We start from the raw sequence: 230,686 nt of genomic DNA, 5'->3' as shown, positions 1-230,686 counted from the left end.
TATAAAGCACTGCAGTTGCTTGAGGAGCGCTTCCGTTCTGCGCTCGGCGGCGCACCTCTTCGGCAGCGACCGATGTAATGTCGTCCAGAGCACGAGACGTCCAGACTTCTAGCGTCGTTCTCTGACCATGGGGATAGAGGCCAATCAAGGCCTCAGAGGCTGACCGGAAATTAAAGTTGGGTGATTTCAGCAGGTTGTGATTCTTCGAGGTGTTCGAAGCCATCGGAGAAGCAGATGACCTGGACCGAAATCACCCGCTGTCAGCATGACAGACGAGCGCTGCGCTATGCAAGCGATTGTACGGATGCGGAATGGGCCTTGATCGAGCTGTTGATGCCAGGGCGGAGCAAGGTGGGTCGACCGCGCAAGACCTGCATGCGATCGGTATGGGATGCGATCCAGTACATTGCGACGACGGGATGCCAATGGGCGCTTTTGCCGAAGGATTTTCCTCCCTTTACGACGGTCCAGTACTATTTTTATGGCCTGCGCGACAGCGGGGTGTTGGACTTGATCAATGACGCCTTGGTTGAAATCGCGCGCAGGCTTGCTGGACGGGAGCCGCAACCAACGGCGGCGATCATCGACAGTCAATCGGTCAAGACGACCGAGAGCGGTGGGCCGCGCGGCTTTGATGCGGGCAAGAAGATCAAAGGTCGCAAGCGTCATATCGTCACCGACACACAAGGAAATTTGCTGAGCGCCATCGTGCACCCGGCCAATGTTCAGGATCGGGACGGTGCGCCGACCGTCGTCACTTTGGCGTGTGCGAGCTACCCGACTATTGCGCACTTGTTTGCTGACGGCGGCTACGCCGGCGAAAAGCTTGAGAACGCGCTCCGGAGAATCGACGGGCCCACTATTCAAATTGTCAAACGCCCGGATGAGGCAAAAGGCTTCGTTGTTGTTGCCCGACGCTGGGTCGTCGAACGAACGTTGGCATGGCTTAACCGCTGCCGACGTCTTGCCAAGGATTGGGAGGCCTCCGTCACCTCGGCTGAAGCATGGCTCCTTATTGCGTCAACTCGACAACTGGTCCGCCGCATCGCCAGATCGGCCAACGTCAAGTCATGAATTTTGAGTCAGACTCTCATGTTAAGTCTCTTCGAGTAGTGAGGTGGCTCGCCCTGCACTGCGCGACCGAGGTTCGCCTGGGGCATCGCCGCTCCGATGACCGCCGCCGGCGCGCTGCAATCGCGCGAGTTTGTAATCAGCATTGCACGGTGTTAGATATCAGTGTTTTGGCAAATCGTCCAACCAACGGGCAGCCTCGACGTAAGGCCGCGAAACGATCTGCGCGATCTTCTTGGGAACTTTGCTTTGGTGGTATTGCATGTACACGCGGCCGTCGTCTCCCAAACGCAGTATTTCGATACTTCCTGTGTAATGAGACATGATGTATTTGAACGTCTTCTCGATGCCACTAAGGCGCTGGTTGACACTGCGCGCAATCTCTATTCCCCGTCGGAGCGCAACCTGGAAATGGGATGCGCCCTTCACCGACCTCGCTTGAAAGAGGTAGTAAGGGCGCACTTCGATGTCGTGGCATACCTATCTGGTGTGATGAGGACTACCAGACTGGAGAGTTGAGAGAGGCACTCTCCTAGCCGCCAGATACCGGCGCGCCGAGGATCGCGGCGCGGTGGCGGAGCTAAATCGTTGCCATTAGTTGACCGCGCAGCACGCCGAAGGTATGCGACAAGCGCGCGCAAGCTTTGCTGCGCGTACAAACACGATCGCCGCCAGGTGAGGTGAACCCATCCCCGATTGCGAAGGACACTTTTTGAGACGCGCTCATCGATGATCAGAGCACGGTTCTTGCGGGCCCCACATTCATGAGGTTCTTCAGTGTGCCAGGGCGCTTTTGGGAAGCGCCTCGCGCCGCCGCCAGGCTCGACCGCTCCATCTTTTCACTGCCCAGCACAGATAGCCTCGGAACAGTCGGCTCGCACTGTGCGGCGTTCTCTGACACGAGAATGGCGGAGCTGCTCGCGCCTTCTCGGTAATCTAAGCAACCAGATCGCCCGCGCCGACCGCGCAATTCTGGCAGGATTGCAACAAACCTGAAAGGTTCGCTACTGACCGACACCAGATGGGCCCATTTGGCCTTGAACTGCGAGGGTCTTTACGAAATCCGACCTACCGCCTTTGCTAGGCAGCCTCAGCGGCCCGTGATTTCAGCCTTCTTGTGTGCGGTAAGCCCGCGTCAACCGTAAGCCGGTCGATGGCCCAATGAGGATTGCCGATTTCATTGATGGGATACCGCTCGGTCGCGCGATTGTCCCAGATTGCAACGTCGCTTGATTTCCAGTTCCAGCACAGAGTGTTCTCCGGCGCAGTGAGGTAGGATTGCAGGAGTTCGAACAATCTTTGGCTGGGATAGCGCTGCAGGCCGACAAAGCTCTGCACGGAACGACCAAGCGCGAGCATGCGTTCGCCGGTCTCGGGATGAACGCGAACGATCGGATGTGTCGTTTCGTAGATCGTTCCGGTGAATACGTCGTCCAGCGCCCTGTTGTCGGTTTGCGTGCCGCCTTCCGCCATAGTGTAGTCGAATGCGGCGCAGCGCACAGCCCAGAGGCTATCGGCAAGCATCCGCAGAGCCTCCGGAAGGTCAAGATAAGCCGCCGCAGTGCTCGACCAGGCGATGTCACCGCCAAAAGGCGGGATCGCTGCACCTCGCAGCACTGAGATTTTCGGGTGGCCGGCATTGAAGACATCGTCGTCGTTCATCTGGTCGAGGTGGCGGCAGGCGCGATCAGCGAGCGTTTCCCGGATCGTCGAGCCTCCCCTTGTGTTCACCATTCTAGGATGCGGTATCAGCGAGCCAAGCCGGAAAGCAAAACGCTGTTGCTCGGCATCATCGAGATGCCCCTGATTACGGAAGAAGATGACCTTATGCTCGAGCAGAAGCTGCTTAATGACGGTGACGACCTCGTCTGACAAACCGTCCGATAGCACAATGTTCTTGATCTCGGCGCCAAGCCGGTCCGCATGCCTGACGATGTCTGCTCGCGGAATGACGTTATCAACAATCATTGTGCTACTCATGACGGCGCCTCTCTCTGTGGATGTCGAAAACAAAGCCCCCGATTGGTGATGATGCCGGACGAGCAACGTGACGAGCCATCTTGATGGCTCGCATCCGAATTGCCTGATCCACGCCGCCCAACGAGCCAAGCAGGATTTCGGATATGCACCATCATCTTATGGTCTGACTTCTTGAGCGCGCGGAGGCATCCAGTGCGGATTCGATCGAAGAACATATCAACGCCATCGGATCGATTTTCCGATTGATCATCGACCTGGCTTTAACACCGCAGATCATAAAGCCAATCCATGTCCAGTCCATGAAACGAAACCAGCTTTCTTTACTGATCTTGAGCAACCCTTGCTCACCGCCAAACGTGGCCATGGAAGATCTTTCATGATGGTGTGATAAGCCCACCCAAGCGATCCTCATGCGGCTGCATGACGAATGAACGAACCGCAACTATTTGGCTCTGCACTCGCCAAGGCACTCACGACCTCACATTGCATATATCTATAGGACAGCTTGGGCGAGTATACAAGCCATTGTTCACCGCTTTGAATTGTTCAAAACACGCGCTTTTCACCAGCTTGTCAGGTCAAGCTCTTTGCCCAAGGTGCGCGAAACTCGAACGGTGCAACCGCCATCGCGGTTTAACAACGGGCTCAATCCCACCATTTGCAATCTGCGTTGCTCGACCGAGGCTTGGGCAGACCGGCCGTGACTTACGCCTTAGCTCTATCGTAACCGGAATGAGCATCCACGTCGGCGGTGATCAGCGCGCGCGAGCGTAGCGTGTCGGCATCCAATACTGGCGCATGGCCTCGACGACGGCTGGGATGTCGGCGTGGGCGTTGCGCAGGAACTCCTCGGTCTCGCGGCCTTTCCTTGGCGGTCCAAGCAGTGGACGGCCTTGATCGTCGACGCAATGCAGCAGGATGGGCAGGAGCAAGCCGTGGTTTATGTTGCGGATGTCGAGCAGCGGGGCCCAGGCCGATAGTCTCAGCCGCATGGCGGCATGGAATCCCAGGCACCACGGCCGCGCATCAACGTCGCCATTCGGCTTGCGGGCATGGGTCGGTGCGAACCGATGTGGAGCGGTGGAAAGAACGTTGCTGATGTCGTTGTGGCGCAGCGCGACGGCCGAAATCGCGGCGAACTCCGGCGTGCCGCCGTGGTTGAATGCGTCGGCGCCGATGGCGAGTAGCGGGCAGATCCAGTCCGGCGGGCCCGATCGACACCGGTCCGGCCACGATCGCGGCGACGTAGCCGTCGAGCACGGCAAGACTTGTAGCGACGGGATTCTGCTCGGCGCGAGCCTGCAGCCAATGCTCGAGTTCGTCGAGCGGCATCGCGGCTGCCGCCATCGATGGTGAAGAGGACGAAGACGAACGGCGCCGCCGGCTCATGCAGCGGCCTGTGCGCTGAGCTCGCGGGCCGCCTTCCAGTTCCAGGCGAGAAGTTCGTGCAACTGGTGGCTCCTGGTCTGACCGGAGACGATGCGCTCCAGCACATCGACCAGATAGGTCTGCGGATCGACTTCGTGGAGCTTTGCCGTATTGACCAGGGATGAAAGAATTGCCCAGCTCTCGGCGCCGCCCTCGCTGCCGCTGAACAATGAGTTCCGCCTTCCCATTGCAATCGGGCGCATCGAACGCTCGACGGTGTTGCTGTCGACCTCGACGCGGCCGTCGCGAAGAAACAGCGTCAGTCCGTCCCAATGATTGAGCGTATAGTTGATGGCCTCCGTCAGCTTCGACTGGGAGAACAGCTGGTCGAGCATCGAGGCCAGCCGCGCCTTCAGCTCCTCCATCAACGGAGCGGTCCTGGTGCGGCGGACGGCAAGCCGTTGTTCGGCACTCGAGCCGCGGATCTCGGCCTCGATGGCGTAGACCACCTGCAGGCGCTCGATCACCTCGCGGGCGAACGGCGACTGCATTGTCTTGTACACCTCGACGAATTTGCGTCGGGCATGGGCGAGACAAAAAGCCAGCTGGATCACGCCGCCATGACCGCGGGCAAGCGCCTTGTAGGCGGCATAGCCATCCACCTGCAGGATGCCCGAGAAGCCGGTCAGCTGCCCGGCGATCTCTTTGGTGCCGCGGCCATCGGCAAATACGTAGGCAACCGCCGGCGGGGATGGGCCGCCCCATGGGCGATCATCCATCGCATGCGCCCAGAACTGGCAGATACGGGTGCGATGTCGTCCGGGATCGAGCACCGGCATCGGCGTCTCATCGCAGAACAGCCGCGGCGAAGCCTGGATCGTCCGCAGTTGGAGCTCATAAAGGCTTTTGAGCCACCATGCTGCACGCTTCACCCAGCCGGCGAGCGTCGCGCGGTCGAGATGAATGCCCTGGCCGGCCACGATCTGCACCTGGCGGTACAGCGGCAGATACCAGGCGAACTTCGAGACCACCACGTGCGCCACGAGTGCCGTCGATGCCATGCCACCCTCGATCAGGCGCGGCAGCACCTTGGCCTGGACCACGCCGTCGGTGCAGCCGCGGCAGGCGTATTTGGGGCGGATCGTACGCAGTACCCGCAGGATCGCCGGGATGACGTCCAGCACTTCGCTGATGTCTTCGCCGATCCGGTGCAGAACGCCCTGGCAGCACGGGCACGCCGTCGCGTCCGGCTCGAGCACCTGCTCGCAGCGCGGCAAATGCGTAGGCAGCGCGCCGATGTTGCGCCTTGCCTTCTTGCGCGGCTTGCCAGCCGGCTTCGTCGCAGGCACATGGTCATTGGCCGGCGCAGGCGGTGTGACGCCGGTCGCGAGATCATCCAGTTCGAGCGCGAGCTGTTCGTCCACGATCGCCGCCAACCGCTCCGAGCGCTTGCCGAAGATCATCTCCTTCAGCGTCTGCATCGCCACACGCAGCTTCTCGTTCTCGGCATCAAGCGCGAGCACCATCTCGGTCAGAGCCGCTGCGTCGGTCAGAGCCGCTGCGTCGGTCGGAAGAGCTTCGGAGCGAATCGCCATGATCGAACGATACATCCACGCATCATAGGCTCCAGCAAAATCTTCGCTTCTCAGCCGACAACGGTCGGCCGCTTCACAGGCTCAGGTGAAACACGCGTCCACTGAAGGCCGTCGAGCAGCATCGCGAGTTGTGTGGCACTCAGATACACGACGCCGTCGCGGACCGGCGGCCAGGTGAAGTGTCCCTGGTGCAACCACTTCGTCACCAGCACCATGCCGCTGCCGTCCCACGCCAAAAGCTTCACTCGGTCCGCGCGTTTGCTGCGGAACACGAAGACGTCGCCGCAATATGGGTTTGCGCGCAATGCTTCGCTCACCAGCGCCGACAGCGTGTGCACCGATTTGCGAAAGTCGACCGGCTGTGCTGCCAGCACCACCTTGAGGTCAGACCGTAATGCAATCAACGAACGCTCCAAAGCGCCGATAACACCGTCGAAAGTGTCGCCAACTCAACTCCGGGCTCGACCCGGATACATGCCCCTCTCACCTCGATCTCGATCATCCCGCCAGGCTTGCCTGGGGGCGGCGTCATCTGCGGCGGCACTTCATGCGCAGACGCCAGCCGGTCCGGCTCGTCTGCCGTCGCCGGACCGCTCTCGGAAGTGATCCGGACCGGCACGAAGCCTGGCGCCCGAAAGCTCGCTGCCGTCGCGAACTTGCGCCGCCACACCGTCAGCAGCCCACGGACAACGCCATGGCGCCGGGCGACCTCGGAAATATTGACCCCTTCCTCGAAGCTCTCCGCCACGATCCGAGCCTTCTCCTCCGCCGTCCACTGCCGTCGCCGACGCTGCCCCGTGATCACCTCGATCCGACGATAGGAGCCGCCTTCCTGCCTGGCATCAAGCATGGCTTCATGCATGGCATCTGCCATAGCCCACCTCCAAAAAACAGTTCATGCCAGGATCTATCGCAGTTCAGTCGCGCGATGCCCAGGTGGCGGGCTCATGCCGGTTACGCTCTATCCGAATGGCTTCGCCGCGGATTACCGCTGGGGCTAGAACGATAAGGCTACGCAGGAACACCGTGTGCCCCAACGAGCGTCAAACCGGACTCGCCGCGGTATTCGCTTCGGGATCACGGTTAAGCTGGGACGGAACTGGTCCTTCACCTGACGAGACTCAGCGTCGTCCAATTCTCGCCGTGTGGAGCGAATGTGCGGCCGAGCTCTCCGACTTTATCGAGTGGGACCAAAACAATGCAGCGCTGGGTCAGTCAGGATTGAAAACCGCGAATTGGCTGCGCTCTTTTTGTCCTCTCCGCCCCATTGGCAGGTTCGAATGCTCAAGAAAGCCAGATAGGATCACAAGCTAGGACCCGTTATTCTTAATCGACGTGTCGCCTTCTCTCGATCTAAAACTGCAGCGCGCGTGAGCATGTCACACATGTGAAATGGATGCATGTTTTCCGAGAAGATGAGGAAAGAATGCACCCGCGGCGCAACAACGCGGCCCAGACGGCTGAGCTATGGCGCAAGATGCGTCACGCACAACAGAGTCCCCTAACAGACGAGGGTTCGTCACAAGGCAGAACGACAAGCTTACATGTGCGGACGAAGGCGCTTGTAAGCACCGCGCAGTGCTTGTCCCGCCCCTCCTCGTCGCACAGGCCCTGATCTCGTAACCGCGCCAGGCGATGAGCCCTTCTCATGGGGAGCATAATGAAACCACCTCGCTAAGCAGAATAGCAGGCGTCGAAACACAATTCGTTCGAGAGCGTTCGTAAAGTCCCTCATAAAATTGAGTGGCGCCCATTCGTGGATGGCTGCGACGACGGTGGAGCATTTTTCGCCAGGTTATAGCGCGACAATCAGGATGAGAGCGCGCATTGCCTCGCCTTAATTGTTACCGGATGCTGAGCCGTTGCCTCACGTAAATTGCTCCCCTGGATCGGGAACGAGCGGGGGCGCAGATGGGGTGTTGCTGAGCATGGCAACGCGGAAGGAACTGGCGGCGGCGGCAGGCGTGCGCTATCGACGTTCGGATCGCGCCAAGAAAGTGCGGATATTGGACGAGTTCGTCGACATCACCGGATTCCATCGCCAGCATGCGATGCGTCTACTTCGAGGCCAGGAAGACGTATGCCCAGGCCGACGGGCGCGACGTCGGATCTATAATGAGGCAGAACACAACGCGCTCTTGCTCCTTTGGGAAGCGTCAGACCGGATCTGCGGGAAGCGGTTGAAGGCGTTAATGCCTGCGCTGATTGAGGCGATGGAACGGCACGGCCACCTCGACCTTGCCCCTGAGATCCGCGACAAACTTTTGGCGATGAGCGCTGCGACGATCGATCGCGCATTGGTGCGGGTCCGAGAACAATTAGGTCGCAAGTGCCGACGGCACACAGCGCATTCCCTGCGTCGCAGTGTTCCAATACGGACGTCGGCAGATTGGAATGATCCTGCGCCGGGGTTCGTCGAGGCTGACCTTGTAGCGCATAGCGGTCCATCTGCGCGCGGCAGCTTCATCCAGACCCTGGTGCTCACGGACATTGCTACCGGCTGGACAGAGTGCGCTCCTCTGATCGTGCGCGAACAGATGCTGTTGAGCACGGTGCTGACGGAATTGCGCAAACATTTGCCTTTTGCGCTGCTCGGCCTCGATACCGACAATGATACCGTGTTCATGAACGAGACGCTGAAAGCCTACTGCGAGGCGGGCAACATTGTCTTCACGCGTTGCCGTCCCTACCGGAAGAATGACCAGGCGTTCGTCGAGCAGAAGAACGGCGCGTCGTGCGCAGGATGGTTGGCTATCGTCGGTTCGAAGGCCTGGAAGCGGCCGAGCTGCTGGCCGAACTCTATCGATCAGCGCGGCTGTTCGTAAACTTCTTCCAACCCTCCTTCAAACTGATAGCCAAGCAACGCGACGGTGCTCGTGTGCGCAAGACATACAGCGCGCCGGCAACACCTCACCAGCGCCTGACCGCGGACTCCGCACGCCTGATGCGGTCCGCCAGCATCTCAAAGAAATCTATGCCGCTCTCGATCCGGTCGCGTTGTTGCGCGACATCCGCGACGCGCAGGAGCGCCTCGCGGCTCTCGCGGATATCCAACCAATCACCCATCCTGCGGCGGCATCGCAATCGATCGATCGCTTCCTGGCAAGCCTGCGCACGGCCTGGAAGGATGGACCCATGCGACCGACGGATCGGCCAATCGTGAAGGCGAAAAGAGGCCGACGTCGTCCCGACCCGCTCCTCCGGGCAACGCCAGATTTGCGAAAATGGTTTGAAGCCGAGCCCTGGCGAACTGGCAGCGAACTCCTCTCGCGCTTGCAGGTGGAATATCCTGGAGTCTATCCGAACAAGCTTCTTCGAACCCTTCAACGTCGGCTGAAATCCTGGCGCAGCGAGCAAGCGAATGCGCTGCTGTTCGCTCCTAGCGAAAAACTGCTGCCAGGGTATGAGGTCACAACACCCCAATGACGTGCGAGGTGCCAGCGGAGGAGGCCGGGCGCTCCGAAACCCCGGCCATCTCCGCACCCGGCCTCCTCCTCAACCCAAGCCAGGAGCAAAATAAATGAGGCGACCGATCGCACCCGGGAGCATCAATATGTGAGGCAATACGGAGTCTCACCCTGATCGCCGCCGCGCACCAGGTGTCCGGAAATCCGCGTAATTTGGTTTCGAGCCACCACAGCGCTGGCGCAGTGAGTGCCAAGATCCCGATTTCGGTCGATGTGACAGTTTGCGACCGCATTGATATCGATCCGATCGTCAGGGCAGATCTTGTCGCTTTTGAGCCTCCTGGCGTGCATCCGTGCTATCTCAATCGGGCCAAAATAGTCATGCTCGCACTGGAGCTGGTCGTCTATCTGCTTGCAAGCCGCCCACGCTCTTCGCGGGCTTGACTGGTCAATTGCCGATGTACGCCGTGCCGTTTCAGGAGGCCGGCATGTTGTAGCGTTATGACTCCCCTTACGGGGATGCCACGCCATTTCGCCGCAAGCTCAGCTGTTTCGGATTCGCGTCCATAACGGCGCGCTCGCTGAATGCTTCCAGTTTCCAGGCACGTTGCCGATGGATCCGGATCGACGTGCTTAATCCTGTTTGGCGGAGCCGGCAGGTTCGGCGGCGCCGCCACTTTCGGCCGAATACCGGGGAGACCCTTGCTGAACCCACATTGTCGGGACGCTGATCAACGCGTTCTGTCCGACTTGCCGGAGAACTTCGACGGACTTCTCGCCTCGAGTGGCGGCTTCCAGAATTTTGGAAGCGACGTGCGTTCGAGTGCCGGTCTCGTGAGGAGACAGCCCTTTGCAAACCTCATCCAGAACTCGACGGAGACGGGCAGTTGTTTCGGAGTCGAGCATACACGGCCTTCACTGGAGCGGCGCAATGACTACGCTGCAAGCGCGACTTTCACGACACGAACATTATCAGCCGGCGATGTGAACCGCGAAAGAGGTGGCTTTCCAACTCACTTAAGGTTGCGCGATCATACAGCAGACAACGCCGCGTGTCATCACCCGCTGATGTCTCTAGCAGGGCTGCCGGCATTTCGGAGAAGTTGTTCGACAGGCTAACAGGGTCTCCTCCTGGTACCAAGCAGGTCTTCGCGATTTAAGATGTCCGCTCGCAGCACGTTATCGTCCAGCTATACTACGTCGTGAGCCCCTAAAGCTTTCTCCATGCGCAAATGCTCGGCGTGCGCGATCAGTTCACGTTACATGTCAGCGCATTCTGCGCTAAGCTGAAGCACTTGCCGCGTTAGCCGCACGGAAGAAGCATCAAGGCTCTACGCCCGGCGGCCACAGGCCAGCCTTCCTTGATTGAACGGTCAAGCCAAGCCCCTTGCGGACTTTCCTGGCGATCCAATCGGAGCCGGCGCCGTTATCTGATCTGCAGAATGAAGTTCAGCAGTTCCCTTGCGGGACACTGAGTGAGATCCTCAATACATGCATGAGTCCACGTCGAGAGTATTCCTCCCAAACTTCGGCCTGCCCTGTATCCTGATTACACGCCTTAGTGTCCAGACCAAAGATTCCCTACAGCGTCTTCAAATACTCAAGCAGTGCCCGCCGTTCGGCGTCGGTCAATTCCGGACCGATGATCCCGGGCGGCAGCTTCGTTATATCGGCTTTCTTGCCCTCAAAAGAATGCCCGCGATTGCTGTTCCCAAGCAGCGACACGTTGAAGTCTGTCAGGCCGGCGGCGCAGGCGTCATTCGCTCGCAGTTTCGTAACAAGCCCGACGTTAACAGGATCGAACTTGCGGCCACCGACGCAGAATGAGCTCGGCCGCTGGCCTTGAGGCAATAACATGTCCTTCAGCGTCGGCACCGATCCGTTGTGCAGATACGGGGCCGTTGCCCAAACACCGTCGAGCGGACGTGCCCGGTATTGCGGTTCAAGAGCAAGGAGATCTTCCTCCTTGCCGTTACGGCTCGCCCGCGCTCCGACATATACCCGTTGGTTTTGACAGTTCTTCCGCGGCCCCCACATCTGCTGCTTGGCTTTTTCGGAAGAGTCGTTCGCCAGGTTCCATTGATCGATCGTCTTGCCAACCACGTCCATCAGTGCGAGCACAAATAGCGGATCTGCCGACCGGTCGGCTGGAAGACCGCAGCCCCAGGCCTTGTTCAGATCGTCGACTGGATTGAGAGCGAGCGACTGGGGTAAGTGAACCCGCCGCGTCGTTAGGACATTGGATTGCTGACGATCGGTGCCGATTGCGTTCACTGGCAGCTGAACGACATTGAAATAGTGGCGTCCACCGATCTCGACCCAGTTCTTCTCGCCCTTGGCAGAGCGATCCGGATTCTCCGCCTTCCAAAACGAATCTTCCGGCCACTTTGCGTCGAATGCGCCATCATTGACCGGTCCTCGGTGGCATTCAAAGCAATGCGAGCGATAGAGATCGCGACCTTTTTCCACGAGGGTTTCGTCAATGGTCCAGGCCGGATCGCCTCGGAATCTTTCCTGCGCGTCCTTCCATCGCGGCGCGACAAGCCCGCTGAATTTTCTGCCGCTTGCCTCGCCTGACGAAAAGGGATCGGTTCCACGCAAGAGCTCCTCGAAGCGCGCGATGTCCGACAGATGGATGGACGATTCAAAAAGCGGCCGCCCGGGCGCGGACGCCCTCATATTGATTTTCGCGCTGACGCCGAGCGCCTCGCCGGAATTGCGAACAAGCTCGTTGAGAACAGAGGCGTCATACTGCGCCCAAAGGAAGTACGGCGTGTCCCAGATGGGCGGAAAGCTCACCGGGGCGTCATTGCGCGCGAAGTTGCCCTTGAGGAGAGGATCGGGGAGTTCTCCGGTCACGGGATCGAGGAAATTGGTATAGAAAACCTGGTTGCCGATCCGGTTCAACGCGTCCAGGCGGCCAAAACCCTCGTCGAGATTGCTGACGCCTTGCCCCGTCAAAAGGTTGTCGCTTGCGGTTTTTTGCTTCTTGATCTTCTGAAGTGCGAGTTCCAGGTCGCTTCGAAGCTTCTTGTGGTCGATGCTTCGACCTTCGATCTTTTCAAGGCGGCTGGCGAAGCGTTCGAAGCGCCACGGCAAGATCAACGTGTAGCCGATCGACAGCCCGATGACCCGTTCGACCTCGCCGAGATTGACCATCGCCGGTCCACCATCGTAGCGGATACTGACATTCTTGTACTCGACATGACCGGTATGACAGGCGGCGCAGGTCAGCCCGATCTGATCTTCATAGATGGCTCCCGTCGTCGGATCGATGCCCCCCCTCAGGATTGCAAAGCCGACAGGCAAACCCTCTGGATTGTCAGGCGTGCTCGGCGTCCAAGTTGAGCTCCCGTCCTTTGACGCATCATCGTGATAGCCGTAGGCGGGCGCCTTCCGGGCAAAGTCCTTTGAGCTCGGACTTGAGATGAAACCAAGACGTCGCAGATAGTCGTCGTCCGTTAGAGTCTGACTCAAAATTCATGACTTGACGTTGGCCGATCTGGCGATGCGGCGGACCAGTTGTCGAGTTGACGCAATAAGGAGCCATGCTTCAGCCGAGGTGACGGAGGCCTCCCAATCCTTGGCAAGACGTCGGCAGCGGTTAAGCCATGCCAACGTTCGTTCGACGACCCAGCGTCGGGCAACAACAACGAAGCCTTTTGCCTCATCCGGGCGTTTGACAATTTGAATAGTGGGCCCGTCGATTCTCCGGAGCGCGTTCTCAAGCTTTTCGCCGGCGTAGCCGCCGTCAGCAAACAAGTGCGCAATAGTCGGGTAGCTCGCACACGCCAAAGTGACGACGGTCGGCGCACCGTCCCGATCCTGAACATTGGCCGGGTGCACGATGGCGCTCAGCAAATTTCCTTGTGTGTCGGTGACGATATGACGCTTGCGACCTTTGATCTTCTTGCCCGCATCAAAGCCGCGCGGCCCACCGCTCTCGGTCGTCTTGACCGATTGACTGTCGATGATCGCCGCCGTTGGTTGCGGCTCCCGTCCAGCAAGCCTGCGCGCGATTTCAACCAAGGCGTCATTGATCAAGTCCAACACCCCGCTGTCGCGCAGGCCATAAAAATAGTACTGGACCGTCGTAAAGGGAGGAAAATCCTTCGGCAAAAGCGCCCATTGGCATCCCGTCGTCGCAATGTACTGGATCGCATCCCATACCGATCGCATGCAGGTCTTGCGCGGTCGACCCACCTTGCTCCGCCCTGGCATCAACAGCTCGATCAAGGCCCATTCCGCATCCGTACAATCGCTTGCATAGCGCAGCGCTCGTCTGTCATGCTGACAGCGGGTGATTTCGGTCCAGGTCATCTGCTTCTCCGATGGCTTCGAACACCTCGAAGAATCACAACCTGCTGAAATCACCCAACTTTAATTTCCGGTCAGCCTCTGAGGCTCGTGTAATGGATCGACAACTCGGGACGTTCCAGGGCCAGGAACCATCGATACGGGATCGGAATGGTCGCCGTGCCCTGCGATGTATGGTGAAACCAGTAGCGCTGCCGTGAAGTCCAATTCTGCGGCAGCCAATACGCGCTTTCGATCTTTGACGGCGCGGGCAGTGTAGCAGGCAGCAGCTGAGCAACCAGATTTGCGTCGTTCTTGATCTTGAGAGCCGCATCGCGGAGCTTCTCCGGCACGAAATACGCCATGCCTACTGACGCCACCGCGACCAACACGATCACAACTAGTAGAGCGATGACATGAGGCCACCGCCTCACCAGCCCAGCGACCCAAGAGCGGAAAGAACGCGCCCCCATAGTACCCCTCCATATCTCTATCTCAAGTCGCGCCTTCTGCCGCGCGAGCGCACCGGCCGAAATGGCGCTGACTACTTGTTCAGCAACTGGCTATTGATGAAGGCGACCACGTCAGCCGTCTCTGCTGCGGCACGCCGGGTTATGGTCGCGGCCGCCGCGCCACCATGCAAAAACGACGGAAACCACCCGAAATTGCGAACATTCCAGTTTTCCTTCGGCAGCACCGCTGGGTTCACGCCTGGCACAGCAAAATTCTGTACTTTCCTGGCGAGTGGCTGCGCCGTCTCAGTGTGACAGCTTACGCAGTCGGTATTGAAGAAATGGCTCTTCTTCGGATCCGCAATGATATTGACGATCTCGAGTACGCGGTTATTGGCGACGTTGGCATCGATAAAATCGGCCGTCGAAACGCCCTTACGATTGGCGGGCGGCAGGGGCGGTGTCTGCAGCGCTGCGTGGCGACATGTCATTGGATTTTGGTTGTTCGTGACAGGCCGCGGGACGACGTGTGTGCCACTGAGGATGCTGAACATCTGTGCGGCATGCAGGCCATCGAGCGTCGGACCAGGCACCGCTATCAACCCGGCCTGTGGAACCCTAAGCATCGAGACAAACACCCAGGGTTCGGGCGGTGAAATACCCATGATAGCCATGGTGTTGAGGCGCTGCGGCGAGAGATGCTGTTCCAGCAGGGCTTTCACCGCATCACGAAACGGCTTCGCGGACGCCCCGACAAGGCCTGGATGCACGTTCATGCTACCTGCAGTCGAGACTTTGACATTGCCGAACTTTCCTGCAGCAAGTTGGTCACGCAAAGACGCAACGTCGCGAACGATTGCCTTGAAGGCCTCGTCATCGGGCTTGAATCGCGGGAATGGCGCACAGCCATCGAGGGGCGGATCGGGATCGAGGTTGAAGCTGAAGATGAGGTGGCCTGCCGTGTCATGGACCTTAAATCCGTCGGGTCCATTGGTCACGGGCTGAATGATCAGGCGGATTTGCGGCTGCCGGCCAAACTGGGCGATGACGTCTGCAGATAATCCCGGTGCTCCCGGATCGATTCGGATGCCGGCGACAAACCAGGCATCAATCTTTTTCACGACATTGGGCAGGGCAATGCGGCGCGTGCCGGCGTCCGGCGCGCCTGGGCGTTCGGGATTTTCGGCGTTTGCGACAAAGCGCGCGAAATCCTCATCCGAAAAAAGCCGCTGCGGAGCCGTCGCTGGACCGACAAGATCGGACACCGCGATCAGATTGACGAGGTCAGCCGGCGATCTGGGTGCAGGAAACAGGATAGATACGTCGTTGGCTGAAAGCGGCTTCGATGCCGTCTGAGCCTGGCCTGCTGCGGCTCCCGAAGCAACGGCAAACATCAGCCCGGCGACAGACAGCCCTTCAAACAGTCGACGAAGCTTCGACCGGCATCTTTCACCTTTTGCCATCTTCGGCAATTCTCCTCTAAAACTCAACGTTTCCAATGTCAGATGAAGAAAGCGCAGCTTTCTAGCTTCGCTCCGTCGCATAGGGCCCCCTAGCAGTGGATCAGCCTTCTCAATCGCTACCGTAAAGTTTGCCTTGCAAGGTCTTGAGCTGAGTCGGATGTAACGCCTCTTCAATGCAGCCAAGGAACATCTCGCTTCGAGCTTTGACACGCTCACCGTCAGCCGGGCCATGATCCATGTCCGTTTGCAGCGAGCGCACGGCGATCCAGTCCTTCGAAGGATCCTTAAGCAACTCGAACAATGTTCGGTCTTGGTAGGGATGGAGACGGAAATGAGCGAAGGCAACTTTGGCTGAGATCTTGGCATCTCGCAGTGCGTCGGGAAGTGTGAGGAGATCAAGTCCCGCCAAGTCTCCAACCTGGAGCATGTGGTTCTGGGCTTCCTGATATTGCTCGCGTCCGACCAGTTGGTACATTCCTCGCGGACGAAACAGCCAACCGTCATCCGTTCCGGGCTGGTTTGCGAACGGGTTACCCTCGTAGCCGAGAACAAAGTTCGCGAGTTCCTTGGGATGGTTAAGCAATGCGTCCATGGCGACCGGCGGCTTGCTCGCGGCCGCCAGGTCAGCGTTGTTCTTGGCTATTCGCTCGCGCCATTTGCGTGGGAGTTGCAAGACCGCGCTATAAGAGAAGTTTTCGCTGCTGCGTGTAAAATCGGCACTGTCGTAGGAGATTGACCCGAGGATGTAGGCCAGGATGCGCGGGTCGGTCTCCTCTACGCGGTCCCATTCCTGCAACAAGGCTTTCACCTGCTCGGCCTGAAAATACGCCATATAGCTCTTTCGATATGGCGGCATGGATGGCGGAGCCGGCAAATCGTTCTTGAGTGACACCGCCAGCTGGTGCTCGTACGCAGCAACTTTGTCCTGGTATCTTTGATAGCCATGCTCCTGCAACCACTTGCTCTCATAACAAGCAAGCAGCGGCTGCGGTTTGATCTTTGGCGTCGGTCGATATTCCTTGTCCAGTTCGTCGGCGTAGGCCGCCTGGGCAAGTTTTGCATCTTTGAGCGTTTCAAATGCGGACGCGACAGACCCGTTCAAGAGATGAAACAATTTCACTTGCAAGCAATCAGCGTTGCTTTGCCTCTCGCGGGATTGATCGAAATCATCCTTGGGCACGCAATCCCAGAAGCGGCCGCTGCTCAGCGAGATGATGTCTGCGGTCTTCTGAGATAGCGTCCAGCCAAGCGGCAGGCTGTAGAACAAGCCTGTTATGTCCGTGCGGCCAAACGTTGGAAAGCGTTGCACGCTGGACGTTACATCGTTCTCCGGCCGGCGATCGATATTGGTCGCGTGATTAAGCGCCACATAGGTTCGAGAGGTGCGCGTGCTCAAAAGCGCGCGCACTGGCTCCATGAGTTCACCGAACATGAAGGAACCGTGATCTCCGAATTGACCGCTCACCAGCGACAACAGATAAATCCGGAACTTTGGCGCGTCAGAGGTCCCCTTGATGCTGTTGAGCCGCTCAATCAAATCAAGCGCGGTCTCGATTCCGGAATTCTCGACATATCCGCCGTCCACCAAGCGTACCTGTGGATTGGCGGTAATGCAGTCATTTCGCAAGGGAACCGTTGCTGCCGGTGTCACCCACGGAAATCGCGCGCTCGTAAACGCCGCTGTGCTCAGCCGAATCGGCAGGGAGTGGCTTGCGACGGTTTGACCGATCCCACTCCCGGCGCGATCAAGCGTTGCGAGAATACAGAGGTCTCTGTCTTTGGAGTGTAGCGGATCGATATCGAAGGGCGAGATCACGACCCGCTTTCCGCTACCGGCATCTGTCGTATTCAACAATAGCGCCGGCATATTGTTGCCTGGCGTCCAATGCGACTGAAACTCGGCCTTTAGCAGATTGGATTGATCGTTGATGCCCCTGTGGGTCTTGAGCATTCTGTCTGTCGCATTCTCCAGCGTGTATTCCAGAAACCGTGCGCGATCGAAACTTGGAATCGCAACCGGCGAAAACAACTGGGTGAAATCGGTAAATAGAAAGCCCGCAACCAATGGCGAGAGAAAGTCCGTATCCAGGACGCTTGCAACGCGTTGTTCCACCGGTCCAGATGCATCGATATCCTCGGCGCGGCCAACGCCTGCGAGAAAGTCCGCGATTTTCGGGCAGGTCTTTGCGTCGGAAGCGATCGCATCAAGTGGCGCATTGTCAGCATGAAGCGCAGCCGCGAAGATTGCCGAACCGACGCTTCCGCCGGAGACGCCGCTTATCGCAAACAGATGCTGCCGAAATGCCGGACAGAGATCCTGCATTCTGGCGAGAAAACGCGCTGCGTTGTTGGCTGCGTAGATACCGCCACCCTGGGCAGCCACAATGAGTACGAGATTCTCCGAGCCGGTTGGCCTCGGCCACCCGCGATTTTTGCAGAAGCCACTGGCGAAATGCTTCGACTGCAGAAATGCGCGCCTTCTCTTCGGCCTTGCCAGCGGCTTGGGCTACGGTGCGCAGCCCATGGTCGTCACTTCCAAACAAGGAGGCAACCAGGAACAAGCCGCCAAAGACAACCGGTATGAATGGGAAATTGAATCTGATCGTCAGTAGCGCAAAGTGCGTGGTGAGAGCCACCACGCACATCGTAAAAAGAGCGATCACGCCGAATGATCCGACGAATTGCGCAAGGCGATCGGGAAGCAATACGAACCCCGCCGTCAGCATGGCGATGGCGCCGATCGTGAGCGCGAGAAATCTGTAGCGGATGAAATAGGCGTTGTTGGCCCGGCTGGCGAGCTCAGTCGAGCGATCTCTTGATCCCATCCGCCAGGCGAACATGACAAAGCAGGCGAGCAGGACCAACATGGCGAAGGCGAGGATGAGCAGCATGTTCCGCTCGAAGGCGAGCGCCTGGTCCTGAATGCGGAAGATACTCCCGACCTCCTCGACCTCACCGATCTTTTCAGCCGGGCGCGAGGCGAGTTGACCTGCGGCCGCAGCGACGATCGGCAACGCTCCAAGCACAACAGGCGCAAGTTTTATATAGAGAGCCAGCCGGCCCGTAGCGCGCGGGATCAGAGGAAGGGTCGCGGTGGTAAGCTGAAACGCGGACGCCCAAACCGTTATCGCGATCACGCCAAGGGCGATAAACTCCCCGACCGTAACCCACCCAATGTCGTCAGCGGCGATCCGGTAGAGCTCCTGAATCTGATCCGGCAGGTAAAGCAAAACTGAAATGGCCACCGACAGAACAACAATCCACCGAAGATTGCGCAACAATGTAAAAAGCTGCTCGCGCACAGTCATCGCGCCACCTCCGAACACTGCCTAACGGGATAGCCCGAGCGAGCAAAATCGACCTAAATTCCGAAAACACTCGTACCGGTTCTCATCGAAAACATGACGCCGGAGATTAGGGGCGCCTGCAATAATGACGACTGACAAATTATCGTAACGCGCGTCGAGAATTGATAACTTAACCTGCAGTAGTGGAGCGATTTATCGATTCAATCTGCTGGACGGTCAAGAGATTTTCGACACAAATGACTAAATCAATGGTGTCGATGTTTCGCACCTGGGATTCACCAACTTGCGCGCTTTTTCTTCACTCACTCGTTCAGAACGCAAGAAATCGGCAGCGTCGCCACTCTCCTCCATATTCGATTCTAACCGTGGATCATCATCAATCGATGTATGCCTCAAGGCTTACGGGCACCGGGCACCTACTGGTTCGCTTAAACAACGCGTCAAGACTAGAACTCCGTTCCGCTCCATCGCAACGGCAAAGGCTCAGTCTCGTGGTGCACCCGCAAACGTGACTCGGGCCGGAAGCCGGACTCGGGAGTTTATCTTTGGTGCCTCGGGCGCCTGGCCGGCGATAGCTTGGTCCCGGACGTGCGGCCAAAGACCCGAAGGCCAGCCGGACGGAGCTGTTCGACGACTAAGGCGCGGCGCCCGGCGGCCGCATCACTTCGTGCGGTTCTTCTCGGCCGCGATGCGCACCATGGGCCAGTCTTCTCCGAAGGTGACGAACGAAAGCGACTGCTCTTTCGTCAATTCCTCGACGGGAAGGATTAGATTCTCGCGGCTGTTTCGTCCGACTATGAATCCGGACAAAGCTCCAGATTTCGATATGACCGGAGCGCCGACGCTTTGCTTGTTCGCGAATGGACGACCACGCGACGTGGCTAGGCCGCAATACGGCAGGCAAAGGTCCGCTTCCTTGCCGTCCTTGATCCGCACCTTGAACAATTCGCCGGTCAAGCGACCAAGCTTGTTGTTCTTGGCCCTGGACTGCTGATTGCGACGCGAGCCTGAGGACGCTGGAGAAACCTCTTCCGCGTTGACGCGTCGAACCCGGAAGTTCGGTCGATCCCAGAGGTTGCTTCGGAAGTCCCGTACGGTAACCATCTTTTCGGACGACTGGACCGGATCGTTGAAAAGCGGGGATGCCTCGAGCTGGACCGCTTGGAAGCCGACGTGGGGCGACTTGGCGCCCAGGACGTCGGCAACCGGAACGAAGTGGCCGACCCGGACATTCGACCGCCCGGGACCGCGAACCAGTTCGCAAAGGCCAGAATCCACCTTGCCCACCCGGGAATGCGGCGTCATCAGCGCAAAGACGGCAGGCCCCTTTCGGACCAGGGCCGACAGCATCATCTTCGCGCCCTTCTTGCCGTCGATCTTGACCCTGACCAGGGTGCCTATCCGCAAGGCATTGGAGCTGACACTCGACGGTTCGCGGAGACCTTTCAGCTCAGTCTTCATAGTCGATGTCTCTCGTCGTGTCGGGCTCGCCCAGCTCCACCAGAACAGGTCCGACCATCAACGGGAATAGATCGAACCTTTCGGCTCGTCTGGTATCAGCCGTAGGTAAATTTACTTTGATCGGCTCGCCCTCGATGTTGGTTCGCAGCATGCGGATATTCGAGAAGTCCAGATCGTAGGCCCTGGATATCAGATCGAGTGAACGCTCGAGGGAATCCGCCAGCACTTTCATGCTGATGGCGGCATTCCCTACTCCCTTACGGGTCCACGCATATTTCGAGGAGTCGTATCCGGGCAGTATGGCCGCATCGAGATGCTCGAAGGAAAGTTCCCCAAGACGAACCAGGTCCGGCTCATCAAGGATCTCTTTCGCGGCCGGTGGGGCGCCATGACGCACCATAACTTTCGCGAACCGCGTCGTCGGAGGCTCGATACATTCGGGCGTGCCGTTCTCCGGGACCATCGTCGCCTGATTGTCCACGGTCTTAAGGCTACCTTTCACATGCGTCACGCACCGCGCCGGACCATTGCTGAAATGGGAAAGGAGGAGCTTGTTGATGGGCGCGGCCGAAAAGGAATAGGCACTCTTGCTCTCGTGCAGCAGCGTGACGGACGGCACCGGATCTCTTTTGATGAAAGGCTCGATCTCCTCCGTATCTTCGTCTTCAAGATGTACGGTGGAATAGAATGGGCAAGGATCCTCGCTGTCTTTGTTCCCGGCCGTGACCCGTGCGCGCCGTTCTTCCTCGATCGCCCTTACATCCGTCTTCATCGGCTTCTTCGACAATCGCGCCGCCAAAATGTGCGCCGCTTTCGTCACGTCCTTCCCGAGGATCGGAGAAAGCGCGTCGATCAGACCGCCGTCGCCCGATCCGCTGACCATGACCTCGTCGCCGGATTCGATGATCGATGACGGAGACCAGTAGGCAGGGGTCTGCAGATTGCCGAACTGCCTTTCGGCCCCAAAGCCCGTGGCGATCACGCAGACATCGGCCTTCAGCTCGGTTTTCTGGGCGTCGGCAAGCTTGATCGTAAGTGGCGTCGCGGCGCGCTCGATCTCATCCACTTCGGCGTGGATGAACGCGACGTGCTTTGCGAAGCTCTCTTCCCATTCCTTCATCATCGCGTCGACGACTTCGGTGACCGGCGCTTGAGCCCAATTCAGGAAAGGCAGTTCGGTCGCGGGTGTCGGCTCCTGGAACGGCCAGAAGATGATGTTCGGATGGAGCTCCCGATGGATCGCATTACGGTAAGAGGTGAAATCCACCTTTTCCTTGTCCACGATAGTGACGCCGGCCCCCAGGCTGCGAAAGGCAGCAGCGATGGTCCTCCCGGCCACACCAGCCCCGACTATGCACACGCTTCGATGCCCCGGCGCGAGATGCCGATCGGAAATCTCCGCTGCCAGAGCAAGCGCTCGTAGCTGTTGGGAATAGAAGTTCTGCTGCGGAAGAAATGGATTGAATACGAAAAGGTTGTCTGTGAGCTTGCACGCCTCATAAACGTGCGCGCTGCGTTCTGCATCGATCGGCATGCGTCTTTTACGTTCGTATTAGCTCCGCCATCGCTCAGGACGCGACGGCTCGTGAAAAGGAGTTTTCAAAAGTCAGGAAGTATGTGCCACGACATGCGAGTATGCCGCGTCCGCAAAAACAATGATGGCCTTCTTCGTCCCCCCGAAGACACGCGACCCATCCCCGTTCAATCGGCCCAAGACAAAATAGTAACAACTGATAGTTGCGTAAAGCGATTTGTTGGACTACGGCTAAAAACAAGGTTGGTACGATACGCACAATCGATGGCTCGTATACGTGGAATTAATGCGTCCCGCGCCTCACCGCCAATTCCTGTGCTTACAGAGTTCGCCGAGCTTGCCGCCGTCGGGGGCCGGCACCTCCTTCGGCTCCGACATGATCGCGCCCCTCGGGTGCCCGAACCGGAGAATTTAAGACGGCAGGGATCGTCAGCGGCTCGAGCCATTCCTTGTGCTAGCTGATCTTGGATGGCATTTCTGACCACGGCAAATAACCCAAGTCGAGACGTTGCGCGCCACCAGTCAATACCCACACCAGATTACCCCTCGTCGCCAGGTGGCTCAAATCGTTCCAAACCGCCCAGCGCTTCCGAATAGCGGATTCAGGCCTGAAAGCGGGACATCGCAAGCCCGTATCACCGGGCACGTCGACGTACACCGCCGGCCCGGATCTAGCGCTCAAGACACCGGTCAGAACTTCCGCTGATCATCCAATCTCAGTACGCAATGAACAAAGGCCGCGTCGCCCTCGAGCGATCGAGCAACCCCTTCAGGCAAGCGAGGCCGCGTAGTTACGGCTCATAAAGAGATTTCCGGATGTCACGCAGCTCGTCCGCGTCATCCTCAGCAATTGTCGCGAAGAACTTTCCGAGCAAATCTGCGACCACGTCCGATATCTGCACGGCCGGCTCCTCCACCGATTTCGCAAAGCGATGGATCCGCAAAGGAAGCGCCTCATGCTCCATTCGGTGGCCTGCACGTAACGTTTAACGATAGCTTCACGGCATGGCGATCAAGAGGAACTCACCGGCTTCGGACAAGGCCTCCCCGTATATGCCTTTATCGCATAGTCCGACGTTGGGCGGCGGCACAGATCGTCCCCATCCCTATGGAAGGCGACGCGACGGTTTTCGGCATCGCCCCGCGCGCGCGGCAAAGGATGTGCTTGCCGGAAGACGAATACATGAGCGGCCGTCGACACGCGGTGATACTCGTCGATGTCAACCTATCGTTCGCGATACGTAACGCCTTCGACCGGCTGCAGAGGTCCGCAACAGACCACAGGGGCTTAGCTGCGCTACGCTCAGCCAGTCGGTCAGCGCTTTGACGTGCACGGCGAAATCTCTGGCCTCGCTCGGTCCGCCTTTGTAGTTGATTCCGGCGACCGCGCCGTCCTCATCGAGCAGCGGACCGCCGGACATGCCCTGCGAGAGCTTTTGCGCGACCTCGATCATCGGAACGGCGCTCTTGATGGGCAACGACGTTATCAATCCGGATCGGACGTTGATCTTGTCGCCGGGGCCAAAGCCGGGAAATCCGAGCGCCGTCGTGTTGTCGCCAGCTTTGAATGTGCGCTTCGATATATCGAACTCGTAGTACTCGGTGGCAGGTATTTCGTGCGCGAGAACGGCAAGATCGCGATGCGCGTCATTTTTGGCAACCGTCACCTTGAATTTATTCGAAGGCTTGCTGGGGTGATAGACCGCGATCTCGGTCGCGCCGTCCACGCAGTGCCATGCCGTAACGAGACCCACCGACTTCAGGAAGAAGGCCGTGCCCTGCACGCTGCCTTCCGTTGCGTCACCGCCCCAATGCTCGACCACCCACACCGCACGCTCCCTGATCTCGACAATCGTGGGCAGAATTTCGAGTTTCTCGGATGGGAAGAGCTTGTTGTAGCGCGAGGCCAGACTGCGGAAAATCGGATCCGAAGGTCCCTTGATGTGCCCTACCCAGGATATCCGGCCGCGAAGATGCGACGCGAAGGCCGCTTCGCGACCATACTTGTCCTTGAGGGTCTTCTGAGCGACCGCAGCGCCCTGCTTTTCGACCACGAATAATGCTGCCCGGATGTTTCGAACGAATATTCGGTCGACATTGACGATTTCATTGATCTTCAAGCCGGTCACCGTTCGCCGCGAATGCTTGTCGGCGTAGTGGACCTTCTGTGGATTGATCGCGAAACCGTTGGACCGGAATGCTCCGCGAAGCCCATCCTTGAGCAGATCGGGCGAGAAATTTCCGGCCGGCGGCGGAGGGCCTTCGAACAACAAGGTCAACGGCTGGTAGCTGGAAAACGTGACGTCGTCGGCGTACCGGGTGTAGATGCAGCGGCTCTCCTTGGCGATCCTCTGCAATTGCTTGTCCATCCGGAAACAGATCATGTTGGAGATTATGGGACTGCTAGGTGCGCCTTGCGGCAGAACACCCTCGTTGCAGCAGATCCGCGCCAATATCTCAGCGACTCGACCGTCGATGCCGAGCGCGCTCATCAATCCGGAAACACGTCCTTCCGTAATGGCCGAAAAGAAGCCTTCGATATCCAAGTTCAATATGAACTTGCTCCGGAGATGCGCCGTAGCGCTCGTCTTGACCGAACGATTGTCCACAAAGCCGTGAACGGGATTCCTCGGTCTGTACAACGGCGCGAGCGAGGACGCGATCTTGGTCTGTAGCATCTTCAGCCGATGGTCCGGCGCGCTTATGAGGCGCTTCTTTCCTTTGCCTTTCGAAATCTCGAATACATCCGGCTGCGAAACCACCAGATCTTCTTGAGTTCGGCTGCCGATACGGCAAGGAACTTCAATAGTTCGGCTTCGCTGGTAAGCTCGTTCGGAACTGAACCTGGATCGGAGTGACGAAGAACGACGCGGGGCCAGGCACGAGGTCTCCCTTCCAATCACGCCAGGTATTCAGGCAGTAACGTGGCGCGCACGATCCTTGATCAGACTTTCGCTCTTACGCCGCAGTTACGACAGCGCGTATGCGAGGGGAGACCTCGTAATTCATCAATAGCAGAGCGTTCCGGGAACGCCACGCGTCAGTCCCGGAAATTCACATAGATATTTGCAGCGTTCCATTGGCATGGCCCGGACGCCGATTCCATTGCCGCGGACGAGGTTTCGATGCTCGCCGAACGAGACGTGGTGCCGGCGCGTGATTGTCGTCACGGTCTCTTCGGACATCGCGGGGTGGTCTTGCGGATTTCAGCGACCGCCGGCGTGAGGATAAACGCGCGCTCCATGACATTCCCAGATATCGAGGAGTTCAGACATCCGGCTTGCGCCCTGCAAGAGGTCATCCTGGGGTTTAAGGCGTGGATTTCCGGGCTGCACCTAATTTATCGTAGGTGTCGAATGTCTTCCGCCCGATGCCGTAGGCGACGTGATTTCCCTCGTTTAGACTTTCGACGATGTCTTTTGTCCGGCGCATTAGGGTCTGCTTTGTCTTGCCTACGTCCTTTTCGAACTGGGCGGAAAGAAACTCTTGAGCGTCTAGCCTGGCTCCTTGCTCGATCGATTTCAGGACGTACTGTTTGACGGCTTCGTAGATTTCGGCACGTCGCTTGAATTCCAACTCCGCTTCTTCACGGTCTCTTCCGACATAAGCATCGTAACGGCTCGCGGATGCGGCATAGCCCTCCGCATACGCTTCAGCGATCAGGTCGTGGCGGCCCAGTTCATAAAATGCGAGCAGGCCTTTAGTGTATTTGGTTTTGTCGACATTCATAAATGACAAGGGCGCCAAGCCTGCTTTGAGCAGCGGTACGTTGCAGATGACACGTCCGGTGCGCTTGTTCACATCCTCGAAGTACTGGAGGTAGCTAATCATCACCATCAGAAAGAGGCTTCGCTCAAAGGGATCGTCAATGAGAGCCTGCTTCTGCACGATGAGGGTGAGTTGATCCTCGAGGATTTGCGGAATCGCCAAGGGCATGTAAGCGGAGTTGCCCAGTCCAACGATTCGCCTTCTCACCGTTCCGCGCGCCGCCGGATCGATAAGGCCACGAGAAAGCAAAGAATGGACGTTTCTTATTTCACGAACATCCAATTCAATGTCACCGATGTTGTCGACGAGATAGGTAATCGCCTCCTTGTGATTAAGGATCATCTGAGTTTCATCGGCGGCCTTTCCTTCAGCGGCTTGGCCGTACTCGATGAGCACCTGCGTATCCAAGTATGAGTAGGTGTTTCCTTCCAGGCTGGACGAAGCGTAGGACAGATCGACAAGGAGTTTTTGCACGATAGCGCGCGAATAGGTACTCGCATCAGCTCTCACTCCCCCGCCAGCGGCCAAGAGTTGCTGCGAGACTTCAGGGTCCAACCAGCGCGTTTGATTTGGGACATAGTTCTCAAGGATGGACCGGTCGTAGCTGACGGCCTTTCGGCGCTCCGGCGGAATGCTGAAATATTGATTGTAGTTGTCCGCCTTGTATCGGGTATTTCGCCCCTTCCCCTCGACCAGCACATATCGATCTGCCTGAAGGGCAGATAGGCGCCTGGAGAGGGTTGGCTGGCTTATCGATATTCCGTTCCGCTCCAGGGCAGCGAGAATTCCGGAGGCAGTGTTTGCTCCGGTTTCGATGGCATCAAGGATGGCCTTATCTGTCTCGTTTAGGGTCATGGCCTGAATACAATGCTGAATTGATTGGAGTTGGGCCTAAGGGCAATTTCGAAGGGCGGACGAGCGCTAAAGCAGCGCTTGAATAGATATGCGAATAGAAACGCTTAAGATCAATCCAATCAAGCCCCTGAAACTTCTCTTATTTTCTATTTTACGAGCTGAGAGGTCAAAGTCTCTCGAAGGCAATCCTGCATGGAAAGTGAATTGATTAACGATGGGACTTCAACCCTTACGAATGGAACACTGAATAGAGAGGGCTTTTCGTCGCGTGGACAGGCAGCCCTTCTGCAGTTAAGGCACCCTTGGTTGTGACAGAAGCCACAATCAACCTACTCTGCGGTCTGACCGCCGTTCTATCGGCCAGCCGCCCACCAAGGCGAAAGCGGAAGGGGCCTTGGCGACGCCGCCGGCAGTGCGGTCGAAGCTACGCCGCCAGGGGAGCGAACGTCTCGCGCGAGTTTATCGTCTCGCACCCTCGCACTCCTGTCGAGTTGAGATGAACGTTGCTACGACGACGCCCCTGATTGTCACGATGCAAACTCCGACCTCCGTCCTGTAGCCATGGTGTTGCGCCAGTCTTACGAGTTCGCCCAACTGCCTGGCTTTGGATTCCACATCCGAAATGTTCGATCCGACATTTAGCAGCGACCTCGCGGCTAAATCGTCGGTCCTCGCTTGCACCGAAAGAATATCGATGATCTTCGAGGTTTCGAACCTCGACCTTTCGATGAGATCGGAGCCAATCCTGCTCCTTCCGCCGGCATCGGAAAGGCTGGACGCCTTCGACTTGGCCTCCGCGATCATGCCATCCTCCAGCGGGGAAATCACCGGATCGCTCCTTCCTCCGCGTAGACTTTGGAAACGGTCAAACAGCATCGATCCGTATCCTTGGATCCGACTCAGGGAACTTTTCAAAGACGCACCCAATTTCGTATCGAGCAAAGCCGACGATCTTCTTACGAGCTCGGACCTGGCGTCCGACGACGACACCACCCCCTTGAGGAAGTCGTCGACGAATTCGACCGCGGCCGCTCTTATGCCGTCAGTCAGGAAATCGTCGCTCATCGCCTTCAATATTTCGTCGATCACCTTGCCGGAGACAGTTTCTTTCACTAGCTCCGATATTGCTGGTTCGATGACCTCGGGGACCTTCGCGGCGTCGAGTGCAGTCGAGAGCAACTCTCGGATCGCACGCTGCCGCGATGAGCCGTCGCGTGGTCGTTTGAGGTCGTCCTCTGGAGGGGCCATTCCGCGTTGCCGCCCCCGAGGTGCCTCAAGAGCGGATCCGAGCTCGGCCAACTTGGACGAACTTGCCGCCGGCGGCACGTTCAGCATGTCGCCCGACTGAACGTGCCCCTCGAACTTGGCTGCGTTCACGGCCGTTCTTACCGCTATGCGCTCGTTCAGCCGCTCATCGGAATTCAGGACCCTGGCCTTGAGTTCGGCGTCCCAGATACCCGAACCGGCAGGCGGGGCCGGCGGGCGTGGTCCCGCGGGAGCGCCTGCGGGTCGCGGCCCACCCCAATCCCCGGGCGGCGGCGAAGTCCGGAAAAGATGGTCGTCCTGCTGGGTCGCCCTATCCAGCATGACCTTCGCGAACTGTATGGACACGCGGACAACGGCTCGTTTGTATGAATTGTCGATAGCATCGTGAGCTGACCGAAGTTCGACCCGCAGGGCGTTCAAGCCGCTAGGCGCAGAACCGTAGAAGGAGAACAGCAGGACCGCGACGAAGAAGGCGCCGACGACGTCTATGCCCTTCGATGCCATCTTCGAAAGTCGAGCCACCCTTGAGGAGAGAAGCGGGAAGAAGAGCAGGTTGAAACCAAGAACGAGTATGATCGCAAGGCGCGCCTTCAGAGCGAAGGATTCAACGCGTTCAATGATGTGTCCAGCCTCGAGGCTATTGTACCAAGCAAGAACGGTGCTCAGCCGCGGTGAGAACTCCGTCAGGAAAAGGTAGAATCCGATCTGCAGCAACAGGAAACATGTCGAAACGGCGCCGGTGACCACGCAGTAAGTGGTGAGTTTCGAACCGACCTCGGCGAGAATCGCGTTGCCGCTGTGCCTTCGGCAGACCGAGCGGATCGCAAACACGGAGATAGCCGAGACGATCAATACCCCCAACGGCAACAATCCGACGAAGGAAAAACCCGCAACAAACGCAAGCCAAGCGGGGATCAATATCACTGGAAGAACAAACAGCTGCGAGAATTCCCGCAGACGAGTTGAAACGCTCAAATCCGTCTCCTCCGCTCGGCAGGCCGCTCTATTGACTTTGAACTTCTGCCGGCGCGTCAATGAGACCCCTTCCTATCCAGGCGAATTCCTTCAAGCTCAGCCGCAGCATTGCTCAGACTCTGTGCGGACCTGGTCTCGAAAGGCTAAGCAAGGACAGTCTCCTTTGGTCGGAAAAATTCGGCGCAGGACATTGTCACACGCGACGTTATTGACAACACTTGGAGCCGCCAGCAATCCTTCAAAATATACCTTTAAGTTGTAGCACACCGCGGCGAATTGTTGGAGCGGCATCGCAGGTCCGATATTACTCAGCTCGAAATTATTTCCGTACGGACCGGACGCTGGCTAGATGTGTCACTCACCTACAACCTCGACGAAGCAGCGCGTGCGACAGACGACGAGCTACAAAACCAGGCAGCGGCGAGGATAGACTAACACCACTTGGATCAGATGCCGTTGCTGTCCAACTTCATACGCTCTGCGCAAAGTCGACGAATACATGTCCTGCGTGGACGAGCCATCCAATACGTCGGGCAGCGCCTTGGCGGTCGTCTCGACGACATGAAACAGCAGCCGCGGCTGACTTGAGGACGTGTGCTTGAGGTCCTCCTTGATGGCAGCAAGCATGCCCGCCGCCGTCGTTACGCCCTGACTGTCCTTGCTGTCCGCGTTGAAGTCGCAGTGGCTCAAACTATAGGAGCATCGAAAGGCGTCGATGCTCGCCTGCCGTCCACGAAGTGTTGCGGACGAGTTCACCTATCGGAAATGGAATAATGTAAAGGGAAGCGACATCCGAACCGCGCAAAAGCGAGATGAATTGCTTTCCAGACTGCAAGACTTTGGGCATTCGAACCCGAACGTCTGCCGCCGTAACGCTCATAGCTTGTCGGAAGCACACGATCTCGAACTGATCACAGCAATCAACGAGGCTTTGAAAGAGGCGATCAAGGCCGTCCCAGAAACATTTTCTGCTGTCACCTGGAGCGCCGAGCGATTTGCAGCTCGCGCTCTTGCGTGAAGCCGTATCAATCAGGTTCGATCGAAAGCCGACCTACATTTCTTTCGTTCTTAATCTGTGAGACAATGTCGGAGGTTTGGTTCGAGCCGCCTCGAATACGTTCCGTTCGATGGAAGAATGCCAAAGTAGTCACATGCCAAAGTAGCCACACCTCTTGCGTGCCGGAGCGCGCTTCTTTTTGCTGTTCATGAACGCCTGAAGATCCCTTAAGCGTATTTCAAGGTCAGGTCGAAACGAACTTGGACGCGCTGGACCGTCGGGCGCATCTCCTCAGCCGTACCGCAGCGCGTCCCTCATCTCTTCTGAGGGTAACGATGTGCTGCCTGCCGTCGCGAATTCTTTCCGCCGCGGAGCCATAGCCGGTTCGGTCATTTGCGCGCGCTAGGTGACTTCAAGATGATCGACAGGTGCGATCAGTTCGCGATCGAGCCGATGCCTGCGAAACCTGCATCTTGGGCCGAAAATCTGTGTCCTCAGCTCCCACCGATCGGTCGTTCGCCGTCGCCAGCGATGCTGCCTCACAGCAGTCAGCGCGCATCGAATGGAGCCAGATCTCCTTGAATGATCTTCGAGGTCGGCAGCAACGACATTTAAATCGCGTTTTGCCGAGTATAGATGTTTAAATCACTTGGCCAAATCGCCGGCATCTGACGAATGCTCCGCTTCGATGCTCCCCATTTACGAGCCGCGGGATCTCGGCCGCTCTGCCTATTTCCTCTTACCGGCTTATCCCAATTCCCTATGGACTCTTGGGAATTACTCTCGAAATCGGCGAGTGAGATGCCGTATAATCGCGCGATACGCGTAAAGGGGGCTTTTCCGGTGCACGACAATTCGATGGAAAGAGCCAGATGGCTCCGCGATTTGCGGCGCTTTCTGCCTCTGCGCAGCCAATTCGTGCTCTCGGGCAATACCCGCGACCTTCAGATGCACGAAATCGTTCCGGGCGAGGTGACCGCAACGCCCTTATCCAGGGTCTTGCCGGACGTCTTGAAGGCAGCTGGTTACGCCCAGATCGCATGGTTCGATGTTCTGAACGGGTTTAGGGATATCGAGCCGGGGGACGGAAGCTGCCTCACGCGATTGGGTCTGATGCCGACGGGTGGCGCTGCGGCAGGCGGGATCGACCTTCTGTCGACGACGCTTGAGCGGCACGTCACCGCTGAAGGACAACCCTCGGCCCTGATCGTCGACTTTGCCTCCAGACTGGTCGCCCGAAACGACGCCTTATCACCTGCCGAGCACCAGCTTTTCTCCCGGGCGCTGATCCTCTCTCATGCGGCGCGCGCGCGTCCGGCGGGCGACAAGCGCCTGCCCTTCTTCAATACGGTGGTCTGGATCGTCGACAAGGAGGGCGATCTGCCCGACTGGTTCCTGATCGGAAACCCAAAGATCAGACACATCCCTATCGGACGACCGGATCATCTTGCGAGAAAAAGCATGATCCGCTCTCTTGTCCGCGGTCTTCCGGGTGCGCAGGACGCGGAACAATCGGAATTAGAGAAGTGCACTCAAGCATTCGTGGACGAGACGGAAGGCCTTCTGTTACTGGACGTGAGCGCGGTCGCGCAGCTCGCCCGCAGCGAAGGCGTCCAGTTCGATCGGATCGGCGATGCCGTCCGGCGCTTCAAAGTGGGCGTGACCGAGGATCCATGGCGCAAGATCAGCCGCGATAAGATCAGCTCGGGCGAAGAATTCGTCAGGCGACGCGTCAAGGGACAGTCTCACGCAGTCACGCATATGCTTGATATCGTCAAGCGCGCGGTGACCGGGATCGGCCAATCGCCGCGGGGCGGCCGACCAAGAGGCGTAGTCTTCCTTGCTGGGCCCACCGGCGTCGGCAAGACGGAACTGGCGAAAACGATCACGAGCCTGCTGTTCGGCGATGAATCTGCATATATCCGGTTCGATATGTCGGAGTTTAGCGCCGAGCACTCCGATCAGCGGCTGATCGGCGCACCGCCCGGCTATATCGGATATGACGTCGGAGGCGAGCTCACGAACGCGATCCGTGAAAAGCCCTTCAGCGTCGTCCTGTTCGACGAGATCGAGAAGGCTCATCCGAGGATTCTCGACAAATTCCTCCAGGTCCTCGATGACGGCGTCCTCACCTCCGGACGAGGCGATCGCGTCTATTTTTCAGAAGCATTCATTGTCTTCACGTCTAATTTAGGCATCTACGTACCGGGACCGACCGGCGAGAGAATTGCCAACGTCACGCCCGACGAGACGTTCGAAGCGGTGCGCAGCAAGGTCCGAGGCGAGATCGAAAGGCACTTCAAACAGGTCCTCAACCGGCCCGAGATATTGAACCGCATCGGAGAGAACGTCATCGTTTTCGACTTCATCCGTCCCGAGGTCGCAAACGAGATATTCGATCAGATGGTCGACAATTTGCTCAAGGACGTCAATTCGCTGGGCTATGACGTGACTTTGAGTGGCGCTGCCCGTGAGCCTCTTCGCGGCTTGTGCCTGGCTGATCTTTCGAACGGCGGCCGAGGCATCCGCAACCAGGTGGAATCTCACCTCATCAACCCGCTCTCGCGGGCTCTATTCGATAACGGAGCAGGAGCCGGACGCAGATACAGGATCGAAAGCGTCCGCCCTGGTCCATCGACGACGATCGAGCTCGTAAGCGAGCCGTCCCCATGAAAAGGATGGTCAATCTGTCGCGCATCCATTTCCCGGTCACGACCTTGGGGCCCGGCCAACGGATCGGGATCTGGTTTCAAGGCTGTTCGATCCGCTGCCCAGGGTGCATCTCCATGGACACTTGGGTGCACGGACGCGGAACGACGGCCGTAGACGAGGTCGTCGAGGCGGTTTCCCCATGGCTTTCGATGGCCGACGGCATCACGATTTCGGGCGGAGAGCCTTTCGACCAGCGCGAGGCCTTGTTCGATCTTTTGGCAGGCCTGCGAAGTCGAACGGACGCGGATATCCTGGTCTTTACCGGGTATTCTTGGCCCACGATCTGCGATGCGCTCGCGGCTTCACCATCGCTCATCGACGCGATCGTTTCCGGACCGTTCAATATCGAAGAGGCGCAGACCATGGCGCTTCGTGGCAGCGACAATCAGGAGCTCCATCTATTGACGCCCTTGGGCCGCGCTCGGTTCGAGAGCTTCGACCGCCCCATCGGCGAAAAAGATCGCGCGCTCGACGTGATGTTCGACGATAACGGAGACGTCTGGCTTGCGGGCATTCCCGCGCGCGGCGACTTCCGGCGCCTGCAACATATTCTCGAAGGCAGCGGATCGACGCTTGGAATTTCGGAAGATACCCGTTTCCCCTCTCTTTAGAATTTAATGATGATCAGACTTTGTCCGAACTGCACCACCGAACGTCCCGTCACCGAGATCTTCTGCGAAGGCACGTTGAATGGCCAAACCTGCGGCTGGGACCTCTCGACGGTCGATATCACGCCGCGTAGTGCGACGAGACCGAAGCCGAATCCACCTGTAAATCCCTCTGCGAGCATTCCGATCTGCCGAAACGGTCATCAGGGCTCTCCCGGCGACCTGATCTGCAGCGTCTGCGGCGAGCCGATCATCGAAAGGCAAGAAGCGCCCTCACCGGCGGAACCCATGCCAGGGCCGGAACTCGCGCCCGAGGGCGAAACGATCGTGGACGGCTGGCGCCTGCAGGATCGGATCGCCTCATCCAGCGCAGTCCGCGAACGCTTCGTCGCCACGCGCGACTCGGACGGTCAACGGGGAATACTCACGCTTTACGCTATAGGCGCGGAGCCGGATCAAGCGATCTATGATTTGCTCTTAAAGCTCCCTCGAGATCACGTCCCGGAATTCTTCGCCACCGGTCGCTGGCAAGAGCGCGCCTATGAGGTCGCGGAGGAATTTAAGGGCGGCACGCTGACGGATCTCGCCGTCGATCCCGCGGATCCGGCTGCCGTAGCGAAGCTGGTCGGCGAGCTAGCGCAGGCCGTTCACGCCCTCACTGAAGCTGGATTGCGACACAGGGATCTCCGCCCTTCCGTCATCTTCGTGCGCTCAAGGGACCCGCTTGACCTCGTCATCAGTGGCTTCGGATCGGCACGGCTCTCCGAATTCGATCTCGATATCGTGTCTCCGCTCGAAACCACCCGCTATATGGCGCCCGAGGCGATAGCCGGCGGCGTCGCGCCGGCTTCCGACTGGTGGAGCATGGGGATGATCTTGCTGGAAAAGATCACCCAAGGCGCGTGTTTCGAAGGTATCAACGAGCAGGCCTTTCTGATCCACGTTTTGACCAACGGCGTACACCTGCCCGAACGTCTGGATGAGCGGATCAACACCTTGCTTCGCGGCTTGTTGGCCCGTGACAGGCGCCAGCGCTGGCAGTGGAAGGAAATTCAGGCGTGGCTGCGCGGAGAGACCATCTCAGCTCCAGCGGCCGACCGAGCGGGCGACACAGAAGGCCACGCCTCGATTTCGCTGGGTGGCAAGCAATATCGATCTGCAAACACGTTCGCATTGGCAGCGGCTGAAGCTGCGAACTGGGACCAAGCCAAGGCCCTCGTCCTCAGAGGCGGGGTTGCAAGTTGGGCTGCCGAAGCCGGCTTCGAAGCGGCGATAGCGGCGGACCTTCGGCAAATCCTGCGCACCGAAGATCTTCAGGAGGATTTGAAGCTTTCCATCTCTCTTAAGACGCTCAACCCGTCGATGCCTCTGATCGTCAGAGGTAATATCGTCACGCCGGGTTGGCTGCTCGATCACCCGGGCGACGGCTACAGTCTGATCACCGGCCCGGCACCCGATCTGCTCCGGAAAATTGATCCGGACGATTGGCTCTGGCGCCTGAAGGTCCGCTCCGACATGGTTCGAAAGCGGTTGGACCAGCTGGAAATCGCGGTCGACGAAGATGCTCTGCGCGTCCACCTTCTGTCGACCTCTATGGCCCGCCTGGCCGCGCTGTGGGAAGAACGGCGAAAGCTTTTCCCCGACACCGATCACGCCGGCGTGGCCGCGCTCACTGAGCGCCGCATTTCGGCGGAAGAAGATCTCCTCATCCTGCTCAGCGCGACCTCGAACCAGTTCCGCTCGGTTGCCGAGGTCATCGAAGAAGCCGAAAAGGAAGCGTCGGCGGCCGGTCTTAGCGACTTTTCCGCCGAGGAAACGACGACCCTCCTTGGCCGGCCACGTCGCGAGATCTATCAGGCGATCGACGAGCGCATACAGAACTTTGCCAGATGCGGCATCAAGGAAGTCGACGAGTGGGCGGACCAGTTCCGCCTGGACAGACGGATGCCTCTTGGGCGCGCGCTCGCCCTTCTCTGTGTGCCCTCCGAGACGTGGAAGCCGCTTCCAAAGCAAGGCTACGTCTCGACGATCTTGGACTTTTTCGCCAAGCGGATTTCGGGCGGAGTATTGCGCGGGCCGCTGACGCGGATGCTGATTGGCAAATCGGCCAGGATCGATCTCACCGAACTCGATACGTCCAGGGTGCCGGCGGGCGAGATTCTCGATCAGCTGCTTGGCCGCACGAACCGGACCGTGAACCTCGATCCAGCGGCTTTTGCCGATGATGACGGCCTTGAGCGACGATTGCGCTCGTTGCACTCCCACGCGCTGCTCTACAAGCGCGATACCGGCATCGATGGCCTGTATCTGGGATTTCCATTCCTGATCATGCGCGATCATCGGCCGAACGCGAGACCGCGGATTGCGCCGGTGCTGCTGTGGCCGGTGCGCGTCAGTCCCGAGGTCGGAAATCGCGGTCATGTCACGTTGGGATACGGACGTGAGAGAAACCCAGACACGGAGATCGAGCACGTTCTCGTCAATCCGGCTCTCGAAGGAATGGTTGGCATCCCGGAGGCGAGACGTTGGCAAGAAGCGGCCAACGAGCTTCTTACCCATGCAAGCTTGTCCGTCCAGGCGGTGATGGACGCCTTCAGCCGATTGGCCCAGCCAGTCGGCAACGAATTGACGGCGCTTCCGGGCAAGGACGTCGAGGTCACAGCGCAGGAACGCCAATTGGTACCTGCAGCCGTGCTCTTCCATCTGGCCTTCATGGGTCAGGCCGTCATGAAGGATCTCGAGACCCTCCGGGGCCTACCTCCGACGGCGACAGCGCTCGAGGCCGCGCTCCGTCTGAACGAACAGCAGGCGGAGCCTTCTGCATCGCCGCAAGTGAAGGAGGTCGAGCGATACTTCACGGCCGACAGCGATCCTTCGCAGGAGGCGGCCGTCTTGGAAGCGCGTCAGGCCCCGGGACTGGTCATCGAAGGACCTCCCGGAACTGGCAAGAGCCAAACCATCGTCAATATGGTCGCAGACGCTATAGGCACGGGAAAATCACTCCTTGTAATCTGTCAGAAGCAAGCCGCTCTCGAAGTCGTGCGCAAGCGTTTGGACAAGGAGCGCCTGAGCGATCGCTTCGTCATGATCACCGACGCCAATCGCGACCGCGAGGCGATCGTGGGTGCAGTCCGTTCGCAGGTCCAGGCGTTGCACAATCTGCCCCCCGGAGGGTCTCCGGCCTGGAAGCGAGAGCGAGAGCGCCTCGCGGCGCGCATCGAGACGCTCGAGATGGAGCTGGACCGTCGGCAAATCGCGCTCCATTCCATCGATGATCGGACCGGATTGTCCTATCGAGCGCTGCTCGGCGAACTGCTCGCGATCGAAGAAGGCAGAGCCAAGCCGATCGAGGCTCCTGAACTCCGGCCTTTGCTGTCGGATCTACATCCCGCAGACGTGGCAACGATCGAGGAGAATTGCGGTCCGCTCGCGAAGTTCTGGCTGTCATCGAAATTCGAAGACAATCCCCTGTCCGCCCTCAAGCCGTTCAATCCCGACCGAGGAACCGCGGCTGCACTCGCCTCGCTTCTGCAAGCATTTTTGCAAGCGGACGCCCGGCGCGAACAGGCCGATGCTGAGACGTCGAACTGCCTGACAATATCGGATGCGGCGGAATTTAGGTCCTGGCTTGTCGAAGCGGGCGAGCTCCGTTCGATCAGCGATTCGGTGTGCGCAAATCTCGCTCGATTGCGGCCGCTGTTTCGCAAGGTCGAGGATGGGGCATCGGAAGCTACGCGTATTCTCGAGGGCCTATCGGCGATTAAGGAAATCTTCTCATCGCTCAATGGCCCAGCCTACAAGCCGAACTTTTGCTCCAAGCTGATCGCCTTGAATGAGGATGAGCTGCGCTCCGCTGGAGAGCTCGCGGGCCAGGTTCGCCTACCGGCAAGTGCCCTACAATGGATCAACCCGCTACATTGGCTGCGAACGCGTCGTGTACGCCAGTTTCTTGCGTCGTTGCAACTCCCGCAGGATAACGACGCTATCAGCTCACTGTATTATGCGGTCGAGCTCGAATTGGCCATGCGCCAGCCGAGGCACGAACTCGATCACTATTTCACGACCCTGTTCGGGCGAGCCCCCAATCTGGATCTGTCGCCCGGTAAGCTTGCCGATTTCGCCGAGCGCCTTGGCTCGTTCCTCAATGGTCTGGGGGGCCACAATTCGCTCATCGATCGGTGCCCGAGCCGGCTCGAGCTCGATAAGGCGCTCTCGGCCGGAAACACCGAAGAGCTCGGATCGTTCTTTGAGCGGGCTGGTCTCGCGCTCAAAAGGCATGACATGAGAGAGGAGAGCCGCGCCGCATTGGACCGGCTCAGGACCTATTTCGACGAACTGTGGCTCGGATTGAGACGCTCGGCGATCGAGAATGGTCGCTCCAATACGAATGCCGTTGACCAGATCGTGCAGGCTCTGCCGATGCTAAGCAGTTACCAGGAATATCGACTTCGATCTTCGCGGCTTAGTGACAAGGAGCGGGCCATCTTCGCAACACTCAGGTCCACGGAGTCCGAGCTGTCGAAACTGGCTTCCGAAGATCTCGACGGCTGCGTTCGCGCCACCATACGCCGCGAGGCGCATTTGGCATGGAAGGCGGGCATGGAGGGTACGAGTCCTGACGTGTTGTTCGATGGCGATGAGGTCGAAGCCAAGGTCAAATCGCTTGCGGAAGCCGACACGCAGATCCGGCAATACAATAGGGATCTTCTCGTCCAGGGTATCGACGCTAGCAAAGTGCGTCCGACGGCCGAGTGGGATGCGATTACCAAGCTGCGCGGCCCGAGAGCACTCAGATTGCGCGAATTCATCGATCGCGCCGCTCCGCTCGGTCTGTTCGCGCTCCGCCCCGTCTGGCTCATGACACCCGATGTCGCCAGCCGCGTGCTGCAACCTCGCGCCGGACTGTTCGATACTGTCATCTTTGACGAGGCTTCGCAGATGCCCGTTGAATATGCCTTGCCCTCTCTATTCCGAAGCAGGCTCGTTGTCGTCAGCGGCGACGAAAAGCAGATGCCGCCGACCTCATTCTTTGCGAGCAAGGTCGAGAACGATGAAGCGGCGATATTCGACGGTGAAGAACCAGAAGAAGGAGCGAGCGAGGAGGAGCGCGAGGCCTTCGCAGAGACATGGAACCGCCGAGAGATCAAGGATTGTCCCGACCTCCTCCAACTCGCCCGCTCCGCACTCCGCACCCGTACTTTGCAGGTGCACTATCGTTCGAAGTATCGGGAACTGATTTCATTCTCGAACGCCTCGTTCTACAGCAACGGTCTTAGCGTCCCCGTTCGCCATCCCGAAGAAACAATCCGCAGACTCAAACCAATCGAAGTGGTGCGCTCGGACGGCACTTACAAGGCCCAGACGAACCAAAAGGAAGCCAGCGATGTCGTGGCATACCTATCCGAGCTTTGGGAGGATTCATCGCCGCCGTCGGTCGGTGTCGTCACGTTCAACCGCAAGCAGGCCGACGCCATAGAGGATGCTCTGGAAGACCGCGCCGAAAACGATGCAGCATTCCGTGAGGCACTGATGCGCGAGCGCGAACGTATGGAGCATGGCGAGGATATGGGCTTTTTCGTCAAAAACGTCGAGAACGTACAAGGCGATGAGCGTGACATCATCGTTTTCTCTACGACCTTTGGCCGCAATGAGCACGGTGTCTTCCGCAAGAGCTTCGGCGCGCTCGGACACGCTGGCGGCGAGCGCCGCCTGAACGTCGCGGTGACGCGCGCAAGAGAAAAGGTGGTCATCGCCACATCCATGCCGACGGCTGAGATATCGGACCTGCTGACGAGACGGAGCGGTCCCAGGGTGCCGCGCGACTATCTGCAAGGCTACCTTGAATATGCCAGGACGGTATCCGACGGCCTTGCAGACTCCGGCAGGACTCTGTTGGAGCGGATGGTCACCCAACAGCGTCCCCACAACGAAGCCGGACATCATGAGGACGACGGCTTCACCAGATCCGTCGAAGCCTTCCTGGAGGCGAATGGCTACAAGGCCAGCCGGGCTCGCGATGGCGGCGCATTCAGCCTTGATTTCGCCGTAACCGATCCCCGGACCGGCCTCTACGCGATCGGCGTCGAATGCGACGCGCCCCGACATCGATTGCTTCAAAGAGCGCGTGCTCGCGAGATCTGGCGTCCGAAGGTATTAGGGAGGGCCGTCCCATACGTTCACAGAGTTTCGTCATACGCTTGGACTCATGCCGGAGACGCCGAACGCCTGCGGCTCAAGAACGCTGTAGAATACGCGCTCCGTGGGGGAGGATTACAATGAGCGGGCCCAAAGCATTCAGGATCGTCACCCGGGCCGAGATCATCGCCATCTGTCGTCGCAACCTGGCGCGGCTCGACGCAGCGGTCGAAAGCTGGACCTCCGCCGGTAGACGCAACGGGACGATTGAGCAGAACGATATCGAAAAGGTCATAGCCCGGCGAGACGAGCTTCGCCGCCTGCTCGAGGCCGATCGTTTCGTCGAACTACAGAAGCAGGTCGCAGCTGAGATCGGCTTCCTTCAGGTGGACTCCGAGCGCCGCGTCGAAAGAGCTGCTGAAATAGCGGCGCGCTCGAAGCGTGATTTGAGACGCTCGAGAGCGGCAGCCGAGGCGCTGCTGCAGAGGCTGCAGGCTCTGAAAGTCGAGATTCCCGCCGACATTCGAAGCGAGCTCAGTGGCTCGAGTGCATCTTCCGAGCGCCTGGAAGCGGCTATGGCAAGAGCGTTGTTGCTGCTGCCTTCTCAGGCGGCGCCGGATACCGCGACAGACCGCCAACGCGAGCTTGCCAGTCAGCTTGGCGCCGGCGAACGTCGTGATACGTTGCAAGAATGGATTTCTCGACAACCTGAGGAGATGGAGGATCCCGCTTTGGCGCGCGTCGGTGCGGTCCTGGGCGAGTTGCGCGGCCTTGGCATCGATTCTTCCCTGTTCGCAGACCGTGTCGCGCTCCTGGAAGCAGAGCCGCCGGCGAGAAGATCGCTTGTCGCGGATAGCCTTTTGCTGGACCTGGCAGCGGCCGTGAAGGATGGCCGCGCCCGTACGAAACTAGCAGACGAGCTTCGTGCGCGACGCGCCGAACTTTCTGTGATGAAGTCACCGCAGGCGGCCTTGCTGCTGAGCGAAATCGACCAGACCCTCACCTCGCCAGCTAGCAGCAACGGGCAAGAACTCGTCAAGCGTGCAGACCTTCTCATCGAGGAAGAATTCAAGGCGATGGCCGCCGAGGAACGCAGGCGTGCGGTGCTCGAAGGTCTTGCCAGCCTGGGATACGAGGTATCGGAGGGAATGGCGACCGCCTGGGTCCAAAACGGCCACATCGTCCTGCGTAAGGCGGCCAATGCTGGCTACGGGGTAGAGCTGTTGGGCGGATCGAGATCTGATCTCCTCCAGGTCCGAGCCGTCGGTATCGGCAGTTCGGCCGAAGCTCGCGATGCGAATCGTGACCGCGACATGGAAACGATCTGGTGCGGCGAGTTCGATCGCCTGAAGGCGTTGGTCGCTAAAGCAGGCGGGAACCTTGCGATGGAATTCGCGAGGCCGGCCGGTCAATTTCCTCTGAAGATCGTGTCAGATCCGGATGCAAGCCACGAGGCGACGGCTATCGAAAGATCCTATCTGTCACTACCAGTGAACCGGCCGAACTAGAGCATTTTCCGACCGGAATGAATCGGGTGGGGATTCCCAAAACGGCGCGAGTCAGATTCAAGCTGCATGCTGGCGAGGGAGGTCAGCATGTATGGCCAGGGCGCTTTCGGTTGATCTTCGCCAAAGGGTGGTAGCCGCGATAGACGGTGGCATGTCCTGTCGACAGGCTGCTGAGCGCTTTGGTGTCAGCGCGGCAAGCGCGATCCGCTGGCGCGGTCGCCTCAAGGAAGTTGGCGACATCGTTCCTAAACGCCAGGGCGGTGACCGCAAATCGCAGCGCATCGAAGCGCATTCGCAATTGATTTTGGAGGCGGTGACAGCGAAGCCGGATATCACGCTCGCCGAGTTACGAGAACTGTTGAAGCGTCGTGGAATATCGACTGGCATCGCGTCGCTCTGGCGTTTTTTCCAGCGCAGAAAGATCACACTTAAAAAAAGACAGCGCACGCCGCCGAGCAACGGCGCGGCGATATAAATGCCGCGCGTGAGGAGTGGTTCGAAGGGCAAATCGATCTTGACCCTGAGCGTCTCGTCTTCATCGACGAAACCAGCGCCAACACCAAAATGGCGCGGCTTTACGGGCGCTCGCCACGCGGCGAGCGATGTCGTGCAGCTATCCCACACGGACATTGGAAGACGACGACATTCACCGCTGGATTGCGCTCCGACGGTCTGATCGCGCCGCTTGTTCTGGACGGTCCAATGGATGGCGACGCTTTCCTGGCCTACGTCGAGCAATTGCTCGCCCCATCGCTGCGGCCGGGCGACACCGTTATCATGGACAACTTGCCCGCTCACAAGGTCCATGGCGTTCGGGAGGCCATCCAGGCGGTCGGAGCAAGCCTGCTCTATCTTCCGCCCTACAGTCCAGACTTCAACCCCATCGAAATGGCCTTCTCTAAATTGAAGGCGCTGTTGCGGGCCGCGGCAGCGCGCACCATGCCCGATCTCTGGCAAGCAATCGCCGACGCTCTCAAACGCTTCTCACCCGAGGAATGTCAAAATTATCTCGTCGCGGCTGGTTACGACGCAACGTGATCGGAAAATGCTCTAGCAATTTGTAAAAAAGCAGCTGCATTCTGACGGAGATCCGAATGTCCGCGAAGATCACACTGCCCGACGTATATGCTTTGCGCCGTTGAGACCTGTCGCGGAACTCCTTCAGCCACGTCTTGTTAGGCTCTCTAGGCAACCATATGCGCGCATTGGCTCACGCGGCGGTCTCACCGCTTTGTTCTGCCATTGCAGAAGGGTTCCTCGTTCGTCGAAGATGCTGAAGATATTCCAGATGGCCGGGCAATCTGCTGACGAGCTCGCGCGTGCGATGTTCTACTTCTTGAAATACCGCGAGGGCAGCACTTGCGTCAGCGTGCCGCAGAGTAGGTAGGCTGCAGAGGGGCCAATAGTTCAACCCAAGCAGCATTACGGAGTAAGAGTAGAATTCGAAGCCGTGGTAGCACGGGTTGATGCTCCTTTCGTTCGGAAGCCGCTTCTTCCAAAGCTGAAGACGTTGGTCCATGGATGGAGGCACAGGGATTTCCTTCGTTGCCCGCCAAAACGGCGTGTCGGCCCTATCGGAGGCGCGATAGTGAAGGACAAGAAAGTCGCGCACCGCGTCGATGCAATCGGCCATGACTCTATTGTAGTCGGCTACAACTTCCGGCTCCGTCGCGACACCTGCATAATGGCGCAGGAGTTCCTCAATGCCGAGCTGAATGAAGAAGATCCCGGTCGACTCTAGTGGCTCGACGAAACCGGAGGACAAACCAATAGCGACGCAGTTCTTGACCCAAGAATTACGGCAACGGCCGATTCGCATCTTGATGTGATTCGCGACGCAATCTCTTGCGCGTGGACCTATGTGTGCGCGAAGCGCAGATTCGGCTTGTTCGGAAGAGATGAACTGACTGCAATAGACGTAGCCGGTCCCTACACGGGTATAGAGCGGAATGTTCCAGACCCAACCAGACGGTAGCGTAGTGGCAGAGGTAAAGGGCTCGATGTCGGATCTGTCGGCAGGATAAGGAACCTGCAACGCGACCGCGCGATCGTTCAGCAAGACGTCCTGGAAGGAAACGAACGGTTCCTGGAGCGCTTGATTAATGAGCAAACCGCGAAAACCGGTACAATCTACGTAAAGCGATCCTTTCACCGCGCCGTTTCTGCGCGTCCTAAGACAATCGATCGACCCATCTATCGACAGAAGCACGTCGTCGACGTCGTCTTCGATACAGCGAACGCCAATCTCCGTCGCGTACTTCTTGAGAAAGCTCGCGAGAAGATTGGCTTCAAAGTGATATCCATAAGGGTACTGCGCCCGGTGGTTGGACAGGAAAGCATTTGGCCGGGTCTTGTTCGCGGGATCGAACGTGGCTTTTACGTTGTGATCGAAGACTGTGCCGTCCAGATATTTTGGAGACCTGTTGTTCTCACACAGGGAGGGGGTGCTAAAGCAGACGGAATCGAATGCCGCATCGTTAGGCTTTAGGTGCAACCACCATTCACCGAGATTGTTTCCGTCTATGACGTCATAGCGTTGAAACGGATGATAAAAAGAGCCGCCACCGGCAGTCCAATTATTGAATTTGATCGCGAGCTTATAAGTAGCGTTACATTGGGGCATCCATTCCGCTTCATCAATGCCAAGATAATCAAAGAACAATTTGAGTGTGCTGAAGCTGGCTTCGCCTACCCCAATAGTTCCAACATTGGCAGACTCTATGAGTACGATATCGACGCCCCTCAAGGCCTTCTTGAGATAGGAAGCAGTCATCCATCCTGCTGACCCGCCACCCAAGATTACGATGGATTCACCCGTCATCATGGCTTGCATTCTCGTCCAGTTGTATATTGATGGTGTCCGCCGAACGGAGAGCTCAAGGTCTGTCCCGACCGGACTCGTCGCAAAGGCGCTTTGTGCCAGCAGAAGGTGTATGTGCCGCAAGGGCTGCCGATGGCCGAAGGCTAGCCGATCCCCTCAAAGAGATTGTGAGCCTCGGCCAGGCGCCCGACCTGCCGTTGGCGCGTGAGCCGGTGACCCTCTGCGTTCGATGGAATGGAGCGACGATCATATCCCGGCGCTCATACCGGGGTCTCTGCCACACGAGACGGCGTAGAAGCCGCCGCTAGAGTAGATCGGAACAGCATCGGGAGAACCTTGACGTTCGGCGGACGCCGGAGCGGCCAGGTGGATAAGGGTACGTAGCAGGGTTTTCTCCATTCGCGGCCGAGTTTCGAACTTAATTCTTGACGACGATTGCCATTGGTCCCTCTTCTCCATCAACTACTGAATTAGGTAGTTGACTGACGTCGCAAGCGTTACTGACCTGCAAGCGTTACCTGGATCGCCGATCGGACGACGGGCGGTGCGTCAGATAGTCGAGGTTGCGGAGCGCTTTTCTCCATGACCTGCATCCATCACGTCACAGAGCTCTGCTAAACTGAACGGAGTTGATGCAACCTCAGGCGTCAACAAAGTGGAGACCCACCTATGCGCCGCATGGTTTTGATCGGCTTTCTGCTATTGGCTCTCGGCATCGCGGCATCCCCAGCCCACGCGTGGTGGGACGAGGGGCACATGCAGATCGCTTATCTGGCGTACAAGCGCCTCTCCGATCCTGTCCGCGACAAGGCCGACGCCTTGCTGAAGCTCAACAAGGATTACGAGAAATGGACCTCCGGCGTCGCCGACGACAAGACGGCGAAGATGTACGCTTTCGTCCACGCCGCGACTTGGGCCGACGACATCAAGACCAAGGAGTACGGCTATATTCGCGACGCCGTCACCAGCCCAACGGCCGGCCAGAACATCGGCTATTCAGATCACAACCAACATGCCTACTGGCACTTCAAGGACATCGACTTCACACCCGACGGCACGCCCCTGCCCGCCGCGGCCCCGGTCGACTTCGTCACGCAGCTCAAGCTGATGATCGCTGCGCTGCCGGCATCCTCGGGCGCCTCCGACGATGTGCGCTCGTATGATCTCGTCTGGATCCTCCATCTCGTCGGCGACGCCCATCAGCCGCTGCACGCTGCCGCCCGCTACGCGCAGCAGATCCCCAACGGGGACAGCGGCGGCAATGCGGAATCCGTCATCCCGGCGAGCGGATCCAGCATGGCCCTGCACGCCTACTGGGACGCGATCTTCGGCGGTTACTCCTCGCCCTACGGCGCCATCTTCGACGTCGACGACAAGGACGGGCTGTCGAGCGTCGGCATCAACTCGTCCGAGGCCCAGATCGAAGACCCCGCCGTCTGGGCTCAGGAAAGCGCCGAGCTGGCCAAGCAATACGCCTACGCTCCGCCGATAAGCACTGGAAAGAATCCCGTGCTTCTGACGCGCGACTACGAGACGAGCGCCAAAAACGTCGCGCGCGCCCGGGCGGCGCTTGCCGCCGCCCGACTGGCCAATCTGATCGAGACGGCGTTTAAGTAGATTTCTTGCTCCCCAGCAGGCTATAATTTGAAGGACCAGGCGAGGCGCACAAAAACTGCGTCGCAATTGCAAAAACGTGCGAAGCCAACTGCGTCACATGTTTAGTTTCACCGCGGCGTTGAAGCGTTGAGCTGTAATTACGCACTTTGACTGGCGTTACAGTTTTTGTCCGTTTCGTACAGAACTGCGCACGCGGATGCGTGCCCATCTGGCGACACAAATCAACGATTTGAGAAAGAAGAATGGCGAACTACAAATACGGAAGCTATCTAGAGCAATCTAACAGCGAGGCTTTTGACCAAGATCACGGCCCCGGAGTCGCAGCTCCCTACGCCGGAATCTATCGATGTATGGGCTGTCATCGAGAGATCGGCATTGCAGCAGGACACGTCTTGCCCCCACAAGGACATCATGCGCACTCAGCGGCGCAAGGATCGATCCGATGGCGATTGCTTGTTTACGCAGACCATCAACCGAAATGATCGTTCAAGATGGAGTCCGACGAGAGCCGGACTTCTATCCTGTACGCTCCAGATGCAGCGGCGCGGCCGGAAAAGCTTCTTTTGGCCTCATCAAATCAGTTTGCGCACACAGCGGCTGAGTGACCGCAAATGGGGAAGGTTTAGGCGTTAAGGCCAGTCGGTTCGTTGGTGGTTTGCGACGACGACAGCACCGAAGATGGCGATTTCTTGGTCCTGAACTCAAATCGGCTCGCCTACATTATTCACGCAAAGGCAGCCAGAAAGGTTCATTCTGCCAGCATACCGTGATCGAGGCCATCGGCAGGCAGACTCTTGTATCGCTCGCGTTCTGCGCAACGGTGGCACTTGCATCATAAACGTTCGTATTCGAGCGATAGGGATCCTTCGTCCGATGAGCCAACATGGTGCAGCCGACCCGGCTTCGCGGCCTCGCGTTTGGCGCAGCTGCCGGTAGCTGCGCCGACCTCGGCCTTGCGTCCCCTTGTCACCTCGACTTGAAAGAGCGTCGCGTGCAGACGCCAGAGCGACGACTTCCTCTTAGCGTCGTGGCATGAAATCATCGCGGCGGAAGGAAGCCGCGAACGCAGCTTGCAGCGTCTCTGCCGACAGAGGAGAAATCCAGGGCAGTCTCCCTAACCAACGCACCCGGCCAACCTCGCAAATTGCTCGCAGAGCATCCGGATTCTTTTCCCCAACAAAGGCAATTCCGAGCACATCGATCTGACGTCTTCGGAGAGCCTCTATGGATAGGAGTGCGGAATTGGTCGTCCCGAGCGCCGTGCTAGCGCACAGCACAACAGGGAGCCGCCAACGCTCGAAGATGTCAATGTAAAGGGTGCCGCAGTTCAGCGGCTCCATCAGTCCGCCGGTCCCCTCGATCACCAGCGGCTGCTCACCGGAGGCCGGCACGTCGAGCGAATCCGTGTCGATGCGAACCTCGTCGACCTCTGAGAAACGGTCGGACGAAACGGCCGCCTGCAGGCGATAACGCTCTGGCAAGATTCGTTCGGCTGAAAGACCACCGAGCCGAGCGACGCGCTCAGTATCGGTCTCTCCTTCTAGGCGAGCCTCAATCGGTTTCCAAAACTTCGCACCGAGGAGATTAACGAGCCCTGCGCAGAAAACCGTCTTTCCAACCCCGGCGCCCGTACCCGCCACCACAATCCGCTGCGGGCTCATCGAGCCTGACCTCTTATCCCTTTGCCCAGAATATCCAGTATGGTCCTCACGTCTCCTCCCCATGACATTCAGCGTCGGTGAAACTCAAAAATATGGCCAGTCGAGAAGGCCGCCTGTCGTTTGTGACGTTCCGAGAGCCCGCAATCGCGGTACGGTGATCCGATCCCAATGAAGCACAGGTGGGTCAGTCGCCTTACACCTCGCCTCCGCCAATTCGCACACCGGCCAGGTGTTAGGGCCATCGCGCTGGGCCAAAAGGGGCCTCCCCGTATGACAGAGGTTGAGCTTCGAAATTTGTCGCGCGTAGCACCGCCTCTTCCCAGAGTTGAGCTTTCTGTGTTGTGTCAGGTTAAGATTGCTATCGGCCCGCAAATATTGTCCGGATCGCACCAAGACATCCACGTCAGGCAGGATGTGTCCTCACAGACGCAGAACAGTACGATTCGGACAGACGTCCCGCACGAAAATGGCTGAGTTCGCCTGCTTTAATAGCGAAGACGTGCTGCATGGCCCTGACATTTACAAGTTCGCACGGGCTCAACGAAGGGATTTGTTGCTCGTTCTCAGCTTCTGCGCAACGACTGTCCCATGAAGAGGCCGAGCCGGCTCGCTGGTTCCCCGAATCAACTGCCGCGGTGATCCCCGGAACTACTCGCCTGCGCCCAAAAGAAGACGGGGCGCGACGCCAAGGCAAACTTTCTGTCGCCTTCACAGCATTGCGTGGGGCTTGATCTCGATATAGGAACGCCCCGAGGCTACTGCGTCACGCTTATCGATCATCATGATTCGTCACATCGTCTTCTTCACAGCCAAGGATGAGGCCGGTATCGACCAGATCGTCGAAGGTCTGTCGATACTCACCTCAATACCTTATGCGCGCCGGCTCGAGATTGCGCTCAACCGCAAGAGCGATCAACTCGGCAACGATATCGACGTCGTTGTGTATGGTGAGTTCGACAGCGAGAGCGATCTGGCTGCATACAAATCGCACGATTTGTATCGGGAAGCGATCCGGCGCGTACGACCGCTTCGGGAGCTGCGGCTTGCCGCTGACTACGAGCCATCAACAGATGTGCATTTCGCCGGGACGTCAGGGGTAGGCCAGATAGCACGGCCCAGGCGACCACCTGGCCGCGGATAACCCGATGAGTAGTCTAAGCGCGCCGCCGACGGGACAAAACTGCTCATTTTCAGGACGGCATCACCTTTAGTGCGGGCTTCACAACGTGCTGCCCTTCGGTAACAGATAACCTCATGCACGTCCTGGAGATGCCGTGGATTGATCCAGTCAAGGCGTTGCGATGCTTTGCGCAGCGGCCGCACCTTACCTTTCTCGATAGTGCGGCAGAGCATGAGGTGCTTGGGCGCTACTCCTATCTGGCCTGCGAGCCGTTCAGCACATATTTTGTGTCGGATGGACAGGCTAGTTGGAACGGAAAGATCGTTGCAGGTGATCCATGGGTCGTCCTCCGCAACCTTCTAGCCAGATATCGAGAGGCGCATCGCCCCGATCTCCCGCCGTTCCAGGGCGGCGCTGCCGGCTTCCTTGGTTACGATCTGAACCGAACGCTGGAGCGACTGCCGCGGCCGTTGATTGTCGGTCTGCAATTGCCTCAAGCGGTACTAAATTTCTATGACGTGGTGATCAGCTTCGATCACCGGGACCGCAAGTGCTGGATCGTCTCAACCGGATGGCCGGAGCAGGACTCCGCTCGGCGAATTGAGCGTGCGCGCTGTCGCGCCGACGAGTTTGCGGCGCTGCTAGCCAGGCCAAGGTTGCCGCCGCTCACCATTCCCAGCACTGCGGGCGCATGGCATTCGAACTTTGGCCGAGAAGGCTTCATCGCGGCGGTCCAGCGCGTCGTCGAGTTGATTCTGGCCGGGGATATATTCCAAGCGAACATCGCACAACGCTTTAGTGCCAAGACATCGCCCCTGTTCGATCCCCTCACCTTCTATTGCCAGCTGCGGTTATCGAACCCAGCACCATTCGCTGCCCTCTTGCGCTACGACAAGATGACGATTGCATCGAGCTCTCCTGAGCGGTTTCTGAAGCTCGACGGACGACAGGTCGAAACTCGCCCCATCAAGGGAACAATCGCGCGCTCCGTGGATCCAGAGGAAGATCGGCGCCGCGCCGAAATCCTCCTTGCATCCGAAAAGGACCGCGCCGAGAATATCATGATCGTCGACCTGCTGCGCAACGATCTGTCTCGCGTTTGTACGGACAATTCGGTCGAGGTTACGGCATTATGCAACCTCGAATCCTACGCTTCAGTGCACCACCTCGTCTCGGTTGTCAGGGGCGCACTTGCTGCAAATCAAGACGCCGTCGGTCTGCTTCGCGCCTGCTTTCCAGGCGGCTCCGTGACCGGAGCTCCGAAGGTGCGAGCAATGGAAATCATTGCGGACATTGAGCAAGTGGCGCGAGAGGTCTATTGCGGGGCGATTGGCTTCATCGGATTCAATGGACAGATGGATACCAACATTGCGATCCGCACCGTGATGATTGACGACGACCAGGCTGTGTTCCATGCAGGGGGCGGAATAACGGCGATGTCGGATCCGGAAGCCGAATATGAAGAGACGCTTGCCAAGGCCCAGCGACTGTTCGATGCCTTTAATGCCGATCCGTCCGGTGTATTTTGATCTTCGTCATCGACAATTACGACTCCTTCGTTTTCAATATTGCGCGCTACTTCCGCAAGCTTGGTGCAGAAACCAAAGTTGTCCGGAATGACGCGATCCGCTGCACCGATCTTGTTGCGTTCAAGCCACGGGCGATCGTCATCTCTCCCGGCCCCTGCACACCAATGGAGGCCGGGATATCCACAGCCGTTGTCCGCGAACTTTCGGGTCACATCCCAATTCTCGGCATCTGTCTCGGGCACCAGTGTATTGGGAGCGTTTTCGGCGGCCGGGTTGTGCGCGCCCGTTGTCCGATGCACGGCCGGGCTTCCGACATAGCTCACGATGGCCGAGGATTATTCAAAGAGCTCCCGTCTCCACTTTCTGTTGGACGCTACCATTCTCTGGCGATTGAACTCGGTGAGTCGGACGCCTCGCCTCTCGTGGTGACAGCCCGTTCAAATGAAGGTGAAATCATGGCTCTGTCCCATCGCCATCACCCAACCCATGGCCTGCAGTTCCACCCGGAGTCAGTACTTACCGATCAAGGCGACGCGCTACTTATGAATTTCTTGCGCTTAGCAGAGAGCTTCCGAGCGTGAAGCCGGAGAGTTTATCGCGCAAGTGGCGCCTACTCCGCAAGAACGAATGGCAGGCTGCGCGCCTTTCGAATCTAGCCCTGTAAAACGACGAAACAGCTTCGACCTGTTGAAGGTGTAACCGAAAAGAAGAGCTCAGTTGGTACGCCGCGTACGCAACTTTTTCTTTTGCTACAGGCTGAATTGAATTACTTGAAGCCAGCACGCGTAGACCTCTTCGCATCACCTTCATTCGGTGAATCAGGATCATCCTTTAGCCAAATTGCAAATTTGTTTTGCGAGATCCGCCGGGAGATTGGCGGTGCCTAAGCGGTATACTCTCCTACCGCTGCCCTAACGGGCGTTTCCTCCCTTGACTTGGCCGCCGGTCCTATGGATCGGCGGCTCACTTCGGTATCGGGAGGTCAACGCTTTCAGGGAATCATAGATCAATCTGGAGCTCGACGACGACGGCGCTGGGGGGCCATTGTGTATCGGGATTGAAACTATTTATGCAGCATAGAGGTGTGCAATTCAGCATTCGAGAAGTATTGCCGGGCGAGTGGCGCTATAGTTTCCAACTCGATGGCAAGACGATCGGTGGCCGAACCCGAACGAGGTTGGAGCTTCTTGCGGTTCGTCGGGTCAAGGATCGCATCAATCGTGAATTGAATCGCAGCACGGCGAGTTGACATAGGGGTGCTCTCCTGTCCAATGCCATTGACGAGATGCGAAGCTGAGGGGGCGGATCCACTCTTCCGCAGTCCAGGCAAAACCACTATTTGGTGCGTTAAACGCACCTATATTGAACCAATTGCTTGGGTTCCCGGCAACGGGCGGTCGGTGACGGCTGAGCTAACTAGATGGAACAAAAAGTGGCGGGCCGAAGCTGCGAGTAACGCGCATGCCGGCAACAAATCTGCTCGAAGCATCCGAAGGCGATGCCCGTGATATTGACGACTGAGGAGGAAGGTGAGGTCTGGACGCGCGCGTCTTGGGACGAAGCGAAGGCGCTGCAGCGCCGATTTCCTGAATTGCTTCGTACGAGGGGCAAGAACTCGATCTTCTCGTCTTCGCCAGGGGCTGCGCGTTCGATCTTATCGACTTTTCCCTGGCTGAAGTTGTCGTCCCGGCCCTGAATGAGCTCGGAACCGAAACGTAGGGTCGCATCTTCTCGTACATTTACGTCTCGACGATCGCGCGTTTGTCCACGTCTCGAAGCACCGGGATGCTCAGACTGCGGGATGATGCTTTCGGCCCAGCAATATCGGATGCCTTCTTCCAACTGTCGTCTATGGTGAGACCAGCAGGCAGCTCGTGCTCTTTGAACTTCCCGCTTGAGCCGACGGGACGCTTCAGAACGACGCCCGGTGCCGCCGTGGTCGCTGCGATGACGTCTCGATCCTCGCTTTCCTTCGCCGCGCCCTGATGGAAAGATTGCTGTCCACGCCCCAGGCTTTCAGAGCCAGCCTTCATCGACGGAGCCGCGATCGCCAAGTCGAAGAAGCCGAGCGAGGTTGGGTAAATCTTCAGCTTCCTAGCCATGCCTAAAGCGCGGCGGGACACTTGACAGGAGACGGACGCAGAAAGCCTTTCCAGTTGGCACGGGGCGCCATGAACTCGATACTCCGTTTCGGGGCGGGTCTAAAATTCAAGACGGCTATCTAAACCCGGTTCCGACAGAACAGGTCTCAAAAACAGCGATGTCGTCGGCTTTTGCCGCACCGCACAAGAAATTGCGGTGCTAGACTTGTTCAACCCTCCGTCTCTCCCGGTTGACCTACACAGCCGTTCACTTATTGTTCCTCGCTGATTAAATCACCACTAAGTCCCCCCTCTGTTTGCAGCGGCATTCCATGAGAGTTGATGCACGTGAGCTATTCAAACATGTCACCGCCGAAAAGTCCGAACTCTATCGGAAGATCATGGATGCGTTCGCCGCGGCCAAGCGACAGTTCCGTCTCCATCTCAGACCCGACGAAGTTCTTGGTGAAGCGCAGTGGAATGCCGCACCTCCCAGGATCGAAGATCTTCAGGGCGCATTGGCGCAACTAACCGAATGGGGCAATCTCGAGTCGCAGCCTGACACGGCCCGTGTCGCTAGCATCAGCGATTTCTATCGTGCGCGTTTCCTCTATCGTCTTTCTGAAGGCGGGGAGGCGGTCGAGTCAGCCCTTGCTGTATTCAGCCAAGCACTAAGGCGGCGAGCCGAGCTGCAGAGCGTTGCGCTCGAAGACATCGCAAAGCAGCTGCAGGTTCTACGAAACCTCGCGCAAGAATCGGTGTTCGACGCCGCGAAAATTCATGAGACGCTGCGTGATTTGGTTCGAGTCTTCGAAAGTCTCGCCGAAAACGCCCAAGCGTTCATGGTTAGCATCGGACGCAGCATCGAGCTTCAACATTCGGATATAAACGCAATTATCGCCTACAAGAAGAGATTGATTGACTATCTTGATCGATTCATCGGTGACCTTGTCAGCCGCTCGGGTGGTATTGCGCAGCATCTTGTCGCGCTTGACCCAGTCATTAGCCCCCTTCTGCAGCAGGCGTCACAACGCGAATCGCGAGACGCGGCTCCTGTACAAGAAAACGAACAGGAAAAGCCTTCAACGCAGTCGCTTGATGCTTGGACAGAGCGATGGAAGGGACTGCGAGGATGGTTTGTCAGCGCGGGAAATGATCCGCCGCAAGGCGAAGTGTTAAGATCGAGGGCTCGATCTGCTATCCCGCATCTGCTCGCGGTCATCGCTGCATTGAACGAACGCCGCAGCGGTCGCAGCGATCGATCCGCGGACTTTCGTGTCCTTGCCCATTGGTTTGCGGATTGCGCCAGCGAGGACGAGGCACATCGGCTTGCCCGCGCTGCGTTCGCACTCAATCCGGCCCGGCACTTCCTGATCGGCGCGGAAACAAGCGATCTGCCGGCTACGACGCCTTGGAATGATGCTCCGCCCGTGCGCATACACCCGCGCTTGCGCGAATATGGCGAGATGGCTCCGCGTGGCCCGCTCCCGCGCGTGCAGGATCGTCAAGCCGAGCGAGAACGACTCCAGGCGCAATTGACGGAAGAAGATCGTGAAATCCAGGAGGCGCGCTCGCGGCTCGCGAGCGGCGAGCCCACGCGTCTGTCCGAGCTCGGCGAGCTCGATCGTCACGGGTTCCACCTGTTTCTCACCCTGCTAGGTGAAACGCTTCCAGCGCAGACACACCCCGACGAGGTTGTCGAACGACAAACTGGCGACGGCCTGTTGCGGGTCCGCCTGGAGCCGCTCGACGCAGACTCGACTGCAGAGATCGCAACCGAAACAGGGCTGTTCACCGGTCGCGACCACCTTCTCACCGTGACGTCGATGGAAGCGCGACATGAGTAGCGTGACGGAACAGCAGGACGGTCAAATCCGGCGTGGCGACGCCGGACGCCCGGATGGCAAGGCGACCCGCGTCCAGAGCCAGCACATTGGACTGCATCAAGCACGCTACGTGCGAGAGGAGATTTCAACCGCGCTTCGCGCTCTCTTAATGACACCGCTGATGACGTCAGCGCATCCTGATTTCGCGGCTGTACGTCGACATTCCGAAACCCTCAGAGAATGGTTCGCGCGCGAAACGGGATGGATACTGAATGTCGAGCGCGACTGCGCTCGTCTCTTCAAGCGTCCTGCTGATCTTCTCGATTCCACGCGTGGCTTCCCGGATTACGATAGACGCCGCTATATCCTGTTCTGCTTGGCGTGCGCCGTCCTTGAGCGCGCTGATCCGCAGATCACGCTACGCGTTCTTGGCGATCGGCTGCTTGCATTCGCCGCGGAGCCTTCACTGAATGCCCTTGCCTTCAGTTTCACGCTGCAGACGCACCACGAACGACGCGAACTTGTGGCCGTCTGTCGCCATCTTTTAGACATTGGTGTTCTCGTTCGCGTCGCGGGTGAGGAAGAGGGCTTCGTGCATCACGTTTCCGAGACTTCCGAACATCTGCATGATGCGCTCTATGACATCCAGCGTCGCGTCCTCGCCGGGATTCTTGCCGCAGTACGCGGTCCTTCAACATGGGCCGCAGAAGAAGCGCCGCAGGATGTAGAACAGCGGTTGCAAGCCCTTACCGCTGAACATGTGCCGGACAGCGACGACGGCCGCAGGACCGCTACACGGCGTGACCTGTCGCGACGCCTCCTCGACGATCCGGTCGTGTACACCGACTCGCTCGATCCAGTGACGCGCGCGTACTTCTTGAATCAGCGTGGCCCGATGGGAGCTCGCCTTGCGGAAGCTGCTGGTCTCGTTCCCGAACAGCGCGCGGAGGGATTGGCGCTTGCTGACGAAACCGGAACGCTCACCGATCTTTCCATGCCGGCGGAAGGCACCGAGGCGCACGTCACGCTCCTGGTAGCCGAACATCTTGCGGGTACGCTCCGCGATGGAGGCGAGCGTGAACATCAGATCTCAACTGAAGTCGACATCACGGATTTCATAGAGAAGGCGCGAGAACGCTATGGTCGTTATTGGCGAAAATCCGCACGGGAGCCAGGCACGCAACGTGAACTGGCGCGTATCGCATTGGAGCGGTTGCGCAAGCTTCGTCTGATCTCAGTGTCGGCGAACGGTGTCCGTCCGTTGCCTGCAATAAGTCGCTTCGCCGTCGGACAGGCGGAGATTCGGGAAGCCGGCACGGCGCGCAAATCAGCCGGTCAGCAAGATCACGATGCGCAATAACGGAGCCCAGCCGGACCTGCCCGCTCCCGCCCGCGAGCGGTGGCAGCCGCTTCGCCTCGGATTGGTCGATCTCTTTCACTACGACAGCGAGGAGTTCTGGTTTCGCGATGGACACCTGCTGCTTCGTGGGAACAACGGGACCGGAAAGTCCAAGGTGCTCTCCTTGTCGCTTCCATTTCTGTTTGATGCCCAGCTGAAATCGTCCAGAGTTGAACCGGACGGCGACGCGACGAAGAAGATGGCCTGGAATCTGCTGCTCGGCAAGCACGAGCGCCGGATGGGTTACACCTGGATTGAATTCGGGCGCTTGTCAGAGGACGGACAGCCACGGTACCTCACTCTGGGCGGTGGTTTGTTGGCGGTCGCGGCACGGCCGAACGTCGATAGCTGGTTCTTCATTCTTGACGGTCAGCGCATTGGTGAGGACGTTTGGCTCACGAGCCCGCAGCGCGTTGTGCTGACCAAGGAGAAGCTTCGAGAGACGCTGGCCGATCATGGGCAAGTCTACGACACAGCGGCCAGCTATCGCCGTGCGGTAGACGAACATCTCTTCCAATTGGGTCATGCGCGCTATTCGGCGTTGATGGACACGCTGATCCAGCTTCGGCAACCGCAGCTATCGAAGAAGCCGGATGAAGGCAGTTTGTCGGCCGCGTTGACGGAAGCACTCCCTCCCCTGTCCACCGATCTTTTGACCGACGTGGCCGATGCGTTCAATCAACTTGAGGAAGACCGTCGCCAGCTGCAGGACTACCAGGCGCTCGCTCGTCACGTCGGTCAATTCACGGATCGGTATCGGACTTACGCCAGGACGCAAACACGACGACAGGCGCGAGGCTTGCGGAGCGCGCAAACAGGCTTCGACAATGCCAGTCGTGCAGCTAATGAGGCTCGCTCTGAGCTCGCAGCTCTAGAAGCGGCGGAGGAAGAGGCTAATGGCGCCCATAGCGCTGCAGAAGAGACCGTGGCCACAAACCGAACGCGCTGGGAAGTGCTGCTATCTGACCCGGCGAACAAGGACGCAAATCGACTGGATTCTGCCGCAAGAGAGGCGAGCGATCGCAAACGTGAGGCCGAACAGGCTGACGCAAGGTCAACGGCATCGAAGAGCCGCTTTGTCAGCGAACAAAGCGCTACATTTGAAAGGGGCGAACGCCTCGCCAGCATAGGCGGCCAGGTACTTGAGGTTAGAAAAGCCGCCTTGCCGCTCGCTCAGCTCAGTGGCACCGACCAACAGTGGAACCAGGGACTTCTGACCGGGTCGGATATCGCCGAGCTCGCTGAATTGAACGAGCTGGCTTGCGAAGCTGCAAAAAGCGATCTGCAGCAAATCATTGAGCGACGTCGTGGACAGGTTGCGCATGTGAGGAGTCTACGGGGAGCCGTCGACGAGGCCGAGCGGGATCATGACGCGAAGGATCGGTCACATCAGGAGCGGCAGGAGGAAGCGAAGGCAGCCCAGGCCCGACGTGATGCAGCGGATCAGGCCGTGGAAAGTGAGGGACGTGCACATCTTGATGCCTGGGCGACGCACTTTGGTACGCTGCAGCAATTGACGTTGCGAGACGCACAAGGATCGCTGAATTTGCTCGCGACGTGGGTTGTTACCCTGGAGGGGGAGAACCCGGCGCGCGGTTCGTTGCAAGAAGCTCAGCAGGTCGCCAGCGAGCGCCTCGCCACGCGCCGTTCGGCGCTCATCGCTGAACGACGGGCAATCGAGAACGAAGAGGCGGATCTAACGGCCGAGCGTGAGCGCCTTGAAAAAGGCGTGGACGCTGTACCGTCCATTCCGCCATTTCGCGCGGCGGGGGTTCGAGTTGACCGCAGTGGCGCGCCTCTGTGGCAGCTGGTTGATTTCCACGAGCGTCTTGATGCCTCGGAGCGCGCCGGCCTCGAAGCCGCACTTGAGGCATCGGGACTTCTCGATGCATGGGTCGAGCCTGACGGAACTGTGCACATTCCGAGTGGGCCGCGACGGCTCCATGATACGGAACTGGTAGGACGGCCGCGTCAGGTGGAAACGTTGGCGCACTGGCTGCAGCCTGCGGGAGATCAAGTCTCGGCGGACATTGTCACGAGCCTGCTACTTGGCATGAGCTGCACGGAGCAAGATAGCGGCGAGGCGGAGACCTGGCTATCGCCGACCGGATGCTTCCGAATTGGCGCGCTCTCCGGCGCCTGGTCAAAACCCGTTGCAATCTATATAGGTTATGCCGCCCGCGCCGCGGCTCGCGCGCGCCGGCTTGAGGCTATCTCGGTCAGGCTTGAGGAGCTCGCTCAAGCACGAGCTGCTCTGGAAGATCGCTTTTCGGAGCAAGCGCGCGACCAAGAGCGTGCCGCGGAGGAGTGGCGTGGTGCCCCTGGGGACGATTCATTGCGAGCCTGCCACGCCGAAGTAACATCGGCTGCCCGTGAATTTACCTCGGCTTCCGGTCGGCTCGAGCAAGCCGCGCAAAGACTGGCGGAATCTGTCGAGCGCCGAAAGAGTGCGCGCTCGATCCTGCATAAAGACGCTCAGGACCTGCATCTTCCCGACGACTACGCTCAATTGAACGCCGTCGACACCACGCTTGCGCAGCTGACGGAAAAGGTATTTGCGCTCGCTCATGCGGCTCGTGAGTTGCGCCAGGCTCAATCGGAATTGCTGAAACAACAGAACCGTGAACGAGATGCCAAACAAGAAGCGGACGCAAATATTGCGCACGCAATCGAGCAGGGGCGCAATGCCAGCGAGGCGAGGATACGGCTGGAGACGCTGCAAGAAACCGTAGGCGCGAAGGTTGCCGAATTACAAGCCAAGCTTGAGACCGCCCGAACCGCGCTCGAGCTCAGCGAAGCTGATTTGAAGAGAAAGGGAGCAATTGCCCGAAGCGCGAGTGAGGAACGGGCGCGGGCGGAGCAAAAAGTGACCTCAGCCGACGAGCTATTGCAGGAGCGGATTGCAGGGCGTCAACAAGCCGTTGCTCGATTGCAGGGATTTGCTGCAACCGACCTTCTGCCGATCGCCCTTCCTGAAATTGACCTACCTGACTCTCGAGCAGCGTGGACGATTGAGCCGGCGCTGACGCTCGCGCGCCGAGCCGAACAGGCCCTATCAGACGTTCCGCATGATGATGAGGCGTGGAAGCGGATCCAAAGTCATCTCTCTGTGGATTACACCGAACTCAGCCGCGCCCTTAGCGCGCTCGGTCACCAGGCGCAAATGGACCAAACGGCCGACTATGGACTGGTGGTCACTGTCGTCTATCAAAATCGGCCGGAAAGGCCGGATCGGCTTACGGAACGGCTCAAGTATGAAATTGCTCAGCGTCGAGAGCTGCTGACGGCACGCGAGCGAGAGATACTGGAAAATCACCTCCAGGCCGAGATTGCCGCGGCGATCCAGCGATTGATGCAGGATGCAGCTCGGAAAGTCGATGCCATCAACGAGGAGCTGTACAAGCGACCAACGTCGACCGGAGTCCGCTTCAGGCTGCAATGGCTTCCGCTGGCCGAGGGGGCCGAGGGGGCGCCCGTTGGATTGGATGCTGCCCGAAAGCGGCTGTTGAACACAAGCACGGATCTTTGGAGTCCCGAGGACCGCAGCGTGGTCGGAGCCATGTTGCAGGATCGAATCGATATCGAGCGGGCGAACGCGGATTCGACGACGGGCGGTAGCCTTCTCGATCAATTGAGCCGAGCTCTCGACTATCGTCATTGGCACCGGTTCACGGTCCAACGTTGGCAGGACAAGCAGTGGCGCAAGCTGTCCGGGCCTGCATCGAGCGGCGAACGCGCGCTTGGCCTGACGGTCCCGTTGTTCGCGGCGGTCGCCAGCTTTTATAGCCAGAGCGGCTCGCCCCACTCTCCGCGCCTCGTGTTGCTCGACGAGGTTTTTGCCGGCATTGACGATTCTGCGCGGGCCCACTGCATGGCATTGATTCGTGAGTTCGACCTCGACTTCGTCGTAACAAGCGAACGCGAGTGGGGGTGCTATGCTGAACTACCCGGCGTCTCGATCTGCCACCTTCAGAGAATTGAGAATATCGATGCAGTACACGTCTCCCGTTGGACCTGGGATGGCCGCGCCAAGCAGCGTGAAAATGATCCAAATCGAAGGTTTGCAGGCGCATGATTGACGGGGACGGCCGTCTCCAGCGTCTGCTCGGCGGCGATGCGCTGGCTCCACTTAGAAAGCGTCTTCGACAGCGCTTCGAGCGAGGCCCCGTGGATGGAAAGATACAGGGGCTTCGGCTTTCGAATCTCAGCAGCGCCGAGCATGCGGCACTTGCCGGGCTGATGGGTCGACCGGCTCGTTTCTCAAGTTCCATGCAGGTCGATGTGCAAATGATCGACGCCGCCCTGAGCCGAGCAGGTGTCGCACCATCACTACGCGACGCGCTGGAATCAATAGACGGTCCGATCATTCACGCAGAGACGGCTCGGGCCGAGTTGAGAGCAGGATGGTCGAAGGCGCTGTCTGGCGCAACCCATCAGGATCTTTCGAGCTTTCTCCAAACGCCCTTCGGGATGGGCCTGGTGAAGCGGCTCTCGAATGGTGACACAGACGTCGCCACCCGACTTTGCTCGCAGGCAGATATTGTGCTCAAGCTTCTACCAGCCAAGGGTATGACCCGGGCACAGCTGGCGGCGAAAAGCCTTGGCGACGCGCACGCGCTCGACACGGGACAAGCCGTAGCGACGTTGGTACTCGCGATTTGGCGCAAGGTGAATCTCGACCGGGACATTTGCGACGACGCGCCAGCGCTTGAGAGCGCCAGGGTTCGCGACAATGGCGAGGAGCGGATTCGTGACATTTGGGCCAAGGCAGGAATTCTGGTCAATGAACTCGCGCGGCCTGCCCTGTTTTTGAACCTCCAGATCAGCAGCGGCCGCTTGTTGCCGCTGCCGTCAGGCGAGCCAACTTACGCCTCACTGCGCTTTTTGTTGCGGTCCGATCCCCTCTGGATGGTCAAAGGACAAGACATCTACGTTTGTGAAAACCCGAATGTTCTCGCGATCGCAGCCGACGAACTTGGCGTGAACTGTGCGCCCATGGTGTGCACTGAGGGAATGCCTGCCGCCGCCCAACGCGCCATATTGCAGCAACTCGCAATCGCGGGCGCCCGCCTGCACTATCATGGAGATTTTGATTGGCCAGGCTTGCGCATCGCCAATCACGTCATCCGTGAGTTTGGGGCCGTACCCTGGCGGTTCGACGCCAAGGAATATGTGGCGGCAGTGGCACGAGCGCCGCGTCCCGGCTTTGCATTAGCCGGCCTCGAGGTCCACGCCTTATGGGACGATGCTTTGACAGCATCGATGCGAACCCACGGTCTTGCGATCGCCGAAGAGAGCCTGACCGACGACTTGTTACAGGATCTGGCTCGATGATCGTCCGATCTACCCTCGTCATACACGGGCCATTGGCGACACGAATGCAGCGTCTTGCGGCGGCGCGCCAGGGAAACATCGGACGTGAAACCCTTACCCTTCCACTTGTCGCCGCACGTCTCGCCGGCGGTTTTATAGCCCCGGTAACGACTGGAGTTCTCTATCCTGCGATTCAGGCGGCATTGGCCGGCGGAAGTTCCCAGGACCTCGGTAACGTCCCAAGCCTGCCGGGGATGCCCGCGCCGTTCATCAGGCGCTCGATGCGGTGTGGCGTACTTTTCATCCCTTCCCCATGACGTCGGTCGCTTTGCTGATCTGTTGCTGCTCGAGACCCGCTTAAGGGAACTTCTTCCTTCCTCCAGGAGACTGCCGCGTGATCTGCGTGACGCCGCGATGTCGCGCGTGTTCCGGTCGAACCTGCTTGGGCCTGTCACATGGAAGGGATTGTCGAGACCGACGCGGTCTGGCGCCTTTTGCTCAACGAAATCGCCAGGTTGACCGATCTTGCGTGGGATACCCCTGTCCAGAGTGAGAATGCATGGTTCAAAGGCACGGTTTGCCGTAGACCTCAATTGCTCCGGCCGACGTTTCGGCTGGCCACCTGCTCCAGCTTGATTTCTGGCGCCGATTTCTGAATGCGCATTGCTTCGCGAAGAGACTGGATCTCGATGGGACACGGCTCGCCCTCCTGCACAGCACCGCCCAAGACAAATACCTTCAGCTCCGCAACATTCAGGCGACCATCATCGACGATATGCAATCTGCGGATATATTCGGTTTTCATCGTGATAGAATGTATAAGCGCTGTCGGCTTTGGTTAGCCCATGTAGCCGTATTCCTGCATCTCTCAGCTCATCGATATCCATCTGAATGGTCCTTAGCATAACGACCTCATCGGGTTTTCGTCCATGAGGCTGGAAGAGCGCAGGGCAGCTGCAGCAGCGCTGATCAACATGATGGAGATCGTCGATGCCAGCCACTTGGCTGGGCTACGCCGGCTGTGCCGATAGTGGCGACGGCAATTGCACGCCCCCCTGATGGCTCCTTTCGTAGGCGGATGTTGACAAGCGACTATAGGTATATTACTATAATTGTGTGAATGATCTACTGCGCACGATCAAACCCACCGTATTCGTGGGTTCGAGCAAGAAAGACCTGCGGGCATTTCCCGCGGCCGTCCGAAGCGAGATCGGCCAGTCCCTTTTCGAAGCGCAGCTTGGCGAATACCCGCGCAACGCGAAGCCTCTAAAGGGCTTTGGCGGGGTTTTGGAGATTCGCGACAATTTCGACGGTGATACCTACCGCACCGTCTACACAACGCGTTTAGAGGGCGTCCTGTACGTCCTGCACGCATTCCAGAAAAAGTCCACCAGCGGCATTGCCACACCGCAAAGACACATTGACCTGGTCCGGCAGCGCCTACGCGACGCCGAGGCCATTCACAGGGCAACAAAGGGAGACCGATGATGAGCACGAAGAAGAAGCTGCCCGCCCATAGCCGGGGCTCCGGCAACATTTTCGCCGATCTCGGCCTGCCGAACGCCGAGGAGCACCAGCTCAAGGCTGCTCTCGTTGTCCAGCTGAAGCGGTTGATGGCGGAGCGGGAGATTACCCAGACCGAAGCCGCCAAACTCGTCGAGATGAAGCAGCCGGACCTGTCCAAACTGCTTCGGGGGCATTTCAAGCTGGTTTCGGTGGAAAAGCTGCTGCGGATGCTGACAGCGTTCGATCAGGATGTCGAAATAACGGTAAAGCCACATCGGAAGCGTGGCGAGGTCGGCCGGATCACATTCATTCCGGCCTAGTACAACTGCTGAACGGGAGGGGTCATGACATTCAAAGCGACCGCGGCTGGGGCCGCGCATGAACCTACCCTTCGCTGTCCCAATTGCAACCACGAGATTCGGCTCACCGAATCGCTCGCCGCTCCCCTCCTCGCGGATACCCGGCAGCGTTTCCAGGAACAACTCGCCAGCAAGGACGCCGAGGTCGCACGAAAGACCGAAGCACTCCAACAGGAGCGCGAGAAGCTTCAAAAGGATCGTGAACAGGTCGAGGACCAGGTCGCCAGCCGACTGGCGGCGGAGCGAAGCCAACTCGTCGCCGCAGAAGCGAAAAAGGCGCGCGAGGCAGCCGCGGCCGAAGTCCAGGCCCGGACGAACGAGGCGGCCGAGCTTCGCCAAATGCTCGACGCGAACAACGCCAAATTGGCGGAGGCGCAGCAGGCGCAGGCCGAACTCATCCGCAAGCAACGCGCACTCGATGAAGAGAAGCGCGAGCTTGACCTGACCATTGAGAAACGCGTTCAGGCGCAGATTGACCCGATCCAGATCAAGGCCAGGCAGGAGGCCGACGAGGCGGCACGGCTGCGCGTCGCCGAAAAGGACCAGACCATTGAATCAATGACGCGCACCATCGAGGAGCTGAAACGCAAGGCTGAACAAGGATCGCAGCAGTCCCAGGGCGAGGTGCTGGAGCTTGAGCTGGAGGAATTACTTCGCGGCCGGTTTCCGACCGACACGATTGAGCCGGTCGGAAAAGGCGAGCTTGGCGCCGACGTGATCCAGCAGGTCAACGGGTCGATTGGCCAGCCTGCTGGCATTATTCTCTGGGAGACGAAGCGTACCAAGGCGTGGAGCGACGGCTGGCTTGCGAAGTTGCGGGACGACCAGCGCCGCTCCGGCGCCGACGTCGCCTTGATCATCTCCCATGTCTTGCCTAAACATATCGAGCAGTTCGACCTGGTCGACGGCATCTGGGTGGCTCATCCGCGTTGCGCATTGCCCGTAGCGGTTGCGCTCCGCCAAGCGCTGATCGACGTGAGCACCTCGCGCCTCGTCCAACAAGGTCAACAGACCAAAATGGAGCAGGTCTACCACTACCTGACGGGAACGAAATTTCGGCAGCGTGTCGACGCCGTAGTCGAGAAGTTCAACGACATGCGCGAAGATCTCGACAAGGAACGCAAATTTATGGGACGCCAGTGGGCCAAGCGGGAGACCCAGATACTGGCCGTCATCGATTCCACGGTGGGAATGATCGGCGACCTTCAGGCCATCGCTGGAAAAGCCATGCCGGAGATTCCGAGTTTGGAGGTGCCATTGCTGGAAAATGACAGCGAACTGGAGCGAAAGCTAGGATAGCACTGCAGCAGCTGGTGCTCCGGAGCCACACTGCTAATCGCAGATGCGATTATGTCAGTTTTCGGAGTCGATCGGCTAGTTGAGCGTACCGGACACCGTTTCCGTCGGAGAAATGCCCGCACCACGCGGCAAGGAACAGCTTCTCTAAATCAAATCTCTTTTCGCGCCGTAGAATGATGGCAATGCGCCAGGGATAGTACGGCGCCGGGACTTCGCCCATCTTCAGGTACTTGGAAAATGCGTCGGCAACGATGGCCGTCTGCTCTCCGAGATTGTTATCAATTGCCTTCAGGTGGTGTCCGAATTCGCCTTCGCTTAGCGAAAGAAAAGCGGGTCCGGACGAGGCTTGATTGCAGCTTTCGCCGCTCGCAAGCATTCGCTCGATAACGGCACGCTGATTGGCGGACATCTACCTCGACCTTATCGGGAGGCAGCTAAGGGAAGCGAAGCCGGCAGCGGCGGCCGCGCGGGATGGATTTGCCGATCCGGCACCCGAAGGGCCGAAGGGAAACCGTTTCCGCCGGTTCTGTGGGTTCCCAGCCTTCGGGCGCGTCCCGCCAGCGGGGACCGGGCTCTCGCGAGCCGTCGTCTCGAACCTTTGGGCTACGGGGGGAGGTCTGAGTGCATATGGAATCGAGCAGAGCAATTGGTTACTACTAGTTTTCACTCGAAATTGCTATTTCAGCGAATGCTGAAGACGATCTTTTCAGTGAAATTGCTTGACTATTTTCACTGGTATGGCTATTTTCAGCAAATGCTGAAACTATACCCCACAGTGAAATTCGAGAAGGAAGCCGCCCACCGGCTGCAAGCCGTTTTGGCCGAAGTCCCGTTCCTCTCCGTGGTGGCCGTCAAGCAGAACGTCATTGACCTTGATCATCGCCGGGAGCTCGACCTGCTCGTTGAAGTCAAGTCGAATGGACGCCCCCAGAAGATCGTTTGCGAGTTCAAGAGCAATGGCCAGCCGCGCATCGTGCGGGCCGCGATTGACCAGCTCCGGCACTACGTAAAGAGCCTCGACAAGGGCGCGTACGGCGTCGTCATCGCGCCCTACCTGTCGCCCGCCGCGCAGGGCCTCTGCCGTGAAGAGAATATTGGCTTCCTAGACTTTGAAGGCAATTGCCGTCTGGTCTTCGGGGGCGTGTTCATCGAACGCGCGGTTCCTCTCAAGCCCGCGACCGAGCGCCGCGAAATCAAATCGATCTTTGCACCAAAGTCCGCCCAGATTCTCCGTCTGCTGCTACGCGATCCCAAACGTGCCTGGAAGGTCGCCGAGCTTGCCGAACAAGCTAATGTGAGCCTCGGCCATGTCAGCAATGTCCGCCATGCCTTGATTGACCGCGAATGGGCAAGCACCGACCGCGAAGGGCTTAGCCTTATTCGTCCCGACGCGCTGCTCGATAGCTGGCGGGCGGTCTATGAAAAGCCACCAGGCCAGCAGCTTCTCTTTTACACCACCTCACACGGCAGCGCCTTGCAACAGCGCCTGCCGAACGTCCTCGAAGAGGCCAGCCGCAAGGGTGAGGCCATGCTGGCCTCCTTCTCGGCGGCGCAGTGGCTCGCGCCATACGCCCGTATAAGTACCAACTATTTTTACGCCGATGAGAAGGGCCTCTCGGTACTCAAAGAGCGCCTTGATTTGTCCTCCCCGGCACGCGGTGAGAATGTTAGCGTCCTGCAAGTCGAGGACGAGGGACTCTTTCGGGATTCCATCGAGCCCGCGCCGTATGTCCGGTGCACGAGCCCCGTCCAGACCTACCTTGACCTCTACGTAGCCGGAGAGCGCGGAAGGGAAGCCGCCGAGCATCTCCGCGAGGAAAAGCTCCAATGGCAAAAGAAGTGAAGCCCGAGCCGCAGTCCGCTGCCGACTACGACGAGCGCACCACGGCGGCCGTGAAATCCGTGCTGGTCGAAATGGGCCAGATCCTCGGCAGCTTCAAGGGCAAGTTCGCGGTCATCGGCGGCGCTGTGCCCTGGCTCCTGCTTGAGAACGAGGACATGGCCCATGTCGGCACGCTCGATATCGACATCGCGCTCGATGCCGCAGCCCTCAAGGACGACGCCGAATACAAGGCGCTCATCGAAAACCTAATGGAGAACGGCTACGACCAGCGCACCGAGCTCAAGAAGTTTCAGCTCGTGCGACAGGTCGTCCCCAACGACGGCAGCCCGCCCATCGACGTGATCGTCGATTTCCTGATGCCGCGCCATGTCGAGCTCACCAAGAACAAGCCGGCCCTCATTGAGAATTTGGCCGTTCAGCGCGCAGACGGCGCCGATCTTGCGCTCCAGTTTTATCAGATGGTGGCGATCGACGGCTCGATGCCCTCGGGCGGCAAGAACCGCGTCGAGATCGCGATCGCCTCGATCTCGGCTCTTCTGGCCATGAAGGGCTATGCCATCCAAAACCGGCATAAGCAGAAGGACGCCTACGATATCTATTACTGCATCCGCAATTACCCCGGCGGGCTGCAGGCGCTCGCCGCGGATTGCAAGCCGCTGCTCGAGTTGGCGGAAGGCAAACAAGGCTACGCCCACATCGCCGGAAAGTTTGTCAAGGAAGATGCCTACGGCCCAACGTCGGTGCGGAAGTTCGTCGAGGAAACGAATCTCCTCGGAGACCGTCCCCCGATCAATGGCAACAGGACGCTTTCGGACAGGTGCAGGCCTGGCTGAAGGCCTTGGGGCTGGTCTAGCGGGAACAAGCCCATGGGAAAAACAAAGGGCCCTTGGCGGCCGATGGAACAGCGGCGACACGCTCGATCAGGGTGGCCAGACCCAGGTTATTCTCGTCGAAGATCTTATGGGACAATACCAAGGGCCCTGTGCCCTCAAGCGCGTGTTCAACGCCGAGCGCCATGAGCGCTTCCGCGACAAGGTCGACGCGATCAAGATACTCTCGCACCCTAACATCGTGCCGCTGCTCGATCACTCCGCGCTCGATGCCGTTCCCGGTGACGACGCGCAGCAAAACCTTGTCATGCCGCGCGCCAAGGGCGGCAAGGTTACCAAAGCCGTGGACCGCTACCGGGGCAGGCTCGACGACGTGCTGACGGTCGCCATCCAGATCGCCCGTGGCCTTCAGGCCGCTCCCGCGGCCTGCATCATCCACCGCGACGTCAGGCCGGAGAACATCCTCTTTCCAGGCGAGGGGCACGCGATTTGGGTCGCAGATTCCCTTTGCGCTGTGCAGCGTACTGAGGTCGACGCGACCAGTCCCCCTCGACAAGGCCGGCCAATGGGAAAGCGGGATGTCTAGGGCGTTAGCCGGATCAGTATAGGTCCACACTCCGTCGGAGGTCAGGTTGCCTTTTTTTGTCACAAAGGCTGCGGCGACGTTCCGCTGAGATTGGCGTATTGGCCCCGTGCCCGTCTTTGATATGAGACATTCTCTCAGGGGAGATCGCATGAAGCCCCAATGGATCGACGCCATTTACGGGATCATTCCCAGCATACGCATAGAGATTGATACGGCCCCTTCGTTCCGATCGGGTCGGTTTGCAGGAAGCACCCGTGATGCTCCAGCGGCAAGCAGTTTTGGCCTTGTCGCGCGTCGCGTCTCGTATGATTTTTGTTTGAGAATGCAGGGAAATGGCTGTTTTACGGTCAAAAAGGCGCATTCCGAATGCACCGGCGGAGCAAATGGTCAGCGGTTCAACGGCAGCACGATTTCGAACAAAGCGCGCTCGGGGTGATGCTCCGTGGGCATCACCCAATGCCGCAAATGAGATCGCGAGACTTCGATCGCGCCGGTGGGCCTCGAGCATTTGGGAGGCCAATATCCGGCGCTTCGCCGCGCCTACGGCACGGGTGAAGATGCGGAGCGCGTCGCGGAAAAGCTGATCGAGGGAGCAGAAGACTTCGAGGAAGTGTCTGGTCCGAACTACTGGCTCACCAAGCTCTATCGAGCCTTAGCTGGCAACGAAGACTTCTGTGACGGCGGCTTCGAAGCGGTTCGGGTTCAAGCAGCCGATGCGTAACGGGGAGCGATAGCCATGCTTTATGCCTGGGTCGGCGACCAGAAACGCGCACCCATCACGAAGGGAGAGCGCACGACGTGCCGCGACCGCGGCGGTCTGCTCACCGCCGTCATGCCGGTCGAGAACACCCCCACTGGCGGCACAAGGCGGGCGACTGTGACCCCTGGAGTGAGCCGGAAGGACTTTGGCATCTCGGCTGGAAAGAACTTTTCGATATATCGTGTCGCGAGATCGCTTTGCGCGATGCGATGACCGGAGAGCTTCATCGCGCCGACGTACTAGTCGGTAGCGGCACCACTATGGCCGCTATTCTGGAACTGCAGCACACCTCGATCAGCGAGGACGAACGCAACGCACGCGAGGCCTTTTATCGACGAGGGCATCGGATGTTCTGGCTGGTCTACGTCCACAACGAAAGCTCGTTCCTGGGACCTATCGGACACGCCAGCGCGCCGCCCCACTGGAGCTTCGGCCAGCTTGCAAGCCAGGTTAGCACGCCGGCCGCTTACCTGCGGCAGCTTCCTGCGCAGCACGCGCAGGCATCAACCTGCAATATGGCCTGACGACCAATCGCCGAGCAGATCAAAAACGCTCTCGAGCGCCCCGTAAGAATAAGATACTCTGAACGACAGCGCTGCCAAGTGAGCTCGTTCGATCGAAACAATACGCTTTCGAGAGGAAGTATGAAAGACGGCGGCGGCGGGGCAGTTTCTTCAGCAAACGAGCCGTAGCAGCCGCTGCATCCGGCTCAGTCTTACCCGCATGGGGTTCGACCAAATGTCAGGCCCCCGTATTCCGCGCGGGTGGACATCATGCGACAACGTTGAGAGAGCTATGGCTTGCTGAATTGCGATAGACTGCACGGACCGCTGGAATGCCCCCTGTCTGCTTCGGAAGGTGCGCATTTGGTCTCCGAAAGCGACCTTGAGCTCGCTCTTGATTTCGTCCGGGCTCGGGCCGCCGGACCGGTCGAGGGCATTTTTGGTCCAGGGTCGATGACCTGGCGGATCGACCGAGAAGCCATCACCTTTTTGGGCGCCGGTCGTGCCTTGCTGCTTCAGCTGGCGCATCCCTGGGTCGCCGCCGCCGTGGCCGAGCACTCGCGAACCTTCGCGGATCCGATCGGTCGCTTCCATCGAACCTTTGACGTAGTGTTTACGATGGTATTCGGCTCGCTCGATGCGGCCCTTACCGCAGCCCGGCACCTGCACCACCGCCATACCATGATCGTCGGCCGCCTGCCCGAAGCAATCGGTCCGTTCGAGAGCGGCTCGCCCTACCGCGCCAACGAGGCCGCAGCGTTGCGCTGGGTTCACGCGACCCTCGTCGACACCGCTCTGGCCGTCCATGACCTGATCCTGCCTCCGTTCACGGTCGAAGAGCGCGAGCGCTATTGGGCCGAGAGCCGGCTGTTTGGGGCATTGTTCGGGCTGACGTCGAGCGACTTGCCGGCGGATTGGGACGCGTTCGCCGCCTACACCGCGGCGATAATGCAATCGGATACATTGTCCGTCAGCACCGCCGCGCGCGAGGTGGCCCGACAGATCTTCGCCGGCGGGCGACCATGGTTGCGGCCGCCGCGCTGGTATCAAACCCTGAGTGCCGAGCTGCTACCGGACCGGTTGCGCACCGGCTTTGGATTTGCCTGTGACGAGCGCGACAGGAAGGCCGCAGAGCGTGCCGTTGCACGAATACGTCGCATCTATCCCAAAATACCGACCCAGCTTCGCTACGTCGGCCCCTACCAGGAAGCTCGAGCACGACTGCAGGGAACGCCGCAGCTGGGCTGGACAACCCGGTGTCTGAACAGGGCATGGATAGGACGCCCTAGGTTGGAAGAGCGCTGGAACAGGTGACGCAGTCCGGGACAACCGCGGACGTAGCGGCGATCCCTTTATACCGCGCTCGCGGTCCTGCACGACCGGACCAGGAACTCGAGTTCGGCGGAACGCGGCTGGACGGGCCGACGCTGCCCCACCTGCCTATGTTGTCACCTTCCGCAACAGAACCGGCCATGCCGGTCGACGTCGCCGTTTCAGGGTCAACTTTTACGTCGACGGGACGGAGGAACAGGCTGCATTGTTTTATGAGTTCTTGGTCGAAAGACACGTCCCTGCCGACCACTTGCTCCGGTCGATCGACAAGTTTGTGAACTCCCGCCGCCTCTTAGGCCTCCCCTACGACCGAGGAGCGTCGCTTCAAAGAATGCGTCGTTTGCACCAATGAATCGGCCTCCCGGCTGTCGCCTCGGGTCACGAGCGGCGGTAGAGGACCGCACACGGAGAAGTCCGGTCCTCTCGCGACAACCGAAACGCGAAAGACTTACGCATCAGATTCTATCTTCACCAAAACTTCCCCGGCGATGATTTCGGGGTCTCCAAGATTAAGGTCATGCAGGCTTGCTTGAACGAAATCCAGCACTTTATCGTTCGCAGCATTGGCGCTTTCGCGGTCCTCGAATATCATCACAGCGACACCGACGCCATCGCCCCCATCCAATACGTAATAAGATCTGAATCCGTGCGATTCCCTTAGGATCTGACCGATCCCGCTTTTGGCGCGGCGAGCAGCATCCGCAACCGAACGAACCTTGGTGTACGTTCGAATGAAGATGTACATCAGCCACCCATGCGTCTCAGTCCCAACCGGCGCATCAAAGCATATTGGGCCTATGCTGGGCTAGGACCTACTTCCGCGTTGGTGCGTCGATTTAGTATGCCCGCAGCCACGTCCGATCCTGCCCAAAACAGCCCCGGCAAAGTGAGGGGCACGGTTCAGACACCAAGGGCGAACAGGCGACATGGTCCAAGCTCTTGCGCCGGAGTGTCACAGACTTATGTGAGAAGCGGTGAGCACTCGCTTATTGCGACTGCCAATCCAACAATAATCACAAAAGCCAAGGAGGATCGCATGAAATTCCGTCCGCTTCACGACCGCGTCGTGGTCAAGCGTATCGACGCCGAAGAGAAGACTGCTGGCGGCATCATCATTCCGGACAGTGCCAAGGAAAAGCCCTCGCAGGGCGAAGTCATCGCCGTTGGCCCGGGCGGCCGCGATGAAGCCGGCAAGCTGATCCCCATCGACGTCAAGGTCGGCGAGCGGGTCCTGTTCGGCAAGTGGTCGGGCACCGAGGTCAAGATCGACGGCCAGGAGCTTCTGATCATGAAGGAGAGCGACATCATGGGCGTTCTCACCGGCGTCGCCGGCTCCAAGAAGGCGGCCTAACGCTGACCGCCGCAAACGCTCATCCCTGCCTCGCAGGTGAGAGACGAATCTCAATTCAAGGAGGAAAATATGTCAGCTAAAGAGGTCAAACTGGGCGTCGATGCCCGCGATCGCATGCTGCGTGGCGTGGACATCCTTGCCAATGCGGTGAAGGTCACCCTCGGTCCGAAGGGCCGCAACGTGGTGCTCGAGAAGTCGTTCGGCGCGCCCCGCATCACCAAGGACGGCGTTGCGGTCGCCAAGGAGATCGAGCTCGAGGACAAGTTCGAGAACATGGGCGCCCAGATGGTGCGGGAGGTGGCGTCGAAGGCGGCGGATGCTGCCGGCGACGGCACCACCACGGCGACCGTGCTGGCTGCGGCGATCGTCCGTGAAGGCGCTAAATCGGTTGCCGCCGGCATGAACCCGATGGACCTGAAGCGCGGTATCGATCTCGCAGTCGAGGCCGTCGTCTCGGATCTAGAAAAAAACTCCAAGAAGGTGACCTCGAACGAGGAAATCGCCCAGGTCGGGACCATTTCCGCCAACGGCGATGCCGAGATCGGCAAGTTCCTCGCTGACGCCATGAAGAAGGTCGGCAACGAGGGGGTGATCACGGTCGAGGAAGCCAAGTCGCTCGAGACCGAGCTCGACGTCGTCGAGGGCATGCAGTTCGACCGCGGCTACATCTCGCCCTACTTCGTCACCAACGCCGACAAGATGCGCGCTGAGATGGACGACGCCTACATCTTGGTATACGAGAAGAAGCTCTCCTCGCTGAACGAGCTGCTGCCGCTGCTCGAGGCCGTGGTGCAGACTGGCAAGCCTCTCGTCATCGTCGCTGAAGACGTCGAAGGCGAGGCTTTGGCCACGCTGGTCGTGAACCGTCTCCGCGGTGGTCTGAAGGTCGCAGCCGTCAAGGCTCCGGGCTTCGGCGATCGCCGCAAGGCCATGCTGCAGGACATCGCGATCCTGACCGGCGGCCAGGCGATCTCGGAAGACCTCGGCATCAAGCTCGAGAACGTCACGCTGCAGATGCTCGGTCGCGCCAAGAAGGTGATGATCGACAAGGAGAACACCACGATCGTCAACGGAAGTGGCAAGAAGGCCGACATCGACGCCCGCATTGCCCAGATCAAGGCGCAGATCGAGGAGACCACCTCGGACTATGACCGTGAGAAGCTGCAGGAGCGTCTCGCCAAGCTCGCAGGCGGTGTCGCGGTGATCCGCGTCGGCGGCGCGACCGAGGTCGAGGTGAAGGAGCGCAAGGATCGCGTTGATGACGCGATGCACGCGACCCGCGCGGCCGTCGAGGAAGGCATCCTGCCGGGCGGTGGGGTCGCCCTGCTCCGGGCCTCCGAGCACCTCAAGGGCATCCGCACCAAGAACGACGACCAGAAGACCGGCGTCGAGATCGTGCGCAAGGCGCTGTCGGCTCCGGCCCGCCAAATCGCGATCAACGCGGGCGAGGATGGTTCCGTCATCGTCGGCAAGATCTTGGAGAAGGATCAGTACGCGTTCGGCTTCGACAGTCAGACCGGCGAGTACGTCAATCTCGTCAGCAAGGGCATCATCGATCCGACCAAGGTCGTACGCACCGCGATCCAGAACGCCGCCTCGGTTGCCGCGCTCCTGATCACCACGGAAGCGATGGTTGCCGAACTGCCGAAGAAGAACGCCGGCGGCCCCGCGATGCCTCCGGGCGGCGGTATGGGCGGCATGGACTTCTAAAGTCCGCGCTCAAGCGATCCAAGAAATGCAAAACCCCGGCAGCGATGCCAGGGTTTTTGTTTGCGCGCAAACTGCCTGGTAGCGCAGCCAATGCCGATGATACTTCGCACAACCTCACGCCGATACAGGAGCCTTCCGCTGCTCACAGCACGCACGTTATGCACAACACTCTCCATAAATATACGTTGGCTTGATTTGACAATTTCAAGAAATTCTCCGCGAGAGTCGCAAACCGAACCGACAGTGGCGCCTTCGTCCCGCAGAATAGTGTCGGGGCGGGATCGAAGCTCACCCAAAACTCAGAATCTAACACGGAGCGTCAGCGCTGTCGTGACGCATGCAAGCGTTGCGAGCGATGCTTTCGCGCGAGAAGGGGACTGCGCCTTGAGTGAAAGTGAAATGAAAGTCACGGTGAACGGCACGAACATCTTCGGAATGCCGTTGTTGGGTTTCTCGAAGATCGCATTGCCCGGAGTGGTCGGCGATCTAGCTGTGGAGAGCTTTGCTCGAGCGCGCACAGCCTCTGAACAGATGACCGAGGCGTTGAGCGAAACGTACTCGCGCAACGCGGGCGTCGCGACCGATTACGGGCTCAAGGTGCTCGAAATCTCTCACGCCAATACCGCCTTCGCGTTCGATTTGTTCGCCCATCTGCTTGGCAGCGGATCGGCGTCCGAGGTCTTGACCTTGTCCACCGAGCGAGCCCGCAAGGCCTTCGACCAGAACAAGGAATTGTGGGAGCTCGGCCAGAGGGTTACGACAGACATGCGCGGGCAAGTCAAGAAGCACGTCGACAGGGCTCTCCATCACGCCGCCTGAGGAAGGACGGCAGGCCGGCCGGCACAGGAGGCTTACGGCTCTACACCAGCTCTAAACCTTGATATAGTTGAACATGAGGTCGGTTGATCGCTACAACTGTTTTCGCGTCTTCCTTGACCCCACTTGGCTGACGCACCTTCCAAGTTGACGGCCCTGGCCCGCCCCGCCGGGGCCGTTTTCTTTGAGTCCGTCCAGGCGCGACAGCGGCAAAAAAGCCGTGCGACGCGCCCGCGATGTTCAGCTCCATTCCGCGTATCGCCAGCGCGACATCGAATTGGGTGGCGTGGTGATCGCGAAGAATTTCGCCAGCGCGAACCGGACGACGTGGCCGAAGTGGTGCGTGGCGACGGTCCTGCGGGCGCTGCGCACCGCTGTGAGGCTCGCGGCGAACAACGCGCGCAACTTCCCGCCAATCTGCCCCTTCAGCATCGGCGTCGAGTAGGCGAGCGGCCTGCTGTGTAGAGAGCACGACAGGGCCGCCGCCAAGGCAGCAGCGCCGAGGGCAATGGCACTGCGAAGTCCACTTAGCCTGCAAGAAATAAATATACGCGGAATCGACAGCTCAAAGGTCGATCTTGATAGCGCAGGCGTATCGTTGGAGCTTCTCAGAGAAGACTCGGTCCCGTTGAGCCAGATGGATCTACGTACGATCTGTACCGCATTTGCTTGAGATGATACTGCAGGATCTGATAGCCATCATACAAGTCGTGTTCGCGCGAGGTATTTCGTGCATATCTAGCATCTTCCGACGTCTCGCGGCCGATCTTTTCAAGCGGATGATGCGAAGATGAAAGAAGTACCCGCACCTCACATTCAGTATGACGAGCAAGCCACCGGGCAAGAAGAGCAATTCGAGAAGGCCTTTGATATTCTATTTGTAAGAGGTCTTGAAGAGGCGACGTCATCCAACATCAACCGATTCGACTCCCATAGGGAGCATTGGTCCACCCGCGGCTCGATGAGGCACTCAAACGTCGGCTGCGGGAAATTTACCGCACGCCTGATCCGGTGGCATTGCTGGCACAGACGCGGGATGCTCAAAATGAGCTGCGCAAGCGCGTTGATCAACGGGCTGGAAAGCTAACGATGGCTGTCGCGCCGGTGCAAAGCGACTTGGCGGGCTTTGCCCGCGAGCTCGGCGATGTTGGAAACAGGGTGAGCAGCGGGGTATTCATCGGCGCCGCTACGTGCGGCGCAAACCTGTGCCACGTCGGCCATCGATGCTCGACCCCTACATTCCCATCCCCGCGGGTCACTTCAAATTCCTCCGGGTGAGGTCAGTCAAATTCCTCCACCCGCGAGGCAGGACATGGTGATTGTTAGTTTGACATTGTCTCCCGGGCAAGGGCTTCAGCGGCCTCTTTGAGCCGATAGCTGCGTCCGTCGAACTCAAGCAGATGGCAATGATGCATCAGGCGATCGAGGATCGTCGTGCTCATGGTGTTGTCCCCCAGGTATGTCCCCCAGTCTTGCACGACGCGATTGGAGGTGACGATGACGCTGCGGCGCAGTTTGTAGCGCTGATGGATCAGGGTCTGCAGCAATGCGCCGGCGTCGTCAGGGATGGCGCGTGCGAGGAACAGATCGTCCAGCACGAGGAGATCGCAGTCGATGATGGTTCGCAGCCGGACCTCGCGTTGTGCCGGGGAGTTCATGGCGTAGCGGTGGAAGAAGTCGTCGGTCTCAAGATACTGGATCTTGTGGCTTTGCAGGATTGCCTGATAGGCAATCGCCTTGGCGATGTAGGACTTCCCGGTGCCAGGTTTGCCGACAAGCAGCGCGTTCTCGCCAGCGGCAATGAACGCCAGGGTGTGGAGCTGGAAGCAGGTTTGGCGCGGCAATTTGGGATTGAAGGACCAGTCGAACTCGGCGAGCGTCAGCTTTTCGTCGAGCCCGGATTGCTGGTAGCGGCGCTCGATGAGGCGGGACTGACGACGGTCGAGTTCGTCCTGCAGGATCAGGGAGAAGGTCTCGAGGAATGGCTGGTTGGCGCCCTGCGCCTGCAGCACGCGCGTCTGCAGCGTGTCGCGGACGCCCGACAGGCGCAGCTGTCGCAGGCAACGCTCAATTTCCGGCATGGTCATCATGTGGCTGGGTCTCCAGTTTGAGGTGAGAAGATGCAGCGGGAGCGCTCGTGGCGCCGGAGCTGGCCGGGGTTGCGCAGGCGACACGAGCGTGGCTGTCGTGAGCCTCGGCCTGCCGGCCATTGTCGCCGGCATCGTGCCGCACGGCACGGCTGAAGAGATCGCCGTATTCGGCCGGGGCACGGATCAGCGGATGATCCTGGGTGAGCGGCGATGCCGGTTGTGGCGTCGCTCCAACCTGCTCGATCGCCTGTTCGAACAACCGCTCGACGGTCGCACGCACGTGCTTGTAGCGGTAGATGCGGTTGTCGATGGCGTGCGCGCAGGCTTGCTCGACCAGCCGCGCCGGATACTTCCGGCTCAGCCCGACAATGCCCCACATCGCGCGCTGTCCGGGACGTCCCTCGGTGTCGAACACCTGCTGGCACAACGCCTTGGTCTGCGGCCCGATGCGCTCGGCGCTCGCCAGCAACACGGCGGTTTGCCGCGACGGATTGAACGGCCGTTCGTTGGTTGGCAGGACGACAGAACCGGGGTGCGTCATCCTGGAATGAACACGCAGCAGCGCACGGGTGTGGCGATCACGGATCTCGATCATGGAGGCGTAGATCCGCACAACGACCTGGCTGCCGATGGGCGCGGGTCGCGCGGCGTAATAGCTGTTGTCGACGCGTACGGTGGTGTCGTCGCAGACGGTCCGAACGACCTCGGTGAAGATGCGGAGGGGCGCGACAGGCAGCGGCCGCAGGTGCGGCTTCTCCTCCTGGAACATGGCCTCGACCTGACGGCGCGTGCTGCCGTGGATGCGCCTGGAAGCCCAGTTCTCCTCCCAATGCCGCAAGAACTCGTTCTGCGCTTCCAGTGTCTCGAAGCGCCGTCCAGCCAGCGCGGTGCCCTGGGTATGTTGAATCGCATTCTCGACGCATCCTTTCCGATTGGGGTCGGCCACCCGCGCGGGATCGGCGACCACGGCGTAATGAGCCAGCATCGCGCTGTAAATCGGGTTGAGCTCGGGCTCGTACAGATCGGGCTTGAGGACACCTTCCTTCAGATTGTCGAGCACGACATATCTGACAACGCCGCCAAAATACCGGAACGCTTCTTCGTGAAGCTGCGCCCAGACTTGCTGGCTGGATTGCCAGACCACTCGCCGGAAGCTGCGCCGCGAGTAGCGCAGCGTCATCACGAACAGGCGGGGGCGGCGGTACCGGCCGCTCCTGGGATCGATCGTCAGAGCGCCCTCGCCATAGTCGACTTGAGCCTCCTCGCCGGGGAGGAACTCAAGTCGATCAAACTGCTCGGGATCGCTGTGGCGCAACGTGCGGACAAACCGCTTGACGCTCTGGTAGCTGGACGGAAAGCCAAATTGATCGACCAGGTCCTGGTAAATCGCCTGCGCATTCCGCTTCAGGCGGACCTGTCCTTCGATCCACGTCCGATGCGGTTCGCAGGCCGAGCGGGCCAGGCTGCTGCTGACCGTCGCTTCCGATGCCCCAAAAGCCGGTGGTCGGGGTGGAGGAATTTGGCCGTCCTCGCTCACCGGGCCGGTGGTCACTTCCCCGGGGGAATTTGCCTCCGCACCAGCCCGCAGCGCCCGGTAACGCCGGATCGTCTTGCGATCGACCCCCGTCAACCTGTGGATCTCGCGCTGGCTGGCGTTGCGATCGAGTAGCGTAAATACCGTGCTTTGCAGGTGTGGCTTCAAGACGTTCAACTCCCCGGTCCCTTGCTGGCTAGACTAAAGGGACCGAAAATAAACGTCCTGCCTGACCGCTACCGCTGTTCAGCGGCGCTGACGGCGATCATCAGGTGGGGGAGTTTCAAGTGACCATACCCGGGGGATTTTGACCGACCCACGGGGCCATCATTGAGGAATGGCTCACCGCGGCTCCGCACTTGTCCGCGGTCGATCTTCTCACCCGCCTGCAAGCGCATGCGCCCGGTCGGTTCGGCCGCCATCAGCGGCGTACGGTGCAGCGATTGGTGAAGAACTGGCGATCAAATTCCGCTCGACAGCTCATCAGCAGCACAGAGATCAAACTATCGGTCCAAGCTTCGTCTCTTACTATCTAATGCCGACAGGTTCTTTCGCCGAATCACCGCAAGCCGCTCGCTCCGGGCGATCTGGAGGGCGCGCTTCGCGAGCGGCTTGCTCCGACTCGCGTCACGCGATCCAGAAGACACCAGGGTGCGCTTCGGTAACATTCTCATCTAAGGCAATATGAGGGAGCAGTTTCGGATGGCGTTTGACACTCCGGCTTTGCTTTTGGAAGGCACTCTGGGCTACGCAAGATCGGTGATTACGAGGAGGCGCAACCTCCGCGAAATGAAATCTAAAACGCGAACGGCACCTCTTCTAGGATGCCGAGGCTAGTTACGCGGCGATCAGGGATTGAAGTGTGCAACAAATCGATTCTTACAATCGATCGAGTGCAACATACTGATATCGGCGCCGTGCATGCCAGTGGCGGAAGGCTACGCCTCCCTTGTGGGGAGCTGCAGGCGCTTGCAGTGCTGTGACCCAACTGTCGAAGAGCGTCGGTACGGTAAATCCATACGCCACGTTCTGGAAACCGGGGGCGGGACGACCGCCTCCGGTGACCCGGTGCCGGTGGCAAGAGTTCCCCGGCCTACTCACCGTGGCACTGCGCAGTTTACGACGAAAATCAGTCTTGTCCTATCGGCCTAAATCCATCTGCCCGTCAGCTTCTGGAAAGCTGAGCGCCACACCATGAAAGCGCGGATGCCTAGACGGCGATGCCGTCCAGTGAACGCAGTGGACGTGCACCTTTCGGGGTACTCGATGCTCGACCGGAAGCGTGCTTGGCACCATTTGGCCGTAACTCGGAGGCCGGCGCTCAACGCGAGCCTTTGAAATAGTTTTCCGCAGGTCGCAACGCGAACGACCTTCGTCGAACGAGGGCTCGCGCGGCTCAGTCATTTGAGAGGATAGACAGCATGGATTTCAACCCAACAGACCCAGCGAACACGAGCCCACGGCCCGACGCACCACGGTCCTCCGATTCAGCGGGCTTTGAGCATGAGCCGAGCGCATTGCAGGCGCTGGCCGAAGCCCCCGATTACGACCAGGATCGGATTTGGCAGGAGATCGCACCCGCGCCATCGCGGGCAGAGCCATCCCGAGCTGCGGAAGCTTCCGATTTCGGCAGCGATTCGATTTGGCAACACCTTGAACCCGAACTGATGCGTGGTGGGCCATCGCGACCCAGCCCGTCGCAAGCCGGGACCGTTGTCGTGCGCGGGCGCTGGGCGGCCAGAACTCGAAAACTTCGTCCTGCAAAACGGACGTCGCGCCAAGGAGTACGCGCGACTATGACGCGTGACTTTGCGCCGCGACTCTCTGACTTCTGAACGCAGCCAACCATCCGGTCAAATGCGGCCGGTTTCCGCTCGATCAAGAAAGCCGACAATGTTTGAAACATTAAGCCGTAAACCCAACGATCCCCTGCTTGCGCTGATTGGGCTCTTTGACGCAGATCCCCGACCAGACAAGATCGACCTTGGGGTCGGCGTCTATCGCGACGAGGCCGGTCATTCGCCGATCTTTCGTGCCGTAAAGGCTGCGGAGCACCTGATTTGCGAGACCCAGAACACTAAGGCGTACGTGGCGCCGGAGGGTGATCAAACATTCCTTGATTTGCTGTGGTCGTTGGTTGGCGGGCATACGGCAACCATCCACGCCTCTGGTGTGCAGACACCCGGTGGCTCGGGTGCTTTGCGGCTCGCTGCCGATCTGATTCGCGGGACCGGACAGGGTAAGATCTGGCTAGGTCAACCGAGTTGGCCAAATCATGCAGGAATTTTCTCGGGTGCCGGTCTCTCGGTCGAGACTTATCCATTCTTTGATGTTGCCTCGCAGACCATTCTAGTTGACAGCATGATGAATGCACTACACCAGGCCGAGCCCGGCGACGCAGTTTTGCTCCATGCTTGTTGTCACAACCCGAGCGGCGCTGTGCTGACGGCGGACGACTGGCGTCGGATCACCGCGATGATCGCTGCGCGCGGACTTACGCCGTTGATTGATCTTGCCTATCAGGGTTTCGGTGCCGGGCTCGACGGAGACGTCGCCGCGCTTCGTTCGACAATTTCTGCCGTTCCAGAGGCGCTTGTCGCGGTGTCCTGCTCGAAATCATTTGGACTATATCGCGAGCGTACGGGTGCGGTGTTTGCGGTCGCGTCTTTGCAATCAGCTTCAGAGACTGCTCGGTCCAATCTTGTTGCTATCGCCCGCGCCAGCTACTCAATGCCGCCCGATCACGGCGCCGCAATCGTGAAGACCATCCTCAGCTCCCCCGAACTATGCCGGGACTGGCGTGAAGAGTTGGAATCGATGCGTCATCGCCTCCTCGCGTTGCGAAAATCTTTCGTCGACGCATTGGGAGGAAGATGGTCGAATGCCGTCGCCATCGGCTCGCAAGAGGGCATGTTTTCCATTCTGCCCCTCTCACAGACCGAGGTGCTGAAACTAAGGGAAAAGCACGGCATCTACATGCCGACATCTGGCCGCATCAACGTCGCCGGCTTGAAGCGCACCGATGTGGCGCGTGTCGCAAGCGCGATCAAGGCGGCTGTGAGTTCCGCACGGGGAGATGGACCTTGATAGAGGCCTCAGACCGCCGTCAAAGGTTCGATTCCCTACTGGCCCGCCTGCCAGATCATCCCTCCAGGCATATCCACGAACTCCTGCCTTGGAACTGGCGCCCTCCGCGCATCGCTCACGCCGCCTAATCGCAATCGGCGATCCGCCCAAAGCGACCTGACCAGGGCCGTCGCCGGATGCGTACGTCTGACTTCAATCCGATCGAGAATGCCTTCGCCAAGCTCAAAGCGCTCTTGCGTCAGGGCGCAAAACGAACCGTCGAAGGCCTCTGGACCGCGAAGGTGGCATCATTGATCGCTTCACAGCAACCGAATGCCGCAACTACTTCATCGCCGCAGGATACGCTGCAACATGATCGGCGAATGCTCTAGCTTGCGCCGCGGTCTCCTCCACCTTGGCGAGCTTTAGCTCGAGCTGCTCCAGCAATGCGCGTCGCTCGGAGGACTGTCCGAACTGCTCGTGGCGGAGCTTCTTGATCGTGAGTTTGAGCTTCTCGATCAGCAAGGCCCCCTGGGCTTCGGCTTCCGCGGCCAAACAGGCGGCTCGCTTGGGCGAGCCCCCCGGTGTAGTGTCCGGGAGAGCCACTCCAGCCAGCTCCATTAGCCCAAGCCGGGATGAGCCAGTCGAATCTGGAGGGACCGCCGATTGGCGACGAGGTTGTCAAGGTGCAGCGGCTCGTGCGCTGGCCGCTCTCCTTGGGCCAATCGTCGAACCAGCGCCCGCGTGCCGTCCACCACAAAGACGCCGCAATCATAGCTGTTCCGCTGCTGGGCCATGCTGGGTGACTCCAGGCGGGCACGCAGCCGTCGTGCGAGCTGCGCTGCCGCCTCGTGGTTGTGTCCCCGGACGGAGTCGTAGTGATAGGCAACCGGCTCTCCTTGCGTGTGGCAATCAAGGAGCAGCAGCGACCAATGCGTGCCGGGGCGATTAGGATCCATAGCGTCGTTCACTGGCAGGAACAGGAAGTCGGGACCATTACCATTTGGATCGTAGCCGATGCGCTTCAACGCGCGGAGCATGTCGGGCTCGGCGCCGAAGCGCAGTCGATAGTGAGCTATCAGGGGGTCCACGAACTGCGTCAGGGCGGCGAGTTCCGGACGGCTCCGCCGCAACTCCTCCGCTAGGAGCTCGTAATCCCTGTTGATATGCTTGTCGCCCAGCCATTCCTTGGCACCGAGCTCTAGTCTACTGCGGCCGTAGGAGGAGGCTGTCGGATCCATAGCCCCGATTTGAGCATCGGCGGATGTGCGCGGGAAAGGCGCAGAACGAGCATCATCACGCAGCTCCGGCAGCGTGGGCGGATTTAGATCAATCACCTGCGGTCTGGGCGCATCCCAACCAACAAATGATACAGAACCAGCGTAGGTGTCTGAGCGAACCCTGGCAGGATCAGCTGGCGCAAAGTGAGCATCGTCGCGCAACTCGGACGGCGTTGGCGCATTCAGATCAACAAATGGCTCAAGACCAGCGTAGGTGTCTGAGCGAACCTTGGCAGGATCAGCTGGCGCAAAGTGAGCATCGTCCCGCAACTCGGACGGCGTTGGCGCATTCAGATCAACAAATGGCTCAAGACCAGCGTAGGTGTCTGAGCGAACCCTGGCAGGATCAGCTGGCGCAAAGTGAGCATCGTCCCGCAACTCGGACGGCGTTGGCGCATTCAGATCAACAAATGGCTCAAGACCAGCGTAGGTGTCTGAGCAAACCCTGGAAGGATCGGCTGGCGCAAACTGAGCATCGTCCCGCAAGTCGGAGGGCGTTGGCGCATTCAGATCAACAAATGGCTCAAGACCAGCGTAGGTGTCTGAGCGAACCCTGGAAGGATCGGCTGGCGCAAACTGAGCATCCTCGCGCAACTCGGACGGCGGTGGCGCATTCAGATCAACAAATGGCTCAAGCCTGCCCTTAGCATTTGACGCGGGCCTGGATGGTGATCCTGGTTCTTGCAGCTGTTCACTCAACCAAACCCAAGCTCCAGCGCTTAGGCTGGCCGGCGCTGAGGGAAGATCCCGCGAAGAGCCGGAAAACCGATCGCCCTGCGCGGCCGGCGAGCTCGGCTGCTCAGGGCCTGGCAGCCCCAGCTCTCGGTTCGCCTCGACGAGTTTCAAGTAGCTGCGAAGATGCGACAGATCGGGACCGTGTACTCTGCCTCCAGTCCATTGGAATGCTACTACGTCATTGTCGAGGGATACCTGCTGCCTGCTGGAGCCGTTTAGCCGCCCGATGATGCTCCCTTTGCCATTTCCTCTCAGCCACGCACTCAGCGCACGAAGACGCCTCGCCCGCTGTTGCGCGGACTGCCTCAGCTTCGCAGTCGGAGTTTTAAGATCTTTCAGAGCTTGGCTCAGCGCGCCCTCGATGAGGGGCGCATCTTCTGGATGAGGAACTAGGCGACGGGGGGCACCGAGGACGCGGGGTTCGGGTGCTTCGACTTCTTCCCCCCCACGCAGCAGCCGCCGGAGAACGTCCACAGCCGACCTAATGCGGTTCTGGGGGTCACGGCCCAAGCTCCTGTACTTCGCTATTTCCTCATCGAGCGATGAACCGTCTCGCAGCCGAGAAGCTACAGGGCCCCGATGACTTGCGTTAACCCAGCGGACAAAAGTCCCAAGTCCGGAAACATTGTTGTTGATGGCCCCTGGGGTAAGCTTGCGCCTCTCGGCGTGCACGCGAAACCTCGTCAAGAGTTCCGCGTCTTCGGCCGGAAGCTGCTCGCCGATCAGCTCGTCCGGCGACGACGCCGGAGCTTGTCTCTGCGCTGGTGACGTCGCCAGTTGATGGGATGGGATCTGCATCAGCGGCCGCTCAACCGCGTCGCCCTGCGGAGGCGGCGAGGGGCTGGGTCCGTCCATCGTCTCTAAAGGCAGATCCTGCTGGTTCGCAGGCAGAATCTTCGGCCAGCTGACAGCTCCGTTCGACCCGCTGTGCTGCGCAGCCGCGGAGAGGGTCGGCTTCATCTCGGCGCGAACCGCGTCTTCGAGATCAGGCAGGGGGCGAATATGACGCAGGAGTTCGATCGCTGTAGCACCCGCCGGCGACTTCAGGAGATGAGCCAGTGCGGCTCCGGCTTTACTGCGGCTATGGGGGTCCACCTCCTTATACCGATTGACATCTTTATCCAGCGAGCCGTGGCCAAGCCGAGCAGCAATGCCGGGCTTATCGTTTTCACGGAGGTAATCACTGAAATCGATAAGAAGAGTTGCATAGCTCCTGGCGGTGTTGGCGGTGCTCGGGGGTGCTTCTTCCTTGTACCTTTTGATGAGATCCGCATCCTGGGGATAGGGATTCTGCTCTACCCGGCTTGCAAACGGCGTGATGCCGCCCGGCGATTGGGAGGCTCGAAGATAATCCAGTGGGGCAGCGATGGCCTGCTCCTCCTTCTCGGCGAACTCCTGGGCATCCTTGTCCAGCGACTTGTCGTAAAGCCGGGAAGCAATGCCCGGCTTGTCGTTCTTCACGAGCCAATGCCCCAAGCTGAAAAGACCACGTAGATTGCGACCGACCGTGCTCTCGGAGGCCCCAGCTTTGATGAGTGCCGGCCTCAGCCCCTCAATAAGAGAGGCATCTTCGCAATAAACAGGATCTAGGCTGCTACCTGCGAAAACCAATTTTGCATGGCCGGGCGGTAGCGCCGAGGCATTCAGCATCGTTCCACCGCCTTGACTGTGCGGAGGCGGCGTAGATGGGTGCCCGCTCGACCGCATGATGGGAATCTGCTCGCCTGGCATGAGGATGTTGCGGTAACGCTCATCCGTTAGCTCGTCGTCCTGATGGCGCCAGTTCACGGGATGAGGGGACTCTGTAGGATTCAATGCCGGGCCATGCCGCGGTGGCTGAAGACACGACGATGCACCGGCCTCGTCGACCGTCCCATAGAATAAATCTCGATCATCCCCCTCAGCGAGTGCCGCTGGCCAACTGAAGGCGGGCTGCGACGCGCCCTGCTTAGCCGCGGCCTCAATGCCCCCTGCCCGGGCAATGATTGACGCGACTCCGCCCGGCGACTGAGAGGCGCGGAGACGATCTAGTGCGGTAAGAACGAGGTGCCTGCGACCTTGATCGAAGATCGCAGCGTCGCTGCTGAGCGATTCGTCGTTAAGCCGAGCAGCCACTCCCGGCTCGTTTTTTGCAAAGAGCCACTGGCTGAATCTGCGAAGAGGACGAACATAATTCGTCTTAACGGTGATCTCCTCGTACCCAGCCTTAACGAGTGCTTCTTGAAGTCCGGAAATCAAGGGCGCGTCTTCGGGATGAAAAGGCGGACCGTTGAGTTTTCTCGCTCCATTACGCAGATGATCAAGTGCCGCGCCGATACTTTTGTTACCCCCGGCGTCCTTGTAGCGCTTGATCTCTTCATTGAGCGGTTCGTCCTCGTTCCATTTCTCGTCCTGAAGCCGAGCAGCAATGCCAGGCTTGTTGTTTGCACGAAGGTAGTGGCTGAAATCCGTGAGAATGGATGCATAGGTTTTGGCGGTACTTGAAGTTCCGGCCGCCACCGCTTGCTGTCTGTATTCTTTGATGAGAAGTCCATCCCTGGGATAAGGAGTGAGGTCAGGGCGGCCTGCGATCGGTACGACTCCCCCCGTCAATTGAGAGGTCCGCAGACGAGCTAGTGCCCAACGGACGTTCGCCGTCCCACCTTTGGTTATGAACTCCTCGACATCCTTGTCCATCGACTCGTCATGAAGCCGATCAGCAATGCCCGGCTTGTCCTTTGCAAAGAGCCAGCGGCTCAAGCTGAGCAGATAACCGACGTAGCTCGTGGCGGTGCTCTCGGCAGCTCCCAGGAGCGCCTGCTTAAGGCCGGAAACAAGGCGCGCATCCTTAGCATAAAGCGGCTCCTTGCTGCGACCTACCAAGACCCAATTTGACTGAGCGGTCTGGAGCGCTGCGGCGCCCAGCACCGCCTCATCCGTTCCGGCATTCGCCTCAGATCGCGATGCCTCCGCTTGATGGGCGCGGACCTGCATGAGCACGGGAGCAGACGGGACAGCGATCTCGCTCAGCTGCTGCTCAAAGGCCGCCGCATCTGTGGACGGAGCCGGTGAGCTCTCTTGCGGGCCCGCAGTGCCCGATTGTTGACGCACCCAGTTGGTGGATTCGAACTTCATTCGTTCTCACTTTCGGACTATAGGCCAATTTGAAGCCTGAGGTCGGTTGTGATTTGCCACGGAATCGACTCGGCAGCATCGAACCCAGCAGAAAACTATCGTGAACGCCCAAAATGCCGCGTCGAAGCACTCCGACCGGGCGCTCCAGTATTCTTGCAGCGATCGCCAGCTATGATCGCCTCTGGAAACCCTGCTCTATGTGCGATATCTGTCGAGAACCTGACGCGGAGCCGCCGACTTCCTGCAGCGGACACGCAGACTGCCCCCATGGCCGGAAATCGATAAGGAACCTCCCGAAGAACGGTTCTGTGGGCGTTCTTGAGCCTTCTTGTATGATCGTGCCCCGCAGCGTGGTGTAGCTGAGTGCGGGTGCCGGCATGGGCCTGGATCGGTCAGTGGCGATAGCCGGAAGGCTCACGGCGGGATCATCGCCCAACGGGGCGATGGTTCCCAGTGTCATGTAGCGTCGACGCTCGACGCCCCGCCCGTCATTCTGCTCGAACAGGATTGCGCCGACCAGACGGGTGATGGCGTCCTCATTGGGAAAGATGCCGACCACTTCGGTCCGCCGCTTGATCTCGCCGTTGACGAAGCCGGCGCACGCTAGCCTCCCCCCGCAGCGTCGCTGCGGTAGCGGCTGGTCGAGGTCTGGTAGTACTGCGCGCGGATGGCCGCCATGGCCTCGATCAACGCTCCCCAGGGCGCGGGAAAGCGTTCTTTCGCCATCACCCGGTCCAGCATGCGCGTAAGGCCGGCCAGCTCGTCGTTGAGGAACTCCACCACAGGCATAGCCGGATAGCGCTGCAGCAGGAGAATCGCCGCGTTGCAGGCCTCGCCGGCCGACCTGTCCTTGTCGCGTCCATGCAGGTCGTTCTGCAGGCGCCCTATCGCGGAGATGAGCCGCAGGACCTGGCGAAACGCCGGACGCGCGCGCAAGGTCGCCATGTCCAGCCCCCACAGCAACGACAGGCAACAGAGCACGTTCGCGTAGGCGATCGAATCGATGCCGTTGTGCAAGTACTCGGTGTAAGACCAGCGTTCCGCCCCCGCCGCTTGCGCGTGCCCGGCGCGCAGCGCTGCGCAGTAGCACCGGGTATCGTCGAGAAGCTGAGCATAGTCGCGACGATCGTAGGCGAGCGCGGCCAGCGAAGCGCGCAGCACAGCGCAGCCCTCGAATCCGGGAAGCGCGCACGGCACGCCCTGCCCCAGCGCCTGCTCTACCGCGGCGAGCTGCTCCGGCGCGATCAAGCCAAGATCGTTGCAATCGTCGAGCCAGAACAGCAGCGCCAGTTCGCGATAGAATGCCACGATCAGCGTTTCGTCCTGCGGATCGCGGCCGGTGCGGGCGCTGATGTCGCGCAGGCTCAGGCGGATGCTCTGCAGGATGTACTGGCCACCCCTCACCGCTTCCACGGCATGCTCCTCGCCGAACCCGGTCAAGGAATGCCCCCACTCCAGCACCTGCTGCAGCGCGCGTTCGGTCTGGATCATGGCGTCGCTCCTGCTTCCTCGGCCGGGTTGCGCCGTCCCCAACGAAGCGCCAGCCACAACCCGGCGAGTTCGGCGACGCGCACAACCCGAGTTGGACAATACAGTTCCTTGCCGATCCACAGCGGCGTCTGCGGCAACGCGTGCGCCGCATGGCGGGCGAGCATCCACTCCAGCGCACGCGCTACTGCTTGCGCGATGCGCCGGCGCCCTGTCGGCTCTTCGCTCCCGTTCATCACGTGCAACGCGAACAGCGCATAGGCGGTTTCCTCGAACGTTGACGCGCGACCCGCGCCCCAGCCGCCGTCCTCGCGCTGCGCCAGCAGCAGCGCCGCCAGCGCGCGCTCATCGCGCCACTGCGCCTTGCCTTGCGCCAGCGCAGCGACCGCATGCGCGGTGGGATACAGCCACGAAACGTGCCATTTTTCGTTGTCCCACAGACCGTTCGGGTTGCGATTGGCCTCGACGTAGGCGCTGATGCCCGCGGCGGGCTTTTCCAACAGTCGCAGCGCATGCAGGGCATGGATGTTGGTCGACACCGAGGCATTGCGCTCGCCGGGGAAGGTGACGAACAGTTCGCCGATTTCGAATTGGCGCAACGCATCGACCGCCGGGTCGCGGCCTGCAAGGCGCAGGACGCACAACGCAACGGCGGTGTCGTCCGCATCGGCCGCAAAGTGCAAGGCCGGGCCCAGACCGCGCACGCCCAGGCGGGCGTCGAGCTGCGCGACGATCACGCGCACCGCCTCGGCGAGCGCGGGATGCGCGAACAGCCCGGCCAGATGCAGGGTGTACAGCGACCAGCATGGCTCGAACACATTGATCGGCCAGACATTGGGAATGACACCTTCGATGCCGCTGCGCGTCGCCCGCGATGCCATCTGCAAATACTCATCGGCGCGCCCGAGCTGCGGCGTGCTCGCCTGTGTCACGGCGTACGCACGCCACGCGGCGGTGGCCGCCGGACTGATGCCGATGCTGCCGTCGTCATCCGGGAATGCGGTGGTCGGCGACGTCCCCCAGGCTTCCCAGGAGTGCAGCAATGGATGGCCGCTCGGCAACGTTGCCACAGTCCCCAGCTTGACCATGCACGCTTGCCGCAACGGCAACAGCGCCGGGTGGCGCGGAAACGCCACGTCGCCCAGCAAGGATGCGGCCTCGCCGCAAAGCTGCGGCAGGATCAGCTCCGCGCCGATGGGCGCATCTTCCGGCACCGCATGCGCGTAGGGATCGGGCTGGCGCTGGAGGAACTGGGTTGCAGCCTGGACTGCGTCTGGAACGCCGGGAAGAGAATCGGCGCGCGGCAATGCCAGCAACGCCGCCCACGTGGGCGCATGGCGGAACCGCGAGAAGTCCGCGCTTCCCCAACCGCCGTCGGCCTGTTGCTGCGCGAGGAGCCACGCGTATGCGTCCTGCCGACCGGTGACGTTGCCGTGGAACCACAGCGCTCGCGCCGTATCGTAGACGGACGGACCGACGCGGCCACCATCGCTCATCTCGCTCAGCAGGCGGCGCAATTCGGAAAGAATCTGTTCGGACAGCGCATTCACGCGGGATGTTCCTTCTGCAAACGATTGACGGGAACCAGAATCGGGCAGACGCCGCGCACGTCGCCGCAGGCCCGTCGCGGTCCGGCGCCTCAGCAGCGCCGGACGGCCGCATAGGCTTGCGCGCCGCGCGCCACGTGCGCCGCGGCAATGCTGGCCAACCGCTGCGATCAGCGGCGCGAACTCGGGGACACAGTGCAGCATGCACCGCTGCCGCCGGCCGATCGCAACGCCACGGGGGCGCCTCCATGCGGACGGGCGCGCTCATGCGGATGGCGCGTGCTTGAACAGATACGCGTTGGTCCGCTGTAGGATTTGCGCCAACCGCTCCGTACGCGGCCCCAGCGGCGCGATAGCCTCCCCGCTATCGCGCAACAGATCCAGCGCGAACTGGCGTGCTGCCTGCAGCCCCATGAACGACGCGCAGGTCGGCTTCTGCGCCGCCTCGTCCTTGCCGGGGGTCTTGCCCAGCGCCGCGGTATCCGCTGTCACGTCGAGAATGTCGTCGATCACCTGCAGCGCCAGGCCGAAACAAGCGCTGTAATGATCGAGCGCACAGTACAGCGCAGCGTGCGCGGCATCATCCGCGACTGCGCATAGCGCGCCCATGCGAACGGACGCGCGCACTAGCGCTCCGCTCTTCATCCGGTGCATCGCCACGATCCTGTCCAGCTCGACGTGCTTTCCAACCAGCGACAGATCCATGGCCTGCCCGCCTGCGGCACCCTCGGCGGACACCGCCTGCGCCAATTCGCGCACGAGCGCGATACGGTTGTCGCCCGGCGCATCCAGGCTCGCCAGGGTCAGGAAGGCGTGCGCCTGCAGCGCATCGCCGACCAGGATCGCAGTCGCTTCGCCGAACTTGACGTGCACGGTCGGACGGCCGCGGCGAAGCACGTCGTCGTCCATCGCGGGCAGATCGTCGTGAACCAGGGTACAGGCGTGCATCATCTCGATGGCGGCGGCGACGTTTTCGAGCATGTGCGCCGGTGTGTCGGCCAATGCGCCGGCAGCCAGACAGAGCAAGGCGCGGGTACGTTTCCCGCCATGCAAGGTGGCGTAGCGCATCGCCGCCATCAGCTCGGTCTCACCGTCATGTTCGGCGCAGAGAAGACGCGCCAGCTCCAGTTCGACCCGCTTTGCGCCGTCCTGCATCCAGATCTCGGGGAGCAGCAAGCCGGATGCGCCGCGCGCCTGCGTGCCCGATCCGCCGGGCGCGGAATCATCAGTTCTGTCGTCCTGTGGCATGGAACCGGTCTGCATGTTGTTTTTGTCCTTGACAGAAGACCGCCACGGCGAGCCCCGCCGCCAGGGTGTTGTCGGCGTCGCACCGAGTGCAGCAATGCTGCGCGTCGCCGGCGCCGTTGGCTCGCCACAGGGGCATGCGATGCCAGCTCATGAGAATCCGATGCGGATCGTCATGGACGGATGTGCGGTCGGGTAATAGCGCCGGCCTTTTTCGACGCCGCTTAGCAACCGCGGCCGCACCCCGGCCTCGTGCATGGTCAGCGCCAAGGCGATACAGAACTGCACCAGTTCCAGCCATGCCAGGTGGTAGCCCATGCAGACGTGTGGGCCGGTACCGAACTGCAGCATGTCCACCGGCCGGATCGGCTCGGTGCGTTGCAGCCACCGCGCCAGCCGAAACTGATCAGGCGCCTCGTGCAGCAGCGCCGAGGTGGAGAAATGCAGCAGTGGGATGCACAGATCGGTGCCCGCGGGAATGCGCCGTTGGCCGAGTCTCAATTCACGCAGTGCGCGACGCACTAGGAGCGGCGTCGCCGGATACACGCGCAGCGTCTCGCGGAACATCGCCTCGGCGACCGGACACTGCGCCAGGTCCGCGTGCCGAGTCGGCACCGTGCCCACGCGTTGCGCCTCCTCGACCAGGGCGTCCCACAGCCCAGGCTGCCGCGCCAGCTCGATCACCATCCAGGCCATCGTCGAGGCGGTGGTGTCGTGACCACCAAGCAGCAGCAAGCGGATATTGGCGACCAGGACGTCATCGGAAAGCGCATCGTCGCTGCGATCGAAGGCGCTCACCATGTCGTTGATCAACCCGGTGCGCGAGGCATGTTCGCGCGCGGCGCGGACGAACTCGCGCAACCGCGCATCGATCCAGTCACGGGCGGCGCGGCCGCGCCGCAAGGGCAGTCCGGGCAGGTCGACCGGGGGCGCGACGATCAACTGCAGCAGTTGCTGGTACTTGCGGCGCCATCCCGGCAGGTCCTGCGCGGGGATTCCCATGAGACTGAAGATCAGCTTAAGCATCAGATCGCCGGTTTCGCGCAAGATGGTTACGTCGCCGCGGTCGCGCCACCTCTGCACGCGCGCCCGGATGACGGGCGCGAACAGCTCGCCGATGCCGGCCTGGGTCAGCCCCTTGGGCAGAAGCGCCGCCTGGATCGCATCGCGCGCCTGCCGGTGCGCGATGCCGTCCTGGGTAACCAACGTTCCGCCAAACAATTCGGGCGCGATGTCTTCGATCAGCGCCGAGGATACGTCCTTGTGCCGGAGCAGTGCGAGAGCATCCGGATCCAGACTGGTCATCAGGTGTCCGGCAGGGCCGAAATCCAGCCAGAAGTGGCTGCCCAGCCTCCGTTCCGCGCGCCGCAGCAGGCGCGGCAGGTCGCAGACGACGGCGGGAAGATGACCGACCAAGGGGAAAGCGCCGGGCACGACCGGGATGTCGTGCCGTAGCCGATGCCGACGGTTCAGCGGGTTGAGCATCATGTCCATCAGCAGCGCGGCGACGTGTCCGCTTCGGCGGTCTCGCCGGAAGGCCGCGCGGCGCGGCTGTTGCCACCGTCGGCGTACGTCGGCACATGCGCCAGCATGCCGCCGTCGATGCACACGACCTGGCCGGTGATGAACGCAGCATCGTCGGAGAGCAGGAACGCCACCAGCGCAGCCACATCGTCGGGGCGGCCGACGCGCGGCAGGAGCTGGTGCCGCCGCAGATGCCGTTGCGTGCACTCGTCCAACTTGGCGAGGAGACGATCGGTCATGATGAGACCCGGTGCAACCGCGTTGCAGCGGATCTGCGCATGACCGTACTGGGTGGCGAGCGAGGCGGACAGCATGTTCATCGCCGCCTTCGACGCGGCGTAGGACGTCTGCGCGGTGTCACCGCTGAGCCCCTGGCACGACGACGTGTTGACGATCGCGCCACCACCGCGGCCGATCATCCGTGGGATGGCCTGCCGGCAGCAGAGCAACGTGCCGCGCAGATTGGTCGCCATTGTCTGATCCCAGACCGCCAGGTCCAGGTCGAGGATCCCGCGGTCGCGCGGAGTCAGATGCACCAGCAGGTCGACCCCACCGAAGTGGCGCTCCGCCGTTTCGAACAGCGCTGCCACCGCGTGCGCATCGGCGATGTCTGTGGCCGAGGCCAGCGCGCGGTCCGCTTCGGATGCAATTTGCGCAGTGCAGGCGATGGCCGCCGAGCCATCAATGTCGGCGACCACCACTCTGCCTCCCTCGCGCGCGATAGCGACGGCGCATGCCTTGCCGATGCCTGCGCCGGTCACCACGGCCACCTTGTCTGCAAACCGTCCCATCGTGTCCTCCTGGATGGCATTGGTCTCTCGCGGCATGGCGCTCGGCCCTCCGCTGGAGAAGGCGCAGGGTCGGCACCGGCGCGCTCGCCATCGCCAGCGTCGCTTTCGATGACCCGAATGGCGGCGACCGGGCACTGGCTCGCCGCGAGCCTCACGGCGGCGTGCAGCGCCTGCGGGACCGTCGCCACGCACACTTCGGCCACGCCGTCTGGTTCGCGCTGGCGAAAGGTGCCCGGCAGCGTCAGCACGCACTGCCCGCTGGTTCCGCACAGGTCCTGGTCGACCACGACGCGCATCTCAGCTCCCCCGCGCATGCAGCCGCACCGGCAGCGCGCGGAACGTCCGAAGGAACGCGGAGGGCTCCCGGGTCGGCTGCTCGGCCAAGGCCAGCGTGGGGAAGCGCGCCTGGATTCGCGGCAGGCTCTCGGCTAACTGCACCCGGACCAGTTGCGCACCGAGGCAGAAGTGAATGCCGTGGCCGAAGCTCAGCATGATCTTCCCGTCGGTCGACATGCCAGGACTGGTACCGTAGAACCGCGCGGGATCGAAGCGGTCGGGATCGGCGAAGGCGTCGGGGTCGCGATTGCCGGCCGCGATCAGCATGCGCACGTCCGCGCTCTTCGGGATCACCATGCCGCCCAGTTCGATGTCGCGCTGGGCGATACGCGGAATGGAGCTGAACATGACGGGCGCGTCGCAGCGCAGGACTTCTTCGACGAATGCCTTCACCCCCACGGCGTCTTTGTGTAGCCAGTGCCGCTGTTCGGGATACGCGAGCATCGCCAGGACCGCATGGTCGATGGTCGCAGCAGTGGTGGCGAAGCTGCCCAGCAGCATGCCCCACAGCATGCTGATCAACTCCGCATCCGACAGCATGTCGGCATCATCGTCATGTGCGCCGACCAGCATCGACACGATGTCGTGGCGCGGGTCGGTGCGCTTACGCTGTATGAGGCAGCCGAAGTAGGTCTGCACCCTGGCGCTGGCCGCGTCCGCCGCGGTGAGCTGGGGATCGCTGGCATGCGGGCGCAGGCCTTCCAGAATGGCGCCGATGCCGGCGGCGAGCCCGAACATGTCGTCATGGGGCATGCCAAACAGTTCGGCGAAGACCAGCATGGGCAACGCCAGTGCGAATTCCCGATGCAGGTCCACCGCCTCCCCGCGCTCCAGCGCGGGCGCCATGCCGTCCAGGCGCGCGGCGACGATGCGCGCGATGCCTGGCCGCAGGTTGTCGATCTGGCCCATGGTGAAATCGCGCGAGATCAGCCGGCGCAGACGCGTATGCGTCGGTGGGTCCTTCATCGCCAGCGAGGACGCCAGCAGATTGAGCGACAGGCTGGTCGCCGCACGCGGGAAATAGCGCGCCAGTTCGTCCGGCGCCGGAGCCCGAAACGCATCGCCCGTGGCCTTGAGCGCCCAATAGATGTCGGCGTGGCGGCTCAACAGAAAGAGGCCCGACGCCGCGCGATGCACCGGATCGTGCTCGCGCAACCGGCGCATGAACGGATACGGGTCGTGCATGCACGCTGGCGACGCTAGTTCAGCGAATGCGTCCCCGCATGTTGCCGTGGTTTCTTGCACGTCCATCCTGGTTACCTGTTGGCTGGCTGATCGGCGCGCGCCATGCGCGCCGGCAAATTGCGGAGAAGATCGCGATTCCCGGGGGCGTCCACCACATCACCAGAGCACCGGCAACTCCTCGAATCCGCCAGGATGATCTCCTTGCGCAACTTCAGTTCTTCAGGCGCCACGGTCAGACGGAGCGCGGAAAAGCGCTGGAATATCGAACCGAACACCGCCTTGAGCTCCAGCTTGACCAGCGCCAGCGCCGTGTCCGTCCCGAAGACCATCGCACTGCGATTGGTGATGATGCGTGAACAGAGCAAATCGCGTGCCGAAGTGAATTCGCAGGCCCAGCAGGCACTCCGTAGCGGCGCGTAGTGTCAGGTTTCTGGCGTTGAGTCTCAATACCGACAATCGGCGCAGCAAGTGCCGACAAAGGCCCGCTCTCGCACTGAATGTGCGGGGCAGCCCTTGCGCGACATTTCAAGCATCCGGATTGGCTGCAGCAGGTGTGGTTCGCCGGAAACCACTCCGATGTCAGCGGTAGCTATCCGGAAAACGAAGCCCGCCTCTTTGACATCTCGTTGGGTTGGATGGCGCATGCGGCCGAGAACTTTACCGACGGCAAGACGCCCGACGGCTTCGGCATCGAGGTCGACGATAGATTCCTGACGCTGGATCCGGATCCGCTTGGTCCGTAGCACGACGAGTGCGAACCCGGTCGCTTGCGGGGGCAAGTCAAGTGGACGGAAGGGTTCCGTCAAGTGCAGAGCTAGGCTGTCCTTCGTCCGGCGGCACTTGAGCGCTTCGCCGCGAAGTGGGGCGTGCAGCAAACACTAGGAATAGGGTGCCTATACGCCAAACACCCTCATGGTCTAGCGCGCGCTGGCGCTACGCGCATTGTGTTCCTTGTAATGCCGATCATCTTTGGCGCGCTTGCAAGTTGGGAAATCTTAAAAGGCGACAACAAGTACGAATACCTCACGGCCACCACGGCGCTGGTCGCCGGCATCGTGCCGGCGGTTTACGCGGCGTTGAAGCTGGATGAGCATCTGCCGACGGCCGTGCGGCTAGCTGGTGAATACAAGAACCTGGAGACCTTTTCGGGGACCTCGCCGCAATAGGCCCTCACAAGCCATCCGACGTGTTCGAGGCCGAATACAAGGAAACCCGGACTCGATTAGAATGCCAAGAACGAGGCGTTTACTCCACCCGAGTGGTACTTCAAGCGCGCGTCTTTCACCATCTGGTGGCGCCAATTCGCCGACGAAGCCAGGATGCGCACTCATAACACAGCCCCCTGCGCTCCAGCATGGCTCGAGTGGGTCGCGGCGCGTTCATGACCAGGATCCGAGAGGAGAGAGCGAACGGATTCGGCTCGATCACCTCGATTGAGTCGATTTGCAACGCGCCGATGGCGACGCATGCTGCTTCCACGCAGGATGCGTTCGGCTACGGCTCCTCAGGCAAATCAATCCAAATATCCGCGGGACCTTCCAGGAGCGTATCCTGATCGGGAACGTAGATGCTATCAAAGACCCTGAGGCCATGAGCCATTGCCGCACCAATGATTATGAAAGGGAGCTTGACCTGCTCCAGATCTTCGAAGCTATCAGCGTCTACGATCCGAACGAAATCGAGTTTAAACTGTCGGAATGTGATCAGAGATTCGGCTGATGCTATCAGATCCTTGATGCAGGACGTCCCTTTAGCGATCTCTTTCCTCAAATGGTTCAGTGCCATGAAGAGGCACGAAAGCTCATCGAGCTCAGAGCGGCTAAAGCGTCGTAGCCGCGACGAAATCGGCACTCCGTTCCTATATCTCACCGTCGGCACAAATCGTATTTCGCAGTCAAGAAGCAGGTCTGCGACGGCGCGCTTTACCAAGATCGCCTGACCGATATCTTTCAAGCCAAAATAGCTGCGAGTGGGGCGTGCATAGCAGATCCAGCGGATGGAACCGGTAACAGCTTCCTTCAAGTGTTCCTCGGGCCCGTCCAGACGCAGATCATAGTCGTCTTGCGTTAGAAACGTTCGATAGCCCGCCGGAAACATCTCGGCATCGCTGGACGAAAGCACGGCGGTTGCTCCCGCGCGTAGCGCAAGCCCAATGTCGTCGTCCAGATTGAACTCGTAGCTAACACCGGGCTCAAATTGGCTCTTGTTCGGGTAGACCGTGACGATTGCAACGTCATTCTCAATTACCGCCCTTCTGATGAGTTCTGCATGGCCGCGGTGCAGAGCGCCCAAAGTGTGCACCGTGCCAATCGTCTGGCCTGTTCTCGCGACCTCCCGGAGGAAGGCCCTGCCTGCTGAAAGGGAATCTAGATGCATGTGTCTTGATCCAGTTCTTCTGAACACAAGGACGGCCTTGTCCCATCGCTCAGACTACGGAAGACTTGGCCTGAGCGCCGCATCGACCGCGCACGGTCAGCTAACATCGACGAGAGTTTCATGTCTCACCTCACAAAGGGGCTCGGTCCCAATCGACCTAGTCTGCCTGACATTGTATTTCCCAGGTCTTCATTTCGCGCCCTCTGAAACAATCAGGTCGATCCAGCTCGACCACGTCTCATCAACGACGACAACTCAGCCAGATAGGTTTCCGGCTCGCGCGGCGGACCATCCTTCAGAGCGGCCTGTAGTCCCGGACATCTATCTGCAAAGAACGGCGGCTCGAATGTGGTTATCGTTGCGCCCGAAAAATCGACCTTTACGAAGCTTGCCTGAAAGGGGGATATTCCACTCAAGTTCGCGTCGCGCAAGGAAGATTGATTCATGCGAATGTATGCCAAGCGCGCAGCCTCGAGGTTACTGCCGGTCATTCCCGCCGCGAGATATGCCTGCACTAGATTGGATCCTTCGAGATTTGCGCGATCCAATGCCATTGATTGCGGGGGTCACCGGTAAGTATCGACCTGTAGAGGTAAGCCTGAGATAGGTCTGCATTCTCAAGATCGCAGTCGCGCATAAACGCACAGCGGCCACGAAAGCCCACAAACTTGGCGGCTCGCATGGTGCTTTCTATTATCGAAATGCTTTCGCCTGATGCCCGGGACAGGTCCGCTCCATCGAGCTGGCAGGAACGAATAGATGCACCGTTCAACACGGCACCGACGAGGTTCGCGTCGGACAAGTTTACGGACAGGAGCCGTGCATCGGTCAATTCTGCCTGTTCAAGCTCCATCCTGGAAAGATTTGACAGATGCAGATCAGCAAATGGGGCGCTCAGTGCTCTCGCCGTAATCCGGCCGCTCACCTTTGAGAGTCTCAGATACGGAAGATGAGCGCCTTCCAGGACAAGGCCGTCGACCGACGTGGGACGCACGATCGATAAGCAGTCACCCTTTGACTGAAAAAACGAGCAAGCCGCAAGATACGTCTTCGTGATCGTGACCTGGCTCAATTTGGCAAAGCGAAAAGAAGCGGAAGAAAGGAAGCACTCATTAATAGTCGAGCCTTGCAGTTCCGCCCCATCGAATACAGCGTAACTCGCGTCGCATTGATAGGCGAGAAGTCCACTGAGCATCGCGTTATCAAAACGCGTTCTTTTCATGCTGCAACCGTGAAACAGACTGCCGGTCGCATCAACTACATTGCGCAGACTGGCATCATCGAAGTTGCAGACTTGTGCTGCAATCGCGTGCATATACGCACAATCGAGCTTGGCGCCACGGAAGCTTGCTCTCTCTAGCCCGGGACAGATAAGGTTCGCCCCTGAAAGGTCTGCCCGATCTAACGTTGCTCCGTAGAGTTGCGCGCGATTGAGGGTGCAGCGCCGCAACGGGAAATCGGATAGGTCGAGACCACTGAAGTTCTCGGAGGATAGCTGCAGGCCAATCCCCGTTCTTCTGATAGCCTCCTCAGTTCGCCTCGCAACGGCCGCCACTGCGCGCGGCCGATCAGAAGCTCGGCTCCAGTATCGAACAAATTCTCCATCGGATGAAACGTTTTTTATCGGCCCGGCCCAGTTCTCTGATTCTTCATTTGCGCTGCACTCGATGTTAGCGTCGATCGTTTGCGACATGTCGACGATTCCATATTGCCCGGATTGCGAGTCGGCTTCTCGTTGTGAAGCTCTTGTCACTCGGCAAGTGCGGGTAAGCTTAAGCGATTGTCACACCGGGGTCTGCCAAACCGCGAATCGATGGGTCGATGACGCAGCAATTGTGCGGCGGGCCTTCGCAGCCGCGGTGGTGCGCGCGTCGACAGAATGTGCCATGGCCCCTCCACCACTGCTTGTTGCGATGATTCACCGGGCCCGCCAACGTCAACGACGCAAGCTCAACGACTATGCAAATATGCCCAAAGACGCGATTTGGCTTGATACGGCTCTCTCCCGGCAAATGCATCCGTCAACCGAATGCGCGAAGTTCTCGTTCTTGCTTCTTTCTCAAAATGAAGCCACGGCTTGGGGCCGAAAGTGATCGCTTATGTAGCGCCGTACTCGGAATTACCTGAGCAATGACCGTGCCAGCCGATCAGCTGTAATAAGGGGCTGAATAAATGCGATGAAATCGAGATCATCGAATCGACGCCAAGTGTTTTGAACCCGACAAAAGCCGTCTCTTGTCGGGGATCGCACCAGGTTCGCAAGGATATCGAAAAAACCAAGTTCCGAGCTCGCTCGCGAGACGCGCGATGGCCGAGAAGGGGCACATAGTCAAGGGATTCGGCACGTTCCAACCGTCGATTCGCGAACAGGGAGTGTACGAGCGCGACTGGCCAGCTCCGTGCGCCGGCCGACCCACCGCGTACCACACACTGTGCCGGCGGAGCGATGAACGAGCGCGCAATCGTGACCAAACTGGCGCGCAAAATGGTAATACTTCGGCGATCGAAGATCGGCTATTTATGATCCAGAAGGTCGAATTCGGCAGCATTCACGCGATGCCTCTTTCGAGAATCGTTGACGAACGACTTATCTCAGGACCGCGCACAAGACGGGGCATGGCGGCGATAAGGCTCCTAGTATATTCAGATAGTGGATTGAGAAATATCTCTTCAGTATCGCCACAGTCGACAATTCTCCCATGGCGCATCACGATGACGCGATCGCTGATATGACGAACAACGCCGAGATCATGGGAGATGAAGAGATGACTCATGCCGAGGTGAGCCTTCAGATCGCCGAGCAAGTCCAGGACTTGGGCCTGGATCGAGACGTCTAGCGCCGAAACCGGCTCATCGCAGACGATCACGGCAGGATTTGGTGCAATCGCGCGGGCGATCGCGACGCGCTGGCGCTGACCGCCCGAGAGCTCGATCGGTCGCCGGTCGAGCAGGCTCTGGGATAATCCGACTAGATCGAGCAGCTCGATGACGCGCTCCTGACGCTTGGTCGACGTCTCGACGTTGCTCGAAAGGCTATCGGATAAGATGCCGCCGACCGTCCAACGTGGATCAAACGAGCCAAGCGGATCCTGGTAAATGATCGATATCGACCGTCGGCGAGCCCGCCGTTCACGTTCGGCAAGCTTGGTCCAAGCCTTTCCTTCAAACTGAACGGCGCCCTCGTCGGGTTCCTCGAGGGCCAGGACCATGCGCGCCATCGTGGACTTTCCCGACCCGGACTCACCCACGATGCCCAATGTCTCGCCGGATCGCAATTCGAAGGAGACACCGTCGACGGCCGCCCGTAAAGCGCCATCCGGGCCGCTGAACCGCTTCACGAGGCTTGTGGCTTCGAGCACGATGGGACGAGATCTCGGCAGCAATTGCACGGGTGGGTGCGTTCGTCCGCCAATGGTCGATGGTGAGAGGCGTGAGCCGCGCGGCCGGCCTGATGGCACGGCATCCAGCAGCTGACGAGTATAGGAATGTCGTGGATCTGCAAATATCTGAGCGGCGGTACCGCGTTCGACGACCTCGCCTTGACGCATAACGAGGACCTCATCCGCCACGCGGGAGACCACCGCCAGATCATGACTGATCAGGATCAGAGCTTTACCCCGGGTTTTGGTTTCCTCGAGCAGTGCCAGCACCTGAGCTTGCGCTGTCACGTCTAGAGCGGTGGTCGGCTCATCGGCGATGAGGACGCGTGGCTCGAGCGCAAGTGCTCCAGCGATGAGAGCCCGTTGGCGCTGACCGCCGGACAATTGATGCGGCAGTTGCTGAGCCTTGATCTCGGGCTCAGGGATGCCGACGAGCTTGAGGAGAGCAATCACGCGCTGTGCGAGTTCCTGGCGTGATGATACGGCACCATGCAGGCGTAAGCCCTCGCCAATCTCTTTGCCGATCCGGCGAAGCGGGTCCAACGAAACGAGTGCATCCTGTAGTACGAAGCCAATCCCGCTGCCGCGAATGCGCCGCCAGCCACGATCGTTAAGGCCGATCAGGTCCGTCCCATCGAAGCTCAGTTGGCGTGCATGGACCCTGGCGTGGCGACCGGCTAGGCCTATGAGAGCCCGCGCGGTCACGCTCTTTCCTGAGCCGGACTCACCGACGATCGCAAGGCACCGCCCCGGTTGTAAGGAGAAAGATACATTGCGCACGACCACTTTCGTGGCGATGTCGCGCCCGAAGGAGACACGAAGCGAATCGACCGTGAGGAGGTCTGCCTGCTGCGAGACCGGCCTGGGAGGAGCCTGCAACATTCAAGCCTTTCCTTCCAGACGGTCCTGCAGGTGGCCTCCGACAATGGTGAGGCTAAGGGCAAAGATCGTCACGGCCAGTCCGGGTATGACCTCAAGCCACCAGGAATAGATCACATAGTTGCGCCCGGCATTGAGCAGCGCGCCCCATTCAGGGGCCGGGGGAGCAACGCCAAGACCTAGAAAGGCTAGCCCCGACGCCCAGATAATCGCCTGACCGACGCCGATTGTCATCATAGCTGTCAGGGGGTTCATCGTGTTCGGAAGAATATGCCTCCAGGCGATACGGGGAAACGGATGTCCGAGCGCCTTGGCTGCCTCCACGTACCCGGTACCCTTGATAGAAAGCATCTGGCCCCTGATCATGCGCGCATAGCCTGGCGCCGTGGCGATTCCGACGGCTATGACCTCAGTCAGCACCGACGGCCCAAAGACGGTGACGAACACCAGGGCGAGCAAGAGCGTGGGAATTGCGAAGAGCACGTCGAAAATCCGGGTGAGAATGCTGTCGACCACGCCAGCGAAAAGTGCGGCTGCGACGCCGAGAATGAGTGCAACGGATATGCTCAGCGCGGTCGCACCAAGTCCGATGGCAAGCGATTGGCCAGCCCCCTCCAGCACACGGGAGTAGAGATCCCGGCCCAATTGATCTGTACCCAACCAATGGACGGTCGAAGGCGACTGCAATGACGAGCTCAAATCGATAGCGAGTGGGTCGTGCGTCTGCAGCACCTTTGGCGCGATGGCCGCGAGGACAAAGAAGCCAATGATGGCAAGCGAGGCAGCAACCCGGAAGGGAACATTGCAGATGAATTCCAAGACTTCTCTGAGCGGCTGAGACACCGTGACTTCCGCGAACCTGCTCATGTCAGCTTCATCCTCGGATCGAGCATCCGGTAAGCTAGATCGACAATCACACTAAGAAGAACGAATAGGCCCGCCGAGATCAAAACAGCTCCCGAGACAATCGGAACGTCCCGCGAGGACGTCGCTGCGACGAGAACTCCACCCAGGCCTTGGCGGGCGAAAACGATCTCTATCAAGATCGCCCCCGACAGAAGCTTGCCAAGAGCCCAACCTGACAACGTAATGCCGGGCAATGCGGCATGACGCAGGACATGGTGAAGTCTGACGCCGAAATCACTCATACCTCGAGCTCGCGCGGACGTAACGAAGGGCTGCTCGAGCACGCGCGTGAACTCGTTCAGAACGACTTGTCCGAAAAAGCCCGACAGTTCGAGAGCCAGCGCAAGGGTTGGGAGAACGAGTCCCATGGCAGTACTTTCCCCAACAACGGGAAAGATCCGCAAGTTCACCGCAAAGACGACGAGCAGAATTGTAGCTAGCCAGTAAGGCGGTACGGTTGCCAGGAAGATTTGCGCGCCGCTGAGCAGCTTCGACCATATGTTGTCTCTGCCGGCGATCAACAGGGTGGCCAAGATGGCAATAGCCCATGCCGTCAGCAGCGCGGCGATCGCCAGAACAATAGTCGGACCAATCTGCTCTGCGATGATTCCTACGACGGGTCGATGCTGCTGGTATGATTCACCAAGATCTCCGTGCAGGATTAGCCATATGTATTTCGCATACTGAACCACGAGCGGTTGATCAAATCCATATTGCGCATTGACAGCTGCGAGCTCTGCCGGAGGCGCCGGCCCAACGTTACCACTCCGTACATTGATGATGATCTGCGCGCGATCGCCTGGCAGCAAACACTGCATGAGGAACGCAAACGTTGCTGCAGCCCACACGACAACCACGCCGGAGAGTATGCGGCGCGCGAACCAAACAAGCGGATTTTTGGCTACGAGCTTCACGGCCTCATTTCCTTTCATCAAAATGAGCGTCATAGAAGACGGGCTCGCCCACCGACCCGTGGTCCAGCCATACGTCTTTCAGATTGGGGCTGGTGGCCAAAGTCACGTCCAGCACCGTGAAGCCAATCACAGGAGCCTCATCCACGATCTTCCGTTCCGCCTGCTGATAAAGACCGGCACGTTCAGCGCTGCTAAAATCCTGCTCCGCCCTTTGGATCACCTCCCAAAGCGCCGAATCCTGGAAGCGCGACGGATTGAATCGATTGGGTTCACCATTCTGGTCCGGCTTCCATGAAATCCGGAAGATCTCGGCGCCGGGTGCAACCCAATAGAGCAGCACGATTTCATAATCGTCGGGGCCGAGATTTCGTCCGGCAAAGAAATCAGCGGGATTAGTGGGTTGAAGACGTACGTCAAAACCGGCCACCCTTGCCTGCTGCTGGATTACTTGCAAGGCTTGCTCGCCATCGGGCTTCAGAAAAGCGTTCGAATAGGAAATGCGCACCGTCAGTGAATTGCCGTTCTTGACACGGATGCCGTTACGGTTGCGCTCAGTCCAACCCGCCCGATCAAGCAGCTGATTGGCTTGCCGAATATCGTACGTATACGCCCGCCCGAGCTCGTGCAGGTATTCCGGCGAGCTTTGACTTAGCGCACCGTTGCCTTCAAATGGCAAAGAGCCAAGAAAGGATGTGTCAACCGCGGCCTTTCGATCAGTAGAATAAGCGAAAGCCTTGCGGACGAGCACGTCGTCAAAAGGAGGCCTGGCCGCATACAACGCAAGGCGTAGAGGAGTGCCGCCGGTAATATGCCGCAATATTCCAAAGCGGGAATTAGCGTCTTTCCATGCAATGGCCGGGATATCGTATATGGCATCGGTCTCGCCTGTGATCAGCGAGCCGTATCGGACAGTCTGATCTGGCAGAAACTTCCAGCTTATTCCGTCAACGTAAGCCGGGCCCTGGTGTTTCGCGGTGGCCGGCGCCGAATTGTAGTCAGGATTGCGGCGGAAGGTGACTTCCCGCCCATGGCGCCACTTGTCGACGATGAAAGGACCCGAGCCGACCGGATTCTCGCAATTCACCGCAAGTGCACGTTTGAGCGCGGATGGCGACAGAATGCCTTGTGAGGATTGGGCGAACACATTGAGCAAGGGCTGGAACGGCGTCTTCAAGGTTACCTGCAGCCTCTGAGGAGCGATTGCCTTTGCCGATTCGAAGCTGTCGCTAAGATAGGGAGCAGCAGTGGGATTGCGAAGATCGGGGTCATTGCTGAGCCACCCGTTGATATTGTCAGCGATGGCCTGCGCATCGAGAGCAGTCCCGTCCGTGAACTTCACATTCGGCTTTATCTCGAATGTGTACACCTTTTTGTCGTCGGAGATGGTCCAGGACTCGGCCAACCATGGCGCAATCTTGCCGTCGTCGCTGCGAGCAACCAGATTGTCGCTGTATTGGCGTTGCAGGTACCATTGCTGCACCCACCCGCCGAACAGGCAGGCAGGCTCTTGAAAATGCCCATAACGGATAACGCCTCCCCGCTTCACGGCTACCCCTTCTTGAGCACGAACGCTGGGTGCCCATTGAGACAGGCCTGAGAGCATGGCAAGGGTAACCGCCATCTTTCTTGCTAGATGGCTCGACTGGCCAGTGAAGCGCCTCGTGGGTCGCGCAGTCGGTAAAAGCATATCCAGGCTCCGGAGCATTGGTGTTGAGGAAATGTCACAGCGGTGAGCCAGCTGTGGCTCTTGCCGGCTCGAAAGGAATCGAAATCCCGAAATGCTCCCGCAGTGTCTGCCCCCGATATTCTCTGCGAAACAGTCCGCGCTTCTGCAGGATGGGCACCACATTGTCGACAAAGGCCGGAGTGCCATCCGTCAGCACGTCCGGAATGATATTGAAACCATCGACCGCACCGGCGCGGAACCATGCCTCAATCGAATCCGCGATCTGCTCGGGTGCGCCCACGATCAGGCGATGCCCAAACGCTTGAACGGCACTGATGATCTCGCGAACCGTCCGGCCTTGACGTGCGAGGACTTCAATCGTGCGATGGTGGCCGACAGAAAACGGAACCTTATCTGCATCGGGCAAAATCTCCTGCGGGATGGTCCTTTCGAGGCTAAGCTTCTCGACTGCCACGCCCATGCTTCGTGCAAGAGCGGCCACGGCGCGCTCTAGATCGAGCAACTCGTCCAGCTGCTCTTTGCGACGAGCCGCCTCTTCCTCGGTTCCGCCGATGCAGGTGACCAGGCCTGGCAGGATGAGCGGAGCCGCGGAGCGTCCGAATTGCCGAGAGAGCGCGCGCAGGCGCGCGGCCTCCTGCAGCGCCGTTGCCAAGTCCCCGGCTGCCGCAAACACGACATCTGCACTGCGGGCACCAAGCCGTAATCCGGGCTCCGAACCGCCTGCCTGAACGATGACGGGATGACCTTGCGACGAAGCGGGATGCGTAAGTGGACCTCGGATACCGAAGCTATTCGTAGCCGGGTCGAGTAGCCGGAATTGCCTTTGATCTGCGTAAACTCCCGCAGCCTGATCGGCGATGATCATCTCGTCGCCCCAGCTCAGCCAGAGAGCACGGACGGTTTCAACGAAGTCCTCGGCGCGTCTGTACCGATCCGCTCGTGCGATCTCATGACCGCCAAAGTTCGCAGCCGTCGCCGAGTTCGAGGTCGTGACGGCGTTCCAGGCGACGCGGCCGCCGCTGATGACATCGAGAGATTGAAAACGCCGGGCGAGATTGTATGGCTCATTGTAGGTTGTCGACGCGGTCGCGATCAGCCCAATCCGCTCCGTTTCGCGGGCAATCACAGAGAGAACCAACGTAGGCTCGAGCCCGTTCAGCGGCGGCTCGTGCGTAATGTCGGAACTTATCGCGGGCGTGTCGGCGAGGAATACGGCATCCAGCAGACCGTGCTCCGCAAGCTTCGCGGCCCGGACGTAGTGCTCGATATCGAAAAAGGCGCCTGGATCTGTGCCCGGCCAGCGCCACGCGGCAGAGTGCCCACCAGCGCCATGAAGATTCAAACCCAGGTGAAGCATGGAGTTGACCGAAGACATCACACCTCCGAATGCGACGGCCTCTGAGCCGCTCGCAGGGTTTTGTAAACAAGCCGATCTCCGCCTGCGATTTCGGCGGCCACCCAGCCCTTTCGCGCAGGGCCGCCCTGAATGCCCCCGAGCAACCTATTTGAGAGCGCTGATAATAGGGCGCCGATTGATGCCAGGCGGGTATCACCAAAGAGGCCTTGGCTAGGCCCTGCGATGTTCTCCGAGCCGGCGCGCCCCAGAAGACCTACGACCACGATAGTTGCCAAATGACGCCCAACTATGTGCAGCTCGTTTGCATTCCCGATTTGATTCCACACGAGTGCACTCACACCGGCTCTCCACTATTCATCAAAAGGCTCGCTTCGTTCTCAGGACGGTGCTGTCGACGCGCCCATTCGCGATCGTAACGCTTGGACCGACCGAGCGAGCTCAAGCTATTCGATCTCTAGAGGTCGAGAGCAGCCAAACGCAATAGTTGAGTATTTCAATCTTACATCCTCGGTTGGCATCCTCTTCTATTCGATGTCGATCTTCCCATCGCTAAACCAGACTGCTCTCTGGTCATGTTCACCGAAACGTCAATGCATGATTACCGCGACTTCAAGCGGCAACCGCCCGGCTCGCAGCTAATAAATCGATGCGTTCGACGACACATAAGACATTTGGCGCGACAGTTTTGATCAACCGCTTCTGCCGCGTTTGAAAGTTAAGGCCAGCCAATGAGGTGAAGCCGAGCCCATCATTCAATAATGCGATGAAATATTCCAAATTCTCGATTCCTCGGTGACACAATCCTGGCAGCTGAGATTGCTACTTGGTCACGCGCGCCCCGAAGGCCGCATTCCTTGGCGGGCTGGATCAGCTGCCTCAGGAATCAGCCTCAATCTGCACTCGGCCGACGCGGTGCTGAACCGGCGCAAACGCCGGTGGTGAGGTCGAAAGAAATTATGCAACACAGAGGCGTTGCAATTCAGCACGAAGCGTCGGCAGGCGAATGGCGCTACAGTTTGAGATGGGCGGCAAGACGTCCAGCGGCAAAGCCCGAACGAGATTGCAGCTTCGTGCAGTCCGTCGGGTCAACGATAGCATTAATCGCGAGCTGCATCGCCGTGCAGAAAGTCAGAGTTGATATTGCCGTGGATGCTTCTGTCGGCTGCGCGGCTCAATCTCTGCCGTCTTGGGATCAGGGATGCCAGTTAACCCGCATATCGAACTTGATGCGCACGCGCCGCACTGGGCGCAATTCGCGATTGGACATCGCCATCAGACAACGAGCGGTATTTCTCCCATTTTCGCCTCGGCTCCCGGCCGGGCGTCCACCCGTTCGCATCGCAGCATCCCCGCCGGCATGGTGGGACGAAGGGCACATGCAAATCGTTTACTTGGCGGACAAGCGGCCCTGACCGCGACGAAGCCGACGCCTTGCTGACGCTCAACAGGATAATGGAGGTGGACCTTCGGAGTCGCCGACGACAAAGACGGCGAGCAGGCGCTGGACGTCGTCGCGAACCTAATGGCGGCTGTAGAGACGTTCTGAAGCTGGCCGGCCGTGGCCAGTTTACCCAGTTCATCCTGATGGACGGCTCGAAGATGGATGCACGCCTCCGCGACCGAGTGGGTCTGCCACGAATTCCCGGCCGCGGGGATCCCCAATCCCGGTAGCTTCGTTGGCTTCGGCCTTCGATCAGGTATTTGCGAAGAAGGGCCGCGGCGGCTGCTTGATTGTCCTTGAACGACAGGGACTCACGAAATGCGTAGGGCCAAAACAATCTCACAAATCGCCGCGGTCACTGCCCGCCAAGGTATCGTTGCCTGGATCACCATAATGCTTTAATCCTTGGTGATGGCAGACGCATCGGAAAAATTTTGCCGAGCCAGTACACTGATGACCAGGTTCAGGCCCAGCGGGTCGGATATTATCTACTTCGTGTGAACGTAGAGAACGCGTTGCTTATCGGTGATCCTGTCGATTTCCTGGAGCCAGCGGTCGAAGTTATTCAACTCTACCTTGTGGGCCCACATACGCGTTGCGGCTTTCTCAGCACGCTTACAACGTAAGATTATCTGCCATAATACAGGAACAAATCTTCCACCCTCGAAGACTCGAACAATCCGTCCGCGAAGCGATTGCTCGCGACACGATTAGGTCTGTGCCTGATCAGCTGATTCTGATGGCGTCATTGGCGTGGGAGGGCGAGAAGACTGCGCTGCAGCGAGATCCCAGAGCATATAGGTCGCAGCCTCGCCGTAGCACGCTAACTTTGCGCGCAATTCCGCATTCGTCGTGACTGACCGAAAGCCGAACTGTTCCCATAGCGGCCGCGTGGCATAGACCGAGACCAACGCTAGAACTGCACCCGACGAGCGTGCGAGTTGTTCGAGCGTCCGGATATAGGCCGCCGCTACACCACCGCGGGCGAAGGGCAACACGGCCACGTCGTGCACGTAGAGGCAGTCCGCATCGTCGGGCAAGCTTGCTAGGAAGCAATCGAGCGGCGGAATCTGATACTGCTTCCAGGGGTGGGCAAGGCCGTAGCCGACTATCCCTTCATCCCCGACGAGCACGCGGCAGCCGTCGGGACAAAGCCGCATCTTCTCCGCAAACACGTCAGGCCGCTCAAAAAGATCGGGATGGATGCGCTCTGCGATCGCGATGATCGCAGCAATGTCGGTCGTGCTGGCCGGACGCCAACGAGGCTTGCTCACGTCTATCCTCATCCCCTCTCATTCGTCCAATCGATTCGGTCGCTACCATGGGCGCAGCGAAGAATATCGCTGCCATCGTCGCAGGACAACACGCCGCTCGGCTCCCGAATCGTGATCCGGTTCAGATACCGTTTCCCGCTCGCGTTACGGCGGGAGTCGTTGACTCGTCCGGAAAGACTACAAGTATGAAGCGCGGTACGGAGGTAAGTGGCGGCAATTGATCAAGTACGAAACGCTTGATGATACTTGAGGAAAAGGATCTCTCGGCTTTGCTCCTCCCGGCCAGAAGAAAGACAATGGATTTCTCTCCTTCGGCAAGTCGTGGCGGCAAGATCTTCCAGCGTCCACAAGCCCTGATCCATCAGCACTACGGACTGCGCCGCAGCGCCATCGTTGTCGCGCGCCATGGAAAACTGCCCCCTCAGCGTCACGAGGAATTGCCCCCTCCTCGGATAGCTGAGGAGAGAGTGAATGAAGCAGGAACGAATCACTGAAGGCTCGCCGTGGAGTGATCCACGGGGGCAAGTGATGAAGACGCCGGATGACGTGGCGGAGATGTTGCGCCTGAGAGCGTGCGGGGGGGTCTGAAGCGGATTGCGCGGCAGCTGGGCTGCAGCCATCACACGGTGAAGGACTACGTGGCGGGGGGCGGGGTGAAGCCGTTCAAGCCGCCTGAGCGGCCGAAGCGTCTCGACGGTCTTGAGGGTTGGCTGCGCGAGAGGCTCATTCGTTCATCGCGGCAATGCCGACGTGGTGCGCCAGGACCTCTTGGTCGAGAAAGGCGCGGCAGTTAGCCGGCGAACGCTGCAACGCGCCGTGCAACCCTATCGCCAGGTGCTGAAGGCGGAGGTGCTGGCGACGACGCGGTTTGAGACCCCGCCGGGCCGACAGCTGCAGATCGACTTCGGGGAGCGCCTGGCCGATATCGGAGGGGCGAAAGTCAAGGCATTCGTGTTCGTGGCAACGCTCGGCCACTCGCGACGGCTTCATGTGCGTGCGTTCCGGGCCGTGAGGCAGGAGCATTGGTTTGCCGGTCTCGAGAGCACATTCACGACCTTCGGCGGTGTGCGCGCGATGCCTCAGCAGGACCGATGCAGGTCGTCTACGGCGACCACGGGCGAGAACTCGTCACTACGAAGCATCGATCGCTGAAAAGATCGACACCGACATAACTGCCTTTCTCGATTGGTACAACACCGAAGGGAAAATCGATCCGCTCATCAAGGCCGCAATCGCGCGTCTGTGGTTCGTGACGATCCATCCCTGTGAAGACGGCAATAACGTATCGCGCGCGCCATTGCCGACATGTCGCTTGCGGCTCCGGAAGGAATTCCGCAGCGCTTCTACAGCATGTCCGTTCAGATATGACGTGAGGGAAAGACCGACTACAACGTGCTGGAGACCACCGACCTCGGACGTCACGCCGTGGCTTGAGGGTTCCTGGGCCACCCTGAACGCGCCTTCAGGGGGCAGAAACCATTCTCGCGGCCGTGCTTGAAAAGCGGACGTCTGGAAGTGGCAGTCGCGAGACGTAGACCGTATCGTGACCGGCTAGGCGGAGCGCATGAATTTGGCTAGCCTTACAACCAATGAGGGAGTGAGACGTTGCCGCAAGGACAGTAGGCCGGCACATTGAGCCGCCATCAACGGTGCTTCGACTGCGCCGCGTCGAAGCGTGGCGGAGAGTGCGGCTAGAGCGACTGCTCAGCAAGAGTGATCCGGACAGGACCAAGCGCATTCGCGCCGCGCGTCTGTATCTGGAAGCTGGCGCTCGCCGGATGGCCGCTGAGCGCGGGATCATTGATCGCTGATGTGGGAGTTCGACAGCATCCTGCGGGGCAAGCGATCAGCGGGACAACATAAAGACGCCGGGCGTCGTCGCGAAGTTGGCTTCGGGTGCAATCTATATGCATCACGGTACGCTGTCTCCGTGCGGAGCGCTTCGCGAAACTGGTTCGCAGGCAGATAGCTTGTCTTCCCCGATAGCTTCGTGGACATCTTGATCCAAGAGAATTCTGCCCCGTTATCACCGGCCCACTGTGCTGCTCTACTGATGGGCCAGCAACGTCGCGGCCGCGCCGCCGCCTGTCGCAGTGAGACCCGGGCCGCAACCCGATCGACAAGCCATCCCCGCATAAGCCAACCCACTGCAAGCGCCAGCAGATGCGTTCGCCACTGCGATCAAGGAATGCAGGGCAAAACGACTATCAGGCGAGTTGAAGGGCTTCGCCTAACCCAGTGTCCGAACACTCGCATCATCGCGGCTTTCAGAAAGGCGATCTACAATACCTTCATTTGATAGTGCTCCTGACGACAAATCGCATGCAGATTGCGAAGCCTTGACCAACAGCAGTTGTCAGAAGCCAGACGCCAGCGTAGCCAATTAACAGGCGTTCGCTAACATGGTCACGGCGCAGAAAGCCCGAGACGCGATAAGGTCGAATAAAAAACAAAGCCGCCCGCGCGGCGGCACTTCTGTGTGAAAGAAGGCGCAACTTGTTCCGCCCCCGCCGATGTTGCCACAAGCGCGACATTGCACGCGAAGGTGCAACGACCGTCCGCCCCCGCTGCCGCATTGGGCGTCTTTCTCTATCTTTCGCTGACGATTGCCGCGATCAGTTCAATGCCTGAATGGGGCTGCAAGAGGCGGGCATTTTTATTGCACACGTTGTCATGAGGCTCATCGTGCATGCTTCATGTCAATGTGAAAAACCGGCGCGCAGACCGGCCGCATCAAGATGGACGTGCGGCGAGTGGACCGATCTGGATAGCGAAAAAGCTATAAGTCCCGAGTCGTAGAATTCGAGTATATTGCCGATCGTTGCGCCCAACACGGCGCTGCCGGTCAGGTCTGAAGCTGACTGATCTCGATGAGCGTGTGACCGAACGGTACCTTAAGTACCGAGCGCGGAAGCTGTGCATCCAGGCGGGCGACCGGGCGGCGCTGAAGCGGTTGCTATCGGTGTTGCGCGAGGCGGGCATGATTGCACCTGCGCCACTGCCGCCGACCACCCCGGAGCACCAGATATTCGAGGGGTTTAGTGATTATCTGCGACAGGAACGCGGGCTGGCGCCGAGGTCCATCATCTGCCACCTGCCATCCATTCGCCGCTTCCTGCGTGAGGTATGCCCTGCTGGTGCCCGCGATCTCGGCAACATCAGCCGGGAGGGCGTCACCCGCTACATCGAGCGCCACGCCCGGGATGGGAGCGCGGAATCCGGGAAGCGGATGTGCTGGTCGCTGCGCGCATTTCTCCGATACTTCCATCATAAGGGGGTGACTCGGCTTGCACTGGCGGATTGCGTACCGTCGGTCAGGCAATGGAAGCTCGCAAGCCTGCCGACCTATCTGTCCGCCGCGCAGGTCCAGAAGGTCCTCGATGGTTGCGATCGGGCCACCACGATGGGACGGCGGGATTATGCCATCCTGATGCTGCTGGCGAAGCTCGGTTTACGGGCTGGCGAGGTCGCGACCCTCACCCTGGATGATATCGACTGGCGATCCGGCGAGATGCTGATTCGCGCCAAGGGTCGGCAGCGAGCGCGAATGCCGATGCCTCCAGACGTCGGTGCGGCCATCGTTGCCTACCTGCGGGATCGCCGTTCGACGTCGTCGTGTCGCCGGCTGTTTCTGCGCACGCCGGCGCCTCACGTCGGCTTTGCATCCGGTTGCGCGATTACGGTGATCGCCAAGACCGCCCTGGAGCGCGCCGGCGTCCGTGGCTACGCCCACCACGGCGCCCACATCTTCCGACACAGCCTTGCTACCGAGCTTCTCCGATCCGGCGCCACCTTGTCAGAGATCGGCCAGTTGCTGCGACACGAGAGCCATGACACCACGCGCATCTATGCGAAGGTGGATATCCAGAGACTCCGCACATTGAGCCTGCCGTGGCCGGGAGGCGCGCAATGACCACTCTGCGATCCGCACTCGAGCAATATGTGAGCATGCGCCAAGGGCTTGGATACAAGTATCAGCAGCAGGCCCGGCGGCTCGCCAATTTCGTCTCCTTCATGGAGGAGCGCAAGGCCGTGACCATCACCACGAAGCTCGCCGTCGCCTGGGCGACTCTGCCACCCGATCGTCACGCATCCTGGGTCTTGCGATTGATCGATGTACGCGGTTTCGCGCGCCATGTCGCGAACATCGATCCCGGGACGGAGGTGCCACGCGCCGGGATCTTGCCACCCCTGAAGCGTGCCAAGCCCTACGTCTACAGCGATGCGGAGATCGAGGCGTTATTGAAGGCGGCACGTGCCCTGCCTCCCGCAAACGGACTGCGGCGCTGGACTTATCATTACCTGTTCGGGCTGATCGCAGTGACGGGCATACGTCTGTCCGAGGCGATCGGGCTTGAGCGTGCCGATGTCGATCTCAAGGAAGGCTTGCTCACAGTTCGAGAGAGCAAGTTCGGCAAATCACGCCTCGTGCCCTTGCATCCGACGACCCGTGCAGCTCTCCGCAGCTACGCCAAACGGCGAGATGCTCACCTCGGGTCGTGCTGCGGTACGCACTTCTTCTTGGCCGAGCGCGGTGGCCGATTGCGGCACCAGTATGTTCACCGTGTTTTCTTGTGCTTGTCCCGCGAGATCGGCCTACGGCGCCCGGGCGACCATAGCGGGCCACGCATACACGATTTCCGGCATCGCTTCGCCGTCCGCACACTTCTCGGCTGGTATCGCGACGGGACCGATGTCGAGCAGCAGCTTCCGGCGCTTTCCACCTATCTCGGCCACACCTGCGTGCGCGACACCTATTGGTATCTTTCGGCCTGTCCGGAGCTGATGGAAGGGGCCGCCCGCCGTCTCGACCGGCGCTGGGAGGTCAAGCCATGAAGCCAAGCAGCAACCTCGCCGCGCTCATCGAGCGTTACTTCACCGTGCGGCTCATGCACGAGCGCAATGTCAGCGCCAACACGATCGCATCCTATCGAGACACGTTCCGGCTGCTGTTCACGTTCGCACAGGCGCAGCTCCGCAAGCCGCCGTCGGCCTTGGCCCTCGACGATCTAAACATGCCCTTTATCAGCGCGTTTCTCGCTGATCTCGAGACGAAGCGGGACGCCAGCGTCAGGACGCGCAACCTGCGTCTGACAGCGATTCGCTCCTTTTTCCGGTTCGTGTCTTTCGAGGAGCCGGCTCACAGCGCCCTGATCCAGCGCATCTTGGCGATTCCAAGCAAGCGTCACGACAAGCGCCAGGTGCATTTCCTGGCACGGTCCGAGATCAAGGCGATTCTTGCCGCTCCTAATCGCACGACTTGGCTCGGACGTCGCGATTATACCTTGCTGCTGCTTGCGGCCCAGACCGGCTTGCGCCCGTCCGAGCTGATCAGCCTCGACAGGGGTGCCGTCCACCTCGGCACCGGCGCGCATGTGCGATGCGTCGGAAAGGGTCGAAAGGAGCGATGCACGCCACTAACCGCGCACGCGCGCGGCGCCCTCCAGGCATGGCTCAAGGAACCGGCGCGCCACGGCGCAAACGCGCTGTTCCCCAACATGCACGGTGGTCGGCTCAGCGCCGACAGCGTCCAATCGCTCCTGGCCAAGCATGTGCGTGTCGCCAGCGAGAGCTGTCCGTCACTGGCGTCCAAGCGGGTATCGCCGCACGTGCTCAGGCACAGCGCTGCGATGGAGCTGCTGGAAGCGGGCGTCGATTGCTCGGTAATTGCGCTGTGGCTCGGTCATGAGTCGATCGAAACGACGCAGACCTACCTGCATGCCCATCTCGCACTCAAAGAAGCGGCCCTCGCTAAGCTCAAGCCGTACGCACACCGCAAGCGAACCCGCTTCCAGCCGAGCGACCGCCTGCTCGCCTTCCTTGAGGCGCTGTAAGATGCCAGACTATGCCGAATGGAAGCAGGACGACGATCGCTCGACCAGCGGCAAATCCGCGCGAACGACGGGCTCTTCCCAAAACCATTCGGCATAGTTCGGCGGTCGGCATAAACGGCAAAACTCCATGAACTCGATCCTCAGATCTATCTGACGGACGTGCTGGAGCGGATTGTCTCCGGGCGAACCAAGAGCCACCAGCTCCACGAGCTGCTCGTCTGGAACTGGAAGGCGGCCCGTGAGCGCATCGCACAGGCTGCAGCATGAGCCCACGTCGCCCTAAAGCTTCATCGTCGATGGCGGCCGCCGCCATGCCGCTTGCGGAGCTCGAGCAATGGCTCCAGGCTCGCGTCGATCAGCATCCTGCCGCCACCGGTCTCCCCATGCTCGACGGCTACGTCGCCGCGATCGTGGCCGGACCGGTGTCGATGAGCCCGCTCGATTGGATATGCCCACTGCTTGCCATCGATGCCGATGCCTTCAACCACGGCGGCACCCCGGAGTTCGCTGCGATCTCCGCCGTCGCGCTGCGTCATAACGAGATCAGCCAGATCCTTTCCACCACGCCTAACCAGTTCGCCCCGATGCACCGGCGTCAACCCAACGGCGTCGTCGATCCGCGACCATGGTGCCAGGGATTCTACGCCGCGATGCGGCTCAGGCTGTCGGCGTGGGCGCCATTGCTGGACGCCAGCAACGTCAATCACCGCCTGCTGCTGCCTATTCTGCTTCACTGTCGCGACGATCAGGCCGGTCCGCTGCTCGGACCGCCACGGACCGGCCGCGAGACCCGAGACTCTCTGCGCAACGCCCACCTCGATATTCCCGCAGCCGTCGAGGCCATGCGCCAATACTGGATGCCGATCCGCTACGCACGCTAATCACCGCCGACGTGGGAGCTCATACCGGTTACGAATGGCAGGCTGCGCGCCTTTCGAATCTAGCCCTGTAAAACGACGAAACAGCTTCGACTTGTTGAAGATGTAACCGAAGAGCGGAAAGAGCTCAGTTGGTACGCCACGTACGCAACTTTTTCTTTTGCTACAGGCTGAATTGAATTACTTGAAGCCAGCACGCGTAGACCTCTTCGCATCACCTGCATTCGGTGAATCAGGATCATCTTTTAGCCAAATTGCAAATTTGTTTTGCGAGATCCGCCAGGAGATTGGCGGTGCCTAAGCGGTATACTCTCCTACCGCTGCCCTAACGGGCGTTTCCTCCCTTGACTTGGCCGCCGGTCCTATGGATCGGCGGCTCACTTCGGTATCGGGTCAACGCTTTCAGCATTGACGGAATCATAGATCAATCTGGAGCTCGACGACGACGGCGCTGGGGGGCCATGGTGTATCGGGATTGAAACTATTTATGCAGCATAGAGGTGTGCAATTCAGCATTCGAGAAGTATTGCCGGGCGAGTGGCGCTACAGTTTCCAACTCGATGGCAAGACGATCAGTGGCCGAACCCGAACGAGGTTGGAGCTTCTTGCGGTTCGTCGGGTCAAGGATCGCATCAATCGTGAATTGAATCGCGGCACGGAACATGTGAGTTGATATAGAGCTGCGCTCCTGTTCCAAATGCTATTGGGGCGAAGCCGTGGGCGCGGATTCCGCCATTCCGCCACCTGCTAATCTATCAGTGCACATCCACCGATGATAACGAATTTTCATTTTAGACACGGACCGCTAGCTAACTAAGGGGGCATTGCGTGCCAACATACCTGGCATCTTACGATATAAAAGAAACTAGCCCAGATCCACATTCCACGTTTCTCAAGCAAGCCGCGGCCCACAATTGGAAACTTTGGATACTCGCCACCAACAACATCTGGTATCGCCTACCGAACACCACTCTTGAAGGCACCTTCGCGAATATCGAGGCGGCGAAAGCAGCATTGGAAGCAACTCGCGCCGCCACCGAAAGGGAGATGGGACGGACCGTAACGATGAACAAATGGATCATTGTCGACTACGGAGCATCGAGCTTTAATTCGGATCAAAGACAGAATGTGTGACTCAGCTATTGGAGCAACCGTTCCGCCTCAGGGCCATAGGGACTATCGCATAGCGCTAGCTAAGATCGGCTTGCAACCTCGAGAGACAGCTCATAAAGTAACGTGTATTGAATGGAGCCATTACCATGTCCGACGAAAAAGACGGTTCGCAGCCCGTCAACCAAAATTATACTCCCGAAGTCATCAAAAACTACAGACCCGCGACGCTGCCAAACCAGCAGCATCCGGGTCATGGGGTAGACGGAAATTATATTCCGACGACCGATACGATTCCTAGTTCACCACCGCCGAAGCCAAAGAAGTAATTCGATTTAAATCCGGCGACGGAGATCTACTCTCGCGATTTGATCGGCGGGAATATACGTAGTCGTCCGTGAAGATCGGCTAAGCGATTGAGGCAGAATCGCATTTGCTGGTGTGGACTGTTTTTGGATTGCAAGGTTTTGATGTTTCGAGCCTCGGAACCTTGCAATTTCATTTTCAGGATTCAGTCGAATCGCCAGTCATGATTCCGTGGTCGCGTCGGAGGTGACGATGCGACCGAAGAAGCAAAGGACGACGGGATCTGGCGATCTGTTCCGGGCCAGGCTGGACCAGATCATCAACATGAAGCACGAGCTGGTTCAGCTCGCCGGCAAGGTCGATTGGGACTGGATCGACGGCGAGATCGCGCCGCTCTACAGCGAGAACGGTCGGCCGGGGATCGCGACCCGCTTCGTGATCGGGCTGCTGCTGCTCAAGCAGATTTACGGCCTGTCCGATGAGGGGGTGTGCGAGCGCTGGGTCCACGACCCGTATTTCCAGTACTTCACCGGCGAAGAGTTCTTTCAGCACGCGTTTCCGCACGAGCGCTCGGACCTGAGCCACTGGCGCAAGCGGCTCGGCGACAAGCTGGAGCTGTTGCTGGCCGAGAGCCTGCGGGTGGCGCACGAGGCCGGCGCGTTACGCAGCCAGGACCTCAAGCGGGTCACGGTCGATACCACCGTGCAGCCGAAGGCCATCGCCTTCCCGACCGATGCCAAGCTGCTGCACGCGGCGATCAGGGGGCTCAACCGCCTGGCGAGGAAGCACGGGGTCAGGCTGCGGCAGTCCTATCTTCGCATTGCCAAGACCGCGGCCATGATGGCGGGACGCTACGCCCATGCCAAGCAATTCAAGCGGCATCAGCGGCAGTTGCGTATCCTGCGCAGCCGGCTGGGCCGGATCATCCGCGATATCCGCCGCAAGATCGAAGGTCAGGCCGTGCTCGAGAACGCGTTCGCCCTCCCGCTCGGCCGGGCCTCGCAGATCCGCTCGCAGCAGCAGCGCCAGCGCGGCTGGAAGCTCTATTCCTTCCACGCCCCGGAGGTGGAGTGCATCGGCAAGGGCAAAGCAGCCGCGCCTTACGAGTTCGGTGTCAAAGCCTCCATCGTCACCAACAACCGCCGTGCTCCCGGTGGCCTGTTCGTGCTGCACGCCAGGGCGCTGCCCGATAACCCCTACGACGGTCATACCTTGCGCGACGTCATCGACCGCACCGAGACACTCACCGGCTGCGCGATCGAGCGGGCCTATGCCGACAAGGGATATCGCGGCCACGACGCACAGAACCCGCGCCGTGTCTTCATCTCCGGCCAGAAGCGCGGGGTCTTCGGTATCATCAGGCGCGAGCTGCGCCGCCGCTCCGCCATCGAACCCATCATCGGACACCTGAAGACCGATGGTCACCTCGGCCGCTGCTACCTCAAAGGCCGCGCCGGAGACGCCGCCAACGTCATCCTCTCAGCCGTCGGCCACAACTTCCGCCGCATCCTCGCCTGGCTGAGGGGTCTTTGGCGCCTCTTCCTGGCCACCCTCATCGCAGCCATCAGCGACCGTTCACCGCTGCAATCGGCTTCTTAACGGACGACTACGTAATCTCGTGCCCCCAACTTGCGTCAATGGGATCTGCTACTGGAACGAACCCTACGCCGCGTTTGCTTTGTTTGTCGGTAAGTTTGTCGGTGACATACATTAAGATATCGCCTTTTGCGCCCAATACGCAGGGACCATTCGGGCTCGCCTGAAATCTCGAAAGGTTGTCGCACATCAGCCAAGTCCCATCCTTCAACTGAACGACTAGTTGAGTCGCCACACATCGTTCTCCATGAAGTGCCATCCAAGCGCTTGGTAGATCGTCCGAATGACTGATGCGCGTTGCTCGCAGCATGCGTTCAAAGCGAGGCCGCCCGAGCACTCTCCACGAGGCGCCAGCAGCCAGCGCAAAAAGGAACGTGATGCCTGATGAGACTACCAGGGAAAGATTGAGAACCCACCGGCCAGAATAGAATGCAAAAGCGGAGACGAAAGCAAAAACTAAGATCGAAAAGGTGACGTCGGCCGGCTTGTGGTGATCTCTAATTCCAACGTTCGCAATATAGTATGCGACGTAACCACAAGCGACCAAGAGCAACGTCGACCACGACTGATTCAGCGCTAGTTCGACGGCTTCTTTCGTCATTCGCAAAACGTAGCGCGATTAAGGCCGAGACGCAATCAGAGAGCTGACGTCAGAATGAAAGCGCCATCTTATGCGCCCTGCGCTCAGCTATTTTGCGTTTCAATCGACTCTATCTAGGCGCAGGATTCAGCCGACGCCAAGCGGTCCAGTCGTTCGGAACAGGATGCAGCGGTCCGCCGATTTCGTCCCCTGGCCAGCGATCGATGATGCGCTGAGTGACGCCGTCGCGCGAAACGGTGGTGAGTTCGGCAAAACCACCGACGCCACCAAGGCCGGCCAGGATAGCGTTTGGCGAATTGACTCGTTCATGGCAGTCCACTTGATAACCTAGACCCATCTCTACAGCTTCTCTCCGCGTGCCACTGCCGCGATCATCGATCGTATGTGCTTTGCTCCCTCTCACCGAATGGCCGGCGCCCGATCGAAAATGAGTTCGTGGTGATCCACGAAGACCGGAGGGCCGCCGGATCAGGTTGGCGACTGAGCGCAGTCCGGCGTTCTGGACCTATGCCGTCAGTGGCGCTACCCGTCCCACCATATAGCGGCGGGGTGCAACTGATCTGGAGGCCGCTAGGAACTGCTTCCGTCGGGCATCGAAGCGGTTCTATGGTGATCTGAGCCTCAAGAGCATCGAGCTCTGGCATCATGCCGACCACGCAGCCTAGGGCGCGTGGATCCACCCAGGAAGACCGATGATCGTCTATTTTTCATGCCAGGGCTGCGGCACCAGTTATTCTGCGGTTCAGGAGCCGGCATCCGCTCCTTTGAAGAGCTCGGGCCTTTTTGTCTGCATGCGTTGCGGGAAGCCCGTCCATCATTGGTCAGGAGCCTATAGTTACACTGACTGGAAACGCATGGAATTCGGAGATAGCAAAGATGGCTCGGACCTCCTCTGAGTGAGACGCCGGCTGTGCGCAATTGTTAGTGGATCTGCTGGATCGAAACACCCAATCAACGATTGGTTGGTCTATCACAGGCAGGCACCTCAACGGGAACAGCAAAGCCAGCCTTTACCCGATCCATAACGACCAGCGTCTTGAAGCATTTGATGTCCGGATTCTTGTAGAAGAAGCTTCTGGTGAATTGCTCGTAGTCCTCCATGGTACGCGCGGTCACGTATAGAATAAAGTCAGCATCACCGGTAACGTAGAAGCCATTGACGACTTCAGCTGACGATTTGATGGCCTTCTTAAACCTATCAATGATATCACAACGCTCCCGCTCCATAGTCACAAGTACAAGCATCTGGATGGGTCTTCCAACGGCCTTCGGCGAAACGATCGAGATATCTGCCTCGATGATGCCTTCCGAGCGCAGCCTCTTCAACCGGCGTTGGCACGCGGTTGCAGAAAGCCCCGCTATTTCGCCGATCACCTCGGAGGTCAGACGATTGTTCTTTTGCACCATTTCGAGGATGCGAGCGTCTATCCGATCGTATGGCATTGCATAATAGCTCCAACCCTGAGGCGAATTCACCACTAGATCCAGGCGCGGGCGAAGAGAATTGTCCAACGGCATGAAGGCATGGAAGATTCGATAGGTGTCGGCTCCGGTCTTCTTTACTCGCTTAACTCTCCGGGCATCGAGGCGCCAATCACGGGAAAGCGGCACCGGCCGCTTAAGCATGCTCGATGCCGTGGGCGCGCCGACCGCCTTCGTATCATTGACGGTCTTGGACGTCGACAAACCTCAAGGCGGTTGTCCGCGTTCACGGCTGCGTCGTATCCTCCCGATGCGCTTTCCGAAAGAACTGAAGTGCGTTGCCGCGCATGATCCGGTCAATCAGGTCACGGGTGTCCTCAAGCTCGATCCAGCCTTCGGCGACCAATTGCGAGACAGCTCGTGCGATTCCACGGCGCGCTACGCACGCATGGCCATAAATGGGCTCGACAGCAACATAGTCACCGCCGAAGGTGAAGATCTTGTTGGACGGAACCGCCATCAAGAACTCCTTCAAAAAGCGAACGCCCGCCACCGGATTAATGATCCATGCCCAGCACATGTCGATCGCAGCGTTAGGATAATGTTTGGCCAGCGCGATAAACTCGTGCTCGTATGGGTAGCCGATGTGCATGAGTACGAATCGGGTTTCGGGAAAATCCTGCAGCAGACGGCAAACGTCTGCGGCATTGCTGCGAGTGCGGGCGAGTTGCATCACGCCGTAGCCAGCCAACACGCCTGTGTGCAGTTTGACCGGCAAGCCGTACTCGCCAGCTTTGCCGACGCAATAGCGAAATAGATAGTCTTGCAGCGCCTTGAGGTCCCCAGGACCAAGGGCGTGCAATGCGCCTACTCTGTCGGCATGGTGGGGGAATAGTCTTGCGGCATGCGCCTTGGTGACCGGCTCGAAATCGAGGGCGCGCGAGTAGGCAATTTGCGATTTCACAGCCACGGCTTTGCGGCCGTATGTTGCGAAATAGAAGTCGACAACCTCGAGCCATTCATCGAGCGTCGTCGGGCGTCTACCCGTTTCGGCTTCCACCCACGCAAAGTCAGCAGCACTACACCGGCACAATTGAAGGATGCTTATGTCGTGGTCGAGCAAATCCGGCTGCTCGGTCTCCATAAAGATGCGCTGTAGCGAATTGACGTGGCAGCCTTTGATGTTTGCCAGGTCCAGAATGCGTGCGTAAAAACCCGGCTGAACGGTTTCACGGTATTTCTCGGCGATGCGGGGCAGGCTTTCGGCGGTCAGGTCCTCTTCACCGTAAACGCCACGAAACGTATGGCGCAGCGCCTGGGCGTAGCCGGTATGGCGGATGCGTTCCCAATAGGGGGCGATCAGCCGATATTTTTCCTGGCTCGTAAGGTCCGGCCCGAGAAACGCTCGTAGGTCGGAAGCTGGCAGGCCTGCAACCACCAGATCCTCGGCAGCATAGGATCTGAATAGATAGGCCCAGTCGTTGCATGGTAATGTTCGTGGATGGATCGCTCCGGAAAGGCGCTGACTTTCCTCGATCAGATGTTCATGGGTGTCCACAAATGGCGTCTCCTCGACCCATTGCGCGATTTGTCGATCTGCGTCTGTCATCGACTCCCAGCCAACCGCTCCGCTTCTCATTTCGCGCTCCTTTTTGGTGACGACAGTTGCTTGCGTCTGCATTCACGATCGCACCGAGCATTGGACCATTCTGTCGGTCCGGTGTTGACGTCGTACCGCCGTGACGGCTTCGCGTCGTCGCGGGCAAGCTCAGTAATTGACGACATCACTAGGGTGGGCAACGCGCTCTTTAAGCGCATCGGTCATTGGGAAATTCAGATTGATGTTTTTCGGCGGGATCGCAGCTACGAACCATTTGTCGTAGATTTTGATGAACTCGCCGGAGGCCATGAGTTTGGAGAGAACGTCGTCAACTATCCTTTTGAAGTCGGGATCGTCCTTCGAGAACATCAGACCATAGTAATAAACGGTACCGTAGTTAGCTTTTAGAAAGATGAGGTCAGCTGGTTTCGAATAATCCGCCTTCATGCCGGCCAAGAGAATGTCAGCTTCCACCCACGCCGCCACACGGCCGGTCGTAAGCAGCAGTAATGATTCCGCATGATCTTTGGCTTGCGCGATAGTAAGATTGAGGTCGTCTCCCTGCGAAATGCCTTTGGCAATGCCGAGAGCATCGGAACCCTGAGTTACGACAACGGTCTTTCCCTTCAGGTCTTTCGGTGTCTTGAGCCCGCTTGACGCCTTTGCGAGCCAAGCCGTTTGACTGGCGAAGGTTGCAACGCTGAATGACACCTGTTCCAGACGCTGCTTACTGCTGGCAGTGCCACCGCACTCGATGTCGATCGTGCCATTCTGGATAAGTGGGATCCGGTTTGACGAGTTGACGGGCGTGAGCTTCGTCTGAATGTCCGGAGTGCCAAGATCAACTTTCAGACGGTCGACGACGTGCGCGCAAAGGTCGAGCGAAAAACCAACAGGCTTCTGATCGGCGCCGAGATAGGAAAAAGGTATCGAAGCCTCGCGGTAACCAATGCTGATCACCCTTTTCGATTTGATGTTGTCAAGCGTTGGCCCCGCCTGGGCCGTGGAGATCGCTATTCCGGTGATCACAGTCGCTGAAAGCAGTGCAAACATTTTAGCCATGGAATTCCTCTGATTCATATGAGCCGCGCTTTTGCGTCTTTGGCCTTGGGCAACGCGTGCGTTGCCACGCGACCCACGCGCGATCAGGCCTCGCTAGGATTGCCCCTTCCAACAGCCGGCAGACGCCTAGTGCCCGAACCTGGAAGCAAAACATCCGCTCATTTCCGCACCGCACATAAACCGGGCAGCACTCAGCCGTGGCTAAATGATAGGCCTCACGATCCGTTTGGCACCATATAAATTTCAGTTTGCGAGTTTTTTAATTCCGAAATATGATAATTTAATTACGGGCGACGTCACAAATTCGACAGGTCCGCCCTAACCACCACTCGTGAGATGCTTCCGCCCGTCGGCGATCATGCTCAATCGGGAAACACGAAATCCATGCAATGTGCATTTTCTAAACTTTGGGAATCCGTGCTTTTCATCGTTCACAGTCGGCCCCTTCGCGCGGGCGGCACTCACTTCGAGCGTCTTTCCCGCAGCACAAAGGGTGCACGTTTAGAGCACCGCGGCGCCGACCAAGGCTGGGATGGTCGAGACCGAGCCAAATGGGACGCAAGTCCTGGTCGAACCGGGGGTGAAGCTGGCGATGCCTTCGTTGGTGTCGTCGGCGCTTCGGGACCCGACTGATCACACGACGTCTCACCTCGAGGTGTGCTGGCGATACAGCCGCTTTCGCAAGTCAATTCCTTACGCAAGCTCCAAGTCTACACGGCTCAAGAAAAGAGCGGCCACCGCCGGCGCGGTGGCCAAGTCAGGGAGAAGTGGAAGCTGACACGCTGATCACCGAGCTTGACGGGCAGCCCACGACACGTGTCAGGCGGCAGGCTGTATCGAAAATCCCCTCGTACGTCTCCGAGGTCCTTGAATTGCCCGCCACCAATTTTCATCTTGGCTACGTTTCGGCGGAAAACGCCGCCGGTACGCGCGGCGTTAAGCATTCCTTCCGGCTCCCGATCAGAATGATCTGGCGAGGACATCCGAGTTCGATCGATTCCATGGATCGAACCGACTGCGGCTCGGCTCTTTTGACCGACTTCGGAAGACGACGATCTGCATTCGTTAACTCGTACTTCCTTTTGATCCATGCTCGGGATCTATGATGCCAATCGCGCTCGCGTCGGCCTGGTAAGTCGACGCGGATCGGTCGTTTGGGCAATCAAATCCGGGGAAAGACCCGGCTCCTCGTCAAGTACTTCGCGGATTGTCTTGCCCGAGATCAGCACCTTCTTCGCCAGCTCGGCCGCACGCTCATAACCGATCGCTGGGCTGAGGGCTGTCGCAACCGCAGCGCTGGCCTCGAGGTGTCTAAGACATACTTGCTCGTTTGGCGTGATCCCGGTGACGCACTTCGTGCGTAGCACCTCGATCGCATTGATCAGCAGCTCGAGAGAATGGAGAACATTGTACGCAATCACAGGCTCCATGACGTTCAATTGGAGCTGCCCGGCTTCCGCAGCAAGTGTGATAGTTAGATCGTAGCCGATGATTTGGAATGCGACCTGATTGACGACTTCCGGCACCACCGGATTGACCTTGCCAGGCATGATGGACGAGCCGGGCTGAAGCGGCGGCAGATTAATTTCGTTTAGCCCTCCGCGTGGTCCACTAGAAAGTAGCCTTAGGTCGTTGCAGATCTTCGACAGCTTAGTCGCCGTTCGTTTGAGCATACCGGAAAACAAAACGAAGGCTCCGGTATCCCAACAAGCTTCGATCAGGTTGCCGGCCGCAACGAGCGGGAGACCCGATATCTCGCAAAGTTCCGAAATGGCAAGTGCCTGATAGTCGGGATTGCTATTGATGCCGGTACCGATCGCTGTGCCTCCAAGATTGATCTCCTGGAAGAATGAGGCGATCTCTCCGAGTCGAGAGACATCCTCGCGAAGGGTCGTCGCGAAGGCTTGGAATTCCTGCCCCAAAGTCATTGGGACGGCATCCTGCAATTGCGTTCGGCCGAGCTTTATCACTTCGCTGAAGCAAGTTGCCTTCTCCTCAAAGGCAATCGCGAGGCGCTCAAGTGCAGCCTGGAGCTGCCCGTGGGACAGCAATATCGCAAGCCGGATTGCGGTCGGATAGATGTCATTCGTGGACTGCGACAGGTTGACGTCATTGTTGGGGTGGACGACGTCGTATCGTCCCCGCGGAAGTCCCATGATTTCCAGGGCACGGTTTGCTATCACCTCGTTCATGTTCATGTTGGTCGACGTTCCCGCTCCTCCCTGGAAGACGTCGAGCGGAAATTCTCTCCACAGCACTCCCCGTGCTATTTCGCCGCAAACCTCGCAGATTACATCGGCCTTATTCTGCTCAAGATCTCCGAGGCTCGCATTTGCCCTGGCTGCGGCCATCTTCACGAATGCCAAGGCCTTTAGGAATATGGGAAAGTGGTTGATCGGAATGCCAGAGATCGGGAAATTTTCGATCGCGCGCGCGGTCTGCGGCCCATAGTAAGCTTTGAGGGGGATCGTCACCGGCCCAAGGGAATCGCTTTCAATGCGCTCTGTTGGCGATGCGCTAGTCATATCAAACTCTCATTTCTGTCATGGCTTTTCGGGGAAGACCGTGCGGGCCGCGACCTCAGTGGATGATCTGATTGAGGAAGGCCTTCGCGCGTTCCGTGTTCGGCGCGCGAAAGAAGGTGCTCGGATCGCCCTCTTCCACAATTGAACCGCGATCCATGAAGACCACACGATCCGCAACTTCGCGCGCAAAACCCATTTCGTGCGTGACGCAGACCATTGTCATCCCGTCCTGCGCGAGCTCAACCATGGTTTCGAGCACCTCTTTGACCATTTCCGGATCGAGGGCAGAAGTCGGCTCGTCGAAGAGCATGATCTTGGGCTGCATGCACAAGGCACGGGCTATAGCGACACGTTGCTGCTGGCCGCCCGACAATTGCGCGGGATATTTCTTGGCCTGATCGTGGATCCGGACTTTTCCCAGCAGCATCATCGCCCGGTCATTCGCCTCAGCCTGAGTAAGGCCCCTGACCTTCATCGGAGCGAGCATGCAATTTTCGATCACCGAGAGATGCGGAAACAGGTTGAAGCTCTGAAAGACCATGCCGACTTCACAGCGAACGTTGTTGATATCGCGAATTCGGTCCGTCAGCTCTATCCCATCGACCACTATACGGCCGGCGTCGGGCTTTTCGATATGATTGATGCAACGGATGAGAGTTGACTTCCCCGAACCCGATGGCCCGCAGAGTACGATCTTTTCTCCTTTGGCGACGTTGAGGTTGATGTCGCTCAGGGCATTGAAGCTGCCGAACCGCTTGACGAGGTGCTCGACGACAACCATCGACGCCTGGTCGCCCAGGCTAACTGTGCGCTCTTGTTGCATACTGATCTCCAGGTTGTAGTCCCTAGGAACAACGGGTCATCAGATAATCGATTGACTATCGGTGGGCGCCCGCAATTGCGGAGTTCTTGCGGAGCCAGGCGACAAATTGGGACGCGGCGGAGCTTATGATGAGATAAACAACGGCCACTGCGAGGTACATCTCGACGAGGCGGCCATTGAGCTGTGCCAGCTTCGAAGCCGCACCAAGAAGATCAGTGAGCGATAGTACGTAAACGAGGGACGTATCCTGAAACAGAATAATAGTCTGGCTCAGTATGATCGGGCTGGCGACCCGAAACACCTGCGGAAGGACGACATGACGATACGTATCGAATGTCGACAGGGCGAGAGCCTGGCAAGCCTCGAATTGTCCTTTGTTCACAGCACGCAACCCGACGCGGATGATTTCCGAATAGTAGGCGGCTTCGAACAAGCCAAACGTGATGAACGCCGTATAGGTGGCACCGACTGGAATCGGACGGCCACCGCCTGAGAGGTACCCCAGAACGATGGGTACCAGGAAGAAGAACCAAAACAGGACAAGAATGAGCGGAATCGATCGCATCAGGGCGACATAGCTACGCACGAGCTGGCTCAGAATGCGGAGCTCAAAGTGCTGCACGAGGGCGAAGAGCGTTCCAAGAAACATCCCGACCAGGAAGGCGGCCGCCGTCAAGGAAAGCGAGAACAACAATCCTGACCATAGATAGGGCCACGCCTGCACGACAATCGAAAAATCGAGGCTGTTCATTTCACGACCTCCATATTGCCAGGCAGGGGGCTCTCCAGCTTCATGTCGTCAAAATCTGATCCGACGGCTTCCCTGCCCGGTGCGGTACCGGGAATGCGCACGGCTTTGTCGATGAGCATCATCGTCTGGTAGGCGATCAGAGCCAAAGCAAGATAGATGAGAGTGGCGGCGCCGAATGCCGTGAAGGTTTGGAACGTAGCATCGCTGATTTGGCGCGCCTGAGCGGTCAGCTCCATCAAGCCGATGGTTAGAGCAACGGACGTATTTTTGTAGACGCCCATCACCTCACTTGTCAGACTTGGCACAATGAGCCGAAGTGCCTGCGGCAAGATGATATGACGATACATCAGATATCCGCTTAGGCCGAGTGCGGCAGCCGCTTCGTGTTGCCCGTTTGGCAAGGCTTCGATGCCAGCGCGAACCTGTTCTGCGATGCGCGCGGCGGTGTAGAGGCCGAGGCACCACAGGGCCGGAAAGAAAGATCCCCAAGGCGGCGGTATCTGCTTTATCCAGTCTCCCATGGTAGTTGGAAGAAGCTCGGGCAGGACGAAGTACCAGAGAAACATCTGTACGAGAACGGGGATGTTTCGAAAGACCTCCACGTACAATCGTGCTAAAGCCCGGAAGAAGGGGTTATGTACAGTTCGCCCTATGCCGACGGCGATTCCGATTGCGAACGCAATCCACCAGCCGAAGAAGGCAAGCGCCAACGTCCAACCAAGACCGGAAAGAAGCCAGTCGATGTAACGCTGGCCATCCATGGTCCTTTCAAGAAGAACTCCGAACATCGCGAGCCTCACGATTGCAGGTGCGCATAACGACCATGCTCCGCATGGCTGGTCGTCGTGCGCGTTGCGCCGGTGCCAGTCGACCGCGTCACTTGATTACGCGGCCTTCTCCTTCAGCACGCCAGTAAGCGGAAAGGCGTAATACTCACCCTTGGACGGGATAAGACCGCCGTCCGCTTCGCGTGCGTTTTCTCCAACTATGCCAAATCCTAAGCGGCCCTGAATGACTTTTTTAGCTGGCGTCCGCGGATGAGATGCACCAGACGATCCACATCGGCGGCGGTGTTGAACATGCCGAACGATACGCGAATGCCGTCGCGCTCGGGGGAAACACGCACGCCGTTCTCTTCGAAGTAGCTGAGCCATTCTGCCGCGGGAAGACCAACGACGTAGATATGAGGCGAGCGATGTTCCCGCTGACGCGGACCCACGAGACTAACGTCGAGTTCGTCCAGTTGAGCGATGAGATGATCACCCAGATCGAAGCAATGGTTCTGAATGTTCTCAACGCCGATCTGCTCGATCAAGTCAAGCGAAGCCCCGAGCGCGTGAACTGCGGGAAGATTGAAGTTTCCCAGCTCGAAGCGTCGCGCGCTGGGAGATGGCGTCAGGCAGTCGGGACGAGCGATAAGGTCGTGAGGAATCTCCGCCAAACTGGCAGCGGCAAGATAGGCAGGCTCCAGTTCCTTCAACGCCTTATTCCAATAAAGCAACCCGAGACCTTGGGGGACGAGCAATCCCTTGTGACTCCCGGAGCCGACGAAGGTTGCCTGGGTGGCCTTCGCATCGATTGGAACGATTCCGATTGCTTGCATGACGTCGACGACGAAGTAGAGCTTCTTGTCCGCGCAAAGCGCGCCGATGCTCTTGATATCGAAGCGATGCCCGGCGTGGAAGGTGACGTGCGACAGCGAGATCGCACGGGTCTTTTCGTCGATGCGCGGAAGGAACGTGTCGGCGTTTACGACGTCCGTCATCGGAAGGAAGTCGATCTCGACCCCTTTCTTCTTCAAGTTGAGAAAGGCATAGGTGTTGTTTGGATGATCCCCATGGATCATCAAAACGCTATCGCCGGCTCGCAGAGGCAACGCGTTCGCCGCGATGTTCATGCTTTCCGAGGTATTCTTCGTAAAGGCAATTTCGTCGGCCGACACCCCAAGGAAACGGGCTACTTTGGCACGCGTTTGCTCAACCCGATCGAGCCACACACCTTTCGGTCCGGCGGTCTCCAAGCCTTCACGAAGAAAGGTTTCGATGGCGGCCATTACGGGACGCGCGAGCGGCGCCTGAAAACCGGAGTCGAGGTAGACCATCCTTTCGGCTGCAGGAAACTCCTTGCGCACAGCTTCCACGTCGTAATGACGAGACATTCCCAATCTCCCTTTCAAAATAGCCGCCCGCACCGCCGATTCCCGGGCTTGGTCGTCATCCAAACCGGGCTCGTGCAATGCACAAAAACCGATCAACGACCGACAACGCCAACGTTATGAGCAAACCCGCGTAGGGTCCAAGCCGTTTTTTCATATTTCAGTAGCAATAATTCCGAAATCTGATAATTATCTTAGATGGAGGTCACAATGGCGGAACAGAAAAACACTGCAGGACCCCTCGACCGGGCGCTCGCCATAGTTGGCCATGTCGCTAATCAGACAAAGGCCGTCTCGGTCGCAGAGATCGCGAACGCCCTTTCGTTACCCGTTCCAACCGCGCATCGGCTTGTCGGAAATCTGGAAGAACGCGGCCTGCTTCAGAAAGCGCTTGGATCGAAGCGCTACGTGGTAGGCAATCAGTTGGTTATGCTGTCCGCCAAGGTCATCGGCGCGGCTTTTCGCACGGCGCGGCGGCACGCGGTGCTGCGCGCGGTTGCCGGCGAGATCGGCGAACAGTGCGAGATCGGTGTCGTGCGCGACAATCTCGTCACTTACGTCGACAGCGTACGCGTGTCCCAACCACAGGGGCTTCAATTCAATCCCGGCGAGGCAGCTCCGCTTCACTGCACCTCGACCGGAAAGATCTACATGAGCCGATTACCCGAAAGAGCGCGTGAAAAGCTATGCCGCTCACTCGCTTTGACGCAATACACTGATAAGACCATCGTGGATTGCGAGACCCTCCTGAAGCTTCTCGAGGAGACGCGCCATCGAGGGTGGGCAAAGACCAATGAGGAATACGTGAAGGGCGTCGTCGGCTGTGCGGTTCCTATCGTTTCTCCGGACCGAGAGCTGATCGCCTGTCTCGGCGTGTCCGTGCCCGCGGCCCGAGTCAGCTTTGCAGAGCTTGAGCGCTTCATTCCTCCACTTCAAAGAGCCGCCGAGCTCCTGTCGCAAACCATCCTTCAGACGGATAGCGAGGACGAAACCCTTGAGGATACTTGAGGAGACGGATCCCTCGGCTCCGCTCCTTCTGGCCGGGAGAAAGAGAATGGATTTCTCCTTCGGCAAGTCGTGGCGGCAAGATCTTCGAGCGTCCACAAGCCTGATCCATCGCCGTTACGGACTGTGCCGCAGCGCCATCGTCAACTAGCATGCCTAGTGGTTGATCGAGATGGAGGGCATCTGGCAAGGTAGATGCCAGGCCAGAGCTCAAACGGGATAATAGTTGCAGTGCGCCGACCTTCATGCACGATCACGGCACCACTCCCCCTGAAACGACAGATCCGCTTGGCGCATCTTTGCCAATCCGACTCAGGCCCGATCCTTGGCACGCACCGCTCGCATGTTGCTGCTCGCTATCATGCACAGTCGTGCCGGACGGCACACTTAGCTGATATAATCCAGCATCCGCTTCTCGCGCGGACCGGTTCAAGGCGCGGGCCGCCATTTGACGCATACAAATTGACCATCGGTGACTGCACGAAGTGTCTTCGGACAATCTCGTCCTGCCCCCCTCTCTATGAGCGACCGCGACCTACAGATTCCTGCCTGGGTCAGAGAGCCCTGCCATAAGACCCATCAGGTGTTCACCTTCCAGATCCCTAAGGAGAGCGCGGATGAACCGCGATGCCGAACTAAGCGGCATGGCCCATGTTGCTTTCGCCAGCCTGATCTTCGTTACTATGTCTTCGGCTATCAAGGTTGTAACGCAGACGATTTCCCCCTTGCAGGTGACTGTTCTGCGTAGCGTCCTGTCGATCCCAATCATCTTCCTTATTCTCCCTAAACACGTCCGCTTCGACTCCCGCCTCCTTTTTTCGAAAGAACATTTTTTCAGATCTGTATTTGGCTATACGGGATTTCTGGCATTCGTCGCTTGTGCATCGAAGCTTCCCCTAACGGTAGCTGCCTCAATACTCTACACGTCACCCATCTGGTCCTTGCTCTTGTCGGCGCTGGTACTGAAGGAGCGGCAGAACATCGCGACGGCCTTTGGACTGATTCTCGGGCTCTTCGGCATGCTTGCCATAGTTCAACCGACCATCAGCAGCGCAGACACATGGATTGTCATTGGCTTGATTGGCGCAGCCCTCGACAGTCTCGCTGTCATGATGATACGGCGCATAGCCAGCGTCGATGCTCCCGAACAGATGGCCCTATACTTTATGCTTTGGAGCTCTGTGATCGGCCTGCCTTTTGCAATCCCTGTGTGGGTTTGGCCGGCACCCGCTGATTGGCCGTTACTGTTGCTTATTGCGGGGTTGGCCGCACTGTTACAGATCGCGCTGGGGCGCGGTTATGCTCTCGTCCGCCTCGCGCGCGCCGCTCCACTCGACTTCGTCCGTCTGCCAGCAAGTTTACTGGTCGATCTGGTCTGCTTTGGCATCACTCCAACTCCTATGATGTGGCTTGGTACCGGACTTATCCTGGTCGGGTCTTCGGCCTGTCTGGCAGAAAGAGTGATACGGAAATGACACTGACCTCTGATCAGGTTGAAAGTCGCTGTCGCGGAAGACACCGACAAGATAGACACTTCAACGTGAATTGAGTCTATCTACGCCAACCACTTCTCATTGAACAAAGGCAGCCCCTTTGTGTTTTCCTTAACGAAAGCGCTCAAGTTAGCAATACCGTTATGCTTATTGGTCGAAGTAATCACATTTCCAATCAACCGCCCGAGCCGAACGAACTGCGCTTCATCAAAGCCTCTCGTCGTGAGAGCGGCGCTACCGATTCTCAGTCCACTTGCTTCTGATGGCGGACGGTTGTCGAAGGGAATCGGATTCCTATTGGCGATGACCTGGGCTGCCGATAACGCCGCTTCAAGTTGACGACCGCTCATATCCCAACTCATCAGACTGAGAAGCAATAAGTGCGACGAAGTACCTCCGGAAACGAGTGTAGCGCCCGTCTCAAGCAAGCCAGCCTCCAACGCCTTGGCGTTTCTCAACACCTTTCCGGCATACCTCTGAAAAGAGGACGTTTGCACCTCAGCTAACAATGCGGCTCTTGCCGCAATCAGGTCCATTTTAGGCGCCCCTTGCAGTCCGGGAAATATGGCACGGTCGATCGCCTTGCCTAAACGCTTTTTGCACAAAATAAGTCCGCCGCCCCGCGGGCCTCGGAGTGTCTTATGTGTCGAAGTTGTTACAATGTCGGCGTGAGGGAAGGGAGACGGAACGGCGCGGCCAGCAACGAGACCCGCGGTATGCGCTAGATCCACCCAAAGAAGCGCGTCAATCTCACGTGCGATCTCATGCATCTTCCCATAATCAAACAAGCGTGGATATGAAGAACCGCCACAGATGATTGCTACGGGTCGATTCTCGAGCGCGATCGAACGCACCGCATCATAGTTCAGTTGCTCGTCGCTCTTTGACACTCCATAGAAGCACCACCGAAAGTTTTGACCGCTCGCATGGAATGAAGCACCGTGACTCAAATGGCCGCCATCTTGAAGCCGCATCGCCATCAGCCTGTCTTGAGGCTGAAAAAGGCCGTTCATTACTGCGAAATTTGCGATGGTAGCGCTCATCGCTTGCACATTCGCGTGTTCGCATGCGAACGCGGATTTTGCTCTCTCGATTGCCAGCCGCTCTAGTTTGTCAGCATACTCGCAGCCTGACACACAACGGCTTCCCGGATACCCCTCCGCATTCTTGTCGGCAAATATGCTGCCTTCGAACTCCCTGACTCTGGGAGAGGAATAGTTTTCAGAAGCGACTAAGCTCAGCTGGCTTAATTGGCGTTGCTCCTCCAAGTACAGCAGCTCTCCCACTTCTTCGTCAAAGCTTTCGCATCGATTATCCATGACCGCCCCTGCCCACAGTGATGCTGCCGTCGTCGTCAGTTTTTCGCATGCGACAGTTGAGCGAGTTCACGCTCGATACCTTGAAGCTCTTCCAGATCTCTTCCGAAAATTACAAAGTCGTAGGGTCCGGCATCTTGATGGCCCTCCACCATCACAATTGCGCCCCGTCTATCGGCAGGCCTATAGTGAAGCTGCTTTCGCCGCAGCAGATCAATGAGGTCGGGAAATCGAAGCGCAATGGAGACGCAATTTCGGGAAAGAGCAACACGCGCTCCATTTTTGATAGCGCATTCCAATCCTAGCGCGCTTGATACGGCCCTGATTGAAGAGAAGCCTCCGTGGCGCCCGTTTACCTCACATGCAAAGAACCCAACCTCTTTGGCTCTAACGATGTCGACACTAAGTGGTCCGAAATACCCGATTTGTTGGGCGTAGTTGCCAAGACTTTTGCACCACGAGAGAACATCGTTGGGCAAATGATCGAGCAGAGCGCTACTCCAATATGCCCCGCCGTATCCTGGATTGAAGAGGATCGAAGCTACACCTACAAGCTCAACCCTGTCTCTCCTGACATCAAAATGGACGCCCATCGAAGACTCATTTTCACTATATACCTCGACAATCACGGGCTCTTCTACTGTCGGAGACAGCCCAAGTTCATGAACGGCCTCGCGCAAGGTAGCCGCATCAATTTTTGGTGTCGCCACGGCCCGCGTCGCGCCTTGCGACGATCCCGCCGCGCTTTTCGAAATGACGATATTGCCGTCACCACCTGCATGACGCGCCATCTTCAGAATGGCACTCTCAGACTCTGACAGGACTGCACATACGGCTTCGACCAATTGTTGCATGCTTGCACAATTGCTGCCATTAGCGATCGGCACGCCAAGATCGGAGGCAAACTGGCGGAATTTCTCCTTGTCGTTAAGAAGTCGCGTTGCGACCGGGCTTGCTCCAACGTTCTCATCTGAAAACCTTACAGGAAGATTCCCCAAAGCTCTCGCGATGGAAATTGATACCTCGTCAGCGATATACGGCTCCAGACATGAAAATTGAGCACCCATAGTCATCAGACGTAGCGATCTAGAAAAGGCGCTACCGGGCGCGATGTCCTGTTCCGAGATTGGCAGGGGACGCTTGGTGGATGTCGATGAGGTCGACAGCAATTTGATGTTACCTCCACCTTTTAGGGAATTGACGTAGTTCAAGAACTCCTTCGTGACCGGAGTTGGGGTAATAAGCATATCGTCGTCCCTAGCAAGCCAGAGCAGCCTCTTGGCCGAGGCTGCATTTGCTCTCAGGAATTCATCTGATAGCGTATGAGCCGAGGGCGTCATTGCAGCGGAGCCAGTGTTCGCGAGTATGACCCGGCTCATCATTCTCCCCCGTCGCGCGCCTGGTTTACGAGCTCGTTTTCCTTTTCCCACCAGGCAATACAGGAGTCAGCAAGAATGCTGATTGGATCAACGATGTCATCGTCGTCTACCAGACCGTCGGAAATGGCCGACAATTCACTGCAACCAAGAATAATTGCGTCAGGCGCGAAGGGTCTGATCTGATCAACAAGCTGCTTCAGCTTTGGTCGTGCTTCCACGGCATTTCCAGACTTGACATCCGCGATGATCTGAACGGCTTCTCGTTGAAACTCTGCACGACAACATGCGAATTTCTCGCCGAAACACTTCTCATTCGTTTGCGGGTATAGAGAGTGCTGCATAGTCGCATTCGTTCCCAGCAGGATCAAACGAAGTTCGCGAGCTGCGGCATCCCTCCTGCCGCAAATCACCTTGGCTGTGATCTCGGTTACGTCAATCAAAGCCACCGACAGCGCCTGCTTGATCTCACCAACCCAGAAGTGCGCGGTGTTGCAGGGGATGGCTATCGCTCCACATCCCGCTTGCTCTAACCAATGAGCCCGCTCCAATATCTGCTGCAATGGCGCGTCACTCCCCTCTGAGATTGCTTGTGATCGATCAGTGATATCGGGAAGCGATAAAGCAACATACGGAATGTGATCCTGATCTTTCTCCGCTCGGCGTTTTCGCGCGAGAGATTCCAAGAATTTGGCAGTTGCGAAGCTTCCCATTCCGCCCACTACCCCAAGGGGCCTCCGTTGCCCAAGCGGTCCTGCAAACGGCATATCGAGCCTCGATACAAAGTTCATAGTATGACGACCCTGCCTTTCGCGCTTCTTTGACTGCAACAGCACTTCCGTTCCGCAACCACTCATTCAAGAGGACATGCTCGCGTGGTAGCCAAAACAATTCGCGCTCCTCTGTTGTGACAACGTATGGCGCCGGTTGCAACATTAGGTAATGAGCCGTGCGAACAGCAAAGGGTATGCCAACTCGACAGGAAAAGTGGTCTTCAGAGACCTGATGAAGATTGCGATATTTATAGTTGTCGACACATTGCCTGTGTCACGAATGAGACACGCCGGCGGACGTTATGTGTGTGTGCAGAGCGACAAAGGGGATCGGCGCCATTGAGACGAATTCGGACATTGCCCTGACAGCCATAGAAAATGTAAAGATCGTCCACCGAGGAGCTAATAGAGCGCACATTGCTTATTTGCTGGAGAAATTACTGTCGGAGGCGAGCCAGACCATTCAAACAACGGCTTCCGAAGAAAGGACAAAGAGGCATGTCTTCGAAAATATCCTGTGAAGATAGCCATCACATGCCCAAGCAAACCATTGAAAGGGCCCTGCAGCATGCGGACACGAACCTGAATGCTAGCCTTGACCGGCTCTTCCAACTGCTGCGAATTCCGTCCATCTCGTGCGAACCGCATTATGCACGGCAATGCCGCGAGGCCGCTTCCTGGCTCGCCCATGAGCTATCTGACATTGGCTTCGATGCATCCGTCAGAGCTACGATTGGAAACCCTGTAGTGGTCGGACACAGCAAGCAAGCCACCGGTCCACACGTTCTATTCTATGGCCATTACGATGTCCAACCCGTAGAGCCTCTGCAGGAATGGGAGTCTCAACCCTTCGAGCCGACGCTTAGGGTCCAGCCTAACGGGGAGACCCACATTGTTGCCCGAGGCGCATCTGACGACAAAGGCCAGCTCTTGACTTTCATTGAGGCGTGCCGTGCCTGGAACGCGACAACAGGAAGTCTGCCAGTTGGCGTATCTATGTTGTTCGAGGGAGAGGAAGAAAGCGGCAGTCCAAGCATGGAGGCATTCTTGGACGAATTCGAACATGAATTGCTTGCTGATGTCATGTTGCTTTGCGACACCTCATTGTGGAACGACGCGGTACCCGCGATCACCGTTATGTTTCGCGGCCTATTAGAAGAGGAGGTCCGAGTAACGTGCGCCGACCGGGACCTGCATTCGGGTGCTTATGGGAATGCTGTACGCAATCCAATCCAGGTTCTCGCTGAACTCATCGCCAGCCTGAGAGGCAGGAACGGAGAAGTCGCGATTGAGGGCTTCTACGACAACATATCGGAGTTGGACAGCACTGTCAGAGACGAGTTGCTGAAGCTGAATTTCGACACCGAGCAATTCCTTGGAGCTGTTGGCCTCTCTCAGTCGGCTGGGGACGTTTCTTACTCGGTAATGGAGCAACTCTGGACTCGCCCTTCGTGCGAAATCAATGGAATAGCAGGCGGGCATTGCGGAGTTGGCCTGAAAACGATCATTCCGTCCAGTGCCGTCGCCAAGGTCTCTTTCAGGTTGGTAGATGGTCAAGATCCCGAAAGGATACGATCGACGTTTCGCAATCACATTCGCGCTCGAACACCGCGCGACTGCAAAGTGCAGTTTGCCGGGCTCACAGGCCACCCCGCATCTTTTATCCAGCCAAGGAGCCCGTATCTGGACTGCGCGCGCGCCGCTCTGAAACAGGAGTGGGGTTGCGATTCGGTGCTGATAGGAAGCGGAGGGTCGATCCCCATCGTGAACACTGTTAAGCGCCGGCTAGGGCTGCAGTCCCTACCCATCGGTTTCGCGCGAGCTGATAATCGTCACCACAGCCCAAACGAAAAGTACGATCTCTACACTTTTCAAAAGGGAATTCGTTCGTGGATTCGAATCCTTGCGGAGCTTTCACGATGCACAAACGATCGGATCGTGTCCCAACCGGAACAATTAGGCGGCGGACAATATATGAACCGTCAATGAAGCCGCGCCTGCAACAATCCGCTGACGCCTCGACGCCATTTTCGCGCGCTTGCTTTCAATACCATTTCACGCCGCTCAATGTGACACGGGAACGCGCCGACCGCCGAGTACCAATGATCCGGTGCGCACATGGCGCGCATACAGTTGCACCAGATCGAACACACGCCGAGTATGCAGCTTAAACTGCTGGCGGAACGACATTCCGGATCTAAAACGTCAAGCACTGCCGCTGGTTGGCCCGCTTTCTGCATCGTGATACGGCGGACACTAGATGTCCGACGTTAGACATGGAGAAGCTATGCGCATCTGCGGCATCAAATTGAGGCATGATGGAGCGATCGCGCTCATCGAGAACGGAAGACTGGCTTTTTGTGTTGAGCAAGAGAAGCGGGACAACAATCTCCGCTATCAAGCCATCGAAAACCTTGACGATGTCGTCGCCGCCTTGGCCGAGCACGGACTGGATTCGTGCGATGTTGATCAGTTTGTGATCGACGGCGGGGGGGACGGTCAATCCCAAGTGCTCAGTGGTACTGACTCTGTCACTCTCAAATGGGGACCGTACGTAGAGCCCCATGCGGAAGGGCTTCTCACTTCGTACAACGGCTCTGGCTTGATTCTAGAAGGCAGAGCATTTCCCTATAAAAGTTATTCACACGTCTCGGGCCATGTGGCTTCCGCGTACTGCACAAGCCCGTTTGCTCAGTCCGGACAATCGGCTTTCTGTCTTGTGTGGGACGGCTCCATCCTTCCACGTCTCTACCACGTTGAACGTCAGGGCGCCCGATTCGTTGAATGTCTGTTTCCAATTGTTGGTCATGCCTATGCTGTGGCCGGCGATCACTTTGGGCCTTACAAAGATCTGGACCGCAAACCCTGGGATTTAGGTGTCGCTGGCAAGCTAATGGCCTATATCGCGCTGGGTTGTGTCGATGATGCGATCGTGAGTGTCTTTCGGGAGCTCTACGAGGAATGCTTTGCCGGCGACACGCAGCGTGCTCGTGGCTACCGTACGGAGATCGAGAGCGGGGATTGGTTTCCTGCCATGCACGCTTTCTTTGCAGCCAGCGCCTCGCGATTGGATCACAAGCGAGATGAAGATATACTCGCATCATTTCACTCTTTTCTCGAGCATCTCCTGGTTGAGCGATTGGCAGCTGCTGTACAACGTCATTCACGGCTCCCAGGGCGACACAATCTGTGCATAGCGGGCGGCTGTGGTCTTAACATAAAGTGGAATAGCGCAATGCGGTCCGCCGGACTGTTCGATGCTGTTTGGGTGCCCCCCTTTCCGAATGACAGCGGCGCGGCTATAGGTGCGGCTTGTGCCGCATTAGCAGAGCGGAAGGGCTTCGTGCCACTCGAATGGTCGGTCTACGGTGGTCCGCGACTTCTGCGGAACGAGGCGCCAGCAGGATGGGAAGCCGCACCGTGCAATATGCGCGAGCTTGCTAAGATCCTTGCGAGTAACAAGCCCGTCGTCTTTCTCGCCGGCAGCGCTGAGCTCGGACCGCGAGCATTAGGCGGACGAAGCATCCTAGCGGCTGCCACATCAGCGGGGATGAAGGATCATCTCAATCAGATCAAACGTCGTGAATGCTTTCGGCCAGTGGCGCCCATATGCATTGAAGATCGTGCGCCAGAAATCTTCTTCCCCGGAACCCCGGATCCTTACATGCTGTTCGATCATCAGACGCGAGCGGAATGGCTCGATAGAGTACCAGCTGTTGTACATCTTGATGGATCTGCGCGATTGCAGACTGTTTCCAGAACCTCTGAACACAAGATCGCCGAACTCCTCGTGGTCTACGAAGAACTTACCGGCATCCCGCTGCTTTGCAATACGAGTGCCAATCTCAATGGACGTGGGTTCTTTCCGGATGCTGCAGGAGCTTGTGAATGGGGACGAGTTGACCACGTATGGTGCGATGGCATGCTGTGGACAAAAGCCGCATAGGCATGGTTGTGATGATGAGCAACGTGATCTTTGCAACGGGGCCTTGCTCCCTCGCGTCTTGCAGCATGCGATCTTAGAATCTTGGGTAGCAGGAGTGCCTACGATGAGGGCTACCGATCTCGCGAAGCTGCGGCAAGCTTCGCACGGTAGTCGAAAGGTAGGCGTCGAAGCGTTCCGGCAACGGATTTTGAAATTTGAGAAGATCTGCCATTCCACTCATGGCGATGTCGGGCGCCTTGCTGCTCTTCCAGGGTTGTCGCCAGATCCGAAAGCTTTCGCCGCCGCTCGAACTGCAGCTCCTTCACGTGCAAGTCGGCCTTTCTCTGTATCATGGTCGCTTGCCTACGGATCATATCGGGCAGGCCGGCGCCTTCGGTCGCTCAGCGGCGCCGATATCGCCGTGATCGTCTCGCAGGCGCGCCCGCGAAACGTCGAGCATTTCGACATGGTCGACGGGATCTGGGTCACCCACCCGCGGTGCGCCATCCCTTCGTCCGAAGCCCGCCTGGTCGGACATGATCAGCGATGAAGTGCTGAGAAACGTTATGGATGAACTCTATCTGCCGCTGAATGCCGGGATGAGGTCTTAGCGTCCGTCGGCGCACGTACGCTATTGGACAGGGCCGGCCATCTGCTGCTGGAGCAGGATCCTAAAGGCGGCTTCGAGGGCAAGCTATCCGGCTTGGTCGATCGCGGATTCATCAGCCCTCGCGAAAAGACAACTCTCGAGGCCGTTGCAGACGCAGGCAACGCGTCTGCTCACCGAGGATACACACCCACTGCCGAGCGACTCGGACACATCGTCGACATCATAGAAAACTTTCTGCAGCGTGCGTTTGTCCTTTCTCGCGCGGCCGATGAAGTCCCGAATTCGACACCGCGGCGCCCCAAGGCAAAATAGTCGGGAAGGCATCCGTGACAAAGCTCCCGCCACATTGAAATCGCTCGACGAGTGAGCATATGGGGAACAACCTTTAGTGCTGCCGCCGGGCGCAATTGCACGGAGCGGCAAACCCTCATTGCATAAACGTCCAGGAGACGACTTGAGCGACGAGAGCCCTACGATCGACGATAGCCCCGAGAACACCGCGCCACCGCCCCCTCCGTGGGCCAGGGCGACCTTGAATGACGTCACGCAGGTCGACTTCGAAGAGCTGGTTCGGTCATTGGACAGCGCCGATGCGGCCGAGCTGGGAGACCTATACCGACGCGCTCTCCCCGACACGCAGCCCGAACCCGAGACCCCAACGTTCCGTGTTTACTCCATGCTCGCTGGGGCCATGGGAATGCATTTCAAGGCCAACGAGCCAAACGACCCTTTCGCTGCAATGATCGTCTGGGCAGACGGTCGGCGCTCGGCGACACCGGCCGATTTTCGTGGCGCGATTGATTCCCTGGCCGCGATGGCCGAGCGGGCACAGCACCCTGTGTTGCGAGCCCGGCTCGCGGACCTGTGCTGGCTGCTCGATCTTAAACGACGACGGATCGGAGTATGTGCCGCGACCGCCTACGTCGAAGTTGTCTCCAAGGTCGATGCCGGCATCCTCAAGTTGCGTTTCGACGAGAACGAGACCGGCGCCCTACGGCACGAGGCGCGCGATCTGCTCAAGCGGGCCCTTTTCATCGGTCGCGCCACCAAAATGGACAAGAATGGCCCTTCGGACGCGCAGAAGCTCGTCGTGGCGTTGCGGAAGCGAGCGATCGCGAAGCGACTGACTAGTCCCGCCCTGATGTTCGGGCGTCTCGACCTTCACTTCGGGATCTCGGATGCAGCCGAAGTCGGCAAGGAGGTCGAAAACTTGATCGCCGGCCTCCCCGCCGGCGCTGACGACCACATCTTAGTGGAGCTTTGGCGCCTTTCCGCCCGAGCTTACCATAAGGCCAAACACGACGACGACGCGAACCGTTGCCGGTCAACGGCAGGCGAGCTGCTGGTCGCGATGGCCAAGCGCCAGCCTTCGGCCATGTTGGCTGCTCATACGCTTACGGAAGCCATCCAAGAGCTGCACGGCTTGCCAGGCAGCAAGGATCGCCGGAAGGAGTTGCGGCATCTCCTGGTGGATATTCAGGCGGGCATCGCCGACGAAATGTCGCCTTTTGCAATTCCGATGGACCTCGAAGATATCGCCAAAGAGGTCGAGAAGAGGATGCAAAAGCCTACTTTGCTCGACAAACTCTTCACGTTCGCGGGCCTCAGTCATTCTCCGGATCCGGATCAACTTATAGCCGAGGCGGAGAAGGCCATCCGAGAGCATCCGTTCTCGTCCCTATTTGGCGGCAGTCACCACGACCGCGATGGCAAGGTCATCTATCGCAGCGAAGGGGGCAACTTTGGCGAAACGCAGGATGACTCGACGCTGCGTCAACAAATCGCGCGCGATGAGGGGCTACGCCGCCATATTACGGCTTCTGCCGAGATCGAAGTAGCTAGGCAATCCATCGTTTCGAACCACTACTTGTCCGAGGAGATCTTCGCAGCGCTATTGGAATTCAGCCCCTTCGTACCGCGGGGGCTCGTCATGACCTACAGCCACGGTTTTACATGCTTCTTCCGCGGCGACTTCATTAGCGCTCTCTACATCCTGACGCCTTTGCTGGAAGCTTCGCTTCGGCACGTACTCAGAGCGCACAGCCACGACGTCACAAAATTGGACGATGCCACGAAGATTCAGGAGGACCGAACGATATCCGCACTGTTCGAGCAGATGCGACCGGAGCTGGATTCGATCTTCGGCAGCCCCATCACGACCGACATCGAGAACGTCTTCCTCAAGAAGCCGGGGCCCTATATCCGTCACTCGATAGCCCATGGACTGCTACACGACGGAGAGCCATACTCGGACGACTCGCTGTATGCGTGCTGGCTGATCTTCCAACTTTGTATGATCCCGCTGTACGAACATCGGCGACACATCCGCTTGCCATTCGACAGCCCTTCCGAAGCGATTGATGAGAAGGGATAGTGCCGTGGCGCGAAGGCTCCCGGCAACTAGGACCCGCTTTGCCCGAACGTGAAGATCGGATCCGGAATGTCTCCGCCAAAGAGCTTGGATTGCCGCTCGGACTGCCACTTCTTGATGCGTGAATTGACGCTATCATCGATGGTGGTCATGAAGCGCGCGAAGACTTCACCCGGCGATCCGCACTCCGCGTGCCACAAATCGAAGCGACCGTCGACGATCTTCGCGAATAGGACGGCGCAGCTCCAGAATTCCTCAGGGCTCGTGGCAGACTTCATCATCCCGTACCAATGCCGTGCCCATGCGTTCCTATGATAGGCATAAGTTGCCGCCCCGTAGGCTTGCCCGACAAATCCTTCGCAAGCCTCGAACCGCTGCAGCGTACGGGTGGCATGTTCATTCAGGTCTGAAAATCCACAGACAAGAAGAGCCCGCGCCGTCTTTGCCGGCTCCTGGATCGCCAACCTTTCGTCGACGTATTGCTGAATGAACGCTTGCGCTCCGGCCTCATGCGCGGCGAGAACCTCCGAAGCTATCAAGGAGTCGTTCGCGGCCGCGTCGAGTCGGGCGAAGCACAATTTACGCACCTCCGTGATCGAAGCACGGGACCAGGCCGCAACGGCCTCCGCGGGAATGCTCGATACGCCGATGACACGGTTTACGAAAGGTCGAAGCGAGGCCGTTCGAGCGAACAGCTCTGCAGCACCCGCGGGATCGCTTGGCGCGATTGCCCTCGCGAGCCCCGTTGCGAATGCATGCATGGCGCGGAACACTCCCTCGCCGGCGACCAGCAACGCTTGCTTCCAACTCTCCGCGAGAGAAGGCATCCGGGCTACAATCGCATCGAATCCTCCCCAGGAGAAATCGTCCAGGATGATCCGGGCGTCGGCGAGAGTAACGTGATCGACGAAGCGGTCGAAGGCCTTCCAAGAGCGCTTCTGCCGTTGCTGAAACGCGTCATCATCTTCTCCCAGTCTCTCGAATGCCTGCTGCATGTCGCGGGCCGGCTGATCCACCAAGGACAGAAGCGGCGGCTCCTGCCCCTCGATCGCGGTGACTGGCTGCTGCACCAGGGGAAATTCAGGGATGTCGTTCACACCGATCGCACGGTGGAATGCGACATCGACCCTATCGGCGACCGATTTGGCGCCCTCATCGCTCAACTGCGCCGCGAAGCCATAGAAGTTCGGCCCCATGCGACCAACGGCCTCGGCGGCGCCGATCAAGCCCAACTCGGCGGCTACCAGCAGGCACCGCGAGCCATACCAGATCTCACGATGGCCGTTCTTCGCGTCGCAATTCGCGGCGTCCCAGCCCGTCGCCAGAAACTGCTTCAACAGAACTGGGTCTCGAGACCGCGCGGCGAGCGCCAATGCTCTCATTCTCATTCCACCATCGGGGGACGAGAGCAAGGGAATGAGTCGGGATTTCGCCGCATTCGACAGGGAGCTTTTGCTGAACTGAGCGAAGTTTACGACCATCGCCAATCTGTTGTTGTCGCGGGATGTGAGTGCGCGATCCAGAGCAGCGTCAATCTCCGTCTCGCTGGCGGGTGACGTAGCCTCCAGCAGATCTAGCAATGCCTCGTTGCCTCCTCCGGCCTCCAGCGCCCGGAGCTGCTCATCGCCGCTCCGGTGCGGAAAGGCTGCGCGAAGGGCATACTGCTGCACGAGCCATTCGTCTCGAACCCCGCCCTTGTCCGTCAAGAATTCGGACGCCGGCGGCGAAGAGCCGATCGAAACCAGTCGGGTTACGATTTCCGGCTCCAGGATCGCACTGTCCTTCAATAGCGCCATCATGGCCTGCCTCAACGACAGCACGTTCGCCCGATCGAGCGCCTGCCGGGCGAACTTATGGCGAAGTTCGACGGCCGTGGCTGGCTCGAAGCGGGCAAGAGCGGGCATGGACCTGGTGACCTGGTGATCCTGAGGGGTCATGCCAAGGCCTGTGCTCAGCTCCGCAACGTTGGCGTTCCTGCTGGCCGTAACGATTGCACCGATATTCTCCGGCGCTTGTGTTGCGGTCGGATCGCAAGGATCGACCGCACTGTAGAGCGGGTCATTCAAGGAAAAGCGCGGTCGGTCGGGGGTGATAGTCCCGAAAATGGCATGCGCTTGCGCCGCATCGTCCGGATCTCCGGTCGCACTCAACATGGTGGCCGCCGCGCGCTTGCCCGTATTCGACGCCTCCGTCGCCAGAAACGGCTCGCAAGCGGTTCGGACGGCATCCCGCATCGGCAACCAATCAACGGCATTGAAACGCATGAGATGTCGGAAATGCTTATCCGGTCGGTCGAAGTCCGGATTCAAGGCGCTGGCGACGGCCCATCCCATAAGCGCGGGGATGGCGGGCGCTAGTGGCTTTCCCGCCATGAGCTCGAGGGCATACGAATGGAGCTGCGGCAGACCTTTTCGGGAGTCTTCCTTCAGTTGCTTGCCGATAAATTCGCGTTCAGCCTCCGACAAGGCCGAGCGGCGAGTCTCGAGCTCCTGCTTCAGCCGTTCCGATTCCGCGGCGTCCTTTGCCGGATCGCCACTCGAATGACGGAACGTGCCTACCTCGGGCGCTAGTACCCGGAATCAGAGCTGAGTGATACGGCGGCCTTTGAAACGGCGTTGACGGACCTTTTTCTTGGTCCAGACGAAGGGCTCGGCTTTGTCGTTGTACGCGTTGACGTAGGCATCGATGTGGTCCTGAAGCTGCTTGAGGCTTGTGAAGGAGGTGCCGCTGAGCGACTGCCCCTGCAAGATCGAAAACCATACCTCGACCTGATTGAGCCAGGACGCACTTGTCGGCGTGAAATGAAATTGCACGTTGGGGTGGGCCTTGAGCCAGTCCTCGTTCTTCTTGTGGGTGTTAAGGTTGTCGAGGATGACGTGAAGCTGGCGGCTCGGAAAGGCCGCGGTGAGGCTGTTCATGAAATCGAGAAACTCGACGCGGCGACGGCGTTTTGAATGCGTTGCGATGATCTTTCCGGTGGCGACTTCGAGCGCCGCAAACAATGTTGTGGTGCCATGCCGCTTGTAATCGTGGCTCTGGCCGGTCAAGGCGCGGCCATTGGGCAACTTCAGATAACCCTGCGCTCGCTCCAAAGCCTGGATCGAAGGCTTCTCGTCCACGCATAGCACAATGGCCTTCGCCGGCGGGGCGACGTAGAGGCCGACAACATCGGCGGCCTTGGCCGTAAAGTTCGGGTCGTTGCTCTCGCACCAGGACTTGCGAGCCGCGAGGTCAATCTTGTGGCTGCGCAGGAACCGCCAGACATATTGGACGTCAACATCGCCCAGCGCTCCGGCCAGCAGAGGACCGGTCCAGCGCGCAAACCCGTGCGGCGGCGGCTTATCCAACAGCTTCAGAATCCGCTTGTCGGTCGTCTTCGTATAGATCGGCTGCTTGCCCGGTCGCGGCTTGTCTTGCAGCCCTTCAAGGCCATGGTCGGCATAGCGATGCCGCCAAAGGCTGACAATCCGCGGCTGGACCCCAACTTCCTTGGCGATCGACCGGGTGCTGCGCCCGTCCGCCGCCAACAAGACTATCCGCGCCCGCTTCAAATCGCGCTGCAATGTCATCGGTGAGCGACAACACGCCTCTAGCACCTTGCGATCTTGCCTCGAAAGGCGGACTTCTCTTGCTTCGGGTATCATCCCGACCTTGAATCACGACTCACGTTCCAAGAAAAGTGGGTACTAGAGAATGGCGGGCTAGCCACTCCAGCGCCTGGCGGGCTATCTCCGCGGCATGCTTTGGATCTGCCGATGCCGAAAGCAGCGCTACTATGAGCCATCTGGAGTTTGGCAGCATAACCAGAGAAAACGCGGCGTCGTGCGTCGCCCTCAAGAATGGCTCTGGAGATCGCTTCGCCATCGCCTCGAACGCCGGATAAAGATCATCGGATACATTCTGCAAGCCGACGAAATATTTTGCCAACGCCGCCTGCACCTCGATGGGGCAACCTTCCTGAAGAAAGGAAATCTGCAACGCTGCGAAGACCACATCGGAGGTCTCCGAAAGGGCACTGATGGGCTCCATCACCTCGGCTAGTTTGGCCTCGGGGTCTCGATTGGCCCGCAGCTCCTTGCGAAGAACGCTCGTCAAAGCCAGGCCGAGCGCCAAGGGAAGTCCTTCCTTCCGCACGGCGTACAGATCGCTTTCGCCTTCCACCGGCTCGAAGAAGCGGCTCCTCGAAACCGCGTTGAGTTCCTTTCCCAGGTCGAAGATCGTGAGATCGTCATGATTCTGGCTTTTCAGCCGCTCAAGCATCTCTTCGGCATGCGACTTGAGCGTCTTCGCGAAATCAAGCGCTGAGCCGGCGCTTGTAGGGTCAGCATCGTGCCGACGGAGGTGCTCGAACAGCAGTCGGCCGACGGTCAATTCGTCGACACGTTCGATTTCCCTGGCGTCGAGAAGCTCGACAGCGATCCCTAGAATCCTAGGATTCCGCAAAAACCCGAAAACCTCGGCCGCCAAGACATCCGACCTGATTCCCCTGGCCTCAAGAATCCCCTTGAGCTCGGCCTCCGACCAATCAGCGACTATCACGCGCTCCAATGGCGTCGTCACTGTCCAGCGTATCTGGGAATGATGCCAATTGTTCGTCGTGACGATCAACCGGCCGCCGATCTCCTCCAGAAAGCCAGCCATCGCATCGATCCAACGGGCCCAAGGAAAGCTAATCGCCTGGTTAAGCCCATCGACCCAGACCACGAGCCGCACGTGCTTCGGCGCGGGGTTCGCCCGCCATCCGTCAAAGCGCCGTTTCCAACGCTTGCGTATAGCGTCCGTCACGATCCCGCCGGTCTGCGACACAAGTTTCGATACCAGGAACTCCTCGAGGTTATTTATGGCCTCCGGCATCGACAGGTCGCTCGCCATGAAGGCCGCGAGCAACGGCGTGGGTTGGCTGGCGCTCCATCCCTTCGCAACGAGCCAGGATTTGCCGGTCCCCTCGTCTCCCAGAACGAGGACAACCCGGTTATCGGGAGGACCGGAAATCGCGGTCTGAATCCGCTGCACGAGCGCCGGTCGCTCGGCCCAAGCAAGCCCGGACTTGTCCATCGGCGCGAGCGGCTGCCCAAACAGCCTTCGCGCCTCCCGACGGTCCGAGAACGCCTTGACGAGAGCCGCCTGATTGGCGGCCTTCGCCAAGCCGAGCCCGACCGCTCCATCGCGAACCATCGACCTCAGATTGGTCGACATGTCGGCGAACTGGCTGTCAGCAGCGACGGCATCGAGATCGTCTCGAATGCCGGTCACAGTGGAGGGATCTTGCGAATGATCCAGCACGAACCGCTCGACCCGCGGCGCGGCCATGGCAAGCAGCACCGCAAGCGGCGGCAGTGTGCCCGGAGGCCAATCGAGAATCAGGCAGCCTATCCCGATCGCGGCGAGCGAACCCCGATACTTGTCCGCGTGCTGGGAGTTCACCGGGCTGGTCGCGCACAGAATCCAGGTATCGACCTGCCCCTTGTCGTCGTTCGCAAGGTCGACGATCTTGCCGGACACGGCGGCTTGGGGAACCGCATCTTCGTACAGCTTCGCCTCGAAGTAAGTCGCCCCCTCGTCGAAGGCCGAGTCGCCGTCACGGCCCCGTTGTGATCCGCTGGACGCAACGCGAAACGGCTGTCCGCACACTTCGGACAGAACTGTCGCGAGCAATCCTTCGAAGCCATCCGTGCCGCTGTCCTTAAGCGTCTGGAGCGCCGTCTTCAGTGCAGCAAGATGGGACTCTGTCCTAGCATCCATTTAGGTTAGATAGGCAGGATGACGGGTATCCGCCAGGGAAACGGGCCAGATGTTCGCCGGTGGACCGGCCTTTTGACGCCTAGCCAAAGCGACACCGCCTAGAATAGCGTGTGGTATGACCAAGTCCAACAAACCCTCTGCCGAGGCGTTGCGCTCATCATTGGCGGCGGCCCGGGCGTCAGCTCAAGCTGCGCTCGCCTGTTCTCAAACAGCGGCATGCGCGTCGCCATCGCAGCCCGCAATCCCGATAAAGCCGCTCTTGAGGCTCTCGAGAAGGAGCACGGTGTGCGCCGGTATGGTTGCGACGCCACGGACCCTGTCTCGATCGAACGTCTTTTCGAAAAGGTCGCCGGCGACATCGGAGCGCCGAGACTTGTCGTGCATAACATCGACGGCCGCGTACCCGGTATTTTCCGCAAAACCATCGTCGAGGCCGACCCGGCTATGGTATTCGAAACCGTCCGCATTGCTTCCGCCTTCCTCCGGAATGAACGGTTGTTCACCGCCGATCATCATTTCAAGTCGATCAGGTACCTTCGGGGTGCCCCACCCTTCGCGCTGTCGAAGAGAACCAGAAGATCGAGCGTGGTCGGAGCTTGCGCCAAGATTTGCAACGCTTCCGCCTTTCCGCCGTCGGGTACATCGACGAGTTCGGCGATCGGCGTCGCCGTCTTGCTCGCTGGCTCCACGGCGTACAAGGCGAAGGAAAAGTCGTCCGATTGCGCTGGACCACCGAGGGCGAGAAGCCGGCCGTCCGCCATGACGGCGAGATCTCGGATCCCTCGGCCCCCCAGATCGAGATCGATTTCGCGGATATCGGCCTGCGCAACGGGGCGAGAGGCATCGAATAGCCAATCGCGGTCGACGGCGACCAGATAGGCCTTCTTTCCGATAACCGGTGCCCGCAAGCCCACATAGAGCTTGCCGCCGGCGACGGCCAGTCCTTCGATGTTGAGGCCGTTCTTGGTCATTAGATCCAGCGCATAGTGGTCCTTGAGAGTCGGCGACGCGAGAAGCGCCTCCGAAAGGCGGTAACTCGTGGATTTTGGTCCAATCGTATCGACGTTGTTGGGCGCGCCAGAGGCGGTTCTGACGACGTCAATCGGGACACGCGCCAAAATGAAAGACGAGGTTCGGAATTTGTTACTATTGCGCGAGCAACCGTGGGAGCCGACGACATAGAAGAACTTGTCGTCGAGAGCGACAGCCTCTCCGTCCAGATCCTTGAAGTCGTCCTTCCCCGCCGAGCACTTCACGACTTTCGGGTCGATGCCTGGCTCGGTCCCAGCAATATCAACCGGCGCGTGAGCCTTGCCTATCAGCCTGATCTTGGCTTGGCCCGTGAGCGTCGATGCTTCGACCGTCGCCACTTGCGCCAGGCGCCCTTGATCGTCGATGACTACGCAAGTCCGTTTTCCGCCTTGCGGCTCCAGGCAACTGATACCGCTTATGTCGTTGCTTGGTTTTCCTTTGTCGTCGGTCAGCGGAACAGCGACCTGGAGGGCGGACGATCTGACCGAAGTCGCTCGTAGGGAGAATGGCACCACCGTCGCTATGACGGCCAAGGCGGCTAAGGCATTCCTTCGAATGATCTTCGACATAACAGTCTCAAACAATCGGACGCAAAGATGAAAGCCGAAGTATGTACGCAATCTTGGCGTGAGTAAACTAGATACTTCACCTCGTCGAGCTTGCGGGATACCATTGCGACCTCGATGCTGGCACTACCACCACGGACCGGAGGACAAGAGTGCGGCTGTTATTACCCATAAATCGCTCTGGTTGGAGCGGCGCCATCGCTTCAAGCCGCCGCGGCTGACAGCCGCAACGATGTCGCGAATGCGATCGTGATGGTGGCCGTGCGCGGAAAGGCGGCCAACGGGACCGCCGTCGAGCGCAACGGGACTGGGTTCGTCGTCGGTACAACCAGAAGCGTAATAACCGCAAATCACGTCGTCGCGGCTCCGCCCGAAGGATGGGCGAAACCGACTTTGGCTTAGCCGACTTCACCGTCGTCATAAGGTTCAGAGACCAACAAACCGGGCTATTGACCGAAGTCAGGCGAGCGAACGTTCAAAAGAGCGTCCCTGACGTGGATACCGCCCTGCTCGAATTTGAGGGTTTGGCGCGGCGAGGACTGAGTACCTGTCCGGATGCCGACGTCGACCAAGTTGGCACGCAATTGAATGTGGCAGGTATCTCCAATACTGAGGGCGGATACGTCCCGCGCCTCGAATTGAACGTGGGCGTCCTGAATGAAGGACAACCGCAGGATCGGAAGCTCCGGCGATTATCTGCTCAGACTAGGCCTGGCTTTAGCGGCGGCCCTGTATTTCTCGTCGAGAAACAGGATGAGTGGCATCTGGTCGGCGTGCTAAAGGGAGGCCAATCCTTCGGCGTTAGCCCAGAGAGCTACTTCACGTCGGTACGGGAGCTGAGAAGCTTCGTTCTCGGGGCTTGCGCGGTCGCTTGCCGCGATCCGAGCCATGGTGTTGAGCGCTACGATCGCGACATCCTCGGCCCACGCAATGAATCCGACTGGCTCAGAGGCGGATCAACCAGCGAAGGCTACTGCGGGGCTCTCAGGTCATCCGAGATGAATTCTCATCCTGGCGAGGACGTGTCGATCGAGGACCACGGCAAGCTAGACGAGCGATTTTTCACCGGGATGAGAGGCGGCGCCGCCATCGTTCGCGAAGCGCAGTACAAATTCTATTGCCAGTTACGATACCGTTCCGGACCGACGTTCAAACTCGCACTGACGGACAAATGTCCACTTCCACCCAATCCTGAAAAACTGCCCAATTGATCGCTATGTTGAGAGTCGTCACGATCTTGATTGCCTGCCTTTGGTTAGGTGACTGTCACGCGGCAGGCAACCGAAACACTCAGCCGCACGCGCCTCCGCCCCGTCCCCTGATCGTCATCCCCGGGATCGCGGGGTCGGAATTGTGGATCGATGGCAAGCTCGTCTGGGGGACGCTCGACGGACTCCGGCACCTGGAAAATCTCCGCATCGTGGACGGCCCCCGAAAGATATCGGCGGCCGACACATGCGACCCCGGCAATTCGGATGCCACCTACAGAGCAACTTGCGGCACACTAAATCAATTCATCGCTTTGGGGCCCTTGAAGGTCGACGTATACGAGCCGCTCTGGCAATACCTACGATCTCTCGGTTATTCGCGCTCGGGTGAGCATAGAAACCTCTTTCTGTTCCCCTACGACTGGCGCCGCAGCAATTTCGACACCGCAGCCGACCTCGATGCCTTCATCAAGAGCAGACCTGAGCTGGCGGGCAAAGAAATCGACATCCTCGCGCACAGTATGGGCGGATTGGTATCCCTAATCTACACCACCCAATACGATGCACCGTCGGGGCCGGACGGCAAATGCGACTTCCCGAGGAATTGTCGCGTGAAGACCGTCATCACCATGGGAACGCCTTTTTGGGGATCGGTCACCGCCGTCGCAACTCCTTTTTTAGGATGGGGCCGCGCCTCGCGCTGGCTAATAGGCGGCACCGACACCATCATACGGACGCTGATGTCCTGGCCCTCGCTCTACGAGTTGCTGCCTACCTACGAAAACTGCTGCGTGTCCACGGACGGCCCAAAACCCCGTTCGCTAGATTTACTCGATCCCGCCGATTTCTCCGCCCTGCCGCTCGATCTCGCAAGGCACGATATCTCAATCGAGCATGCCACCGACGCCTTGAAAGCCGCTGCCAAACTCAGGAAGATCGTCGAGGGTGGTTTCCCGAAACATATCCGCAACGCTACCACGTGTACCGGCTTGCCCGCTGAAGGCCTTTTCATCGTTGCCGGAGATCGAAACGGCACCCGCCAAAGCGTCACCATCGGAACAGGAAAGATGCTCTACGTCGAACGGCGTGGCGACGGAACTGTCACCCTGCGGAGCGCTACTTTTGGCAACCCGGGTGGTGGCTTTCTCTCCTTCATGCCTCACATGAGCATCTTCAACGACGAGAACGCTCAAGCAAAGCTTGAAACCATTCTGTTCCGGTGCGAGATGGGCTTCAACGACTTCAACGGCAATGTTCCGACAGTCGAAGTCGGCCGCCAGTTAGGAATTTCCGCGAGATTCCCGATCGAATTCGTGTCCGTCGAACTCGTCGAAGACAATAGCGTGCCGGATGGCTTCGCCGCTACGGGTATACTTTCGCTCGCGGCTCCCGACGATGCGGTCGCCCCGGTGGCCTTGCTTTCGGTCAAACTCAATGGAGCGGAAATCAAACGAACGGAAATCAGGTCCACCGCGCGACGTTTGGACGGATCCATGACAAGATTCGAATATGCCGTCGGTTCAATCAAAATAGAAGGAGAAGGCCGAGTCGACGTCGAGCTGACGTTTGGAAATTCCGGACCGACTGCGACGGACCACATTACCTTGCTGGCCAAACCCTAGATTTTACCGGTCGCCCCCCGTCTCAGCCGGTCCGATAGCCTAGCGTGGCGCCCAACCAGGTAAGTACGTGAAATGGCGTAAGGAACTGAAGGATCACGAGAGCGAGCGTGATTATAAGCACATATGCCGCCGCCGCTCGCAAGACACGCTGCCCCAACGGCAGGTACGGCGGCCTATCGTTCGGAGGCCAGGCAAATTGCTCTTCCCAAGCCTGTTGAGGAATATGTCGCGGCCGGATCTTCTCAAGGGGCAACCACGCGCGGTACGCTGCGACGCCACGTGACCTGGCTATCAGATTCCTCGACCACAAAAAGTTCATCCGGCCCGCGTAATCGATTAGAGATCGCATCACCGCGCCGCAAATTAACAGCATCAGCCAAAAAGCCAGGTACACATAGGCGATCATAAAGCCGAATGTCAGCCATGACTTCGTGAATGATTTGACGGTGAAAACAGCCGAAACCGACCGAACTGTCTCATCTACAAGCCTGTCTAGGCCACCGAAAATCTGGCCAAAGAGAGAGCTATCATCGGCGGCCTGCAGCACAAAGATTACAAAGATCACCACGGCGAATTGAACGAGAGGAAACCGCGTGACCGCTCGAATGGGAGCGAGAAGCGTCTTTATCATCTCCGGGGTCCCTCTCGATGGCGCGCGGATATCCGTACATTCCGTACGACGTTACATGTATCCGCCGACCGGCATGTAGCGCGATCGCTGAATCGCTCGAAAGATTCAGGGCATTGCGAATAACATTGTCGAGTTGCCGATAAGAAACTCTCGTCGCGTGGGAATCGAGATGAGAAATGGTAAGATCGGTGCCCTCGAGCGCGGCCGATGCGTCAACGTCCAGTTTCACCAGTTCGGCTACTATCGCGCCAATTGAGTGCGACGAGTGGATTTGGTCCTCAAAGCCAGGAAATGATCGCGAGACGATCTCACCGTCCGGACGATTACCCGCTCTGACCATAGTATGGCCTCGCATCGAAACAGACTCTTCTATTGATTTCCTTGCCCCTTAATTCGGGACGCGGCTAGAGATTGCCCACGACAAACACAGAGTATTTCGTAGCATTTTCGGTCAGCCGCCTCCCATACGATAATCCGGATTTTAGAACGCAGAAAGGTCGCCGATCGGCCTTCTACGGTCATCGTTCCGCGGCTGCTCCAATACTCGGAATGATTGGACCCGACGGTCCGAGCCGATGGTCCGCCTTGTTCTGTCTCTCCGCGCGCCCGACCTTACCGCACGCCTCACCTGAAGCAGCGCGCTCGCGTAGGAGGAACCGAGGCCGTGCGCGGGGAACAGGCGTGCCGTCTCGCGCAAGAGCGATTTGCCGCGGGCGTCCCCGTCATGGCACGACAACATTGGGATCGGCAGCCATCACGGTGTCGACGAATTTGGCGGGGTCGACCTGCTTGCTCTTCGCCCAAGCGACGAGGTTCAGCGGACGATAGGTCTCGTCAGCGCGCCAGCGGGCGAATACCGATCCGTCGATCGTCTCATTGATGCGCGATGTCATCGCCGCCGTCCCCTTCTCCGGGGTGGCTCCAGCGGAGCGATAGAACCGCTTCGAGAAGAAGTGATAGATCCCCTTTCCGAACTCTGCGTATGAGTCGTTGTTGGCGGCGCGATCTGTGCCGTGTCGAGGTCGACCGCGTCCTGTAGACCAGTCCCAGCGCTCCGGCCTTATCCATCAACCAAACCAAGGGCCGCTGCGACAACGGATCGCTCGCGTATCCACCGCCAACGTTCGCGTGGCAACCCACGAACCAGCACTGCTCGACGTTCCCGACCGGCCGATCGGGAGCGCCCACCTCTCCTGTCTTCACGGTCCGCGTCCAGAACGTCGCCTCGAAGTCCTCGCGGTGTTCGTCGAGTGCCAACGCGTGAAACGCATATTCGTTGTCGAGGCGCAGGTGCGTGTCGAGGAAACGGTACTTGTGGACTTTGGCTTCGGCGCTACCGTGCGGGATGCCCATCGAGCCGACGGTGTCCCAAACGCCAACAAACTTGATCTTGGTCGGCCTCGAGTACTTCGTCAGCCATCTCTCCTCGAGGGAGGCGTCCTGCGGTAGCGGCTTTCCGAGCAACGACCCGATGGTCGGCGCCACATACAGCCGATACCGCGCGTAAAGCTGTTCTATCGAAAGCGGCGCACCTAGTTTCAGGATCCCGCATTTGCTGATCAGGCCGGAAAGGCTTCTAGCCGTATACGCTCCGCGGCTGAAACCGAAGATGAATATCTCGTCGCCGTCGTCGAAGTTCTGGATCAGCCAAGTGTAGGCTTCGATGATCTCGTTGTCGATGCCATAGCCTGCGACGCCGTCGCGAAAGACCTCGCCGCGAATCGTGCCGACGCCTTGGCTGTAATAAACCCGCTGGTCCGCCGTCTCGGATGTGAGGGAGCGCAAGCGCCACACGTTGGTGTTGTTGTTGAGCGTGTTGAACGTTCCGTCAAGAAAGATGGCAAGTCTTTTCAACGCAGCCTCCATTTCGTTGGCCTCGCAGCGAAGTTTGAGGCCAGCAACCGACGGATGACGTCGGGTTGAACCTGTGCCGCCAAGACGGTGACCCGGACGCGGTCGAACGCTCGCCTGCGCCCCGACACTGCCGCGTAGCCATCAGACGTTTCGCCCAAGCCGTATGATGTGCTCGCGCAGTTCGTTGCAGGCGGAGGCCATGCTTGGGGCCGGGTCCTTCGGGTCGTAACGATAGCTAATCGTCGTGACGCCGGCGAGATCGCTCGGCAACTTGACGCGTGTCGCCCGTGGCTCCATCAGGATAGCGCGGCTTCGACCCAGGCGTCCCATAAAGAACCCGAGCTCGAAGACGACGTTGTCGCGCGGCGTCGGCCAGTCCACATCTCGCACTTCGGTCCGATCGTCGGGATGGGCGATGGCCACGGCGAAGTCGGAGCGGTCGAGTTCGTTTTCCAAGGATTCGAGCGTGTAGTTCGTGACCCGGAAGACGCCGTCGGCCCAGACGACGGTAGCGAACGGATCATGTGCGAAGGCGTTTTGAATCGCTCGGGCGACCGGCAGGGCCTCGGCCGACGAGATGACGAAGACGCGGATCTTCTCATTGGGCTCTCTGATGAATACGTTCCGCTGCTCGAGACGCCTCGCCACCTCTTGGGCGACGCGACGCCAGATTTCCGGGAAGTGCGTGGCGATCTCCGAGAACTTCGGCTCCTCGATCTTCAACACCACCGCGTCCTCGTCGCAGACGACAGTGGCCGAGCGCTTCTGGATCGGCGACACGGTCGCCATCTCGCCTATCGAATCGCCGCTGAAGCGGCGAGCGACCTGCTTGCCGTTAACGACTACGCGGAACGCGCCGGCGACCACCAGGTAGATGTCGTTGTCTGTACCGTTCTGCTCCACCAGCGTTTGGTCCTTGACGACGGCTTCGAGGACCCCGCTGTCGGCCAGCGCTTCCGCGGCACCGGCGATCCCGACCGCGATCTTCTGCTTTCGCAGTTCCTCGATCAGAAGGACATGCCCCCGTTCGCCGTGAAATCTGTTGATCATCACGCGGCTTCCTTCCGCAGCGGACAGTCGTCCATGGTTCCGCAGCATTCGATACCCAGCGCGGTGTAGGCTGCATAAAAATCCTCCTCCGCCCGTTTCCAGCCGTGCAATGCGACAGTGAGATCCGTGAGCGAGGCCTCATGGTCGTCGCAAGAGCACGCCGGAAGGCCAAGCCGTGCTGCATCATCGCATTTGCAGCGGGCCCGCTTGGTCATCAGGCGGGAATCCCGTTCCGAGACCGTGACCAGACGAACGCCGTCGCGCAGAAGACGTATCCGTGGCTGGCCCGCGACCGACTTGCGCTGCGTGCTGAGACGCAGCTCGTCCAGATGCTTTCTGAATCGGGGGCCGAGCTCGGAGGCGGCACGCTCCGCCACGGCTTGGTGCCGCGCGGCACTCATTCCGTGCGCTCTGGCTTCGGATTTGGCCGGCCATTGCCGCCGCGCCGCAGCGACCCGCTGCCTGCGCAAGAACACGAGGAGCTTGCCGAACCAGACCGAAGCCGAATCCGCATCCGTGACGGAGAGAGGTTCGGCTTCCTCCCAGTACAGGCAGAAGGTGCCGTCGCAACTAATGTGGCGTTCGGGACAACACGCAGGCAACAGCGTCGGCGTGACTTCGCGCACCACGGCGGCATAACCGACTCCCTCGATCCTCAGCCTGTAGGTCGGCCCGGGCGCCCCGGAGACGGTCGGCGGGGCGACGTCCAGGATGGCATGGTTGCGCTCAAGCACGATCGGCTGCGCATGATGCGCAGCCGACACACCGCTGATGATTTCAAATGGGCTCGGTGGCATTCACGGCATTTCGCTGAAGGGGCGGAACGGCTGTTCGACCGCCTTGGCCATTGCGGGAGCCGCCACCGCGTACGCAGCGATCGCGGCGTCCTTTGCGACCTTGTCGCCCTCCGCTTCGAGCGAGTCCACGGCCGTGTCGTAGTCGAGGCTGGAGAGCTTGCGCGTCTTGCCGAAGAGCTTCCTGACCGCGTCGCTGCCGGCGTCGTATGCCGACTGACCGATCGCGGTCTCGATGCCGTTGCAACGACACTGCTCCTGCTCCGAGGCGAGAACGCCGCGGCTCACCGAGCAACGGACGCGATCGCCCTGCATGCCGAGACGCGTCACGGTCATCGGGCCAAATTCGTAGCCGATCGCCAAGCCGAGCCCGGCGACGCCGACCTTGTTCGCCTTCAGACGCTCGAGGGCGAGGTCGAAGCTGCTCCTCAACGCACCCGCGCACAGCGTCGCGGCCGAAATGGTATCCTCCTCGTAAGTGGTATGAGCCGTTCCCTCCATCAGAAGGGCGTGGATGCAGTCACCAATGAAGCGAATCCTACGGCCACCGAAGTCGGAGGCGACGACCCGGTCGAGTTCCGACCGGATGACGTGGAAGCAGCGCACGACGTCGGCAGCCTTCTTGTCGATGTTGTCGGCGACGTATTTGGTGAACCCGTCGAGATCGGCGTAGACCGACACGGCCTCCATCCGGCGGGAGTTGCCGGGCGTGAGGACCGAGATGTCTAAGCTGCGCAGCGGCGGCGTCGGACGCGAGAAGTCGAACGAGCCGATCGGGTTGTCGTTGTTGTCCTGACGCCATTCCTTGACTATTGCGTCCTTGCCGACCTCGAGCTTGGCGACATCCTGACAAAAGGCGATCTGGTCCGCCGTGAGCGGCGTCGTTCCCTCCTTGCCGTCCTCAGCCTGTTCGAGACCTGCCGCCTGGCGGGCCCCATTCGTGAGGTAGATGCCCTCAGCCCGCCAGTTGGATGCCAGCTTGGCGGCGAGGTTCGCCGCCGACCCCAGGAACAGCGGCTCGCGGTTGCCGTTGCGCCCGTTGTTGACGGCCAGCGTCAAACCACTGTCGATGCCGATTCTGACCTTCGCATTGGGAATGTCCTCGTCGTCGTCTCCGGTCTCGGCGAGCACGTCGATGATGAGCTTGCCGATCGCGACCGCACGACAAACCCGCTTCTTCGCCTCGTCGGTCCCATATGGCTTTGCGACCAGGGAATGAAGACGCTGGTTGTGAAAGTCCACCCGACGTGCGTCGCAGCGCGACAGGATCCTATGGACCGCGCGCTGGTGGAGGTTGAGGAAGCGCAACGTTCGCTTATGGCAGCGCTCGCCCTCCTTCTCGGTCGTGGCGAGGATGTCGCCCATGTTGAGAATGTCGGCGTAGAGATGGACGCTGTCGACCCGATAGGCCTTGTTGGTCGGGATCGACTCCAGCGACATTTCTCGCTTGTAATCGACGATCTCGACCGTCTTGACCTCTTCGAAGCGCTTGTCGATCGCCTCCTTCGCGCGGTCATATTTCCAGGAATTGCTCACGAGAAAACTCCAGTTTGTCGTAAGCACTGGGTCCCTGACCACAGTGCCGGGTTAGGTCATCCGACCCGCGGCTCCAGCCGACTCCATCACGAAAACGTTCGGTATATCGAACACACCTATTGTTCGCTTGTCAAGCACGTTCCCGTACGGTATATCGAACACAAACTAACTCATTGCATAGGCTGGAGAATTGCCGCGAATGCCCGCTTCGCTCCGCGAGAAGCTGAAAGAACTCCGTAAGAAGAAGGGCTACTCGCTGGACGAGTTGGCCAAGCTCAGCGGCGCCAGCAAAAGCTACTTGTGGGAGCTCGAGAACCGCAGCGAGCGCAAGCCATCGGCCGAAAAACTTATCGACATTGCAAGGGTGCTCGACACGACCACCGACTACCTGGTCGATGACAAGGCGGGCTTCGACGATCAGCAGGTCAAAGAAGCCTTCTTCCGCAAATTCAACAATCTCGATGACGACACCAAGGGGCGGGTGATGGACATGATCGACACTTGGAGCCGGAAGAAATGAAGATGCCGACGACGTGGGAAGGTTGGGCCTCCCGGGTTTCGCTTTATGTCCGCGAAGGTAAGAAGCTGCTGGGCGAGCCCCGTTTTCCTATCAGGATCTCCGAAATCGCCCAGGACTATTCTCGGAATGTTTTTCCAGGCGATCCCATCGTGCACGTCGAGGGCAAGAACTTCGCTGGGAAGTTCGAGGGTGCTCTCGTTCCCAACGACGACAAAGAGTGGGCGATCTTCTACGACACCGGCCACACATCGAAAGGACGCATCAACTTCACGATGGCCCACGAGCTGGGGCATTATCTCGCGCACCGTCATCTCTCCGGCGAGCCTTTTTACTGTTCGCGGCGCGACATGTGGTCGTGGAATTCCGAGTATGGCCGCATAGAGGCGGAGGCCAATAGCTTTGCTGCCTTCGTACTGATGCCTCCCGACGACTTCCGAGAGCAGACGCGCGACTTCATCAAGCCGACGTTGGCCCAGTTCGAAACGTTGCGAGACCGCTATGAAGTTTCACTCACGGCAGTCGTCCTCAACTGGCTAAAGGCGACGAAGCGTCGGGCCATGCTGGTGGTCAGCAAAGATGGTTTCGTCGACTGGTCTCGGGGCAGTGACGCGCTATTCAGGTCGGGGGTGTTTTTCAAAGCCAAACAGATAACAACACCGGTCCCCGAGCACTCGCTCGCAGCTCTCGGTATCGCCGCAGGCGTGACTGAAATTCAGCATCCGGCGGGCGTGTGGAATGCGCGCGAGCCCGTGCTAGAGTCCGTCGTATTCTCCGAATACCACGACATGACTTTGTCGCTGCTCATCTTCCCTTCTCACGGTCCTGCGCTAGGGCTGTCCAGTCCGGAAGACGATCAGCTAATGGATACTTTCGACGCATTCCGCAGGTAACCGAGAGCAGCGCCTTCGGCTCGGCCCGTCGCGACCTTCAAACCTTCGCTTCAAGGCGTGCGAAAAGCCCCCCGTTGCCGACAATAGTAGTTCGCTCTTGCATGGGCCTTCGCCAACAACCTACGAAGCTCCCCTCGGCCTCACGCGAGCGCAGACCGAGCGCAAGGCCATGACCAAGCCACTCGCTTATCTCCGCGGTCGCAATCGACGAAGAGAGCTCCCCAATTGGTTTTGTGACCCAGCGCGCAAGGGAAGCTTGCGCTCTCACGAAGATCGCCCAACCTATTGATTTCCCTGAAAGATTGGTGGGCGCACCAGGGCTCGAACCTGGGACCCGCTGATTAAGAGACGCCTGTGTTTGGATGATCGCATCAATGCGCCCGATCGCCTTTATTTGGTCCGCGATGCCTTTCGTCTCGGCGCCGCTCTCCAGGTCTCGACCCCAACACGTTCGGAGCACGACGCGAGCTCTCCGGGCTGCGGCGCGGTCTTCCGATCGCGCGTGCAGCTCCAATCGATGTCCCTGATCGAGTAGCGACTGCGCCACCGCCCGGCCGAGACCATCCATGCTTCCAGTAATGAATACGATCGCCATGCGCTGCACCTCCGGATGTTTTGGAGCGCACTCTACAGCACCGACGCATCACTTCCGATACCGCTCGTCGCTGATCTTTTCCAACCCGTCAACGTTCGTTCTGGCGGTGGATGGCGAGGCTATTTCGGCCACGTACCAAAAATTGTCCCGTATCCAGAACCCAATCATGCCCATGGCCAAAATTCTTCGGTTGGAAATCAGACGTCCCGTGTTGAGGGGGCAGAGAGGTTACAAATCGCAAGGATTTGCCAACCATAGATGCTTTCCGAGCCGGCCGCTAACCAATCGAAAATCGATCCGCCTCATGTTCGCGTCGCGAAGCTGAATGGGAAAAATCAAACATGACAGGATCGGCAATTCTGGAAAACGTGCGTCGCTACCGCGCAATAGCTTCGCTGTGCCGTCAAGCTGCAGCATTCCGCCCAGTCCAACGAATCTCGTTGCTGACACAGGCCGACGAATGGGAGCAAAGAGCGGTTGGTGAGCTCGAAGAATACTTTGACGCTCAAGACTCTCCGGTACCCGCTCAGCTCTCAAGCAGCGTCAATTGACCGAGAGCTTAGTGCGAAAGCGAATACGTTTGGCGCGTCAGCGGACAATGTCGCCTAGGTGCTTGACTATTGTCCCACGAGTTAGTCGCGCGGGTCGTCATCGCGCGCAGCGAGATCAGCCCCGACCACCCGGCTTTGTGGGTGGTTGCAAGGCGCTTCCTGGCCTCAATCCCTCAATGAGCGCCAAATTCTTGCTCGCGATAATCGAACTCTTTGCTGCGACATCGCGGTTGACATCACGAATATGATCAGTGTCGGTTAGTACCGGCGCTGGCAAGTCCGCCCGCCCCAATGCAAATCATCGGGGCGTAAAGGCTAACCATATTTCCACCGAGCTGTCGTGGAGATCAGTCGACCATTGGACGTCTTAATGACAGAGCCGCCGATGATGTATTCGGAATTGCTTGGAGCCTCACCTCGGCACGGCCACGTACTTGTCCGGCGTCAAACACAAGCAGACATCAAGCGGCGGTTTGATGTCGAACATCTCCGCTCCGTTACTGAAGTCGAAGATTCTCCGGACGCGGTAGGCCCGCTGGGTTATGCGCAGCCGTCTCAACCTGGTTACGGGACAGCCAGACGCGCGTGCGAGCGTGCCTGTTGGTGGTCTTGATTTCGAACAGCCGCTCCTCGCCGTTGTCTGGCGCAAAGGATCTGATGTCGTAACCCCGATGGTCCTCGCCGCGATCCGCGGGCCAATCCATCTTCTTGGCCAGGTCGCGCCGGCCGGCTTGACACAGCCGGTCGTACTCGAACTTGAACACCATCTCCTCGCCAGCGCGCCTCAGGGAGCGGTTGTGTTCGTCTCTGGCTGCCGGATCGTACTTGCCAACTAGGCGCTGCAGCGCCGGCCGGTCATCCTGCGCGTCCGAATTCGGAAAACGCCGGTGGCGGGACCAGAACCGGCCTCCAGCCGACGTGAAAGGCGGCTTCACCGACACAGTCGATCACTTCGGATGCTGCCCTAACTGGGCCTCAACGGCCTCCACCAGGGAATCCTGGTAGTTGGCCGGAGCAGCCCCGGGGATCCGGGCGATCCCGGGCTCCTCCAGGACGGCCGACACGTTGCCGAGCTTCCATTTCGATCGCCTTTTCGGATCGCCCCACCTCCGGCGATAGCCGCCGGTACAGATCGGCCATGTTGATTTTCGGCTATCCGGATTACGGTGTGGGGATGTTGGAAAAAATCGGATTATCCGCAGAGGGAGGAATGGAGGCGCCGCGCCAGCCGCGCTCATCCTTAGGTTTCCCGGGGCCCGGCGCGTGAGCACCGCGATCACCCTTGAAAAATGCCATCAAGAGCTCTACTTTGATATCATCGCAATCAATCTCCGGAGGACGCTATCATGGCCGCTGTCACCATCCGCAACCTCTCTGAGGAGGCGCATCGCGCCCTGAAAGTCCGTGCGGCGCAGCACAATCGCAGCGCGGAAGCGGAAATGCGCGCCATTCTGGAGGCCGCCGTGCGTCCCCAGGGCCGGCTGCGGCTAGGCACCGCCCTTTCGGAGATGAGCCGCAAGATTGGCCTCACCAATGCCGATGTCGAGGCACTTGAACATGGGCGCGACGTGCGTCCCGCTGAGCCGATGCACCTCGAGTGATACTGCTTGATACCAATGTGGTCTCCGAGGCGATGAAGCCCGAACCGCATCCATCGGTCCGCCACTGGCTCGACGCCCAAGCGGCCGAGACGGTGTTTCTTTCCAGCGTTACCGTCGCCGAACTTTTGTTCGGTATCGGCGCGCTGCCGCGCGGCAGGCGCAAGGACAGGCTGGCAGTTGCGCTCGACGGCGTGCTGGACCTTTTCACGGCCCGCATCCTGCCCTTCGATACCGCCGCGGCGCGGCGCTATGCCGAACTCGCCGTTAAGGCGCGCGCGGCCGGAAAAGGCTTCCCCACGCCCGATGGCTACATCGCCGCGATCGCCGCCGCACACGGCTTCGCGGTGGCATCGCGCGACACGAGTGCGTTCAATGCTGCCGGTCTGACGATAATCGATCCCTGGACTGCAACCAGCTAACAGGCATCCGGATGCATCGGCTGCGGATTAAACGAAGAATTGGACGTGCTCCACACCGTAATCCGAATAGCCTGATTTTCTCGCCGGCCCGCTCCCGCTCGAGCATCAGGAAATAATTGGCGACCACGATGGCGACCTGCTCGGCCGTCCAGTCAGTCCCCCTTGGCTCCTGGCACTGCGCCCTCGGCGTCCACGATTGCTTCCCCTGTCCCGGCGGGAAACAAACCAGGCCCCGGCAGATCCGCAAAACGTAAGACGGGCACTCGCCTTCCTGACGTTATCCACCCTGCTATGGACCTACCCTACCGCTAGGCCATCCGTGGGCCGAGGACTGCCGGAAGACCGGTGCCGTCGCGCCGCGCAAGTTCGGCGTCCAGTCACAGATCGACGATCATGAGGAGTTCCTACGGCAGCTCGTCGCGAAGCGGGCCTCCATCAAGCTCGATGAAGTGCACGCTGCTTTGGACCGACGCGGCACCTGTCCGGCCCACCGCGCCTCCCGGTAACTGGCCCTGAAACTAGTACCCGGAATCAGAGCTGAGTGATACGGCGGCCTTTGAAACGGCGTTGACGGACCTTTTTCTTGGTCCAGACGAAGGGCTCGGCTTTGTCGTTGTACGCGTTGACGTAGGCATCGATGTGGTCCTGAAGCTGCTTGAGGCTTGTGAAGGAGGTGCCGCTGAGCGACTGCCCCTGCAAGATCGAAAACCATACCTCGACCTGATTGAGCCAGGACGCACTTGTCGGCGTGAAATGAAATTGCACGTTGGGGTGGGCCTTGAGCCAGTCCTCGTTCTTCTTGTGGGTGTTAAGGTTGTCGAGGATGACGTGAAGCTGGCGGCTCGGAAAGGCCGCGGTGAGGCTGTTCATGAAATCGAGAAACTCGACGCGGCGACGGCGTTTTGAATGCGTTGCGATGATCTTTCCGGTGGCGACTTCGAGCGCCGCAAACAATGTTGTGGTGCCATGCCGCTTGTAATCGTGGCTCTGGCCGGTCAAGGCGCGGCCATTGGGCAACTTCAGATAACCCTGCGCTCGCTCCAAAGCCTGGATCGAAGGCTTCTCGTCCACGCATAGCACAATGGCCTTCGCCGGCGGGGCGACGTAGAGGCCGACAACATCGGCGGCCTTGGCCGTAAAGTTCGGGTCGTTGCTCTCGCACCAGGACTTGCGAGCCGCGAGGTCAATCTTGTGGCTGCGCAGGAACCGCCAGACATATTGGACGTCAACATCGCCCAGCGCTCCGGCCAGCAGAGGACCGGTCCAGCGCGCAAACCCGTGCGGCGGCGGCTTATCCAACAGCTTCAGAATCCGCTTGTCGGTCGTCTTCGTATAGATCGGCTGCTTGCCCGGTCGCGGCTTGTCTTGCAGCCCTTCAAGGCCATGGTCGGCATAGCGATGCCGCCAAAGGCTGACAATCCGCGGCTGGACCCCAACTTCCTTGGCGATCGACCGGGTGCTGCGCCCGTCCGCCGCCAACAAGACTATCCGCGCCCGCTTCAAATCGCGCTGCAATGTCATCGGTGAGCGACAACACGCCTCTAGCACCTTGCGATCTTGCCTCGAAAGGCGGACTTCTCTTGCTTCGGGTATCATCCCGACCTTGAATCACGACTCACGTTCCAAGAAAAGTGGGTACTAGGCACTCCGTCGGCGGGAATGCCGGCTGGAGGCGTCCGAACCCCTCCGGTGCGCCCCGTTCACGTCTGGCGCTCCTGCTCTCCCGCTTTCGCCGACGAGGTCCAGTCGGGCCCACTCCACAGCCCTGAAGATCAAGTTCACCTATGTGTTCAAGCGGAGGACATTCCCGGGGCGACCGGGGCCCCGGCAGGACCACAATTGACAATGGAGACCCCGGAGTGCCTGACTAGCTCCCAAACGCAGAATGTTCTCACCCAAGATCCGGCCGAAAAGGACGAGCTCAACAGCTGCCTGGAGGCCGTCGCCGACCGGTTCGGATTGCGTTGGCTTGAGCAGGGCGACAGAAACCCTGTGCCATCGCTATGGCAGGCCAAGCAAGCACGCTCTTGCGACCAATGAGCTGGTGACCTTAGGCTATGCCCTTTGGAGGTTCGCTAAGGCCGATCTGAACGGGACCCGACATCAAGTCAATCAGTTGAAGATCGGGAGCGATGGCGAATGCGCCGGCAACGACATCGCGCTTACCAGCGCGGCGTTCAAGCAGGCCAACCTCGCCGGCCAGGCTTTTTGGCCACGAGATCTGTATCGAAGCCAACATGGTCCATTGCGCGCAGCGCGCCGGGCCACAATGGATTGAGCATGCGTATCAAAACTTCACGTTGAAGGTGGCATTCAGTCCGTTCTGGGTGAGGCCTGAACCGAACTGGCCTTGATAGGCGATGCCAAGGGTGCTGTTGCTCGAAATCTGGAAGTCCAGACCGGATTGCACGAGTGCCACATCCTTGCCGATGGATACGCCCGAAGCTGCAAAAGCGCTGGAACCTGCAGCAAAGCTGGCTGTCGACAGCGGAACAATGTCACCCAGGGCATGACGCCAGCCAACATCAGCGCGCGCAGTCGCGGCAATGTGGCCAAGTTGAATACGGGTCGTCGCGTAGACGCCGAACGTGGAGAGCGTCGTATCCATCGTGTCAGCGCGAATACCAAGCGCCGCCCCGTTCAATCCCCTTTCGTAAAAAGCATCCGTCGCGACGCGAACGTGGGCGAGATTGGCATAGGGCTCGATCATGGAATACTTGCCGAGATGGACTTTGTAGCCCAATTCGCCAAAAATCTGGAAAGTGCCCGCATCGTGATCCGAGATCAAGTTGTCGTTGAACCCCGGGACTCTAACGTTGCGGCTCATCTCAAGATCGTGCCATGTATAGGCAATGCCTGAGCGGAATGCGACGGCTCCTTCCGGTGCGGTCCACTCGGTGCCGGCATAGGTCCCGAACGTGTAATTGTCACTGCGGCCTGACGACGAAGCAGCGCCAGCCTTGAAAGTGGAGCGGCTATAGCCAGCAAGAACACCGAAGCGCCAGTCCTCAAATACCGGCCTGTCGATACCGGTCATGAAGCCGCTGATGCTGGATCTGGTGCTTGCGGCATTGCCGTCACCTGATTGGGTCGTCCATCCGCCAAAGGCAGAAGCCCACGCGGCATAACCCTGCAGGTCATAGGATGGCGGATCAGAAGACGCCGCGGCGATGGCACCGATGGCAGGGACGGAATCGTCACCTGGCCTTTTCTGCTCAGGACCATAACCTACTGCATTCATCGCTGATGATGGCGCCCCGCCAAACGCCTGTTCCAGGCGGTCGTAAACCGCCGATCGCGCATAGAAGCTGTCATTGATACGTCTGCCCTGTTCGGAGGCATAGACGGAGGGCGAGAGCTGTCGCAGCGCAGATGTCACCGCTGTGCCGTCAGGCGAGGAGAAGTCGAGTGCCGCGACGAGCGGGTGCAGCCCCGACGCAGCATTGCCGGCGACTTGATCGAGCGCCGCGCCCACCTCGCGGCTGTTGGCATCGGCTCCATATCGCGAGTAAGCATCGGATGGACGGGAGAGCGTCAACGCATAGGTGTTGCCACCCTCGGCTGTAGCACTCGCCAGCAAGGTCGGTGATTGCAGGGATGTCGTCACGTTCGCAAACGAGCCCCAGAGATTTGTTGCATTCAGCCACTGATTGGAGGAGAACTTGAAGCCGCTGCCATACCAGCCACGCTGCGGGATGATCGTGAGCGTGCCGTCGAGAGTCGCATTGCCGTTCACCACCAGACGACTGAACGCACCGCTATCATTCACCGCGACCTGCAAGCGACCGGTCGAGGTCTGCAGATAGTCGCCATTCACCGTTATGCTGCTGTCAAGGCGACCGATAAGAGGCGCGACAGCACCGCTATTGGTGAAGCGGCCGTCAGTACTGAGCAGATAACTGCCATTGCCGGACAAGGTTGCGCCTTGCGCGACAGTTGCGTCATACAGTTCATGATTTCCGGTAAACAGCGTGACGCCGCCCGACAACTGCAGCGACAGGTTGCGTCCAATGATATTCCCTTCATAACGGGTCGCAAAGCTTTGGTCGGGCTCCTGCGTTGAGTGACCGTTCGCATCAGGCGTCATACCGAATGTCAATTTGGTCAGCCGCAGAGCACCTTTCTCGTCAAGCTGGGCGTAATCGGACAGGATGTCCCCTGACAGCATTGCGCCACGCATTACATTGATCTCGCCGACATAACCGTTGTTCGACATGTACATCGCTGCATGACTGCCAGCCAGGCGCCCGGTCAGATCGAATTTGCTGACGAGGGGGCCCTCGATTTCGTTCAGCATCGGCGCCGCGTTATTGCCGATCGTGCGAATATACGAGCCACGATATTCAAGGTCGTTGCCCATCGCATTGTTGCCAAAGTCGAAACTTGCTGCGATGCCATGCTCGCCGAGAGCCTGCACGTCCCCGCGCTGAGTAAACGTGTGATCCTTGCCATAGGCGAACATGACGCCGCGCCCATAGGCGCCATCGGCGTACACGCGGGTTCCGGGCGGGATTATGATCTGGTTGTTTTCGCCGTCGACGCGGATGCCGGCGCCCCCTGCTCCCTTCGAAAGCAGGTCGGCACGTTGGACCACAATATTGCCGCTGCCATAGACGTGCAGCCCAAGTCCGAGCGTAGCCGTATTGTACGTATTCGGCAGATAGGCGGTGCCGTCAGCATTACGAGCGAAGAAGGGATTGTCGTTTACCAGAGTCTGGCCATTGGCGTAGATGGAGTAACCGAAGTGGTTGCGCCGATCGATGCTGTAGCCCATATCCTGAAACGCGGCGATCTCCGCCTCCATCAGGGCGGTGTAGTTCCGGTATCCCTGGTGGCTCATCAGGCTGTTCTTAAGCTCGCTATGCGAGGCGAAGGGCGCATCCCGTCGACCATGCTCGTCCATTACGCGCACCGGAATACCAGGCATGGCACCGGCCAGCACTTCACTCACATGCTTTCCAGCGAAATAGCCCCGATCGCGGCGCAGATCGAAAACGTCGTCAGCTGGTAGGTTCGTGCAGACGGAGCAATAGATCGTCTGCCCAGGCTTGGCTTGTTTGCCATTGTCGTCGCGCAAATGCTCGGTCCACGCATTTATCTTTTCCGGGAAATACGTTGATATCGGCCCAGGGAAATACGGAGATGGTTCATAGTTGATAGTGCTGAGCATACCGTGTGCATGGCCGAGCTCATGAAGCACTACGGGCGTAAGACCAATCTTTGCAGTCGTCGGCAATTGCGAAGGGATGTATGCTTCGGACGAAAACCCCATCAGGCCAATTGTAACCATGCCATGCGCACCGTAGTGCAGCTCGCCTGGATCCTGGCCCATGAGCGACGCCTGCACCTTGGTGCCGCCACCGGGGGACATACCACTATAGGCAGATGCGTTTTTCTCGCTATTTCCCCCGAAGTTGACAATGGCCGGCGCGTGACCCGGCATAAGCTTGATGATTTCTGCCCAATACCGAATCGCCGCCAATGAATGATCTATTTCCGATTTCGGCAAATTCCTCGTTGAAACCCCGTCACCTTCCCAATAAGGACCATCGCCGGGTCCGAATATCTGCGCTCGCATGAAGGTCACGCCGTTCGTATCCGTGACATCGAAAGTTTCAAGGGCCCTACTGGGCGAACCCAGCGACGCACTAGCCGCAAGTACGATGGCCGTAACTGTCTTCGTCTTCGTCTTCGTCTTCGTCTTCATACTACACTACACATTCTCTTCGATGCATTGATTACAGGTGTGTTTTGCCATCTAACTCGAGCGCGGGTGCACGCAGATGGGCGAGCGAAGCGCGGCCGTCATTGGTCAGACATCGGCGTGCGTAGTTCGCGCGCGATACCTGACGGCAGCACTTCAATACGAAAGGAAAGCCATTTCCCTGGATCGGCTTTGATGAAACCAAGTCCGCTCAAGGAGGTGTGTCCCCATTGCTGGTGACTTTGATTTCAAATTCCTGGAGCTCAGACTCTGGCACATCACGCTTGCCATTTGCGACCCGCCGAGCGCTGCTCGTCAGACCGAATATGACCGCCCGCCTGCGGTGCCGCGCCTATGTCGATCGATTTCATGGTGCCGTTAGCAATGCGAACTCCTATTGCCTTTTGATCGCACGAAGGTCCTGCATTCTGCAGCAGACCCAATCCGACGAGGCGGCGGCTGCGCGCAACCAACAAGCAGCGGAGCAAAAGTTGGGCCAAATCGCCTGATGCGTCCGCCGTGCGCAACCAGTTGAACGCAGCAACATGCACGACGGTTCTTCGCGTGAAAAACAGGCACTGCAATGTTCGGCGACGGCCATTGTTGTCGCAAACTCGCCACTGCACTGGAGCGCCCCCCGGCAGTTGGAATGTTCGTTCATTCATGCTTGCTGCGATTGCCGCGATCAGTTCAAGTTTTGAATGGGGTTGCGAGGGGCGGGCATTTTTATTGCACTCACCGTCGTGAGCTTCGGTCCGGCATGCGTCAGGCACATGCAGAGCACCAAGACGCGGAGCCGACCACCTCAACCAGACGGCGTATAGAGTAGGTGAAGTGCAATGTGGCGCGACCTCACCGATCGAAATGCTCAGGCCAGCCATCGCGCTTCAGACGGACCGAGATTGGCCGGACAAATGACTCGAAAGAAGCCGGAGGCGGTCCTTGTTCCGGCAGACGAACGCTTGACCGGCCGCGCCGTGTTGGGCGCAACCATCGGCAATATTCTCGAATTCTACGACTTTGGGACCTATAGCTTTTTCGCTATCCAGATCGGTCAGACGTTCTTCCCGGCAAGCGACCCGTTCGCCAGCCTCATGCTGTCGCTCGCAACCTTCGGCGCTGGTTTTGTGACCAGACCGATCGGGGCCATCGTGCTCGGCTCGTACTCGGATCGAGCCGGCCGCCGACCCGCCATGACCGCGAGCTTTGCAATGATGAGCGCCGCAGTCCTTTTGTTGGCGGTGACGCCTTCGTACGAGACAATAGGAATTGCCGCGCCGCTACTGGTGATTTTCGCACGTTTGGTGCAGGGCTTCGCACTGGGCGGTGAAGTTGGTCCGACGACTGCCTATTTGATGGAAACGGCCCCGGCCGAACGGCGCGGTCTTGCTGTTTCGTTCCAGCCTGCCAGCCAACAGATTGCCGCGACGGCCGGAGCGCTTGTGGGAGAAATACTCTCCCTGACCATGACAAGCGAGGCGCTCAGTGCTTACGGATGGCGGATCGCGCTTTTGCTCGGCGCCGCTACGCTGCCGTTCGGACTCTGGTTGCGGAGCGCCCTGCCCGAAACGTTGCATCGCCCCGACACGCCGGCTCCCGGCGTTCAGCCTGTAAGCAGGCAGCCTGCCGCTCGCCGCATCATGAGTCTGGGATTTGTCATTTTGGCCAGCTGCACGATCATCACTTACGTCACGGGATATATGACCACCTATGCGCTGAACACCTTGCAGGTTTCCGCGCCTCTCGCCTTTGGCGCCACACTCATCTGCAATACGGTAGGAATTGCCGCCGCACTGCTGGGCGGCTGGCTCGCAGACCGCGCGGGCCGCCGGCACATCATGATTTGGCCGCAGATCGCGGCGTTGCTGATGACCTATCCAGTGTTCTTCTGGATCTCGGAGAGCCGCAGTGCTCTCGCACTTCTCGGAGGCCTCGGCGCGCTCACCATGATCGGAACGATTCCGTATAGCGCCTTCTATGTGAGCATGGCCGAAGGTTTGCCCAAGAACATTCGTGGCGGCGCCTTCGCGACGACCTACGCCTTCGCCATTGCGATCTTCGGAGGTACAGCCCAACCCATCGTCACCTGGCTGATCCACCTGACCGGGAGCGCGCTGGCGCCGGCCTGGTACATGCTTGTCGCGAGCGCGGCCGGGCTCTGTGCCATGCTCTTGATTCCTGAGACTGCGCCGCTCAAGATTCGGAGCGCTGCGCTCAGGTAACGTCCGTCCTAGCACTGGACAATTTGGTCGCGGCTCTCTGCCGCCTGATATCGCGCTCGCGCCGGTCAGCAAGAATGTAGGGCCCCGCGTTCGACGTGGTCGTTCGCGCGGCCATCGACAGCACCGACAGAACGGATGGCTCCGACAGCGCCCGGGATCGCGTCGATGGTCACCGGCTTCATCAGACTGTCGGGCGCTCGCAGCGCTGAACACGACGCGATCGACGAAGCGCCCGGAGCTGAGAAGCGAGGACGCCCGGCTTGTCCGAAGCACCAAGCCTAGGTTCGCGCCGCGGTTCTCAGCGTGCTCAAAGACGGTCCTGGCAAGGTCGATTTCACCAAGGAGCTCCGGTTACATGTCGCGACGCCTGCCCTGTGCCTGGTTCATTGACAGGATCGTGTCATCAGAAGTTCCGGCCCGCAGCTTAGCCACGGCAGCTAGCCAGAAACTCGGTTTCCAGCTCACCTCATACTCGGCTTGCATGGCCTTCCAACAGCTTCCAGCAAAAGGAGCTCGAGGGAATTCGCGAGGGCGGCCGCTTTTCAAGTCCAGACGGGGTAAGGCGTGACGGTAGCAGGGCGATTGACCGGCCACCTAGCCACACTTCAGGCTGCCGACCAACCTATGGTCGATCCTAGTCTCGAGGACATCGTGGGCATCTAAATACCCCTCGGCCCGCTTCTTGGCCTCTTCGTCACTATGGCACTATGGCTGGTGAATTCATGGGTAACCCGCGCGGCTCTTGCCGCATCGACCGCGAACGCCACGTGCAATCTAAGTCCTTTGACCATTCTCGTTCATTGGATCGATCGGCAGGACGTTCCAAGCCGGCGCGGAATTTCAAGGAATGACGGATGCAACGAACGTCTGGAGACTGCTCGCTCAATCCGAATGCGCAGATTCACATAGTACAATTGACTTGCATGCCGATGGCGAGCCTAATTGATGGGTTGCAAGGCTTACAGAGAGAACCAGTGAATTTTGGAACGCCTGCGCAGGCCAGATTTATCGTTCGAATGGGGACCTCTGGCTGGATGGTTTATGATCGAGAACGCAAGGGACCAGCGCTGATAAAGGACAGCCACCTGGCCGAGAAACTGACGAGGGAACAGGCTGAACACATAAAAGAGAGCCTGACGAATACTCAGGGCAACGACCAAACTTAGTCCTTCGTCCATGGTGCTCGGTTGGCGCCCGCAATCCAGTAAGGGTCAAATCCTTGAGCCTCGATTGGGCAAACGCAGTCCCGGTTCTCGTGATCGCTGCCGGCCTCGCGCTGGTGCTTGTCGGCCTCATCGGCATAGTCCGGCGCCGAGGTCCCGAGCGACGCCACGCAGTGCAAGCAAAAGAAGATGTGTCCGGATCCAGCGAGCCGCCAAAATCCCCGAGCGCCAAAAAGCGGCACAAGAAAGCGCGGCCTGCTGAAGACTCTCCCGCGAAGGACCTGGAGGCCCGGCCAGCCAATGAAGAAGAAAACTGACTGGCACAAACATCTAGCTCTGCACCCAGCCCGAAGAGACAGGATCTTCACAGCCGCTATCGCCGCAATGCTTACGACGCTCGCTCGATGCACGGACGAGTTCGTATTCGCACACAGCAGGATTCGCCAGGACGCCTGAAGGCAGGGAGGAGTCGTAAAATCCGCATTGGCCGCATCCTGCGAACCGCGCGACTCAAGCTGACCTGATATCAATGGCGACGCCTAGTAGGTGTCATTTACGACACGGAGCCGCCGTGATGTAAGAAAGTGCTGTGCAAGACGGTTCTCATCTCGCTCTGGAGCGATGCTGGGTGAATGGACGCCAGATCGAGAATTTTCTTCATGGCTCGAATCCTCGCGACGCGGAAGCGTTGAAGCCAGCTTGCACCGCATCCGACAAGCCAATAGGGCCGCCGCCTGAACTGGGCCATTTCGCATTGCTCGCACAGCAGCCGCATTTTCTTCAAGGAAGGCATTTGCCGAGAATATCGATCTGGGTGTCTTCCAAAAACCTGCAGGGACAGAAGTGCGCCTCATGTCCAATCCTGCTTGGAACAAGCTCGCAGGCCGTGTCCGCCCGAGTCCCGGCCCCGGGGGGATCCCGTTAGCCATCCCGTCGCTTGACGGCGCCAAAACAAAACCCCGGGCCCGAACTTTTCCGCGAGCGCGATGGTCAATTTGTCCAATTGGCTCACGACGAACCCAGCGACGACTGGCCAGAGCGATCAGTTGAAAGGCCGATCGAGCTGACGATCGGCGCCATCAAGTAGGATCGGCGTCACTGTCCACGAAAAATAGCCAGCCCGAACCAGAACGGTCCGATGATGAGTGGAACGAGGCCGATATGGGGGAAATCCGCGCCCAGCTCGAAATGATAGCTGCCGAAGGGAAAGCCCGTAGCGATGCCAAGGCTTTCCATCGTGAGCGCAATCGAGCTGCACGATGCAAACAGGATTGAGGCTCGGCGCGGACCATAGGCAAGAGCGGCGGATCAGCGCGCAGGCGATGAAGATCGCCGCGAACGCTTGCGCGAGCGGATTTGCATTCCAGGAAAAACCGATTGCGGCTGCGAGAATGCTGGCGATAGAAGCCCAAAGTGCAATCTCCTGTCCAGAGCCTGTTGTCCGAAATACCGTCTCGTCTCGTTGTGTTTGCCCCATCGTAAGTGACGGCGCACACGACGAATCGTAGCCGGCGTCTCGCGCCTCGAAGCGGGCGCTAGGACTTCTTCTGCACTCGCTGAGAGAATGTGACTGCGCGCGCCGGAACACGAGCTTGCTTGTGATCAAGTTCGTCGCCGGCACTACTTCATCATCGCTTCGACCTCTGTACGAAACGCTTGACGCGAACTGTCCCGCGAATAGAACATGTGGCCGCCGGGAAAAACGACAAGTTTGACGCGCGGAGCCGAGGCAAATGGCGGCAATTGATCGAGCAGGATTTGTGATTCGAAATACGGCGTGACGAGGTCAAACAGGCCGTGCCCGACCAGCAATTTCATGCTCCGATCCGTTGCCAGGATTTGGCGTAGCTCCGAGAGCGACTCGGGTGGGGTGCGGCCGAAGTCCCAAGATTGGACGACGGTGCCGTTCAATAGCTCATAGGAGCCGTCGGGCCGCCAGTTAAGCTTGCGCGTCAGGAGATCGACAGTGGCGCTGGTCAGAGGCGCCAGTAGTGTATCGCTCGAGGGATCCCCGGAAAGGTGAAGATCCGACTCCGGATATGGATCTATGCCATGCACCGAGGCGTCATAATTGCCGATGAGCTTGCCGTTCTTACGATCGAATTCACGGCGGAATTCGGCTAGGTCGAGGCGGCCCGCGAGCCGGCGACTCACCGCTTGGTCGATGCCGGTCAGCGCCGCAGCCTTATCGGCCAGACGCATGGTTGCTTCCTTGTCCGCCTGGCCCTTGATGAGGTCGACCAGATACTCCCCGCGTGCATAAGCTTCCACGTCGGCGAGATCGGCTCGCTTTACCGGACCTTCTGCTTCACGCAGGGTAGCGACATAGCTCGGCAGTCTTGCGACGTACTGCAGCAGGCTCGTGTGGGCAAACTGGCTGGAGTCGAATCTTGGCGAGACCATGATCAGCCCCTTGACACCTATGCCCTGCCGCATCTGCAACTGGTGCACAACCTTTGGCCCGCGAATGCCCCCATAGCTTTCACCTACGATGTATTTCGGCGACAACAGCCGGTCATGCTTTTCGAGCCAACGGCGGACCACCAGCGCGAGCGAGTTGACGTCGCCCTCAACGGAGAAGAACCGCTTGCGCGCGTCATCGCTGGTCCCCACGAAACGGCTGTAGCCGGTGCCGACCGGGTCGAGAAACACCAGATCGGTGAAATCGAGCCACGTTTCCGCGTTTGGCCTCGCCTCCGGAAATGTCGATGGCGTGACCTCGTCAGCATTGATCGGCAGCCGCCACGGTCCCGCATTGCCGAGCTGCAGCCAGGCCGATGATGAGCCCGGTCCGCCGTTGAAAAAGAATGTTACCGGGCGCATGCCGCGATCGGTGCCGTCGAGCTGATAGGAGGTATAGACGATGTCAGCCTGCGGCTCGCCCTTGTCGTCGAACAACCGGATGGAGCCGGCGGTCGCGACGAAGGCAAGCGTCCGTCCAGGGAGCTCAAGCGTGTGTCCGGTGCTGGAGTCCGGCGGCAGGCGATGCGGCTCAGCAGCAGACGGCATACTCGTTTGGCCAGCGCCACTCTTTTGGCCGGACCGCATCGTGACCTGGGCGGGCCGCTGTGGATCGTCGGCTTGCGCGCTCCCAATTACCCCGCAGGCAAACAGGATCAGTGCAAGAGAAGTACGGTACAGTGCGATCAGCTGCATCGGGTTTTCCTGGTCCGGCGCGCACCTTGGTACGCGAGACATGCCGTCAAAACGGCCTTACCAGTAGCTCATGCCGGGCAACTACAAACCCACTAGATCCAGTAGGGACGACCACCGTGCCGCGAACTGGAATGGGATTTCCTCTTCCGGAAGCTGGGCGGCCTAACAGCATCCGCAGTCCATTGAAGTCGATCTCTTTCCACTTGTACTAATCCCTCATTTTCCCCTCTTGAGCGGCTTTTCAAACGTAACCGGCATGAACTCCCACGTCTGCAGTGATCAGCGCGCGCGAGCGTAGCGGGTCGGCATCCAGTACTGGCGCATGGCCTCGACGACGTCCGGAATGTCGGTATGGGCGTTGCGCAGGAATTCCTCGGTCTCGCGGCCTTTCCTTGGTGGTCCAAGCAGTGGACGCCCCTGATCGTCGACGCAATGCAGCAGGATGGGCAGGAGCAAGCCGTGGTTTATGTTGCGGATGTCGAGCAGCGGGGTCCATGCCGATAGTCTCAGCCGCATGGCGGCATGGAATCCCTGGCACCACGGCCGCGCATCAACGTCGCCATTCGGCTTGCGGGCATGGGTGGGCGCGAACCGATGTGGCGCGGTGGAAAGAACGTTACTAATGTCGTTGTGGCGCAGCGCGACGGCCGAAATCGCAGCGAACTCAGGCGTGCCGCCATGGTTGAACGCATCGGCGTCGATGGCGAGTAACGGACAGATCCAGTCGGGCGGACTTATCGACACCGGCCCGGCCACGATCGCGGCGACATAGCCGTCGAGCATAGGAAGACTCGTGGCGATGGGATGCTGCGCGGCGCGAGCCTGCAGCCAAGGCTCAAGTTCGTCGAGCGGCATCGCGGCTGCCGCCATCGATGATGAAGATGATGATGAATGGCGGCGCCGGCTCATGCAGCCTCCCGTGCGCTGAGCTCGCGGGCCTTCCAGTTCCAGGCGAGAAGTTCGCGCAACTGGTGGCTCTTGGTCTGGCCGGAGATGATGCGCTCCAGCACATCGGCCAGATAGACCTGCGGATCGAGTTCATGGAGCTTTGCCGTATTGACCAGCGATGCGAGGATTGCCCAGCTCTCAGCACCGCTCTCGCTGCCGCTGAATAATGAGTTCCGCCTTCCCATCGCAATCGGGCGCATTGAACGCTCGACAGTGTTGCTGTCGACCTCAACGCGGCCGTCGCGGAGAAACAGCGTCAGCCCATCCCAGTGATTGAGCGTATAGTTGATAGCCTCCGCCAGCTTCGACTGGGAGAACAGCTGGTCGAGCATCGAGCTCAGTCGCGCCTTCAGCACCTCCATCAGCGGTGCGGCCCTGGTGCGGCGGGCGGCAAGCCGCTGTTCGGCGCTCGAGCCGCGGATCTCGGCCTCGATGGCGTAGACCGCTTGCAGGCGCTCGATCACTTCGTGAGCGAACGGCGACTGCATCGTCTTGTACACTTCGACGAATTTGCGTCGGGCATGGGCGAGACAAAAAGCGAGCTGGATCGCGCCGCCATGACCGCGGGCAAGCGCTTTGTAGGCGGCATAGCCATCCACCTGCAGAATGCCGGAGAAGCCGGTCAATTGCCCGGCGATCTCCTCGGTGCCGCGGCCATCGGCAAACACATAGGCGACCGCCGGCGGCGATGGGCCGCCCCATGGGCGATCATCCATCGCATGCGCCCAGAACTGGCAGATACGAGTGCGATGTCGTCCGGGATCGAGCACCGGCATCGGCGTCTCGTCGCAGAACAGCCGCGGCGAAGCCTGGATCGTCCGCAGCTGAAGCTCATAAAGGCTCTTGAGCCACCATGCCGCACGCTTCACCCAGCCGGCGAGCGTTGCGCGGTCGAGATGAATGCCCTGGCCAGCCAGGATCTGCACTTGGCGGTACAGCGGCAGATACCAGGCGAACTTCGAGACCACCACGTGAGCCACGAGTGCCGTCGATGCCATTCCGCCTTCAACCAAACGCGGCAGCACCTTCGCCTGGACCACGCCGTCGGTGCAACCGCGGCAGGCGTATTTGGGACGAACCGTGCGTAGTACCCGCAGGATCGCCGGGATCACGTCCAGCACCTCGCTCACATCCTCGCCGATCCTGTGCAGAGCGCCCTGACAGCACGGGCACGCTGTCGTGTCCGGCTCGAGCACCTGCTCGCAGCGCGGCAAATGCTTGGGCAACGCACCGATGTTGCGCCTCGCCTTCTTGCGCGGCTTCCCAGCCGGCTTCGTCGCAGGTAGATCGTCGTTGGCTGACGCAGGTGGTGTGACGCCGGTCGCGAGATCGTCCAGTTCGAGCGCGAGCTGCTCGGCCACGATCGCCACCAGCCGCTCCGAGCGCTTGCCGAAGATCATCTCCTTCAGCGTCTGCATCGCCACACGCAGCTTCTCGTTCTCGGCGTCAAGCGCGAGCACCATCTCGGTCAGAGCCGCTGCGTCGGTCGGAAGAGCTTCGGGGCGAATCGCCATGATCGAACGATATATCCGCGCATCACAGGCTCCAGCAAAATCTTCGCCTCTCAGCCGACAACGGCCGGCTGCTTCACAGGCTTGGGTGAGACACGCGTCCACTCCAGCCCGTCGAGCGAGGGCACATCGAAATATCCCCTCTGGGGAGTCTGACGAATCACCTGCCATCGAAGTTACAGTGTGCGAACCGACGCATCCGCTGTTCGGCCGCACGTTCCGCGTCATTCGCCGCTCGGTTCATCGTGGCGGGGGCTTCCCGCTTTCGTACGAGGTCGAATATCGAGACGGTGCCAGCCTTTTGATTCCGGTCGTGGCGACCGAACCACAGATGTCGATGGAGAATCGAACGAAGCTGAGCGTCGAGGCACTACACGATCTGATCTCTCTGGTTGAGCAGCTCGAACACGATGCCGATCGATCCGAAAGACCTTTGGGCCACGCTGTCAACGGCACTGCAGCGCCAAATCGTCAACGAGGTCGCCGCAGTGCTGGCGGAGGCAAGTCATGAAATCCGAGCTGGTCAAGCCGATACACCTGGCGCGACGCGCGGTCGTGTACATCCGGCAGTCGACGACCCACCAGGTTGTGACCAACCAAGAGAGCCTACGATTGCAATACGCGCTTCGCCAACGCGCCATCGAGCTCGGCTGGCACGAAGCTGGCATCGACGTCATCGACGCTGATCTTGGCATCAGTGGGGCGTCGGCGGCTCAGCGCAGCGGCTTCAAGGAGTTGGTCGGACGTGTTGGTCTTAACGAGGTTGGTCTGATCCTGTCGATCGACGTGACGCGTCTCGCCCGCAACTGCTCGGATTGGTATCCGCTGCTCGATATCTGCGGGCTGCACGGCTGCCTCATCGCCGACCGTGATGGCGTCTATGACCCTGGCAGCGCCAATGGCCGACTGCTGCTCGGCCTAAAGGGGACGATATCGGAGCTCGAGCTCCATACGATACGTAGTCGATTGACGGCTGGTCTTCTTGCCAAGGCGGAGCGCGGTGAGCTTGCGCTCACCTTACCGATCGGCCTTGTCCGCGATCCCTCTGGCGTCGTCGTCAAGGACCCGAACCTGGAGGTGCAGGAACGGCTCGAGCTGCTGTTCGAGACCTTCCTGAAACTGCGCACCGTTGCCAAGGTCATGCGTGAGTTCAACCACCGTGGTCTGGAGCTGCCGCGCCGCAATCGCCACGGGGATCTGCATTGGGCGCGGGCGACGACATCCGCGGTCGCGGCGATTCTGAAGAATCCTGCCTATGCGGGCGCCTTCGTTTACGGACGGACACGACTGCGCAAACCGTCGGACGGAAGATTACCGACGAAGGTGCCGAAGCCGATCGAGCAGTGGCGGATCATCGTCAAGGACCGCTATCCTCCCTATATTGCTTGGCAAAGCTACGAGAAGATCAGGGGCATCGTCATCGACAACCGAGCAGAATACATGCGCAACAAGACCAGGGGGGCTCCACGTGAGGGCGAACTACTGCTGCAAGGCATCGCATGGTGCGGAAGATGCGGTCACAAGATGTACGCGCGCTACAAGAGACGCGCCGAGTACGTCTGCAATCACCTGCGTTCACATCAGGGGTTGCCGACGTGCCAATACATCCGTGCTCCCCGCGTCGACGCCGCCGTGGCGCAAGCCTTCCTTACAGCGCTGGCGCCGGCCGAGATCGACGCGTTGTCGTGCGCTCGTCGCGCTCAGCAACAGACGTACAAAGCAATACGAAGCAATGCCGAGCAGCAGCTCGAGCGGCGACGCTACGAAGCAGCACTCGCCGAACGTCAGTTCAACCGCGTCGATCCCGACAACCGGCTCGTCGCCGCCGAGCTCGAGCGCCGTTGGGAGGCGGCTCTGAAGGATGCTCGAGCGGCAGAGGAGGCCCTGGCCCGTTTGAAGTCTCCCCAGGCTATCGCTCAGATCACCGTCGGCAACAAGGCGCTGAACGACAAAGTCGTCCGCCTCTCCGGCCGTCTGCCTGAGATCTGGACGGCCCCGAGCACGACCGACGGGAAACGCAAGGCGCTGCTGCGCTGTCTCATTGACAAGGTGATCCTCGACCGCGGCGAGCACGACGCCGTCAGGATGAGGATCGTCTTGGCGCGGCGGAGCCGTCACCGACATCGAGGTAAAGATGCGCGTCAACTCAGTAGCGGATCTCGCCCAAGGCGCGGAGATGCGAGAACGCGTGCTTGAGCTCGCCCGCGCCAAGATGCACGACGACGAGATCGCTGCCATATTGACGAGCGAAGGACAACGGTCACCAAGTTGCCCCGACAAGGTGCTGCCTATCACCGTCCAGCGCATTCGCTTGCACGCCGGCCTCAAGGGGCTTACCGAGCAACGTACACGATGGCGCCATTCAACCGACTTGCTCAGCGCACAGCAACTTGCCGGCGTATTGAACATTCCCGTGAATTGGCTCTACGTTCAGATCAGGCAAGGGCGCCTTTTGATCGATCGTCATCCTTCCGGCGCACATCTGTTCTCCAACACGTCGCGCGTGATTGAGGCTGTTCGAAAACTACGCAATCATGAGCTCAATCATCTCGATCTCAGAATCACTGAGCCTCACGAGGAGGGGCATCAACATGCGTAATCGAGCAGCATCGCGAGCTGCGTCGCACTGAGATGCACCACGCCATCGCGGATCGGCGGCCAGGTGAAGCGCCCCTGGTGCAGCCACTTCGTCACCAGCACCATGCCGCTGCCGTCCCACGCCAGAAGCTTCACTCGGTCCATGCGCTTGCTGCGGAACACAAAGACGTCGCCGCAATACGGGTTCGCACGCAGCGCTTCGCTAACCAGCGCCGACAGCGTGTGCACCGACTTGCGAAAGTCGACCGGCTGTGCCGCCAGCACCACCTTGAGGTCAGACCGTAATGCAATCAACGGATGCCCCGAAGCGCCGATAGCACTGTCGAAAGCGTCGCCAGCTCCACTCCGGGCTCGACCCGGATGCGTGCCCCGCCCACCTCGATCTCAATCATCCCGCCAAGCTTGCCTGGGGGCGATGCCATCTGCGGCAGCACCTTATGCGCGGACGCGAACCGGTCCGGTTCGTCTGCCGTCGCCGGACCGCTCTCGGAAGCGATCCGGACCGGCACGAAGCCTGGCGCCTGAAAGCTCGCTGCCGTCGCGAACTTGCGCCGCCACACCGTCAGCAGCCCACGGACAACGCCATGGCGCCGAGCGACCTCGGAAATATTGGCCCCTTCCTCGAAGCTCTCCGCCACGATCTGGGCCTTCTCTTCCGCCGTCCAGTGCCGTCGCCGACGCTGCCCCGTGATCACCTCGATCCGACGATAGGAGCCGCCTTCCTGCCTGGCATCAAGCATGGCTTCATGCATGGCATCTGCCATAGCCCACCTCCAAAAAAACAGGTCATACCAGGCTGTATCGCAGCTCATTCGCGCGATGCCCAGGTGGGGGGCTCATGCCGATTACTTTCAAACGAGCGTGGGGTAATATTGGGTCAGATGCATCACTCGGCTGACTCAGATCGAATTGAGCTCGACTGGACCGGCTGTTCGGCTGTTGCCTATTCCAGGCCGGGTGTCGCGGCGTTTGAATCGCAGGTCGGCTGACATGAGCCTTGGCAGGGAATTCCCGAGACGACGTGACGGCTCGAACGTCCCGTTCTGTCCAGCTTTGGCCACCAGATTCGCTGGCCGGGTTGGCAATGGCTTGGTTCGTCTCACTTGCAGACATTCCGCAACCGGCATTCTTAGACCGGCAGACGCGCGGGCTGAGCATCCGCCTTGCCTATGTCTGACAAGCGCAGGGGGTCAGATCGACCACGACGTCGGTTGTAGAGATGACGCCTCTGCGATGCGTAATCGCCAGCACGGTCACATCTTCCGCTAGGCTGCGAATATGGTCCATGATGTCCCGCTCGGTTCGCTCGTCAAGGGCGGAGCTGGCCTCGTCGAGAAGAAGGATCGCCGGCTCGCCATAGAGCGCACGGGCAATAGCAATACGCTGGCGCTCCCCGCCTGAAAGCTTCAAACCGCGTTCTCCAACGGTTGTTTCAAATCCTTCCGGCTGCGCCTCGATGAACGGGAGAATAGCGGCTTTTTCCGACGCGGTGCGAAGGCGTCCCTCATCGCGGGGCCGACCTAGCAGAATGTTGTCGGCCAGCGACACATTGAGCAACGTCACGTCCTGCGGCACGACAGCAACTGCAGCATACCAATCCGTGCGATCGATACCCGTTATATCGGTTCCATCGACCAGAATACGGCCGCAGTCCGGCTCGATTGATTTCAGGACGAGCCTAAAGATTGTCGACTTCCCCGATCCCGTTTCGCCGACCAAAAAAGTAATCCCGCCGCGTCCAGCCAAAAACGAGACGTTCGTAACGCCACGACCGTTTTCGTAGGCATAACCAACGTCCTCGAAAGATAGTTGGCCGGCGGAGGGCGTGAAATCATGAGTATGGGACGTTCGCCGCTCTTCTGGTGCGCCCCACAGTCTGGTGAGAGGAATGAGGTCGGCGCGCGACCTCGATGCGTCCGAGATCGCGCGCGCGACCATCTCGAAGGGCATACTGAGTTGGAGTATAAGCGTGTTGAACAGCACAATGTCGCCGATCGTGACCATGCCAGCCTGGTAGTCGGGAACCAGAAGGAGAAGAGTGACGGCAAATTGTAACGCGACGGCTAAGCCGAGCACGGCGATGTAGGGCAGTCGTTGAAGCACGTAGGCTCGACAGTTATCCCGCACCTCCCGCGCTTTCACCGTAAAGCGCTGGCTCATCCAGGCATGACTGCCAAAATGGCGCAACGTGTCCATGGCATTCATGACGTTGCCGACGAAACGCGCATTCTCTTGTCCGGCGTCGACGGCCCGGTCCAGAAATACGCGCGCCCGACGCGTCGAACTCCAGGTCAATGTAATCGCGGCAGCCCCATAGGCGACGACGATTGCGGCGATCTGAATATTGACGAGCGCACCTAGAGTAGCGATCGTAAGCAAAAGCTGCGTTGCAGCAGGGAAGAAGATCGTAGTTCCAAGCTGGACCATCGTGATCAACGCGCTGCGGCCGCGCGCGGCCGCACTCTGTATTTCCACGGGATTGTGCTCAAGGAAAAAGGCTGCGGTTTTTCTCAGGATTCGATCGAAAAAGCGAGTTGCAGCGATGAAGCCTAGGTTTTCTGCTGTCATAAAGGAAAGATACTGCAGCATACGCTGAAATGCGGAAGCAATGCCAAGCAGGACCGCATAGCCAGCGAGTCCCCAGGCGAGCACCGACGCGCCTTCACTGCGCGGCAGACGATCAATCAGAGACGAAAATACATAGGGGGCTACGACGCTGCTCGCGCTTGAGATCAGCACCACCGTGGCAACGACGAGAAGCAGGCACCGATCGGACCGCCAGTACGCATGCAAGATTTCGGAAATCGGCGACAACGCTGTGTACTTTGACATATCTGCGACACATCGAGGGAACGGCGCGCTTTGCTTTGCGCAGAGAGCGGCATGGCCTTGTCGCACGGTCTAGATTTCAAACGAACTCGCGTAAAGATGCTCGATGGCTGGCTCACCGAAATTTGCTATCGCTAACCGCCAGTGGACTTCAAATGAGCTCTGTCCAGCGCTGTCATGCAACCCCGCCAGTCTTGGTAGGTTGTCGCCCGGCGTCTCACATGAAATACGTCGTGTTGTGGCCGACAACTGACGCGCCACACTACCCGGCTTCTTACTGAAGCATAGGATGCCGAGACGACAAGAACCCGCTCCGTAAGGAACACGACATGAAGTGTGCAACTGCAGACACACGCAAACGGCCCGCGTCCGATGCAACTGAACTTCCTCTACCGGTTCTGCCGCCCCCTACTATTTAAGACACCAAAGGAACCTCTACCTAACGATAGTGCCACGGAGGGCTGGCTTTAAGATTGATTGCATCATTCTTCACGCTCTGTTGCCGCCCCTCACGCGAGGGGCGGCTCGAGTTTGTATCAAGAACAATGCTCAAGGCTACTCTGAGAATAGGTGATCTGAAAACCTTCGATCCTGCCGTCAGAGACTGCTCAATAGCAATTGGTGAAAGCTACATCCGGCCATTCCAGCATAAGAGCCTTGAGAGCTTGTTGCTAAAGAACTCCGACCAATGGTTCTTCGTCATACGGGAGCGTCAACGAGTAGCAGACGAGTTCGGCACCAACCCCATCGCCACAGCTAACGCTTCTGCGGATCAGCTTCGTCAGAGCTACCAACAATGCATGCACTGGCCGCTCGATTTTGTCGTGATCGAGGCCGCCCGCCGAGGTCCGCGCCTGCAGGTACGAGCTGGCCATATCGGCAGCCTGCCGATCTACTTCCACGTGGAGGAACGCACCCGTACGGTTACACTATCCTGGGATTTCGTCGATTTTTTGGGTACATCGCGAGCGATTGATGCAGAGATCATAGCTCATCACCTGTCGATGAGAACGTTTTACTCTGCGCGGCAGCCCTGCGCGGGGATTAACTTACCGACTGCCGGCGCAACCTTGTACGTCGACAGGTCGGAAACTTCTTTTGAGTACGGCTCATTAGATCCGTTCACTAGGCCGTGTACCTATAAAACTTGGCGGCTCATGTGACTGGTGACTACGTCCGCTTTGCTCCAATAGCGACCAAGTTCGTGCGGCAGCACAATATGTCGCGATGGCCAGAAGGAGACATTGCCGGCGGTCAGACTAGTGGGCGTCCGGAGTGTTGGCTCGTTCCGGCTGTGTGACAAATCTTCCCGCACCGCTCCATTGTTCCTAACTTAGCAAGATCAAACTCTCGCCAACTGGAGCGCGGCCTCAACGCCGCCTTCCAGGATCTGCTCTGCCTGGATGGTGTCGGGGACGGCCCGCGCGAACTGGAGAGTGCCCACCATGAGACCGAAGATGGCGGTCGCACGGCGGCGGCTCGCTGCAGAGTCGGCACCCGGAAGTAGTGCAGCCAGCGACGAAACGTAGCTTCGCAGCGCTTTCTCGTAGTCCTGCCGAGTGGACAGGGGCTGGCGTGCGATTTCCGGGAGCAACGCCGCCGAAGGGCACCCGTCCGCCGGGTCTTCGAGGTGAGCGCGGTTGAGGTATCTCCGGATCGCCCCCTCGAGGGACAGGCCCGGCCGCTGTTCCTCATCGAGGCGATGTTGTTGGTCGCTAAGCGCGCTCGCCAGCGCCTCGCGAACGAGTGCGTTTTTGGACCCGAAGTGCGGAGAGAATGCGCCCTTAGTCAGACCGGCCTCGCCCATGATCCCGGCGATCCCGGCGGCGGAGATACCGTCTTGGCGTATGCACTTCGAGGCTACATCGATGATGTGTCGTCGCGTCGCGGCCTTGTGTCCTTTCTCGAAACGCATCTCCACTCCTTCGATATCCGTTAAGCTGCGGCCGCTTCCAATAGGGCCTGGAGGTCGCGATCACGTTGCTGGGCAACTGCATTCACATGTTCGCTGCCAAACTGACTGAACAGGGATGCCGGCCGATCATATCCACACGCGACACCGCCATCTTCATCCTCGCGCAGAAGGACGCGGATGGGTGCGTACAGCCCCGCCGACAATCGATGGCGGGTCATCTTGGACGCGGTGAGCGGATTTCCGATATCAAACTGGATGGATCGTCGTGTCAGCTGAGCAACAGCTAGGAGCGCGCCGTGGTCACCCTGCCCGAAAATGGTGAGCGGCGAAGATGCCTCCAACTCTCGAAGGGCGCGCTCACTTTCGCCGTATCGCAGGAGAGTGAATATCCCGTCATCGATGCGCCGCGCCAAGGTCGCGAGCTTGGCTCGAACGTCCTCGAAGGGCTGTGTTGAGCGGATGGTAACGTACTCGACCGGAATGGCACGCGTTGAGTGCAGTGCATTGGACATCTGGTGATCCTCTAATCTTTTGTCGCTGTCTGCAGGCCCCCTTCGCGACGCGAAGCAACCACGACACTAGGTTGAACCGGACTTGGCACCCAAGATGCCTTCGATACCGCGGGCAAGGTTTAGAAGCCGCTGATCACTTCCTAGAGGGCCATCCAGTTCGAGCCCGATCGGCAACCCCGCGCGAGACAGGCCGACAGGAAGGCTGATACCGGGCAGTCCCACGCTGCTTGCCGACACCGTGTGGTTCGCCAGAGCGAGGTAGCTGACGTCCTGCCCCGCGATGTGGACGGTCGCCTGCTCCCCGATCGAAGGCGCCGTGCAGGGCGTGGTCGGTTGCAGAATGACCCACGCCCCATGAGCGACGAACGCCGTGTTGAGGCGACGCTGGATTTCCGGCCGGCTCACGTTGAGCGCCATCTGATAGGCCTCTGCCGAGGTAGCACCTGCACCACCTGGCAATACGATGTGCTCCCACGCCTGCCGAAGCTGAGGCTTAAGGCTTTCGTAAATGGCCTCAAACGCGGTCGGAATCGCGTGGCGCCGAAGAAACTCCGAAATCGCGCCCATCGTCTCATGAGCGAAGATGCCCCATGTTGCCGTTTGGACGAGGGAATTGAAGTCGCGGCCAAGGTCCATTTCCACGACCTCGGCGCCGGCGTCCTGCAGTTGCCGCACCACCGCACGGAATCGGGACTCGACTTCGGGGTCAACCAGATCCAGGAACTGTCGCGGGGCGAAGGCGAGCCGGGCTCCCTTTAAGCCGTAGTCGCCGTCGGAGGACTCCGCAGCCTGTTCGCCAGTCACGACGTGGTCAACCAGAATGCAGTCCTCAACGCTTCGGGCAAACACGCCCGTCGTGTCGAGTGTATGGGAGATCGGAGCAACGCCGTTGCGCGGCCAACGCCCGGTGGTTGGCTTGAAGCCCACGACTCCACAGAACGATGCGGGTACCCGGATGGACCCAACGGTGTCACCGCCCAAGGACGCGGGAACCAGTCCAGCAGCCACGGATGCGGCGGAGCCGCTTGAGGAGCCGCCTGACATGTGATCCCGCGCGTGCGGATTCTTCACCTGACCATAACGTGCGTTGTGACCGGTCAAGCCGTAAGACATCTCGACAAGGTTGTTCTTGCCGAAAATCAACGCGCCCGCCTCCTTAATTGCCCGGACAGCGTCGGCATCTTCGCGCGGCACAAAATGAGCCAGACCTTCGATTCCCAGACTGGTGGGTAGCCCTTTCGTCAAATAACTGTCCTTCACCCCAAGCGGCATGCCAAGGAGCGGGGCCGCCGATCCGGCCGCACGCAACTTGTCTGCGGCCCTCGCGGCCGCCAGCACCTCCGCCTCATCGATGGTGATGAAGGCGTTCAGTTCGGCAAGCGCTCGGGCGCGCTGTAAAAGAGCCGCCGTGTAGGCCTCGGAGGTGATGTCGCCGTTGCGAACCGCTGCTGCAGCGGTTGCGAGCCCAAACGAGCTGACATCTGCGGTTTGTCGCGATGAGGCAGTTGTCTTGTCGTCCACGAAATCCTCGCCAGGAGCTGTTTGGCGGCACCCGGCCGCCACCTAACGGTGGTCCAGCTCAATGCCATTACGGTCATAATATTAAATTACAATCGTAATTCAATCGGGGTGGCGACCTGCTGGGGACACATGCGCGTGAAGTGCCGATGGACGGTTGCGAGCAATGATTGGTTCAGCGACTTCTGCAATGGGTCATTTTCGACGGTTTCTGCGGAGATAGTCGGCTGGCTGACGTCCGCTTCCCCGTAAGCGTCCAACCGGGGCCTGCCCGGAAGCGTCGCGTCAGGCCAGACCCCCTGTGATTCAAACTCCCAAACTGGGGGCTGGAATCATGCGCTACGAACTCGCCGATCATGAATGGATTGCCATCAAGCCGATGCTGCCGAACAAGCCGCGCGGCGTTCCTCGGGTTAACGACCGTCGTGTCCTCAATGGCATCTTCTGGGTCTTGCGTTCCGGAGCACCTTGGCGCGATTTGCCGGCGGCGTTCGGTCCTTACACCACTTGCTACAACCGCTTCGTTAGGTGGCGGCGAGCTGACGTCTGGAGCCGCATCATGGACGCACTTGCGGCTGCCCATGATGCCGCTGTCCAAATGATCGACAACTCGATTGTCCGCGGCATCAACATGGGGCCTGCATCACAAGGAACGAGCGCCTATCGATGGGAAGGTCGCGCGGCGGCTTGACGAGCAAAATCCACGCGGTGGTCGATAGCAATGGTTTGCCGGTACGGTTGACGTTGAGCCCCGGCGAGGCCCACGACGTTCGACTTGCAGGACAACTGCTCTCTCATCTGAAGTTCGGGTCAATGTTGCTTGCCGACCGTGGCTATGACGCCGACTGGATAAGAGAGCTTGCCATGAAAAAGGGGTCGTGGGCCAACATCCCGCCGAAACGCAATCGCAGCGATCCGATCTGCTTCAGCTCCTATCTCTACCGCGCTCGCGACTAGGTCGAACGGCTCTTCAACAGGATCAACCAATGTCGTCGTGTGGCGACGCGTTACGACAGGCTTGCGGGAAACTACCTTGCCTTCGTCCAACTCGCCTCTATCCGCCTATGGCTGGCTGCGCGTTATGAGTGCACGCCCTAACGAGCTCTCTGGGCCGGAGCAGAGCAATGGTCTCCTTGAGTTTGCGGATACTTTGCAGGACGTTGTGCTCTCGCGGCCAACGGGCATTTGTGCAAGCGCTGTGGAGCTGAGCGGAAGTATGGATTCGGCTTCGGTCGCGATTGCTGTTGGCAAAAGCGTGAAAACCGTAAGGTGTGGCGGCATCCTGTTGGGCGACGGGAGCAGCCCCAGGCAGTCTGATCGGCGAGCGCGCATTCTGAGCGCACTGAATTGCCGCGATCACCCCCTTGAAATGCATACCCACATGCCGGCGATTGATCTGGATCTTGCCCCAGAACGACGCCTGCCACTCACTTCAGAGTATTGCCTGGAGGCATTTGAGGCGCTCTGCGACAGCTTTCGCGCGGACGGCTACGAAATCGTCTGGTCCGGCATAGGCGGCGACAAGCTTTGCGCTTGCTCCACCGCCGAGGAGGGCGGCTCAAGATCTTCGTCTTCACGTCACCTGGAGATCGCCGTTGAACTTGCAGACGGCCTGTTGACAAATCGCGCGCTCGACGCCGCTCATTCATCCTTCCTTTTCAGCGCGCCGCTTAGCGCGACCGTATCCACATTTCTGCTCGCAAGCCTTTGTCATGCTCGTCCACTCGCAAGGCGAGGACTTTGGCCCGTTCGCCCGCTAGGCGATCCGAGATTGATTAATACTGCAGCGAAGCTTCCGCTTGCACTTCGCGCGGGCAAGGAAATATTCCGTTCCTACCTGCGTAATCGGCTGCGCTGCGATGTGTTTCCGCACGGTTATGCAAAGGAGACTTTCGCGCTTGTGTTACCAAAGGCGATTGCGGCTCGTGCAGACACGATTTCATCGCAGCTTTCCTCTTGCGCCCTGGCCGACTTCGGCTTGGTTTCGCGAGAGTCCGTTATGGCGCTCTTGAATAGGGTATTAACAACGCAAGTTGCTGCAACCAGCGCCTTGGTTCGCTTCCTGTGGGCGGAACGCTTCGTTCGGCAACTATGTTGAGAGCTTCACCATCAACAACCACCGGTTAGAACACCTGCTACATCAAAGAAAGGTTGAGAATTGGACGTTCTCGCCCATCGGCACGATGGAGCTAGACTGTGTCGGCGTGTATCGCGGGGCTATCGGCAGAGAACGCGACACTGGACGTTATCGTTTACCCCTGTCGTTGCATGCCGTTTAGCCCTTTTTCCGTTAGATAGATTCGTCTTTTGGAGGCGGGTCGCTCGCGAAGGGAGGCGCCGTCTGGCGCGCACTCTGTCACGCATCCCGGCAAGCCATAAGGATATGGACAGGGCTCTTCGGCCTGCACTTACCGTTAGATCACCAGAAGAACTCTCCTGGTGAACGCATTGGAATGGCTTTCGTCGGACCTATGACTACTAACGGTTGACGGAGCTGCGATACCCCGCGCGGTCGCTAGGCCTTTCCATATCGAGAGCCGAGATCTCAATTTAATCAACGATTGCTATCGTTTTAGATTCTCGTCCCGCGCTCGGATGATAACGTGCAGCTCCGCGGAGTGCTTTTGCATGATCATTGATGGCCACTCTGTGCTGGAACATCCTCATCCGTTCCTTGCGATCATGCTCCAGCGGCGGAACCGGAACGGCTTCAGAGGCGGCGCGCAAATTTCTTTACGCAAGAGGACGCGGCCGCTGTTCCCACGAGCGGCCGCGCCGCGAGGCCTCGATCCTCATTTTCTGCTTGGTTTGTATCCGGTGGTTAGTGCTGTACGCACGCCGGATCGGTCAAACAAAAAAACAGATCGCAGATACCATTCAACGGGTCGTCCGCGCATTGAGGATATGACGTGTCGGCGACCTGCACCTTGGCAGCGACGGGTTGAGCGGCGGCTTCAGCAACACAGGCCGGCACTGCCGCCGTTGCAAGCGCGGCGGCGCTCGCAGTCACAAACAGCAATTTTTTCATTCCAGAGTCGCTCCCTTAAGATCGGCCCCAAGCCGTCCTCATGGATATATGACGTTGCCACAAGTGGTAAAATTGATTTTCTTGATCAGGCCTATCTACGGGATGGATGAGTTCGGACATCTTTGCGGGCTCGGTTATGAGTTGCTCGGAGAAGCCGTTTATGGTCGGCTTCTCGCCGGCCTCTAAGCGGTCCGCATTGATCTGAGCAATCGGACAACGCGGTAACTGCATCGTCTCGGCCCAATGACTTGCACGGCTTGGAGGCTGGACGCGTGCTGCCCGAGGCGGTGAGTCACATTCCTGATGAGTGCACAAGCGAACTCATTATGACGGATGCGACGACTGCGCGATCGCTGAAATTCCATTCGTTTGTTCGGCTGCGCTAGAGGCTACACCGCATGGCTTCGGCCCGTTCAAGTACGGCGGCATACTGCTAATTCAGCGAGACTGCATTCCTGACCAGAACTTGCCACCGAGGGCGATATTGTTGCTGAGCGCGCGGCCGACTTCGTCGCGCAGCGACGGCGGCACTGACTGCAACCATCACCTCAGACTTGCTCGAAGGTCCCGATCGCGGCTGCCCTTACAAAATCCACACGGTACTCACTGCCAACGAGAAGAATCATGGCCCAAACGAATTATCACCGAGGCGATAGCTTCTGCAGACGTAGAAGCACCAAATGACCATTCTCGGATATGCCGCGTTAGCATCCAGGATCGACATCTCATCCGCTAGTTCAACTCCTAAAGGCAGCCGGCGACCGCGATCTACCGCGAGATGATCAGCGGTGCCGCGCCGATCGGCCACAACTCACCACGTTGATGGTAGCGCCTCCACCCCGGCGACGTGGTGCTGGTGACGAGGCTGGACCGGCTCGGCCGCAGCACCCGCCAGCTAAATGAGCTTGATCGAGCGCATCGGCAAGACTGGTGCTGCATTCCGCTCGCTCGGCGATAGCGCTGGTCATTCGCACATCGCCTAGGGAGCGACGCGGTTGCGACTGTCTTGCCGTCAGCTGAGAGCAATGTTGAAGCATTGTCGAGGGATGCTCGACGCCGGCCTTGCGCAACGACGCAGCTTACCGCAATCGCCTCGATCGGCGTCTCGCTGCCTGCCAGGGGTCCGACGATGCGTACCCACTGGCGGCGCGAGCAACTCGCTGCAGAGCGATGAATTGCCTATGTCGGCAACAACAACCGAAGCGATCGCAGGGTTCTAGCCCAGCGCGCGATCGGTCACAGTCGGGTTGCGTCTCATACCCGCGTAAGCTTAACGAACCCTCCTTCGGCCAACTCGGCTTGGTAGGTTCTTCCGTTAAGCTGGATTGTTTTGGGGGTGTTTGCGGTCGGCATGAAACCTTCTTCGCCCAACTTATCCATGAGAGCAGGTGTCGCCCATTGGCGTGGTAGCGGCGTTCCGAAGCGCCGGTTCTCCGTGAATAAGGCTCCGAAGTCTCGCCCGGCCTGCCCCAACCCCACTTGGTCCTCCGCAGGGTTATGAACAAGACGAACGCAATTGGAACCATCGAAACCGGCCGTGTAGCGGTGACCTTGGATTCACAGGTCATCGTCGGCTGGTCCGAATCCGGCAGGAGACCACGATGGAACAGCCGTTCGACCATTGAATCAGGTGCGATTTGCGAACCGTGGGAAAATCTTTGAGGAGCGGGTCCAGGCGATGCGGCAGACGCCGAGTACAGATCTTGCAGCGCAGATCTGCATGTCAATCTCTGCGCGCGATCCGTCGTTTCTGCCTCAACTTCGACGGGTTACCAACCAGAATGAGCGGGATAGCCCGGCCAGCGCGACAAAGAACAAACGAGAGCGCGGCCTACGTGAGAATCCGGCAAGCGAGAAACGAACTATTCACCCGATCGAGAGTGCAGAACGAACAGGTCCCAGCACCTTCTGGGGGCCATGGAGGCCGATGCTGGGACCGTCGTGGCCACATCCGGGGGTAGCAAACGGACAGGCCCACCTTATTGTGCATCGTCAATTCGATTCGTCAAACCGGCCCACGGTGTGCGTTCTCGCGGAACGCCGATCACTCGGAAATCGCTTGAGATTCACCGGCTTCAGCCAGCCGAACCACTACTCAGCGCAGCCCAAGCGGCACTTCCTCGCCAGATACGCGCACTACATCCCGTGTCGAGCGAGTTGCATCGAGCCGAACTCCGCCTCAAGACGGGGATACCATGGCTGGCCGCCACCTCTGCTGAACAAGGACTTGCAGAACGCCGGCGCAAGCCTGCCGCGGTGGATCAACACGTCTTCGTGTCCCATTGCAGCTCGAGCATTCTGCCAGAGCCGATTGTAGCCGCGCTGTTCATTGGACTTCACGTGGCAAGCAGCGAACTCGGCGCCATCCAGCGTCGCCAATTGCGAGACATATACCGGCCTCTTCGTATGGATGTGCACCCACACCGGATCCGGCATCGCACCATTGCTCAGTGCCCTGGGCTGCAGCTTGATCTCGAACAGCGTGCCTGGCTCCCCCTTCAACGCACGCGGCGGATCGGCAGACGTCAACTCATCGGCCGCCCGCAGGTATTCAAGGTACTTCTGCGACGGAAAGGCGTACGTCTTCATGCAATCCATCGTGATCGCAGCCTTCCGCGCGTTCAAAGAATTTGCCTGTCCCTGCACCTCGGACCACATCGCCTTGAGCCGGACTATTTTTTCGTGCACTTCAGGCACCTGCGCAGGCGTAAGCAGGCCACGTCGGCGAGGTTCCTCTAGCGCCGCTACACAGGCCTCGATCTCGGCGGCTTGCGTCTGAAGGCGCTTAACGACGAGATCCACGATGTGGCCGGCATCCTCGGGCTTCATTTGGCGCGTTTGCGAGACGGCGCTTTGCTGCGCTGGAAGATCGAACTGCAGCAGCTCGTCCAATCTATTGAGCAATCCGTTCAGCGCTTTCCTGGAGGGCGGAGCACGCCACATTTCCTGGCCGGCCGTTGACGATGATTCCTTTGCGCGTGCCGCCTCTTCCGGGGTCGCAAGCTTCTTGGTGCCCAGATCCGAGAGAACGATGACCTTACCTGTCGGAGCCGAAGCAGCGTCGGGCCTGGCGACCTGCGCCTCGCGTAGACCGGCCGCCGAACTCCCCTCACCTGCCGCCGGTGTGCGCTTGCTTTTTCCCTTCTTGCGCGCAGCCTGGCCCTCAGACACTGCGCCGGTATTTTCCGGTATCCAGTTGGCGGGCGGCTCGATCACGGCGGGTGTCTTTGGCTGCACCGCCAAAAACCGCGTGACGTCGTTTGCGGTGACCCAGGCAGCTTCCTCGATCTGGTCCAACAGGTCCAATGGAGTGTCCGCCCCCATTCCAGCATCCCTCAGCCCAGCGACGATGCCGTGCACCCCCGACGCAAATTCAGAAAGCCGTTCCATGACCCCTTCCAAAACGGTGCTGTGCTCCGCGTCGAGCGCCGCTCCGCGGTTGTACAGAACGGCTTCGCCCGTCGACGCGAATGCCGGAACAACATCGTTGATGAAGGTCCCGAGCAGACGCATCCGCCCGTCCTCACCGATGAGGGCGTTACTCAGCGCTGGTTCGAGCGTGCTCGCCCGCGATTCGATCAGGAGCCGCGCGAGAGCGATCCGCGATTGCAGATACGTGCACTTCGTAAAAAGTGCCCAGCCGGTATGCAGGCGTAGCATCTCGGGCGTGGACCCCGGCAAGCTGGCGGTGGCCACGCAGACGGACTGCATCCGTTCCGAGCGCAATGCCTTCTTTCCCCACCACTCCATGCAGGCCATGTAGTGCTTCGCCACGGTCGACACCGCTCGGCTTAGCTGGGCGGGCGCAGCGTTGGCTTTGCGCAGCTGCTCGAGCACGGCTGCGGCTTTCTCTCTACCGGCCTCCAGGTCGTAGACAATCGAGGTAGCCACGGCGTTGCATTGGTCCCCCGCAGCAAGAGTCTCGACTCTGACTCCGCAAGCCTGATCGTCGGAAAGAAGGCTGCGTGCCACGTCGGGAGGGAAGCTCGCATAATAGTCCAGAACTTCCGAGCCCGCCTTGACGACTTGATCAATCAGGTCCTGCGCCTCCGACCGGTTCCGCGCTTGGCCGGCCGCCGTTTTAGAAGCACCAACAAAGGCCACAAGTAGGCCGCGCATTTTTTTCTGCGCTGCTCTGACCTCGTCTCTCGTCGGGACAGCCACATCCGAAGCCGGCGGCTCGCCGACGAGCGGCGCCATTCCATCTTGAGACCTGGAGTGCATCCGCTCCACGACGGAATCGAACGATTGCCTGGCTTCTCCGGAGACCGGTCCAGGCTCCCCGCCCGATCCCCACATGCTATCAGCTTCTGCAGGCTCAACGTGCGATTTGCCAGCTCGGCCAATGCCCGTCATATCCAATCTCCGATCGAATCGAGAATGCGCAGCCTGTCTGATTAGACAGCTTGGCTGACGGGCAGCTGACGAACAGCTCTTTCCGGGCTACACAGAAAATGGCCGGATCACCGTGGGCTCCGGTTCATCGAGGCTGCCAGTGCTGCAACAGGCAGCGATGCAGCGGATGAGCGCATCAAATCGGGGATCATCCGCTGCAGTGCATGACCGCACCGTAACGTTGCTTCGGCGTGATCCCGCCAAAATCCATACTGACAAGCCGCGGCAGATGCGACGGGGCAAGACACTATCCAGCGTCGCGTTCGTCTGCACGGACTTGGCGGGCTATCTCGAATAGCGGAGAGCCGCCACGAGAATGCCAGCATCTTGAAACGGCTTGATCATTGCGGCGAGGTGCATCCCCCGACTTTGTCGAGGGGGAGAGACCTTCGGCCGCCGTACGTCCCATCATCGAGGAGGAGATACGAGTCTTAAATCCAAGAACCTGCACACCCACGGTCGCACACAATTTAAATAGGTCTAAATCTTCGATCAAAATCGCATTATCTGTATTCACCTTCGGATCGAGCAGAACCCATATTGAGGGACTCCTTCGCAGCTCCCGCCCATCCGAGCCCGTTGAGCAACGCTCATAAAAAAATGGCAACGACCGTGCCAAGCGCACCGAGCGTCAACCCGACCAGCGAACCGGCCGTCGGCACATCACGAAAAAGTATAAAGGCGAGAACTGGCTCCACGACCAGAATAGCTCCGACTGAAATCGCGACAATGATCCAGATATTCTTGAGATGCATGTAGCCCAGCGCGTATCCGAAGACGAGCAGGACGCCACCGACGGATATCAGCACAAACATCGGCAGGAGCATTGTGACATCCCCGCCGGCCTTGCCAAACTGCCTTGAGGCAATCAACTCCGCGATTATCGAAAGCGCTTCTCCAACGAAAATCGCGGCCACTGCTACAATCTTCACTGTCAAGCTCATCGGCCCTTGATTCCAACTATCCAAGTCAGCGCCGCAGATGAACACTCGGAGGTATCGGTGATCTTGCCTCTTGGAGGTGCCAGTGGATTATGCGTCGCTACTTATCGCTGCTCGCAGGCGTCTCAAAGCCTGCCCAATTGCAGACCGGATCTCAACATGCAGCGATTGTTTCGCGCCGACCAAGCCGCACCCCGGGGCCGGTCGCCAGATTCGAGGGATCGAAGCCTAGGCTGCAATCCGCACAGGAAGAGCGGAATAACCGTGCACAAAGTTCGACGCAATTCGCTCGGGTTCGCCGACAACCTCGACTTCCAGTCGTGCCTTCAAAATCTCCTCCCAGAGGATTTTCAGCTGCAGCTCCGCAAGATGTCGACCAACGCAGCGATGGATCCCAAATCCGAACGAAAGATGTTGCCGCACGTTCCTGCGGTCGATGACGAAGCGCTCGGCGTTCTCGATGACTTCATCGTCGCGGTTTCCTGAGATGTACCACATGACGACCTTGTCGCCCTTCCTGACTTGTTTCCCACCGACGATGCTATCGGCCGCGGCGTTGCGGCGCATATGTGCGATGGGCGTTTGATAACGAATAATCTCGGACACGGCGCTCGAGACAAGTTTCGGATTATCGCGTAGCTTTCGCAGCTCGGAGGGGTGCTGGTTCATGAACAGGAGGCCGCCGGTAATCGAATTGCGCGTGGTGTCATTCCCACCGACGATCAGCAGAATCAGATTTCCAAGAAACTCACTCGGCTCCACGTGTCGAGTTGCAGGCGAGTGCGCCATCATGGAAATCAGGTCCATCCGTGGCTCGGCATTGATGCGCTCGTTCCAAAGGCCTGTGAAATAATCCAGGCACTCGGACAAGATCGCACTTCGCTTGTCCCAGCTATCGATCGGCTGGCCAGTTCTGGGCATTGCAACAGCTACGTCCGACCAATAGGTCAGCAGACGCCGATCCTCAAATGGAAAGTCGAATAGCGTGGCAAGCATCTGCGTCGTCAATTCGATGGAGACCCTATCCACCCAATTGAAGTCATTGTTGCGCGGCAAGCCGTCCAGAATCGTCCTGACGCGACGACGGATCAAGCTCTCGAGTTTCGTCAAGTTTTCCGGCGCGACTATCGGACTTACAGTATCACGCTGCTCGCGATGCTTAGGCGGACCCATCTTGATGAAACTCTGCGTCCAGTGCCTGTCAGGCACGTCGACAATAGTGACGCCTTGCTCCGACGAGAATATCTTGTGATTAGTATCTACCTCTACGATATCGCGGTATTTCGTTATGGACCAATATGGACCATAGGGGCTATCCTGGCAGTAGTGAACGGGATCTTCCCTTCGCAGCCGCTCGAAATAACCCCATATGCTATCATCTTGAAAGCGCTTGGCTTCGCTTACGTCCAGATTGCTCAGCGGGATCTTAAACGCGCCGTCGGTTCTGTAGTCTACCAATTGCGTTATCACGATCGCCTCCGCAGATTTTGCTCTCTTGAGAGCTTGCGGATCCACAGGTCGCGATCCATCGTTTCGAGCTGCCGTGACGTTTTGTTGCGAGCGGATCGTCGCCCCAACAGAGTATCCTAAAGCGCGGGCAGTCACCCCTACCAGTTCCGGCAGGTAAGGATGGCGTTGACTTTCTAACTCGATTTGCCCCAGTGGATTGATGAGAACAATCCTCGCTACACAGGCGTCGCCCAATGCCAGCTAGATCGCTGCTCGCGCCACCGAACAGCGCAATGTGAGCCACCTTCCAGCTTCTTTAGGTGCCAGATACGACGTTTTCGGCTCCCCGCGGCCGCATATTGGCCGCGGGATCGTGCGGTGACCACGACCCACGCTGATCGTCGTCGACGAAATCAGTTAGCACCGCTCCGCCGAGAAAGGCCAATTTGGTTCTCAACATGGCAACAAGCGTGCTTCATTCATCATCCTGACCAGCAACTTGCCATCTAACGGGAATAGGAACTATCGCCGCCAAGAGCTTGCGATGCTCGACCGCTTGTCCATCGCATTGATGGCGCCCAAACAGTTCGCGAGCGCAATCGCTTGCGCGACAAATAGAAAGATGTTTCAGAACCTGCGCTGCCATCGGAAAGCCTTAGGATGTGCCGCTTGGGCGGATCCGGCGCCGGTTCCGCATCGCTACGGCTGCGGAAGCATCTCCGCAGACCATTCTAGCGAGAACACCGAGCCCAGCATCTGGCGTGGCGCTGACTCGGAACGAAGATGTAAGTAACAGCCAGCGGTGCTACGCGACGGCCAACGCATAGAGAGCCGAGTTGGCACGCCAGGCCTATCCAGGCTTCGGTAGGCGTGGCCGAGCTCGGAGCATTGTTAGCGACGAGATAGGAGCTTGGTCTAGGTCATTTCGCCAACCTGCATATCCTGTATTTGCAATCCGTGAGGAGCAAAGCAAGCGGCTGCTCATCGAACGCTGCGCTCCCTCTCGCAATTTCTTGCTCCGGCGCCTGAAAGGACCAGACAGAATGACGGCATATCCCATGGTGTTACAAAACTTACGCGCTGCCAATCCTGGTCGCCGGGTATTGGAGATAACGACGACCGCAGGATGCATCGTCCGGTGTACTTATTGCCACCAAGACAAGTTCGCTGATCGGCAAAGACCCGTGTCTCAAGCGAAGTACCTAGGTCTTCAGGATTTCGAGCGGTGTCTTGCACGCGTGCCGAGGACTACCGAGATCAGTTTTGCCGGCTACTCGGAGCCTTGGCTCCATCCGAAATGCACCAGGATGGTTGAGCATGCTTACGCACGTGGGCATCAGATCCGAATTTTCACGACCCTCGTCGGAATGAACGGGAGTGACATTCGGCGCTTGCAAATGCTGCAGTTCAGGGCTTTCATCGTCCACGTTCCTGATGACGGCACTTATATGAACAGCCGGCTCGTCGGAAAGTCCTATCTCAATGTCATGCGCCGACTCGTCGAGGCGAACATTCCCTCGATTCGATTCGTTGTCCTGGGCAAAGTCCATCCGGACCTCGCCGACACCATTCCCGCAAAAGCGCTGCAGCGCTTGCGTCCGCTGAGTAACAGCCGAGGACGTCTAGAGTCGAATATCATCAAACCGCGACAGCCCGTCGTCGGACCCTTGACGTGTATTGGCAAACAACAACATCGGAATGTCCTTCTACCAAACGGCGACGTTACTCTGTGCGGGATGGATTTTGAGCGGCGTCATGTCCTGGGCAATCTTTTGCGCGACGAATACGCATATCTCTTCGAAAGCCCAATTTTTCACGAAATCGCCGATCGCATGAACGGAATGGATGGCTTTCTGCTCTGCAGGATGTGCGAGTTTGCTCACCCGCAGACGTCGGGATGTTATATGGATGCCGACCAACAGACGTGACGGCCGGCCTGCACGAGTGTGGATGTCAAGATTCTCTCTGAAGAACGCGACCGATGCCAATTCGCTCGCCACGTGCCGGGAACGGCCAAACCGATGGAAACCGCCGGATCGGATATGCGATTGACACGAGGCGGATCAGAGCCGCGCCTCAGTGAGGTGAACCAGTTGAGAGCCTGCGCTGTAGAGGGCCTCACGGGCGGCACGAAACCGCCGATATTCAACCGGCGCAGCTGGAAGTGGTAGGTCCTCTTCCGCAAGGCGGCCGAGAACGTAGGACGCCAACACCCGGCCGAGGACGGTCCCAGGTGCAATCCCGCGCCCGTTGTAACCGCCGAAGGACACGAGGTTACGGTCGAGCTTGTGAAAGCGCGGCAGGTGGTCGGAAGTCATCCCGATCATCCCGAACCAGCCGGCTTCGAACTCGACGTCGCCGAGCTGCGGAAACAGCCTACGTAGCGACCTGACCGCCCAGGCTCGGTGAACCAAGGTGCCGATACCCTCTAGAGCGCCAACGCTGCCGAACACCAGACGGCCGGACTGATCGAAGCGAAACGAGGAAAGGACCTCGTGGGTGTCCCATGCCCCTTGTCGTTCGGGCAAGATTGAGGTCCTGAGACGATCTGGTAAGGGCCGCGTTGCCAAATTGAAGTAAGGTAGACGGATCTGCTCTCGCTGAATCCGCAACCAAGGTCTTTTGCCGTAGGCGTCGGTAGCGACGATTACCCACTCAGCACACACAGATCCCATTGCCGTGCCGACCCTCCAGCGCAACCCCATTTCGTGGACTGTGAGGACTTCAGTCTGCGCGAATATCCTCGCGCCCGCCGCAAGCGCAACGCGCGCCAAGCCGCGCGCATAGGCCAGTGGCTGTATTGTACCGGCGCGCGTATCGAGCAGCGCGCCGGTATAGTTGCCACCGCCAATCTTTCTGCGCGTCTCCTTCGCATCAAGCACCGCGACCGGAGCGCCGCGTTTCTGCCACTGTTCGGCACGAATCTGGATTTCCTCCAAGCCCCTGCGGCCGACCGCGCAATGCAGGGTCCCCGCGCGCTCAACTTCACAGTCGATCCCATATCTCTCGATCAGTGCAAAAACCTCCTGCGGTCCTCCACCCAGTAATTCGATGAGCCGCTCTCCAAACGGGGAGCCGAGCGTGTCTGAGAGCGTGTCGGGCATGACCCACATACCCGCATTGACGAGCCCGACGTTGCGCCCGGAACCACCGAATCCAATTTCGGATGCCTCCAGCAGAATGACGCGCACGCCGCCCTCCGCGAGGCGGATAGCCGCAGAGAGTCCAGTATATCCACCGCCAATCACAACGACATCGGCTTGCAAATCACCCACGAGAGGACCGGTATACGGCGGCGCCGGCGCCGTGAGCTCCCATAAGCCGTGCGACTTGCGATTGCCTTGCATCCGACGAACTCGTTCTGCAACGCATCAAACTCGGCCGGCGGTCTTCGCTATCGAACTACCGATCCGAACGAGTCGTGAACCGGTACTTTAGCAGTTTGACCAGCAGCAGCGCTTGGCGGATCCAGGAGCCGAAGAGGCTTCATCGAATCGTGAGCTCCCAGATGATCCGGATATGCCCGCCATGAATCGATGGTCGGAAAATATGCATATTTCTAACACGCAGGTTACTATTATCGATCAAGTTCAAGACGCGCCCAATATCTCCCTGATCAGAAAAGACGACATACATCAGGCCGTTGGCGTTGAGCCAATTATGCGCTCCGCCGAGAGCTGAGGCCATGGCGCTGTGATCTTCGTCAAAGCAGGAGCGCTCCAAATCGTCCCTTGCTTTTCGGTTCCAGTACGGGGCGGCAAACAAAATACGGTCGAACTTTTCTTCAGGCTGCAGCGCAGAATAGATGTCACTGAGGCGCGCTTCTGCCTGCTTGGAATGACCTAACCGCTCGATGTTTAACTTTGTGGTGAGAACGGCTTGCGGATTGATATCGAGAGCCACCAGGTGTTCTGCCCCAGCGCGAAGTGCCGCCAGCCCCAGGACGCCTGATCCGCATCCCAAATCCCATACTGTTGCTCCAGATTGGATGTGCCACTTCGATATCAAGGCGTCGGGAGCGTGACTTAGGCGTGGCGACAGAACGCCGGGGAGAATGTGCAAGAGCATACCGCACACTTCCACGTCGTGCGGGTGTTCGCATGACCGCAGATCCGCGATCATAGCGTCTACATCGGTCGTTTGGCGCCGCGCCGATATGGCTTTGGGGGCAGTCATTCAAATCTCCAGTTCCCTGGCGCGCGCTTTGCCTCATCGTCCTGCCATCCAATCGATGGAACGCCCTATTGAGCAAGTGCGCCTGCTGTTGCACTGTACAGGGCCTACCGGTTTAAAGAGTTTCGGGCAGGTTTGTCCCAACGTGTCTGAATGCGCTTTGCGCCTTCGCCGACTGTCATTGCCTCTCAATAAGCAACGGCCGTGCCATCGGAATTCAAAGCGCTCGGCTTCTGATTTTCCTTGGAGAACGACTGCCGGCAGCTCTGATGTTCTGCCGCCCCGACGATTGTCTCCGGCGGTGTCGGACTCCGAACACGTATGACCAAGTTGGCGTACGAATGGCTTCGTGTTGCGGCTATTCTCGCAGCTATTCTCACGGCAGGTTGACCGGAAATCAGAAGTTGCGACCTGGAAACTTCGACGAGAGCTCGTCAGGAATAGACAAGATTTCGCACAATTCACGATTTGATGCCGCCCCAATGGCTATCTAGCTGATTTAAGAAAAAGCGATATTTCACCCTGCGCTTGCCTCCGACGATCGAAAACTCGCCGACGCCATACCGGCCTTCGCCATCATAGCGCCGATCGCCTGAATCGAGATAAGGAGGCGATCATCAATGGAGCGGCATACCCTTGTTGCAGCTCAACTCCTCAACCCGCGCCCACTTTTATCACAATCCCCTCTTTGTGTCTGCGATCCGCGCTGCAGCGCCTCGGAGCAGACACTTTCCGGACCTCGTTCACTCTACCTGACGGGAAGTCACGTCAGGTTTTGGAAAGTTAACATCAGTAGCGAGGAACCACAGAGCTATGCTGGCGGACGAGATCATGGACCGATTGAGCACTATCAACCAAGCTGATCATGATTCGGCTGCATCCAATGCGGCCGCGGAACAACCGCAACAGCCGCAAGCGGAGTTCGAGCAGCACCTGCTGGACGCGCCAGGGGCCGACCCCATATATTCCCATAGAGAGCTTTATGATGTCACCGAGGAGGACGATCGCCTCATCCAGGCGGCATCCGGCGCTGCTCTCAAGCGAGATTTACCGCCGAGGCCTACCACCGTCAGTATTTATGATCGTCGGCTTCGCAAATTGGCTGAAGCGCTGAAGCAGGATGGCAAATCAATTTCTGGCCTCGATGACAATGCGTTGCTCGGACACGCTAGAAAGCTGCTGCCGAACGACAAGGTGATCGCCCCGCATTGTCAATGGTCAGTCGGTACCGCGAGCCTGACGCAGACGCTCTCCCCCTCAGAACACATTATCGTCCTTCCAGGGAAGATGAGCGTCTCATCAGGGAGGCTGCCGAGGCACGTTTTGGTCGACAGATCGGCGAGAAAAAGGCCGGGGGCTATGCGAGCGGGCTGCGGAAGTTGGCGGTAGCGCTCCGCCCGTCGTCCATTGCCAAGCTCAGCGATGACAAACTGCTCGGCCACGCAGTCCGTTTGTTTCGAAATGACAAGACGCTCATCGCCGCCTTGAACGCTCTCCGCGACTATCGCGCGATCGTCGGGCGGGGTAATTTGGGCGCAGAAGGAGGCAGTTCGCGGCAGGTCATTCAACCGCCCTCTCCTTTGCCCATGCGGCCGGTCGATGAACAGCGCTTGGGGAGCGCTGCGGATCGCGACGCCTCACTACCGGCTGATGGTTTCAATACTCTGCAGGTTTGGCACGAGCCAAGTTTAGCCCCTCATTCTCCGATACATAGTGTGGCCCAGGATGAGCTTTTCGATACCGCGGAGCAGAGCAGCGAGCTTTCAGCTCCTGGCTTCGATGCACCATTGCTTTCGCAGCAAATGCGTTCAGCGACTTCATCGCCCGCGCCAAGTTTCACTCAGGAAGAACTTTTCGATGCCGTGACCGGTTGGCAACGAATGCACTCGGCGACTTCATCGCCCGTGCAAAGTTTCCTCCAGGAAGAGCTTTTCGATGCCGTGACCTGGCGACCCAGCCCGCGGCCGAATTTCGTCCCTGAAAACTATTTTGGACGGATGATGGACCAAGGCGCTGCGGCCCAGACCACTTGAGCGGACGTCCTTTCCAGCCAGCGACAGCTTTGATGCTTCTTTGGCCGTTCCCGAGGACTTCTCCCACGGCACCCAGCCTGCGCCGGATATGATGCGCTCCAAGCTGGGTCGATGGGGTCTGTTGCCCGATGCAGCACAGTGGGTAAAGACCTACGATATTCGCGGTGAAGGCTATACGGGCGTGTTGGGACCGCGAGGGCCCAATGATGTTCAGCTCATCCATCTGCGGTCTCCCGCTGTCGGCGATACGTTCGATGTGTCGTTTGCCGTTCCCAAGGACTTCTCGCATCGCACCCAGCTGGCTCCTGACATGATGCTATCCACGTTGGGCAAGTGGGACTTCTTGCCTGTTGCGGAATATCCGGTCATGAACTACGAGATCGGCGGCGAACGCTACACGGCCATGTTGGGACCGGGAGGACCCAACGACGTTCAACTCATTCACCACCCTCGGCCCGCTTTGCTGGGCGAAGCGACGCGTGCGGTGGGGAGGGCTTCCCCGGGTATCGACGTCGGTCCTGCGCCAGGGTTTGATGCACCCGCACCTTTCGAATGGCGCGAGGACGCCCCTTCGGCGCTGGCGCCAAACCGTACACAGCCGAAAGCCTACCTGGAGGCCGCGTTCTTCTCTTCCATCGGCCGCTATTTGGCTAAACAAGGGGCTCGTCGGCGATGTATCTATCACGTTGTCGTCGCATTCGGCAGCGACGGCACTTTCAGCCGAGCAGACCCGAGAACCATCGGGATACAAGATGCGAACGCGCTACAAGACCATGGCTTGGCCGACGATCAAACGTGAATCATCACCGGCCGGTGGACCATTCGGATTGGAAAGAATGTCTCACTAGGGTCGCGGACAAGGATGCGAACGTACTTTGGCGACCCGGTTTTTGGTTTGATGAGGGCCCTTGGCTCCTGATCATACCAGCATAGCCGGCACTGGCGATCCTCCGATCACAAAGATCCGATGAGGATCGTCAGCCCTCATATGGCGCCTTTGAGCGAACTGGCGCACCTTCGTGCAACTCGGACGCCCAGACGAAAGACGGTCAGAGACAATCCGGCCGTCTTCACGATCTATATTATCGTGCCATGCTCGGTGAAGCATCCACGCGGTTAAGGAAACAGCTTCGAAGTGGGGTCCTGCGCCGTGCTCTTCTTACCAGATGAACTTCGCGCCATCAGGCAGGTCGCAGATGAATTCGCCCTGGTGCACAAGTTCGGTGGTCCCGACGACAAGCTTCGAGGCCCGCACCGTGAGCTTGCCTTCGCGGCTGAGGCTATGGCGGATGTACTCGGTGACGGCATGTCCCGCGCTGTCCACCGTTTGGTGCGCATTGGCGAAGCTGATGCCGTTCTGGGGCGTCACCCTGAAGGCATTGATGACCAGACCGGCCTGCGTCGCCGACGCAGGCTTGCTACCCTCCGCGTTGGCACAGCGGCTCATGTCCAGGATGAGCTTCACGTTCTTTCCGGTCTGCAGGGCATTGAGCACCTCCGTGTATTTTGGCGAAGGCTCGTCGGCTCTCGCCATCGTGCTCATGCTTGCGGCCGAAAGCAGGGACAACAGGATCGTCAGCCCTTTGCCAGTACACTTCATATGCTCATCTCCCTCGATAAGTACCAAAGATCGCACGCTGCAAGACGTCGTCCTCGCAAGCCGTTTGGCGGATTCCAGACATCAAGCACGCCGCGCCCTGCGACAAAAACAACCTGTCGCGACCAAGCACAAGTGGTTGTGACGGCCATTCCGACGTCACAACCTCGTAGGTCAGGTTTACTAAAGTGGCCTGAGCTCGTACGACATCGCTGGAACGATTCGATCGACCGCCAGCCGCCTAGAACTACAAACGGCAACCGGTCGCGCCAATCCAACGGAGGCCGATATGACCGAGCGGCCCCAAATGCGCCTAAGCGGGCGATTTCCGAAAGAAGACTTCGACCAACCGCATCTGCCAGCTTGTCCACGTTGAGACCTGGTAGGACTCTCTGCCCGCGGGGATGGCCGACAATGGGTGGCTGGGCGAACAAGCTCAGTCAAGACACCCGATCTCGCCCTCGTCGAAAACAGGAACGCCAGATGGCACAAAGCAGTGTCGACTTCAAATATATCGCTTTGCGTGGCTTCTGTCTGGCTGACCGCTCACCTCACTGAACTGAATTCATCCGGCACCCCTCAAACGGATACTGGCTTCCTTCCTGGTCCGTCAGCTTCTCGAAAGCTGCACCTGCAAAACTCCATGCCAACGGCCGGCACTCGAGGGGAGATGGAAGAAGAATGAATGTTGATCCACGGAATCCCGCAGATACTCCCTTTGAGGCTCACGGCGTCCTGAAGCAGCCTCACCGCGTGGACCGGCAGCCAGACGAGCTGAGCGCACACACCGACGCGCCGGCACACAGGTCCTAGCATCAAGCAAGCTTTGAGCAGCAGCTAGATGACTTGAGGTCCGACGCGTGGTGCCCATTTCGACCTGCCCTTCCAAATTGATCTTTGACGTCACTCATTCGGGCGGGCTTCGGCTATTGCCTGACATCGATCCGGTCGCCGCGTTCGTGCCCGAGACCGAACCCGTGTCGTGAGCCGGAGAACGCCTTCGGCGAAATACGGGACGCGCGTTTTGAAGACCGTCAAGCGCAGTAAACGCCGCATCAAACACGGCAAGCCGCGCAGCCGCTCTACGCCTATCCGCCTTTTGAATGCGTTCCATCAAAACAATTGATTTTGCCGATCCTGCATGAAGCCCCCATAGTCGGTTGCGATCTTTGGAGGCAGCATTCAGGAATGTGGTGTGACAATCGATTCTCTGTCCAATCCCTTGCCGGTCAATTCCACTTCGGCAATCGCGCGTCTGCATCCAGAAGATCACGCGCCAGATCAACGCTTCTTGCGGCCAGCCAAAGTCAGCCTGCCAATCGCCACGTGTGAGGCGATCCGGCAATCGCACGCTTACGCGCGCAACGGCTTCGCCCTTAACGCGCAGCAAGTATGGCTGCCTCATGCCATCGTTGCAGGTCAGACTGCGCGTCATAGAATTTGGAGAGACGAGATGCTCACGACGTTGGAGAAAGTAAGACCGACAGAGATCCTCAAAGCTGTGACCGTGTCCAGACTGCCTCGCTGTCGCCTCAAGACGCGCACAAGTTTGAGGGTACGTTGTAACCAATTGTTAAAGACACTTGAATCTCACCCAACGTCAGATTGTAGGATTTCCGACAACCTCGCGACACACAACCGCGCTCGCGCGAACACTTCCCGACAGGTAGCAAGAATTGCGAACGTCTCTCAAACTCAACGCCACACCACTTCGCTCGGTCACACGGATCGATCACTCCTGTCGACGGCGTGTTCTCAACACCGCTTACGTGCAGCGCGAAGGAATCAGTGCGACCCCTGTTGCAGCCGGATCAGGATCTAGCATTCGGGCCGAAAGCAGGCTCTGTTTACCTCGCACTGTCCGTGCACCACGCAACCAAAAACTCGAGCTTCGATCATTCCGCCGCCGCTCATCCAAGATGAGATGCAGCTGGCGCAATGACCTCGATCAGAGGCGTCCTAACCCCGACAAGCAGCGCCCCTATCTGCCCCTCATTCACGACTTGTCGATGGGGCGCAGCATTGGACGCGGCAAAACATCGGGATCGTTGGCGCCCTGCATGTCTATCACCGGCTAGGGAGCGGTTTTCTCAGTAGTCGGAAGGCACATCGATCTGTTCGTCGTACATCGCTGCGCCGGAGGCATCGTCCAGATGCGTGGCCTGAAATTGTCATTCACGCGGAACACCTTGCCTCATCGGGACTTGGCGACGCCACAGGCTCGACAGCATAGCAAGATTGACCGCGGGGCCGGGGCAAGGTGGAAGTGGTGGGGAGTTCCAACAATGTCGGTTTCGCCAGGCTGTTCAGCCACAAATCCATCGGCTCGCTCCTGGGTATTGGCTTCGATTGCGCGCTCTAACGCCATCACGATCGAAGACGGCTACTCAGTGCGTGCAGACATCTCTGCGATCAATGCTCAGATCCGCCAATCTGCTGCAACCGCTTGCGGCCTCGTGAATGATTTTGCATCTCTTCCCGGCATAAAGGGCCCGCTCGGCATCGCCGGCGACGTATGCAGTCACCGTCGGGTCATCGCATTTTTCAATCTCATGATAAGTATGTCACCGGGATTGATCGCCCGCCACCACGCTCCGCTTCGTCGCTGCCGCACTTTGGCGCTCACGCCAAGGCGGACGTCTGTCAGTTTCGTCGAACCTCTTGGTCAACCGTGACGCGCTTAAGGTCTTGGCGTGTATGGACGAGAGGCGATGAAATGCGAATTCTCCTGGTTGATCATCATGCGGACTTTGCCCGTGCTGTGAAGGAAGCGCTCCCCTATTGCGGGTTCGCAGTTGACGTGACACGCACGCTGGATGAGGCGGCGGCCGCGCTGGATTGCGCCAACTATCACATTCTTTTGCTCGAATTGGTTCTGCCCGATGGAGACGGCTTGGATTGGCTGAAGCAGCTGCGGCGCGAGGGACGCTCGATGCCGGCCATTATGATGAGCAGTCTCAACGATCTCGGCCGGCGGATTGCGATCTTCAATGCGGGCGCGGACGATTTCCTCCCCAAACCCGTATCGACCGAGGAACTCATCGCACGCATGCGGGCCATTCTGCGGCGGTCGACGCAAATGACGGCGCCGCTCGTGACATTCGGCAATCTGCACTTCGACCCCATTGCGAGGCAAGTCGCGGTCGGTGGTCGGATACTGAAGATTGCCCGCCGCGAAGTGTGCATTCTTGAACATTTGCTCAACCGTGCCGGCCGCACCGTGCCGCGCGCATCACTGGAGGACAGCCTGTACGCGTTCGACGATGAGGTCTCGACCAATGCGCTGGAAGTCGGGATCTATCGCCTGCGCACGCATTTGAGCCAGTCGGGTGCGACGCTCAGGATCAAGACCGCGCGCGGCGTCGGTTACACCCTTGAACTCATTGAGGCAGCCTCGGCTGCCTGATTAAATCGAACTCGAAAGCAACAATCCCTTGAAGGTCATTTACAATGCTGCCGGCACCGATGAGCCGTCGATGGTCGCCAGCGCGTCGCGCTCTGCCGGTTTATCTCGCCTCTGCTACGTCCTGTGCGGATTTGCTATGCTGTTTTCATCTGCTGCGGCAGCCGAGATCAAGCGGGATGGCAAAGGAGAACCGCCACGCGCGGCGCCGGGCGGCACCTCCGGCACGCTGAACCTGACTTCTTCACAGGGCAAGACAGTTCATCTGACCGCTGCGGCGACCAGCATCTTTGTTGCTGACCCGACGATTGCGGATTATCAGGCACCGTCGAACACGACGATCTTCGTGTTTGGCAAGAAATCCGGACGGACCAGCCTCTTTGCCCTGAACGAAAACGGCGAGGCTCTCGCCGAGCTGCGCGTGGTCGTTACACAGCCGATCGAGGACCTGCGAGCAACGCTTCGAGCCGAGGTTGGCGACTATCCGATCCACGTGAGCTATACCCCACGCGGCGCTATCCTAAGCGGTACGGCGCCCAATGCCGAAGTCGTCGAGACCGCCAAGAAAGTTACCGAGCAGTTTCTTGGGGCCGGGTCACTGGTCGTCAACAAGATCCAGGTCGCCGGGTCGTTGCAGGTGAATCTCAGCGTACGGGTCGCAGAAGTCTCCCGCAGCGCCGTCAAGGATCTCAATATCCATTTCACCGCATCCAGCCCGAACGGCGCTTTTCTGATCAGCGGCAAAGATGGCGGGTCTGGCGCCGCCGGCGGCGGCGGCACGATCGGTATCGGGTTCAGCGCCGGCAATACCAATCTCAGCGCTGTTCTCGACGCGCTCGCCAGCGAACACCTCGCCTCGATCCTGGCTGAGCCGAATCTGACGGCGATGTCCGGCGAGTCCGCAAGCTTCCTGGCCGGCGGCGAATTCCCCATTCCTGTGATGCAGGATAATCGGCAGGTTTCGGTCCAATTCCGCCAGTTCGGCGTGAGCCTCGAATTCGTTCCGACGGTTCTCAACAATAATCAGATCAATGTCCGTGTGAAGCCCGAAGTCAGCGAGCTGTCGAGCGAGGGCCAAGTCAAGATCAATGGCATGGAAGTCCCTGCCCTCTCGACGCGGCGGGCCAGCACCGTGGTCGAGCTCGCCAGCGGTCAGAGCTTTGCAATCGGCGGCCTGATCAGGCGCAACTTCAACAACGACATCGGCGAATTTCCCTGGCTCGGCGACGTGCCGATCCTCGGCGCGCTGTTTCGCTCCTCATCGTTTCAAAAGCGCGAAACCGAGCTTGTCATTATTGTCACGCCTTACATCGTGCGGCCCGGATCGAACCCGAGCCGGATGAGTGCGCCGAACGATCGCATCGCACCGCCGTCGGACGCGGGCCGCATTTTGACGAATACGCTGGCGCGACCGCCAAAAGACCGCGATGCGCCCCGCACCAGCGCACCAGGATTGACCGGCAGCGCCGGCTTTATCATCGAATGAGGATCGTCAAATGACCTTGCGACGTCTGTGCCATTTGATCGTTATGGCGGCAACATTAGGTGGATGCGCAAATAGCGCTTCGGTCCGTTCCGAGCCGGCTGAGCAAGCGATCCAGGTGGAGCAGAAGAGCAGCGTCTTGTTCCTGCAGAGCCTTCGTGGCTCCGAAAGGCATCGGCTGCGGAGCTTCATTGCGAGTGCCAGTGGCGGCCGGCGGGATGCACTCCATGTCGATGTCACCGGCTCTCCCCGGCTCATTGCACAAGTGGCTCACGAGGCCCGTGCCATGGGCATTGCCCCCTATAACATCCGCCTTGCTGCCTCCCCGCTCGATCTGCCCGCCCGGTTCGGGGTGCGGATCGAGGCCATCACCTTTGAAGCCCATCCTCCTATCTGTCCATCGCTTTCCATCGTCGGGCCTGCAGTAAACGATAATTCATTCGATCCGACCCTTGGCTGCTCGACCAGAAACAATCTGGCAGTCATGGTCAACGATCCGCTCGACTTGCTGGACAATCGATCTGTCATAATAAGTAGTGGCGATCGCGCCGCCATTCCTGTTGCCAGCCACGGCAGCTTTGCCCCGCCCAACAAGAGCAAAGGGGAAGATGGAGCGAGCAACAGGGCAACGGAAGCCCCCGCGGCGGCGACGAGTGACGTACAGCCCCCTCGATGAGGGGCTGCCACCTAGCGCCACCGTCAAGATGATCCAGCGTTTTTTCCGTCCCGATTGATTGCGGAACGGGGCTCTAAATTTTCGGTCTGGCGCGTTTCTTCACGCGAATCGGGACCCGCTTCGCCCGCAAGCACTCTAGACCAGCCCGCCAGCGTGAAGCGCTTTTGCGACCGCCTCGAAATATTGCGAAGGAACCGGGTTGCCGAGCTTTGCTGTGCCGAGCAGCTGTCGCGCCAGGACGTCGTCATCCACAATCTTGAGGACCAGCGCGCGCGCCTCGCCAAGCAGTTTGGAAGCAGTTTCGCCCTCGCCACGGCAGACCAGGACAGGCACACCGGTTTCGCCGCGAACATACCTCAACCCAACCAGGGTTGTGGACCCCCTTAGGATCAGGTTGGCGCGATGAACGCCAAGCGGAGCCTCGTTCGCGGACTCCTGGCGCAGACGCCGGTGTTCACGCTTCACCTGCGGATTGCCTTGTTGTTCCTTGTTCTCGCGCTTGGCCTCGGTTTCGGTCATGCGCATCTCCTGCAGGAACAACCAGCGCTGGATCAGAAGATCAATCAATCCGCCAACGAGAAACGCCCCGGCGGCAATCCCGGCCAGCAGCTTGACTTCGGTGAAGACAATTCCGAGACAGCCCATGCCGCAGACCGGCAAGTACACCAGTGCTTTCCAGCTTGCGGTCACGGTGAGGAAAAAGCACGTCCCGAGGAGCACCACCTTAACCAGCGTCTTGCCAAGCTCGATGGCCGATCGTTTCGATGCGATCCGCGTCAAGCCCTTGATGGGATCCAGTTTCTCAAGTTTCGGTTTGAGTGGCTCCAAAGCAAACATGAAGCCGCCATTGGCCAGAACATTGGCCAGAAGGGCAGCTGCCACGGCAGCCGCGAGCAAAGGCCCGACCGTTGCAATCGAAAGTTCCAATAATCCGCTGAGCGCCTGCGGAACAGCGCTCGTGAAAGGCTGGTCCTGCAGTTTGTCGATCAGCCGGACCGTTTCATGCCACTTGTCTTCGATCGCTCCCGCTCTCCACCACAGGCAGGAAAAACCAGCGCAGGCGCTGACCCCGCTCACCAAATCCGAACTGCGCGCGCTCTGCCCCTTTTTGCGTGCATCGCGCAGCTTCTTGGGTGTCGGAGGAAGCTTTTTCTCCTCGCTCGTGCTGCTCATTTCAAGAGCTTCTTGAAATGCTCGAGCACGTTGTTCGACGTCAGGATTTCGGCTCCCGCGTATTCGAGGAGATAGACGGTGTAGCTGACCATGATGATGCCGAAGGCGACATTCTTGATCGTAGGCGAAAGATCGTTCAGCTTGAGCTGCGATGCAAAGCGGCCGAGCATCATGACCGACACGTCGATCAACAGCAGCAGGGCCAGCACGGGCCCGGCGACCAATAGCGTCGTCAGCATGATATGATCGAGAAGGGTGAGGCATTCCATTGCCCCTTGTGCCGTGACCGCAGGCAGGAACTGATACACGGGCCAGATCAGATAGCTGCCATAAAGACTGCTCACCATGGTCTGGAGGCCGCCGACCAGAACGAAGATCGTGACCGCAGTGACACCGAGAAAAAGCCCGGTTCCTGACGCCTGGCTGTGCGTCGCAGGATCTTCCGCCGCGACCTGGCTCGAGATTCCTCTCTGGGTATCGATGATGTCGCCGACTGCCTGGATACTCCATAGGGGAATGCTGAGCAGGATGCCGAGCAGAAGGCCGACGAAGACCTCCTTCAAACCGAGCATGGTGACGCTGACCAGACGCGTGTTCGGGTCTAGCGCCTCCAGGCCCAGCCTGATCTGCGCCAGGCACGGTAATCCGATCGCAATCGTCAGGCTGCCCCGAATCAGGCCGCTGATACGCGGCCGCGTAAAAACAGGAAGCACAAGCATGATGCCCAAGGCGCGGGCCGCGCTTAGGCCGGTTGCCGCGACAAGTTCGATTCCTCCCTGGACGAGAGCGTGCGCATCGGTGGGTGACAGGCCAGCCATCCAGGTCCCGCTAGTATCTTGCGGTGAGTGCAGGAAACTCGCTGAAAATGCGCTCGGCTTGTTCGATGAGCGGAACACTGAGCACAGGAGAAAAGCCGGCGAGCACGGCGACGACGACCAGAAGCTTCACCGTCAGGGGCAAGGTTTGATCCTGGAGCTGGGTTGCCGCCTGGATGAGGCCAATGATCAATCCCGAAATGAGAGCTGCGAGGAGCGGCGGCAGAACCCAGATCATGAAAAGCACGAGCGATTGGCTCAGGTGCATGAGGATGCTGGCTTCGTTCATTATCAACCTCCGGGCGTCGTATAGCTTAATACCAGCCCGTGCATGAGACGTGACCAGCCGTCGATGGTGACGAACAGAAAGAGCTTGAAGGGAACAGATATCACCGTCGGCGACACCATCGACATCCCCATGGCCATCAAAATCGTCGTGACGATCAGGTCGATGGTGATAAAGGGAAGATAGAGAAGAAAACCGATTTCGAAGCCGCGCTTGAGCTCCGAGATCAGGAACGACGGCACAAGAATCACAAAATCATCAGCCGTGGCACTGCCGCGCATCTCCTCCGACCAGACATGTTCGGTCGATGACAGGAAAAACCGGCGCTGCTCTTCATTGGTGAACTTCTTCAGATGGGCGCGCAGCGGCTCCTGCCCCTCCTTGGCGGCCGTCACCCAGTCATCGAACGTTTGGTAGCGGAGTTGCGGATCCGTCAGGCGGTTATAGGTCTGCTCAAACACCGGCGCACTGATGAAGACCGTCAGGATCAGTGCCGCCCCGTACAGGACGATGTTGGGCGGTATCGATTGGGTTCCGAGCGCGTTGCGCACCAGGAAGAGCACAACGGAGACCTTTATGAAAGCGGTCGTTGTAACGACTGCGAAGGCGAGCAGGCCGAGGCCGACCGTGATCGCAAGAAGCGCCAGGATGCTGGGTTGAATCTCAGTCATTGACCGCCAACCTGCCGCGTAACCTGACGGCAAGTTCCTCGCCGACCCGCACGATATCGCCGCGGCCGATACGCTGCCCGTTGGCAAGGATATCGATGGGGCCCTCAAGCGACCGGCCGAGTTCGAACACATGGCCTTCGTTGATGCTTCGCAAGGTTCCAATCGACATCGGCCAGCGGCCGCATTCGAATACGAGCGTGATCTCGAGACTGTCGATATCGGCCTCGGAGGGGAGCTGTTGCGCTTGGGGATGTGTCGTCATGTGTCCATTTTTCAGGGGGTGGGATTGCGAGCGGAATGGCCCCCGCAGGACCAGCCTGTCGCCGGCAATCTCCGCAGGGGCCCACAATGCGCCCGCAGTCAGGATGACCTGCCCTCGAGCAAGCGGAATAGCGTCCGGCAGCAGCGCATCGCCTTGCTGTGCCTGACGAACAAGGCCGATCGTGATGCGGAGCGAGCCAACCTGGCCTGCGACAATGACAGGCAGTTCAGAACGAAGCTTGGGCGTCTGTCGCGGCAATCGGCCAAGCAGTTCGCCCAGGACGCTGAACGCTGGCGGAACCAGAGCGTCAAGAGACGAGAATAAAACCAGGCGAGCCTTGCTCGTGAGCTGACCATAGGCGACGTCGAATTCCAGGTATGGACCTGATTTCGCCGCTTCATCGGTGCGGAGAAGCTGCAAATGCCGCTGCATCAGTCGCTCCAATGGAGCGAGCAACGGCTCTAGCGCCAGTTCAAGCACCAGCGAACGCGTCGGCTCGGAAGGTAAGCTCAGGCCGTTCTGTACGGTCGCAATCAGCGCTTCGGCAAGCGGGACGGGCAAGGACAAGACGAGCATTTCGCCGCCGGCGTCAAAGACGCAATCAAGCATCGATGTCTCAGTCGGCTCGACCTGCCAGACAAGCCGGTTTATACGCAGCGATAGCAGCTTGTCGCCGAGACGGCTTTGCAGAGGTCCGCGGAAAACCGCGATCTCGTTGAGCCACGAGACCACAACATGCGAGAGGGTCAGCCGCGGGCTGAATGGCACCGATCCATCCGGCCTCTGGGTCGCAGGCGGCGCCTGCCCCTCACGGCACGCTGGCGCTAAGGTAGGGGTATCGGCCATCAGCTCGGCTCGTCTCCCCTTTGGACGGACGCGCCTCTGCGGTAGCGAAGCAACACCTCATCATCGGCTTCGATTTCCGTCGCGGCTTCAACACGAGCATTGGTGCTTCGCTCAACGTCACGCTCGATCTCTTGCCATTTGTGGCACGCCGCCGAACGTTTGGCCCAAAGCGTCCGCGCCTCAAGGACTGCAGTCTCGGCCTGATCTTGAGCGGAGCGCGCCTCGTCAAGAACCTGCTGGGCTGCCGCGATGTCCTCTGTGAGTCGGCCGATGATAAGATGATGGCGGCGCTCGAGTTCGCTGACGGATATCGCATCGTCCGATAACATCTGCCGATAGAGCTCGGCTTCAATACTTGCGCGGTGTCTTTCGGCATTTGCAAGCTGCTCGCAAGCCTGTGCGACAGCTTCATCTGCGATGCGGCGCTTGGCTTCCATGTTAGACAGCTCACGAAGGGCACTCCGCTCCCGCATGTCCTTCACCAGCCGCAATTTCGAGGCATGAACACAGTTCATGCGGTCAGACGCGACATCCATGCCACCGTCTCCTCAAAATTGCATGCTTCGTCCTGGCCCTGACGCAGGAACGTGCGCAACTCCTCGATCGAGGCGATCGCCCGGTCGGTCAGCGGATCGGAGCCTTGCTTGTATTCGCCGACCTTGATCAAGAACTCGGCCTCAGCGTAGCGCGAGAGCAGATCACGGAACAAGGAAGCGGCCTTGCGATGCTGAACAGAAACGATGGCATCCATGACGCGGCTTCGGCTCGACAGCACATCGATTGCCGGAAAATGCTCTCGCGAGGCTAACGCGCGCGAGAGAATGATGTGCCCGTCAAGAATGCCGCGTGATTCTTCGGCGATTGGGTCGCCCATGCCGTCACCTTCGACAAGCACGGTATAGAAGGCCGTGATGGAGCCATGCTCGCCCATGCCGGCCCGCTCCAACAAGCCCGGCAGCAGCGCAAAGACGGAGGGCGGAAATCCGCGCCGGGTCGGAGGCTCTCCTGCGGCAAGGCCCATTTCGCGCATCGCGCGGCTAAAGCGTGTCAAGGAATCCATCATCAGAACGACGCGCAGCCCCTGATCACGAAAATATTCGGCCAGCGCCGTCGCCATATGGGCGCACTGCGCCCGCTCCATGGCCGAACGGTCGGAGGTCTCCACAACGACAACCGAGCGGCGGAGCGCTTCGCCAAGATGGCGCTCGATGAATTCACGCACCTCTCGGCCGCGTTCACCGATCAACGCGACAATCGTGACGTCGGCGGCTGCACCCTTGACGATCTGCGACATCAGTGTCGACTTGCCGCAACCGGCGTCTCCATAGATTCCGATCCGCTGGCCTTCTCCACATGTCAGGAGCCCATCCAGGACACGAACGCCGAGCGGAAAAGACTGTTCGATACCGCGCCGTTTCATCGGGTTAGGCGCCTTACCACGCAGCGGACGCGCTTCGCCAGCCTTTATGGGGCCCTTACCATCGAGCGGACGACCGAAACTGTCGATCACGCGGCCGAGCAAATCGGGGCCGACCGGCACTTCCTGCATTCGCCCGGTCGTGACGACTTCCGCACGGTTGGACAAGCCGACCATGTCACCGATCGGCGTAAGTAACACCCCGTCCGGCAACAAACCGATCACCTCGGCCTCGAGCGACCATCCGCTGCGGGGATCCTGCAAGAGGCATAGTTCCCCAACCCTGGCCTCCGGCAGGACGGCATGGAGCAGTGTACCGATCGCCCGCGTGACCCGACCGCGGACGGCACGCGTGTCGATATGCTTAGCGGAAGATCTCAAGGATGACAGTGCGGCGTGGACTGCCCCTTCTTCAGCCGCAGCATTATGCGTCGGTCGTTGCGTGGTCATGGCTCACCTTCGTGCGAAGGCAAGCCAAACCCCAAACGAAGCGCGCGGAGCTGCGCGGCGAGTCCGAGGTCGACATTGCCAAACTCGCTCCACAAAACGCATTGGTCCGCCGCGAGCGCCGGATCCAGCTCGATCCTGACCTTGGGCCGGCCATCCTGTCCGTTGTAGGCTGCGAATTCGCTGGCAAGCAGATCGGCCTTTAAGGGCGATACGTGAAGGCAAACTTCCGTGTTCTTGTACTTTTGCTCGATCGCGTGACGAATACTGCGTACCAGCATCTCTCCCGGATCAAAGGAGCCAAGCAAATCGCGCACGATCTCAATGACCAGTTCGGGCAACTGCTGCTCCAGAACGGCTTTTCGCTGCGCGAGTTCACACGCAGCCTGCGCAATCAGTTGCGTCATTTCCTCTGCGCCCGCCTTGACGCCCTCGGCATGGCCGCGCCCCCGTTCCCGCTCATAAGCTTTGCGTCCCCAGCTGCGAACACGCTGCAGGTGCCGTCCGGCAGCAGCCCGAGCGTCTAGGGCGTCATGCCAGATCTTGAGCTCGGCTGCCGGGATCAGAGGTCCAAGCGGGCGGAACTGCGGGGTCACAGGCAATGCTGGGACGTCGACTGTCATATCGTGGTAGCCTCCGCCCGCAAATGGGTCATAACCAAGGAGAGCAGCGGGCCTGCGGCACAACCGTGCTCAGCCGCCGGATTGTCCGCGGCGGTCCCAACGGGCAGGCGTAGAAGCACGCGGATACGGTCGAGCGCTGGAGCCTTGTCGAGCCAGGCGCCAAGACAGGCATGCCCATCGTGTTCGATCTGTCGCGACAGGCGCTCCGGATCGGCAATAGGCGTTGTTGCGACCGCACTGGATAAATGCCGGATGGCGAAAGCATGCGCTTCAGCACCGATCATTTCGACCAAAATTGACAGATCGTGCTTTGAAACCAGCTTCAGGACGGAGCGTGCATGCCAGATACTGCCGGCGAACATGGCAGCCCGCCGCGGATCATGCCCGAGCAAAGGATCCTCGCTCCAGCCAGCTCCGCCCACATCGACTTCGTGGCCGACCAGCAGTGCGGCCAGTCTTGGCTGCAGCCTAAAACTCTGCTGTAGTCGGAGCAACGTGGCCGGCGACAGCAGCGGATCAAGACAGGCAGCAGAACGGCTCGGATGGATCGAGGCAACAAGCTCACGCAATCGATCGGAAGCCAGCGTGAACGAACGATTGGGTTCGACGGGAGACATTGATACCGACATGAGCGTCCTGGCTATGTCGCATCAGACATGATCTTTTTACCAGCAGCCTGAACGGCGGGCACATTCGAACGCCTGCTGAACATGGTCAGTTTGCGCGATGATTGCCCGAACTGACGAAGACGCGCACCGAGCAACACATAAGATGCAATGACGAATACGGCGCCGGTGCCTCCAACTCCAAGCGCAAGCCACGGCGTTGAAGTAGATTTTGCGGGTTGAGCTGAAGCGGCTGCCGGCGACGCTGGCTGCTCAAGCGGAGTTCGCTCAACCGGCACGAAGACCACAGCCACCTTGTCGTAGGACAGCCCTTCGATGCTGTTGGCTACGAGCATCTTGATCTGAGGCAACAGCGCCGAGAGCTTTGCGTTGGAGCCATGCCGGATGAAAACCGACGCTGAGGAGGGGGTCGCATCTTGCCGCAACAGATCGTTTTTAGGAAGGACCACGTGGACCCGGGCGGAAAGGACGCCGTCGATATCGCTAATGGTGCGCGACAATTCTTCGCTGAGGGCATAAACGTAACGGGCCCGCTCCTCGATCGGGGAAGCAACGAGGCCCGATCCCTTGAACACCTCGCCAAGATTCTTGAAAGATTGGCGCGGCAGCCCCTCAACATTCAGCAAGTCAATCGAATAGGCGAGCTGCCTTTCCTCGACCTGGATCGTGCTGGTCCCATCCTTGGCGACAACACGAGCTGCATCGACACCCTTGCCAAGAAGAAGCGCTAGCATCTCATTGGCTTCACGCTCCTGAATCTTACTGTAGAGATCAGCTTTGCAGCCGAGCAACGGAACAAGAAGGGGCAGAGCAAGGCAAACGCGAAGCCGTCGCCACGATTGACGGCTGCCGCTACCCGCACTGCACATCACACCAGGCATCAGCTTCATTCAGCCCGCCGAAAGCAGCTTGTTCAGCGACGAACTCACGGCGCTGGTGCTCTTAGAGACAAGGGACACCTGAACGACGTCCCGGTAGACATCCCGCAGATTCACCACCATCGAATCGAAATCTGCCGCTACCGGTTTAACTGTCTCATGCGCGCCGATGTCGAGCGGCTGCAATAGCGGCTGCGCGGCAGGTCCGGGCTGGATGACGCTCGGCGCAGACGACACACTACCGACCGCCGGAGCACCGACATGACTGTGGTACATGGTAGAAAGCGCTTGAAGGATGCGATCGCCCGGCGGATTCGCTAGCGTGTTCGTGCGCTGCACTTCCGATACCGGCGGAACGACTGCGGCTCTATCTGCGACCGATGAGGTGGCACTCTGGTCGGAGGCCGCTTGCGCAAGAGACTGCTCAAAGTGCGCCTGCTCGCCGGCGGCTGCCGGCGAGCAGGCATTGGCAAGACAGTCGGCTGAATTGGGTGAGATCGGCGTTGCGCCTAACATCATATAAGGAGTCATTGCGCTCGTTGATGAAACCAGGCGTTGTCTGACACTGAACGGATCAAGATCGTAGTACGGTGAGCTGACGAAAACCTGACGAGGATGCGCCGCCTTGCGTCATCTAAAGATCACGTTTGGCGTCCAGGCTGGACCGAAATTCCAAGTTTAATTCTCAGAAGGCCTTCAGGAATGTTTGTCCGATCCACGATGGTATTGAAGAGAATTCTTTACGCCGGAGGTTTCATCTGTCTTGGAATGGTCAGCGCGCTTGGCGCCCCCCTCTCGCTGCCGTCGGCCCCTTATAGCTACACGGTTTTGGACCAGGACCTTTCTGCCGCGCTGCAGGAGTTTGGCAACAATCTCAATATCAGGGTCAATGTCAGCACTGAAGTGAAGGGCCGGATTCGCGGACGAATGCCGGACCTGCCACCGCGCGAATTCCTCGAGCGTTTGACCAACCTTTACAATCTTCAATGGTATTACGACGGCCTCGTTCTTTACATATCCGCGGCCCACGAGGCGCAAAGCCGACTGATGGTGTTGAGCCCGATCAGCTTCGATGCGTTCAAGACCGCGCTCGATGCGCTCAACATCTCCGATGAACGCTATATCGTGAAACCGGCCCCCGGCGATGGCCTCGTCCTGGCTTCGGGCCCGCCACGCTTCATCGCGCTGGTGGACCAGACGTTGAAGGGCCTTGTGGCGGAGGCGCAGGCGCGGCGCAATCCTGCCGCCGCCGAAGGGCCGCCGCGGGATTCGGTTTTGATGTTGTTTCGCGGCTCCTCGAGCGTGGTTATTCGGGACGGACGCCCGGAAGGGCATTATTCGCCCGACGCGCCGCATCAGGACGGCACCGTGCGGGAGGCTGGCACGGGCCAGAAGTGACTAACCGATGCGAAAACACCTTCAGCCGAAGTCGATCCGATCTGTATTGGCTCAAATCCGTCCGATCGTCAGCTTTTCGAACGCTAATGCGCCCAGCATGAGCGTGCGGATGTCTGGACGGCGGCGCCTGCTCCCGACCGCAACGGACGTGGGCAACCAGCCACGCTAGGCGCGAGCGGAAGTTGGTAAGCGCCAGTTTTGACGGGGGCTCGAGGGCTTAAAGGTCGACACGAGCTTCCGAACCAACTGCGTCGGAGCCGCAGGCATGAATACGAGCCGAGAGCCCGACTCACCAGAACCGCCTACGGACGCGATCGGCTTTCAGCAGCGGCTCAGTGGCGCGCATGCCAGGCCGTGTGGACTCTTGGTATTTCGCTGAGCCGCCAATGCCTGACCAATTTTCTGAAAGGACGCGTAACTAATGATTTAGTATATTCATCTTGGCGGGAGGCCAAGATGGCCAAGATAGTCGACAGCCTGCCAGAAAGGACGTTGCCAGGTGCTCCTGCCGTTGGCGACGTCGCGAAGGTCTGCTGGCGGCGGACTATGTCCGCGCTCCGCGGGCTGCTATGGAATGCTTACCCAGTGGGCGCTCGCCGTGTAATTGTCCAGATCAGAGGCCCGCGTCCATCGACGGTTTGATACGAACGAACCCCTCTTGTCGAAATTCGGCTGTGTGGGGCATACCCAGCATGGTGAAACTTGTGGTCCGGGAGTTATTGCTAGGCAAGAGGCCGGCCCTCCTTAGTATGTTGATCTGGGCATCCGAGGCCGTATGGGGACAGAAGACCCAGTGGTCGGCTATGAAACGCTCGTCCTCGGGAATGAAATTTGTGAGCTCCGACAGCGCAGCCCCGGCGGACGAGGATGGCCCGGCTTGCGAAGGTCCGGCCTGAGACGGTCCAGCCTGCGATGACCCGGCTTCCACATTCTGCCAAATTAGATCAGGATCAAACTCTGGGAGTTCCGCGATGGCTTGAGCGATCGGCTGCTGCGAGCCTGGCTGTGGAGAGCTTTCTCTGGCGGCCACCAATGGCCCGGGGGAGGGCGCAGCCGGCGCATATAGATCATCCTCCCGATCCAACAGTGATGAATAGGGATGCCCCGACTCCAAATATTGCGAATAGGGATGCCGGGCGTCCAGATATGGCGAGTAGGCTTTGCCCTGCTGCACGGGAGATCCCGCAGCAGGTGGCAGAGCACTATCTTCGACCTCGCGCAGCTGGTGCTCAAAGCCCGCTGGACCCGCGGGCGCTGATGGTGAATCGGGCTGCGGGCTTGTGTTCGTTGGGCTGATTGAGTTGAAATCCATCCTGCTCCTCCTTTGAAAGTTTGGCTCGAGCCATAGTTCGACGAAGGCCATTTGCATTGCGACCTCCAGAGAACTGTTTCGAAGGCTCGTGTGGAGTGCACCCTCCGAGCCGCCGGCAGAGCATCGGGTGTTCGATGTGCATCTCCATTAAGATGGATAGGCGGCATCGCCCTCTAGACATCCGCTCTCTCATGCTAAGAGAGTTAGCTTTCGAGAAGCTGACGAGCGTCAAGAGGATTCGCAATGAGCCAATGGAGAAGGCATTGACCTTCGCCACAAGCTGCTTCGCATTTTCAATTCATCTCTGCTTGGCGCAGACTTGCGCACGATGCTGTCCTGACGCGGCGCGTCCCCTGCAGTATCTCTCCAGCAGGCGGTCGAGGCTCATCCTGGTGTCGATCAGGATCTGATATGCCAGGATGAGGATGCCGGCCCTTCGCTGGACCGTGGCATGCCTAGCCGTCGCATGCCGGGCTATCGCTTGCAGGGCCATTGCAGGCCGGACCCCACGCTCGACCCTTGCAGCCGGACCGTCTCAGCCAGGTCCTTCCGAAGCCGCACCACCAGAACTGTCCGAGTTCCATATGTTGGACGGACGTCTCGCCAAGGATTACTGGGTTTTCATTGGCCAAACAGCCACAGGCGCTCAGATCGATATGCTGGAGTGCAGCGGAGTGAGACCGAGCAAGGACCGCCACAAAGGTTTTCACTCTTCTCGGGGTGCCCACACAGCCGAACGCAGAGCAGAGGGCTTCATTCGTCTCACGCCATCGCTGGACTCGATCCCTTGGCCCGAAGCCGGCTGAAGATCGGCCTGCGGACTCTGGGGAAGATCGGCCTCCCCACTAGCAACCATGGCTCGCGCCTCGGCAGGGCCATGTCTCTGGCGCCGACAGATTGAAATTGCGGACGGCAACGGCAGTCGGTGACGGCCCCCGGCCGGCGAAAAATTGCCAAGCTCCCACTTTAAGGCCCAATCGATCAGTGCAGAGACCTGGTCACGTCAAGATAGATGCACGGCGAGAGACAAACGATCACCAGTGCGCCCTCTTCTCACTTTTGCCTTCTCCGCCCTGCACTTTATATGAACCGACGCCGCGGAGTCGGCCACCTTGACCATCACGCGTGATTGTCACGTACACAGCCGCCGGCCCGCAGCATTCAAGTCAGGTTTTTCCGCGTCCCTTTGGCTAAGGTGCGTAAAACAGTTTCCGTCCGCCCTTCCCAAAAGGACGGCTAGCGTGCAACCAATTCTTCTTAAGCCGCATTGCAGGCGGCCTTAGCGCAAACCGCGTGGACATCGGTTACGTCGCGCGCCTCGTGAAACCGGGATTGAGTTCATTTGCGCATCGGCACATCAACGGGCGCAGTTTTCTTCGATCGGTTGCCCGATACCGCGCTGCCTCTGCTCATCCCAGCCGGAGCGTTTTTGATGAACTCCGATACTGGCGGACACCTTAGGTGTGCTCAACACCTCCACTTTGGCACGTCCATCCCAAAGGCCCGCGACCATGATTTCGAGCGGCATAGATCAAGGTCCGCTGCGGCCCCGCAAGCAGCGGCAGAGCCGACTTTCGCAAACGTCCGAAAATGCGGGGGCGCTCCAAAGCGCCGTTCCGTCTGGCTACGTCCGGCCGAAAGCTGCCCACACCCCGTCTTCGCCGTCCCAGCTGCCGCGGCTCGCCGCCTTGGAGTACTCGGTGGCGCGCTGCTCGAAGAAATTAGCGTGCTCGACGCCATTGAGAATCTCGACGAGCCAAGGCAGCGGATGCGCCTTGAGCTGGGTGAACCCGCCCTCCTTGGCTTCGAAGAAGCCGAAGACCGGGGCAATCCGCAACTGGGTCAGTCGCCAGTCGGCGACATAGCGGACGTAAGTGTGGATCTGCTCAGGCCTCATGCCCTCGATCTTGCCGAGGCCGAAGGCGAGGTCGACGAAATTCTCCTCCAGCTTCACCATGGTTTTGGCGACGTCGACGATATCGTCACGGACGGAGCGCGTCACCGCGCCGGTTTCTCGGTTCCATTCGTGAAACAGCTTGATAATGCCCTCACAATGCAGGCTCTCGTCGCGAACCGACCAGCTTACGATCTGTCCCATGCCGTTCATCTTGTTGTGGCGGGGGAAATTGAGCAGCATCGCGAAGCTCGCGAACAACGCCATGCCTTCGGTGAAGGCGCCGAACATCGCCAAGGTCCTGGCGACATCGGCTACTGTGTCGACGCCGAACTCGTGCATGTAGTCCGCCTTGGCACGCATCTCGGAATAGCCGCGAAATGCCTCGAACTCGGTCTTGGGCATGCCGAGCGTTTTGAGCAGCAGCGCATAGGCGTCGATGTGGACCGTCTCCATATTAGTGAAGGCCGCCATCATCATCTGGACGGTGAGCGGCTGGAAGATCGGGATGTAGCGCTTAAGATAGTTATCGCCGACTTCGATGTCCGATTGGGTGAAGAAACGGAAGATCTGAGTGAGCAGCGCGCGCTCACTGTCGGTAACGCGGTCCGATGCCCAATCCTTGAGGTCGGCACCAAGCGGCACCTCCTCGCCCATCCAATGGGTCTGCTGCTGGCGCTTCCAGAACTCGTAAGCCCAGGCGTAGCGATCGACGTCATAGCTGCCGGTCGAGTCGAGGAGGCCGACGCACCGTTTGCCGATCAGTGTGCGCGGATCGACGGATGAGAGATCGATCACTGACATGCGAGGCACTCCTCATAGTCAGTGTGCCGCTGCGGCTGCGGCGGCGCCGCGTTGTCGCCGTCAGCGATGTTGCCGGCGAACGCCGCGCGCGAGATCGATTTTGAACGGCAGTAGTAGAGGCTCTTCACCCCGCGCTTCCATGCCGTCCAATGCAGCATGTGAAGGTCCCACTTATCGACGTCGGCCGGCAGATAGAGGTTAATCGACTGGCTCTGGCAAATGAACGCGGCGCGGTCGGCGGCAAGCTCGACGATCCAGCGCTGGTCGATTTCGAAGGCGGTGCGAAAGACCGCTTTTTCGTGTTCCGACAGGGTGTCGAGATGGGCGACTGAACCCTCGTGCGCGATGATCGACTGCCAGGTCGCCGAAGTATCTGCGCCCTTGGCGGCCAGCAGCTTGGCGAGATGCGGATTACGCACCGAGATGGCACCGGACAAGGTCTTATGGGTGTAGATGTTGGCCGGGATCGGCTCGACGCAAGCGCTAGTCCCGCCGCAGATGATGCTGATCGAGGCGGTTGGCGCGATCGCGATCTTATGGCTGAAGCGCGCCATCACACCGCGTTCCAGTGCATCCGGGCACGGCCCACGCTCGCGCGCGAGCGTCACGGATGCCGCGTCGGCATCGCGACGGATTTTCCGGAACATGTTCAGATTGAACGACTTGGCCACGACACTTTCCATCGGAATGCCCTTGGCCTGCAGGAACGAATGGAAGCCCATGACGCCGAGGCCGACGGAGCGCTCACGCAAGGCGGCGTAGCGGGCACGCTTCATGCCGTCCGGCGCCACCGTGATGAAGTGGGTCAGCACGTTGTCGAGGAAGCGCATGACGTCCTCGATGAAGCCTGGCTTCTCATTCCACTGATCCCAGGTCTCGAGGTTGAGCGACGACAGGCAGCACACCGCGGTGCGCTCCTCGCCGCGATGATCGATGCCGGTCGGCAGGGTAATTTCGCTGCACAGGTTGGAGGTAGAGACCTTGAGGCCGAGCTCGCGCTGGTGCTTGGGGAGCGACCGGTTCACGGTGTCAATAAACAACAAGTAAGGCTCGCCGGTCTGCAGCCGGTTCTCCAGGATGCGTTGCCACAGTTGGCGGGCGTCGATCTCGCGGATGACATCGTTGGTCCTCGGGCTGCGCAGAGCGAACGCGGTGCCGGCGCCCACGGCACGCATGAACGCGTCGGTAACGTTGATCCCGTGGTGCAGGTTGAGACTCTTGCGGTTGAAGTCGCCGGACGCCTTGCGAATCTCGAGGAACTCCTCGATCTCGGGATGGTGGATATCGAGATAGACCGCCGCAGAGCCGCGCCGCAACGAGCCCTGGCTGATCGCCAATGTCAGGCCGTCCATGACGTGGATGAACGGGATGATACCCGAGGTAACGCCGCCCTTCACCTTCTCGCCGATCGAGCGAACGTTGCCCCAGTAGGTGCCGATGCCGCCGCCGTTAGAGGCAAGCCAGACATTCTCGTTCCAGGTGCCGACGATGCCTTCGAGCGAGTCCGACACCGAGTTAAGGAAGCATGAGATCGGCAGACCGCGCGTGGTGCCGCCGTTGGACAGCACCGGTGTGGCCGGCATGAACCACAGCCGAGACATCGCATCATAGAGACGTTGGGCATGCGCAACATCATCCGCGAAGGCGCAAGACACCCGCGCGAACATGTCCTGGAGCAATTCGCCGGCGAGCAGGTAACGGTCGGTCACCGTCAGCTTGCCGAACGGCGTCAACAGGTCGTCGCGCGTCCGATCGAGCTTGAGATCGGCCCGCCTTGGCGATGGAGCAAGGGGGCGCGGCAGCGGAGCCGGCGATGGCAAGACAAGACCCGACTCAGGCGGGGTAGGCCTTGCCTGCGCTGGGCGCGGCTGCACATGCGGCGGCTCAATGAGATGACCCTGCTGATCGAAATTGTAAGACGGCGACATCGGCAACCCCGCGATGTTGGGCGCGGGCCGGCGCGGACGACTTGCGAGGAATCCGGGCAAATGTCCCCGGCTGCAAGCGACCCACCGGGACACCCCGCCCGAGGACTTTCATTCGGTCGCGGCAGGTCTCCTGGCTCGCGGGTCACTGCGGCCATCGGCCTTCCCGGCGCTGTGTCGCGCCAGTGACCATGATGACAACCGCTCGCCGCTTACAGTTGCGGGGGCAGCCCCGGAGTTGCCGTTTTGGCGCACCGGGTTCCCTCTTAGCTTCCACCCTACAAGATGTGGGGAACGGAAGACCGTGACTGACTATAGATAGGTCTACGCGCCGGGATTCGTCAATTGGAGAGATCAAGATTTAGAAGGCAAAAACATACCGACCGCCCGGACCACTCTATCGCCGCTGTCACTTCTTGCTGCAGAGATGCCTTGGGCTGCCTTTCAGTTTCCGTTAAGCTTGCGCATAGTCGAGGAAATTCTGACCCACGTGTCGCATTGATGCGATCTATGAAACCGCGCGTCAGCAGAGAGGGAATTCGGCAAGGCGCTCTCCGATCTGAATCGCAGCGCTCGCCGCGACAAATGGCATCTGGACGAATCGTTATCCATCGTCGGCGAACAACATTGGCCCTGGCGCGCCTTCGACCAGAATGGCCTTGTTTTTCGACGTCTTGATCCAGCGCCGAAGAGACTCGCGCGCTGCACAGTGGTCCTTAACTGTCAGGGCTCCAGCGCAACGTGCAAGCCCTCGTTGCTTTCAACATGAACGTAACGGGGTCCAATCGGCCGTCCCCTGCCGCTGGCGACGGTGACAACGTCTTCCAGAGGCGTGGCCCGCGCATCCGCCTCTGGGCGAGACAAGATCAGATCCGCATGCAACAGCCCTTCTGATTCGAGGCCGGTCGCATCCACGCCAAGGGCCGCCAAGCTGGCCAAACAACTTTCAAACTCTTCAGCATCGCGAAAGCGACGCTGGATAAACGTCGCGCCGGTAAGACGTTCTGTCACAAGACCACGCTTTGCAAACGCTTCGGCCAACGATTCAAATGGGAACATTCGTAGCACAAAGGAGATGATCCATGGTTGCTTCTCTGTCGCATCGAGAATCTCGCTGAACGTCTTCTCGGTAACGTAGCCGATGCATCCGGTTGACATGATAACATCCACGGAGCGGAGAATGCGCGCGCTATCCGTCGATAGCGCCTCCTTTTCAAGGTCAGCGACGATGCCCTGCTCCAAGAGGCCAACACTCTTTGCATAGCTGATCGCCTGTACCGACACGTCGAGGCCGATAAAGCGCGCCAACCCGACATCAGGCCAGGCTGCATAAAAATTGCGATCGAGACTCACCAGTGTTTCAGAACTGATCGCCCTCATCTCACGCCGGGCGTAGCGGTGACGCAAGCCCCCGAAGGTCAGCGGAAAGCGATGCACTGCTGCGTTGATGCCGTATGAACATCCAACGTCGAGCACGACGGGCTTAAGGCCGGTTGCCGAAGCTTTCGCTGCCAGGATTTGGCGCACAACCGGCTCAGCCACGTCCGGAATCATATAATCTAGGTCTCCGAGGATCGAGAAATATGCCCTCGGATCATCAGAAGCATAAATATTATGGAATATAGCTTTAGACCGATTAATACGCGAAAAATCCATCCGCAACACAGTTCCTCCCATCTCATTTGCAAGCGAGTCGACGACAGTGCCTTCGTACTCGCCCGCACTTTGGTATACAGGTCGGTCTTACACCCGCCGATGCGACAGCAGAAGCGGCAAGCGGACAAGAGCATCCGCCTGCGTAAGATTTTCATGAAACTGGTCCCGCACCGATGAACAGCCGCTGGAGATACATTCGGCCGAGTTGAGAGCGGGTCGAGGCAACGGCAGGCAACATGAGAAGAACCGTTTCTGTCGCGTGATAAGATTGGCAGCATTCGTGAGCGCGAATCGGCCAGCACCTTAGAGAAGCGAGCTGACCGAAAGCTGACGAGCGTTCGTTACCCGATGACCGCGGCAGGTTTCCATTTAGGAAGAAGCATCGGCCTCCAACTTGGGACGAATTTTGGTGTCGATCCTGTCGTGAAAATAGCAGGTATACTCATCCGATCTCGGAGGCTGCATCTTGAAGAAAGTGCTATGTGTTCCTGTTTTCACCTGCCTGACGTCGCCAGGACGCTCGGCGCGCCGCTGACGCTGCCATCGACGCCTTACAGTTACATGTTCTGGATCAGGACCTCGCGACCGCACTACAGGAATTCGGTCACAATCGGAATATCCGGGTCAATGTAAGTACTGGGGTGAAGGGGCGGATTCGCGGGCGGCTACCGGAACTCCCACCGCGAGAATTTCTCGACCGCTTGATCAAGCTCTATAATTTTCAATGGTACTACGATGGGCGGGTGCTTTACGTATCCGACGCGCACAAGGCGCAAAGCCGACTACTGATCTTGAATCCGATCAGCTTTGATGCATTCAGAGACGGCAAAGCCGTCGCGTATCGCAACGACGCCACAGGCTTCGAGCAACAGCTGTCCGAGCTAGGAGGTAGCGGCATCCTACATCGCAGCTTGCGATTTTTTTTGATGCGAACCTTTGAACTGCTCTAAAAGACTCGTCATACGGATGAAATTCGACGTTTAAGGATGAGAGACGTTCCCGCTGTGAGGAGTAACACGGGCCTCAACCGGCAATAAGCAGACATGCGCGGTCAATCCAAGGAGCTTTGAGCAGAAACTGACGGGACCGCATGAAGCGGACGAATCTAACTAACTAGCATCGGATTTGGCCGAAGCTTGGAGCCGCGCCGTCACGCGCCGAGCCATCATTCGACGGCGGACGTGCCGCCACCACTGGTCCTCACTCGCCAAGCCGCCACATTCCTTAGATCGACATGCTGAGAAACTGCAATGTGATGTCAGGCAGGCACCCGCGGACAACAACTTTCGCCATCGCGGGTGTGCCGCACATGGCCGAACCGCGAGGAGAAAACTTATTCGTCTCCCAAGTCGTTAAACCTGCTCTTGCGGCTAGTTTGCGTCCGCCCTTCGTAACCGCGTGACCCAACTGTTATCTCGTATTGAGCCCGCGACGTGGATTCGATGCAGGGTCGAAGAGCGCAGCGGCCAAGGACGAACAAAAGGACTTAGGCCGGGCGTCCGAGCTTTGATGTTTGTCAGTGCAAGTTGGGTCCGCTCAACGCGTCTGACGATGGAGTTTTTCGAGGACTTGGTCGACGACCGGTATCTGAGCCGACCATGCTGGATGCGCAGCTCAGAAGAGCCAGCAGCTCAGAAGAGCGAGCACTTTTTCTGGCGCAGGCGCGGGGGTGGCTACTGCGAAATCAGCGCCCACCTTAAGGTGTTCCGGAGCTCTTGCGAGATTGTTGGACCAAATCAACGAATGCTCCCGATAGGCAGACGTAAAGCTTTAACTCGCTGACATGGCACCAGGCCAGGCGAACGCAACTAAGCGAAGCTGGCACCGGCATTGAAATACGTCCAGGTCCCTTGCGGGCAAGACTACTTCATCAATCACCCTGAAATCGTCTGAGCGCCGTCAGCTTCTCGAAAGGTTGTCCGTTTTACCATACGGGCGAATATTTAGACGGCGGCGTTCCCATGGATAGTCGCGAAACTGAGCGCTGAAGGCGCACTGAGCAACAGGATGCAAGTGGTAGGACCTGTTGAACTCTGCCGATCAACACTCCCTGTTCGTCGCGATCTCGGGCCGCGCCGGTGACCGTCTTGTGGTGCACACTTACATCGGAGGACGTGTAATGTCAGTCGACCTATCGCCAACCGCCAACTCAACTGTGGCTTTCTCCGGAATGCCCGCCCCTCCCTCGTCGGCGCAGGACTTTTCCAGCTTTCAGGCGATGCTGGCCAGCCTCTCCTCGAAAGACACGACCAACGATCATTCAGCATCGCAAGTGACGGCCTCCACAGAATCAACCAAGCAACTGACTGAGGAACTCACGCAGGAGGCGCGGAGTATCCTGCCACCAGAGATAAGGGCAGCATTGGATGCATATCAGGATGACCCACAGCCGTCCTGTGCTGCCGGCAGCCCAATCATTGCGGAAGCGCCCGTACAAAGCTCAAGGATCACCTGGAACGGTGGCACGCTGACTAATGCGGAACTGCAGATTGTCTCTGTGCTGAACCGCCACAAGGACAAATGCCCGCTTGATTGGAAGTCTCTGGGAGATTTGGCCAACGATCCCTCGACACCGCCGGATCTAAAGGCGGCGATCGAGGCACTGCAACAGGACCCGGAGCTCTTCTATGCGATCGGTTCGCAAGGCGACGGCCGCTGTGGCGGCAAGATCAAAGCGGGCGATCTCAGCGGCTTTTCCGACCATCACCCTCAAGTTGCCGCGTTCCAGGAGCAGCGGGCGCGGATCTACGAGCAGAACTACATGCCATCCGACGGTACCGGGAACGGTGAGCCATCGGTCATGACACTGACCGATGCCTTGCGCGAACTCTACCGCTATTCCGATAACCTGCCCAAGAACTTGAGCCTTGCGGATTTCAGGCGCATCGTGGACGGCAACGCCGACATTGGCAAATGCCCCCCACAGGTCCTCGCCGCGGCTCAATATTTTCTCGACCACCCGGATCAATGGAAGCAGTTGTACGGCGGCTCGATAGATAAGGTCCACAAGGAGGACTTCCTGCAGGTCGCTTCGTCATCGATGAGTCTCACTCGACCCGAGCTGAGCACACTAAACACGATCAACAAGAACCAGGACGCTTTCTTTGGAAATGGCGATCTGACCCGGGAAAAGCTCGTGAGTATGGTGGACGACAAGAGACTTTCCCCTGAGGTGCGAAGCGCGGCTTCCCAGCTGCTCTCGGATCCTGTGCTGTTCGGATTGATGAACAACGCGATTACTGGTTACAAAACCCACCACAAGTTTTTCGACTTCGGCGGCGGCCATACGGTCGATTCCGGAAACATCAGCAGAAACGATTTCAACCAGTTCTTCAACAACATGTCTGGTGCGAACCGCGCCGCTCCGCAATTGAAAACGCATGCCGCTCAAACGCCGGCCGAACAGGAGGCTACCGCAGACATGATGATTGGCGCGGCAGATCAGCCCGACATCAAGTCTCCCAAGAAGAACGGTGGCGCCCTCATGCACGCAATTAATGACGTGCTCAAGGTAGGCTCGAAGGTACTCGACTGGACAGCGACGGCCGTTGGTGTACTCGGCTTCATTCCAGGGCTGGGCGAACTGGCCGATCTTGCTTCAATGGTGATCGAGGCCGAAGCGCAAGCTGCAAATCTTCTGCACACCGCGATCAGCGGCGGCAACATGAAGAAGGCGCTGGAGGAAGCCGGGCTGAGTCTTGCGGCGCAGGCCGTGGGCTGCATCGCCGGCCCCGAGGTCAAGATAGCGATTCGAGAAGGCTTGGTGAAGCAGGCAATTCAAGAAGCGGCGACGGCCGGCATCAATCTGCCGGTGTCGATGGCCCAGTCCTACGCGGAGGACTATCTGAATAACCTCAAGGCACGGATTGAATCCGAGCGCACGCAAGCTGCAGGTGCCTACGCCTAGTCGTAGCGGCGCTAACGAAAGGCCAGCTTGCGCGGCCTGCGCGGTAGGGTCGTCCCCGCCGCGCAGGTCGCGCAAGCATATTCGATGCTTACACCGACGAGCGTGCTTGTCGCTAGCTAAACCGGCGCATTTGTCGGCTGCACTCGAGCACCCGACGGGCGTTCTCACATCGCGTGCGCCACCGCGAAGATTTCGCCGGGCCGATTGCGCCACCCATCGCGGACGGTAAACTTGTTGATGCCTTCACGCCGCGACGGAACCGGTGGAGTGGCGTGCCTGACCGGTTTACGTCGTCGGATCGAGAGCACATTAATGGAGGTGACGCTCAAGGTCCTTGTCTCCAGCGCCTCCTGATCGCTGTCCACGAAAGTGATCCATTTTTATGGGCCTGCTCCGAGCGGGAATGGAAGATCGCTCTTCATCGCTGACTCGCATGAGCAACTTTATCCTGGCGCAGCAGCCCGGGACAGGATCTAGACAAATCGCTGCGTGGTTCGAGGTACCTAAACTGCCGAACGAGCTGCGAGGGGTCCAAAGCCGGGCGAGTCCCGAGATGGGCCACGTCAAAGCTTAAGCCCGTTTTATCCGTCCGGCGCTTACATTCCGCTTGTCAACGCTGCGCTTTGATGAACAACGGCTTGCCTGATCAAGTGCCACATAGGCGAGGTCTTGTACCAACCCTGTGATCTGCAGCTTACGCCGACACACTGCCGAAATATGAGGCGGCCTGTCCAGAGGCAACATCAAAGAGATCGGCTCACAGAATTTCTGAGGCTCGTCAGCTTGTCGAAAGCTAATGCTTCCATAGTAGCCGTGACGGCGACCGCTCCCTCCGCACGAACGAAGTTTTGAAGTAGGAGAACCCGATGCGCATTTCCAGCTCTAGCGCCGCTGGGCACCTTGATTCCGACCTCCACGCGACTGGCGGCGGCAAAAAAGGATCTCGGGCGCCTGGCGAGCACGATGATCATGGCCAATCGCATGGTGCAGGCGCTCCCTTAAATGGCGGCGCGTCTGGTCCAGACGCTGACTCGCAAGCCGCTGCTATGCAGCAAGCGTTCAACGTCGCTCTCGGCGCCGTCGCTATGCAGTTTGTAAGTAGTGCAATGGGTCGTTTCGACGACGCCATGGCCGAGACAGAGGAGGATTCCTGACCTCGCATGTTGCGGCGTCAGGAAA

185 protein-coding genes, 13 pseudogenes and 1 riboswitch are annotated in these 230,686 nt (G+C 59.2%); of the genes and pseudogenes, 84 read left to right on the top strand and 114 right to left on the bottom strand.

Going from position 1 to position 230,686, the window contains the following annotated elements; translation table 11 throughout:
• The first annotated feature begins 234 nt into the window (after positions 1-234).
• Entirely contained in the window at positions 235-1,074 is an 840-nt protein-coding gene (locus tag ACVWYP_RS14295; protein WP_168859419.1) for an IS5 family transposase, read from the top strand.
• 159 nt (positions 1,075-1,233) lie between these two features.
• Here ACVWYP_RS14295 and ACVWYP_RS14290 read toward each other — a convergent pair.
• The 4 genes and pseudogenes from ACVWYP_RS14290 to ACVWYP_RS14275 all read right to left on the bottom strand — a co-directional run.
• Positions 1,234-1,548: pseudogene (locus ACVWYP_RS14290) on the bottom strand (KamA family radical SAM protein); the annotation flags it as partial.
• Positions 1,549-2,151: 603 nt separating this feature from the next.
• Positions 2,152-3,039 (bottom strand): TauD/TfdA dioxygenase family protein, encoded by an 888-nt coding sequence (locus ACVWYP_RS14285; protein WP_304498921.1) that lies wholly within the window; start codon positions 3,037-3,039, stop codon positions 2,152-2,154.
• Positions 3,040-3,202: 163 nt separating this feature from the next.
• Positions 3,203-3,415 (bottom strand): hypothetical protein, encoded by a 213-nt coding sequence (locus ACVWYP_RS14280; RefSeq protein WP_304498920.1) that lies wholly within the window; start codon positions 3,413-3,415, stop codon positions 3,203-3,205.
• A 391-nt stretch (positions 3,416-3,806) separates the two neighbouring features.
• The gene (locus ACVWYP_RS14275) at positions 3,807-4,166 is read right to left on the bottom strand and encodes a UPF0149 family protein (protein ID WP_369525581.1); all 360 of its coding nucleotides are present in this window, start codon (positions 4,164-4,166) and stop codon (positions 3,807-3,809) included.
• Here ACVWYP_RS14275 and ACVWYP_RS14270 point away from each other — a divergent pair.
• Entirely contained in the window at positions 4,144-4,407 is a 264-nt protein-coding gene (locus ACVWYP_RS14270) for a hypothetical protein (RefSeq protein WP_304500465.1), read from the top strand. The two genes, ACVWYP_RS14275 and ACVWYP_RS14270, sit on opposite strands and share 23 nt — an antisense overlap.
• Positions 4,408-4,436: 29 nt before the next feature.
• Here the strand turns inward: ACVWYP_RS14270 and tnpC (ACVWYP_RS14265) are convergent, their stop codons facing one another.
• From tnpC (ACVWYP_RS14265) to tnpA (ACVWYP_RS14255), 3 genes are read right to left on the bottom strand one after another with little or no spacing between them, the layout of a single operon-like run.
• On the bottom strand, positions 4,437-6,014 hold the full coding sequence (gene tnpC / locus ACVWYP_RS14265; RefSeq protein WP_375764180.1) for an IS66 family transposase: 1,578 nt from the start codon (positions 6,012-6,014) through the stop codon (positions 4,437-4,439).
• Positions 6,015-6,064: 50 nt separating this feature from the next.
• Positions 6,065-6,418 (bottom strand): IS66 family insertion sequence element accessory protein TnpB, encoded by a 354-nt coding sequence (gene tnpB / locus ACVWYP_RS14260; protein WP_304498919.1) that lies wholly within the window; start codon positions 6,416-6,418, stop codon positions 6,065-6,067.
• The gene (gene tnpA, locus ACVWYP_RS14255) at positions 6,415-6,888 is read right to left on the bottom strand and encodes an IS66-like element accessory protein TnpA (RefSeq protein ID WP_375764179.1); all 474 of its coding nucleotides are present in this window, start codon (positions 6,886-6,888) and stop codon (positions 6,415-6,417) included. The genes tnpB (ACVWYP_RS14260) and tnpA (ACVWYP_RS14255) overlap by 4 nt, the downstream gene beginning before the upstream one ends.
• Positions 6,889-7,942: 1,054 nt before the next feature.
• On the opposite strand from tnpA (ACVWYP_RS14255), the pseudogene ACVWYP_RS14250 reads away from it, so the two are divergent.
• Together ACVWYP_RS14250 and ACVWYP_RS14245 are read left to right on the top strand one after the other, a co-directional pair.
• Positions 7,943-9,440 (top strand): annotated as a pseudogene (locus ACVWYP_RS14250) (ISNCY family transposase).
• A gap of 224 nt (positions 9,441-9,664) precedes the next feature.
• Complete coding sequence (locus ACVWYP_RS14245; RefSeq protein ID WP_304498918.1) at positions 9,665-9,865, top strand: hypothetical protein; 201 nt, start codon at positions 9,665-9,667, stop codon at positions 9,863-9,865.
• A gap of 1,137 nt (positions 9,866-11,002) precedes the next feature.
• Here ACVWYP_RS14245 and ACVWYP_RS14240 read toward each other — a convergent pair.
• The 12 genes from ACVWYP_RS14240 to ACVWYP_RS14185 all read right to left on the bottom strand — a co-directional run bounded on the left by ACVWYP_RS14240 (position 11,003) and on the right by ACVWYP_RS14185 (position 29,426).
• A complete protein-coding gene (locus ACVWYP_RS14240; protein ID WP_375764178.1) occupies positions 11,003-12,898 on the bottom strand; it encodes a di-heme-cytochrome C peroxidase in 1,896 nt (631 codons plus the stop codon).
• Between the two features lie 3 nt (positions 12,899-12,901).
• Entirely contained in the window at positions 12,902-13,741 is an 840-nt protein-coding gene (locus tag ACVWYP_RS14235; protein ID WP_168859419.1) for an IS5 family transposase, read from the bottom strand.
• 71 nt (positions 13,742-13,812) lie between these two features.
• The gene (locus ACVWYP_RS14230; protein WP_304498916.1) at positions 13,813-14,082 is read right to left on the bottom strand and encodes a hypothetical protein; all 270 of its coding nucleotides are present in this window, start codon (positions 14,080-14,082) and stop codon (positions 13,813-13,815) included.
• Positions 14,083-14,261: 179 nt separating this feature from the next.
• Positions 14,262-15,632 carry a hypothetical protein gene (locus ACVWYP_RS14225; RefSeq protein ID WP_304498915.1) on the bottom strand — a complete coding sequence of 457 codons (1,371 nt, stop codon included), beginning with the start codon at positions 15,630-15,632 and terminating at the stop codon, positions 14,262-14,264.
• A gap of 109 nt (positions 15,633-15,741) precedes the next feature.
• A complete protein-coding gene (locus tag ACVWYP_RS14220; RefSeq protein ID WP_304498914.1) occupies positions 15,742-18,015 on the bottom strand; it encodes a hypothetical protein in 2,274 nt (757 codons plus the stop codon).
• Between the two features lie 1,585 nt (positions 18,016-19,600).
• On the bottom strand, positions 19,601-20,401 hold the full coding sequence (locus ACVWYP_RS14215; RefSeq protein WP_168857684.1) for a hypothetical protein: 801 nt from the start codon (positions 20,399-20,401) through the stop codon (positions 19,601-19,603).
• Positions 20,391-21,935 (bottom strand): FAD-dependent oxidoreductase, encoded by a 1,545-nt coding sequence (locus ACVWYP_RS14210; RefSeq protein WP_375764177.1) that lies wholly within the window; start codon positions 21,933-21,935, stop codon positions 20,391-20,393. Before ACVWYP_RS14210 ends, ACVWYP_RS14215 begins: the two co-directional genes overlap by 11 nt.
• A 791-nt stretch (positions 21,936-22,726) precedes the next feature.
• Complete coding sequence (locus ACVWYP_RS14205; RefSeq protein WP_456684111.1) at positions 22,727-22,900, bottom strand: hypothetical protein; 174 nt, start codon at positions 22,898-22,900, stop codon at positions 22,727-22,729.
• A gap of 255 nt (positions 22,901-23,155) precedes the next feature.
• Positions 23,156-24,697, bottom strand: a complete 1,542-nt coding sequence (locus ACVWYP_RS14200) for a reverse transcriptase domain-containing protein (RefSeq protein WP_304498910.1) — start codon at positions 24,695-24,697, stop codon at positions 23,156-23,158.
• Between the two features lie 547 nt (positions 24,698-25,244).
• Entirely contained in the window at positions 25,245-26,558 is a 1,314-nt protein-coding gene (locus ACVWYP_RS14195) for a Fic family protein (protein ID WP_168857686.1), read from the bottom strand.
• Between the two features lie 459 nt (positions 26,559-27,017).
• Positions 27,018-28,799 carry a hypothetical protein gene (locus ACVWYP_RS14190; RefSeq protein ID WP_168857687.1) on the bottom strand — a complete coding sequence of 594 codons (1,782 nt, stop codon included), beginning with the start codon at positions 28,797-28,799 and terminating at the stop codon, positions 27,018-27,020.
• A 402-nt stretch (positions 28,800-29,201) separates the two neighbouring features.
• Entirely contained in the window at positions 29,202-29,426 is a 225-nt protein-coding gene (locus ACVWYP_RS14185; RefSeq protein ID WP_253592525.1) for a hypothetical protein, read from the bottom strand.
• 88 nt (positions 29,427-29,514) lie between these two features.
• Here ACVWYP_RS14185 and ACVWYP_RS14180 point away from each other — a divergent pair, with 88 nt between their 5' ends.
• From ACVWYP_RS14180 to ACVWYP_RS14155, 6 genes are all read left to right on the top strand, one after another.
• Complete coding sequence (locus ACVWYP_RS14180; RefSeq protein ID WP_168857689.1) at positions 29,515-29,817, top strand: hypothetical protein; 303 nt, start codon at positions 29,515-29,517, stop codon at positions 29,815-29,817.
• 780 nt (positions 29,818-30,597) lie between these two features.
• Positions 30,598-32,469 carry an AAA family ATPase gene (locus ACVWYP_RS14175; protein WP_304498909.1) on the top strand — a complete coding sequence of 624 codons (1,872 nt, stop codon included), beginning with the start codon at positions 30,598-30,600 and terminating at the stop codon, positions 32,467-32,469.
• Positions 32,466-33,119: a 4Fe-4S single cluster domain-containing protein gene (locus tag ACVWYP_RS14170; RefSeq protein ID WP_209910139.1), complete on the top strand. Its 654-nt coding sequence runs from the start codon at positions 32,466-32,468 to the stop codon at positions 33,117-33,119. The genes ACVWYP_RS14175 and ACVWYP_RS14170 overlap by 4 nt, the downstream gene beginning before the upstream one ends.
• A gap of 6 nt (positions 33,120-33,125) precedes the next feature.
• A complete protein-coding gene (locus ACVWYP_RS14165; RefSeq protein WP_304498908.1) occupies positions 33,126-39,395 on the top strand; it encodes an AAA domain-containing protein in 6,270 nt (2,089 codons plus the stop codon).
• Positions 39,392-40,759, top strand: a complete 1,368-nt coding sequence (locus ACVWYP_RS14160) for a hypothetical protein (RefSeq protein ID WP_304498907.1) — start codon at positions 39,392-39,394, stop codon at positions 40,757-40,759. The genes ACVWYP_RS14165 and ACVWYP_RS14160 overlap by 4 nt, the downstream gene beginning before the upstream one ends.
• A 91-nt stretch (positions 40,760-40,850) precedes the next feature.
• Positions 40,851-41,797, top strand: a protein-coding gene (locus ACVWYP_RS14155; RefSeq protein ID WP_304498906.1) for an IS630 family transposase whose coding sequence is annotated in 2 segments (ribosomal slippage) — positions 40,851-41,190 and positions 41,190-41,797 — 948 coding nt in all. Because the reading frame shifts where the segments join, the coding sequence is not laid out codon by codon here.
• Between the two features lie 172 nt (positions 41,798-41,969).
• Here the strand turns inward: ACVWYP_RS14155 and ACVWYP_RS14150 are convergent.
• Entirely contained in the window at positions 41,970-43,583 is a 1,614-nt protein-coding gene (locus ACVWYP_RS14150; RefSeq protein WP_304498905.1) for a tryptophan halogenase family protein, read from the bottom strand.
• Between the two features lie 666 nt (positions 43,584-44,249).
• Here ACVWYP_RS14150 and ACVWYP_RS14145 point away from each other — a divergent pair.
• Positions 44,250-45,197, top strand: a complete 948-nt coding sequence (locus ACVWYP_RS14145) for a S1/P1 nuclease (protein WP_304498904.1) — start codon at positions 44,250-44,252, stop codon at positions 45,195-45,197.
• A 1,019-nt stretch (positions 45,198-46,216) separates the two neighbouring features.
• Here the strand turns inward: ACVWYP_RS14145 and ACVWYP_RS14140 are convergent.
• A complete protein-coding gene (locus ACVWYP_RS14140; protein WP_209946047.1) occupies positions 46,217-46,858 on the bottom strand; it encodes a dethiobiotin synthase in 642 nt (213 codons plus the stop codon).
• A 781-nt stretch (positions 46,859-47,639) separates the two neighbouring features.
• Here ACVWYP_RS14140 and ACVWYP_RS14135 point away from each other — a divergent pair.
• The 3 genes from ACVWYP_RS14135 to ACVWYP_RS14125 all read left to right on the top strand — a co-directional run bounded on the left by ACVWYP_RS14135 (position 47,640) and on the right by ACVWYP_RS14125 (position 50,088).
• Positions 47,640-47,999: a Dabb family protein gene (locus tag ACVWYP_RS14135; RefSeq protein ID WP_209946049.1), complete on the top strand. Its 360-nt coding sequence runs from the start codon at positions 47,640-47,642 to the stop codon at positions 47,997-47,999.
• 113 nt (positions 48,000-48,112) lie between these two features.
• Positions 48,113-49,507 (top strand): aminodeoxychorismate synthase component I, encoded by a 1,395-nt coding sequence (gene pabB / locus ACVWYP_RS14130; protein ID WP_304498903.1) that lies wholly within the window; start codon positions 48,113-48,115, stop codon positions 49,505-49,507.
• Positions 49,504-50,088, top strand: coding sequence for an anthranilate synthase component II (locus ACVWYP_RS14125; RefSeq protein WP_304498902.1), 585 nt, complete (start codon positions 49,504-49,506; stop codon positions 50,086-50,088). Before pabB ends, ACVWYP_RS14125 begins: the two co-directional genes overlap by 4 nt.
• Before the next feature lie 482 nt (positions 50,089-50,570).
• Here ACVWYP_RS14125 and ACVWYP_RS14120 read toward each other — a convergent pair whose 3' ends face one another.
• Entirely contained in the window at positions 50,571-50,759 is a 189-nt protein-coding gene (locus ACVWYP_RS14120) for a hypothetical protein (protein WP_304498901.1), read from the bottom strand.
• 234 nt (positions 50,760-50,993) lie between these two features.
• Here ACVWYP_RS14120 and ACVWYP_RS14115 point away from each other — a divergent pair.
• Positions 50,994-51,203: pseudogene (locus ACVWYP_RS14115) on the top strand (hypothetical protein); the annotation flags it as partial.
• Between the two features lie 43 nt (positions 51,204-51,246).
• On the opposite strand, the gene ACVWYP_RS14110 reads toward ACVWYP_RS14115, so the two are convergent.
• Positions 51,247-51,609 (bottom strand): hypothetical protein, encoded by a 363-nt coding sequence (locus tag ACVWYP_RS14110; RefSeq protein ID WP_369525560.1) that lies wholly within the window; start codon positions 51,607-51,609, stop codon positions 51,247-51,249.
• Positions 51,610-51,920: 311 nt separating this feature from the next.
• Between ACVWYP_RS14110 and ACVWYP_RS14105 the strand changes: the two genes are divergently transcribed.
• Genes ACVWYP_RS14105 through ACVWYP_RS14090 form a run of 4 tightly spaced genes read left to right on the top strand, consistent with a single transcriptional unit; the run spans position 51,921 to position 60,147 of the window.
• A complete protein-coding gene (locus ACVWYP_RS14105) occupies positions 51,921-53,435 on the top strand; it encodes a TIGR02677 family protein (RefSeq protein ID WP_304498900.1) in 1,515 nt (504 codons plus the stop codon).
• A complete protein-coding gene (locus ACVWYP_RS14100) occupies positions 53,428-54,774 on the top strand; it encodes a TIGR02678 family protein (RefSeq protein ID WP_209946058.1) in 1,347 nt (448 codons plus the stop codon). Before ACVWYP_RS14105 ends, ACVWYP_RS14100 begins: the two co-directional genes overlap by 8 nt.
• On the top strand, positions 54,764-58,888 hold the full coding sequence (locus ACVWYP_RS14095) for a TIGR02680 family protein (protein ID WP_209946060.1): 4,125 nt from the start codon (positions 54,764-54,766) through the stop codon (positions 58,886-58,888). Before ACVWYP_RS14100 ends, ACVWYP_RS14095 begins: the two co-directional genes overlap by 11 nt.
• On the top strand, positions 58,885-60,147 hold the full coding sequence (locus ACVWYP_RS14090; RefSeq protein ID WP_038379231.1) for a TIGR02679 family protein: 1,263 nt from the start codon (positions 58,885-58,887) through the stop codon (positions 60,145-60,147). The genes ACVWYP_RS14095 and ACVWYP_RS14090 overlap by 4 nt, the downstream gene beginning before the upstream one ends.
• A 568-nt stretch (positions 60,148-60,715) precedes the next feature.
• Here the strand turns inward: ACVWYP_RS14090 and ACVWYP_RS14085 are convergent.
• Positions 60,716-60,931, bottom strand: coding sequence for a hypothetical protein (locus tag ACVWYP_RS14085; protein WP_038379230.1), 216 nt, complete (start codon positions 60,929-60,931; stop codon positions 60,716-60,718).
• A 311-nt stretch (positions 60,932-61,242) separates the two neighbouring features.
• On the opposite strand from ACVWYP_RS14085, the gene ACVWYP_RS14080 reads away from it, so the two are divergent.
• Genes ACVWYP_RS14080 through ACVWYP_RS14070 form a run of 3 tightly spaced genes read left to right on the top strand, consistent with a single transcriptional unit; the run spans position 61,243 to position 63,290 of the window.
• The gene (locus ACVWYP_RS14080) at positions 61,243-61,614 is read left to right on the top strand and encodes a type II toxin-antitoxin system RelE/ParE family toxin (RefSeq protein WP_209946062.1); all 372 of its coding nucleotides are present in this window, start codon (positions 61,243-61,245) and stop codon (positions 61,612-61,614) included.
• Positions 61,611-61,952: a helix-turn-helix domain-containing protein gene (locus ACVWYP_RS14075; protein WP_018270030.1), complete on the top strand. Its 342-nt coding sequence runs from the start codon at positions 61,611-61,613 to the stop codon at positions 61,950-61,952. Before ACVWYP_RS14080 ends, ACVWYP_RS14075 begins: the two co-directional genes overlap by 4 nt.
• A gap of 24 nt (positions 61,953-61,976) precedes the next feature.
• Positions 61,977-63,290, top strand: a complete 1,314-nt coding sequence (locus ACVWYP_RS14070; RefSeq protein ID WP_018270029.1) for a DUF2130 domain-containing protein — start codon at positions 61,977-61,979, stop codon at positions 63,288-63,290.
• A gap of 49 nt (positions 63,291-63,339) precedes the next feature.
• Here ACVWYP_RS14070 and ACVWYP_RS14065 read toward each other — a convergent pair whose 3' ends face one another.
• Positions 63,340-63,699: a hypothetical protein gene (locus ACVWYP_RS14065; protein ID WP_209946064.1), complete on the bottom strand. Its 360-nt coding sequence runs from the start codon at positions 63,697-63,699 to the stop codon at positions 63,340-63,342.
• A gap of 279 nt (positions 63,700-63,978) precedes the next feature.
• Between ACVWYP_RS14065 and ACVWYP_RS14060 the strand changes: the two genes are divergently transcribed.
• The 7 genes and pseudogenes from ACVWYP_RS14060 (at position 63,979) to ACVWYP_RS14030 (ending at position 69,126) form a co-directional block, all read left to right on the top strand.
• Positions 63,979-65,133 (top strand): type IV toxin-antitoxin system AbiEi family antitoxin, encoded by a 1,155-nt coding sequence (locus ACVWYP_RS14060; RefSeq protein WP_245164070.1) that lies wholly within the window; start codon positions 63,979-63,981, stop codon positions 65,131-65,133.
• Positions 65,134-65,204: 71 nt separating this feature from the next.
• Positions 65,205-65,966 (top strand): hypothetical protein, encoded by a 762-nt coding sequence (locus ACVWYP_RS14055; protein ID WP_245164071.1) that lies wholly within the window; start codon positions 65,205-65,207, stop codon positions 65,964-65,966.
• Positions 65,926-66,549 (top strand): protein kinase domain-containing protein, encoded by a 624-nt coding sequence (locus ACVWYP_RS14050; RefSeq protein ID WP_080586168.1) that lies wholly within the window; start codon positions 65,926-65,928, stop codon positions 66,547-66,549. Before ACVWYP_RS14055 ends, ACVWYP_RS14050 begins: the two co-directional genes overlap by 41 nt.
• A 148-nt stretch (positions 66,550-66,697) precedes the next feature.
• Positions 66,698-66,985 (top strand): hypothetical protein, encoded by a 288-nt coding sequence (locus ACVWYP_RS14045; RefSeq protein ID WP_141382003.1) that lies wholly within the window; start codon positions 66,698-66,700, stop codon positions 66,983-66,985.
• A gap of 57 nt (positions 66,986-67,042) precedes the next feature.
• Positions 67,043-67,270 (top strand): hypothetical protein, encoded by a 228-nt coding sequence (locus tag ACVWYP_RS14040; protein WP_018270024.1) that lies wholly within the window; start codon positions 67,043-67,045, stop codon positions 67,268-67,270.
• Between the two features lie 449 nt (positions 67,271-67,719).
• Positions 67,720-67,844: pseudogene (locus tag ACVWYP_RS14035) on the top strand (DUF932 domain-containing protein); the annotation flags it as partial.
• Between the two features lie 331 nt (positions 67,845-68,175).
• A complete protein-coding gene (locus ACVWYP_RS14030) occupies positions 68,176-69,126 on the top strand; it encodes an oxygenase MpaB family protein (RefSeq protein ID WP_018270023.1) in 951 nt (316 codons plus the stop codon).
• A gap of 466 nt (positions 69,127-69,592) precedes the next feature.
• On the opposite strand, the gene ACVWYP_RS14025 is transcribed toward ACVWYP_RS14030, so the two are convergent.
• Positions 69,593-69,889: a hypothetical protein gene (locus tag ACVWYP_RS14025; protein ID WP_018270022.1), complete on the bottom strand. Its 297-nt coding sequence runs from the start codon at positions 69,887-69,889 to the stop codon at positions 69,593-69,595.
• 291 nt (positions 69,890-70,180) lie between these two features.
• On the opposite strand from ACVWYP_RS14025, the gene ACVWYP_RS14020 reads away from it, so the two are divergent.
• From ACVWYP_RS14020 to ACVWYP_RS14000, 5 genes are all read left to right on the top strand, one after another.
• Positions 70,181-70,495: a co-chaperone GroES gene (locus tag ACVWYP_RS14020; RefSeq protein ID WP_209946066.1), complete on the top strand. Its 315-nt coding sequence runs from the start codon at positions 70,181-70,183 to the stop codon at positions 70,493-70,495.
• 69 nt (positions 70,496-70,564) lie between these two features.
• Positions 70,565-72,205, top strand: a complete 1,641-nt coding sequence (groL, locus tag ACVWYP_RS14015) for a chaperonin GroEL (protein ID WP_209946068.1) — start codon at positions 70,565-70,567, stop codon at positions 72,203-72,205.
• A 399-nt stretch (positions 72,206-72,604) separates the two neighbouring features.
• Positions 72,605-73,024: a phasin family protein gene (locus tag ACVWYP_RS14010; protein ID WP_240536945.1), complete on the top strand. Its 420-nt coding sequence runs from the start codon at positions 72,605-72,607 to the stop codon at positions 73,022-73,024.
• 217 nt (positions 73,025-73,241) lie between these two features.
• Complete coding sequence (locus tag ACVWYP_RS14005) at positions 73,242-73,466, top strand: hypothetical protein (RefSeq protein WP_026192343.1); 225 nt, start codon at positions 73,242-73,244, stop codon at positions 73,464-73,466.
• Between the two features lie 345 nt (positions 73,467-73,811).
• On the top strand, positions 73,812-74,108 hold the full coding sequence (locus ACVWYP_RS14000) for a hypothetical protein (RefSeq protein ID WP_209946070.1): 297 nt from the start codon (positions 73,812-73,814) through the stop codon (positions 74,106-74,108).
• Between the two features lie 235 nt (positions 74,109-74,343).
• On the opposite strand, the gene istB is transcribed toward ACVWYP_RS14000, so the two are convergent.
• A complete protein-coding gene (gene istB, locus ACVWYP_RS13995) occupies positions 74,344-75,111 on the bottom strand; it encodes an IS21-like element IS1631 family helper ATPase IstB (protein ID WP_209946072.1) in 768 nt (255 codons plus the stop codon).
• Complete coding sequence (gene istA, locus ACVWYP_RS13990; protein ID WP_209946074.1) at positions 75,089-76,822, bottom strand: IS21 family transposase; 1,734 nt, start codon at positions 76,820-76,822, stop codon at positions 75,089-75,091. The genes istB and istA overlap by 23 nt, the downstream gene beginning before the upstream one ends.
• A 1,716-nt stretch (positions 76,823-78,538) precedes the next feature.
• Between istA and ACVWYP_RS13985 the strand changes: the two genes are divergently transcribed.
• Both ACVWYP_RS13985 and ACVWYP_RS13980 read left to right on the top strand, forming a co-directional pair.
• Positions 78,539-79,732, top strand: a complete 1,194-nt coding sequence (locus tag ACVWYP_RS13985) for an amino acid aminotransferase (RefSeq protein WP_028344434.1) — start codon at positions 78,539-78,541, stop codon at positions 79,730-79,732.
• A gap of 188 nt (positions 79,733-79,920) precedes the next feature.
• Positions 79,921-80,087, top strand: a pseudogene (locus tag ACVWYP_RS13980) (IS630 family transposase); the annotation flags it as partial.
• Here the strand turns inward: ACVWYP_RS13980 and ACVWYP_RS13975 are convergent.
• The 11 genes and pseudogenes from ACVWYP_RS13975 to ACVWYP_RS13925 form a co-directional block, all read right to left on the bottom strand.
• Positions 80,054-80,236 carry an IS66 family transposase gene (locus ACVWYP_RS13975; RefSeq protein WP_170198530.1) on the bottom strand — a complete coding sequence of 61 codons (183 nt, stop codon included), beginning with the start codon at positions 80,234-80,236 and terminating at the stop codon, positions 80,054-80,056. The pseudogene ACVWYP_RS13980 and the gene ACVWYP_RS13975 overlap by 34 nt on opposite strands.
• 95 nt (positions 80,237-80,331) lie before the next feature.
• Complete coding sequence (locus tag ACVWYP_RS13970) at positions 80,332-84,840, bottom strand: Ulp1 family isopeptidase (RefSeq protein ID WP_304498899.1); 4,509 nt, start codon at positions 84,838-84,840, stop codon at positions 80,332-80,334.
• Positions 84,841-85,237: 397 nt separating this feature from the next.
• Positions 85,238-85,429 (bottom strand): annotated as a pseudogene (locus ACVWYP_RS13965) (transposase); the annotation flags it as partial.
• 14 nt (positions 85,430-85,443) lie between these two features.
• Complete coding sequence (locus ACVWYP_RS13960; RefSeq protein WP_253592547.1) at positions 85,444-86,331, bottom strand: terpene synthase family protein; 888 nt, start codon at positions 86,329-86,331, stop codon at positions 85,444-85,446.
• Positions 86,328-87,878: a hypothetical protein gene (locus tag ACVWYP_RS13955; RefSeq protein ID WP_209946076.1), complete on the bottom strand. Its 1,551-nt coding sequence runs from the start codon at positions 87,876-87,878 to the stop codon at positions 86,328-86,330. The genes ACVWYP_RS13960 and ACVWYP_RS13955 overlap by 4 nt, the downstream gene beginning before the upstream one ends.
• 261 nt (positions 87,879-88,139) lie before the next feature.
• Positions 88,140-89,138 carry a polyprenyl synthetase family protein gene (locus ACVWYP_RS13950; protein ID WP_209946078.1) on the bottom strand — a complete coding sequence of 333 codons (999 nt, stop codon included), beginning with the start codon at positions 89,136-89,138 and terminating at the stop codon, positions 88,140-88,142.
• 132 nt (positions 89,139-89,270) lie between these two features.
• Complete coding sequence (locus tag ACVWYP_RS13945) at positions 89,271-90,614, bottom strand: cytochrome P450 (protein WP_209946080.1); 1,344 nt, start codon at positions 90,612-90,614, stop codon at positions 89,271-89,273.
• Positions 90,614-91,435 carry an SDR family oxidoreductase gene (locus ACVWYP_RS13940; RefSeq protein WP_026192342.1) on the bottom strand — a complete coding sequence of 274 codons (822 nt, stop codon included), beginning with the start codon at positions 91,433-91,435 and terminating at the stop codon, positions 90,614-90,616. The genes ACVWYP_RS13945 and ACVWYP_RS13940 overlap by 1 nt, the downstream gene beginning before the upstream one ends.
• Positions 91,436-91,442: 7 nt before the next feature.
• Positions 91,443-91,731: pseudogene (locus ACVWYP_RS13935) on the bottom strand (ferredoxin); the annotation flags it as partial.
• 1 nt (position 91,732) lies between these two features.
• Positions 91,733-93,022: a cytochrome P450 gene (locus tag ACVWYP_RS13930; protein ID WP_209946082.1), complete on the bottom strand. Its 1,290-nt coding sequence runs from the start codon at positions 93,020-93,022 to the stop codon at positions 91,733-91,735.
• 90 nt (positions 93,023-93,112) lie between these two features.
• Positions 93,113-93,258, bottom strand: a pseudogene (locus ACVWYP_RS13925) (cytochrome P450); the annotation flags it as partial.
• A gap of 249 nt (positions 93,259-93,507) precedes the next feature.
• On the opposite strand from ACVWYP_RS13925, the gene ACVWYP_RS13920 reads away from it, so the two are divergent.
• Together ACVWYP_RS13920 and ACVWYP_RS13915 are read left to right on the top strand one after the other, a co-directional pair.
• Positions 93,508-93,699: a phospholipase effector Tle1 domain-containing protein gene (locus ACVWYP_RS13920; RefSeq protein WP_240537164.1), complete on the top strand. Its 192-nt coding sequence runs from the start codon at positions 93,508-93,510 to the stop codon at positions 93,697-93,699.
• Between the two features lie 213 nt (positions 93,700-93,912).
• Complete coding sequence (locus ACVWYP_RS13915) at positions 93,913-94,122, top strand: hypothetical protein (protein ID WP_097671449.1); 210 nt, start codon at positions 93,913-93,915, stop codon at positions 94,120-94,122.
• Between the two features lie 328 nt (positions 94,123-94,450).
• Here the strand turns inward: ACVWYP_RS13915 and ACVWYP_RS13910 are convergent, their stop codons facing one another.
• The 11 genes from ACVWYP_RS13910 to ACVWYP_RS13860 form a co-directional block, all read right to left on the bottom strand.
• Entirely contained in the window at positions 94,451-95,332 is an 882-nt protein-coding gene (locus tag ACVWYP_RS13910) for a pantoate--beta-alanine ligase (RefSeq protein WP_209943990.1), read from the bottom strand.
• A 212-nt stretch (positions 95,333-95,544) separates the two neighbouring features.
• Positions 95,545-95,847 carry a pentapeptide repeat-containing protein gene (locus ACVWYP_RS13905; RefSeq protein ID WP_253592549.1) on the bottom strand — a complete coding sequence of 101 codons (303 nt, stop codon included), beginning with the start codon at positions 95,845-95,847 and terminating at the stop codon, positions 95,545-95,547.
• Positions 95,847-97,025: a pentapeptide repeat-containing protein gene (locus ACVWYP_RS13900; RefSeq protein ID WP_245163866.1), complete on the bottom strand. Its 1,179-nt coding sequence runs from the start codon at positions 97,023-97,025 to the stop codon at positions 95,847-95,849. Before ACVWYP_RS13900 ends, ACVWYP_RS13905 begins: the two co-directional genes overlap by 1 nt.
• 856 nt (positions 97,026-97,881) lie before the next feature.
• Positions 97,882-99,594, bottom strand: coding sequence for a dipeptide ABC transporter ATP-binding protein (locus ACVWYP_RS13895; protein ID WP_209943992.1), 1,713 nt, complete (start codon positions 99,592-99,594; stop codon positions 97,882-97,884).
• Positions 99,595-100,458, bottom strand: coding sequence for an ABC transporter permease (locus tag ACVWYP_RS13890; RefSeq protein ID WP_016846349.1), 864 nt, complete (start codon positions 100,456-100,458; stop codon positions 99,595-99,597).
• Complete coding sequence (locus ACVWYP_RS13885; protein ID WP_259239015.1) at positions 100,455-101,411, bottom strand: ABC transporter permease; 957 nt, start codon at positions 101,409-101,411, stop codon at positions 100,455-100,457. Before ACVWYP_RS13885 ends, ACVWYP_RS13890 begins: the two co-directional genes overlap by 4 nt.
• 4 nt (positions 101,412-101,415) lie before the next feature.
• Positions 101,416-103,032: an ABC transporter substrate-binding protein gene (locus ACVWYP_RS13880; RefSeq protein WP_245163868.1), complete on the bottom strand. Its 1,617-nt coding sequence runs from the start codon at positions 103,030-103,032 to the stop codon at positions 101,416-101,418.
• 100 nt (positions 103,033-103,132) lie between these two features.
• Entirely contained in the window at positions 103,133-104,473 is a 1,341-nt protein-coding gene (locus ACVWYP_RS13875) for an NtaA/DmoA family FMN-dependent monooxygenase (RefSeq protein WP_016846346.1), read from the bottom strand.
• 591 nt (positions 104,474-105,064) lie between these two features.
• A complete protein-coding gene (locus ACVWYP_RS13870) occupies positions 105,065-105,232 on the bottom strand; it encodes a hypothetical protein (protein WP_155258783.1) in 168 nt (55 codons plus the stop codon).
• A 1,374-nt stretch (positions 105,233-106,606) separates the two neighbouring features.
• Positions 106,607-107,170 carry a GNAT family N-acetyltransferase gene (locus ACVWYP_RS13865; RefSeq protein WP_244436099.1) on the bottom strand — a complete coding sequence of 188 codons (564 nt, stop codon included), beginning with the start codon at positions 107,168-107,170 and terminating at the stop codon, positions 106,607-106,609.
• A gap of 221 nt (positions 107,171-107,391) precedes the next feature.
• Positions 107,392-107,577 (bottom strand): hypothetical protein, encoded by a 186-nt coding sequence (locus ACVWYP_RS13860; RefSeq protein WP_038380113.1) that lies wholly within the window; start codon positions 107,575-107,577, stop codon positions 107,392-107,394.
• 343 nt (positions 107,578-107,920) lie between these two features.
• Between ACVWYP_RS13860 and ACVWYP_RS13855 the strand changes: the two genes are divergently transcribed.
• The 10 genes and pseudogenes from ACVWYP_RS13855 to ACVWYP_RS13810 all read left to right on the top strand — a co-directional run bounded on the left by ACVWYP_RS13855 (position 107,921) and on the right by ACVWYP_RS13810 (position 116,897).
• On the top strand, positions 107,921-108,322 hold the full coding sequence (locus ACVWYP_RS13855; RefSeq protein WP_304500464.1) for a hypothetical protein: 402 nt from the start codon (positions 107,921-107,923) through the stop codon (positions 108,320-108,322).
• Positions 108,234-108,668 carry a Fic family protein gene (locus ACVWYP_RS13850; protein ID WP_253594817.1) on the top strand — a complete coding sequence of 145 codons (435 nt, stop codon included), beginning with the start codon at positions 108,234-108,236 and terminating at the stop codon, positions 108,666-108,668. The genes ACVWYP_RS13855 and ACVWYP_RS13850 overlap by 89 nt, the downstream gene beginning before the upstream one ends.
• Before the next feature lie 1,380 nt (positions 108,669-110,048).
• A complete protein-coding gene (locus ACVWYP_RS13845) occupies positions 110,049-111,083 on the top strand; it encodes a site-specific integrase (protein ID WP_253592551.1) in 1,035 nt (344 codons plus the stop codon).
• Positions 111,080-112,006, top strand: a complete 927-nt coding sequence (locus ACVWYP_RS13840; protein ID WP_209943998.1) for a tyrosine-type recombinase/integrase — start codon at positions 111,080-111,082, stop codon at positions 112,004-112,006. Before ACVWYP_RS13845 ends, ACVWYP_RS13840 begins: the two co-directional genes overlap by 4 nt.
• Complete coding sequence (locus ACVWYP_RS13835; RefSeq protein ID WP_018269999.1) at positions 112,003-113,004, top strand: tyrosine-type recombinase/integrase; 1,002 nt, start codon at positions 112,003-112,005, stop codon at positions 113,002-113,004. Before ACVWYP_RS13840 ends, ACVWYP_RS13835 begins: the two co-directional genes overlap by 4 nt.
• A 114-nt stretch (positions 113,005-113,118) precedes the next feature.
• A pseudogene (locus ACVWYP_RS13830) lies at positions 113,119-113,271 on the top strand (transposase domain-containing protein); the annotation flags it as partial.
• Positions 113,272-113,300: 29 nt separating this feature from the next.
• A complete protein-coding gene (locus ACVWYP_RS13825; RefSeq protein WP_028344409.1) occupies positions 113,301-113,885 on the top strand; it encodes a UPF0149 family protein in 585 nt (194 codons plus the stop codon).
• A gap of 825 nt (positions 113,886-114,710) precedes the next feature.
• A complete protein-coding gene (locus tag ACVWYP_RS13820) occupies positions 114,711-115,016 on the top strand; it encodes a hypothetical protein (protein ID WP_129964851.1) in 306 nt (101 codons plus the stop codon).
• Between the two features lie 125 nt (positions 115,017-115,141).
• The gene (locus ACVWYP_RS13815) at positions 115,142-115,321 is read left to right on the top strand and encodes a hypothetical protein (protein ID WP_141382075.1); all 180 of its coding nucleotides are present in this window, start codon (positions 115,142-115,144) and stop codon (positions 115,319-115,321) included.
• Between the two features lie 229 nt (positions 115,322-115,550).
• Positions 115,551-116,897 carry an IS5 family transposase gene (locus ACVWYP_RS13810; RefSeq protein WP_026191834.1) on the top strand — a complete coding sequence of 449 codons (1,347 nt, stop codon included), beginning with the start codon at positions 115,551-115,553 and terminating at the stop codon, positions 116,895-116,897.
• Between the two features lie 7 nt (positions 116,898-116,904).
• On the opposite strand, the gene ACVWYP_RS13805 is transcribed toward ACVWYP_RS13810, so the two are convergent.
• From ACVWYP_RS13805 to ACVWYP_RS13760, 10 genes are all read right to left on the bottom strand, one after another.
• Entirely contained in the window at positions 116,905-117,495 is a 591-nt protein-coding gene (locus tag ACVWYP_RS13805) for a hypothetical protein (RefSeq protein WP_051448095.1), read from the bottom strand.
• 109 nt (positions 117,496-117,604) lie between these two features.
• A complete protein-coding gene (locus ACVWYP_RS13800) occupies positions 117,605-117,832 on the bottom strand; it encodes a hypothetical protein (protein ID WP_155258721.1) in 228 nt (75 codons plus the stop codon).
• Between the two features lie 614 nt (positions 117,833-118,446).
• The gene (locus ACVWYP_RS13795) at positions 118,447-118,938 is read right to left on the bottom strand and encodes an Lrp/AsnC family transcriptional regulator (RefSeq protein ID WP_026192338.1); all 492 of its coding nucleotides are present in this window, start codon (positions 118,936-118,938) and stop codon (positions 118,447-118,449) included.
• Between the two features lie 265 nt (positions 118,939-119,203).
• Entirely contained in the window at positions 119,204-120,598 is a 1,395-nt protein-coding gene (locus ACVWYP_RS13790; protein ID WP_028343736.1) for an amidohydrolase family protein, read from the bottom strand.
• 87 nt (positions 120,599-120,685) lie between these two features.
• The gene (locus ACVWYP_RS13785; RefSeq protein ID WP_028343737.1) at positions 120,686-121,579 is read right to left on the bottom strand and encodes an amino acid ABC transporter substrate-binding protein; all 894 of its coding nucleotides are present in this window, start codon (positions 121,577-121,579) and stop codon (positions 120,686-120,688) included.
• Positions 121,580-122,679: 1,100 nt separating this feature from the next.
• On the bottom strand, positions 122,680-124,104 hold the full coding sequence (locus ACVWYP_RS13780; protein ID WP_026192337.1) for an aspartate ammonia-lyase: 1,425 nt from the start codon (positions 124,102-124,104) through the stop codon (positions 122,680-122,682).
• A gap of 55 nt (positions 124,105-124,159) precedes the next feature.
• Positions 124,160-124,927 carry an amino acid ABC transporter ATP-binding protein gene (locus tag ACVWYP_RS13775; RefSeq protein ID WP_018269989.1) on the bottom strand — a complete coding sequence of 256 codons (768 nt, stop codon included), beginning with the start codon at positions 124,925-124,927 and terminating at the stop codon, positions 124,160-124,162.
• A gap of 55 nt (positions 124,928-124,982) precedes the next feature.
• Positions 124,983-125,678: an amino acid ABC transporter permease gene (locus ACVWYP_RS13770; RefSeq protein WP_018269988.1), complete on the bottom strand. Its 696-nt coding sequence runs from the start codon at positions 125,676-125,678 to the stop codon at positions 124,983-124,985.
• Positions 125,675-126,466, bottom strand: coding sequence for an amino acid ABC transporter permease (locus ACVWYP_RS13765; RefSeq protein WP_018269987.1), 792 nt, complete (start codon positions 126,464-126,466; stop codon positions 125,675-125,677). The genes ACVWYP_RS13770 and ACVWYP_RS13765 overlap by 4 nt, the downstream gene beginning before the upstream one ends.
• A 209-nt stretch (positions 126,467-126,675) precedes the next feature.
• Positions 126,676-127,836: an aminotransferase class V-fold PLP-dependent enzyme gene (locus ACVWYP_RS13760; RefSeq protein WP_080583579.1), complete on the bottom strand. Its 1,161-nt coding sequence runs from the start codon at positions 127,834-127,836 to the stop codon at positions 126,676-126,678.
• 207 nt (positions 127,837-128,043) lie between these two features.
• Between ACVWYP_RS13760 and ACVWYP_RS13755 the strand changes: the two genes are divergently transcribed.
• Together ACVWYP_RS13755 and ACVWYP_RS13750 are read left to right on the top strand one after the other, a co-directional pair.
• Positions 128,044-128,841 carry an IclR family transcriptional regulator gene (locus tag ACVWYP_RS13755; RefSeq protein WP_026192335.1) on the top strand — a complete coding sequence of 266 codons (798 nt, stop codon included), beginning with the start codon at positions 128,044-128,046 and terminating at the stop codon, positions 128,839-128,841.
• Positions 128,842-129,455: 614 nt separating this feature from the next.
• Positions 129,456-130,313, top strand: coding sequence for a DMT family transporter (locus tag ACVWYP_RS13750; protein WP_018269984.1), 858 nt, complete (start codon positions 129,456-129,458; stop codon positions 130,311-130,313).
• Between the two features lie 80 nt (positions 130,314-130,393).
• On the opposite strand, the gene ACVWYP_RS13745 is transcribed toward ACVWYP_RS13750, so the two are convergent.
• The 3 genes from ACVWYP_RS13745 to ACVWYP_RS13735 are packed head-to-tail and all read right to left on the bottom strand — an operon-like array spanning position 130,394 to position 133,853.
• Positions 130,394-131,650 (bottom strand): serine hydroxymethyltransferase, encoded by a 1,257-nt coding sequence (locus ACVWYP_RS13745; protein WP_456684110.1) that lies wholly within the window; start codon positions 131,648-131,650, stop codon positions 130,394-130,396.
• 35 nt (positions 131,651-131,685) lie between these two features.
• Positions 131,686-132,987 carry a preATP grasp domain-containing protein gene (locus ACVWYP_RS13740; protein WP_162136691.1) on the bottom strand — a complete coding sequence of 434 codons (1,302 nt, stop codon included), beginning with the start codon at positions 132,985-132,987 and terminating at the stop codon, positions 131,686-131,688.
• A 38-nt stretch (positions 132,988-133,025) separates the two neighbouring features.
• Entirely contained in the window at positions 133,026-133,853 is an 828-nt protein-coding gene (locus tag ACVWYP_RS13735) for an aspartate/glutamate racemase family protein (RefSeq protein WP_157183416.1), read from the bottom strand.
• A 477-nt stretch (positions 133,854-134,330) separates the two neighbouring features.
• Here ACVWYP_RS13735 and ACVWYP_RS13730 point away from each other — a divergent pair, with 477 nt between their 5' ends.
• From ACVWYP_RS13730 to ACVWYP_RS13710, 5 genes and pseudogenes are all read left to right on the top strand, one after another.
• Entirely contained in the window at positions 134,331-135,785 is a 1,455-nt protein-coding gene (locus ACVWYP_RS13730) for a M20/M25/M40 family metallo-hydrolase (protein ID WP_035632939.1), read from the top strand.
• Between the two features lie 298 nt (positions 135,786-136,083).
• Positions 136,084-137,742 (top strand): nodulation protein NodU, encoded by a 1,659-nt coding sequence (gene nodU, locus ACVWYP_RS13725; RefSeq protein ID WP_080583581.1) that lies wholly within the window; start codon positions 136,084-136,086, stop codon positions 137,740-137,742.
• Complete coding sequence (locus ACVWYP_RS13720; RefSeq protein WP_369525559.1) at positions 137,645-138,271, top strand: DUF2130 domain-containing protein; 627 nt, start codon at positions 137,645-137,647, stop codon at positions 138,269-138,271. Before nodU ends, ACVWYP_RS13720 begins: the two co-directional genes overlap by 98 nt.
• A gap of 69 nt (positions 138,272-138,340) precedes the next feature.
• Positions 138,341-138,643 (top strand): annotated as a pseudogene (locus ACVWYP_RS13715) (DUF4145 domain-containing protein); the annotation flags it as partial.
• A 142-nt stretch (positions 138,644-138,785) separates the two neighbouring features.
• Entirely contained in the window at positions 138,786-140,705 is a 1,920-nt protein-coding gene (locus tag ACVWYP_RS13710; protein WP_063607119.1) for a DUF7380 domain-containing protein, read from the top strand.
• A 26-nt stretch (positions 140,706-140,731) separates the two neighbouring features.
• On the opposite strand, the gene ACVWYP_RS13705 is transcribed toward ACVWYP_RS13710, so the two are convergent.
• The 3 genes from ACVWYP_RS13705 to ACVWYP_RS13695 all read right to left on the bottom strand — a co-directional run bounded on the left by ACVWYP_RS13705 (position 140,732) and on the right by ACVWYP_RS13695 (position 146,444).
• Positions 140,732-143,167: a hypothetical protein gene (locus ACVWYP_RS13705; protein ID WP_038388227.1), complete on the bottom strand. Its 2,436-nt coding sequence runs from the start codon at positions 143,165-143,167 to the stop codon at positions 140,732-140,734.
• A 114-nt stretch (positions 143,168-143,281) separates the two neighbouring features.
• On the bottom strand, positions 143,282-144,346 hold the full coding sequence (locus tag ACVWYP_RS13700) for an IS630 family transposase (RefSeq protein ID WP_038380919.1): 1,065 nt from the start codon (positions 144,344-144,346) through the stop codon (positions 143,282-143,284).
• 19 nt (positions 144,347-144,365) lie between these two features.
• On the bottom strand, positions 144,366-146,444 hold the full coding sequence (locus ACVWYP_RS13695; RefSeq protein WP_304498898.1) for a hypothetical protein: 2,079 nt from the start codon (positions 146,442-146,444) through the stop codon (positions 144,366-144,368).
• Positions 146,445-146,552: 108 nt separating this feature from the next.
• Between ACVWYP_RS13695 and ACVWYP_RS13690 the strand changes: the two are divergent.
• Positions 146,553-146,825, top strand: a pseudogene (locus tag ACVWYP_RS13690) (SDR family oxidoreductase); the annotation flags it as partial.
• 131 nt (positions 146,826-146,956) lie between these two features.
• Here the strand turns inward: ACVWYP_RS13690 and ACVWYP_RS13685 are convergent.
• Entirely contained in the window at positions 146,957-148,045 is a 1,089-nt protein-coding gene (locus ACVWYP_RS13685) for a DUF3616 domain-containing protein (protein ID WP_051003292.1), read from the bottom strand.
• A 374-nt stretch (positions 148,046-148,419) separates the two neighbouring features.
• Here ACVWYP_RS13685 and ACVWYP_RS13680 point away from each other — a divergent pair, with 374 nt between their 5' ends.
• Both ACVWYP_RS13680 and ACVWYP_RS13675 read left to right on the top strand, forming a co-directional pair.
• A complete protein-coding gene (locus ACVWYP_RS13680; RefSeq protein WP_028343744.1) occupies positions 148,420-149,253 on the top strand; it encodes a serine protease family protein in 834 nt (277 codons plus the stop codon).
• A 140-nt stretch (positions 149,254-149,393) separates the two neighbouring features.
• Positions 149,394-150,872, top strand: a complete 1,479-nt coding sequence (locus ACVWYP_RS13675; RefSeq protein ID WP_157788156.1) for an esterase/lipase family protein — start codon at positions 149,394-149,396, stop codon at positions 150,870-150,872.
• A gap of 22 nt (positions 150,873-150,894) precedes the next feature.
• Here the strand turns inward: ACVWYP_RS13675 and ACVWYP_RS13670 are convergent, their stop codons facing one another.
• The 7 genes from ACVWYP_RS13670 to ACVWYP_RS13640 form a co-directional block, all read right to left on the bottom strand.
• Entirely contained in the window at positions 150,895-151,503 is a 609-nt protein-coding gene (locus tag ACVWYP_RS13670; protein WP_028343746.1) for a hypothetical protein, read from the bottom strand.
• Positions 151,400-151,843, bottom strand: coding sequence for an AraC family transcriptional regulator ligand-binding domain-containing protein (locus tag ACVWYP_RS13665; protein ID WP_157788158.1), 444 nt, complete (start codon positions 151,841-151,843; stop codon positions 151,400-151,402). The genes ACVWYP_RS13670 and ACVWYP_RS13665 overlap by 104 nt, the downstream gene beginning before the upstream one ends.
• Before the next feature lie 382 nt (positions 151,844-152,225).
• Positions 152,226-152,396, bottom strand: a complete 171-nt coding sequence (locus tag ACVWYP_RS13660) for a hypothetical protein (protein WP_202948943.1) — start codon at positions 152,394-152,396, stop codon at positions 152,226-152,228.
• On the bottom strand, positions 152,377-153,357 hold the full coding sequence (locus tag ACVWYP_RS13655) for a DUF2235 domain-containing protein (RefSeq protein ID WP_202948944.1): 981 nt from the start codon (positions 153,355-153,357) through the stop codon (positions 152,377-152,379). The genes ACVWYP_RS13660 and ACVWYP_RS13655 overlap by 20 nt, the downstream gene beginning before the upstream one ends.
• Positions 153,358-153,498: 141 nt before the next feature.
• Positions 153,499-154,407 (bottom strand): TIR domain-containing protein, encoded by a 909-nt coding sequence (locus tag ACVWYP_RS13650; RefSeq protein ID WP_028343747.1) that lies wholly within the window; start codon positions 154,405-154,407, stop codon positions 153,499-153,501.
• On the bottom strand, positions 154,407-155,204 hold the full coding sequence (locus tag ACVWYP_RS13645) for an E2 domain-containing protein (RefSeq protein ID WP_051448097.1): 798 nt from the start codon (positions 155,202-155,204) through the stop codon (positions 154,407-154,409). The genes ACVWYP_RS13650 and ACVWYP_RS13645 overlap by 1 nt, the downstream gene beginning before the upstream one ends.
• Complete coding sequence (locus tag ACVWYP_RS13640) at positions 155,205-156,737, bottom strand: nucleotidyl cyclase domain-containing protein (protein WP_028343748.1); 1,533 nt, start codon at positions 156,735-156,737, stop codon at positions 155,205-155,207.
• A gap of 199 nt (positions 156,738-156,936) precedes the next feature.
• Between ACVWYP_RS13640 and ACVWYP_RS13635 the strand changes: the two genes are divergently transcribed.
• Positions 156,937-157,257, top strand: a complete 321-nt coding sequence (locus ACVWYP_RS13635; protein ID WP_028343749.1) for a helix-turn-helix domain-containing protein — start codon at positions 156,937-156,939, stop codon at positions 157,255-157,257.
• A complete protein-coding gene (locus ACVWYP_RS13630; RefSeq protein WP_028343750.1) occupies positions 157,254-158,147 on the top strand; it encodes an ImmA/IrrE family metallo-endopeptidase in 894 nt (297 codons plus the stop codon). The genes ACVWYP_RS13635 and ACVWYP_RS13630 overlap by 4 nt, the downstream gene beginning before the upstream one ends.
• A gap of 37 nt (positions 158,148-158,184) precedes the next feature.
• Here ACVWYP_RS13630 and ACVWYP_RS13625 read toward each other — a convergent pair whose 3' ends face one another.
• Positions 158,185-158,742 (bottom strand): SDR family NAD(P)-dependent oxidoreductase, encoded by a 558-nt coding sequence (locus ACVWYP_RS13625; protein WP_080583585.1) that lies wholly within the window; start codon positions 158,740-158,742, stop codon positions 158,185-158,187.
• Positions 158,743-159,083: 341 nt separating this feature from the next.
• Here ACVWYP_RS13625 and ACVWYP_RS13620 point away from each other — a divergent pair, with 341 nt between their 5' ends.
• Positions 159,084-159,293 (top strand): hypothetical protein, encoded by a 210-nt coding sequence (locus ACVWYP_RS13620; RefSeq protein ID WP_080583586.1) that lies wholly within the window; start codon positions 159,084-159,086, stop codon positions 159,291-159,293.
• A gap of 497 nt (positions 159,294-159,790) precedes the next feature.
• Here the strand turns inward: ACVWYP_RS13620 and ACVWYP_RS13615 are convergent, their stop codons facing one another.
• Positions 159,791-160,234, bottom strand: a complete 444-nt coding sequence (locus tag ACVWYP_RS13615; RefSeq protein ID WP_080583587.1) for a DUF3883 domain-containing protein — start codon at positions 160,232-160,234, stop codon at positions 159,791-159,793.
• Between the two features lie 405 nt (positions 160,235-160,639).
• Here ACVWYP_RS13615 and ACVWYP_RS13610 point away from each other — a divergent pair, with 405 nt between their 5' ends.
• On the top strand, positions 160,640-160,894 hold the full coding sequence (locus tag ACVWYP_RS13610) for a FitA-like ribbon-helix-helix domain-containing protein (protein ID WP_016846334.1): 255 nt from the start codon (positions 160,640-160,642) through the stop codon (positions 160,892-160,894).
• Positions 160,891-161,313, top strand: a complete 423-nt coding sequence (locus ACVWYP_RS13605) for a type II toxin-antitoxin system VapC family toxin (protein ID WP_016846333.1) — start codon at positions 160,891-160,893, stop codon at positions 161,311-161,313. The genes ACVWYP_RS13610 and ACVWYP_RS13605 overlap by 4 nt, the downstream gene beginning before the upstream one ends.
• Before the next feature lie 531 nt (positions 161,314-161,844).
• Here the strand turns inward: ACVWYP_RS13605 and ACVWYP_RS13600 are convergent.
• Positions 161,845-162,909, bottom strand: coding sequence for an IS630 family transposase (locus ACVWYP_RS13600; protein WP_038380919.1), 1,065 nt, complete (start codon positions 162,907-162,909; stop codon positions 161,845-161,847).
• A 373-nt stretch (positions 162,910-163,282) separates the two neighbouring features.
• Between ACVWYP_RS13600 and ACVWYP_RS13595 the strand changes: the two genes are divergently transcribed.
• Positions 163,283-163,591, top strand: a complete 309-nt coding sequence (locus ACVWYP_RS13595) for a hypothetical protein (RefSeq protein ID WP_157788226.1) — start codon at positions 163,283-163,285, stop codon at positions 163,589-163,591.
• A 9-nt stretch (positions 163,592-163,600) separates the two neighbouring features.
• Here the strand turns inward: ACVWYP_RS13595 and ACVWYP_RS13590 are convergent, their stop codons facing one another.
• A complete protein-coding gene (locus tag ACVWYP_RS13590) occupies positions 163,601-167,020 on the bottom strand; it encodes an autotransporter outer membrane beta-barrel domain-containing protein (protein WP_244436109.1) in 3,420 nt (1,139 codons plus the stop codon).
• Between the two features lie 275 nt (positions 167,021-167,295).
• Entirely contained in the window at positions 167,296-167,682 is a 387-nt protein-coding gene (locus ACVWYP_RS13585) for a hypothetical protein (protein WP_155258815.1), read from the bottom strand.
• A 249-nt stretch (positions 167,683-167,931) separates the two neighbouring features.
• Here ACVWYP_RS13585 and ACVWYP_RS13580 point away from each other — a divergent pair, with 249 nt between their 5' ends.
• Positions 167,932-169,239, top strand: coding sequence for an MFS transporter (locus ACVWYP_RS13580; RefSeq protein ID WP_016846328.1), 1,308 nt, complete (start codon positions 167,932-167,934; stop codon positions 169,237-169,239).
• A gap of 1,219 nt (positions 169,240-170,458) precedes the next feature.
• Entirely contained in the window at positions 170,459-170,719 is a 261-nt protein-coding gene (locus tag ACVWYP_RS13575; protein ID WP_125459168.1) for a hypothetical protein, read from the top strand.
• Positions 170,720-171,497: 778 nt separating this feature from the next.
• On the opposite strand, the pseudogene ACVWYP_RS13570 reads toward ACVWYP_RS13575, so the two are convergent.
• The 4 genes and pseudogenes from ACVWYP_RS13570 to tnpC (ACVWYP_RS13555) form a co-directional block, all read right to left on the bottom strand.
• Positions 171,498-171,683: pseudogene (locus ACVWYP_RS13570) on the bottom strand (carotenoid biosynthesis protein); the annotation flags it as partial.
• Positions 171,684-172,022: 339 nt separating this feature from the next.
• Positions 172,023-173,558 (bottom strand): S10 family peptidase, encoded by a 1,536-nt coding sequence (locus ACVWYP_RS13565; protein ID WP_026192333.1) that lies wholly within the window; start codon positions 173,556-173,558, stop codon positions 172,023-172,025.
• A 279-nt stretch (positions 173,559-173,837) separates the two neighbouring features.
• Positions 173,838-174,467 carry a UPF0149 family protein gene (locus ACVWYP_RS13560; protein ID WP_233475738.1) on the bottom strand — a complete coding sequence of 210 codons (630 nt, stop codon included), beginning with the start codon at positions 174,465-174,467 and terminating at the stop codon, positions 173,838-173,840.
• Positions 174,464-176,020: an IS66 family transposase gene (gene tnpC / locus ACVWYP_RS13555; protein WP_018269968.1), complete on the bottom strand. Its 1,557-nt coding sequence runs from the start codon at positions 176,018-176,020 to the stop codon at positions 174,464-174,466. The genes ACVWYP_RS13560 and tnpC (ACVWYP_RS13555) overlap by 4 nt, the downstream gene beginning before the upstream one ends.
• Positions 176,021-176,198: 178 nt before the next feature.
• On the opposite strand from tnpC (ACVWYP_RS13555), the gene ACVWYP_RS13550 reads away from it, so the two are divergent.
• From ACVWYP_RS13550 to ACVWYP_RS13540, 3 genes are read left to right on the top strand one after another with little or no spacing between them, the layout of a single operon-like run.
• Positions 176,199-176,528: a hypothetical protein gene (locus ACVWYP_RS13550; RefSeq protein WP_157183414.1), complete on the top strand. Its 330-nt coding sequence runs from the start codon at positions 176,199-176,201 to the stop codon at positions 176,526-176,528.
• A complete protein-coding gene (locus tag ACVWYP_RS13545; protein ID WP_063709711.1) occupies positions 176,525-178,213 on the top strand; it encodes a recombinase family protein in 1,689 nt (562 codons plus the stop codon). The genes ACVWYP_RS13550 and ACVWYP_RS13545 overlap by 4 nt, the downstream gene beginning before the upstream one ends.
• Positions 178,206-178,616: a hypothetical protein gene (locus ACVWYP_RS13540; protein WP_233475739.1), complete on the top strand. Its 411-nt coding sequence runs from the start codon at positions 178,206-178,208 to the stop codon at positions 178,614-178,616. Before ACVWYP_RS13545 ends, ACVWYP_RS13540 begins: the two co-directional genes overlap by 8 nt.
• Here the strand turns inward: ACVWYP_RS13540 and tnpB (ACVWYP_RS13535) are convergent.
• The 3 genes from tnpB (ACVWYP_RS13535) to ACVWYP_RS13525 form a co-directional block, all read right to left on the bottom strand.
• Positions 178,604-178,909 carry an IS66 family insertion sequence element accessory protein TnpB gene (gene tnpB / locus ACVWYP_RS13535; protein ID WP_051448103.1) on the bottom strand — a complete coding sequence of 102 codons (306 nt, stop codon included), beginning with the start codon at positions 178,907-178,909 and terminating at the stop codon, positions 178,604-178,606. The genes ACVWYP_RS13540 and tnpB (ACVWYP_RS13535) overlap by 13 nt on opposite strands.
• Complete coding sequence (tnpA, locus tag ACVWYP_RS13530) at positions 178,906-179,379, bottom strand: IS66-like element accessory protein TnpA (protein WP_026192332.1); 474 nt, start codon at positions 179,377-179,379, stop codon at positions 178,906-178,908. Before tnpA (ACVWYP_RS13530) ends, tnpB (ACVWYP_RS13535) begins: the two co-directional genes overlap by 4 nt.
• A gap of 403 nt (positions 179,380-179,782) precedes the next feature.
• Positions 179,783-181,447, bottom strand: coding sequence for an ABC transporter ATP-binding protein (locus tag ACVWYP_RS13525; RefSeq protein ID WP_018269964.1), 1,665 nt, complete (start codon positions 181,445-181,447; stop codon positions 179,783-179,785).
• A 470-nt stretch (positions 181,448-181,917) separates the two neighbouring features.
• On the opposite strand from ACVWYP_RS13525, the gene ACVWYP_RS13520 reads away from it, so the two are divergent.
• Positions 181,918-182,607: a hypothetical protein gene (locus ACVWYP_RS13520; protein ID WP_233475740.1), complete on the top strand. Its 690-nt coding sequence runs from the start codon at positions 181,918-181,920 to the stop codon at positions 182,605-182,607.
• 179 nt (positions 182,608-182,786) lie between these two features.
• Here ACVWYP_RS13520 and ACVWYP_RS13515 read toward each other — a convergent pair whose 3' ends face one another.
• From ACVWYP_RS13515 to ACVWYP_RS13505, 3 genes are all read right to left on the bottom strand, one after another.
• Positions 182,787-183,359: a TetR/AcrR family transcriptional regulator gene (locus ACVWYP_RS13515; protein WP_026192331.1), complete on the bottom strand. Its 573-nt coding sequence runs from the start codon at positions 183,357-183,359 to the stop codon at positions 182,787-182,789.
• A gap of 20 nt (positions 183,360-183,379) precedes the next feature.
• Positions 183,380-183,871 carry a DUF302 domain-containing protein gene (locus tag ACVWYP_RS13510; protein WP_016842784.1) on the bottom strand — a complete coding sequence of 164 codons (492 nt, stop codon included), beginning with the start codon at positions 183,869-183,871 and terminating at the stop codon, positions 183,380-183,382.
• Positions 183,872-183,937: 66 nt separating this feature from the next.
• Positions 183,938-185,392: an amidase family protein gene (locus ACVWYP_RS13505; protein WP_028343876.1), complete on the bottom strand. Its 1,455-nt coding sequence runs from the start codon at positions 185,390-185,392 to the stop codon at positions 183,938-183,940.
• Positions 185,393-185,723: 331 nt separating this feature from the next.
• Here ACVWYP_RS13505 and ACVWYP_RS13500 point away from each other — a divergent pair.
• Positions 185,724-186,487 (top strand): annotated as a pseudogene (locus tag ACVWYP_RS13500) (IS5 family transposase).
• A 118-nt stretch (positions 186,488-186,605) separates the two neighbouring features.
• Entirely contained in the window at positions 186,606-187,487 is an 882-nt protein-coding gene (locus ACVWYP_RS13495; protein ID WP_125459151.1) for a hypothetical protein, read from the top strand.
• A gap of 723 nt (positions 187,488-188,210) precedes the next feature.
• On the opposite strand, the gene ACVWYP_RS13490 is transcribed toward ACVWYP_RS13495, so the two are convergent.
• On the bottom strand, positions 188,211-188,417 hold the full coding sequence (locus tag ACVWYP_RS13490; RefSeq protein ID WP_018269959.1) for a hypothetical protein: 207 nt from the start codon (positions 188,415-188,417) through the stop codon (positions 188,211-188,213).
• Positions 188,418-189,264: 847 nt separating this feature from the next.
• Here ACVWYP_RS13490 and ACVWYP_RS13485 point away from each other — a divergent pair.
• Complete coding sequence (locus tag ACVWYP_RS13485; RefSeq protein WP_077230994.1) at positions 189,265-189,375, top strand: hypothetical protein; 111 nt, start codon at positions 189,265-189,267, stop codon at positions 189,373-189,375.
• Between the two features lie 1,178 nt (positions 189,376-190,553).
• Here ACVWYP_RS13485 and ACVWYP_RS13480 read toward each other — a convergent pair.
• The 3 genes from ACVWYP_RS13480 to ACVWYP_RS13470 all read right to left on the bottom strand — a co-directional run bounded on the left by ACVWYP_RS13480 (position 190,554) and on the right by ACVWYP_RS13470 (position 195,220).
• The gene (locus ACVWYP_RS13480; protein ID WP_026192329.1) at positions 190,554-192,773 is read right to left on the bottom strand and encodes a hypothetical protein; all 2,220 of its coding nucleotides are present in this window, start codon (positions 192,771-192,773) and stop codon (positions 190,554-190,556) included.
• Between the two features lie 629 nt (positions 192,774-193,402).
• Entirely contained in the window at positions 193,403-193,756 is a 354-nt protein-coding gene (locus ACVWYP_RS13475) for a hypothetical protein (protein ID WP_016844734.1), read from the bottom strand.
• Positions 193,757-193,981: 225 nt separating this feature from the next.
• Complete coding sequence (locus ACVWYP_RS13470; protein WP_026192328.1) at positions 193,982-195,220, bottom strand: cytochrome P450; 1,239 nt, start codon at positions 195,218-195,220, stop codon at positions 193,982-193,984.
• 1,379 nt (positions 195,221-196,599) lie between these two features.
• On the opposite strand from ACVWYP_RS13470, the gene ACVWYP_RS13465 reads away from it, so the two are divergent.
• Positions 196,600-197,130, top strand: coding sequence for an SPASM domain-containing protein (locus ACVWYP_RS13465; RefSeq protein WP_225161279.1), 531 nt, complete (start codon positions 196,600-196,602; stop codon positions 197,128-197,130).
• A gap of 135 nt (positions 197,131-197,265) precedes the next feature.
• Here ACVWYP_RS13465 and ACVWYP_RS13460 read toward each other — a convergent pair whose 3' ends face one another.
• Together ACVWYP_RS13460 and ACVWYP_RS13455 are read right to left on the bottom strand one after the other, a co-directional pair.
• The gene (locus ACVWYP_RS13460; RefSeq protein WP_016844737.1) at positions 197,266-198,549 is read right to left on the bottom strand and encodes an NAD(P)/FAD-dependent oxidoreductase; all 1,284 of its coding nucleotides are present in this window, start codon (positions 198,547-198,549) and stop codon (positions 197,266-197,268) included.
• A 139-nt stretch (positions 198,550-198,688) separates the two neighbouring features.
• Positions 198,689-199,378: a methyltransferase gene (locus tag ACVWYP_RS13455; protein WP_016844738.1), complete on the bottom strand. Its 690-nt coding sequence runs from the start codon at positions 199,376-199,378 to the stop codon at positions 198,689-198,691.
• A gap of 810 nt (positions 199,379-200,188) precedes the next feature.
• On the opposite strand from ACVWYP_RS13455, the gene ACVWYP_RS13450 reads away from it, so the two are divergent.
• The 3 genes from ACVWYP_RS13450 to ACVWYP_RS13440 are packed head-to-tail and all read left to right on the top strand — an operon-like array spanning position 200,189 to position 202,207.
• Entirely contained in the window at positions 200,189-200,764 is a 576-nt protein-coding gene (locus ACVWYP_RS13450; protein WP_016844739.1) for a hypothetical protein, read from the top strand.
• Positions 200,755-201,408 (top strand): hypothetical protein, encoded by a 654-nt coding sequence (locus tag ACVWYP_RS13445; RefSeq protein ID WP_016844740.1) that lies wholly within the window; start codon positions 200,755-200,757, stop codon positions 201,406-201,408. Before ACVWYP_RS13450 ends, ACVWYP_RS13445 begins: the two co-directional genes overlap by 10 nt.
• Before the next feature lie 40 nt (positions 201,409-201,448).
• Positions 201,449-202,207, top strand: a complete 759-nt coding sequence (locus ACVWYP_RS13440; protein ID WP_016844741.1) for a hypothetical protein — start codon at positions 201,449-201,451, stop codon at positions 202,205-202,207.
• 360 nt (positions 202,208-202,567) lie between these two features.
• Here the strand turns inward: ACVWYP_RS13440 and ACVWYP_RS13435 are convergent, their stop codons facing one another.
• Both ACVWYP_RS13435 and ACVWYP_RS13430 read right to left on the bottom strand, forming a co-directional pair.
• The gene (locus tag ACVWYP_RS13435; RefSeq protein WP_225161277.1) at positions 202,568-202,951 is read right to left on the bottom strand and encodes a VirK family protein; all 384 of its coding nucleotides are present in this window, start codon (positions 202,949-202,951) and stop codon (positions 202,568-202,570) included.
• A 961-nt stretch (positions 202,952-203,912) separates the two neighbouring features.
• Positions 203,913-204,395, bottom strand: coding sequence for a hypothetical protein (locus ACVWYP_RS13430; protein ID WP_155258733.1), 483 nt, complete (start codon positions 204,393-204,395; stop codon positions 203,913-203,915).
• A gap of 895 nt (positions 204,396-205,290) precedes the next feature.
• On the opposite strand from ACVWYP_RS13430, the gene ACVWYP_RS13425 reads away from it, so the two are divergent.
• From ACVWYP_RS13425 to ACVWYP_RS13410, 4 genes are read left to right on the top strand one after another with little or no spacing between them, the layout of a single operon-like run.
• Positions 205,291-205,680 (top strand): hypothetical protein, encoded by a 390-nt coding sequence (locus tag ACVWYP_RS13425; RefSeq protein WP_125459152.1) that lies wholly within the window; start codon positions 205,291-205,293, stop codon positions 205,678-205,680.
• Between the two features lie 41 nt (positions 205,681-205,721).
• Entirely contained in the window at positions 205,722-206,411 is a 690-nt protein-coding gene (locus ACVWYP_RS13420) for a response regulator (RefSeq protein ID WP_026192327.1), read from the top strand.
• 28 nt (positions 206,412-206,439) lie between these two features.
• On the top strand, positions 206,440-207,894 hold the full coding sequence (locus ACVWYP_RS13415; protein WP_028343877.1) for a type II and III secretion system protein family protein: 1,455 nt from the start codon (positions 206,440-206,442) through the stop codon (positions 207,892-207,894).
• 10 nt (positions 207,895-207,904) lie between these two features.
• Positions 207,905-208,567: a CpaD family pilus assembly lipoprotein gene (locus ACVWYP_RS13410; protein ID WP_080583568.1), complete on the top strand. Its 663-nt coding sequence runs from the start codon at positions 207,905-207,907 to the stop codon at positions 208,565-208,567.
• Positions 208,568-208,702: 135 nt separating this feature from the next.
• Here the strand turns inward: ACVWYP_RS13410 and ACVWYP_RS13405 are convergent, their stop codons facing one another.
• The 11 genes from ACVWYP_RS13405 to ACVWYP_RS13355 form a co-directional block, all read right to left on the bottom strand.
• Positions 208,703-209,740 carry an EscU/YscU/HrcU family type III secretion system export apparatus switch protein gene (locus ACVWYP_RS13405; RefSeq protein WP_028343879.1) on the bottom strand — a complete coding sequence of 346 codons (1,038 nt, stop codon included), beginning with the start codon at positions 209,738-209,740 and terminating at the stop codon, positions 208,703-208,705.
• Positions 209,737-210,558 (bottom strand): type III secretion system export apparatus subunit SctT, encoded by an 822-nt coding sequence (gene sctT / locus ACVWYP_RS13400; protein ID WP_028343880.1) that lies wholly within the window; start codon positions 210,556-210,558, stop codon positions 209,737-209,739. Before sctT ends, ACVWYP_RS13405 begins: the two co-directional genes overlap by 4 nt.
• A 10-nt stretch (positions 210,559-210,568) precedes the next feature.
• Positions 210,569-210,844 (bottom strand): EscS/YscS/HrcS family type III secretion system export apparatus protein, encoded by a 276-nt coding sequence (locus ACVWYP_RS13395; protein WP_028343881.1) that lies wholly within the window; start codon positions 210,842-210,844, stop codon positions 210,569-210,571.
• A 2-nt stretch (positions 210,845-210,846) separates the two neighbouring features.
• Positions 210,847-211,512 carry a type III secretion system export apparatus subunit SctR gene (gene sctR, locus ACVWYP_RS13390; protein ID WP_028343882.1) on the bottom strand — a complete coding sequence of 222 codons (666 nt, stop codon included), beginning with the start codon at positions 211,510-211,512 and terminating at the stop codon, positions 210,847-210,849.
• On the bottom strand, positions 211,505-212,506 hold the full coding sequence (sctQ, locus tag ACVWYP_RS13385) for a type III secretion system cytoplasmic ring protein SctQ (protein WP_028343883.1): 1,002 nt from the start codon (positions 212,504-212,506) through the stop codon (positions 211,505-211,507). The genes sctR and sctQ overlap by 8 nt, the downstream gene beginning before the upstream one ends.
• A 113-nt stretch (positions 212,507-212,619) precedes the next feature.
• On the bottom strand, positions 212,620-213,156 hold the full coding sequence (locus tag ACVWYP_RS13380; RefSeq protein WP_028343884.1) for an HlyD family secretion protein: 537 nt from the start codon (positions 213,154-213,156) through the stop codon (positions 212,620-212,622).
• Positions 213,132-214,487, bottom strand: a complete 1,356-nt coding sequence (gene sctN, locus ACVWYP_RS13375; protein WP_304498897.1) for a type III secretion system ATPase SctN — start codon at positions 214,485-214,487, stop codon at positions 213,132-213,134. The genes ACVWYP_RS13380 and sctN overlap by 25 nt, the downstream gene beginning before the upstream one ends.
• Positions 214,484-215,107 carry a type III secretion system stator protein SctL gene (gene sctL, locus ACVWYP_RS13370; protein ID WP_028343886.1) on the bottom strand — a complete coding sequence of 208 codons (624 nt, stop codon included), beginning with the start codon at positions 215,105-215,107 and terminating at the stop codon, positions 214,484-214,486. Before sctL ends, sctN begins: the two co-directional genes overlap by 4 nt.
• Positions 215,104-215,736: a hypothetical protein gene (locus tag ACVWYP_RS13365; RefSeq protein WP_028343887.1), complete on the bottom strand. Its 633-nt coding sequence runs from the start codon at positions 215,734-215,736 to the stop codon at positions 215,104-215,106. Before ACVWYP_RS13365 ends, sctL begins: the two co-directional genes overlap by 4 nt.
• Positions 215,737-215,747: 11 nt before the next feature.
• On the bottom strand, positions 215,748-216,623 hold the full coding sequence (gene sctJ / locus ACVWYP_RS13360) for a type III secretion system inner membrane ring lipoprotein SctJ (protein WP_080583567.1): 876 nt from the start codon (positions 216,621-216,623) through the stop codon (positions 215,748-215,750).
• Complete coding sequence (locus tag ACVWYP_RS13355) at positions 216,624-217,142, bottom strand: nodulation protein NolB (RefSeq protein WP_233475196.1); 519 nt, start codon at positions 217,140-217,142, stop codon at positions 216,624-216,626.
• Positions 217,143-217,313: 171 nt separating this feature from the next.
• Between ACVWYP_RS13355 and ACVWYP_RS13350 the strand changes: the two genes are divergently transcribed.
• The gene (locus tag ACVWYP_RS13350; protein ID WP_026192322.1) at positions 217,314-218,009 is read left to right on the top strand and encodes a hypothetical protein; all 696 of its coding nucleotides are present in this window, start codon (positions 217,314-217,316) and stop codon (positions 218,007-218,009) included.
• A 613-nt stretch (positions 218,010-218,622) separates the two neighbouring features.
• Here the strand turns inward: ACVWYP_RS13350 and ACVWYP_RS13345 are convergent.
• From ACVWYP_RS13345 to ACVWYP_RS13325, 5 genes are all read right to left on the bottom strand, one after another.
• Positions 218,623-219,378, bottom strand: coding sequence for a hypothetical protein (locus tag ACVWYP_RS13345; protein WP_233475198.1), 756 nt, complete (start codon positions 219,376-219,378; stop codon positions 218,623-218,625).
• A gap of 1,300 nt (positions 219,379-220,678) precedes the next feature.
• A complete protein-coding gene (locus ACVWYP_RS13340; RefSeq protein ID WP_155258801.1) occupies positions 220,679-220,849 on the bottom strand; it encodes a hypothetical protein in 171 nt (56 codons plus the stop codon).
• 96 nt (positions 220,850-220,945) lie between these two features.
• Positions 220,946-222,019: a ribonucleotide-diphosphate reductase subunit beta gene (locus tag ACVWYP_RS13335; RefSeq protein WP_162136766.1), complete on the bottom strand. Its 1,074-nt coding sequence runs from the start codon at positions 222,017-222,019 to the stop codon at positions 220,946-220,948.
• Entirely contained in the window at positions 222,010-223,839 is a 1,830-nt protein-coding gene (locus tag ACVWYP_RS13330; protein ID WP_225161267.1) for a ribonucleoside-diphosphate reductase subunit alpha, read from the bottom strand. Before ACVWYP_RS13330 ends, ACVWYP_RS13335 begins: the two co-directional genes overlap by 10 nt.
• 211 nt (positions 223,840-224,050) lie before the next feature.
• A riboswitch (cobalamin riboswitch) is annotated at positions 224,051-224,266 on the bottom strand.
• Positions 224,267-224,667: 401 nt separating this feature from the next.
• The gene (locus ACVWYP_RS13325; RefSeq protein ID WP_026192318.1) at positions 224,668-225,600 is read right to left on the bottom strand and encodes a hypothetical protein; all 933 of its coding nucleotides are present in this window, start codon (positions 225,598-225,600) and stop codon (positions 224,668-224,670) included.
• A 701-nt stretch (positions 225,601-226,301) separates the two neighbouring features.
• Between ACVWYP_RS13325 and ACVWYP_RS13320 the strand changes: the two genes are divergently transcribed.
• Together ACVWYP_RS13320 and ACVWYP_RS13315 are read left to right on the top strand one after the other, a co-directional pair.
• Complete coding sequence (locus ACVWYP_RS13320) at positions 226,302-226,550, top strand: hypothetical protein (RefSeq protein WP_016847924.1); 249 nt, start codon at positions 226,302-226,304, stop codon at positions 226,548-226,550.
• Positions 226,551-227,818: 1,268 nt separating this feature from the next.
• Positions 227,819-229,507, top strand: coding sequence for an HrpF/NolX family T3SS translocon protein (locus tag ACVWYP_RS13315; protein ID WP_304500227.1), 1,689 nt, complete (start codon positions 227,819-227,821; stop codon positions 229,505-229,507).
• A gap of 164 nt (positions 229,508-229,671) precedes the next feature.
• Here ACVWYP_RS13315 and ACVWYP_RS13310 read toward each other — a convergent pair whose 3' ends face one another.
• Complete coding sequence (locus ACVWYP_RS13310) at positions 229,672-229,872, bottom strand: hypothetical protein (RefSeq protein ID WP_155258683.1); 201 nt, start codon at positions 229,870-229,872, stop codon at positions 229,672-229,674.
• Positions 229,873-230,686 lie beyond the last annotated feature (814 nt).

This window comes from Bradyrhizobium sp. USDA 3262 (assembly GCF_054060035.1).
Note: the sequence above shows the minus strand (reverse complement) of the source record. Positions and strands in the feature narration are given on the sequence as shown.

Excerpts from the sequence above, each read along its gene's own strand:
- ACVWYP_RS13680 (WP_028343744.1), top strand. The coding sequence starts at position 148,420 with ATGGGCGAAACCGACTTTGGCTTAGCCGACTTCACCGTCGTCATAAGG.
- ACVWYP_RS13345 (WP_233475198.1), bottom strand. The coding sequence starts at position 219,378 with ATGCAAATGGCCTTCGTCGAACTATGGCTCGAGCCAAACTTTCAAAGG.
- nodU (WP_080583581.1), top strand. The coding sequence starts at position 136,084 with ATGCGCATCTGCGGCATCAAATTGAGGCATGATGGAGCGATCGCGCTC.
- ACVWYP_RS13465 (WP_225161279.1), top strand. The coding sequence starts at position 196,600 with ATGCTGCAGTTCAGGGCTTTCATCGTCCACGTTCCTGATGACGGCACT.
- ACVWYP_RS13630 (WP_028343750.1), top strand. The coding sequence starts at position 157,254 with ATGAAGATGCCGACGACGTGGGAAGGTTGGGCCTCCCGGGTTTCGCTT.
- ACVWYP_RS13665 (WP_157788158.1), bottom strand. The coding sequence starts at position 151,843 with ATGGTCAGAGCGGGTAATCGTCCGGACGGTGAGATCGTCTCGCGATCA.
- ACVWYP_RS13765 (WP_018269987.1), bottom strand. The coding sequence starts at position 126,466 with ATGTTCGGAGTTCTTCTTGAAAGGACCATGGATGGCCAGCGTTACATC.
- ACVWYP_RS13750 (WP_018269984.1), top strand. The coding sequence starts at position 129,456 with ATGAACCGCGATGCCGAACTAAGCGGCATGGCCCATGTTGCTTTCGCC.
- ACVWYP_RS14205 (WP_456684111.1), bottom strand. The coding sequence starts at position 22,900 with ATGGAGCATGAGGCGCTTCCTTTGCGGATCCATCGCTTTGCGAAATCG.
- ACVWYP_RS13620 (WP_080583586.1), top strand. The coding sequence starts at position 159,084 with ATGACAGGATCGGCAATTCTGGAAAACGTGCGTCGCTACCGCGCAATA.
- ACVWYP_RS13800 (WP_155258721.1), bottom strand. The coding sequence starts at position 117,832 with ATGGGTCTAGGTTATCAAGTGGACTGCCATGAACGAGTCAATTCGCCA.
- sctR (WP_028343882.1), bottom strand. The coding sequence starts at position 211,512 with ATGACTGAGATTCAACCCAGCATCCTGGCGCTTCTTGCGATCACGGTC.
- sctL (WP_028343886.1), bottom strand. The coding sequence starts at position 215,107 with ATGACAGTCGACGTCCCAGCATTGCCTGTGACCCCGCAGTTCCGCCCG.
- ACVWYP_RS13495 (WP_125459151.1), top strand. The coding sequence starts at position 186,606 with ATGGATTCGGCTTCGGTCGCGATTGCTGTTGGCAAAAGCGTGAAAACC.
- ACVWYP_RS13610 (WP_016846334.1), top strand. The coding sequence starts at position 160,640 with ATGGCCGCTGTCACCATCCGCAACCTCTCTGAGGAGGCGCATCGCGCC.
- ACVWYP_RS13425 (WP_125459152.1), top strand. The coding sequence starts at position 205,291 with ATGTCGGTTTCGCCAGGCTGTTCAGCCACAAATCCATCGGCTCGCTCC.
- ACVWYP_RS13480 (WP_026192329.1), bottom strand. The coding sequence starts at position 192,773 with ATGACGGGCATTGGCCGAGCTGGCAAATCGCACGTTGAGCCTGCAGAA.
- ACVWYP_RS13660 (WP_202948943.1), bottom strand. The coding sequence starts at position 152,396 with ATGACATCGCGCATCAATGAGACGATCGACGGATCGGTATTCGCCCGC.
- ACVWYP_RS14010 (WP_240536945.1), top strand. The coding sequence starts at position 72,605 with ATGAAAGTCACGGTGAACGGCACGAACATCTTCGGAATGCCGTTGTTG.
- ACVWYP_RS13315 (WP_304500227.1), top strand. The coding sequence starts at position 227,819 with ATGCTGGCCAGCCTCTCCTCGAAAGACACGACCAACGATCATTCAGCA.
- ACVWYP_RS14280 (WP_304498920.1), bottom strand. The coding sequence starts at position 3,415 with ATGGCCACGTTTGGCGGTGAGCAAGGGTTGCTCAAGATCAGTAAAGAA.
- ACVWYP_RS13940 (WP_026192342.1), bottom strand. The coding sequence starts at position 91,435 with ATGGGACGGTTTGCAGACAAGGTGGCCGTGGTGACCGGCGCAGGCATC.
- ACVWYP_RS13565 (WP_026192333.1), bottom strand. The coding sequence starts at position 173,558 with ATGCAGCTGATCGCACTGTACCGTACTTCTCTTGCACTGATCCTGTTT.
- ACVWYP_RS13395 (WP_028343881.1), bottom strand. The coding sequence starts at position 210,844 with ATGAACGAAGCCAGCATCCTCATGCACCTGAGCCAATCGCTCGTGCTT.
- ACVWYP_RS14055 (WP_245164071.1), top strand. The coding sequence starts at position 65,205 with ATGGGCCAGATCCTCGGCAGCTTCAAGGGCAAGTTCGCGGTCATCGGC.
- ACVWYP_RS14180 (WP_168857689.1), top strand. The coding sequence starts at position 29,515 with ATGCTCGCCTGCCGTCCACGAAGTGTTGCGGACGAGTTCACCTATCGG.
- ACVWYP_RS14175 (WP_304498909.1), top strand. The coding sequence starts at position 30,598 with ATGCCGTATAATCGCGCGATACGCGTAAAGGGGGCTTTTCCGGTGCAC.
- ACVWYP_RS13755 (WP_026192335.1), top strand. The coding sequence starts at position 128,044 with ATGGCGGAACAGAAAAACACTGCAGGACCCCTCGACCGGGCGCTCGCC.
- ACVWYP_RS13650 (WP_028343747.1), bottom strand. The coding sequence starts at position 154,407 with ATGATCAACAGATTTCACGGCGAACGGGGGCATGTCCTTCTGATCGAG.
- ACVWYP_RS13970 (WP_304498899.1), bottom strand. The coding sequence starts at position 84,840 with ATGAAGTTCGAATCCACCAACTGGGTGCGTCAACAATCGGGCACTGCG.
- ACVWYP_RS13900 (WP_245163866.1), bottom strand. The coding sequence starts at position 97,025 with ATGTCGCAAACGATCGACGCTAACATCGAGTGCAGCGCAAATGAAGAA.
- ACVWYP_RS13815 (WP_141382075.1), top strand. The coding sequence starts at position 115,142 with ATGTCCGACGAAAAAGACGGTTCGCAGCCCGTCAACCAAAATTATACT.
- ACVWYP_RS13790 (WP_028343736.1), bottom strand. The coding sequence starts at position 120,598 with ATGCAGACGCAAGCAACTGTCGTCACCAAAAAGGAGCGCGAAATGAGA.
- ACVWYP_RS13625 (WP_080583585.1), bottom strand. The coding sequence starts at position 158,742 with ATGGCGATCGTATTCATTACTGGAAGCATGGATGGTCTCGGCCGGGCG.
- ACVWYP_RS14085 (WP_038379230.1), bottom strand. The coding sequence starts at position 60,931 with ATGAAAACCGAATATATCCGCAGATTGCATATCGTCGATGATGGTCGC.
- ACVWYP_RS13805 (WP_051448095.1), bottom strand. The coding sequence starts at position 117,495 with ATGACGAAAGAAGCCGTCGAACTAGCGCTGAATCAGTCGTGGTCGACG.
- ACVWYP_RS13915 (WP_097671449.1), top strand. The coding sequence starts at position 93,913 with ATGCCGATCATCTTTGGCGCGCTTGCAAGTTGGGAAATCTTAAAAGGC.
- ACVWYP_RS14120 (WP_304498901.1), bottom strand. The coding sequence starts at position 50,759 with ATGTCAACTCGCCGTGCTGCGATTCAATTCACGATTGATGCGATCCTT.
- ACVWYP_RS13860 (WP_038380113.1), bottom strand. The coding sequence starts at position 107,577 with ATGGCGCGCGACAACGATGGCGCTGCGGCGCAGTCCGTAGTGCTGATG.
- ACVWYP_RS13945 (WP_209946080.1), bottom strand. The coding sequence starts at position 90,614 with ATGGACATGATGCTCAACCCGCTGAACCGTCGGCATCGGCTACGGCAC.
- pabB (WP_304498903.1), top strand. The coding sequence starts at position 48,113 with ATGCACGTCCTGGAGATGCCGTGGATTGATCCAGTCAAGGCGTTGCGA.
- ACVWYP_RS13600 (WP_038380919.1), bottom strand. The coding sequence starts at position 162,909 with ATGATACCCGAAGCAAGAGAAGTCCGCCTTTCGAGGCAAGATCGCAAG.
- ACVWYP_RS13515 (WP_026192331.1), bottom strand. The coding sequence starts at position 183,359 with ATGCGTTTCGAGAAAGGACACAAGGCCGCGACGCGACGACACATCATC.
- ACVWYP_RS13825 (WP_028344409.1), top strand. The coding sequence starts at position 113,301 with ATGGCGGCCGCCGCCATGCCGCTTGCGGAGCTCGAGCAATGGCTCCAG.
- ACVWYP_RS14100 (WP_209946058.1), top strand. The coding sequence starts at position 53,428 with ATGAGTAGCGTGACGGAACAGCAGGACGGTCAAATCCGGCGTGGCGAC.
- ACVWYP_RS13795 (WP_026192338.1), bottom strand. The coding sequence starts at position 118,938 with ATGCCATACGATCGGATAGACGCTCGCATCCTCGAAATGGTGCAAAAG.
- ACVWYP_RS13890 (WP_016846349.1), bottom strand. The coding sequence starts at position 100,458 with ATGAGCAGGTTCGCGGAAGTCACGGTGTCTCAGCCGCTCAGAGAAGTC.
- ACVWYP_RS14050 (WP_080586168.1), top strand. The coding sequence starts at position 65,926 with ATGGCAACAGGACGCTTTCGGACAGGTGCAGGCCTGGCTGAAGGCCTT.
- ACVWYP_RS13840 (WP_209943998.1), top strand. The coding sequence starts at position 111,080 with ATGACCACTCTGCGATCCGCACTCGAGCAATATGTGAGCATGCGCCAA.
- groL (WP_209946068.1), top strand. The coding sequence starts at position 70,565 with ATGTCAGCTAAAGAGGTCAAACTGGGCGTCGATGCCCGCGATCGCATG.
- ACVWYP_RS13635 (WP_028343749.1), top strand. The coding sequence starts at position 156,937 with ATGCCCGCTTCGCTCCGCGAGAAGCTGAAAGAACTCCGTAAGAAGAAG.
- ACVWYP_RS13475 (WP_016844734.1), bottom strand. The coding sequence starts at position 193,756 with ATGAGCTTGACAGTGAAGATTGTAGCAGTGGCCGCGATTTTCGTTGGA.
- ACVWYP_RS14140 (WP_209946047.1), bottom strand. The coding sequence starts at position 46,858 with ATGAGCCCGCAGCGGATTGTGGTGGCGGGTACGGGCGCCGGGGTTGGA.
- sctT (WP_028343880.1), bottom strand. The coding sequence starts at position 210,558 with ATGGCTGGCCTGTCACCCACCGATGCGCACGCTCTCGTCCAGGGAGGA.
- ACVWYP_RS13695 (WP_304498898.1), bottom strand. The coding sequence starts at position 146,444 with ATGGATGCTAGGACAGAGTCCCATCTTGCTGCACTGAAGACGGCGCTC.
- ACVWYP_RS13435 (WP_225161277.1), bottom strand. The coding sequence starts at position 202,951 with ATGAGCACGATGGCGAGAGCCGACGAGCCTTCGCCAAAATACACGGAG.
- ACVWYP_RS14145 (WP_304498904.1), top strand. The coding sequence starts at position 44,250 with ATGCGCCGCATGGTTTTGATCGGCTTTCTGCTATTGGCTCTCGGCATC.
- ACVWYP_RS13770 (WP_018269988.1), bottom strand. The coding sequence starts at position 125,678 with ATGAACAGCCTCGATTTTTCGATTGTCGTGCAGGCGTGGCCCTATCTA.
- ACVWYP_RS13960 (WP_253592547.1), bottom strand. The coding sequence starts at position 86,331 with ATGATCCAGACCGAACGCGCGCTGCAGCAGGTGCTGGAGTGGGGGCAT.
- ACVWYP_RS14065 (WP_209946064.1), bottom strand. The coding sequence starts at position 63,699 with ATGTCCGCCAATCAGCGTGCCGTTATCGAGCGAATGCTTGCGAGCGGC.
- ACVWYP_RS13340 (WP_155258801.1), bottom strand. The coding sequence starts at position 220,849 with ATGCCGCTCGAAATCATGGTCGCGGGCCTTTGGGATGGACGTGCCAAA.
- ACVWYP_RS13985 (WP_028344434.1), top strand. The coding sequence starts at position 78,539 with ATGTTTGAAACATTAAGCCGTAAACCCAACGATCCCCTGCTTGCGCTG.
- ACVWYP_RS14095 (WP_209946060.1), top strand. The coding sequence starts at position 54,764 with ATGCGCAATAACGGAGCCCAGCCGGACCTGCCCGCTCCCGCCCGCGAG.
- ACVWYP_RS13740 (WP_162136691.1), bottom strand. The coding sequence starts at position 132,987 with ATGACGCCCTCGGCTCATACGCTATCAGATGAATTCCTGAGAGCAAAT.
- sctN (WP_304498897.1), bottom strand. The coding sequence starts at position 214,487 with ATGACCACGCAACGACCGACGCATAATGCTGCGGCTGAAGAAGGGGCA.
- ACVWYP_RS14295 (WP_168859419.1), top strand. The coding sequence starts at position 235 with ATGACCTGGACCGAAATCACCCGCTGTCAGCATGACAGACGAGCGCTG.
- ACVWYP_RS14020 (WP_209946066.1), top strand. The coding sequence starts at position 70,181 with ATGAAATTCCGTCCGCTTCACGACCGCGTCGTGGTCAAGCGTATCGAC.
- ACVWYP_RS13950 (WP_209946078.1), bottom strand. The coding sequence starts at position 89,138 with ATGCAGACCGGTTCCATGCCACAGGACGACAGAACTGATGATTCCGCG.
- ACVWYP_RS14060 (WP_245164070.1), top strand. The coding sequence starts at position 63,979 with ATGCTGAAGACGATCTTTTCAGTGAAATTGCTTGACTATTTTCACTGG.
- ACVWYP_RS13560 (WP_233475738.1), bottom strand. The coding sequence starts at position 174,467 with ATGAGCCGGCGCCGCCATTCATCATCATCTTCATCATCGATGGCGGCA.
- ACVWYP_RS13365 (WP_028343887.1), bottom strand. The coding sequence starts at position 215,736 with ATGTCGGTATCAATGTCTCCCGTCGAACCCAATCGTTCGTTCACGCTG.
- ACVWYP_RS13810 (WP_026191834.1), top strand. The coding sequence starts at position 115,551 with ATGCGACCGAAGAAGCAAAGGACGACGGGATCTGGCGATCTGTTCCGG.
- ACVWYP_RS14230 (WP_304498916.1), bottom strand. The coding sequence starts at position 14,082 with ATGGCGTATTTCGTGCCGGAGAAGCTCCGCGATGCGGCTCTCAAGATC.
- ACVWYP_RS13405 (WP_028343879.1), bottom strand. The coding sequence starts at position 209,740 with ATGAGCAGCACGAGCGAGGAGAAAAAGCTTCCTCCGACACCCAAGAAG.
- ACVWYP_RS13875 (WP_016846346.1), bottom strand. The coding sequence starts at position 104,473 with ATGTCTTCGGTCAACTCCATGCTTCACCTGGGTTTGAATCTTCATGGC.
- tnpA (WP_375764179.1), bottom strand. The coding sequence starts at position 6,888 with ATGGCAGATGCCATGCATGAAGCCATGCTTGATGCCAGGCAGGAAGGC.
- ACVWYP_RS14285 (WP_304498921.1), bottom strand. The coding sequence starts at position 3,039 with ATGATTGTTGATAACGTCATTCCGCGAGCAGACATCGTCAGGCATGCG.
- ACVWYP_RS13335 (WP_162136766.1), bottom strand. The coding sequence starts at position 222,019 with ATGTCAGTGATCGATCTCTCATCCGTCGATCCGCGCACACTGATCGGC.
- ACVWYP_RS14235 (WP_168859419.1), bottom strand. The coding sequence starts at position 13,741 with ATGACCTGGACCGAAATCACCCGCTGTCAGCATGACAGACGAGCGCTG.
- tnpC (WP_375764180.1), bottom strand. The coding sequence starts at position 6,014 with ATGGCGATTCGCTCCGAAGCTCTTCCGACCGACGCAGCGGCTCTGACC.
- ACVWYP_RS13420 (WP_026192327.1), top strand. The coding sequence starts at position 205,722 with ATGCGAATTCTCCTGGTTGATCATCATGCGGACTTTGCCCGTGCTGTG.
- sctJ (WP_080583567.1), bottom strand. The coding sequence starts at position 216,623 with ATGAAGCTGATGCCTGGTGTGATGTGCAGTGCGGGTAGCGGCAGCCGT.
- ACVWYP_RS14075 (WP_018270030.1), top strand. The coding sequence starts at position 61,611 with ATGATGAGCACGAAGAAGAAGCTGCCCGCCCATAGCCGGGGCTCCGGC.
- ACVWYP_RS13880 (WP_245163868.1), bottom strand. The coding sequence starts at position 103,032 with ATGGCGGTTACCCTTGCCATGCTCTCAGGCCTGTCTCAATGGGCACCC.
- ACVWYP_RS13645 (WP_051448097.1), bottom strand. The coding sequence starts at position 155,204 with ATGCCACCGAGCCCATTTGAAATCATCAGCGGTGTGTCGGCTGCGCAT.
- ACVWYP_RS14150 (WP_304498905.1), bottom strand. The coding sequence starts at position 43,583 with ATGATGACGGGTGAATCCATCGTAATCTTGGGTGGCGGGTCAGCAGGA.
- ACVWYP_RS14070 (WP_018270029.1), top strand. The coding sequence starts at position 61,977 with ATGACATTCAAAGCGACCGCGGCTGGGGCCGCGCATGAACCTACCCTT.
- ACVWYP_RS14135 (WP_209946049.1), top strand. The coding sequence starts at position 47,640 with ATGATTCGTCACATCGTCTTCTTCACAGCCAAGGATGAGGCCGGTATC.
- ACVWYP_RS13325 (WP_026192318.1), bottom strand. The coding sequence starts at position 225,600 with ATGGATTTTTCGCGTATTAATCGGTCTAAAGCTATATTCCATAATATT.
- ACVWYP_RS13775 (WP_018269989.1), bottom strand. The coding sequence starts at position 124,927 with ATGCAACAAGAGCGCACAGTTAGCCTGGGCGACCAGGCGTCGATGGTT.
- ACVWYP_RS13745 (WP_456684110.1), bottom strand. The coding sequence starts at position 131,650 with ATGGATAATCGATGCGAAAGCTTTGACGAAGAAGTGGGAGAGCTGCTG.
- ACVWYP_RS13545 (WP_063709711.1), top strand. The coding sequence starts at position 176,525 with ATGAAATCCGAGCTGGTCAAGCCGATACACCTGGCGCGACGCGCGGTC.
- ACVWYP_RS14025 (WP_018270022.1), bottom strand. The coding sequence starts at position 69,889 with ATGTACATCTTCATTCGAACGTACACCAAGGTTCGTTCGGTTGCGGAT.
- ACVWYP_RS13895 (WP_209943992.1), bottom strand. The coding sequence starts at position 99,594 with ATGTTGCAGGCTCCTCCCAGGCCGGTCTCGCAGCAGGCAGACCTCCTC.
- tnpA (WP_026192332.1), bottom strand. The coding sequence starts at position 179,379 with ATGGCAGATGCCATGCATGAAGCCATGCTTGATGCCAGGCAGGAAGGC.
- ACVWYP_RS13760 (WP_080583579.1), bottom strand. The coding sequence starts at position 127,836 with ATGTCTCGTCATTACGACGTGGAAGCTGTGCGCAAGGAGTTTCCTGCA.
- ACVWYP_RS13490 (WP_018269959.1), bottom strand. The coding sequence starts at position 188,417 with ATGAAAAAATTGCTGTTTGTGACTGCGAGCGCCGCCGCGCTTGCAACG.
- ACVWYP_RS13910 (WP_209943990.1), bottom strand. The coding sequence starts at position 95,332 with ATGCATCTAGATTCCCTTTCAGCAGGCAGGGCCTTCCTCCGGGAGGTC.
- ACVWYP_RS13460 (WP_016844737.1), bottom strand. The coding sequence starts at position 198,549 with ATGCAAGGCAATCGCAAGTCGCACGGCTTATGGGAGCTCACGGCGCCG.
- ACVWYP_RS13730 (WP_035632939.1), top strand. The coding sequence starts at position 134,331 with ATGCCCAAGCAAACCATTGAAAGGGCCCTGCAGCATGCGGACACGAAC.
- ACVWYP_RS13350 (WP_026192322.1), top strand. The coding sequence starts at position 217,314 with ATGTTTGTCCGATCCACGATGGTATTGAAGAGAATTCTTTACGCCGGA.
- ACVWYP_RS13525 (WP_018269964.1), bottom strand. The coding sequence starts at position 181,447 with ATGTCAAAGTACACAGCGTTGTCGCCGATTTCCGAAATCTTGCATGCG.
- ACVWYP_RS13585 (WP_155258815.1), bottom strand. The coding sequence starts at position 167,682 with ATGAATGAACGAACATTCCAACTGCCGGGGGGCGCTCCAGTGCAGTGG.
- ACVWYP_RS13700 (WP_038380919.1), bottom strand. The coding sequence starts at position 144,346 with ATGATACCCGAAGCAAGAGAAGTCCGCCTTTCGAGGCAAGATCGCAAG.
- ACVWYP_RS14215 (WP_168857684.1), bottom strand. The coding sequence starts at position 20,401 with ATGAAGACTGAGCTGAAAGGTCTCCGCGAACCGTCGAGTGTCAGCTCC.
- ACVWYP_RS14090 (WP_038379231.1), top strand. The coding sequence starts at position 58,885 with ATGATTGACGGGGACGGCCGTCTCCAGCGTCTGCTCGGCGGCGATGCG.
- tnpC (WP_018269968.1), bottom strand. The coding sequence starts at position 176,020 with ATGGCGATTCGCCCCGAAGCTCTTCCGACCGACGCAGCGGCTCTGACC.
- ACVWYP_RS13510 (WP_016842784.1), bottom strand. The coding sequence starts at position 183,871 with ATGTCCAATGCACTGCACTCAACGCGTGCCATTCCGGTCGAGTACGTT.
- ACVWYP_RS13455 (WP_016844738.1), bottom strand. The coding sequence starts at position 199,378 with ATGACTGCCCCCAAAGCCATATCGGCGCGGCGCCAAACGACCGATGTA.
- ACVWYP_RS14195 (WP_168857686.1), bottom strand. The coding sequence starts at position 26,558 with ATGACCCTAAACGAGACAGATAAGGCCATCCTTGATGCCATCGAAACC.
- ACVWYP_RS13930 (WP_209946082.1), bottom strand. The coding sequence starts at position 93,022 with ATGGACGTGCAAGAAACCACGGCAACATGCGGGGACGCATTCGCTGAA.
- ACVWYP_RS13785 (WP_028343737.1), bottom strand. The coding sequence starts at position 121,579 with ATGGCTAAAATGTTTGCACTGCTTTCAGCGACTGTGATCACCGGAATA.
- ACVWYP_RS13380 (WP_028343884.1), bottom strand. The coding sequence starts at position 213,156 with ATGGATGTCGCGTCTGACCGCATGAACTGTGTTCATGCCTCGAAATTG.
- ACVWYP_RS14185 (WP_253592525.1), bottom strand. The coding sequence starts at position 29,426 with ATGCTTGCTGCCATCAAGGAGGACCTCAAGCACACGTCCTCAAGTCAG.
- istB (WP_209946072.1), bottom strand. The coding sequence starts at position 75,111 with ATGATGACCATGCCGGAAATTGAGCGTTGCCTGCGACAGCTGCGCCTG.
- ACVWYP_RS13670 (WP_028343746.1), bottom strand. The coding sequence starts at position 151,503 with ATGATAAAGACGCTTCTCGCTCCCATTCGAGCGGTCACGCGGTTTCCT.
- ACVWYP_RS14160 (WP_304498907.1), top strand. The coding sequence starts at position 39,392 with ATGAGCGGGCCCAAAGCATTCAGGATCGTCACCCGGGCCGAGATCATC.
- ACVWYP_RS13410 (WP_080583568.1), top strand. The coding sequence starts at position 207,905 with ATGACCTTGCGACGTCTGTGCCATTTGATCGTTATGGCGGCAACATTA.
- ACVWYP_RS13450 (WP_016844739.1), top strand. The coding sequence starts at position 200,189 with ATGCTGGCGGACGAGATCATGGACCGATTGAGCACTATCAACCAAGCT.
- ACVWYP_RS13720 (WP_369525559.1), top strand. The coding sequence starts at position 137,645 with ATGGACGTGGGTTCTTTCCGGATGCTGCAGGAGCTTGTGAATGGGGAC.
- ACVWYP_RS13685 (WP_051003292.1), bottom strand. The coding sequence starts at position 148,045 with ATGTCGAAGATCATTCGAAGGAATGCCTTAGCCGCCTTGGCCGTCATA.
- ACVWYP_RS13355 (WP_233475196.1), bottom strand. The coding sequence starts at position 217,142 with ATGACTCCTTATATGATGTTAGGCGCAACGCCGATCTCACCCAATTCA.
- ACVWYP_RS14225 (WP_304498915.1), bottom strand. The coding sequence starts at position 15,632 with ATGGCAAAAGGTGAAAGATGCCGGTCGAAGCTTCGTCGACTGTTTGAA.
- ACVWYP_RS14110 (WP_369525560.1), bottom strand. The coding sequence starts at position 51,609 with ATGGCTAGGAAGCTGAAGATTTACCCAACCTCGCTCGGCTTCTTCGAC.
- ACVWYP_RS14210 (WP_375764177.1), bottom strand. The coding sequence starts at position 21,935 with ATGCCGATCGATGCAGAACGCAGCGCGCACGTTTATGAGGCGTGCAAG.
- ACVWYP_RS13780 (WP_026192337.1), bottom strand. The coding sequence starts at position 124,104 with ATGACTAGCGCATCGCCAACAGAGCGCATTGAAAGCGATTCCCTTGGG.
- ACVWYP_RS14045 (WP_141382003.1), top strand. The coding sequence starts at position 66,698 with ATGAAGCCCCAATGGATCGACGCCATTTACGGGATCATTCCCAGCATA.
- ACVWYP_RS14105 (WP_304498900.1), top strand. The coding sequence starts at position 51,921 with ATGAGAGTTGATGCACGTGAGCTATTCAAACATGTCACCGCCGAAAAG.
- ACVWYP_RS14170 (WP_209910139.1), top strand. The coding sequence starts at position 32,466 with ATGAAAAGGATGGTCAATCTGTCGCGCATCCATTTCCCGGTCACGACC.
- ACVWYP_RS13590 (WP_244436109.1), bottom strand. The coding sequence starts at position 167,020 with ATGAAGACGAAGACGAAGACGAAGACGAAGACAGTTACGGCCATCGTA.
- ACVWYP_RS13835 (WP_018269999.1), top strand. The coding sequence starts at position 112,003 with ATGAAGCCAAGCAGCAACCTCGCCGCGCTCATCGAGCGTTACTTCACC.
- ACVWYP_RS14000 (WP_209946070.1), top strand. The coding sequence starts at position 73,812 with ATGAAAGAAGTACCCGCACCTCACATTCAGTATGACGAGCAAGCCACC.
- ACVWYP_RS14165 (WP_304498908.1), top strand. The coding sequence starts at position 33,126 with ATGATGATCAGACTTTGTCCGAACTGCACCACCGAACGTCCCGTCACC.
- ACVWYP_RS13580 (WP_016846328.1), top strand. The coding sequence starts at position 167,932 with ATGACTCGAAAGAAGCCGGAGGCGGTCCTTGTTCCGGCAGACGAACGC.